Genomic DNA, 225042 nt, shown 5'->3' with positions numbered 1-225042 from the left:
CATCACCCTGACGGCGCCCGAGACGGCCGCCGAAACCGCTCAGCAGAACGCCTGGCGCGACAAGATCAAGAACAACGCCGCCGCGGCCGCCACCGACCAGGCGCTGCAGGACGGCTACAAGATCCCGATCTGGTTCAACGCCAACATCCACGGAAACGAGTGGGAGGGCACCGACGCCAGCATCAAGTACATCGAGGACATGCTGAACGACACCTCGGCCGAGACCGCCGAGCTGCTGCGCACGCACCGCATCTACTTCACGCTGACGAACAACCCCGACGGCCGCGCACTCGGCCAGCGCGCCGTGGCCGCGGGCTTCGACCCCAACCGCGACTTCATCACGGGCGCGACGGTCGAGGCGTCGATCACGCGCGACCTGTCGAACATCATCCAGCCGACCAACTTCATCGACATCCACGGCTACACCAACATCCTGCAGGTCGAGCCCTGCGGCCCGCCCCACGGCGAGAACTACGAGTACGACCTGTTCCTGCCGCACGCCTACGACGCCGCGCTCGAAATCGAGAAGGCCGTCGTCGAGGCGAACATCCCGGGCAACACCTACCAGGCCGCCGATGGCAGCGCCACGACCACCAACACGGGCAAGATCCTCATCCCCTACCGCGACATCCGCGCGGGCTGGGATGACTGGCCCCCCATCTTCGCGCCCCAGTACGTGGCTTTCCAGGGCGCCATCACCAACACGGTCGAGCTGCCCCTCGGACGCGTCAACAACAACGTGCCAGAGGGAACCCGTCGCGGCGAGGTGAACGTCGCCGTGGCCGGTGTCGTCATCGACACCGCCGTCGACTACGTGGTCGAGAACTCGGACGCACTGCTCGACAACCAGATCGAGATCTTCCGCCGCGGCGACGCCGGCGAACCGCTCCGCACGGTTCCCGCCGACATCGACCCCGCGACGGTCCCCGCCCCGAACGCCTGGGCCGAGATCTGGGACGAGACCGACGTCTACACCGCGAAGCTGCCCCGCGCCTACGTCATCCCCGTCGGCGGCACGCAGCGCTCGGACACCGACGCCAACACGCTCGTCGACCAGCTGCTCGTCAACGGCATCGAGGTGCAGAAGACCACGTCGGCCCTCACGGCCAACGGCACCACCTACCCCGCCGGCTCCTACCTCGTCGACATGCACCAGCCGCTGCGCGGCCTCGCCAACGTGCTGCTCGCCGACGGAACCGACATCTCGGAGCGCGTGCCCGACATGTACGACATCTCCGCCTGGAGCCTCTCGCTCCTGTGGGGTGCCGACGTCGACGCCATCGGCAGCACCACCGACGCCCCGCTCGCCGTCACGGCGACGCCCGTCACCTCCACGCCGCTCAGCTCCGTCGTTCCCGCCACGGCCGCCTACCTCGAACTCGAGGCCAACGGTGTGGCATCCATCCAGGCCATCAACGAATTGCTGCACGACGGGGTCGCGGTCTCGCGCTTCGACGACGGCACCGTGATCCTGAAGCTCGACGAGACCAGCCGCCAGTCGGTCAGCGAGGTCACGGCTAAATACGAGGTCACCTTCGCGGCGTCGGACGGCCAGCGCCTGCGCACCGAGGACAGCACCGGTCTCGGCGCCCAGCGTGTCGGTTACACGGGCACGCAGGACGACCGCGTGACGCTGGAACGCCTCGGCTTCCGCGACCTGGTCCTCGTCAACGCGGCCTCGATCACCTCGGGGGCCGCCGACCTGTCGCAGATCGACGTGCTCTGGATCGGCTCGAACCTCGCGTTCAACGCCGACCAGGCCGCCGGAACCGCGGCCGTCAACGCCTACCTCGCGAGCGGTAAGGGTGTCACGGGTCGAGGAACGGCTGCGGCGAACTTCGCCAACACGTTCGGCCTGCTGACCACCACCCCGGTGTCGGGCACGAGCGGTTCCAACGGAATCGTGAGCGTCGAAACCGCTGCTGACGGCGTGCTCGGCGACTTCCCGCAGGACACGGCGTTCGTCTCCCCGGCCACCTGGTTCACGGTGCTCGACCCGGCCGCCACGGTCGAACAGACCTACGCCGCCGACCCGTTCGTCTCGGGCCACTGGGCCTCGTCGGCCGGTCGCGCGCAGGAGAACTCGGCACGCCAGGCCGCCGTCGTCTCCAAGACGGCAGCCACCGGCTCCCGCGTCCTGCTGTTCGGAACGGTTCCCACCTACCGCGCCCACGTGGTCGGCGGGTCGCAAGACGTCGCCACCTCGCTTCTCTGGGCCGGCGTCGCCGGTGCCGAGGTCGAGGTTCCCGCGGCCGTGGTCGTCCCCGAGCCCACGCCCGAGCCCACCCCGGTGCCCGTGCCGAGCGACTCGCCGTCGGCCACCCCGGCGCCCGTCGCCCTGCCGACGACGCCTGCCGCTGGTGCCGGTACCCGTCCGGGCGGTCTCGCCAATTCGGGTTCGGACGCGCTGCTGATCGGTGGCCTCGCCGCCGGCCTGCTCGCCCTCGGTGCCGCGACGCTCGGTGCGATGCGCCTGCGCGGCCGCTCGGCAGCCGCCACCGCTGAGGCACCCCGCTCGGTCGACACGATCGAGTAACCTGCTCCACGCTCCATCCGAGGGTGCGTCCGGTCGATTCGTCGGCCGGGCGCACCCTTTTTCGTGGGAGCGCAGACCCGAGCGCATCACGGTCGTGGGAACGCGATCATCCGCAACATTGCTGCGCTAGGCTCGTCTGCGGTTCACATCTGGGGAGACGAGTGGCAGCGCAAACGACAACCGAACAAACAGCTTCTCTTCCAGAGACGACGGCGGCTCCACGGGGCCGGGTTCGCGCCGATATTCAGGGACTGCGCGCCGTGGCCGTCGTGGCCGTCATCCTCAATCACCTATTGGGATGGCCGAGCGGCGGTTTCGTGGGCGTCGACGTGTTCTTCGTCATCTCGGGCTTCCTCATCACGGGCCTCATTCTGCGCGAACGCGAGCGCACCGGCCGTTTCAGCATCGTCGGCTTCTATGCGCGCCGCATCCGCCGCATCCTGCCCGCCGCGCTCACCGTGCTCGTCGCCACGACGGCCGTCGGCTGGTTCGTGTTCAACAAGACGCGCGCCTGGGAGACCATCTGGGATGCCGTGGCCAGCTTCTTCCTCGCCGCCAACTGGCGTTTCGCGGTCACGGGCACCGACTACTTCCAGCAGACCGACGCCGATTCGCCGCTGCAACACTTCTGGTCGCTGAGCGTCGAGGAGCAGTTCTACCTCGTGTGGCCCGCGTTGCTCCTGCTGCTGTTCGCCATCGGGATGGCGCTCTCCCGCGGCAACCGCGACCGCTCGGGTCGCCGCATCCGCATCGTTGTGATCGTCGCGATGGGCCTGATCTCGGTCGCGTCCTTCGCCTTCGCCATGTGGGAGACGCGCGAGAACGCCGAGATCGCCTACTTCTCGACCTTCACGCGCGTGTGGGAGCTCGGCGTCGGCGCGGTGCTGGCCGCGGCCGCCCCCCTCTTCCTGCGGCTGCCCGTCGCCGTGCGTTTCGTGCTCGGCTGGGCCGGACTCGCGGGCATCGTCGCCTCGTTCTTCGTGATCGACGCCTCGAAGCCGTTCCCCGGGCCGTGGGCGGCTCTGCCCGTCGTCGCGACGGCCGTGGTGCTGCTGGCCGGCATCGGCGGGCCGCAACGCTACCTCTTCCCCATCAGCAACCCCGTCACCACGTTCCTCGGCAACATCTCGTATTCGCTCTACCTGTGGCACTTCCCCGTGATCGTGTTCGTGCCGCTCTTCCTCGTCGACGAGACGCTCGAGCGCACACTCATCACCGCGGGCCTCATCTTCGTGATCTCGGTTTTGGCCTACCTGCTGATCGAGCAGCCGCTGCACCACTCGCCGTGGTTGCGGTCGTTCTCCGAGGTCGGCGTGACGGATGCCGAGGCTCGACGCGTCGCACGTGCGACCGCCCGCAGCGAGGCGTGGGGCCGCTGGCAGGAGAGGTTCGGCTCGCAGTTCATCCTCTCGACCCTGGCCCTGCTCGTCGTCGTCACGGTCGTCATCATCGCCGCCGGTTTCTCGTCGCGCGGACAAGCCCCGCAGGCCGCCCCCGAGGCTTCGCAACAAAACGCCGCGAACCCGCTTGACCAGGCGCGCGCCGACCTGAGCGCCGCGCTCTCGGCCACGGCCTGGCCCGACAACCTGTCGCCGTCGCTCGACGACGCCCTGCGCACCACCTCGAACGACAACCCGGCCCGCGGATGCTTCGAGCCCGGTTCGACGCCCGACTTCGGTGGCTGCACCTGGGGTTCGGGCGACGCCCCCAACCACATGTATGTCGTGGGCGACTCGATCGCACTCACCTACGCCCCCGCGTTCCGCCAGATCGCCGACAACAGCGACGGGCAGTGGAAGATCACGACCATCGGCCTCTACGGCTGCCGCTTCACCGACGTGCTCGTGCAGAACGACGGCGACGGAGTCATGGATAGCTGCACGCAGCGCAAACAGGACATCGCCGACCGCATCGCGAGCGATCAGCCGCAGCTCGTCGTCGTGGCCAACGCCTTCGCGCTCGGCCAGTCGTCCGACGGGCGCCCGCTCTCGACCGCCGACATGGTGAGCTCGACCGCATCGCTCGCCTCCCGCTTCAACAGTGCCGGCAAGATCGTCTACCTCGCGCCGCCGCCCCTCGGGGCCGACCTCGACGCGTGCTACTCACAGGTGTCGAACCCGGGCGATTGCGTGGTCGACATCGACCCGGCGTGGCAGGACTTCTCGGCGGCCACACAGGCGCAGGCTCAGGCATCCGGCGATCACTACATCGACGCGCTGCCCGTGAACTGCGTGGATGGGCGCTGCCCCGCGTTCGCCGCCACGTGGCCGACGAAGTACGACACCGTGCACCTGACGACCGCGTATTCGGAGCACATCGCCCCGGCCATCCGACGCCTGTTCGGCGATCAGGGGCTGATTTAGCGCAGGGGCGGATGTCGGTGCCGCACGATAGCCTCGACGCAGCTCGGATCGCCGAGAAACAGGCCTCGCCGGCCCGCCAGAAGTGAAGTGCCATGCCCCCGAAGAAGAAGTCCTCGCTCACGCCGCAGATTCCGACCATCCGGCTCGTCGGGCTCGAAGACGGCGACACGGGCCTGCTCGATGCGCACGAGAACGTCGACGGCCTGCGCTTCGTCGGCGCCGACGTCTCGGGGCAGGATCTCAGCGGCCTGACCGTCTCCGAGTCCGCGTTCGAAGACCTCGAAGCGCACGACGTGCTGCTGCGGGGGGCCGGTTTCGTCGAGACCACCATCGAGCGGCTCAACGCGCCCATCATCGCGGCGCCTCGGTCGCGGTTCCGCGAGGTGTCGATCGACCAATCGCGCATCGGCTCGGCCGAGTTCTACGAGTCCAATTGGCGGTCGGTGCACATCACCGGGTCGAAGCTCGGGTTCGTCAACCTGCGCGGGGCCGTGCTGCAAGACGTCCAGTTCACGAACTGCTCGATCGACGAACTCGACCTGGGCGGCGCCACCGTCAACCGGCTCGCGTTCGTCGATTGCACGCTCAACAGCCTCGACGTCACGCGCGCCGCCCTGCAGAACGTCGACCTGCGCACGCTCGACCTGCGCCGCATCTCGGGGCTCGAGGGCCTGAAGGGCGCCACCATGTCGTCGATGCAGGTCTCCGAACTCGCTTCGATGTTCGCCGAACACCTCGGCATCGTGGTCGACGGCTGACGTCGAGGCGCGAGCGCCCCGCAAGCGCAACCGGCCTGGGCCCCTACTGCGCGACGGGGCTGACGAGCTGGATGAGGTTGCCGCACGTGTCGTCGAGCACGGCCGTCGTGACGGGCCCGGCAGGCACGGGCGGCTGCACGAACGTGACGCCCTGCGCCGAGAGCTCGCGGAATGCCGCATCCACATCGTCGACCATGAACGAGGCCGCGGGGATGCCGTCTGCCACGAGAGCTTTCTTGTAGGCCTGCGCGGCCGGGTGCACATCGGGTTCGAGCAGCAACTCGACGCCGTCGGGTTCGCCCGGGCCGACGACGGTCAGCCAGCGGTACTCACCGACCGGAATGTCCGTCTTGGCGACGAAGCCGAGCGTGTCGGTGTAGAACTGGAGCGCCTTCGCCTGGTCGTCGACGAACACGCTGGTGACGTGGATGCGTGGCTGCATGGTCTCTCCTCGATCGGATGACGCAGCTCCGGTCTGCCGGCCCGCGCTCGTTTCTCCGATGGTCCCGCCCCGCGGCCGCGACGTCAAGAACGGAGCCCGACTCGCCGCGATTTGTTATTCATCCGTATTTACTAGATGATCTAACTACTAGATGACTTGAATGATTGGACGTGGTGTCGATGGGCATGCTCGTATACGGAACCGACGGCTCGAAGATCGACTTCGAGGACCGCATGCTGGCGCACCTGCAGCTGGCGATCATCACGAAATTGCGCCGCGGCGAACCGCACGTGCTGTCCTGGGAGACCCCGGCCTATGCCGGCAGCGGTCGTTCCACGATCTGGATCCACCCCGCGATCCCCCTGTTCTTCAAGTACTCGGGCAGCAAAAAGGTGCCCATCAACCGCGCCTGGGTCGAAGACCTGCTGTCGAGCGCGAACAGCACGAACGGCCTGCAGGCGCTGCCCGAACCGGCGCCCGTCAACCGCGCAGCCTGATGCGCGGAACACTCAGCCGCGACCAGTCGAACGCCGAGATCATGCGCGCACTGTTGCTGTGCCGCAACACTGACATCGCGATGCGCCGACACATCCGCGCCGAAACCGGCATGGGTGACACCGACATCCTCGCCGTCGACTACCTGCGCGACCAGCGCAGCCAGCGGCAGCCCGTCGGCCCGAAGCAGCTCGCCTCCCATTTGGGGTTGTCCTCGCCCAGCACGACCATGCTCATCGACCGGCTCGAGAAACTCGGCTCCGTGGAACGCATGCCGCATCCCACCGACCGTCGAGCCCTCACGCTCGAGGCACGCGACATGGCCCCCTCGGCCACCCCGAGCCGCGAGGCCGCCGAGGTGCGCATCCAGCGGCTCATCGAAGAACTCTCGACGGACGACGCCACCGTCGTCCTGCGTTTCCTCACCGCCCTCGTCGACGTCGCCCAGCCCGACGCCGCCTGACGGCTGCACCGCGGCCGCGTGCCGGTCTGATAGCGCGACAGCGGGCGATCGTGCATGCTCCGCCGCCGCCACCCTCACCCCGGCGCCTGGGCTCGCACATCTACCTTGACGACTGATTCCCACTCTGCGAGCGTGGCCCCTAAACCGCGAACAAAGGAGTCACGATGAAGTTTCTTCTCTCTGTCATCGACACGGCAACCCGCACGGGAACCGACGAGGAAATGGCCGCCGTCAGCGCGCTCAACGACGAGCTGGTAGCGGCGGGACAGCTAATCGCCGCCGAAGGGCTCGCCCATCCCGACGACTCCGTGGTGATCGATGCGCGCGGCGACGACATCTCGCTGACCGCGGGGCCATTCGCCACCGGGCGCGAGTACTTCTCCGGGTTCTGGCTCATCGATGCCCCCAGCGCCGACGTAGCGCGCGACATCGCCACCCGCGCCTCGCGAGCATGCGCGCGGCGGGTCGAGCTGCGCGCCACGCTGGTCTGACGCGATCGGCCGGGCCGCGCACCGTCTCAGCTCATGACGTTTCGATGAGCTGCGACTCACAACCTCGCACGCCACGTTTCGTCTCGTCTCGTACGCTCGAGAGCATGGACGCACCGATCCGAGACGCCTATTCGCGCCGAGCCGACGAATACGTGGAACACCTCGGCTCGATGGCGGGCGTCCATCCCTCGGACGCTCAGCTCGTCTCGGCGTGGGCACGAGATCAGGATGGGCCGATACTCGACGCCGGGTGCGGGCCGGGGCACTGGACCGCCTTCCTCGCCGAACGAGTTGGCGACGTGCGCGGGGTGGATGTCGTGCCACGCTTCGTCGAGCATGCGCGCGGGGCCTATCCCGAGCAAACGTTCGAGATCGAGAGCGTGGATGCCTTGAGCGCGGCTCCGGCGTCGGTCGGAGGCATCCTGTCCTGGTACTCACTCATTCACCATGAGCCCAGCTCGATTCAGGTGCCGTTGCGAGAGTTTGCGCGCGTCCTGCGACCCGGCGGCGGACTACTGCTCGGGTTCTTCACCGGGCCGTCGATCGAGCGCTTCGATCATGCCGTCGTCGGCGCCTACTTCTGGCCGGTCGAAGCTCTGAGCGCAGAGGCACAGGATGCCGGCTTCGACATCGTCGAGACGCATACCCGCACGGGTCAGGGCTATCGGCCGCACGGCGCGATACTCGCTCGGCGTCGGGCTAACGCCTGAGAACGGAGTTCGGCGAACGACGAACGACGAACGACGACTAGTGAATAGCGATATGGCTGGCCGCGACCGTCGGTTCTTTCTAGAACTCAGCAGGAGAGGTCGTCGAGACCGCGCGACCAGGCGACTTCGCGGTCGAGCTGCCCGGTCTCGGTGAAAAGCCGCACCTGATGCGTCTGCCCCAAAACCGTCGCAAGCTCGGCCCGGTCGGCGGGCTCGAAGCCGAGCTTCTGCCAGAACGGGCCCGATCGCCGCGAGAACAGCCACGCCCGCCGCGCCCCCGAGCGGGCGGCCTCTTCGAGCGCGAACCGCGCCAGCCGCGAACCAGCCCCGGCCGCCCGACGACCCGGCGCCACGGCCACGCTGCGAATCAAAGCATGGGCGCCATCGCCGCTCAGCTCGCAGCCCGTACTGCCGACGATCGCACCATCCGGCGCGCGCTCCCTCCACAGCCTCACGGTCGGCGCATCGAGCCCCGACAGAGTCAGATCGACCTCGCCGAGAAAGGCCCGCAGCCCCTCGATCTCATCCGCCGTCACCCGCTCGAGCATCTGCCCAGTCTCTCATCCTGCAGTCAACGACCTCTCCGGTGAGCGTTCGCGGCCGCTCTTGCTCATAGCCATCTGATTAAGTTACTCTTCGTAAGTTACTAGAGGTAAGTTTGTGGGAGCGCGAGGAGCGGCAATGGAACGAGATGTGGCGACGGAGCCCCGTCAGCGGCTGTCGAAGAGTGAGCGGCACCGGCAGTTGCTCGATGCGGCTCGCGAGCTGATTCGGGATGAGGGGACCGACACGTTCACGCTGGGTCGGCTGGCCGAGCGGGCCCGGGTGACGAAGCCGCTGGTCTACGACCACTTCGGGGACCGGGCTGGGGTTCTAGCGGAGCTTTACCGTGAATTCGAGTCGCGACAGCGCGAGACGCTCGAGGAGGCGCTGCGCGGTGCGGCGCCCGACCTGGCCGCTGTGTCGAGCCTCGTCGCGGGGGCATACATCGACTGCTGCCTGGCCGAAGGGCGCGAGCTCGCCGACGTCGTCGCCGCCCTGGCCGGGTCGGCCACGCTCACTCAGGTGCGGCAGGAAGCGGAGGACGAGTACCTCTCGATGTGTCGAGCAGCGCTCGAACCACTTAGCGGCCCCCTGGATACGGCCAGCCTTGCAGCCATCGTCGGCGCGGGTGATGCGCTGGCCCGCCGCGCGCTCGACGGGTCGATCGACGCCCACCGCGCTCGCGCAACGCTCACACAGCTCGTCGCGGCGCTCTGCCGCGAAAACACACAGGACGCTAGGACGACCGAACGATGACGATCTCTCACACACCCACGCCCGGCTCGGCCCTCTGGGTTTACGCCCACCCACGCCCGGATTCGTTCAACGGGCAGCTTTTTCGCGCGGGGACTCGGGCGCTGTCGGAGCACTACAGCGTGACGACATCCGATCTGTATGCGCAGGGGTTCGACCCCGTTCTCGGCAATGGCGACCTCGGCGACCTCGGTGAGGAAACCGGAAACATCGGCGTGCTCGCCGGGGAAGCTTTCGCCCGAGGACAGGTTCCCGCTGACGTCCACCACGAACAAGCCAAGCTCGCGGATGCCGAGTTACTCGTCATTCAGTTTCCGCTGTGGTGGTACGGCACGCCCGCCATCTTGAAGGGGTGGTTCGACCGCGTGCTGACGGCCGGGTTCGCCTACGGGGACCTCGACCCCGAACTCGGAGTGCCGCGACGGTACGGCGACGGGGGTCTCGCTGGGCGCCGGGCGCTCATCGTCGTGACGGCGGGCGAGGATGAGCGCTCGATCGGCGAGCGCGGCATCAGCGGCGATCTCGACTCGCTGCTCTTCCCCCTGACGCACGGCGTGCTCTGGTACGTCGGGATCGAAGCGCTCGATCTGCACGTCATCCACGATGCCGACGACCTCGATGAGGCCGGGGTCGAACGGGAGATCGCGCGCCTCAACGAGCGGATCGACGGACTCAAGACCGAGACGGGACGGCCTTACCGCCGACTTAAGGACGGCGACTATGCCGGAACGCGGGCGCTCGCCCCCGAGATTCTCCCCGGCCGCACCGACCTGTCCATCCACGTCGTCGACTCCGAATAGGCGAAGCGAGGCTCAGCCCGGCTCGACGCGGGCAGACCGGCGGCGGGCGGCGGGCGGCGGGCGGCACAGAAGCCGATTAGGCCCGGTGGCGCCACTCGTCGAGGAACGACTCCACGGTGTGGGTGTCGAGATCGGCGCGGACCAGGGCGATGAGGCGGTCGGCCTCTTCGACATCCAGCCCGCCCATGCGGAGGACGTCGCGCCCCGTGTCGGCGCGACGCACCACGATATCGGTGCCCTTCCAGGCAGCGCCCGTTGCGTCTCCGAAGAAAAATGCACCGACGAGCGAGGGCAGCCAGCGCAGAAAAACCAGAACCTTCGGGCGACGAGTGGGGACGAGTTCGGCGGCGAGGGCGGTCGAGGCAGGCATCTCCGTCATGCACACATCCTGCCAGCCCCGGCGAACCGAGCGCGCCTCACGCCCATCCGCGCAGCACTTTCAGAGATGCTCGCGTTAGCCTCGAGGAGCGCTCGTCGCACCCTCGTTCCGCCGATCCGGGAGCCCTCATGACCCCCAAAGCCCTCTTCCGCCTCTTCGCCATCGCCGAAGCCATCACCTGGGCACTGCTGCTCACGGGCATGTTCATCAAATACGTGCTGGATGCCGGAGGTTGGGGTGTCTCGATCGGCGGCGGCCTGCACGGCTTCGTGTTCCTCTGCTACGTGGTGGTCGTCGTTTTCGTCGGCGTGAATCAGCGCTGGAAGATCGGCACGATGCTGCTCGGGCTCGTGTCGGCCGTCATCCCGTTCGCCACCATCCCGTTCGAGATCGTCGCCGCCCGCCGCGGCCTGCTCACCGTCCCCTGGCGCCGCCACGCCGGCGACGACCCGCGTGACAACAACCTGCCGAACCGGGCCCTGCGCCTGGTGCTCGCGCGACCCGTTCTCGTGGCATCGATCGCGGCGGTCGGCGTCATCGTCGTCTTCGGCGCGCTGCTGATCGTCGGACCACCCGTTGGCGGCGGCGCGAGCGCCTAAAGCTGCTCAGCCGCGGCGCTTGACGCCGAGCCACCCCCACACGAGCAGCCCCGCGCCCAAACCCCAGAACGCGCTCCCGATGCCCGCGATGACGACGCCGGATGCGACGACCAAGAACGTGATCGCCGCCGGAACCCGCAGGGGCGCCTCCTCGAAGGCGGCCGTGACCCCGGTCAGGAACGCACCGATGAGGGCCAGCCCGGCAACGGTCGCGATCAGCTCGGGCGGCGCATTGCGGATGAATGCGGCGGCCGCCCCCGCGAACAGCCCCAGCACGATGTAGACCGCCGCGCTCGACAGCGACGACACCCAGCGCTTCGAGCGGTCGGGGTGTGCGTCGGGCCCGGCCGTCATGCCCGCCGACAGCGCCACCAGGTTCACCGCGTGCCCGCCGAAGGGTGCCGCGAACAGGGACGCGACACCAGCCCCCACGAGAACCGGCCGGGTGGGAACATCCGAGTAGCCGAACGTCTTGAGGATGGCGAAACCGGGGATGTTCTGGCTCGCCATCGTGACGATGTAGAGCGGCAGGGCGACGCTGACGATGACGAGCGGGTCGAAGACGGGCACCTGCGGAATGAGCGCGGGCAGCACGCCATCCCGGTCGTCGAAGGGGGCCCCCGACGAGGCGATCACCATGCCGATGACGGCCACGACGAGCGCCGCGGGAACCGCCCAGCGCGGGGCGAGCCGGTAGAGCACCAGCCACACCACGATGACGGGCAACGCGAAGGCGGGCAGCGAGACGGCCGCCGACACGGGCGCGATGCAGAGCGGGAACAGGATGCCGGCGAGCATGGCCCCGGCCAACGGTGACGGGATGCGGCCGACCAGCCGCCCGAGCGCGGGCCACAGTCCCGTGACCAGCAGCAGCACCCCGCACACGAGGAACGCGCCGACCGCGGCCTGGAACGTCGCGGCGCTGCCGTGGGCGGCGACGAGGAGCGCGGCACCCGGCGTCGACCACGCGAACGAGAGCGGCTGACGGTAGCGCCACGACAGCACGGCCGCCAGGATGCCCTGCACGAGACACAGCGCCAACAGCCCGGATGCCGCCTCGGCCGGTGTCGCGCCCATGGCCGTCAGACCGGCCAACACGATCGCGAAGGTGCTGGCAAAGGCGATGGCGGCCCCGACGACGCCGGCGATGAGCGGTTGGATCATGCGGGCTCCCGGGTGTCGGTCATGCGGCGGCCACCCCATCGTCGCCCGAGTTTTCGCCTACTCTACCGGCGCGCGGGCAGGCATCCGGCGCCGAACCGACGCGAGGCCGCACCGACGCGCGGCGATTCGTGGGCCCGCCGTGTGCGGAAGAATGGACGGGCGCACCCGGCGTTCGTGTAACGGTTGCGCATCAGACTTGACGACGGGCCGCGCCCGGCCGTAAAGTCATAACGATCCCGCGGTTGAAACGATTCATCAGCGGTCCGACCTCACCGTGGAGGAAGCAAGTCAATGACGACTCCCATCGACACCGCAGAGCCGACCGGCCCGGCCGCGCTCGAATTGCGCGACGTGGGCAAGGCCTTCGGCGCCGTCGTCGCCCTGAAGTCCGCGACGCTCACCGTGCGCATGAACAGCATCCACGCCCTCGTCGGCGAGAACGGTGCCGGCAAGTCCACGCTCGTGAAGATCGTCGCCGGCCTCTACCAGCGCGACTCGGGCGAATTCCGCCTGCGCGGCGAAGACGTCGACTTCCGCTCGACCGCCGAATCCAAGGCCGCCGGCATCGCCGTCATCTATCAGGAGCCGACCCTCTTCCCCGACCTGTCGGTCACCGAGAACATCTTCATGGGCCGCCAGCCCACCAACCGTTTCGGCCGCATCGACCGCAAGGCCATGCGCTCAGAGGCCCAGGGCCTGTTCGAACGTCTGGGCGTGCGCATCGACCCCGACCGCCCCGCCGAGGGCCTGTCGATCGCCGACCAGCAGATCATCGAGATCGCCAAGGCCATCTCGCTCGACGCCCGCGTGCTCATCATGGACGAACCCACGGCCGCGCTCTCGGGCGTCGAGGTCGACCGCCTGTTCGCTGTGGCCCGCAGCCTGCGCGACGAGGGCCGCGCGCTCGTCTTCATCTCGCACCGCTTCGAAGAGGTCTTCGCGCTCTGCGACATGATCACGGTCATGCGCGACGGCTCCTACATCTCGACCGACGCCATCAGCGACACAAGCGTCGACGAGATCGTGCGCCGCATGGTGGGCCGCGACGTGACCGATCTGTTCCCGAAACAAGAGACCACGGTCGGCGACACGCTCCTCGAGGTGCGCGACCTGAACTCCGCCGGCATCTTCTCCGACATCTCCTTCGAGGTCAAAGCGGGCGAGATCGTCGGCCTGGCCGGGCTCGTGGGCGCCGGCCGCAGCGAGGTGGCCCGCGCCGTCTTCGGTGTGGATGGCTACGACTCCGGTTCGGTGACGCTGAAGGGCAAGGCCATCCCGAAGAAGAATCCGACGGCCGCCATGGCGCGGGGAATCGCGCTGGTGCCCGAAGATCGCCGCAAGCAGGGACTCGTGCTCGATTCATCCGTGTCCCGCAACACGACCATGGCCATTCGCACGAAGCTGGCCAAGATGGGCCTCATCACGAACGGCGCCGAGAACCAGGCCGCCAAGGTGTGGGCGTCGCGCCTCGAGGTCAAGACGGCCTCGCTCGACACACCCGTCGGCACCCTTTCGGGCGGGAACCAGCAGAAAGTCGTGCTCGGCAAGTGGCTGGCCACGCACCCCGACATCCTGATCATCGACGAGCCGACGCGTGGCATCGACGTCGGCACCAAGAGCGAGGTGCACCGCCTGCTCTCGCAGCTCGCGGGCGAAGGCATGGGAATCCTCATGATCTCGTCCGAGCTACCTGAAGTGCTCGGCATGGCCGACCGCGTGCTCGTCATGCGCGAGGGCCGCATCACCGCGCACCTCGACCGCAGCGTCGCCGACGCCGAATCCGTCATGTTCGCCGCCACCCACGCCGAGGAGCTCCAGCCGTGACATCCGTAGCCACCCCCGATACGCGGCGCACCAACGCCCCGGGCCCCAAGAAGGGCAACGCGCTGACCGCGGGCATCGGGCACTTCTTCAAGGCCCGCGAGACCAGCATCCTGATCGCCATCGTCGTGGTCGTCGTGGTCGCCACGACCAAGAACCCGTCCTTCGTGTTCTCGACCGACGGCTGGCGCGACCTGCTGCTGACGCCCTCGATCCTCGTGCTCGTGGCCGTCGGCCAGGCCATGGTCATCATCACACGCAGCGTGGACCTGTCCGTCGGGTCGACGCTCGGCCTGACCGCCTACCTGACCGGCCGCCTGTTCATCGACGTTCCGGGCATCCCGATCATCGTCGTCTTCGTGGCCGGCGTCGCGTTCGGCGCGTTCCTCGGCGTGATCAACGGCGCGCTCGTGGCCTTCGCCAAGGTGCCGGCGCTCGTGATCACGCTCGGCACGCTCTACGCCTATCGCGGCATCAACGTGCTGTGGGCGGGCAGCGATCGCATCAACGCCTCCGACCTGCCGAAGCCGTTCCTGGCCCTCGGAACCGGATCGATCCTCAGCATTCCGTTGCTCACCATCCTGGCGCTCATCGTGCTCGTCATCGCCGCCTGGTACATGCGCAACACCCGCGGCGGTCGCGAGTTCTATGCCATCGGCAGTGACCCGGATGCCGCCAAGCTCTACGGCCTGCGCGTGACGCGTCGCATCCTGCTCGCGTTCGTGGCCTCCGGCGCCCTCGCCGGACTCGCGGGCGTGCTCTACGCGGCCCGCTACGGCACCGTCAACTCGCAGGCCGGTTCGGGCTGGGAGCTCGACGCGGTCGGCGCGGCGGTCATCGGCGGCGTCGCCATCTTCGGCGGCTCGGGCACCGTCTGGGGCGCGGCCCTCGGCGCCGTGCTGCTGCTCACCATCAACCGGGCCCTGCCCATCATCGGGGTGCCCGACTTCTGGCAGCGCGCCGTAGTCGGCGTGCTCATCATCGGCGCGATCGTGCTCGACCGCCTGCTCTCACTCCGACAATCCCGCAAACTCCTCGAGGCGAGGGACGACACCGATGTCTGATTCCACGAAGACCACCGTGACCCCCGAGTCACTGAACCCGTCCGGGCGCGCGGATGCTCAGGCATCCGTTCGCACCTACCGCGACTACGGCACGCCGCTGTGGCGACGCATCCTGCTGACCCGCGAGATGGCCATCATCGCCCTGCTGCTCGTCGTGATCGTCGTCGCGATCTCGACCGTGCGCGGCTTCGACCGGCCCATCACGATCACCTACCTGCTGCTCGACGTGGCGCCCATCCTGCTGATCGCGCTGCCGATGACCCTCGTCATCATCACGGGCGAGATCGACCTGTCGGTGGCCTCGATCGTTGGCCTGTCGAGCGTGCTGCTCGGAACCCTGACGCAGGCCGGCTGGCCGCTCGAGGCCGCTGCGCTCTTCGCCCTCGTCGCGGGTGCGCTCGGCGGAGCGCTCAACGGCTTCCTCATCACGGTCGTGGGGCTGCCATCGCTCGCCGTCACCATCGGCACGCTCGCGCTCTATCGCGGCCTGGCGGTCGGCCTGCTCGGCACGACGGCCGTCACCGACTGGCCCGAGTTCTGGACCGACCTCGCCAAAGACAAGATCGGCGACTCCCCGTTCCCCGTCATCATGATCCCGTTCGTGCTGCTGGCGATCGTCTTCATCGTGCTGCTGCACTTCACGCCCTTCGGCCGCGGCATCTTCGCGATCGGCCTGAACGACGAGGCCGCCTCGTTCTCGGGCGTCAACGTGGCCCGCACCAAGTTCATCCTGTTCGTGCTCACGGGCGTCGTGTCGGCCTTCGCGGGCATCTACTTCACGCTGCGCTTCGGCAGCGCCCGCGGTGACAACGCCACGGGCCTCGAGCTGCAGGTCATCGCGGCCGTGCTGCTCGGCGGCGTCTCGATCTTCGGCGGCCGTGGCGCCATGCACGGCGTGATCGCCGGTGTGCTGTTGATCGGCGTGCTGGCCTCGGCCCTGCGCCTCGCCAACGTCACCTCGGATGTCATCAACATCATCACGGGAGTGCTGCTCGTGCTCTCGGTGGTGTCCGCAAGCTTCCTCGCCTGGCTGTCCAAGAAGCGGCAGCGACCCGGCGGGAGAAAACGAGGAGCAGTCTCCGCGGCCCAGGCGTAGGCGCACCTTTTTGTCGATGCACTCACATCGACCCACCCCATTGAAAGGAAGAACAAGGATGTTGTTTCACACACGTAACTCGGGTGCAGCCCGGGTCAGCGCGATCGCCGCACTCGCGGTGAGCGTCGCCCTCGTCGCCACCGCCTGTTCGGGTGGTTCGACGGGCGGCTCCGGCGGCGGCGGCGAGGGTGGAGGCGGCGACGTCACCGTGACCTTCCTGCCGAAGAACCTCGGTAACCCCTACTTCGACACCAGCTCCAAGGGCGGCAAGGCCGCCGTCGAGGAATTCGGCGGCACCTTCCAGGAGGTCGGCCCCTCTGAGGCGACCCCCGATGCCCAGGTCAGCTACATCAACACCGCCACGCAGCAGGCTGTCTCGGCGCTCGTCGTCTCGGCGAACGACCCGAAGGCAATCTGCGACGCCCTCAACGAGGCCCGCGACGCCGACGTCAAGGTCGTCACGTTCGACTCCGACACCAACACCGACTGCCGCGACATCTTCATCAACCAGGCCAGCGCCGAAGGTATCGCCAAGGCCCAGGTCGACCTGATCACGGAGCAGATCGGCGACTCGGGCGAGATCGCCATCCTGTCGGCCGCCGCCAACGCGACCAACCAGAACGCCTGGATCGAACTGATGAAGGAAGACCTGGCCGCGAACCACCCGAACGTGAAGCTCGTCGACACCGTCTATGGCGACGACGACGACCAGACCTCGTTCGACAAGACGGCCGCGCTGCTGCAGAGCCACCCGAACCTGAAGGGCATCGTCTCGCCCACCACGGTCGGTATCGCTGCCGCCGCGCGCTACCTGCAGACCTCGGAATACAAGGGCAAGGTCGCTGTGACCGGCCTCGGCACGCCGAACCAGATGCGTGACTTCGTCGAGGACGGCACCGTCACGGCCTTCGCCCTGTGGAACCCCGAAGACCTCGGCTACCTGGCCGCCTTCGCCGCCGACGCGCTCGTCAAGGGCGACATCACGGGCAAGGCGGGCGATAAGTTCGAGGCGGGCAAGCTCGGCTCGTTCGAGGTCGCCGAGGACGGCGTCGTGCTGTTGGGCGACCCGACGGTCTTCAACAAGGAGAACATCGGGGACTTCGACTTCTAAGTCGTCGACCCGCTCACGTCTGGCCGGCAGAGGTGGTCTGCCGGCCAGACGTCTTCACCGCCCCTCGTGCGGTACGATTGAAACGATTCAAGAACGGGTGGATGTCTGCATCCCCCGCTTCGACACATTCGGCTGTCGCCCCCGAGACGAGCCACAAGCAGTAGAGAGAAGCACATGACAACCTCGTTCGAAACCGTGGCCCCGCTGCTCGCGCAGCAGGCCATCGAACTGCCCTCCTGGGCATTCGGCAACTCGGGCACCCGCTTCCGCGTCTTCGGCTCGCCCGGCACCGCCCGCGACCCCTACGAGAAGATCGCGGATGCCGCCAAGGTGCACGAGCTCACGGGCCTCGCCCCCACTGTCGCCCTCCACATTCCGTGGGACGTCGTGGACGACTTCGGCCAGCTGCGCGAATACGCCAACGGCCTGGGCGTCGAACTCGGAACGATCAACAGCAACACGTTCCAGGACGACGACTACAAGCTCGGCTCGGTCACGCACTCCGACCCCGTCATCCGCCAGAAAGCCATCGACCACCACCTGCGCTGCATCGACATCATGCACCAGACCGGATCGCGCGACCTGAAGATCTGGCTCGCCGACGGCACCAACTACCCGGGCCAGGATGACATCCGCGCTCGTCAGGACCGGCTCGCCGACTCGCTGCAGCAGATCTATGCGGGCCTCGGCGACGACCAGCGCCTCGTGCTCGAGTACAAGTTCTTCGAGCCCGCGTTCTATCACACCGACGTTCCCGACTGGGGCACGTCCTACGCCCACACGGTCGCACTCGGCGACAAGGCGCTCGTATGCCTCGACACGGGCCACCACGCGCCCGGCACCAACATCGAGTTCATCGTCGCGCAGCTGCTGCGCCTCGGAAAGCTCGGCTCGTTCGACTTCAACTCGCGTTTCTACGCCGACGACGACCTGATCGTGGGCGCGGCCGACCCGTTCCAGCTGTTCCGCATCCTCGCCGAGGTCATCCGCGGCGGCGGGTTCGGGCCCGATTCGGGCGTGGCCTTCATGCTCGACCAGTGCCACAACATCGAGCAGAAGATCCCCGGCCAGATGCGTTCGGTGCTCAACGTGCAAGAGATGACGGCGCGTGCGCTGCTCATCGACCGCGAGGCCCTGTCCGCGGCGCAGGCGGCGGGCGACGTGCTCGGCGCCCACGGCATTCTGATGGATGCCTTCTACCGCGACGTGCGGCCCGACCTCGCCGCGTGGCGTGAATCCCGCGGCCTGCCGGCCGACCCGATGGCCGCCTATGCGGCGTCGGGCCACCAGGAGAAGATCGCGGCCGAGCGCGTCGGCGGCGCACAGGCCAGCTGGGGCGCCTAAGCCCTGAGCCCTGAGCGCTGAGCGATCAGCGCTGAGCGCCACACACGAATGAGGGGCGAGCCACTACGGCTCGCCCCTCATTCGTGTATCGATCGAACGACTACTGGTCGCCGATCTTCTTGTCGGCCGCGTCGCGCGCGCCCTCGATCTTGTCGGCGTGCTTGCCGCCCGTGACCTTGTTGGCGACATCGGCCACGCCGCCGAGGATCTTGTCGCTGACCTCTTCGGCCTTCTGACCCTTGAGGGCGTCTTGCACCTTGTCGCTCTTCAGAAACTCCTGAGCCTTCTTCGTTACGTCGTCGAAACCAGCCATCGGTCAACCTTCTTCCTGAGTCACGTGAGGTGGTCGACGCGTCGCCGGCCACTCCCCCAGCTTTCCGTGACGCCCGCGGCGGCGCAACGGGGTCGGATGTCGCGGCAGCCCGTGTCAGCACACTCGCAGCTAGAATCGGAGCGCGCGTGAAACGATTCAGGATCACGGCATCCGACTCGACGAGGAGACGCCCCGATGACCACGACCGACACCGAACGCGTGTGCTTCCAACTGCAGGTCAGACCTGAGCGCATCGCCGAATACACCCGGCGCCACGCCGCGATCTGGCCCGATATGGCCGCCGCGCTGAAGGCCACGGGCTGGAACAACTACTCGCTTTTCCTGCGTCCCGACGGGTTGCTGATCGGCTATTTCGAGACGCCATCGCTCGAGGCCGCGCAGGCCGGAATGGCCGCCACCGAGGTCAATGCGCGCTGGCAGGCCGAGATGGGCGAGTTCTTCGTCGACCTGGACGGCGTGTCGCCCGACGAAGGGTTCTTGCGCTTGACCGAGGTCTTCCACCTCGAGGATCAGTTGCCCGCTGGCGAGTAGCGGGTATGCGTCTGGGCTATGCGTGCGCGTTGATCGCCCGGACCGACTCGGCGTAGCGACCCTCGACCTCGGCGAAGCGCAGGAACTTGACGCGCTCGACGAGGATCTCGGTGGCGTCGGGCTGCGACTCGATGAGGCTCATGACCTCGTCGGCGAACTCGTCGAGCGGCATGAAGTTCTCGTCGGTCGAGTTGCCCGCCATGAGCTCGGTCTGCACGGCCGGCGGCACCAGCTCGACGACCCGCACCGACGTGTCGGCCAGCTGCAGGCGAATGGTCTCGGAGAACTGGTGGATGAAAGCCTTCGTGCCGTTGTAGGTGGGCGTGAACGCGAGCGGCAGATGCGCGAGACCCGACGAAACGGTCATGAGGGTGGCGGCCGGACGGGTCTGCAGGTGCTCGATGAACGCGGCCACGAGGCGCAGCGGCCCGTTGATGTTGGTGTCGACGATGCGCTCGGCACCCTCGAGGAACGAGCTCGAACGCACGTCGTCGGCGGCCATGATCCCCGCCATGGCGACGACCACGTTGAGGTCGGCGTGACGCGTCAGCACCTCGTCGCGGGCGGCCAGCACGGATGTCGGGTCGGTCGTGTCGATGGTGACCGTGTCGAAGCCGTGGCGGGCGGCGAGGTCGGCGAGGACGTCCGTGCGTCGACCGCCGATGATGACCGTGTTGCCCGCGGCCTGGAAGCGGAGGGCGAGGGCCAGGCCGATGCCCGAGGTGGCGCCGGGAATGAAGATGGTGTTGTCGGTGATGTTCATGACTCGATTCTGCGCCGGGCGCCGGTGATCAGGCAGAGAGCGGATGTCGTAGGACCGACGGTCCCTGTATATTCGCCGTCGCGCGCGCGAAGATGGCCTCATGGACCGCACCGCACTCGCCGACTTCCTGCGTTCGCGCCGCGCGAAGCTCCAACCCGAAGACGTGGGGCTGTCGGCCGGGCCCAGGCGGCGCGTCGAAGGGCTGCGCCGGGACGAGGTGGCCGCGGTCACGGGCATGTCCACCGACTACTACGTGCGGCTGGAGCAGGCACGGGGGCCGCAACCATCCGAGCAGATGTTGGCGGCGCTGGCGCGGGGGCTGCGACTCAGCACCGACGAACGCGACTACCTGTTTCGGATGGCCGGGCACAGCGCCCCCGCCCGCACACCGCTCGACACCCACGTGTCGCCCGCGCTCCTGCGCGTGCTCGACCGTCTCGAGGGCACGCCCGCGCTCATCCTGTCGAGCCTCGGTGAAACGCTGGCGCAGAACCGCCTCGGGGCCGCGCTGCTCGGCGACCACTCGCGGCTGACGGGATTCGCGCGCAGCAGCGTGTACCGCTGGTTCACCGCCCCGCACGAGCGCGACATCTACCCGGCCGAGGATCAGGCACGGCAGAGCCGGGCGCAGGTGTCGAGTCTGCGCGTGGCCTACGGGGCGGCGGGTCCGCGTTCGCGGGCGGCGGCGCTGCTCGCCGAGCTGCAGCGCATCAGCCCCGAATTCGTCGAGGTGTGGGACCGGCACGACGTGGCCGCGCGCTTCAGCGACCACAAAACGCTGCTGCATCCCGAGGTCGGCGCCATCGAGCTCGACTGCCAGGCACTCTTCACCGAAGACCAGAGCCAGACACTGCTGACCCTCACGGCCGCACCGCGATCGGATGCCGCGCAGAAGCTCGAGCTGCTCGCCGTGCTCGGGCAGCAGCGCTTCGCGCCTCAGGGCAGCGCGTAGCCCACTGAGACATACCCGTCGCGCGACGGATGACCGGGTGGGGGTGGGCTGGCATCATGGGGTGATGATCGACGTGACGCGGGCCGAGGTTTCGATCGACGGCGTGGGGCTGCTCGCCCCGACCTCGATGAGCGTGGGGCGCGGCGAGATCGTGGCCCTGCGCGGCCCGAACGGCGCCGGCAAGACGACGGCACTGCGGCTGATCGTGGGGCAGACGACGCCCTCGGCCGGAACGGTCACGGTGTCGGGCCGGGCGCCTCGCCCGCGCGACCACGACTTTCGCGCGCAGGTTGCCGGGATGATCGGGCTCCCCCCGTTCGCTCGCGACCTGACGCTTCTCGAGCAGGCCACCCTCATCGGGATCACCTGGGGGCTGCCGACCGATGCCGCCCGCAGCGCCGCCGGGGAGGTTCTCGACGAACTCGGGATGTCGCGGCTCGTCGACCGCTTCCCCCACGAACTCTCGTCGGGACAGACTCAGCTGGCGGGGCTCGCCCTCACACTCGTTCGCCCGGCCGACATCGTCGTGCTCGACGAACCCGAGCAAAGACTCGACGACGAACGGCTCGGCCGCGTCATCTCCCTACTGCGGCAACGCGCCGACGCCGGTGGCACCGTGGTCTTCGCCACCCACAGCGACCGTCTGGTGGCCGACCTCGGCGCCCGCACCGTGGTGCTGCGGGAAGCCGCCTGATGGCGGACACGACCGGGGCCTCCTCCTCGACGCGGGCATCAGCGACAATTCTGCGCGACCTGCGTCGAACGGTGCGCGAGGCTCGTCGCCGCCCGACCGCCGACACCTCATACGCGGTCTATCTCGCGCTGCTGATCGTGCTCGTCGCCGTCGTGCCGGTCGTGCGCGCCGGCTGGCTGCTCGTCACCGATCCGGTCAACGCGGTGGCACTGACATCCGCCGCGACGGCCCCGGTGATCGCGGGTGTCGTCGGCCTCGTCTGGGCCGCGGCTGTGATCGCCGGGCGACTGCGCGGGCCCGTCGTCTTCACGCCGTTCCTCGCCCACGCCCTCACGACCAGCCCGGTGCCGCAGCGTCGCGCGTTCGCGAGACAGGTCTGGATGTCGGTCGCCGCGCTCTCGGTGGCCGGCGCGCTCTGCGGGGCCACTCTCGCTGCCGCCGCAGCCGCTGCCTCGGCCGCCGCTGTCACCTCCGCCGCCGCTTCAGCTGTCGCCTCTCCCTCAGCTGTCGTTTACCCCTTAGCTTCCGCCCTCGCCGCGGCACCGTCCGTGACCGTCGCCACCCCGGAGATCGCTCTCGGGGTCGCCCTCGCGGCCAGCGTCGGCGCGGCCTGCGGCATCGTGGCGGCTCTCCTCTGGCTGGTCGGCCAAGCCGTGCCGCCCCGCTGGTCGGCCCTCGCGATCGGCGTTCTCGCCGCGCTGTCGACCGCCGCGTTCGGCGCGCAGGCGTGGGGCTTTTCGTTCGATCCCACCCTCGCCGACACCACCCTCACCGGCCTCGCCGCGGTCGGAGCGCATCCGCTCGCCGCGCCCGGTGCCCTCCTCGCCGCGCTGACCCTGCTCGCCGTCGTGCCCCTCTTGTTGTCGCGTCTCGAACCGCGGGTCGTGCTCGGGCAGTCCCTGCTGTGGGAGGCCGTGCGGTTGCACACGTCGACACTCGAGCTGTCGGCATCCGTTGCCACCTATCAGAGCGTGCCTCGGGCGGGGCGGCGGCGGTTCGCGATCGGGGGTCGTGCGCGGTCCCTGCCCGCCATCATCGTGCGGCGTGATGCCGTTGCGGCCCTGCGCACACCCGGGCGTCTCGCGATCGGCGTGCTCGTGCTGCTCGCCTGCGGAGCCCTCGTCGCCGGCGCCGCGGTCGTGGCCCCACCGGCCTGGATGCTCGGAGCGATCGCCGGTGTCGCCGCCTATGCCGCGGCCGGCCCGCTCAGCGACGGCCTGCGGCACGCCGTCGAAGCCGCCTCGGCCCTTCCCCTCTATGGAACGAGCGACAGCGCGCTGCTGCTCCTGCACACACTGTTCCCCGCGCTGGCGGTCGGGCTCGTCGTCGCGACCGGAGCCGTGCTCGTGACCGCGTTTTGGCCGCCGGCCGGGGCACTGCCCCTGGTGTCGATCGCCGCGGCGGTCATCGTGGCGCTCGGAGCCGTCGCGCTGCGACTCATGAACGCGTTGAAGCCGCCACTCCCCCTCGCCCTGCTCACACCCATCCCCACGCCGGCCGGCGACATGGCCGCTCTCAACCGGGTGATCTGGGCGCTCGACGGCGTTCTCCTGGCCGGGCTGCTCGGGGCTGCCGCGTCGTTGAGCGCGACCGCCATTCTCGCGCCGCTCGCCGTCGTGGCCGTGGCGGGACTCATCGCGCGGCGCCGCTGGGCCGTGCGTTAAGCCGAGAGGTCCTCGCTCGTCACACGTTCGCAGCCCGCCTACCGCGGGACGCCAGCGTCCGTAGCGTGCACGCCCAGCGCGTCAGGCCTCGCCCGCCACATCCGCACCCGTCCACGCCCGTCCCACGCGGAGATAGTGGAGCCGCGCGTCCTCCACGGCGTGCAGGTCCACGCTTTCGTCGACCGTGTGCACGACCGCAGGGTCGCCCGGGCCCCAGACCACGACGGGTGTGCTGGCAGGTAGGGACCGGACGAGCACCGAGGCGTCGGTGAAATAGGAGGCCGGGCGCGACGACACAGGCGCGCCGAGACCGCGCACCCACGGATCATCCGCAGAGGTCCAGACGGGGGCGAGGTCGAGAACGGTGTCGACGGCCGAGACCTCGGGCTGCGACTTCCACCAGTCGGTCAGGCGGGCGACGTCGTCGTCGATGACCCGGTGATCGATGTCCAGCACGCAGCGGTCGGGAACGATATTCGGCACGGATCCGCCCGCGATGGTGCCCACGTTCACCGACTCCCAGCCGAGTTGCGGATGCCAGAGCAGCGGCAACTCGCTGATTCGCCCGATCACGGCCGCGGCCTTCTCGATGGCGTTGACGCCAAGCCCGGGAGTGCTGCCGTGGGCCGCGCGCCCGGACGTCGTCACGCGCAGCCAGAGCGCTCCGCGATGCCCGAGCACCACCTCGTTGGCGGTCGACTCCGGCACGATGACGGCGCCGATCGGATGCCCGCGGAGCAGTTCGGCGACCGACGCTGCGCCCCGGCATCCGACCTCTTCGCCCGTCGAGACGGCGAGCGCGACCGGTCGCCCCTCGCGCAGGAGTTCGACGACGGCGACGAGGGCGGCCGCGAGACCCGACTTCATGTCGGAGGAGCCACGACCGTACAGACGGCCCGAGTCGATGTGGGCGCCGAACGGGTCGTGGCTCCAGGCGGAGGGGTCCTCCACCGGCACCACGTCGATATGCGCCGAGAAGAGGAAGAGCGGGGATGATTCGGGCCGAGCCGCTGGCACGACGAGAACGGCGTCCGGAGTGCCGCCGGGCGTATAACCGATCGAGACGGCACCGGTCTCGCCGCATTCCCGCCGCAGCACCTCGGCGACCAGAAGCAGCGCCTCGGACTCGCCGGGCGTTCCGGATGTCGAGTCGATGCGCACGAGGTCCACGAGGAGATCGCGCGCGGCGTCCGCACCCGCCGAAATCCTGCTTTCTCCCGCTCGATCTTGCGCGGTCGAAGTCGCGTCGGTCCGCGACGGCGTTTCAGCGAACGGTCTCGAAGCCTCGGTCGAACCCGCGTCGCCCGGCCGTCCCGCATCGGCCGGCCGGCCTGCCTCATCGCCTCGGCCCACGTCGGTCATTGGGCGCCCGCGCGCCCCACGACATCGGCGGCCGCGGCCGTCGCCGCGCGCATGGCCTGCTCGGCGCCGTCGCCCCGCGCGAGCGCGTAGGCGAGCGTGCCGCAGTAGGCGTCGCCCGCACCCGTCGTGTCGACCACGTCGATCCCGGATGCAGAGGGCACGGTCACGCCGTTCCACTCCGAGCCGTCCGACCCCCGCGTGACGAGCACCGAGGTCAACCCGTCGTAGCGCGCGGCGAGCTCGACGGCCTCGTGTTCGTTGACGACGACCGGTTCGGCGCGGTGCACCACCTCGGCGGGCAGGTCGACGACGGGCGACAGGTTCAGGACGAACCGCGCGCCCGCGCGCTCGGCCAGTTCCGAGGCCCGTGTCACCACGTCGAGCGGAACCTCGAGCGTGATGACGACGACGTCGTCGGGAGTGAGCTGCTCGAGCGCACCCAGATCGTCGACGCCGAGACGCGCGTTGGCGCCCGACGACACGATGATCGTGTTCTCGCCCGCGGCACTCACGGCGATGACGGCCGAACCGGTCGGCACGCCGGGCGTCTCGACGAGGGGCGCGACATCCACACCGAGCTCGGCGAGCCGCTCGCGATAGGCGCGACCGGGCGCATCGGCGCCCACCCGCCCCACGAAGACGACCCCCGCGGCAGAGCCCGCGGCCGACGAGCGTGATGCGCGAGCCGCCCGCGCCGCCGCGACCGCCTGATTCGCGCCCTTGCCGCCCCAGAACGTCTGAGCGTCGCCGCCCAGCACGGTCTCGCCCGGCGCGGGGTGCCGCTCAACGGCGATCACCGAGTCGACGTTGAGCGATCCGACGACGACGAGCCGACCCACGCCGCTACTTCCCGGCCAACCAGGTCACGGCCTGCTGCCATATGGTGGTGAAACCATCCCAGTCGGTGAATTCCTCGGGTGCCCAGTGCGGGCCGATGTCGCTGGCATAGGCGAGCGTGCGGCCCGACCCGACCCCGTCGACCACGAGCAGGGGCGCGTCGTCGTCGAAGGCCGCGAGCACCTCGGCCGACGCGGTCGGAACGAAACGCTGGTAGCCGAGCAGCGGCGGGAAGGAGGCATCCACCCCAGCCGTGATGGCGTGCGACCCGGTGAGGTGGGCCGTGACACCCTCTGGCGATTCTTCGCGGTCGTCACCCGTTTCGAGCGTGACCGGCAGCACCTCGGCGAGCGGCGTTCCCCGGTAGTTGGCCTTGGCCTCGATGCCCTGGAAGGACATGTAGCCCCCCACCATGCCGAGGCCGCCGCCCGCGCGCACCCAATCCCGCAGCACGGCGAGGCGGTTCGTCGTCTTCTGCCCCTTGATGAAGGTCTGCGCGGGCAGCAGGAACGTGTTGGCCCCGATGTCCGAGAGCAGCACGACGTCATAGCTGCTCAACTCGTCGAGGGTCCAGGGAAACTCCTTGGCCGCGACGTGGCAGGGCATGTAGGTCACGTCGAAACCGCCGGCGTCGAGCGCCCCGAGCAGCGCCGCGCCGCCCTCTTCGTAGTCGACCGTGGTGAACGAGTCGAAACCTTTCGTGTGGATGGAGGTGACCGACCAGCTTTCACCGGCAACGAGGACGCGTGTCATGATGTACCTGATTTCTTGTCGTACGGGTGTGCGTGAAGGGTGAGCGTGGGTCTCAGCCGCACAGGTCGGCGATGGTGATGGCGAATACCTTGGTGGCGGCCGCGAGGTCCTTTTCATAGATGTGCTCGTCGGCCTGGTGGGCGATGCCCATGTGTCCCGGTCCGAAGTTGATGGTGGGGCTGCCAGAGTCGATCATGAGGCCCATGTCGGTGTGCGACATGCAGCCCTGCAGCTCGCTGTCGAGGCCCACCTCGAGGGCGGCCTTGAGCGTCTGCGTGACGACGGGTTCGGTGTCGGCCGTCTCACCGCAGTCGGCGTCGACGAGCCAGTTGATGGTGGGCGGGTGCTCGTCGAACCACTGGTCGCCCGTGACGAAACCGTTGAAGAGGTCTTCGAGTTCTTTCTTCACGATGCTGCCGAGGCCGTTGGCATCCTTCTGCACCGGCAGGTACTGCGCGTTGAACGTGATCTTGCACGACGACGCGTAGGTGGTGGGGAACTCGCCGGCGTCGAGCTGGGCGACCTTGATCTGGCACGGGATGGGGATGTACTTGTGGTTCTTGATGGGGTCGACGGCCCATTCGGCGTTGCGCTCGGAGATGGCGTTCAAGAGGCGCTGGCCGTAGTCGATCGCGTCGACGGCTCCGTCCTCCTGCCAGGGCCGGCGCTCGAGCTCGATGTGGCCGGCGCGGCCGTGCAGCGTGACCTCGCCCCACAGGATGCCGCGACACAGGGGCGCGATGTTGAGGTTCGTCGCCTCGGGCACGATCGTGCCGGCGGTGGCGATGTAGCCGCGGTCGACGAGCGCCAGGGTGCCCATGCCGCCCGCCTCCTCGTCGGCGACGGAGGCCACGATGAGGTCGCCCTGCAGCTGCACGCCGGCCTCCTTGAGCGCCGCGATCGCGCCGAGGGCGGCGGCCATGCCACCCTTCATGTCGACGGCGCCGCGGCCGAAGATCTTGCCGTCCTTGCGGTCGCCGCCGAACGGGTCCTCGGTCCAGAGGCTGCCGACGCTGACCACATCGCAGTGGCCCTGGATCATGAGTGCGGGGGCATCCGGGTTGGTGCCCTTGAAGCGGGCGACCACGTTGGGGCGGCCCGTGAAGTCGCGGCCGGGGTAGTAACCGGGGCCGTCTGCACGGTGAGCGAGGTCGTCGGCGTTGGGCTCCCACACGTCGATCTCGTCGGCGCCGAGCTCGCGCAGCAGGCGCTCGAAGACATCCTGAACGGCCTGTTCGCCCGAGATCTCGGCGGGGTCGCCGAACCAGGGGTTCACGCTCGGGGCCCGCAACAATTCCTGCAGCAGTTCGACGGTCTGTTCGGTGCCGGCGTCTACGGCGGCGAGGATGCGGTCGGTGTTCTCTGACATGGGTTTCCTTATCTGTGGTTCAACGAACGAGGAGTCGTGCAAAAAGGGGGATGCTTCAGAGCGCCGTCTCGCGCACGGCACCGCGCGACCGCACCAGCATCGAGACGATGAGCACGAGGCCCAGCAGACCGATCTGGTAGGTGCTGCCGATGCCCGCGAGCTGCATGCCCGAGTTGAGGATGGCGACGAGGATGAGCGCCAGGAACGTGCCAGACAGCTTGCCGACACCGCCCGTGATGGCCGTGCCACCCAGCACCGCGATGGTGATGGCCTGCAGCTCGAAACCCGAGCCGGCAGCCGGTCGGGCGTTCAGCAGCCACGAGGCTGTGACGATGGCTCCCACGGCGGCGAGCGTCGACGCGATCATGTAGAGGCTGATGCGCACACGCCGCACGTTGACGCCGGCGAGGGCCGCGGCATCCGCGTTGGAACCGGTGGCATAGACCTGCCGACCGAAGACCGTGCGGTGCATGACGAAGGCGCCGACGATGAAGAGCGGCAGCAGCACGAGCAGCACCTGGAACGGGATGCCCGCCACCGACGTCTGGCCGATGGTCGAGAAGCCGTCGCGGTCGAAACCGTTGATGTCGACGCCGTTGGACAGCACCATGGCGGCCGACGCATAGAGGTAGAGCGTGCCGAGCGTGACGATGAGCGGCGGCAGGCGCAGCAGCGTGATGAAGAGTCCGTTGATGAGGCCGAGCACGGCGCCGACCGCGAGCGTGATGAGCGCCGCGAGCCACGGACTCATGCCGCCGCCCACCGAGAGCAGGCCGAAGGTCACCGAGCACAGCGACAGGGTCGAACCGATCGACAGGTCGATGCCGCCGCCACCGCCCAGGATGACGAGCGTCTGACCGAGCGCGAGCACCCCGATCACGGCCGAGTACTGCAGCAGCGTGAGCAGGTTGGCGGTGTTGAGGAAGTACGGCGAGATGAGGCTCATGGCGATGAACGCCACGACGATGAGCGCGAGGAGCACGACGCGGCGGTCCTTCGCGAGTCCCGCCAGGCCGCCCGAGCGCTTCAGACCCGAGCCGGGGGTGCGTTCGGGAGCGCGACGGCGCGTGTCGGGGCGCGTGGGGGCGGATGCCGCACCCACTCCGGTCTGGACGTCTGACATCAGAGGCTCCTCTTCTTTCGCGCGTTGATGATGACGGCGAGCCCGTTGATCGAGACGGCCACCAGGATGACGAAGCCGACGATGAGGCCGTTCCAGAGCGACGGCACACCGGCCAGCACGATGCCGTTGTCGAGCACCACGATGAACACGACGCCACCGAGGGTGCGCAGAACCGAACCCTCGCCGCCGAGGATCGATGTGCCCCCGACCACCACCGAGGCGATGGCGAGCATGGTGAGCTCTCCGCCCGACGAGGCCTGCACGACGCCCACGCGGGCGAGATAGGTGCACGCCGCGACGCCGATGAGCAACCCGAGGATGACCGAGCCGATCACCCGCACGCGCCGCACGTTGATGCCCGAGAGCTTGGCGGCCTCGACGTTCGAGCCGATCGCATAGATCGACCGGCCGAACGTCGTCTGCGTGAGCACGAGGTGCAGCACCAGGTAGACGGCCAGCACGATGAGCACGAGGATGGGCAGCTCGCCGAGCCGCGCGCCGCCCGACAGGAACGGGAACACGGGGGTCGAGAAGATGTCGCGGCTGTTCCACAGGGCGAAGAGGCCCGTCTGGAACAGCGCGCTCGTGCCGAGCGTCGCGACGATCGAGGGGATGGCGAGCCGGGCCGTGAGCATGCCGTTCAACAATCCGACGACCGCTCCCCCCGCGAGCGCCGCGAGGAACACGACGATCGGGGGTTGCCCGGCCGCCATGAGCGACGCGACGACCCACGACAGCATGCCCACCGCGAAACCGGTCGACACGTCGATGCCGCCCATCAGGATCACGAGCGTCAGGCCCGCCGCGATGAGCGCCAGGTCGGCCGCGTTGACGGCCACGTTGGTGAGGTTCTGCGGCGTCAGGAAGAAGGGCGACAGCAGCGAGAACGCGACGAATTCGACGACGAGCAGGGCGGGCAACAGCCACACCTGCACGAGGTGCACGACGCGATAGAGCGAGAGCCCGGGGCCACCCGCCGGGGTGGTCGGCGCGGGCGGGGGCGTCGGAGCCCCGCGGCCCGGTGAGTCGGTGAGGGTGGTCACGCTGCGGCTCCCGTCGCTGCTCGAAGAATGGCGGTCTCGGTGATCTCGCTGCCCACGGCGCTCCACGTGAGGCGGCCCTCGTGCAGAACGTGCACGGTGTCGCTCAGTTCGAGCAGCTCGGCCATCTCGCTCGAGATGAGCAGCACGGCGATGCCGGTGGCGGCGAGTTCGCGGATGCGGCGGTGGATCTCCCGCTTGGTGCCCACGTCGATGCCGCGCGTGGGTTCGTCGAGGATCAAGAGCTGAGGGTTCGTCGCCATGAGGCGCGCGAGCAGGACCTTCTGCTGGTTGCCGCCCGACAACGACGTGATCGGGGATGCCGGGGTCTCGGCCTTGATCGACAGCCGATCCATCCACGTGGCCACCAGGTCGCGCTCGCCAGCGGTGCTCACGAACCCGGCGCGACTCACGCCCCGGAGCGCGGCCGCCGACAGGTTGTCGCCCACGCTGAGGTGCGGGAAGATGCCCTGCGTCTTGCGGTCCTCGGGCAGATAGGCGATGCCCTGCTCGAGTGCCGTGCGGCTGGAATGCGGGCGGTAGGGCTTGCCCTGGAACGCGATGGTGCCGGCGTCGATGGGAAGCTCGCCGCAGATGGCCAGCGCCAGTTCGCTGCGGCCGGCGCCCACGAGACCGTAGAGGCCCGTGATCTGGCCGGGGCGCACGGCGAAGCTGATGTCGCGGAAGATGCCCTCCGAGCTGAGCGCGTCGACGACGAGCACGGGCGCGGATGTCGCGACAGCGGCGGCATCCTCGACATCATCCGGTGTTGCCACCAAACCACCGTCGGCGCCCACCTCCACCGACGACACCGAGCCCATCATGCGCAGCAACCCCTCGCGGTCGGCGTCGTCGGTCTCGCCCGAGTTCTGACCGTCGCGCAACACCACGAACCGGTCGGCGACACGTTCGAGCTCGTCGAAACGGTGCGTGATGTAACAGACCGCCGTGCCCGCCGCCGACAGCTGGTCGACCAGCTGGAAGAGCCGCTCGGATTCGGTGTCGGTGAGGATCGACGTAGGTTCGTCGAGGATGAGCACGCGCGCCTCGTTGGCGACGGCTCGGGCGATGAGCACCTGCTGCTGGTCGGCCAGCGACAGGTCGCCCATGCGACGTTTCAGCAGACGAGTGGGCAGCTGCAGGCGGGCGAGCAGCTCGCCCGCCTCGCGGCCCATGGACTTCTTGTCGAGCCAGCCGAGAGCACGCGTCGTCTGCCGGCCCATGAACAGGTTCTCGAGCACCGTGAGGTGGGAGAACCCGGACGGTTCCTGGTAGACGGTGGACACTCCCGCGCGGATCGCATCGGTCGGGGTGGCCGGGGCATAGGCGTCGCCGCCGAGCCTCAGGCTGCCGGCATCCGGTGTGTAGACCCCGGCGATCAGCTTCATGAGCGTCGACTTGCCCGCGCCGTTCTCGCCCATGATGGCGACCCGTTCACCGGCGTGGATGTCGAAGTCCACGTCGGTGAGGGCTTTCGTCGCGCCGAAGCGTTTCGTCAGGCCCCTGGCCGTGAGGAGTGGTGTGCTCTGCATGGTTCTCGTGCGCCTTAGAAGTCGAAGTCGGCGTAGTTGCTCTTGGTGAACACGGTGGGGTCACCGAGCAGCAGCGTCTTGGTGTCGGCGTCGTAGGCGACCGGGTCGTCGAGGCCCGGCACATCGTTCTCGGCCTCGAATTCGGTGCCCTGCGACAGCTGGTAGAGCGCCCAGACGGTGAGGTAACCGAGGTCTTCGACGTTCCACAGAACCGTGGATGTCATGGCGCCCGACTCGAGGAACGGCGCGGCGGTCTGCGGCGAACCGAAGCCCGTGACGGCCACCTTGCCGATCTTGTTGGCGTTGGTGACGGCCTGGCCCACGCCGGGGACCGCGGTGGACGGAACGGCGATGATGCCCTTCAGGTCGGGGTAGGCGGTCATGAGGTTCTGGGCCTCTTGCAGGGCCTCGGCGGTGTCGGCCGTGTAGCGCACGCCTCCGACGAGTTCCATGTCGGGGTATTCGTCGGCGGCCTGCTTCTCGGCGGCCGCGATCCAGTTGTTGAAGGTGGCGACATCGGCGCCGCCCGAGATGATGCCGTACTGGCCCTTCTCGTCGGCGGCCTTGGCGATCTCGTCCATGACGGTCTTGCCGAGCGATTCGTCGCTGGCCTGCGAGACGAAGACGCTGCGGCTGGAGTCGGGGGCGTCGGCGTCGGCCGTGGCGATCTTGACGCCCGCATCCTGCGCCTTGGTGATCGAGTTATTGATCGAGGTGGGGTCGAGGGGTGAGACGGCGATGGCGTCGTAGCCCTGCGAGACGAGGTTGTCGACGATGCGCACCTGCTCGGTGGCGTCGACCTTGGCGGGGCCCGTCTGCGTGTAGCTGATGCCGAGGTCGGCGGCGGCCTTGTCGCCACCCGTGTGGAAACCGTTGAAGTAGGGGATGCCCTCGATCTGCGAGACGAAGGCCACGCGCACGTCGCTCGAGGCGCCCGTTGCCGCGCCGGAGCTGGTGCTGGAGGACGACGGGGTCGTGGAGCACCCTGCCAGGAGTAGAACGGCGGCGGTGAAGACACCGGATGCCGCGAGAATGCGCTTGTTCACAATCTTCCTCTTATCGATTTGCCGCTTCGGGTGAGGCGGGATGTCCACTCTGGGAAGGAATCGAAAATGTAATCGATTACCTTGTTGAGACACACTACGATCGACCTGAGGGCGGGTCAAGGGAAACTTTGGGCCGAAACAGGACCGTAATAAACTCGTAAGCGGGGGGAAATCGATTGCACAAGACGACCGTCACCGTGGCCACCGTCGCGGCCGAAGCGGGCGTGTCCACCGCCACGGTGTCGCGCGTGCTCACCGGGTCGAAGAGCGTGAGTGCCCAGACATCCGCTCGCGTTCTGGCCGCCGCCGAGAAGCTGCGCTACTCGGGAAACTCGATCGCCAAGGCCCTGCGGCAGAACTCCACGGGCAACATCGGCATGCTCGTGCCGAGCATCTCGAACCCGTTCTTCACATCGCTCGTCGAGCAGGTCGAACACCACCTCGCGCAGGCCGGCCTCAACCTGTTCCTGTGCGATTCGCGCAACCTCGTAGCCACCGAAGAGACGCGGCTGCGCTCGCTCACGCAGGGGTCGGTCGACGGCATCCTGGTCAGCCCCGTCGACGAGAACCGCTCGGCCGCGGCCCTGCAGCGCGCCAGCGACATCGTCCCCATCGTGCAGATCGACCGCCGGGTCGGCGCCGTCGACACCGACTGGGTGGGCCTCGACGACGCCCACGCCATGCGCCTCATCGCGCAGCACCTCGCCGACCGCGGCGTGCGCACCGTGGCCTTCGTGACCTCGATCATGGGCTCGTCGTCGGCCCTCGACCGCCTGCAAAGTGCGCGCTCCTCCTGCGCTGAGCTCGGCATCGCCATGCCCGACGACCTCGTCCTCGACGGCGACTTCAGCCTCGAGTGGGGTGCAACGGCCGCCGACGGCCTGCTCGATTCGGGTCGCGACCTGCCCGACGCCATCATCTGCTCGGATGACCTCATCGCGCTCGGGTTGTCGGGCCGCCTGGCGGAACGCGGCATCCGCGTGCCCGACGACGTGCGCGTCACCGGGTTCGACGACATCGAATACGCGTCGCTCAACGTGCCGTCGCTCACGACGCTGCGCCAGCCGCTGACTCAGATCGCGGCCGAGGCCGTGCGGTTGTTGCAGGAGAACATTCAGAGCGCCGACCGCGCCAAGACGCAGCTGGCGCTGCGCGGCGAACTCGTGGTGCGCAAGAGCACGACGCGCTACGGCGATTAGGCGAGCCGAGCGGTCCAGAGCGCACAAGCACGACGGGCTCCGGCGACTGAGCGCGGCTAACGGACGCGGCGCGTCTAGCGGTCGGCGCAGCTAGCGGTCGGCGCGCCTCTGGAACCAGCGGACGAGCTCCTGCAGCGCCCGCACGGTCGCAGTGGGATCGTTGCGGTCGAGATCGTCGAAGTTCGAGCGGAAGCCGGACGGCTCGCCGTCGGTCGCATCGTCGTCGGCGCGCTGGAAACCCATCGTCCAGTTGGGGAACTGCCGCGTGCGCAGGGGCTCCTCGAAGAGGACGCGCAGGCCGGTGTGGCGCTCGTCGGTGGCGAGGACATCCATGAGCGCGCGCAGGGGCTCTTCTGGCCCCTCGAGCACCTGCAGAAAACGGCCGTCGCGGTAGAGCAGCATGCCCGTCAGGTCGACGGCCGCGTTGTTCTCGCGGCACTGCTCGAGCAGGGCGTCGAGACCCGACTCGTCGAAGGCCTCGGTCGCCTGGCTCGAGTAGATGATCGACAGCAGCGTGTCGCGCGGTGGGGTCACCCGGCGAGCCTACCCCTCCGTCGCGTGGGCCGAGAGTTCGGCGTGCGCTGTCGCGGGCAGGGCGACCCGCACGGTCGTGCCCCGCCCCGGTTCGCTGTCGATCATGAGGGAACCCTCGTGGGCGCGCACGATGCTCTGTACGATCGACAGCCCGATGCCCACTCCCTGAATGGCCTGATACCGAGCGGATGGCGCGCGATAGAACTTGTTCGTCGCCTGCCGCGCCTCCTCGGGCGTCATGCCCACCCCGGTGTCGGCCACGGCGATCTCGACCGCCCCGTCGATCGCGCGGCCGCTCACGACCACCTCCGACTCGTCGGGAGAGTACTTGACGGCGTTCTGGATGAGGTTGTCGACGATCTGCTGCACGCGGTTCGGGTCGGCACGCACGGGCAGCGGATCCTCCACGTCGACGCGCAGCGTGCTGTGACGGGCGCTCGCGACGGGCCCCATCTTGCTGACGGACGTGCGGATGACATCCGCCACGTCGATGTCTTCGAGCTGCACGCTCAGGCCGCGATCGGAGAGGGTGAGCAGCTCGGAGACGCGGCGCAGCAGCTCTTGGGCGTTGCGCTCGATGACGGACATGTAGTCGTCGATGCCGAGTGCCGCGGCATCCACATCGTCGTCGATGAGTTCGAGATAGCCGAGGATCGACGAGAGCGGGGTCCTCAGTTCGTGCGAGACGGTGGCGAGGAACTCTTCGCGCACGTTGACGGCCTCGGCCAGATCGGTCACGTCTTGCGCGACGACGACCGTACCGAGGAGTTGCCCGTCGGGGCGGTGCACCTGCGCGGCCGATGCGAGGATGGCGATCTGGTTGCCGGGCGTGCCCAACCATTCGACGTGGTCGGTGATGGCTTCGCCGCGCAATGCCCGCGGGATGATCTGCTGATCGAACGGGATGACGGTCTTCTTGTCGGCCTCGCGCGCATCCGGCCCGGCGAAGGGTGGCTGGTCGATACGGAACCCGACCCGCCCGACCATGGCCTCACCCTCGCGGTTCGCCATGACGAGGTTGTCGTCGGCGTCGTAGAACGCGACCGCCGCGTGCACGGTATCGAAGATCGCTCGCGACCGGGTTTGCTCGTCCCGCGACTCGATCAGAGCCTCGGCGAGTTGCTCCTTCTGAGCGACGACGACCCGCGTCGTGTGCGCGAGTTGACGCGCGGCGATGTGCACGGCGGCCGCGACACCGACGGCGAGAACAGGCAACGTCACGATGTTCACCCAGTCGAGCGCGGTGCTGGGCGCGCTCCCCGAATACACCTGGGGGAAAACGGCCACGAGAGCAGCCCCCGCGATGCCGAGCGAGATGCCGCCGCGCCGGAACCCGTAGGCCAGCCACAGCAGCGGGAAGATGACGATGAGCCCGACCGATGGGATGACGGGCAACAGCACAGTGCGAATGAGCGCGACGGCGACGAGGTCGACGGCCGGCACGATCATCATCAGGTGCAGGGGCCACCGCTCCCACGGCAGGACGGCGCACGCGATCGTCGCGACGAGGGCCACCAGGAACCCCTCGGTGAGGAGCGGCGCGTCCAAGAGGTCGGGTACGGCGAAGGCCGTGAGCAGGGCGATGAAACCGACCCCGAGGAAAAAGGGCACCTGCGCGCGGAACAGCACGCGCCACCGCCCCTGTCGGTCGGCTTGCGGTTCCAGCACCGGCATGAGAATCCCTTCACCTGGCATATGCGCCATGGGACATTCAATCGGTCGGGATATGTCGCCGAAACCAGTTGACAAGCGTGTCGGGGGGTTTGACTTCCGGAATCACCGCAGGCCCGGGGTTTTCTCCCACCCCGGGCCTGCGGCTTTCTGTGCGTTATTCGGTATATCCGGTGTTATTCGGTCTGCCCCGTCAGTCCCTCGAAGGCGATGTTGCCCGAGACGAGGTTCTTGTTGGTCAGCTCGGTGAGGTCCTTCAAGAAGTCCTCGCGCTTCGAGACGACGTGTTCGATCGCCTGGTCGACGTTCTCCGACGTGATCGCCGGCATGAGGTAGACAGGGTTCTTCTTCACGTCTTCCCCGCGCACGACGGCCGCGGCGTAGGCGACGCCGGCCGACAACTCGACCGTGCCGTTTTGCAGCGATGTGCCGATGTCGGCCTTCGGTCCCAGGCGCGCTGACGCGTCGTCTGCCAAGTCACTGGAGCGGCCCCGGGCAAGGGCGCTCAACCTATAGCTGAGGGGATCTGGGACAAAACCCCCGGCGTGCCGTGCAGTATCTGACCACGATCTATAACCTGAGTCAACGCTTGTGACGATTTGATGCTGGTTTTACCTAACGACGGGGGACATCTTGAGAAATGAGTTCAGAGGGTACTATCCGCCTTCCGACGCTGAACTCGAGTCAATGTGGACCAATGGCCTGATCATTCTCGACACCAATGCGATCTTGAATTTGTTTCGCTATTCGGAGAAGACACGTACCGAGTTCTTCAACGTCCTGGACCAGAAATCGGAATCTCTTTGGATCCCTTTTCATGTGGGCAAAGAATTTCACCGGCGCCGGCTAGATGTCATCAATGATCAAGAACGAGCCCTTAATGAGGTGAAGTCATCCCTGGAGGACGCAAAGAAGACTGTCGACGCCGCGCTTAGAAAGCTAAAAGATCATCCATCGCTCGACATCAAGGCGGTGAAGACCGTAGCGCAATCCGGTCTAGAGAGCGCATCAGCCCGAGTTGAACAAGCCAGAATGAAGCATCAGAAGGATGTGACGGAGAACAGTACGTATGCGAGGACGTTCACCCGCATCACTTCCTTATATGAAGGGAAGGTCGGCGGGTCATGGGCGGATTCGCTGCTCACTGAGGCTTATGAGCAAGGCCAGGAGCGATACGAAAAATTGATACCTCCAGGATTTGCGGACCGTAAGAAGGTGGAGCCCGATCGATACGGTGACCTAATCATCTGGCTTCAGATTCTTGAACATGCCAGGAACACTCAATTGCCAGCGATTTTTATCACCGATGATGAAAAGGAGGACTGGTGGTACCAAGTCAGCGGTAAGACACAGGGGCCCAGACCAGAGTTAGTAGATGAGTTCTGGACCCAGGCCGAGCAAAGAATTCATTTCTACTCGCCGCAACGATTCGTGCAGTTCGCGCGGAAGCGCGGAATCACCGTGAGCGAAGAGTCCGTCAAGGAGGTCGGAACCGTCTCGACAGCCCGTCAATATGAGTCCCAATCTCTATCTATTGGCCACGTCGAAGTTGGATCCACCCAGGCTGCGCACGAACGCCTGGTTTACATTCATCAACTTCAGCTTTTGGACGATGAAATAAGAACGATTCGCCGCAAAATTGCGAGGGCAGAAAGCAGCGAACACGACCCCGAGAGCGAAGGGTTACTAAGGAGAAATCTCCGGTATCGGGAAGATCTTCGCCGCCAGATCGAACAGATGGCGACTTTCGATGCTGGAGAGCCCCGGTCGCAACGTTGGAGCGCAACGGAAAAAAGGGCTTACCTCGAAAGACATTCACGCTCGGATGACCGGCTAAGGCCTATTTCTGAAGTTCTGGGCGAAGATTACGGAGATGAAGATCGGCACGGCGATCCACCGCGAAGGACGCACTACCGTCGGGACCCTATCGACTAATCATCACCCTTGTCGTCACGCACCATGCTCGGCGGACACTTCAATTGGGATTGCTAGAAACGGCTAGGAACCATCCAGCGTGCCCCACGTTGCTACAACGTCTGGCGCGCTGCGAGGTGGTCCTGAACATCTGACAGCAAATCATGTGCCGCCCCCTTCTGCTCATATAGACGCTGGTCGAGAACTTCCCGCAGCCATCTGGCCTTATTGGCCGCAGGTGTTCCGGGGTGATACCGCTCTAGTTCCCCGACCGAAACTGCGAAGATGCCGACCTCTCGAAGCTGTAAGTCGAGCTCGGCAAATGCAGTTAGAGCTTCCGGCGACAGCATTAAGACGCCGCGAGTTTTGAAATCTTTCCAACGCGAGGTGATACGAACGGCGTTCGAAATCGCAGACGCTTGTCCGGACGTTAGATCGCCCTTTGCCTCAGCCAATACTTCGTCAATCTCGGCCCTCACCGCAGCTAAAGATTTATTTTGAGAGCGCCCCTGGATGTCTGAAATGACGATCGACCGTACCCGCTTGAAGTCATCGGGAATCCCGCCAGCCGCGGTCACAATGCGGTTGAATTCACGGTCGTCTTGAAGAAAGTCAATGTCCAGAATTGCGACGGTTGGCACACTCGTCTGACGAAACGCCTCCAAGGCAACGTGGATTCGGCTTTTGCCACCGGTGTGCGAGAAGTGCAATCCGGAATCCATGCCCTTCCTCGCATCAATCTGTTCGCTAACTGCACGGTAATAAGTGCAGTCGGCGTCCGATTCACAAAGGACGACGCCTCGCACAAAGAGACCGTTAAGCATGTCGTAGTAGCGCATAAGGGGATCCCGGTAGAGGTCTCTGACCGCCTCCGCGGGAAGGGACGAGACCGAAGTCCCAGCAGAACCTCGACTCAAGCGGATAATCGCCGTATCTCCGTCTGCGGCAGTGAGACCAGACACCACATCTTCGCTGTGAGTCGCAACCAAAACTTGCGTGCCGCGGGCATGTTGTTGAGCCAGGAACTGTCCGAGGAGACGCGCCTGCGGGGGATGAAGAAACGCCTCGGGCTCATCGATCAGAACTAGAGGATAACTGCCGGTGAGAACGGTGAGCACCATTCCCACAAATGCGCGAAACCCATCACCCTGATCATCTAACCGAGGGAGGGCTTTGAGATCCTCGAGGTAGGCCTTCGACTGAGGCGAGGGGCCCTCCCCTGCCTCCGGCTTGCCCACGAGCAATCTAATCGAACTACCGGCATATCTGTGGACAGTAATTGGGGTACCGAATGCCTGCATTGTCAATGCACTCAAAGCCGCTTCTAACTCGCGGCTTTCGTAAAGGTACTGCAGAGGCGATGACGGAAGAGCTAGTGACGCGTCATACATGGGCGCTGCATCAGCCATATGTAGACGACCGCTTGCATCAAGAAGCACGCTGTAAATACCGGACAACTGCGCCAGCGCACCGACGTTATCGAGCGTGGACTTCGTGATCGTGCCCACGCGCGGTATTTGCCAAGATTCTTCGCTATAGGTGCCATCCGGATACGCGCCTGCCTGCCGTATTGGAGCCAAAGAGGACAGCCAGGCCGCAAGCGCGAGTGGCCCATCCGGTTCCAGCTCGAAATCCGCAACCAAATTAGGGCGCGCGTCGCTGTACTGGTACGGGTGCCGTAGGAGAGCGTCTCGTAATTCTCGCAAGAAGGTACTCTTACCGGAATTGTTTGCGCCTACTACCGCTACGGCACCACTCGCAATCTCAACTACCTCACCTGAGACAAGGACTATCTTGGCTAGTTTCACAGTCAACCTTTGGGGCTCGATGTACACGCAAGGACGCGGAGTTCGCGTATTCAAACTATCGGCTTGGGGGCGCTTAGCGGACGCCTGCATCGGAAGAGAGGGGGCTGGACAAGCGGCGCACAAAGCAGTGAACACTGGCGCGCGCATAACCAGTTCCCTCACTGTGCGATCGGTGCCGACACTTACTGTTCCTGAACGAGTTGTCGCACCGCCCCGGCCGAACCGGCGGACGAGTCGATGCGCCAATCGCGCTCCTTTTTTACGTCGAACCAGACGAGGGCACGAATCTCCGGGAACTCCTCCCTCAACGCCGGCAGGATGCCCGCCACCCATTCGCCCTTGTCGCCGCCCTCCTCGGCCGACCCGGTCTCGCCGATGATGATGGGCTTCCCCAAGCCGACGAGCTGCGTGTACATGGGCCGGAACACCTCGTCGAAGGTTTGCCACTCGAAGCCGGCCTGCGACGTGCCCCAGTTGTATCCATCGATGCCCGTCCAATCCACGTAGTCGTCACCCGGGTAGTACTCGAGCGCTCCGGGAGCATCCTCGCTGTCGACGTTGTTCGGAGCCCACACCCACACCACGTTGCCGCCGTCGTGCCGCTCGAAGATGTCGTGGATGTGCCGATACGCGGCGACGTAGAGCTCGGGGTCGTGGCCGCCCCAGCCCTCTTCCTCGTTCATCTCGGCCGCGAAGTCGACGAACACCGGATGCTCGAGCTCGCCCGCCTGCTCGGCCCGGGTCTCGAGCATCCCGTCGTGTCGGCCATCGACGATGTCGTGGAAGTCGACGTCGAAGGGCTCCCAGTTGACGAGGGAGACGACTCCGGCGTCCGCATCCTGCCGCACGACCTCGGAGGTCGCCCAGTCGTCATTCCAGCCGAAATACGTGAGGTGCAATTGCGGGTGCCGCCCGAGCGCGGCGTCGGTCTCGGCCTGCGGGCGATCGCCGTAGTACATGCCGAAGTAGATGCCCGTGTCGGGCACCAGCGTGTTCGCGCGGGTAGCCTCCGGCGCGGGCGACGACGACGCGGGCTCGAGGCTCGCGCCGCGCGTTTCCTCGGGCCCGGGTACGCCGGCCGTGCAGGCGGTCAACAGGGCGACGGATGCCGCGCATACCGCGGTCGCGGCCAGAAAACGAGTGATGGGCACAACGGTCCTTCCCTTCGCCGCGGGGGCGGCTGGTCAGAGGTTCAGCCTAGGCGGCGGAGTCCGGTCCCGAGCGCGAGCGCCCGCGTCAGGACGCGCCGACCCGCCCGCGCTCCGAATCCCGCTTGCACCTTTCGGATGAGGTCTGAGAGTGCGACCGTTCGGACGTCGAGCGGGCGGCGGCGTCTTCCTAGTGTCGATAACGACCGCACTCCTCGACATCCGTTCCTCGGAAAGGACCCGCGCATGACCATCACCGAACGCCCCACCCCGAACCCGCCGGGCGGTATCGCCGGGCTCATCCGGCGGCATCCGCTCGTGTCATTCTTCGTGCTCGCGCTGGGGCTCAGCTGGATCGCCTGGACGCCCTGGATTCTGTCGAACAACGGACTCGGCGTGCTCGACTTCTCGTTCCCGAGCATCCTCGGCACCACGCAGTTCACGGGCATGCTGTTCGGCGCCTACCTCGGGCCGCTCGGCGCCGCCTTCATCGTGACCTCGATCACAGGTGGGCGCGCCGGGCTGCGCGTGTGGGTCGGCCGGCTGCTGCGCTGGCGTGTGGCACCACGGTGGTACCTGGTCGCGCTGTTCGCCGTGCCCGCCGCCGTTCTCCTGCTCGGAACCCTCGCCTCGGGCGGGCAGGTGCACGCACCGAGCCTCCTCGCCGTCGGCCTCTACGTGCCCGCGCTGCTGCTGCAGATGCTCACGACGGGACTCGCCGAGGAGCCGGGCTGGCGCGACTTCGCGTTGCCGCCCCTACAAGAGCGTTTCGGGCCGCTCGGGGCCGCCGCCATCCTCGGACCGCTGTGGGGCCTGTGGCACGTGCCGCTGTTCTTCACCGAATGGGGTTCGTGGCCCGCCGTCACGTGGCTCAACGTCGTCGAGTTCGTCGCGTTCAGCGCGCTCTTCAACATCGTGATCATGTGGCTGTTCAACCGGTCGGGGCAGAGCCTGCCCATCGTCATGCTCTTCCATGTGAGCCTGAACAACACGGTCTCGGTGTTCTGGGCCGAGATGTTCCCCACCGTGGGCGGTGACCAGCTGCAGCACGTGCTGCTGGCCGGTGCCGCCGTGGCCGCGACCGTCACGATCATCCTCACCCGCGGCCGCCTGGGCCTGCCCCGCACGACGCCGGCCTTCGGACACGCGCCCGTCGAATCCGAGAAGATAGCGGTATGAGCCCATCGCCGCGTCGGCCGAGCGTCACGGATGTCCTCGTGGCGCTCGGCACGGGCGTTGCAACGGTTGCCGCCGTCGCGGCCGCACCCGAGCTGCTCGAGCCCGACCATCTCGTCGTCGTCGACCCGGTCTCATGGTGGGTGACAGGTGCAGCCCTCGTCCTGCAGGCCGTTGCACTGTGCTTCGCTCGCCCCTCCCCGCGGTCGGTGCTTCTCGTGACGGCAGCCCTCGCCCTGCTCGTCGGAGTCTTCACGCCGACGGGAATCGCCAACATCACCGACGCTGCCGTGCTCATCGCGGTTCTGCGTGCCGCGCTCCTCGTGCCGGCCCGCGAACTGCGCGTGCTGTTGCCGATCGCGGCCCTCTGCGTCGCCGTCGGGCAGGCCGGCGACATCGTGGGCTCGAGTTCGGTGCCCCTGCCCACTGTGATCGGCGCCGCCATCCTGCAGGCCATCGCGATCGTCGGGCTGCCCTCCGTCGGCGTGCTCGCGGTCACGGCGCGCCGCGACGCCCAGCGCGCCCGCACCGGCGAGTCCGAAGCCATCCGGCGGGAACGCGACGCCCTCGTGCAAGCCGCCGTGGCCCAGGAACGCACCGGCATGGCCCGCGAGTTGCACGACATCGCCGCCCACCACGTGTCGAGCATCGCGCTCATGTCGGCGGCCATCGAGCGCCAGATCGACACCGACCCCGCACTCGCGAAGCAGCAGGTGCGGCAGGTGCGGGAGCAGAGCCGCGTGCTGCTCGACGATCTGCGCCGCCTCGTGGGCCTGCTGCGCCGGGATGCCGACGCCCCCGACGCCATCGAAACACTCGAGACCATCCCGGCCCTCGTCGACACCGCCCGCGCGACCGGCCGCGAGGTCGACCTGCGCGTCTTGGGTGGCGGCGGCGACATCGGACCGCTCGCGCAACTGGTCGCGTATCGCATGGTGCAAGAGGCGCTGGCCAACGCAGGCCGTCACGCCCCGGATGCCGCGTGCACGGTGGTGCTCGACGGCAGCGCCTCCGACCGCTTCGTCGCCATCGTGCGCAACGCCCCGCCCGCCTCGCCGGCCGCGCCCAGCCGCGAGGGCTTCGGCCTGCTCGGCATGCGCGAGCGAGCGGCCCTCGTCGGCGGCACCCTCGGCGCCGGCGCCGACCCCGACGGCGGCTGGACCGTGCGCCTCACCCTGCCGTCGGAGGCGCCGGTGCCACCGGAATCGTTTGTGCCACCGGAATCGTCTGTGCCGTCTGAGCTGCCTGTGCCGCCGGCCGATTCCCGAAAGGACCCCGCATGATCCGCGTGCTCGTCGCCGACGATCAACCGTTGGCCCGCGCCGGACTCGCCGCGCTGCTCTCCGCCGAACCCGATATCGACGTCGTCGCGACGGCCGCCGACGGCGACGAGGCGCTGGCGCTGGCCCTCGAATTGCGCCCCGACGTGGCCTGCCTCGACATCCGGATGCCGGGCCAGACGGGCATCGACGTCACGCGCTCGCTCACGGCGCTCACCGCCGACCATCCGGTGCCCGTGCTGATTCTGACGACCTTCGACATCGACGACTACGTGTTCAACGCACTGGAGGCCGGGGCATCCGGTTTTCTGTTGAAGGATGCCGAACCCGACGAGATCATCCGCGCCGTGCGGCACGTGGCAGCGGGAAACGGCACCCTCGACCTGGCCGTGACGCGGCGCGTGCTGCAGGAGTTCACGCGGCGCCGCACGCTGCAGGCCGTGTCGACGACGAGCGAGGCGGCCAGCCAGCTGACGCCGCGCGAACGAGAGATTCTGCAACTCCTCGCGCAGGGCATGTCGAACGACGAGATCGCGGCGGCGCTGACCGTCGAGGTGACGACCGTGAAGTCGCATCTGGCCCGAATCCTGCCGAAGTTGGGCGTGCGCTCGCGTTTGCAGGCGGTTGTGTGGGCGTATCAGAACAAGGTGGTGCTGCCGAAGTAGTAGGCCGGGTCTGAGCGGGCCCCGCGGCTCGGCGACGTCACTCCGACAGCTGGCCCCCTCGAGCTCCTGTTCGGAGCGCTTCGAGGTTGAGCGAAATCCAGGCGGCGACGCGCTCGCGATGCGGTTCGACCCAGTCGCCCTCATAGGCGCGCGGCACCGTCTCGATGAACATGATGAGGCCCAGGTAGATCGACCAGAGGCGGGCGCGGGCGATGGCCGCGGCGTCGGGCAGAAGGGGGCAGCCAGCCGTCTTCTCATAGGCGTTCACGAACGCGGCATTGTCGGCCGCCCAGGCCTTGACGTCCTTGAGCAGCGCGACGGAGGCGAGGTCGGCAGTCGGGTCGGCGACGAGCGCGCGTTCGGCGTCGATGACCGCGGTGAAGTGACCACCCGAGACGAGCAGATTGCCCGGCCAGAGGTCGAAGTGGACGAGGGTCGGCTGCGTTACGTCGTCGAAGGCGGCCGCGAAGAGGGCCAGTTCGTCGATCAGCGCGAGGGCATCGGATGCTTCACCGCGCGAACCGTCTCGCGCAGGGCTGCCGAAGCGGCCGAGGTCGACCCGCCAACGCTCGGCATCGGCGACCACGTTGCGGATGAGCTCGCCAAATGTTTCGCGCAGGCTCGACGATCTGGTCGACGCCCGAAACAGGTAGCCGAACAGCGAGAGCTCGTCGCGCTCGGATGCCGCCGCTGCCGTGCCGGCCAGATGCAAGCGTGCGAGGAGCGTTCCGTGCTCGGCGGGGCTCGGTCGCTCTGAGGCGTGCTCGACCTCGCTGAGGGGAATGCCCGGTTCGTGTGAGAGAACGAGGGCCACGACATCCGTGTTCGGCACTCGACCGGGCGGCGGGCCACCCAGGACGGTCTCGTCGCTCGTTTCGACCGCCACGAATTCGCGATGCAGGACGCTCGGAACGGGCAGGCCCGCCGCCCCGAGCGCGTCGAGGGCGAGCGCTTCCGTGGCGAGAAGGGCGCGCTCATAGGTCAGCGCCGTCGCGTCGTCGGGGGCGCGTTTGGTCACCACCGACCGCGCCGGCTGGGTCGCCATGGCCGCCAGCCACACGCGTTCGATGGCGTTCGCCGTGCCCGCCCCGAGGGTTTCACGCCGTGCGACCCCACCGTGTGCCGCCAACCACTGCTCCATCGTTGCTTCGCCTGCCACCATGCCGACACACTAACGGGCACGCTCAACCCGACGACCGGAACAGCCCCAACCATCCCGCCGCCGATCCGCGGATATTGTTGAGGGCGTCTCATTTCGCACGGATGCTCGAAAGGCCCTGGCATGTCCCTCGATCGTCCCGCCGGCGCATCCCCGTGGCGCGTGAGCGCCTTGCCGAAACCGCTCGACACGACCGCGCTGACCGCTCCACTCCCCCGGCAGGAACGCATGCGGCGCTGGCGCGAACTCGTCGCCGAGCAGCCCAAGGTGCGCGACACCATCGGCCGCGTGCGCCGATTGACCGCCACGATCGGTGCGCTGGGCGGACTCGCCGGCGTGCCCCTGATGGGACTCATCGCCATCCTGGCCTTCGGTGACGGCGACGAGGAGGGCGTGCGGATCGCCATCGGGCTCGGGTCGATGGTCGTCATGACGGCTCTGCTTGCCGTCGTTTTGGTGCGTGTGGCCGTGCGGGTCTGGGCGCGCCGCACGTTGCGTCGCACGCACATTCGCCTGGCGAACTTCGCCGAAGCCAACGGGTTCGATTACCTCGCCGGTCCCGTGGCCGCACAGCGGGAGATGCCGTGGCGGCGACGCGGTTCGCTCAACCTCCACCGCGTGCTGCGCAGCCGTGAGGAGCGCGGCATCGAGATCGCCGACTACGAGATCCAGGGCAACTCGCAGAACCTGGCGGCGCAATTCGGCGGCTTCTGCGCCCTCCGGCTTCCCACCCCGCTGCCCCACATCATGCTGCGCGCGCAGGGCGGCCGGCGCCCGGGTATGAGCTCGGCCGGCGCCCCGCGCGACATGCAGCACCTGAGCCTCGAGGGCGACTTCGATCGCCACTTCGCACTGTTCTGCCCGCAGGGTTACGAAGCGGATGCCCTCTACCTCTTCACCCCCGACGTCATGGCGCGCCTCATCGACCACGTCCGTGACCTCGACGTCGAGATCGTCGACGACTGGATGATCCTCTCGACTCCCCGCGACCTTGTCACAACCGACCCCGCCGACTGGGCCGCCATCGCCGCCGCTGTCGACGCCGTCGACGATCGGGTCGAGCGCTGGGCCGCCTGGCGCGAGACCCGCCCCGTCTCGGAGGCCGACGCGATAGCGGCCCGCGCGGTCGCCACCCCTGGCCGCCGCCTCAAAACCCGCCCCAGCGTCGATAACATCCTCATCTCCTGCTCGCTCGGCCTCTTCGCCGTCGGTGTCATCGTGGCGCTGTGGCGCTAGCCGCCGAGGATCAGCTGGAGTGGGGCTCGGCCCGCTGAGCCTTCGCGGCTCAGCCTGCCGCCCGCGCACGCAGACTGTGGAACCTCCGCGCGGTGTGTCATTCTGTGGGGGATCACACGAACGGTCCCGGCCGTCGACACCGCGCCCCGCGCATCCGCTGCAGAGGAAGAACATGGCCACCACAGGAACGCTCGGCGCCGAAGAACGACGAGCCCACCTCATGGCGATCCTCGAACGCGACGGGCAGATCCGGCTGGAGGCCGCAGCATCCGAGCTGGATGTCTCGGCCATGACGGTCCGGCGCGACCTCGCCGATCTCGAGGCCCTCGGGCTCCTGCGCCGCGTGCGGGGAGGCGCGATCCCGACGCTGCAGCCGCGCACGTTCCGCGAGCGCACCGCTACCGGGGCCCGCGAGAAGGCACTGATCGTCGAGAAGGCCCGCACTCTGCTGCCCAGCGATGGTGCCATCGCCATCGACGCCTCCACGACGGCGGGCGGCATGGGGCGACGGCTCGAGACCGGGCCGCTCACGGTGGCGACGAACTCCTACGACAACTTCCTCACGGCGCGGCAGAACCCGGATGTCACGGCCATCCTCGTCGGCGGCACAGCCGAGGTGCGCACCGACAGTTTCGTCGGGCCCATTGCGTGCCAGGCCGCGGCATCCGTTCTCTATCGCCGGTTCTTCCTCTCCTCGGCTGCGGTTGACCCCGAGCTCGGCACCTCGGAGGTCACGCTCGAGGAGGCGCAGGTGAAGCAGGCCTTCGCCCGGGCCAGCGACGAGACCGTGCTGCTCGTCGCCTCGTCGAAGCTCGGGCAGCGCGCCCTGGCGGTGGGCCTCGGGCTCGACGACATCGACCTGCTCGTCACCGAACTCGACCCGTCCGACCCGCTGCTCGACCCCTACCGCGGCCGCGTCGAACTGCTGTGAACCGGCCCCGACCACGAGCGCGTCGAACTCCTGTGAACCCGGCCGGGCCCAGGGTCGCCGCGACATAATGGCCCCATGCGTCTGACCACCTCGACCACGGGTTCCGGCCCCCGCCACGTCGCCCTCGTGCACGGCCTCGGCGGCAACGGCGCCACCTGGGCACCCCTGATCGAGCGGATGTCCGCGACCCGCCGTTACACCGTGACGACCGTCGACCTGCGCGGCCACGGCAGCAGCGACCGCGCCCCCAGTTACGCCCTCGACGAGCTGGCCGACGACCTGGTCGAGAACCTGCCACACGGCCTCGACAGCGTGGTCGGGCATTCGCTCGGCGGCTCAGTGCTCGTGCGCGCCGTCGGCCGGCTCGCGCCCGCGCGGGCCATCTACCTCGACCCCGGTTTTCACCTCACGCTGCCGACGACCGGCCTACGCGGTCGCCTCTTCTGGGCGGCGCCGCTCGTGACGCTCGGCTTCGCGCAGCTGCGCCAGTCCCGCCAGAGCGCCGCCGCGAAGGCCCTCTACCCACCCGCCGTGCGCGAATCCGTCGCCCGGGCCCAGCGCGAGTTCGACCGCGGCATGGCCATCGGCGTGTTCCGGGATGTCGCGTTCCACCCCATCGCGCCCGCCGCACCCGAGGTTCCCTCGACCATCGTGCTGTCGGATGACTCTCCTGCCGTCCTGCCCGACTCGCTCGCCGCGGAGCTCGAAGGCCTGGGCTGGGACATCCGCCGCCTGCCCCGTGTGCACCACGACATGCAGCTCGAAAACCCGGATGGCACGTTCCAGATGATCGAGGACGTGCTCTGATCTGAGCCGCCCACACGGCTTCGACCGCGGGCCCGCGCGTGACCTCGGCTACCCTGGGCAGATGGACACCAACGCTCTCCGGCACTTTCTCGCGGTCGCCGACGAGGGCGACTGGTCTCGCGCCGCCAACGCCGAACACGTTTCGCGCGCCACCATCCAGGCGTCCGTCGCGGCCCTCGAGGCCGAGCTCGACGAGAAACTCGTCATCGAGGACGAGGACGGCGCCCTGACTCTCACCGCCCCCGCGCTCGCGTTCCGCGGCCCGGCCCGGGCCCGCGTCGCGGCAGCGCCCGCGCCCGCTCCCAAGGCAGGCGGCAAGGCCAAGGCCTCGAAGGGCCGCGGCCGCGCCCCCATCGTCAAGGGCCAGCCCAAGCCCTACCCCAAGCGCCAGGGCCGCTAGCCCCCGGGGAGGGTCGCCGCGGATCGCCTCATGCGTCCACGGCTCATTCGATGTGCCGGATGCGCCTGATCGCCACACAGGGTTGCCTACATCGTGAGTTCGTGCTCATAATGTAGAAGCCGGTCCGTTGCAGCACCGTCGCTGCGCGCCACCCAGCCGGCCCACCTGATTGGACGACGATGACGTCAGACATTCTCACTATCGTGTACACGGCCGTCGCCATCCTCGGCGTCGTGATCCTCATCACGCGCTTTCGGCTGAACCCCGCCGTCGCCCTCGTGGTCGGCGCCCTCTTCCTCGGCCTCGTGATCGGGCTCGGACCCGAGAAGACCATCAGCACCATCACCGAGGGTTTCGGCTCGATCATGGCCGAGGTCGGGCTGCTCATCGCGTTCGGCGTGCTGCTCGGTTCGATGCTGAGCGAGATGCAGGCCATCCAACGGCTCGTCTCGCACCTGCTGCGCCTCTTCGGCCCGAAAGGCCTGCCGTATGCGCTGGGCCTCACGATCGGCACCGTGCTGCAGTCGATCTTCCTCGACGTTTTGCTCGTCATCTCGGCCCCGCTCGCGCGCAAGATGGCACCCCTCATCGGCCGCTTCGGCACGGCCCGCATCGCGACGGCCATGGCGATCAGCCTGGAATGCGGCATCGTGCTCATGGTTCCGGGTGTTGCGGCGCTCGCCCTCGCCGGCGTGCTGGGCGTGCCCCTCGGCATGATGCTGCTCTTTGGTTTCATCGTCGTCGTGCCCACCATCGTCATCTCGATCTTCATCATGTCGTGGCTGTTCCGCCTGGGTTTCTGGAAGCCCGAGAAAGACGAGACGCCGGTCGGCGAGGATGACGCGACCGACGCGATTGACGCCGCCGACGCATCCCCGTCCTCCAGCCCCGCCCCTTCTCCCACGCGCGCCCTATCGACGGAGGACCGCCGCAGTTCTGTCGGCGGCGTCCCCCGCGGCGTCGCCGTCGCCCAGCGCACGCAGGCGCGCACCGAGCCCCGGCTCGTGATCCTCTTCGCACCCCTGCTGCTCTGCCTGGCGCTCATCGCCACGGGCGCCATCTTGCAGATCGCCGAGGTGGAGATCCCGGTGCTGCAGCTCGTCACCAACCCCGTCTTCGCGCTCCTCCTCGCCGTGCTCGGCACGAGCCTGGTCGGCCGCCTCACCATCGGGCAGCCGCGCGTGGAAAAGGCCGTGGTCGCCGGATTCCGGGAGAGCGGACAGATCCTCATCCTCACGGGCGTCGGCGGCTCGCTCGCCGCCACCGTCGCGGCAACGGGTCTGGGCGACATCCTGGGTCAGGCCTTCGGTGCCGGCGGCTTCGCCCCGCTGCTCGTCGTCTGGGGAATCGCCGCCATCCTGCACGTGGCCGTCGGTTCGGTGACCATTTCGGCGATCACGGCGGCGGGCATTCTGGCCCCGATCGCGCCGATCATCGGGCTCGATCCCATCCTGATCGCCCTCGCCGCGGGTGCCGGTTCGCTCTTCGCCGTGCACGTCACGAGCAACACGTTCTGGTTGCTGCAATCGCTCCTCGGCCAAACCACGCGAGGAACCCTCAAGACCTGCACCGTAGGCGTCTCGGTCGCCTCCGTCGTCGCCCTCGGCATGACCCTCATCCTCAGCATCTTCCTGTGAGCTGCACGAACCTCCCCGACCAGAAAGGCCGGCCATGACCTCCACCCCCCTCGCACCGCTCGCCGGTGTGCGCGTTCTCGAACTGGGCAACTTCATCGCCGCCCCCACGGCCGGTCGAATGCTGGCCGACTTCGGCGCCGAGGTGATCAAGGTCGAGCGGCCGGGCTCGGGCGACGAGCTGCGCAATTGGCGGCTGCATCCCGGGTCGACGACCTCGCTGCTCTTCCACACCATCAACCGCAACAAACAGTCGATCACGCTCGACCTGCGCACCGACGAGGGCCGGGATGCCGTGCTCGCCCTCGCCGCCGACTGCGATGTCGTGCTCGAGAACTTTCGGCCGGGCACCCTCGAGCGCTGGGGAATCGGCCCCGACGAGCTCAACGCGGTCAACCCGGACATCGTGATCGGACGCATCTCGGCGTTCGGCCAGACCGGCCCCCTCTCGGCACGCCCCGGCTTTGCGGCCGTCGCCGAGGCCATGAGCGGTTTTCGCAACCTGGTCGGCGACCCCGATCGCCCGCCCGTGCGAGTCGGCATCTCGATCGGCGACTCGATCGCGGGCCTCTATGCGGCCTACGGCGTCATGATGTCGCTCTTCCAGCGGCAGACGCGCGCCGCGGCGGGCCTCGAACCCGCGCCGCTCGTGGAACGCGTCGTCGACGTCGCCCTCAACGAGGCCATGTTCTCGATGATGGAATCGCTCGTGCCCGACTACCAGGCGCACGGCATCGAACGCGAACGGGTCGGCGGCCGCATGGAGGGCATCGCGCCGACCAACGCCTACGTCTGTGCCGACGGCGCGAGCGTCGTGATCGCGGGCAACGGCGACTCGATCTTCGTGCGCTTCATGCAGATCATCGGCCGGGATGACCTGGCCGCCGACCCCGACCTCGCCACCAACAGCCTGCGCTGGCATCGCCGCGAAGAGCTCGACGCGGCCATCGGAGCCTGGACCGCTACCCTGCCGGCCGACGAGGTGCTGAGCATCCTCGACGAGAGCGGCGTGCCCTCAGGCCCCATCTATACGGCCGCCGACCTCAGCACGAGCCCGCAATACGCGGCGCGCAACATGATCCAGAAGTTCGACGTCGAGGCGGGCGACGAGATCGCTCGGGATGTCGGCTTCCCCGGCATCGTGCCCGTGCTCGGCCCGGCCTCCCTCCCCATCCGCACGCTCGCCCCGGGCCTCGGACAGCACACGGACGAGGTCCTGCGCCGCTACGACATCCGGCCGGCCGCGACAGCCCCCGACCCCGGCAGCGCATCCGCATCCGCATCCGCCAACTCGACCTCGACCTCGACCCCCGCAACGGAAGGCAACTGATGACCGAGACAACCCTCAGCAGCGTCGCGAGCCGAGCCCGCCTGCGCGACGTGACGTTGCGCGACGGCCTGCAGCTGACGGGCAAGATGCTGCCCACCGAGCAGAAGGTCGCGCTGGCCCGGGCACTCTTCGCCGCCGGGGTTCCCGATGTCGAGATCGGCTCGATGGCCCGCGGCGACCTCGTGCCGCCCATGGCCAACACCCTCGAGGTGATCGAGTCGCTCACGCCCGAGGAGCTCGAACACAGCTGGGTATGGGTGGCCACGCCGCGCCACATCGAGCGGGCCCGCGAGGCCGGTGCGCGCAACTTCCAGTACTGCTTCTCGGCCTCCGACAGCCACAACCAGGCGAACATCGGCCGGTCGACCGACGCGAGTCTCGAGGCCATGCCCGCGGCCGTCGCACTGACCGAGGAGGTGGGGGGCCGCATCCAACTGTGTATCGCCACGTCGTTCACCTGCCCGTTCGAGGGCGACGTCGACCCCGATCGGGTGATAGAGATCGCGAACGACGAGCGGGCGACCGGCGCGTCGGACATCGTCATCTGCGACACGCTCGGCCAGGCCCACCCCGGCCAGGTCTCGTCGCTGATCAGGCGCGTCGTGACCGAGACCCCGACGCGCGAGATCGTCTTCCACGGTCACGACACGTGGGGCGCCGGGGTAGTCAACGCCCTCGCGGCGGTCGAGGCAGGCGCGACCGTGATCGACGGCGCGCTCGGCGGTCTCGGCGGATGTCCCTTCGCCCCGGGTGCGAGCGGGAATACGGCATCCGAGGACTTGCTCTTCGCGTTGCGTCCTGACTGGCTCGATCCAAACCGCTTCGCGCAGCTCGTCGCCGAATCGGAACGCCTGCTCACTGACCTGGGCGAGCCCAACCGTTCAAAGGCGCGCCAGGGTGCTCGCTCGAACGCGGCGGCATTTCCGTGGATCGTCACGGAGTAGGACTGGCCACTTAACGCAGCGCCACATCACATCTGCATCACGTCTCGTCGAGCACAGCCCCTCGCTCTTCAACGCCTGTTGAAGACCACTACAGTGTGAGGGATGCGAAGACTCTGAGGAGTATTCGCTCTGTGGCGCTGGCCTCCAAGTCATTGGGGTTCGGGGGCGTCTACGAGTGGTGGGGTGTTCCCGGGAAGGCGTGCCCCGCCGCTCTACTCCTTCGCGTCAGAGCGACGTGAACTGCGCGACCGTGTCCCACGCGAGCTTGACGATGAGCAGCGACAGGACGACGAGGAAGACGCGGCGCACGAAGCCGCTTCCGTTGCGGGTCGCCATCCGCGCACCGATGAATCCGCCCGCCATATTCAGTGCGGCCATCGCGACACCGAGGGCGAGCAGGATCTCGCCGTGCGTCCCATAGACGGCGAGGGCCGCGAGGTTCGTGGTCAGGTTGGCGATCTTGGCGTTGACGCTGGCTTGCAGAAAGCCGTAGCCGAGCACTGCAACGAGGAGGATGACGAAGAACGACCCGGTTCCCGGCCCGAGCAAGCCGTCATAGAAGCCGACCAACATGCCGATGGCCGCGGAACGCCACGCGATCGACGCGGTGGCCGTGTGTTTCGGCTCGTGATGCAGGCCCATCTTCGGCTTGAGCAGCGTGTAGATGGCGACGGCGACCACGGCCACGAGCACCACCGGCGTCAACACCTCGCGAGGCACGAAGCGCGACAGGGATGCCCCGACTGCCGACCCGGCAAACGCGCCGACGATCAGCGGAATCAGAAGCGGCAACTGCACGCGCACCCGCCTCAAATACACCCAGCTCGCCGACAACGTCCCGAAGAACGACGACAGCTTGTTGGTGCCCAGCACATACGGCGTCGGGATGTCGGCGGGCACGGCAATCACGAGGGCCGGAAGTTGAATCAACCCACCGCCCCCGACCACGGCATCCACCCATCCGGCGAGGCCGGCCGCGATCAGCAGAAAAGCGAGAGCCGCCGCTGAAACAGGAAGCCATTCGGCGAGCGCAGGACCATCGAACACGCTCCATTCTCTCCTGCTCGGGCGTCCGCGGGGCACAGCGGGCGCCCGCAGAGACATTCCCCCTCGGACGCGGCCGCATCAGCGAAAATCACCCACCTGGCGGTCGAGCGGCACGGTGCGCTCGACCACGACGTCGCCCGTGTGGGCGGTCGTGACGGTTTCGATCAGGACGATCTCCACCTCCTCTTCGGCGACGGGATTGTGCTGCACGCCTCGCGGAACGACATAGAACTGTCCGGGCGCGAGGACGACCTCCTGATCGTCGGGCAGCTGGATGCGGAGGTGGCCCGATACGACAAGGAACATTTCATCCTCGGCCTCGTGGGCGTGCCACACCAGCTCGCCCAACAGTTTCGCGACCTTCACGTATTGATCGTTCACGCGGGCAACGACCCGCGGCGTCCAATGCGCCTCGACCATGCTGAGTTCGGCGGCCACGTCTATCCCGGAAAGAGCAGTCATGCAGCCATTATGGGCCGCCGACGCCTCGCCCGTGGACTAGCTCGGCGTGCGGCCACCGAGCAGACGCGTGGCTTCGGTCGCCGCAGCCACCACGGCGGGGGCCCAGCCGTCGAGGCGGTCGGGGGTCATGCGGGCTGCCGGGCCGCTGAGGTTGATCGCCATGCGCACCTCGCCCCCGGGTTCGAAGATGGGCGCGGCGAGGCCGGCGAGGCCATCGACCCGTTCGTTGCGCGTGATGGCGAAACCGTGCTCGCGCGTCTCGTCGAGCGCTGCCGCAAGCGCGTCGACGTCGGTGACTGTTTGCGAGGCGAGCGACGGCAGGGGCCGGGAGAGGATGTCGGCACGCAGGTCGTCGTTCCAGGCCAGCAGCACGCGGCCGGCCGAACCCGCTCCGAGCGGCGCGACCTTGCCGACGTAGCTGTCCTGGCGCAGCTCATGGTGCGTCTCTTCGACGGCTATGCACACGCGATAGTCGTCGGCCGAGCGGAACAGGGACGCCGTCTCCCCCGTCTCGTCGCGCAACCGGCGCAGGATGGGCGCGATCTGGTCGATGACGCGCATGCCCCGCACGGCGGGCGCGGCCCAAAACGCCATGCGCAGGCCCACGCGGAAACGGTCGTCGTCGCGGTCAAGAAAACCCTGCGACACGAGGTTGGTGACGAGGCGCTGCGTCGTCGAGCCGGGAAGACCCGTCGACGCGCGGATCTGCGCGAGCGTCAGGACGGGGGTCTCGAGCGAAAACGTGTTCAGGATGTCGGTGATCTTGCCGAGAACGAGCAACGGCGCTGCGGCAGCCGATGCGCCCTCAGAATTCGTCATAGCTCGAATCTAGGCCATGGGTTTCGGCGCCGACGGGGACACGCCCCGCGCCCGGGCCGGCAGCAAGCGCGGGATGAGGCGCACGAGCACGACGATGGCGACGAGTTCGACGAGCGTCTGCGTGACCACGGCGAGCGGGGCGAGATCGAACGCCGCGGGAAGCGCCAGCGCCAGCGGGAGGACGACGAGCGAATTGCGCGTGACCCCACTGAATGTGAGGGCGCGGGCCGAGGGAACATCGAGTCGGGCGAGACGGGCGGCCAGGCATCCGAGCGGCACCATCACGACGACGAACGCCGCGTAGAGCGGGATGAGCCCGGCGAGCCGCCCCAGGTTGGCCGCGACGGGCCCGATCTGCGATGCCACGACCACGAACAGCGTGAGCATCATGAGCGGCACCATCGCCGCCTCGAAGACCCCAAGGATGCCGCGGGCGAACGTTTGCCCGCGACCCCGTGGCCCCGGTCCCGATCCCGACCCCGCAAGCCACTGCACGATCGCGGCAACGATGAGGGGCACCAGGATGAGCCACACGAACGCCTCGACGAACGGCCCCGGCTCGATCACCGACACCGCCTCGGGCCCCGCGAAGGCCAGCAGGTAGAGCGGCAGAAGCAACAACTGCGCGAGCATGAGCAGCGGCGCCGCGGCCAACAGGCGATCGGATGCCCCGCCCGCCAGCCCCGCGAACACGATCACGTAGTCCACACACGGCGTCAGCAGCACGAGCAGAACACCGACCAGCAGCGCATCATCCGCCGCGACGAACCGGCTGAGCCCGAACACGACCGCGGGCACGACGACGAAGTTCAGCACACCGAGCACCGAGACGAAGCGGATGTCGCGGGCGGCCCGCCCCAGCATCCGAAACGGCACGGCAAGGAATGTCGCGAGAAGCAGCAGCGCGAGAACCGGCGTGACGAGGGCATCCAGCGCGCGAGCGGCCGGCACGACCAGCCCGACCACCACGGCGGCGACGATTGCTGCGAGGTAAAGCAGCACCTGATGTCGCGAAAGCCAGAGGGTCACCCGTTCATCATCGCCCAACCCGCGCACCAGGACCGACGGCCTGGGACAGCGCGCTCAGGAGACGGTCGCGGCCTCGATGTCGAGCAGGCGGCCGGCGATGCGTTCGAGCAGGTCGTCGATGTGGTCGGCCGCGAAGATGCGGTCGGCCGTGATGAGCGCGAGGCCGACGACGCCGCCGAATTCGCCCAGGTGCGACACGGCGACGGTCAGGTTGCGCGTGGCCAGCGGCATCGAGCGCTGATAGACGCGTTCGCGCACCCCAGATAGCAGGATCTCGCCGCATTCGGACAGCTGCCCCGACACGACGATCGACTCGGGGTTGAGGATGCTGACCAGGTCGGCCACGGCGTCGCCCAAAACCCGCCCGGCCCGGCGCATGAGACGCACCGCCTCGAGGTTGCCCTGTTTGACCAGCGACACGACGCCCGCCACATCATCGACCTCGACCCCGGCGGCCGCCAGATCGCGGATGAGCGCCCAGCCGCCCGCATACGCCTCGACGCAGCCCACGTTGCCGCAGCGGCACGGCAGCTGTTCCGATGATTCGGCGATGGCCGCGCGCGTGTGGCCGATGTCGCCGGCCGCGCCCTCGCTGCCGCGGATGATCTGGCCGTTGAAGACGAGACCCGAGCCGATGCCCGTGCCCACCTTCAGGCTGATGAGGTTGTCGTGGTGGTGCGGCCGCGCCTCGGCGACGGCGCGCGAGTTGGCGTCGTTCTCGACGATGACCGGCACGCCGTAACCCGAGAACCAGCCGGCGATGTCGAAGCCGTCCCAGCCCGTCATGATGGGCGGGTTGACCACGCGACCGGCGGCGAATTCGACGGGTCCCGGCACGGCGATACCGACGCCCCAGACCTCGGCGGGCGCCTGCGTGGTCGGGTCGATCAGCAGTTCGGCGAGCGCCGCATCGACCTCGCCGAGCACGCGTTCGGGGCCGTCCCACACGTTCACCGTGACGCGCGTGTGCCGCAGGGGTTCGCCCCCGAGATCGCAGACGGCGACGACGAGACCGGTCGCCCCGATATCCGCTGTGGCGATGACGGCGCGGTCGCGATTGAGCACGAAACGGCTGGATGGCCGCCCCCCGGTCGACTCCCCACCCTCCATCGCCGCGATCAGCCCGGCTTCGTGCAGGGCGCCCAGGCGGTGGTTGACGGTCGACCGCGACAGCCCGGACGTTTCGATGACGTCGACCCGGCTGAGTTCACCGTGCTCGCGAAAGAGCGCCAGTATCTCGCCGATATGGGTTCGCATGTCTTTCACTTTACGCAGAGCTCCGTCGCTGTCCGTGGCCGTCTTTTCCCAGACTAACGGCAACATCGTTAAGTTGGGCAACTTTTGTGTTGCAAAAACTCAAAAGTGCGCGTAGTTTTTCTCAGGAAGGCACACAGTAGTGCTCCTATCCCCAAGGATGACAATGTTCAGCAAAGACGCAACATGGCTCAGGACCGCCCGCATCGCCGTCCCCCTCGGCGTAGCGGCGCTCGTGCTCACCGGCTGCTCGGGTGGCGGGGCCACCGGCGGCGACGGAACCTCCTCGACCAAGGTCGCGGCCGTGATCAAAGGCCTCGACAACCCCTTCTTCCAGTACATGGAAACCGGCATCAACGACACCGCCAAGAGCGACGACGTTAGCGTGCAGGTGCAGGCCGCCGCCGATATCGGCGACACCACGGGCCAGGCCGACAAGCTCACGGCCCTCGTCGGCCAGGACTTCGGCTGCTACATCGTGAACCCCATCTCGGGCACCAACCTCGTGCAGGCGCTCAGCCAGGTCTCCACGGCCGGCAAGACCATCGTCAACATCGACCAGCCCATCGACGCGGATGCCGCCAAGACCGCGAACCTCGACATCGCCACCTACATCGGCACCGACAACGAGGCCGCCGGCGGCAAGGCCGGCGACTTCGTGCTCGATCAGATCGACCCCGGCTCCGAGGTCGCCATCATCGGCGGTATCGCGGGAGACGTGACGAGCGCCGCACGCATCGACGGCTTCAAGGCCGCGGTCGGCAGCGACGTCGACGTCATCCAGGAAACGGCCGCCGACTGGAAGCGCGAGATGGCCCTCACGCAGGCCACCGACATCATCGCCGCCAACCCCGACATCAAGGCGTTCTTCGCCGCGAACGACGACATGGGCCTCGGCATCGTCAAGGCCGTCGAGAACGCCGGCAAGACCGGTGAGATCACGGTCGTGAGCGTCGACGGCAACGAGGATGCGCTGGAGTCGGTCAAGGCCGGCGGGCTCTCGGCCACGGTCGCGCAGTACCCCTTCGCCGTCGGACAGCTCGGCGTGCAGGCCTGTGAGGTCGCGACATCCGGTGGCGACCTGCCGAAGAACATCGAGTCCCCCACGGCTCTCGTCACCTCGGCCGAAGCCGACCAGGCGCTCGACGCGTTCCCGCAGCCCTTCGCGCCCTTCGAGAACCCCCTCGAGGACCTGCTCAAGAAGTAACCGATCGCGTGTCGCGGGCCCTCCCCCCGGCCCGCGACACGTGAGGCCGCCCGCCACGGGCTCACCGACTCATCGACATCGCCCGAGTTAGAACGGAACCCCCACTCCCCATGAGTACAACAACCGAAGCCCGACCCGGAAGGATGCAGGCGGTCGCCGCTCAGACCCGCCAGCTCAGCTTCTGGGCCGAGAACGCGGCACCGATCGGGCTCGTCGCCCTCGTGATCGTGTTCTCGATCCTGAGCCCCACCTTCCTCACCCTCGGCAACATCCGCGCCATGCTCGTGGCCGCCGCGATCCTCGTGATCTTGGCGATCGGGCAGGCGTTCGTCATCACGACGGGCGGCATCGACCTGTCCATCTCGGCCACCATGACGCTCGGCGCCATCGGATTCGGCCTCGCGTTCAGCAACGGGCTCGGGTTCTGGGCGTCGGCGCTCGTCGCCATCCTGTCGGCCATGCTGATCGGCCTCATCAACGGGTTACTGATAGCCAAGGGCAAGGTGACGGACTTCATCGCCACGCTCGGAACCCTGTCCGTCGCAACGGGTCTCGCGCTCATCATCTCGAACGGCAAGCCCATCAACGTGAACAGCCCCGAGCTGCTGACGCTCACGTCGGGCTCGCTCGGAATCTTCGGGTACCCGATCATCCTGGCCGCCATCGTGGCCGCCGTCGCCTGGTTCGTCATGTTCCGCACGCGCTTCGGTCTGCATGTGCAGGCCGTCGGCGGCAGCGAAGAGAGCGCCGTGGCCAACGGCATCAGCGCCACCAAGGTGCGCCTCGCGGTCTACCTGATCGCCGCGGGCCTCGCCGGTCTCGCCGCCCTGCTGCTCGTCGCACGCGTCGGTGCCGCCGAACCCGCCATCAACACGCAGTTCCTGCTCAACTCGATCGCGGCCGTCGTGCTCGGTGGTGTCAGCCTCACGGGCGGCAAGGCCAAGATCGTCGGACCCGTGATCGGTGCCCTGCTGCTCACGGCCCTCACCAACGGATTGACGCTGCTCGGCGTCTCGCAGTTCTACCAGCCGCTCGCCGTCGGACTCGTCGTAGTTCTGGCCGCCCTACTCACGAGGTTCCAGAAGAAATGACCAACACTCAGCCTTCTCCGCACACGGGCACGACCCCGGCGGGCGATTTCATCCTCACCGCCACCGACATCAAGAAGTCGTTCGGCGGCGTGCACGCCCTGAAGGGCGCGTCGATGACCATGCGTCGCGGCGAGATCACGGCCCTCATCGGCGACAACGGCGCCGGCAAGAGCACCATGGTCCGGTCGCTGTCTGGCATTCACAAACCCGACTCGGGCGAGATCACACTCGACGGAAAGACCGTGTCGTTCGACAACCCGAACGCCGCCCGCAACCACGGCATCGAGACCGTGCAGCAGAACCTGGCGCTCGTCGAAGACCTCACGGTGTGGCAGAACTTCTTCCTCGGCCGCGAGAAGACGCACGGCTTCGGCCCGTTCCGCACGCTTGACCGCCGCGTCATGCGCTCGACCGCCGAAGGCATGCTGAAGGATCTGGCCGTCAACGTGCCGCCCGTCTCGAGCAAGGTGCGCCGCCTCTCGGGCGGTCAGCGCCAGGCCGTCGCCATCGCCCGCGCCGCCGGCTGGGGCTCGAAGATCGTCATCATGGACGAGCCGACCGCCGCCCTGGGCGTGCAAGAGACCGCTCGCGTCGAGGGTGTCATCAACACGCTGCGCGACTCGGGCGTGGCCGTGCTGCTCATCAGCCACAACTTCGACCAGGTCATGCGCCTCTCTGACCACATCTGGGTGATGCGCGCGGGCACGGCCGTTGCCGAGCGCCGCACGAGCGAGACGAACGGCGCCGAGCTCGTGGCGCTGATCACCGGCGCGAAGGCGTCCTGAGGTGATCGCGTTCTCGCGGCGGGCGGCGCAGCTCGACACCCCGTTGGGCGTGCACGCCGGAACGTTCGTCAACACGTGGACGCCCGAGGCATCCCGATTCGCCATCGAGGGGGCTGCGGCATCCGGTTTCGATCTGATCGAGATCCCGCTGCCCGATGCCGATCAGCGTGATGGTTCCGCAACCGTGGCCCTGCTCGATGAGACCGGTCTCGACGCGGTCGTCTCGCTGGCTCTCGACCCGTCGACCGATATCAACACGGATGATGCGGAGCTATCGGCTCGGGGCGAGCGCAAGCTGCTGGACGCCGTCGACTTCGCCGCGTCGATCGGGGCGGGGTATGTCGGGGGTGTCACGTTCTCGGCCATGACGAAGTACAGCCACCCGGCGAGCGCCGCCTCCCGCGAGAATTCGCTCTCGGTGCTCACGCGCGTCGCCCAGCACGCCCGATCGCTCGGCGTGGTCATCGGCCTCGAATATGTGAACCGCTACGAGAGCAACCTGTTGAACACGGCCGCGCAGACGGCAGAGTTCATCCGCGAACTGGCTACGCGCGGCGCCGAGAACGTGCTGCTGCACATCGACACCTATCACGCGAACAATGAGGAAGTCTCGCAGGCCGCCGCCGTGCGCGATGCGGGACATCACCTCGGTTATCTGCACATCGCCGAGAACCACCGCGGCCTGCTCGGCACGGGTTCGATCGACTGGGCCGGATTGTTCGGGGCCCTTGCGGCCGCCGACTACCGAGGTCCCCTCACCTTCGAGTCCTTCTCGGGGGCCGTCGTCTCGCCCGCCACGCGCGACGACATCGGCCTCTGGCGCAGCCTGTGGCACGACCCCGTCGAAGCCTCCGCCCACGCCAACGCTTTCCTGCGAGCCCAGCTCGCGATCCACTCACCGCAACTCACCTAAGGAACCCCATGTCGAACAACAAACTCGGAGTCCACGCCCTCGTCTTCTCGGGCGGCACCACACCGTCCGAGGTCGACCTCATCATCGCCGAGACCAAGAAGGCCGGCTTCGACCTGCTCGAGCTCTCGCTGCACGACGCGGGCAACCTCGACGTCCCCGCCGCGCGCGCCGCCCTCGACGCCGCCGGCCTCGGCATCGTGTGCTCGCGCGGCCTCGCCTTCGACGCGGACGTCTCGAGCGACGACCCCGCCACCGTTAGCCGCGGCGCCGACCTGCTGCAGTACTCGCTGGGCGTCACGCACGACCTCGGCGGAACCCACTTCACGGGCGCCCTCTACAGCGCCCTCGGCAAGTACGGTCACGCCCTCACCACAGCCGGCCGCGCCAACGTCGTCGCCACCCTCAAGGACCTCGCGGTCGAGGCCCAGGGTCGCGGCATGACGCTCGGCCTCGAGATCTGCAACCGCTACGAGACCAACGTCATCAACACGGCCGCCGACGCCCTGCGCCTGGCCGACGACATCGGTCACGACAACGTGCTCATCCACCTCGACACCTACCACATGAACATCGAGGAAGACGATCTCGTGCGCCCCGTGCACCTCGTGGGCGACCGCCTCGGCTACGTGCACATCGGCGAGAACCACCGCGGTTACCTCGGCTCGGGTCACCTCGACTTCACGTCGTTCTTCCACGCCCTCGCCGACATCTCCTACGACGGCCCCATCACCTTCGAGTCGTTCTCGTCGGCCGTCGTCTCGCCCACGCTCTCGAACGACCTGGCGATCTGGCGTAACCTCTGGAACGACGGCCCCGCGCTGGCCGCCCACTCCCACGCCTACCTCACCAACATGCTCGAGGGGACCCGTGTCTAATCTCGTTTCAGACCCGTCGGATGCATCCGGCCCGTCAGACGCCCCGAGCCCGGCAGAAGCCGAAGAACGCTCGGATGCCGCGGCCGACGCTCTCGACGCCCTCGCCCGCCGCGCGCTCGCACTCGTTCCGGCGGGTGGCGGGCGGGCCGTCGTCGGCATAGCTGGCAGCCCGGGAGCGGGCAAGACCACGCTCGCGGTGCAGCTCGCGGCCCGGGTGAACGCGATCGTCGCTGCTGAGGCATCCTCGGCTTCTGCGTCGGTCTCAACTGCGCCGTCGCCCCACTTCGCCGCCCACCTGCCCATGGATGGCTACCACCTCGCCAATTCGACGCTCGACAACCTCGGCCGCCGCGACCGCAAGGGCGCCATCGACACCTTCGACGGCTGGGGCTTCGTCGCCCTGCTGCGACGGTTGCACGCCGAGACATCCCACGCCGTCTATGCGCCGAGCTTCGACCGCACGGTCGAGGAGCCCATCGCCGGCGAGATCGCTGTCCTGCCCGACACGAAGCTCGTCATCGTCGAGGGCAACTACCTGCTCGTCGACGAGACCCCGTGGGCCGATGTGAAGGGTCTGCTGGCCGAGGCCTGGTTCTGCGAGACCACCGACGACGAGCGCGTGCGTAGGCTGGTCGACCGGCACGAACGCCACGGCCGCACGCCCGAAGCCGCCAAAGCCTGGGCCGAATCGGTGGATGGCAAGAATGCGATCCTCATCGAATCGACCATGCCACGCGCCGACCTCGTCGTCTCGGGTGTCACCGCGGCGGTCCTCCCCCGCTGACGGTTCAGCCGACGGGGTCGGCGGCGCGGCGCTCCCGGAACGCCACCATGTTCATGCGGTTGCCGCAGCGCACGCTGCAGAAACGTTTCGACCCGTTGCGCGACAGGTCGACCAGCATGCCCTCGCAGTCGAAGGCCGCGCAGTGCCGCAGGCGGCTCGTCTCGTTCGACCGCACCACGTCGATGAGCGCCATGGCGGCCTCGACGAGGAAGCGGTCGGCGAGCGGGGCCTCCTGCGACGTGGCGTGCACATGCCAGTCGATGCCGTCGTGACGCTCAAGCCGGGGCACGGCGTTGAGTCGCGCCAGCAGTTCGTTGATGGGCGCAATCATGTCGTCGCGGTCGAGCGTCCAGATCTCGCGCAGGCGGGCCCGGGCCGCCCGCATGGCGTCGAGCTCGGCGTCGTCGCGGTCGAACCGCCCCGAGAAGCCGGATTCGGCCATCAGGCTGCTCAACTGGTCGCGCGTGGACAGCTCGTCCTCGCCCGATCGGCTCGCGCCGGCGACCGTGTTGAGGATGGCGGCGTTAAACTCGAGGACATCCTCGGTGTCAGGGGCAAAAAGCAATTTGACTCCTTATCTCTGACGAGTCTAACGTCAGGAGCGTAAGAACATTCGCTCCTGACGAATCGAGCTCAGCGTGCACCGTCGACACCTCACGACCGGCCTCATCATCGCCGTCGTCGCGGCCGTCTCCTTCGGGGTGTCCGGCCCCTTCGTGAAGCCGCTGCTGCAGGCCGGCTGGAGTCCCGTGGCCGCCGTCGCCCTGCGCGCCTTCATCGGCGGAATCCTGCTCGCGCCCGTGGCCCTCGTCATGCTGCGCGGCAACCTCCGCCCCCTGTGGCGCTCCCGCTGGCGCGTGCTCGGCATGGGCAGCGTCGGCGTCGCCGGGGCCCAGGTCTTCTACTTCTCGGCCGTTCAGCGCATCCCCGTCGGCACCGCCATCCTGCTCGAATACCTGGCGCCCCTGCTGCTCGTCGCCGTGGCCTGGGTCATGACGCGCCGCCGCCCGGCCGTGCCCGTGCTCATCGGCTCGGTCGTCGCCGCGGGCGGCCTCGTGCTCGTGGTCTCGCCGGCCGACGGTGGCCCCCTCGACTTCTTAGGGCTGCTCTTCGGCCTCGGCGCCATGGTGTGCTGCGCCGTCTACTTCGTCATCGCCGCGCAAGAGTCGGATGATCTGCCGCCCGTCGCCCTCGCCGCATCCGGCCTGCTCGTCGGCTCGATTCTGCTCACGCTGCTCGGGCTGACCGGACTCGTGCCCTTCACCGCATCCGCCGCCGACGTCACGGTGCTCGGCAACGTGGTGCCCTGGTGGGTGCCCATGCTCGTGATCGGCGTCGTCGCCACCGCGGTCGCCTATGCCACGAGCATCACGGCGAGCGCCATGCTCGGCTCGCGGCTCGCCTCCTTCGCGGGCCTGCTAGAGGTGGCCGCCGCCGCCGCCTGGGCCTGGCTCCTCCTCGGCGAACAGCTCTCGACCCTGCAACTGCTGGGCGGCGCGCTCATCGTGGCGGGCATCATCGCGGTGCGCTTCGACGCCCGCAGCGACAGCCTCACGCTCGATGAGGCGCCCGCCACGCCCGCTCCGCTCAAGGATGCACTGCCCGGGCCCACCAGCTGAGAAGCGGCACGAACTTGGAGTCGTGACCCCTTGGTGCGACTCCCCCGCCACTGCCGGTCAGCGCGCGCGTTAGCGAGCACGTCGGCGAGCGCGTCGTGCACCAGCGCCCGATTCAGACGGGCGGCAGGATCCCCGGATAGGGGTTCTTCGGCTTCAGCGACTGCAGCCAGAGCAGTTCCTGGCGCGACATCTTGCCGTCGCGCGCCCGGCGGGCGGTCGCCATGATGCGCAGCTGGGGCCGGGCCCTCACCCACCAGACGGGACGCGTCTGCTGCATGACCGCCCAGCCGTAGATGAGCCGCTGCTCGCGTGGGTAGGCCCGATACTGGCGCCCCACCCACACGAGCAGCACCACGAAGGGCAGCGCACACAGCACCATGATGACCCCGAGTCCGCGGTACTCGCGCGACGAGATGCTCAACGCGATGCCGAAGACGGGCAGCAGCACGAGCCCCGCGATGGCCGTGCCGAATTGGATCGCCCAGTAGCGGTTCCCCGCGGATGTCGCACTCATCCACACAATGTAACGCCGAGTAGCGGGCAGGCGATGCGACATTGCGCGAGGTGGCCATCGACGGCCGTCGGGCGTCTACTCGGCGGAGTAGGCGGCGGCCACGTCGAGGATCCAGGTGACGCCGAAGCGGTCGGTCAGCATGCCGAAGCCTGGGCTCCACGCCGATGCGGCGAGCGTCTCGACGACTGTGGCGTCGGCCGAGAGCGCGTTCCAGTAGCGCTCGATCTCGCCGAGGGTCTCACCCCGAACCGACACGAAGAACGGCTGGTCGGTGAGCGTGACCCCGTTTTCCCGGCGCGTGGAGCCGCTCGCCGGGGAGGCGTCGGCGGCGCCGGGGATGGTGGGGATGTCGTAAGCCATGACGCGGAAGCCGCTAGCCGTTTCGACCTGGCCGAAGACCACGTTGTCGGCCCCGGGGACATCCTTCGGCATGCCGAAATCGCCGTAGGTGGCGATGGTCGCCCGGCCGCCGAAAACCGAGCCATAGAACTCGAGGGCCGCTCGGGCTTCGCCGCGGAAGTTGAGGTGGGTCGTGGTGGTGATGCTCATGTCTGCTCCTTGTGACTGGCGCCGGGCTCATCCCGACATCGACCACTGTGGCAGCCGTCTAGGACAGCTTCGGTCCTACACTCGACCTAGTATCGACGCATGGCCACCCCCACCTCGCGACTGCTCATGTTGCTCTCGCTGTTGCAGGCGCGACGCGACTGGCCGGGCGCCCTCCTGGCCGAACGCCTCGACATCAGTCACCGCACGGTGCGGCGCGATATCGACCGGTTGCGTGAGATGGGTTATCGCATCGAGGCCACCATGGGCCCCGACGGCGGCTACCGTCTAGACGCGGGCGAACAGCTTCCCCCGCTGCTCTTCGATGACGACCAGGTGATCGCTTTGGCGGTGGCTCTGCGCTCGGCACCCCTGCTCGGCGCGGGCACCGAAGAGGCCGCGCTGCGGGCGCTCACGACGGTCAGACAGGTCATGCCCTCCCGACTGCGACACCGCGTGGATGCCCTCCACTTCACGACCCTCGGCCCGCGCGCGTCGACCTCCAACACACGCCCGAACGCGAGCCCCGGCCCCGACACCGGCACTGACACCGACACCGACGCGGTCACCGACAGCGTCACACCGGATGTCCTCATCGCGCTCTCGAGCGCCGCGCGCGCCCACGAGGTGCTGCGCTTCGACTACGGCGCGGATGCATCCCCACGCCGCGTCGAGCCACACCATCTCGTCGCCTCCAACGGTCGCTGGTACCTCGTCGCCTGGGATCTCGACCGGGATGACTGGCGCATCTTCCGCGCCGACCGCGTGACCCCGCGCATCCCGACCGGGCCTCGCTTCTCGCCGCGCGAACTGCCCGGGGGCGATGCCGCGACTTTCGTCTCGGCGCGCTTCAGGGGTTCGACCGAGCGCGACGAGTGGCCGTGCACCGGCACCGTCGTGGTGCACCTCCCCGCCTCCGAAGTGGCGCCCTTCGCGGCCGACGGCATGGTCACGGACCTCGGCGACGGCCGCTGCACGCTGGTTTCCGGCTCGTGGTCATGGGTGGCCCTCGCCGCCGCGCTGGGCCGCTTCGACGCGCGCATCGATGTGGTCGAGCCGCCCGAACTCGCGGCGGCCTTCGGCACACTGGCCGCCCGCAACGCCGAGACGGCCGCGCGCTAACGCAACTCGGGCAGCTCCTGCGTGGTCTCGGCCACCTGGGTGAGCTTGGCCGCGACGGGCCGGAACGGGCGGGACGTGATGATGTAGTCCACGATCGCGCGGCCGGCCAGGCCCAGCCGGGTGCGCGGATAGGCGAAGCGAACGAGCGCGTCGGGCACGTTCTGCACATCGTCGACGAGCGGACGCATCCACGTCTCGAAGTCGCGCAAGGCGGCACCCCGATCATCCGCGCGCTGGGTGAGGAAGGCGGCGAGCACATAGCCACTGGTGAGTGCGAGGGATGCGCCGCCGCCGCCCATGGGCGTCACACACCACGCCGCATCGCCGATCACGACCACCCGTCCACGGTGCCAAGTACCCATGCGCACCTGCGTCAGCTCGTCGAGATACATGTCGTCGGAGTTGCGGAATCCCTCGAGCACACGGCCGGTCTCCCAACCCGCGTCGCTGTAGTGATGGCCGACGACGTCCATCGCCGTGGCCCGGTCGACCCGCGCGAGGCCCGACTTGGCCGGCGAGGCATACGCGAGGATCGCTCGAATGGTGCCGTGGTTATCCGGCCGCAGGTGGATCTGCCGTCCGCCGACGGCGGTGTACCAGCGCCACCGATCGTCGTCGGCGGGTGTGCGCGGGATGGTGCCGAACACCATGGTCACCCCAAGGTCGCGCAGATCGACGTCGTCACCGAAGAGCCGATCTCGCGTGCTCGATCGCACACCCTCGGCGACGATGAAGAGATCTGCGTGGATGCTCCGGCCCGACGACGTCGTGAGCACGACGGGCCCCGAGGCGTCATCGACCTCATCGGTGACGGTCTCGCCGAAGATGAAATCCACCCCCTCTGGCAGAGCTCCTCGGATGGTCTGGGCGAGGTCTCCGCGCAGGATCTCGAGTTCGGCCGTCGCCCCGTTGCCGTCCCCAGCGGGCAATTCGACACGCACCGCGCCCGACTTCTTCATCAGCACGGTGCCCGTCTCGGTCGTGTTCTGGGCCTTGACGGCGTCGAACAGTCCCATGCGCGTCAGCACCTCGCGGGCGACCCCACGCACATCGACGTTCTGACCGCCGTCGCGGAAACTCGGCGCGCGCTCGATGACCGTGACGTCCCAGCCGATACGGCGCAGCCAGAAGGCCGCCGACAGCCCCGCGATACTGCCCCCCGAGATGACGGCGTGTGGTGTAGTCATAGTGTGCTCCGCTTTCCGAGCACGACCCGTGTCATGCTTTACAGTAAAGCTACTACACAGTGAAGGAAAATGCATGCCCGACGTGGACCCCCTCACGGCCGACTGGTCGACCGAGCAGACCGAGGTCATGCAGCGACTGCGCGACTGGGCGACGAGCTTCGCCGAGCTGAACCTCAACCTCGCAACGTGGATGGACCTGCCGAGTTCCGATGCCAACGCCCTCGGCCACATCGTCTGGGCGGCCGAAGACGGCCACCCGCTGACACCCGCCGACCTGTCGCGTCAGATCGGCATGACATCCGGCGCCACGACCGTGCTGCTCAACCGCCTCGAATCGGCCGGTCACATCCGCCGCAGCCGCGAACACGACGACCGGCGCCGCGTGACCCTGAGACCCGAACCATCCGCTCGGGAGCAGGCGCGGGCATTCCTCGCCGAATCGGGGGCCGAGATCGCCCATGTCGTGCAATCGACGCCGCCCGAGCACCTGCGAATCGTGGCCGATTTCACCACCCGCCTGGGCGCGGCGAGCACCGAGGCGAACACCCGCCTGCGCCAGAGACCGCGCCCGTAACACGCGGCGGCCGGGCAAACCCGCCGCCCGACTAGATGGCCTCGACGCGCGAGACCCACGCAGCCCGCCTCGGTACAGTGGACGTGCGGTTGACACGTTTCCAGCGAGAGTGAGTGCATGGCCACGATCAAGGATGTCGCGGAGCGCGCGGGGGTCGCGCTCGGCACGGCGTCGCGCGTGCTGAGTGGCAGCACCCAGACCTCGCCCGACTCGCGCGCCCGGGTACTGGCCGCCGCCGCCGAACTCAACTACATCGCCAACGGGCCGGCCCGCGCGTTGCGTCGCGCACGCACCGATGTGCTCGGGCTGCTCGTCTCCGACATTCGCAACCCGTTCTTCTCCGAGCTGGCCCACGCAGCCGAGACCGAAGCCATGCGGCGCGGTTACACCGTCATCTTGGCCAACGCCAACGAGGACGAAGCGCAGGCCGACGAATACCTGCGCATCTTCGCCGGGCAGCGCATCGACGGGCTGCTCCTGTCGCCGCAGGGCCCGCTCTCACCGCGGCTCACGTCGCTCCTTGCTTCCGGCATGCCCGTCGTGTTGCTCAACCGTCGCGTCGCGGGTCTCGACGCGCCCCTCTTCTCGACCGACAACGCCCAGGGCGTCGGCCTCGTGCTCGACTGGCTGCAGGCGGGCGGCCACCGCGACGTGGCCTTCGTCGGCGGCCCGACGGCCATGTCGACGGGAGCCGAGCGACTGGCGGCTTATCTGGCGGGCCGCGAATCGCACGGCATCAGCACCGACGACGCCCTCATCGACAGCGGAGACTTCCTCGCGGGTGGCGCCGCGGCGGCCATCGCCCGCATCCTCGATCGGGGCGTGCGCCCCACGGCCGTCTTCGGCGCGAACGGTCCCACGACGCTCGGTGTGGTGCGCGGCCTGCGCGAACGCCTGGGCGTCGAGGCCGCCTCGCGCATCGAGGTCGTCTCGTTCGACAACCTCGACTGGTTCGAGTTCGCCACTCCCCCCATCAGCGCCGTGCGCAACGACGCCGCGACCATCGGCCGACTGGGCGTTGCAGGTTTGATCGGCCTGATCGAGGGCCGGGATGTCGCCTCCGAGCGCATCGAGACCACCTTCGTCGATCGCCGAAACGTCTGACCGATCGCTTGCCAAACCCGGCAGGGTGGGGCAACATGGTGTCAACGCAGTCCGTGGAAACGATTCCATGGAAACGATTCCCCCGAAAGGTTCACCATGCGAGTCGCCATCGGCGCCGACCACGCGGGCTTCCCCGTCAAACAGCGCGTCATCGACGCCGTCGAGAAGCTCGGGCACAGCGTGATCGACCGCGGCACCGACAGCACGGCACCCGTCGACTTCCCCGATATCACCCAGGCCACGTGCGCTCCCGTGCTCGACGGCACGGCTGACCGCGCCATTCTCGTGTGCGGAACGGGCGCGGGGGCGATCATGGCCGCGAACAAGATCCCCGGCATCCGCTGCGGCCTGGCCAACGAGACCTACTCGGCCCACCAGGCCGTCGAACACGACGACGCCAACGTCATCGCCCTGGGCGCGTGGCTCGTGCCCCCCGCCGTCATCGACGACATCGTCGCCGAATTCCTCGCCGCCACCTTCGACGATGACGACGACACCCGTCGCCGCGTCGCCAAGTTGAACGCGCTCGACGACCTCACCCCGAGCCGACCGCGCGCAACCTCCTGACCACCCGGGGCCCCACAGCCCCTCCCGACCCCGTTCGTTCGTCCCGATCAAAGGAGATCCACCCGTGACAAACGCCACAGACCCCACGCATCCCACGAGCCCCGCCGGACCGGCGACCACGCAACAGTCCCCGCTCGGCTCGAAAGACCGCAACAAGACCGCAATCGCCGCCGCGCTCGGCACGAGCGTGGAGAACTACGACTTCATCGCCTACGGCACGGCATCGGCCCTCTACTTCAGCGCCGTCTTCTTTCCCGAGAGCGACCGCTTCGTCGGCACGCTCCTCTCCTTCGCCACGCTGGCGGTGGGCTTCCTCATGCGCCCCCTTGGCGGCGCGATCGGCGGCTACCTGGCCGACAAATTCGGTCGCAAACCGGTGCTCGTCGGAGCCATGCTCGTCATGGGCGGCGCCACGTTCCTCATCGGCCTGCTGCCGACCTACGCGACCGTTGGCGTCATCGCCCCCATCCTGCTCGTCATCATCCGCATGATCCAGGGACTCGCCTTCGGCGCCGAATGGGGCGGGGCCATCACCATGGCCTACGAACACGCCCCCTGGAACCGGCGCGGCATGTACGCCGCCATCCCCCAGTCGGGCAACCCGCTCGGCATCGCGCTGGCGAGCGGCATGTTCCTCGTGTGCGCCAACCTCGAGGGCGACTGGGCCTGGCGCATCCCGTTCCTTCTGAGCGCCGTGCTCGTCGTCGTCGCTCTGGTCGTGCGATCCCGTCTGTCCGAGTCGCCCGAGTTCGAAGAGGCGAAGGCCGAGGGGCGCATCGAGAAGAACCCGTTCCTCACGACCATCCGCCGCGACTGGAAGAGCATCCTGCGCGTCATCGCCCTGCGCATCGTCGAATCGTTCGCCTATTACTCGACGGCCACCTACCTGCTGAACTATCTCACCGAGCGGTACCCCGACATCCGGCCCACCGCATTGGGCGCGATCACGGCCGCGAGCCTCATCGCGATCGTCGTGACATTCCTGGCGGGGTCGCTCACCGACCGCATCGGCCGGCGCCCCATCTACATCGTCGGATGCGTCGTCGCCATCCTGTTCGCTTTCCCCATGTATCTCCTGACCAACGACGGCACCCCCGCGCTCGTCGTGGCCGTATTCATCTTCGGCATCGGCTTCATCCACGCGTCTCTCACGGGAACGCAGGGCTCGTTGCTGACCGAGCAGTTCGGCACCTCGACGCGCACGTCCGGCGCCTCGCTGGGCTACCAGATCGCCGCGGCTCTCGGCGGATTCGCGCCGCTGCTGGCCGCCGCACTTGTCGGCTGGCTTGGATGGCCGGGCGCCTCGCTGCTCTACATGTTCGCCGCCGTCGTGGGCCTCATCGGCATCCTGATCACGCGGGAGACGTACGGCAAGGCCGAACGAGCGCGTATGAACGCGCTCGTGGCAGAGGAACGCGCTCGCGTGACGGCGTCGACGCGCTAGTCACCGACGGTCAGTCTTCGAGGTGGCCGATGGACTTGCGTTCGAAGAAGTCGCAGAGCGCCGCTGCGACCGCGAGTTCGGCCGACAGCCCGTGCAGGTTCTGGGCGGTGAGATCGAACGCATCCGAGCGGGCCTCGAACCGGATGATCCAGTGCGGGTCGCCCGCGGTGACGGGTTCCATGACGATAGCGGTGCTCACGTTGGCGAGCGGAACCATGACGAGACCCGTGTCGGCCCCGTCGGCACCGTCCTGGATGATGACGCGGATGAGGTCGCCGTCGTTGCGCACGGAACGAAACTCTTCGAGCCAGGACTCGAGCGTGGACTTACTCCGGAAGGGCATGCGTTCTCGTTTTCGTGCGGTCAGCGGTACTTATGACACTTTCTCATGCCATTTGCCGGACTCCGACCAAAAAGGCCTCGCGGTGACCACCCGTGCACAACTTCCGGCTTTTGTCGGATGCGGGCGTCACATCGGCGCGAGTCGGCGCCGCTTCCCAGTCGCCGTCCACCGTGCACGCCAGCGCGCCGCACTGAACGGCCGTCTCGAGGCGGTGCTCGATCGAGGCACCCGCCGCGGTCTCGGCCAACCAGCCGGCGACGAAGGCATCCCCCGCGCCCACCGTGGCGGCGAAACGGGGGTTAGGCTTCGCTCAGGCCTTTTGTCGCACCCGTACTGCGATCCCGGCCCCTTCTCCAGCGCCGCAGAGGAACACGACCATGACACTCGCAGACACGACCGAGTTCGACGCCTTCGGACCCTGGATCGACCAGGTCTCCACCGAATCGGCCATCCCGCGACTGTTCCGCGCCCACCGTTTCGACCTGGACGCCGCGATCGTCGTCCTGAAGGTTCCGCGCAACATCGCCCGGCGCGACGCCAACCCCGCAATGGACCTCTACGACCTGCTGCTCATCGTCGAACCCCACGCTTTCACCGTGCTGCGACGCGAGGATGCGTCGTTCACCACGCGCGTCATCCGCTACGCCGACATCGCCGCATTCGAGGACAGCGTCGAGCTGCTGGACGGCCTCTTCACCATTCACACGATGGATGGCGACAGCGTGCGGGTTCCCTACAACGGCTCGTCGCGCGCGACCATCGCGTCCCTCACCGACGAGCTGCGCCGGCTCGTTGCGCCCACCCTCGTGCCGCATCCCGAGGTCGCCTCGCGCGCGCCCCTCGAACGCGGCGAACTCGGGCGCGACGGCAACGGTCTCGTGGCGGCCTACCGCGAGATCGCGGCGAAAGAGCCGTGGCTGCGTGTCGTGGCCGCGCACCCCAACCAGCGCCTCGCGACATCCGGCGGCATCGTCGACCAGCTCATTCTGTGGGTGCGACGCGCCACCCTACAGGGCGCCATCGTGAGCATCAGTGACACCGAGCTCTCGACCGTGTCCCGCCGGGACTGGGTCGTCCCGGGCAAACGCCCCGCCCTCTCGGAGTCGCGCCGCATCGTGCCCCTCGACCGCCTCGCGGCCGTTTCGGTCGCCCCGCACCCGCGCTTCGTGGGCGCCTCGACCGTAACCCTCGCAGCCGGCCAGGCGTCCATCGTCTGCGTCGTGCCGACGGGCTCTCCCGCCGAGGCGGCGCTGGCCGCGCTGGCCCCGCGCTAGTCGTCCGTCGGCGTCTCGATCGGAACCTCGCGGTAGTAGACGTTCTCGCTGATCGCCTCCCAGTCGTCGCCGGGCGACACGCCATCCGCGGCCGACCGGAAGGCGTTCTGCTCGACCTGCAGCTCGTTGTCGACGACGCCGCCTCCCCCGCCGCATCCGATACGGCCGTCTGTGCCGTCCGGCCCGGTCAACAGGATGCAATACCCTTCATCCGTCGACTCGCCGAGGAAGACACGGAAGCCAGCCCTTTCTCCGACGAAGCGAACCGTCTCGACATCGACCCTCTCGGTCATGTCGGATGTCACCGCCGCGGGCAGCGCATCATCCGCGGAAGCCGCACGCTCGAGATCCGACACCTGCACGGCCGGCGCCGAACATCCCACTAGCGCCACCCCGAGCACAACGGCCCCAGCCGCCCACCCACTCGCGCGAAAACCCCTGTGCTTTCTCATCATCGAACCCCCTTCCGCCGAGCGTAGCCAGATCCGCCGCCGGCCGCATCGATCCTGTCGACACCGCCACCCGCGGGTGGGAGTCAGAGGCGAGGCATGAGCATGTAGGGCAGGGATGTGCGCAGTCGGGCCGTCTGACCGTCGAGGAGGTTCTGCGCTTGACCGCGAATGTAACCCGGCACGTGCTTCTCGATCGAAGCGGGTGCCACGACGCGCCGGGTCGCATCGATGATCTGCTCGAGCGACTCGTCGATGACCTCGCGTGCGCGCGCCGGACGAACGCCCCAGCTCTGCGCCTCATCGATGAGGTGATCCCTTGTGATGGCGCCGATCTGGGATTCACCAGCAATCGACATTGCCATCCCCTGCGGCGCTTCATAGGCGAGGGCGAGCGGCGAGGCATCGTAGAAAGGAGCCAGTGCGGCGCTCCCGTCCTCGTGGTGCATGAGGGAAAAGTTCTTCATATGCGCGTCGGTGTTCCCGGAGGCCACGTTCAACACGGTGTAGCGCAGAAGCCTCTCGCGGTCGGGCTCGCTGGCGGAGAAGATGGTGCGATCTCGGTCGAGGATCGCAGCGATCGCGCGCATATTGGCACCAGGATTCTGACGCTCGAATTTATCGTCCCCTCCCCAGGGCAGGGCCAAGGCTTGCGCGAAGTCTTCTTGATGGATTCGCTCGGTCCCGCCCGGCACCGCGCGGCGATCGTAACGCTCGATCACCAAGACCGTTCGGGCCCCGATGGTCTCGACCCACGACTCATAGGCGAGAAGCCCCATCGAGCGCGCAATACCGAGGACGAAGTTCTCCCCATCCGCCAAGGCCACGCTCTCGGCGTCAACCGGTTTGAGAATGTGCGTAGACGGGATGCTTCCGCGCCCGGCGAACCAGGCTCCCTCGCGTCGAGTGAGCGTCACCTTGCGCTGGAACCCGGGAAGCGCGGAACCGCCACCGCCGAGCAAGAAGCCGGATGCCCGCGACAAGATCGCATCGAGTTCGTCGGCATCTAGGCGCCGGGGCTCTTCGGGTTCCCGAGCACGCCCCACGCTGAGCGCACCGGCCAGGTCGGCTCCGACCTCGGCCAGCATGCCCACGACGTTGTTGCTCGCGACGTGAACTTCGGCGGCCAAGCGTTCCAGCCAGAGCCCCTCGGGAAGCAGCCCACCGAAGAAGGGGGCAGCGTCGGCCGCGTCCGCGCCGACCGGAAGAGACATCGAGAGCGGGGTGTCCCGTAACCGCCACCGCTCGGATGCATCGTCGGTCCATGCCAGCCGCACGACCCCGGCTTCGTCGACGCGCAACGTTCCGATTCGGGTGCCGTAGAGCCGGACCACCAGGCCTTGCTCGTCACCGTTCATCGGTTGGCTCATCGCGGGTCTGGGCCGTGAGGTCGATGCCGAGGCGCGCCAGGAGGTCGAAGTAGCGCTCGTCGGCGCGTTTCGCCTTGCCACTCTCGAGCTCGGAGATGTAGCGCTGCGTGGAGCCCAGGGCATCCGCGAGCTGGGCCTGCGACATCCCGTTCTGCGACCGAATTCGACGCACGAGGTCGCCGAGGTCGGCGGCAGATCTGATCCGGGCTCTCATACCCCTCCTATTACGTATCTGTAATAAGCCTAACCGTTATTACCGTAAAGGTATAGAGCATCCCTTCATTACCGAAGTGTAATCAACTCCACACTTGCGCCACTTGTTAACTGCTGTGATACTTAACACGTTCGCACACTGAGCGCCGCGCGCGCCGACAAAGGAGTTTGCATGTCGCACTGCACCACCGAGCCCACCAACCCGGCCGCCGCCGAGCTCATCGCTCGCAGCAACCGCCTGGGCGCCGACCCCAAGAACACCAACTACGCGGGCGGCAACACGTCGGCCAAGGGCACGGCCGTCGACCCCGTCACGGGCGAAGAGGTCGAGCTGCTCTGGGTGAAGGGTTCGGGCGGAGACCTCGGCACGCTCACCGAGAAGGGCCTCGCGGTGCTGCGCCTCGACCGCCTGCGCGCGATGCAGAACACCTACCCGGGCGTCGAGCGCGAAGACGAGATGGTCGCGGCCTTCGACTACACGCTGCACGGCAAGGGCGGCGCGGCCCCCTCGATCGACACCCCCATGCACGGCCTCGTCGACGCAAAACACGTCGACCACCTGCACCCCGACTCGGGCATCGCCATCGCGACCGCTGCCGACGGCGAAGAGCTCACGCGCACGATCTTCGGCGACAAGGTCGTCTGGGTGCCGTGGCGCCGCCCCGGTTTCCAGCTCGGCCTCGACATCGCTGCCCTGAAGCGCGAGAACCCGCAGGCCGTCGGCTGCATCCTGGGCGGCCACGGCATCACGGCCTGGGGCGAGACGAGCGAAGAGTCCGAGAAGAACTCGCTGTGGATCATCGACACGGCCGCCGCCTACATCGCCGAGAACTCGAAGGCCGAGCCGTTCGGCGCCCCCCTCGAGGGCTATGCGGCCCTCAGCCCCGCCGAACGTCGCGCCAAGGCAGCGGCCCTGGCCCCCGTCATCCGCGGAATTGCTTCGACCGACAAGCCGCAGGTCGGCCACTTCACCGACGCGGATGTCGTGCTCGACTTCTTGGCCAGCAGCGAGCACCCGCGCCTCGCCGCCCTGGGCACCAGCTGCCCCGACCACTTCTTGCGCACCAAGGTCAAGCCGCTCGTGCTCGACCTGCCGTCAGACGCCAGCATCGAGGACAGCATCGCCCGCCTCGAGGAGCTGCACGAGCAGTACCGCGCCGACTACCAGGCGTATTACGACCGGAACAAGAAGGATGATTCGCCCGCCATCCGCGGCGCAGACCCCCTCATCGTCCTGATCCCGGGCGTCGGCATGTTCAGCTACGGCAAGGACAAGCAGACGGCCCGCGTGGCCGGCGAGTTCTACGTCAACGCCATCAACGTCATGCGCGGAGCCGAGGGTCTCTCGACCTACGCCCCCATCGACGAGGCCGAGAAGTTCAACATCGAATACTGGTCGCTCGAAGAGGCCAAGCTGCAGCGCATGCCGAAGCCCAAGCCGCTCGCCACGCGCATCGCGCTCGTCACGGGCGCCGCGTCGGGCATCGGCAAGGCCATCGCCACGCGTCTCGCCGCCGAGGGAGCCGTCGTCGTCATCGCCGACCTGTCGCTCGAGAAGGCGCAGGCCGCGGCCGCCGAGATCGGCAACACCGATGTCGCCGTGGGCGTGCAGGCGGATGTCTCGGACGAGGCCGCCGTCGAAGCATCCATCAACGAAACGCTGTTGGCGTTCGGCGGACTCGACCTCGTGGTCAACAACGCCGGCCTGTCGCTCTCGCGCCCCCTGCTCGAGACCACGGTCGCCGATTGGGATCTGCAGCACAACGTCATGGCCAAGGGCTCCTTCCTCGTGTCGAAGGCCGCCGCGCGCGTGCTCATCGCGCAGAAGCTCGGCGGCGACATCGTCTACATCTCGTCGAAGAACTCGGTCTTCGCGGGCCCCAACAACGTCGCCTACTCGGCCACCAAAGCCGACCAGGCCCACCAGGTGCGCCTCTTGGCCGCCGAGCTCGGCGAATACGGCATCAAGGTCAACGGCATCAACCCGGATGGCGTGGTGCGCGGTTCGGGCATCTTCGCCTCGGGCTGGGGCGCCAACCGGGCCAAGACCTACGGCATCGAAGAGGAAGACCTGGGCAAGTTCTACGCCCAGCGCACCATCCTGAAGCGCGAGGTCGTGCCCGAGAACGTGGCCAACGCGGTGTACGTTTTGTGCACGAGCGACCTCTCGCACACGACCGGTTTGCACATCCCGGTCGACGCGGGTGTCGCGGCCGCCTTCCTGCGCTAGGAGCAGCTCGATGACGACACACACGGCGAGGCGGGGCACGGTCGCGGCCGTCGACCTCGGCGCCACGAGCGGGCGCGTCATGCTCGGGCACATCGGGGCGGGCGAGTTGACGCTCATCCCGGTGGCCCGGTTTCCCAACACGCCCGTGCGCACGCCCGACGGCTACCACTGGAACATCCTCGAGCTCTACCGCTCCATCACGGCCGGCCTGACGCACGCGGCCCGCGAGGCACCCGAGGTCGAGAGCATCGGCATCGACTCGTGGGCGGTCGACTACGGGCTGTTGCGGGGCGGGCGGTTGCTCGGCATCCCCTACCACTACCGCGACGAGCGCAACCAGCAGGGCGTGGATGATGTGCACGCCGTCGTGCCCTTCGACGAGCTCTATCGGCAGAACGGCTTGCAGTTCCTGCCCTTCAACACCGTCTACCAGCTCGCCGCCGAACGGCGCGCGGGAACCCTACCTCTCGCCGACGACCTGCTGCTGATCCCCGACCTCATCGCGTATTGGCTGACGGGCGAGAAGGTGGCCGAGGCCACCAACGCGTCGACCACGGGTCTCCTCCGGCCCGCGGGTGTGGAATGGAACGACGACCTCATCGCCACGCTCGGCCTGCCGCGCGACATCCTGCCGCCGCTCGTCTCCCCCGGCGAGCGCATCGGGTCGCTGCTGCCCGCCGTGCAGGCCGACACCGGCATCGGGGCGCAGGTTCCCGTCACGGCCATCGGGTCGCACGACACCGCATCCGCCGTGGTGGCCGTGCCCATGCTGACCGACGACGCCGCCTACATCAGCTGCGGAACCTGGGGTCTGGTGGGCGTGGAGCTCGAGCATCCGGTGCTCACCGACGCCAGCCGCGCCGCCAATTTCACGAACGAGGGCGGCGTCGACGGCCGCACGCGCTTCTTGCACAACGTCATGGGCCTGTGGCTGCTGAGCGAATCGGTGCGCTGGTGGGAACGTGACGGCGAGACCATCGACCTGCCCTCCCTGCTCGCGCAGGCGGCGGATGTCTCGGGCGAGATCTCGATCTTCGACGCCGATGATCCGCGCTTCCTCACGCCGGGCGATATGCCCGGCCGCATCGCGTCCTATCTCGGCGAGCGTGGTCTGCGCGTGCCGGCCAGCCGCGCGGAGTTCGTGCGATCGATCCTCGAGTCCCTGGCCGAGGCTTTCGCGCGGGCGGTGCACGCGGCGAGCGAACTCTCGGGCAAACGCGTCGGCGTCATCCACGTGGTCGGCGGCGGCTCGCAGAACGCGCTGCTGTGCCAGCTCACGGCCGATCGTGCCGGGCTGCCCGTCGAGGCCGGACCCGTCGAGGCGACCGCACTCGGCAACGTTCTCGTGCAGGCGCGAGCCGCCGGCATCATCGACGGCGACCTCGAAACGCTGCGCGCGCTCGTGGCGCAGACGGTGTCGCCCCGCACCTTCAGTCCGCGTGTCAACCAATCGCGCACGAACACGGCGCGGGTCTAGGGTCGAAAGATGTCTGACAACACCTCGTCTTCCGCTGCCCCCGCCCGCCTCGTCGTGAGCGTGCCCGGTGACACGTTGCTCACGCGACTCACCCCGGCGCCCGAGGGCGTCGTCGTCATCGTGTGGGATGTCTCGGGCACCCCGCCGCGCGACCACATCGACATCATCGTGCCGCCCTACATGGGTTCGGTCGACAGCCTCGCGCCGCTCGCGCACGTCACCTCGCAGCTCGTGCAGAGCCAGTCGATCGGCTATGACGGTGTGGCCGACATCCTGCCAGCTGGCATCACGTTCGCGAACGCGGCGACGGTGCACGAGACCGCGACGGCCGAGCTTGCGGTGGCCCTGATTCTCGCCGCCCTGCGCGAGATCCCCCGCTTCGTGCGGGGCGCCTCGCGCGGCCAGTGGGATCCGGCCCGGGCGACCGGCCTCGCCGACAAGCGCGTGCTGCTCGTCGGCTACGGCGGAGTGGGTGCCGCCATCGCCGACCGCCTCGACCCGTTCGAGGTCACCATCACGCGCGTCGCCAGCCGCGAGCGCGACGACGACCGCGGCCACGTCTATGCCCTGTCGAGCCTCGACGAGCTGCTGCCCGACGCGGATGTCGTGGTGCTCGGCGTTCCCCTGACCGACGACACCCGGCACCTGGCCGACGACGCCTTCTTCTCGCGCATGCACGACGGCGCGCTGTTCGTGAACATCGCTCGCGGCCCCGTGGCCGACACCGAGGCGCTGCTCGCGCACACGTCGAACGGTCGGCTGGATGCGGCGCTCGACGTGACCGACCCCGAGCCCCTGCCCGACGGACATCCGCTCTTCGCCCTGCCCAACGTGCTCATCAGCCCCCACGTGGGCGGCGCGACCGACGCCATGATGCCGCGCATGGAGAAGCTGCTGCGCCGCCAGATCGATCACCTGCTGGCCGGCGACGAGCCCGAGAACGTGGTTCTGCGCACATGAGGGGGCTTGCGCGTGGGGGCGCGCCTCTGTATACAATGTGGTCCTACCACACGGCCCGCCACATCAACGACGAGAGGCACACCCCGTGACCGAAGAACGCCGAGCCTGGCAGCAGGTGCTCGAGCACATCGAATCCGACCTTCTGCAGGGCCGACTGCGCCCCGGCGACCGCCTGCCCGGCGAGCGCGCCCTGGCCACCGACCTGGGCGTCGGCCGCTCCAGCGTGCGCGAGGCCTTCCGCGTGCTCGAGGTGCTGGGCCTCATCCGCACGGCCTCGGGTTCGGGGCCCACCGCGGGCGCCATCATCGTGGCGCTGCCGACGGGCGGCATGACGGCACTCATGCGCCTGCAGGTCGCCGCCAACGGCTTCGCGGTGCAGGATGTCGTGGCCACGCGTCTCGTGCTCGAGACCGCCGTCGTGCACGACCTCGCGGGCGACGCGCAGCGCAACCTCGTTCGCCCCGTCGAACTGCTCGACGCCATGGAGTCGCGCCAGCTCTCCGAGGCCGAGTTCCTGGCCCTCGACGCGCAGTTCCACCTCTCGCTCGCCGAGGCGGCCGGCAACCAGGTCATCACGGCGACCATGGCGGGCCTGCGCGGCTCGATCGAGAACTACGTGCTCGCGGGTGTGCCCAACCTGCCGTCGTGGGCCGAGACCTCCGAACGCCTGGCCGTCGAGCACCGCCACATCGTGGCCGCCATCGAAGAGGGGGATGCCGCATCCGCCCGCACCCTCGTGCGCGACCACATCACGGGCTACTACGCCGAGACCGGCCTGGCGGGGCGCACGCCCGTCGCGCGCCCCGACGACGTCGCCGCCGCCGCATCCTGACTTTCCCCCTGTCGCCGCGCACACCCGTGGGCCGCGAACCGACCGAACCCTTCGAAAGGACACCCCGTGGTTGAACGCCGTCTGCCCAAACCGCACGACCTCCTCCCCCTCATGCAGTTCAAGAAGCCCGAACTCAACGCGCGCAAGCGTCGCCTGAAGTCGGCCAACACCATCTACGACCTGCGCGCGATCGCCAAGCGCATCACGCCGACGGCCCCGTTCGACTACACGGATGGCGCCGCCGAGGGCGAGATCTCGCTGGCCCGCGCGCGCCAGGCGTTCCAGGACATCGAGTTCCACCCCTCCGTCTTGAAGAACGTCTCGCAGGTTTCGACCGGCTGGGATGTCCTCGGCCAGCACGTCGCCCTCCCGTTCGGCATCGCGCCCACCGGTTTCACGCGCATGATGCAGACCGAGGGCGAGCGCGCCGGTGCGAGCGCCGCGGCCGCCGCCGGCATTCCCTTCACGCTGTCGACCATGGGCACGACGTCGATCGAGGACGTCAAGGCCGCGGCACCCGACGGCCGCAACTGGTTCCAGCTCTACATGTGGACCGACCGCGACCGCTCGATGGCACTCGTCGACCGGGCCGCCAAGGCCGGCTACGACACGCTCGTCGTCACGGTCGACACACCCGTCGGCGGCGCGCGCCTGCGCGACGTGCGCAACGGCATGACCATCCCGCCGTCGCTCACCCCCAAGACCGTGATCGACGCCCTGCCCCGCCCGGCCTGGTGGATCAACTTCCTGACCACCGAGCCGCTCGCGTTCGCGTCGCTCGATCGCTGGTCCGGCACCGTCGCGGCGCTCATCGACACCATGTTCGACCCGACGGTCGGCCCCGAAGAGGTCAAGTTCATCCGCTCGCAGTGGAAGGGCAAGCTCGTCGTCAAGGGCATCCAGTCGGTGAAGGATGCTCAGCTCGCCGTGGATCTCGGCGCCGACGCCATCATCCTGTCGAACCACGGCGGCCGCCAGCTCGACCGCGCCCCCATCCCCTTCCACCTGCTGCCCAGCGTGGTGAAAGAGGTCGGAGCGCACACCGAGGTGCACCTCGACACGGGCATCATGAACGGTGCCGACATCGTGGCCTCGGTCGCCATGGGCGCGCGTTTCACGCTCATCGGCCGCGCCTACCTCTACGGCCTCATGGCGGGCGGGCGCGAGGGCGTTGACCGCACCATTCAGATCCTCACCTCCGAGATCACGCGCACCATGAAGCTGCTCGGGGTGTCGTCGCTCGAGGAGCTCGAGCCCGGGCACGTCACGCAGCTGAGCCGCTTCACCACGCTGCAGCCGCTGCAGGCGGGCGACCGGGTGTAGCCCGACACGCCGCTTCGCCGGGCCCCCTCGGGGGTGTTGCGGGCGGCGACCAGCACGACCCAGCGGATGCCGCCGAGACACGTTCTCGGCGGCATTCGTCGTTCGTGCGCGGGAACGGTGCCCACCAGGCCGCGGGCGGTCGGTCGGGCGGTCGGTGAGAGTCGACGCGGTGGGGCGGTTCTGCGGGCCACGCATCGCGATCGTGAGAGCGGTTAGAGAGACGGGTTTTAACTAAACCCTCTGGTATCGTCCGACTGTGCCGGCCCCCGAACTTTCGTCATCATCTCGCTGGGCCCGCTGGCTTCCTGTCGCCGTCGTCTTCCTCTGGGGCGCCTACCTCTGCCTCTGGAACATCGGCTCGGCCAACCAGAACGCCGACGAGGGCATCTACGTCGAGGCGGGCTGGGACTATGTGCACGGCGACTTCGCGGCCAACCGCGAGCATCCGCCCACCGCCAAGTACCTCTTCGGCGTCGTGCAGCTGATCTTCGGCGAGGGGCTGCTCGCGCCGCGCATCTTCGTGGGGCTGCTCACGCTGGCCGTCGGCGTGGTCATCTGGCTGTGGCTGCGACGCGAGATCGGTTTCACCCTCGCCCTCATTCCCGCGGCCCTCTGGCTGCTGCTGCCGCGCGGGGTCACGGGCGGCGCCGAGCGTCTCGACCGGTTCGCCCTGCTCGAACCCGTCATGGTCGCGTTCACGGTCTTCGCCATGGCAGCCGCGTGGGTGTGGTTCCGCACCGAACGCTGGCCATGGATCGTCGCCTCTGGCGTGTTCATGGGCCTCGCCATCACGGCCAAGGTCTCGGCAGCCGTCATCCTCGTCGGTTTCCTCGTGCTGCTCGTCGCCCGCCGGCCGCTCGCCCGCGTGTTGCGCGACGTCGCGCTCTTCGTGGTGGCACTCGTCGTCACGGCCGTGGTGCTCTATCTGCCCATGGGGATGACCGATGCGGTCGGCTACATGCTGCAGATGCAGGCCGAGCACAATGCCGCCGGGCACCTCATCACGGTCGCGGGCATCACGGGCCCGTTCCCGCCGTGGTGGGCCAACCTGTGGTTCACGGTTGTCGGCGTGGGCGTTCCGACGGCCGCCGTGCTCGCCGTCGGCCTCCTCGCCGCTGTGGTCGTCGGGCAGCCGCGGCGCCTCGTGGTCTTCGTCGGCACGGCCCTCGGCGCACTGCTCGTCTTCCACCTCTTCGGGTCGAACGTGGCGCTCCCCCACTACTACTACGCCTGGTTCTGGATGCTGGCGGTGCTCGCGGGTCTCGGCCTGGCGGGCGTGCTGCGCCCCGGGCCCCGCAGCGTGCTCGTCGTCGCCGGTCGCGTGGTCGGCATCCTGGCGCTGCTGCTCGTGGTCGTGATCGCGGCACGCCTGTCGGTGTACACGTGGCAGGAACGCGCGGCGGGCATGGCACTCGTCGAGGACGCGCTCGACGAGGACCCGGCACCCGACGGGGACGTGCTCGTGGCGGGCATGGCGCCCTGGGAATACGAGCCCTACATCGAGGAGGACGAGATCGTCGGCGACCCGGCACTCGTCGACACGGCCGACATCCGGGCCATCGTCGTCAAGCATTCGCCGCGGTTCGGCATCGACCCCCGCATCCAGTCGTTCGTCGATCAGGCGCAGCCGGGCGTGCGGCTCGAACAGCTCGACGACACCTACGTCTACATCCTCGACGCGCGGCTCGTCTCGGCGGGCGACACGCTCGTCCTCGAGCGGTGACCGGCGCGAGCGAGCCCCTGCCCGAGCACCAGCCCCAGCCCCAGCGTCAACGTGAGCGTGAGCGTGAGCGTCATGCTGCGGATGGCGCAACCCCTCGCTCCCCGTTCGTGACGTGGCCGCGCCCACCCGGTATCGTCGAGCGCGTGCTGCAGCCCATCCCCCTTCGCGCCGGCGTCACCCTGCGCTTGCTCCGCACCGACGACGCCGAGCGACTCGCCGAGGCCTACTCGCGCAACCGCCGCTACCTCGAGCCGTGGGAGCCCGCGCGCAGTGAGGCCTTCTTCACGAAGACCTGGCAGGCGGCTCAGATCCCCTCGCTGCTCGAGACCGTCGCCGCGGGCACGGGGCTGCCGCTCGTGCTGACCACCGACACGCAGATCATCGGCCGCGTCACCCTCGCCGGCATCACGCGCGGGGTGCTGCAATCCGGCGGCATGGGCTACTGGATCGACGAAGCATTCGCCGGGCACGGCATCATGAGCGAGGCCGTCGCCCAGGTCATCCGCGTGGCCACCGACGACCTGCGGCTGCACCGCATCCAGGCCGAGACGTTGCTGCACAACCAGGGTTCGCAGAAGGTGCTCGAACACAACGGTTTCGAACGCATCGGCATGGCGCCGAAATACATCAAGATCGCCGGGCGCTGGCAAGACCACATCCTGTTCCAGCGCATTCTGCACGACGACTGAGTCGGCCAGAATGGGGGGATGACCTCGCACACCGCCCCGGCCCCGCACCTTCTCGACTCGATCGACGCGCTCTTCACCGCGCGGGCCCTGCAGCGCACCGCCCCGAGCGGCGTGTGGGGCGTCTTCGGGCCCGACGGGTTGGTGCACGCTGGCGGGCACGGCTCGGTGGATGACCGCGTTCCCGATGCGCACACCGCCTACCGCATCGCGTCCTGCACCAAGAGCTTCACGGCGGCCGCCCTGTTGGCGTTGCGCGACGAGGGCGCACTGGCGCTCGACGAGCCGATCACGCGCTTCCTGCCGGGTTTCGCCGCCGTTCCGCTGCCGAGCGCCGACGCGCCCGTTCCCACCGTGCGCATGCTCATGACCATGTCTGCCGGGTTGCCGACCGACGACCCCTGGGGCGACCGGCAGGAGTCGATCACGAACGAGCAGCTCGACGAGTTGATCGCCGACGGGCTCAGCTTCGACAGCATCCCGGGCACGACGTTCGCCTATTCGAACCTGGGCTATGCGCTGCTCGGCCGCGTCATCGAGGAGGCGTCGGGCCGCCCCTATCGCGACGTGGTGCGCGAGCGATTCCTCGAGCCGCTCGGCCTGACCGGCACCGGGTTCGACGTGTCGATCGGCAACAGCGACGACGTGTCGGGCGTGGCGATCGGAAACCGTTTCCTCGACGGCGCCTGGCAGGAGCTTCCGTTCACCGGGCCGGGCGCGTTCTCGCCCATCGGCGGGCTGTTCTCCACGGTCGCGGACCTGTCCCGCTGGGCCGTCTGGCTGGGCGAGGCGATGCTGCCAGAGAGCGCGTCGGGCGACGTGACCGGCAGTGCGTCCGGCACGGCGTCGGGTGACGCCGAGTGCGAGCCGGTTCCCGTTCCTCTGTCGCGCGCCTCGCGCCGCGAGATGCAGCAGCTTCAGCGTTACGCCCCCGGTTTCAGCGTGCTGCCGGCCGGCTACGGTTTCGGTCTGGTGGTCGAGCAGCACCCGCGCTTCGGAACCGTCGTCTCGCACTCGGGCGGTTACCCCGGCTTCTCGGCCCACATGCGCTGGATGCCCGGCCGCGGTATCGGCGTCGTCGCCTTCGAGAACGCCACCTACTCGCGGGTTTCGGCGGCCGCGACCGCAGCCCTCGATCTGCTGGCCGACTCCACGCCCGAAGTTCTCTCACTCGACGATCGCCTGTGGCCCGAGACGCGCGCCGCGCAACGAGCTGTCTCGGCACTCATCCACGACTGGTCGGATGACGCAGCCGCCCGCCTCTTCGCCGAGAACGTACCCCTCGACGAGCCGTACGAGAACCGCCGGGCCGCCATCGCCCGGGCCATCGCCGCCGTCGACGGGCTCCTCCCTCTGACCTCCGAGGTCCAGCAGGCCACCGCCGGAATCATCCGCGAGGCATCGAGCACCCCGTCGCATCTCGTCTGGCGCCTGCCCGGCAACCGCGGCGCGCTGCGCGTCGAGATTCGGCTGACGCCGCAGCGGCCTCCGCTCGTGCAAACCTTCAGCGTGCGCGCTGAGCACCGCTGACAACCGCCGGCACCTGCTTGCCGTCATCGGCAAACGCTGGCCCTCGCCGGTAACCGCTGGCCGTCGCAGCCGTCGCCGGCCGTTGCGACGCGCCGACGATCGCGCTCGTTTTAGACACCGACGAACCGTTCGGCGCTACTGTGATCCATACGAGCGCGGGGCGGGCTTTCGGATGTCGGATGCCGCTGCGCCGCCGAGAACGGAGCTCCCATGAGGCGCCTACGAATCAGCATCGAACGCACGTCGTCGCGCGACGCGGCACTGCGGGCAGCGGAAGCTGCCGGGGCCGCAGCCGCCTCCACCGCCGCGACCGCGGCCGTCGCTCATTCAGCGTCTGCGTCGACGCCGCCTGCCGGAACCGTTGGACCGAGCGCAGCCGTCGGCACAGTCCAGACGGGTGGGCCACTCTCGGCCGCGACCGCAGCCGGAACGGGCGGCCCCGGTCTCCCCCGCGGTGGCGAGATGCCCCGACGCGGTGGTTTCGCCTGGGGCTATGTCGTCACGCTCGGCGTGCTCGCGGCCGTCGTCACCGGGCTGGCGCTCTACAACCTGCGCTCCATCGTGTTCTCGATTTTCTTCGCCGGTTTTATCACGGTCGGGCTCGACCCACTCATCCGCTGGTTGCAACGCCGACACTTCGCGCGCGGCTGGGCGTTGTTCACGGTCATCCTGCTCGTCGTCGCCGCGATCGTCGCGGTCATTTGGCTGATCGTCCCCATCGCGGTCGAGCAGATCTCGAGCCTGGCGGTGTCTATTCCGTCGCAGATCGAGGCGCTGCAGGCATCCGGATGGTTCGACACCGTCGACGCGGCCACCAACGGCCTGCTCGGCCAGGCGCTCTCGTCGATCAACGACATCATCTCTGACCCGAAGACGTGGGCGGCCGTCGGCACGGGCGTCGTCGGCTTCGGAGCGGCCGTCGCCGACGCCATCTCGACCGGCATCTTCACGGTCATCCTCACGATCTACTTCATCGCGACGTACGACTCGACCAAAGAGGCCGCCTTCCGCATGGTGGCGAAATCGCACCGCGCCACGTTCGCGAGTTACACGAACCGCATCCTCGAGAATGTCGGCAAATACCTGAGCGGCATGGTGATCCTGGCGTTCATCAACTCGGTCTTCAGCACCATCCTGCTCACCGTCGTGGGCGTGCCCGGGGCGTTCTTCATCGGTATCGCCGCCTTCTTCATCACGCTCATTCCGCTCGTCGGCACGATCATCACGACGTGCGTCATGACGGTCGTTGCCTTCTTCCAGTCACCGGTGTCGGCGCTCATCGTGTTGCTCGTCATGCTGGTCTACATGCAGGTCGAGGCCTATCTGTTCACGCCGAAGGTCATGAGCAAGGCCGTGCAGGTGCCGGGTTCGGTCGTGCTGATCTCGGCCCTCGCGGGTGGCACGCTGTTCGGCCTGGCGGGTGCGCTCATCGCCATCCCGATCTCAGCCGGGGTCATCCTCATCATTCGAGAGCTCGTGATGCCCCGCAAGGAGCTGTCCTAGCGGCGCAGTTCGAGCGTGCAGCATTTCACGCCGCCACCGCCCAGCAGCAGCTCCGAGAGGTCGACGCCGATCGGGTTGTAGCCGCGCTCACGCAGCTGGCGGGCGAAGTGCTCGGCCTTGGCGGCGATGACGACGTTGTAGCCGTCGGAGATCGAGTTGAGGCCGAGGAACTGCTGGTCGCGCGGGTCCGCGATGATGGCGTCGGGGAACCGGGTCTGCAGGATGGCGAGGCTGCGTTCGTCGAAGGCGCTCGGCAGATAGGCGATGTTGGCGTTGGCGTCGTCGTCGCGCGGGTCGAGCACGGCGATGGCGGTGTCGAGGTGGTAGAAGCTCGGGTCGGTCAGGGTCAGTGTGATGACCTCGCGGCCGAAGATCTCGCCGACCTCGCGGTGGCTGTCGCTGGCGCTGCGGAATCCGGTGCCGGCGAGGATGACGCCACCGACGAACAGGAAGTCGCCTTCACCTTCGTTGATCTCTTCGGGGCGGGCCACGGTGAAGCCGTTGTCGCCGAACCAGTCCATGAAGGCGGGGCCTTCGGGCTGGCGCTGTTCGAACGTGAACTTGGCGCCGTATGCCGTGCCGTCGATGACGAAGCCGCCGTTGGCCGTGTAGACCATGTCGGGCAGGCCTTCGACGGGGTCGATGAGTTCGACGGTGTGGCCGAGGCCGACGTAGGTGTCGTACAGCGTCTGCCACTGGTCGACGGCCTTCTGCGTGTCGGTGGGGTTGGACGGTTCCATCCACGGGTTGATCTTGTAGCTCACGGTGAAGTGCTCGGGCCGGCACATCAGGTAGGTGCGGGGCGTGGGCGTGCGGATGGCGCCGGCGCGGTTGTCGGATGCCTGGGCGTCCGTGTCGGGGGTGGTCGTGGTGTCGGTCACGTGATGCTCCTGGTGCAAGCGGGGCAGCGCCGGTTCGTCGGTGCGATCCGGGCGGGGCTACCCTATCGGGGGCGGACACTGTCCTCGAGGCCCGTTCGCTGTCGCTCCAGGCACGCCGTGAACTCCAGTCTGTCACGCACGCTTGCGCCGATGGGGCTCATTCCGCGCAACATGTGAGCAAAATCTGTCGCGCTGACGCAAGATTTCGGCATAGGCTGGCCTGATGGACAATCTCGACCGCGGCATCATCGATCTTCTCCGCCAGAACGCCCGCGCCAGTTATGGTGACATCGGCGTCGAGGTGGGCCTGTCGGCTTCGGCGGTGAAGCGCCGGGTGGACCGCCTGGTGGCCGATAAGGTGATCCGCGGTTTCACGGTGCAGGTCGACCCGAATGTCGACGGCATGCAGACCGAGGCCTATGTGGAGTTGTTCTGCCGCGGCACGGTGGCGCCCGACGAGCTGCGCCGCATCTTGCAGGGTGTTCCCGAGGTGGTGGATGCGGGCACCGTGACGGGTAGTGCCGATGCCATCGTGCGCATCCGTTCGCGCGACATCCCGAGCCTCGAGGCGGCCCTCGAGAAGGTGCGCATCGCCCCGAACGTCGACCACACGCGCAGCGCGATCATCCTCTCGAAGCTCGTCAACCGCTCGGGCGACTAGCCGCCCGCTCGGACCTGAGCCGTCCGGCCCCAAGTTGTCCCGACCGGACGAGACTCGACTGAGCCTCTCCCAGGTTCGACCCGAAAGAGTCTCGGCGAATGCCTACGGCGCCGGCGTGTCGAGAAGCTTGGCGCCCTCCTCTTTGTAGATCTTGAGCCAGTCGCCGTCGCGGCACGGGCCGTCGGCGCTCAGCAGAATTCGGTCAACCGAGTAGGTGTAGCTGAAGCTTCCAGCCTCGGGCGATTCGCCCATCAAGCCGCGGTGGCCCTCGTCGAACTGAGAGGTTGCCACGGTCATGCCGTCGGCCTCCCACGCCTGCTTCAAGGCGGCGGTCACGGCGTCGAGGTCTTCGGCGGGCCGGTCGCTGGTGCGCGAGGCATGGTACGTGTAACCGGCCTCGTCGTTGCACGCGTTGGGCAAGGTGTCGTCCTGAGCGACCCACTCTCCGCCTAGTACGTGTTGGGCGGCGTCGAGTCGGGCCAGGAGGTCGGCGCGTGCTTCGGTGGGTGTCATGGAGGGTTCCTTCGCGGTGGGCGTGGGCTCAGGTGTGGGGGATGAACATGCGGAAAGGGCCCCGACTGCGATGGCTATGCCGAGCACAGCCGCGGCGGTCTGAGTCACGCGCGCGGAGCGCCCCCTGCGCGCCGGACGGCCGCTCGCCGCTACCATCGCGACCACTCGCCAGGTACGTATTCAACGGGGGCACGGCCCTCCGTGACGAGGTCATATTTTCCGGTGATGATTCTTCGCACGTTGTACAGACTCTCAGAACCCTCGCCGAGATATTTGCGAGCGTCGTCCTTTTCGTTTCCGCCCACGGCATTGTGTTCCTCGGCTGCATCGACCCAATTTCCATTCGGAAGTGTGCTGCCGTCGGAACCGAAGAGCGTCGCGCCCCAGCCGGTCTTCTCTGGGTCTTGGCGCCCCGAGATGAACCGTCCGAAGTCGGAGAGATGGTCCTCCTCCGCGTCCGTGACGAAGACCTTTTCGGGATCGACGTGTAAATCGTTGACGGAGATGTCGTTCGGGATCCCTGCGGACCCGAGGAACGTGACCGTGTCGACGTGGTGCTCCTTGTCGGCGAGCGCGATCGAGATCGTCGTCGTGCCATAGGAATGCGCGACAAGGTTGAGTTGCGAGGGGAGGTTGGCCGCCTCGCGATAGGCGTTATAGCCGTCGAGCGTGCGGCTGAGGCGGTCCGCTCCGGCTTCAGCTCGGGCGTTGAACGGCACCTCAAGCGCCTCGGGGCTGTCGTAATCCAGCCAGACGACGACCGCGCTCCGCTCATCGATGAGTTGCATTCTGGTGGCCCCCCGGAGGTAATCGTCGCTCGAGAGGACGCTGCTCGACATGCCGGGAACGAAGAACGTGGCGAATTGGGCTGTGTCGAGATCGCCCACGGAGATCGCGGCCAGTGGCACGCCCGGTGCCGAATTATCGAGAGAGATGAGAAAAAGCGGAGGAACGCGGGCCGGACCGAGGCCGTCACCGTAACGGTCGAGCAGATACTTCAAGCCGTTCTTCTTATTGAGAGCATCTTCACGCACGGCCGGCGTGTTGTGTAACGGGTCGCTGCCATCGACAATCGCATCGTATTCGGCCTTCGCCTCGTCGTAGAGCTGCTGCAGGCGTGAGACGTTGGCCCGATCGCGGTCGGTGTATTTCGCACCTTCGAGGTTGCCGACCACGGCGGGCGCCGCGGCGATGAGCGCCGCCACGAACTCGGGCGGCAGGTTCTGCCACAGCCCGGCCACTTCGGCGGGGCTCATCTTCGAGAGAGCGTCGGCGGCCGCCTGAGGGTCGTCGGCGTAGGCGGCCGCGAAGGTGGCCCCGTCGACCGTCGCCCAGGCCGCGATGGCGGTGGCGCCGTCGACCTGCGCGCCGGACACGATCGTCGACACGGGCGTTCCGCTGAGGGCGGCAACGGCGACGCCATCGGCCGCGAGTCGCCGTTCTAGCAGCGCAGCATAGGATTCGCGGTGGCCCTCGATCTCGGCGGCCAGCGTGCCCCACCGGCTGACACCGCTGTTGAAGTCGCTCACATCGGTCTCGCTCATGCCGCGCAACAGGCTCGTGGTGTCGGACTCGGGAATGCGCGCCGGTGGGTCATCCCACCCCGTGAACAGCAGGGAGGTGGAGGGTGACAACTCAGACAACGTGCCCCGCAGCGAACCGATACTGCGTTCCGCCTCGCTGCACGCCGTGCGCAGGAGACCCGCCTCGAGTTTGATCGACTCGACCTCGGTGGCGTAGGCACCGAGCGCGGCGGCGCACGCCTCGTGGCTCGCCGCCGTGGTGTCGAGCTTGTCGCCGAGCGCCGTGAGCATGAGGGCCGTCTGGGCCGTGACCTCGGACGTGTTCGACGAGCCGACCGTCGAACCCGCGGCGCGCACGACGGTCTGCAGCGTGCGACCCGTCTGGGCATCGGCGGTGTGTTGCTCGGCGGCCGAACGGATGGTGGCGACATCCCCCTTGTCGGGCTCGTCGAGATCGGAGAGGGCGCTCATTGTGCGGCCACCGGTTTCGAGCCCGACCCTGAACCGGCACCCGCGGCCAAAGCAGCATCGGTGGCCTTCAACGCATCGATGGCTGCGGCCAGGGCCGACGCTACGGCCGTGGCCGAATCACCGAGCGCCGTATCGGCCTGGCCGCAGACATCACGCGCGCTGGCCGCAGCCTGCGCCACCGCGGCCGACCCGACTGAGCTCTCGGACATCTCGCCCGCGGACCCCAACCCCGCGAAGACGAAGCTCGACGTGTAGCCCGTAACGCCCAGCGTTACCTGCCCCCGCGCCTGGTCGAGCGAGTCGTAATCAATCAGTAGATCAGCCATCGGAATCCCCCTTCGCATCGAACGCTACCGGCGAGCAAGACGGGACGGAATGGGCACCTCTCCCCTGTGCAGAGAAGGGCGCCGAAGAGGGTTGGGGAGAACGATCCGCTCAGGCGGACAGGTACTTCAGCACCGCCAGGACGCGGCGGTGGTCGCCGGTGGATGGCTGCAGCCCGAGCTTCTGGAACACCGAGGCGATGTGCTTCTCGATGGTGCCGGGCGTGAGGAAGAGGGCATCCGCAATGGCCTGGTTGGTGCGGCCCTCGGCCATGAGGCGCAGCACGTCGCGCTCACGATCGCTCACGGCGGCGAGCGCGTCGACCGCACGCGGCGGCGCGAACAGTTGCGTCACGACCTCGGGATCGAGCACGGTGTTGCCGGCTGCGATGCTGCGCAGGGCGTCGACGAAGGCTGCGACATCCGCCACCCGGTCTTTCAGCAGGTAGCCGACGCCGCCGCGACCGGCCGCGAAGAGTTCGCGTGCATACCGCGTTTCGACGTATTGCGAGAAGACGAGCACGCCCACATCGGGTGCCCTGTCGGTGACCTCGAGGGCCACGCGCAAACCCTCGTCGGTGAAGGTCGGGGGCATGCGCACATCCGTCACGAGCACGTCGGGGCGCAGCTCGAGTGTGGCATCGACCGCTGCCACGCCATCGCCGACGGCCGCGACCACGTCGATGCCGCGACCCGTCAGCAGGGCGACGAGCCCCTCGCGCACGATGGTCGAGTCTTCGGCGATGACGATACGCATCAGATGTTCTCCGCGGGGTAGAAGGAGCAGGACGGCCGGGACGAGCGCATCAGGGTCGACGGCGCGGACGCCGGTGTCGCGCCCGGACCGATCGACGACGACGACGAGGTTGCGTTCCGGCTCACAGCGCCGCCAGGGGCAGGTCGAGCGTGACGCGGGTGGGGCCGCCGTCGGGGCTGTCGATGAGCAGCGTGCCGTCGACCGTTCCGACGCGTTCACGCAGCCCGCGGAGGCCCGATCCGCGACCCGTGGCCGAGGCATCCTCACCGAAGCCGATGTAGGCACCCCCGCGCCCGTCATCGGCCACGACGACCTCCAACCGGTCGCCACGCTGGCTGAGCGTGATCGACGCCGACGATGCCTCGGCGTGTTTGGCGGCATTCGTCAACAACTCGAGCACGCTGAAGTAGACGATCGATTCGACCACCGACGACGGCCGTTCGCGCAGGCTGCTGTGAAAAGTGACGGGCAGCGCGGATGTCGCGGCCACCGTCTCGAGCGCCGTCTCGAGTCCCGCGTCCAGCGCCGGCGGGTGGATGCCGGCCGCCAGATCGCGCAACTCGACGAGCGCCTGCTTGGTGGCGGCGTGAGCGTTGTCAACGAGAGTGGCGACCGATGCGGCATCTTGCCCGGACGCCAAACGGTCGCGAGCGTCGCCCAGCGTCATGGCCAACCCCACCAAACGGGCTTGCGTGCCGTCGTGCAGGTCGCGCTCGATCTGGCGCAGGCGGGCGTCGGCGGTCGCGACACTCACGGTGCGCGACGTCGTCACCTCGCGCAGACGTTCGCGATTGCTGCGCCCGAGAAGCGCCCGCACCAGCAGCGTGTGCAGTCGCGCGAAGCCGTGGTTCATCGCGGGCCACACGAAGAGGAACACGACGAGGCCCACGACGCCGATGAGCGCGTATTCGCCGGGCGTGTCCACCCAACCATCCACGAACTGGATGCCGTTGGGCGCCGGCTGCCCGTCGCGCTCATTGGGGATGAACGGCGCCCAGAGTGCGGCCGTGACAAGTGACAGCGAGGTGACGAGGAAGACGGTCGAGACAATGATCGCGAACATCGTCGTGATGAACGCAATGGGGAGGAAGGCGAAGGCGCGCCACGTGGCGGCATCCGACAAGCGCGCGAAAGCCCACCCGAAGAAACCCGTGCCGCGCGGGTAGGGCGCTGGGGCGGGCACGTCGACGCCGGCCAGGGCGCGCGACAACCCTCGAGAGGCGGCCCCGACTGCCCGCGAGCCACTCAGAATGAATGCCGTGCCGAACAGCCCGATGACCGTGACCGCGAGCGGCGCGCCCGCGGCGAAAACGGCCACGAAGACGACCCAGCCGAAGCAGGCGACCCCGAACATGCCCCAGAGGTAGGCGAACTCGCGCCACGTCGAGGGGCGGAAGGCGGCGGTGAGAAAACGGAGCACGGGCGAGGAGGTCATGGCGTGATTTCTGTGAGGCGGACGGGAAGCCGTCCTCACGGCGAGCCTATCGCTGGCTCACCTGTCGGGCGACGGTTTCCATGCTTCCCGCCGCCGGCCGCCCGGGCAGCGAGGCCCTCCCCCGACCGTGTGGGGGTTAACCCGAAGAACGCTCGGCTCGCGCGCGACGGATGCGACGGATGACGAGCCACACGACCACGCCCACCACGGCCGCGATAACCAGATAGTTGAGAATCGACGAGTACTGGTCGATGAGGTGGTACTGCGTTCCGAGCAACGCCCCCAGGCTGATCAGGAGCGTATTCCACAGGCCACTGCCCAGCACCGTGAAGAGACTGAAGGTGACCAGGTTCATGCGTTCGGCACCGGCCGGCAGCGAGATGAGGCTGCGCACGCCCGGAATGAGGCGGCCGAAGAAGACGGCCGAACGACCGTGGCGGTCGAACCATCCGGCCGCCTTCTCGAAGTCTTCGCGGTCGACGAGCGGCAGCTTCGACAACCAGCGGATCGAGCGTTCGAGGCCGAGCGCCGCGCCCAACCAGTAAAGCAGCAGGGCGCCGACGTAGGCGCCGAGGGTCGACGTGGCGATGACGAGCACGATGTTCATCTCGCCCTGCTGCGAGATGAAACCCGCGAGCGGCAGAATGACCTCGCTGGGGATGGGCGGGAACACCGTCTCGAGCAGCGTGAACAGCCCGACGCCCCACGCCCCCAGCGTGTCGATGAGCTGCGCGGCCCAGCCGACGAGCCCGTCCAGCTGATCGATCGAAGATGAAGAATCACTCACCCTCAAAACGTTATGGGGTGGGCCGGGCCGCGTGCAGGGGGTTGCGGGCATACCGCGCTCTCACGCAGCACATTCACACGATCTTCGGATGCTCTGAGCGCAATCCCTCGAATTCTCGCCCGTGCCTGCGCCAAAATAGTTTCATGTCAACCACGTATCGCCGCCTCGACTGCCCGCCGGAACGCGTCTTCGAAGTGCTCGCCGACGGCTGGCTCTTCCCCTCGTGGGTGGTCGGTGCATCCCGCATGCGCGACGTCGACGACAACTGGCCCGCCATCGAATCGAAGCTGCAGCACTCCTTCGGGGTCTGGCCCGTGCTCATCGACGACAGCACCTCGATGATGGAGTGGGACCCGCCCCGGCGCGCCAAGCTGCGGGCCCGCGGATGGCCCATGGGCGAGGCCGAGGTCACGCTCGACGTGAAGCGGCGCGGCGACGGTTGCGTCGTGCGCATCACCGAGAAGGCCGTGCGCGGTCCGGGCAAGTTCGTGCCGGCGTTCATCATGGATCCGCCGTTGCACCTGCGCAACATCGAGGCTCTGCGCCGGCTCGCCTACCTGGCCGAAGGCGGCGCGGGCCGGGTGTCCGGGGCGGACAAGCTCTGACTGCCCCTCTGACGCCAGACGAGGTGCGCGTGCTGCACGATGCCCTCGATACGCAGCACCGCGAACTCCTGGCGCAACTCGGCACGCTCGACCGCTCGCTGCACGACCTGAGAGATGCTCGGTCGGGCGGGGATGCCGACGACGAACACGACCCAGAGGGCCCGACGCTGTCGTCGGAGTGGTCCCGGATGTCGGGGCTCGACGCATCCTTCCGCGGACAGCTCACGGCGACGGCGGCAGCACTCCAGCGGATCGCCGACGGCACCTACGGGACGTGCAGCCGCTGCGGCCGACCGATCGGTTTCGACCGGCTCGAGGCGCGGCCCGCCGCTGATCTCTGCATCGAGTGCGCGCGGCTGACGGCCTAGCGGAGGCCGTCGCGACAGGTGGAGTTGCGGCGGCAGTTGCGGTCCATCCTCAGCGCGACTCGCAGACCGCGTCGTCGAGCGTGGACAGGTAGTCGGCGAAGCCCTCCGGCGCGCGGCCCAGGCGACGGCCCGACGTGTGCACGGGTTGCGTCTGACCCCGGTGAACGTTGGCGCCCGACGCATCCAGCGCTTCGACCAGGCGCACGTCCTCCCCCGTGGCGATGTCTTCAAAACCACCCACCGCTTGATAGGCGCTGGCGCGCACGCCCAGGTTGGCGCCGAACACGTGCTCATGGTCGCGGCCGAAACGGTGGCGGGCCTTCCAGACCACCAGCTCACCGGACGTCAGATCCTCGGCGCGCGGCGAGACGATGCCGACGAGCGCGTCGCAACCGGAGCGCGCCCGGTGCAGGTGGTGCCGCAGCCAGGTCGTCGGCACCGCGGAGTCGGCGTCGGTGTTGGCGATCCACACGCGGTCGAGCGGGATGTGGCGGCCGGCCGCCGAGACGGCGAGCGCGCGCTCGATTCCTAGACGCCGGGCGCCTCCGACCCGCCCGATGGTCGATATGACGCACTCGGCCCCGGATGCGCGCGCGAGATCCTCGGTGCCGTCGGTGCACCGATCGAGCACGACGATCACGCGCACGGGAGGCGCTTCGTCGCCGAGAGCTTCGATGGCCCGGTCGATGGCCGCCAGGCTCGCGGCGATGGTCGTTTCCTCGTTGCGGGCGGGCAGGACGACGTAGACCTCGTCGACGCCTGTGCGCTCGGACGAGAAATCATGCGCCGGCAGCTCGTCGACGCGCCGCACGTCTGTCACGCGATCCGGCACATCCGCGCGTCCCGGTTCGATCACTCTGCCAAACCCGTCTCCTGGGCGACGGAGCGGCCGGGTGCCGTGCGGAAGACGTCGAGCACGAAGTCGCGTTCGGTGTGTGTCACCAGGAGGTCGAGGGCCGGGTTCAACCGCTCGCGAAAACGCTCGGTCACGGTATCGCCGTCGAGCGGATACTCCTCGACCGGATGCCGCCAATGGCAGGTCACGACCGTCGCGTCGGCGGCGAGGGTGCCGAGGATGCGATCGATCAGCACGTCGAGTTCCGCGCCCGACAGGTAGTAGCCGACCTCTGAGACGACGATCAGGTCGAAGGAGCCGGGTGGCCAATCGCCGGGAAGTGTGCGCCGCTCGAGAGCGACGTTGTCTCGGCCGGCCAACCGCTCTCTGGCCACCTCGAGCGCCGATTCGGCGATGTCGGTGGCGAGGAGGGCATCGGCCCGGTCGGCCAGCAGCGCCGTCGTCACGCCGATGGAGCTGCCGAGTTCGAGCACGTTCGCGTAGCGGGCGGCGGGTAGGGACGCCAGGGTGATGGCGCGTTTGCGCTCCTCGTACCAGCGGGTTTCGAAACCCCACGGGTCCCGTTCGCCGGCGTAGAAGTCGGTGAAGAAGTCGGCGCCGAGGGACGCGTCCGCTCCGTCATCCGTCGATGTCACGGCCGGGAGGAAGATCTCGACATCGCGGCGGAAGTGCTGCTGGAACGACTCCGACAGGATGGCCTCATCCCCCGGGTGTTCGGACAGCGGAGCGGTCTGCGACGTGTGGCTCGCCATGGCCAGCCGTTTGCGCTCACGGTCTTCCTCGGAGAGGGGCAGCACGAGCGCGTCGTTCCAGGGGATGTCGTCGCCCGCGGCATCCGACCAGAGCCAGCCCCAGATCGGATAGGCCGCGGCGCGCAGTCCGTGCCGCTCGGCAACGTGCGCGCTGGCTGCCGCAACCGCCGCGTGGTCGGGGTGGCGGTCGCCGAGCCACGGGCTCAGGATGACGGCGTCAGCAGGGGCGTCGATTTCCGCGTCAGCGTCAGCGTCGGCATCGGCGTCGGCGGCGGCAGCTGAGCCGAGAACGTCGGTCACGACACCCTCGATGAGCGTCGCCAGGTCGGCACTCTCGGCGAGCCCGCCATCCGGCAGCCCGAGGAAATGTCGACGCGATCCGGGGGCGACGATATCGAGCGCCTGACCGACCTCGTCCCGTCGCCAGGCCGCCAGGGCCTCGGGCGTCGTCGTGGGCGAATCCGGATGCGACGCCTCGCCGTCACTGGCGATGATCACGGTGATCGGGATGCCACGAGCGCTCGCCTGCGCCATGACGCCACCCGCCCCCAGCGTCTCGTCATCGGGGTGGGCCGCGGTCACGAAGAGGTGCGTGACGCCGTCGAGCGACCACGCCGGCGTGTGCTGCCAGGGGGCGGCGTCGAGCCAGGCGCTTTCGGACGTGCCGGCGTCGAGATGAGTGAACGTCACCAGTCAGCCCCTCCCGCGAGCACGGCACGGCCGATGGCTGCTTCGTCCCGTTCGGCGTGGTGCTGGCGCACGTAGAGCGAGAGGTCCGCGACGCGGCGGGCGTGGCGGGCATTCAGGGCGAGAGGCGCGGGCCCCAGGGCACGAGCCACCTCGCTCAACACGAGCTCCACGACATCCGCGATGATCATGCGGGTTCTGCCGGCCAAAAACTGGGGGTCGGATGCTGCGAGCCCCGCCCGGGCATCGATGAGTTCTGCCGCATCCCGCAGCGCCAGGCGTCCCGTCGTGAGCGCGGATTCGAGCCGGCCCACGTGCATGAGGCCGATCTGGTCGGGTTCGCGACGGGAGGCAGCCTCGAGCACGGCCCGGGCCACGCCGACCGCTCCCCCGAACCAGCACGCGGCAACGCCGATGCCGCCCCACGCGAAACCGGGGCGGCGGAGGTACCACCCGGCGTCACCGACGGGGGCCGCGGGGACATCGTCGAAATCGACCGGGCCGGATGCGACATCCGCGAGCCCGACGGCATGCCACACGCCATCCTGCACATGTACCCCGCCACGTGTGAGCGGAACCGCGAAGAGTCCGCGCTCGCCCGACGGCAGCCACGCTGTGACGAGCGCATGCGAAAGACGATCGGCCAGGGAGCACCACGGTTTCGTGCCGGAGAGGTGCCATCCGCCCTGCCCATCGGGTGTCGCCTCGAGCTTCACGCCGGGACCCTCTGCAGCGAAGACACCCCAGGTCGCATCGGCGGGGGCGAATCCTTCCGGCACGTCGATGCCGGCGGCACGCGCCTCGGCGAGAATGCCCAGCGCGTCGATATGCGGTTCGACAACCCGAGCCGTCGTCACATCCGCGGCGGCCAGAGTGGCGAGCGCCTCCCAGAGCGCGAGCGTGCCGCCATCCCCCGGTATCGGCATTTCGTTGCCGACCTCGCGGGCCAGATCGAGCGACGCCGACACATCGCCGGCGGCATCATCCGCGGCGCGAGCCAGGTCGTCGAGGGCAGGGGATGCTCCTGAAGCATCCGCCGCAGCGGCAAGGGGGTTGTCGCCCGGACGCCCGAGCGAAACAATCGAGGTAGCGCGTGACGCATGCATCGGTATGGATTCTCGCAATCTTCCTTCCGATCTTCGCATCCCCGACGCGCAGCTCGTGACCGTTGACAGAATGCGCACGACCCCCGAAGGAGCCCCATGGACAAGGATGCCGCCGAGAAGCGACACGACCAGCTGACCACAGCACCGAACGCCGTCGAATCGGATGCCGACCCCCGCATCGATGTGACCGAGCAGCCCGGCAAGCCCACGCGTATCGACATCCGCGACGACGCCGTGGTGCGCCCCGGTGAGAGCGACGAGGGCGACGAGAACGCCGGACGGTAACTCGCGACATCCGCTCGCGCAACCCGGTGTTGTGCGGCGTCGGACGCGCGTAGACAAGAGGCTATGAAAGCTCTCACCTGGCAAGCAAACAAGAAAGTCGCCGTCACCGATGTGGCCGACCCCCGGATCGAAGAGCCCACCGATGTGGTCATTCGGGTGACGTCCGCCGCCATCTGCGGCTCCGACCTGCACCTCTACGACGTGCTCGGACCGTTCCTCCACAAGGACGACGTACTCGGCCACGAGACCATGGGAGTCGTCGAAGAGGTGGGTTCCGACGTCTCGAACCTGTCCGTCGGCGACCGCATCGTCGTGCCGTTCGTGATCGCGTGCGGGCACTGCTACATGTGTCAAAAGGGTCTCACCACCCAGTGCGAGACGACCCAGAACACCGACACCGAGACGGGTGCAGACCTCTACGGCTACACCGATCTCTATGGCCGCGTGCCCGGGGGTCAGGCCGAACGCCTGCGCGTGCGCCTCGCCGACTTCAACGCCATCAAGGTGGGTCACGACCTGCCCGATGAGCGCTACCTCTTCTTGAGCGACATCCTTCCGACCGCTTGGCAGGGCGTGAAGTACGCCGACCTGCCCGAGGGCGGTGTGCTCGCGGTGATCGGCCTCGGACCCGTCGGCCAGTTCGCCGCCCGCATCGGTCGCCACCTCGGCCACCGCGTCATTGCCGTCGACCCCGTGCCCGAGCGCCGGCTCATGGCCGAGCGCTATGGCGTCGAGACCCTCGATCTCACGGATGACGTGCTCGACAAGCTGCGCGAGCTGACGGACGGCCGCGGCCCGGACTCGGTCGTCGACGCCGTCGGAATGGAGGCGCACGGAAACCCCGTGGCCGCCTTCGCGCAGAACGCGGCCGGCATCCTGCCCGACAAGATCGCGCAGAAGGTCATGACCACCGCGGGTGTTGACCGTCTGGGCGCTCTCAACCTCGCGCTCGACGCCGTGCGCCGCGGCGGAACGGTCTCGCTCAGTGGTGTCTATGCCGGCGTCGCCGACCCGATGCCGCTCATGAACATGTTCGACAAGCAGATCGCCCTGCGCATGGGTCAGTGCAACGTGCAGGCGTGGATCGACGACCTCCTGCCCCTCGTGGAAGACCCGGCCGACCCGCTGGGCGTCGAGGACCTCGTTACTCACCGCGTGCCGCTCGATCGCGCCGCCGAGATGTACGACACCTTCAAAGAGAAGAAGGATGGCTGCATCAAGGTCGTGCTGAAACCGCAGACCACCGCGGCCTGATCCTGGTCTGATTCGGCTTTTTTCGACCGTTTTCGGCCTTTTTCGACCCGTCGAACGGGCGAGCGCCGGCATCACCCATCATGGGGATGTCGGCGCTTTCTCGTGTCCGGCCCGGCCCAGGTTCGCGTCACGCAACGCAATACAAGACCTGCGCGGTGGCCGTTCTGCCAGACTGACCGGCACCTTCCGGGCGTGCGTGTGCGTGCCCGGCACCACCACGATTCACCGACCGATCGAGGCACCATGGCACCCACATCGAAACTCCTGCAGAAGCTGGCCGACGGCCCCGTCGTCGTCGCCGAGGGCTACCTCTTCGAGCTCGAGCGCCGCGGCTATGTGCAGGCGGGCGCCTATGTGCCCGAGGTGGTGCTCGAGCATCCCGAAAAGGTGGCCGAGCTGCACCGCGAGTTCGTGCGTGCAGGGTCAGACGTCGTCGAAGCGTTCACCTACTACGGCCACCGCGAGAAGATGCGGGTCATCGGCAAGGAACACCTGCTCGAGCCGCTCAACCGCGACGCCCTGCGCATCGCCACCGCCATCGCCGCCGAAACCGGCACCATCGCGGCGGGCAACATCTGCAACACCAACCTCTATGTCGGCGGCGACGATGCCGAAGACCGCTTCATCCGCGCCATCTTCGACGAGCAGATCGGGTGGGCCGCCGACGCGGGCGTCGACTACATCGTTGCCGAGACCATGGCCTACGCGGGTGAGGCCCTCATCGCCACGAAGGCGATCGTAGATGCCGGGCTCGCGGCCGTCGTCACGCTCGCGCCCCACCAGACCGATCTCACGCGCGAAGGATGGTCGTTCGCCGACGCCGCGCGCCGCATCGAAGACGCGGGCGCGAGCGTCATCGGCCTCAACTGCCACCGCGGGCTGTGGACGATCATGCCGCTCATCGAAGAGATCCGTGGCGCCGTGTCAGTGCCCGTCGCGGCGCTGCCCGTGCCCTACCGCACGACCGACGAGCACAAGACGTTCCAGGCCCTCGAAGACCCGCTGGCCGCGGCGGCCGGAAACGGGCGTGCTTTCCCCACCGCACTCGACCCCTTCACGGTCAACCGCTACGAGGTCGCCGACTGGGGTCGCGCCGCGGTCGCCACCGGGGTCGACTACGTCGGGCTCTGTTGCGGCGCCGGGCCGCACCACATCCGTGCGCTGGCCGAATCGATCGGTCGCACACCCGAAGGAAGCGCCATGAGCGCCGATATGACCAAGCACGCCCTGTTCGGCGACTACGAGGGAATCAAGGCCGAAAACCAGGCGCACGCGACGCGCATGTAGGGGCCAGGCGCGTTCGCATTGTTGGGCGAGTCGCGATGGCGTGGCCGATGTGAGCCTCAGCGGGCGTCGGTAGTGGGCGTCAGCGGCGTGCGACAGCGGCGGGCGTCAGTGGCGGCGCGTGTGAAAGAGCGGGGCGAACGGTAGGGCCAGGAGCGCCCCGACAATCGCGCCGGTACCGTTCGCGAGCAGGTCCCTCGGGTCGCTGACCCGAGACGGCACGAACTCCTGCACCCATTCGACGCCCACGCTGAGCGCGAGACCCGCGAGGGCGGCGAGCCAGAAACCGCGGGCCCCGAAGAGTAGGACGGCGAAGACTCCGAGCGGCGCGAACATGAGCACGTTGAGCGCGAACTCGGCGTCGGCGCTCGTGAAACCGGCCGGCAGAGGCAGGCTGCCGATGATGCTGAACGCACGCCCCGACAGCTGGCTCACGGCATCCCCGTGCCCCGCGGGGGCGAGTGTGATGAACCCGACCACCGCCAGGTAGATCGCGGCCAGGATGGCGACCACACCGCGGGCGACGCGTTTGCCGCGGGAACGGCCGGCTGTTCGCCGAGGACCGCCCGCCGTCGGTCGCGGTTCTGCGGGGGAAGTCGCGATCCGACGCCCGGACGCGCTCTGCGGCACGCCTCGAGCGGGCGTGTGCGACGGCGACGGGTAGGCGAAGGTTCCGGTGTGGGTCATGTTTCCACGCTAAGAAACTCGGCGCTGGAACGGACCGGTCGCAGGGTCCATCCGGATCGTTCGAGCGGACCATTCGATGTCGCCACACAGCTGGGGCTCAGCCTGTGGGCGGTGCCAGACTGGAGATATGACGATCGAATTGGTGACGTTCCCCGCGCAAGAACTGCCGGGTTGGCTCGAGAACCAGCGGGCCGAGTATCGCGCACACCGCATCGAAGCGGGAGACGACGAAGAGGCTGCCACCCGCCGAGCGGACGATTCGCAGGCGACCTACTTCGCGGGCGGCCGGCCCGCCGCGGGGCACGACGTTTTCGCGGTGCTGGAGGCCGGCGAACGCATCGGTGTGCTCTGGGTCGGGCCACACCCGGACGGCCTCGACGGTGTGGCCTGGGTGTGGGACATCGAGATCGATGCCGCACAGCGCGGTAAGGGTTTCGGCCGGGACACCATGCGCGCGGCCGAGGACTGGGCGCGCGACGCCGGCTATGCGTCGTTGGCCCTCAACGTTTTCGGCTTCAACACGGTGGCGCGCTCCCTCTATGAGTCGATGGGCTTCGAGACCACGTCCCTGCAGATGCGCAAGGCGCTCTAGAAGCGCTGCAGGTGGGCCGGCTCGGTCCACTCGGTCGCGAAGTCGGCACCCGTATGCAGCAGCACGACGGATTCGCCACGGTCGACCTTTGCCAGAGCGAACGCCGACACGGAGAGCGACGCCAGCAATCGCGCGCGCGACACGGACTTCGGGTCGACCGGGTTCTCGGCATTCGTCGGAAGACTCTCTGCGGCGGCGACCCGAGCTTCGTCAGCGGATGCTGCGCCGGCACGCTCGGGGGCCGCGGGGAAGGCCCCGGTGGCGCACTCGAGCGCCGCCGTGAAGGCACCGACGAGCTCGGCGTGATAGTCGGCGACGACCTGGCGGACCGTCTCGTCTTGGCCCGCTATGCCGGGTGCGGCCGTGACGAGCAGGCAGCCCTGGCGCGGCGAATCGGCCGGCAGGCCGGCCACCGTCTCGGCCAGTGCGGTGAAGTAGCGGATGAGGGCCTCGGCCGCCTCGCTCGGCGAATTCGACGGGTCGAGCAGGGGCGCGATGCGCGGGCGGATGATCGTCTCGAGGTAGTTCTCGACGGCCACGTCGAACAGGCCGCGCTTGCTGCCGAAGGCGTTGTAGATGCTCGAGCGGTTGAGGCCCGTTGCCTGCTCGAGGTCGGTGAGGGACACGGCCTCGTAGCCGAGCTGCCAAAAGAGATCGCGCGCGGCCTCGACGGCGTGAACAGTGTCGAAGACTTGGTGCCGGCCCATGCCGCCTCATTTCTCGCTCTTGCTTTTTTGTACCGATCGGTTCACTATCGTACTAGCGGTTCACGCCGCACACCACCCCCGTAGCGAAGGAATACCGATGGCTTCACCCCGCACATCCACCCAGATCCAGCTCGTCCGCCGCCCGAGCGGCTGGCCGACGACCGACGATGTGCGCACCGTCACCGTCGAGCTGCCCGACCTCGAAGACGGCCAGGTGCGCGTCGCAAACGAGTTCCTCTCGGTCGACCCCTACATGCGCGGTCGCATGAACGACGTCAAGTCCTACACCCCGCCCTACGCCCTCGGCGAGACCATGACGGGCGGCGCGGTCGGCCGCGTCGTCGAGTCCCGATCGGACGATGTGCCCGTGGGCGCCGTCGTGGTGCACCAGGAGGGCTGGCGCGACCTGACACAGGGCGATGCCGCGGGCTTCCGCGTCGTCGATGAGATCCCCGGCGTGCCCAACTCCGCCTACCTGAGCGTGCTCGGCATGACGGCCTTCACGGCATTCGTCGGCCTGAAGGAGATCGCCCAGCTGAAGCAGGGAGACGCCGTCTTCGTGTCGGGTGCTGCCGGCGCCGTGGGCTCCATGGTGGGTCAGATCGCCCGCCTCACGGGCGCGTCGCGCGTTATCGGTTCGGCCGGTTCGGCCGAGAAGGTCGCCCTGCTCACCGAGAAGTACGGCTTCGATGCGGCCTTCAACTACAAAGACGGCCCCGTGGCCGAGCAGCTGGCCGAGGCGGCCCCCCAGGGCATCGACGTCTACTTCGACAACGTCGGCGGAGAGCACCTCGAGGCCGCCCTCGGCGCCTTCAACGATGGCGGCCGCGGCGCGCTGTGCGGCGCCATCGCCGACTACAACAGCACCGAGACGCCCGTCGGCCCCAAGAACATGGCCAACATCGTCACGCGCGGCCTCACCCTCAAGGGCTTCACGGTCGGCAACTACACGCGCCACTTCCCCGAGTTCATCTCGCAGATGAGCACCTGGCTGCAGAACGGCGACGTCGTTTTCGACGAGACCGTCGTCGACGGCATCGAGAACACCTTCGACGCCTTCCTGCAGCTGATGCAGGGCGCCAACACGGGCAAGATGGTCGTCCGCGTGGCGGCACCCCAGGCCTGAGCCGAGGGCACGATCAGAAGAACGGCCCCGGTGTGTGAACACCGGGGCCGTTCCTCATGATCCTGGTCGGCGCCTCCGCGAGCTCCGGCGGAGGACGTGCGTCCGGGTGAGCGGCACAGCCTCAGGGCCGCAGAGCGGCGGCGTGCCGAGATCGGCTAGAGCGCCGCGCGAAGACCGTCGATCAGCGGCGTCGTCGGGTGGCCGATCAGGCGGCTGAGGTCGCCCGAGGTCTCGCCGAGCAAACCGTCGCGCGTGTTGGCGTCGAGCGCCACGACGAAGCCGGCGGTGCCGTCATCCAGCCCGGCGTCCTTGAGAATCGCGAGGTGCTCTTCCGACGAAACGGACTTCAGTTCGACCGGCTTGCCGAGGATCTCGGCAAACGTGTCGGCCAGCTGCTGCTGGTTCCAGGCGACATCCCCGCTCAATTCATATACCGAGCCGGCGTGACCGTCTTCGGAGACCACGACCGCGGCCGCCTCGGCGTAGTCGGTGCGAGACGCGCTCGAAACCAGGCCGTCGCCGGCGCTCGTGAGCAGAACGCCCGTGGCATCCGCCTGCTGCAGGGCGCCGACGTAGTTCTCGGTGTACCAGCCGTTGCGCAGGATCGTCGCAGGGATTCCGGAGGCGCGAATGAGCTCCTCGGTCGCCTTGTGCTCGGGCGCCAGGACGAGATCCGACGTGTCCGCCTTCGGCGCGCTGGTGTAGACGAGGTGCGTGACGCCGGCAGCGACGGCCGCGTCGATCGCGTTGCGGTGCTGCTCGACGCGCTGGCCCACCTCGCTGCTCGACACCAGAATGAGCGTGTCGGCACCCGTGAGGGCCTCGGTCAGGGTCTCGGGCCGCGCGTAGTCGAGGACCGCCGTGCGCACACCCGACTCGACGAGCGCCTGCAGCTTCTCGGTGCTGCGACCCCCGGCAACGATGTCAGCGGGCGCGACGCCGCGCGCGACGAGGTGTTCGACGATGGATTTTCCGAGGTGTCCGGTAGCTCCGGTAACGACGATGGTCATGGTGTCCTTTCCCGGCCTCCGTGCGGAAGCCTCTGAGTGCTACAACCGAGGCTAGGCCAGAAGCTTCCCAGACGCAGGTACCCACTTTTTGGTAAGTTGGTTCGCATGATCGAAAACGACGTTCGCGAGCGCATCCGACAGACCGTGTGGCCGGACTCCCCCGCGGGCGGCATGACGACCGAGCAGCAACTGCTGGGCAACGTCTTCGATGCGCAATGCCCGAGCCGCGCCATCCTCGACCATGTCACCAGCAAGTGGGGCGTGCTCGTGCTCGTCGCCCTCGAAGCCGAATCGCTGCGCTGGGGCGAGCTGCGGCGATCGATCGACGGCATCAGCGAGAAGATGCTCGCGCAGACACTCAAGCTGCTCGAGGCCGACGGGTTCGTGCACCGCGCGGCCCAGCCCGTCATCCCCCCGCGCGTCGACTACAGCCTCACGCCTCTCGGCCACGAGCTCGCCTCCCACCTCGTGCCCCTGCTGCGCTGGGTCGGCACCAATGTGGGCCGCATCATCGAGCACCAGGGGCAGGGCGCGGCATGAGCGGTTTCGACATCCGCCCCGCCACGGCGGCTGACTGGAGCGCCATCTGGCCCATCTTCCGCGACATCGTCGAGGCGGGCGAAACCTACGCCCTGCCCGAGGGCCTCACCTCAGATGAAGCGCGAGAGCTGTGGATGATCGAGCAGCCCGGCATCGTGGTCGTCGCGGTCTCCACGCGCCCCGACGACCGCGACGCCGTCCTCGGCACCGCCAAGGTCTTGCCCAACCGTCCCGGACGGGGCGCGCACGTGGCCACCGCCAGTTTCATGGTCGACCCGGCGCAGCACGGCCGCGGTGTCGGCCGCGCGCTCGGCGAATGGGCGATCGGCTGGGCCACGGATGCCGGGTACCGCGCCATGCAGTTCAACGCCGTCGTCGAAAGCAACACGCCGGCCGTCGCACTCTGGCAGAAACTGGGTTTCGAGATCATCGGCACCGTCCCAGCGGCCTACGACCACCGCAGACTCGGCCCGGTCGGTCTGCACGTCATGCATCGACCCCTCTGAGCGTCGGAGGTTCGCGCTAGTCTCGCCTCAACGATCCGAGTGAGGCCAGCATGAACAATCCCCGACCACCCGCTGATTCGCATGACCTCATCCACGTGCGCGGCGCGCGCGAGAACAACCTGCAGAACGTGTCGCTCGACATCCCGAAGCGGCGCCTCACGGTGTTCACGGGTGTCTCGGGTTCGGGCAAGTCGAGCCTCGTTTTCGGCACCATAGCGGCCGAGTCCCAGCGGCTCATCAACGAGACCTATTCAGCTTTCCTGCAGTCGTTCATGCCGAGTCTCGGCCGCCCCGATGTCGACGCACTGCAGAATCTGAGCGCCGCCATCATCGTCGACCAGGAGCGCATGGGCGCCAACTCGCGGTCGACTCTCGGCACGGCGACCGACGTCAACGCCATGCTGCGCATCGTGTTCTCGCGGCTCGGCGAGCCGCATATCGGGCCGTCCTTCCGTTTCGGGTTCAACGCTCCCGAGGGCATGTGTCTGCGCTGCGAGGGGCTCGGGCACGTCACCGACATCGACCTCGACGAGCTCTTCGACAGCACCAAGAGCTTGAACGAGGGCGCCATCACCATTCCGGGCTACAGCGCCGATGGATGGATGGTGCGCACGTTCGCCGAATCGGGCATCGTCCCGGGCGACGTGCCCATCGGCCGCTTCACCGAGCAGCAGCGGCAGGACTTCCTCTACAAGGAGCCCGTCAAGGTCGCGATCAACGGCATGAACCTCACCTACGAGGGTCTCGTGCCGAAGGTGCAGAGAAGCATCCTGTCGAAAGACAAAGACGCGGTGCAGCCGCATGTCCGCGCCTTCATCGACCGCGCCGTCACCTTTCAGACCTGCCCCGACTGCGATGGCACCCGGCTCAACGAGGCCGCACGGTCATCCCTGATCGAGGGCAAGAGCATCGCCGACTGCTCGCGCATGCAGATCAGCGATCTGGCGGCTTTCGTTCGAAACGTCGTCGACGACGAGGTGGCCCCGCTCATCTCCACGCTGCAGCAGACCCTCGACTCCTTGGTCGAGATCGGCCTCGGCTATCTGAGCCTCGACCGCACCGCGGCATCCCTGTCTGGCGGTGAGGCACAGCGGGTCAAAATGGTCAGGCACCTGGGCTCGAGCCTCACCGATGTCAGCTACATCTTCGATGAACCCACCGTCGGCCTGCACCCGCACGACATCGAGCGCATGAACGCGCTGCTCCTGCGGCTGCGCGACAAGGGCAACACGGTGCTCGTCGTCGAGCACAAACCCGAGACGATCGCCATTGCCGACCACGTGGTCGATCTCGGGCCGCGCGCCGGCATCAACGGCGGGCGCATCCAGTTCGAGGGCACCGTCGACGAGCTGCGGGCGAGCGACACCCTCACCGGGCGGCACCTCGGCGACCGCGTGCAGCTGCGCGAGAAGCCCCGGCAGCGCACCGGCGTTCTCGAGATTCGCGGAGCGACGAGGCACAACCTGAAAAACGTCGACGTCGACATCCCACTCGGTGTGCTGACGGTCGTCACAGGGGTGGCAGGTTCGGGCAAGAGCTCCCTCATCCACGGCTCCATTCCGCGTGGGGCCGATGTCGTCACGGTCGATCAGGCGCCCATCAAGGGTTCGCGTCGCAGCAACCCCGCCACCTATACCGGGTTGCTCGATCCCATCCGCACGGCTTTCGCCAAGGCGAACGGCGTGAAGCCCGCGCTCTTCAGCGCGAACTCGGCGGGGGCCTGCCCGAACTGCAACGGCAACGGCGTCATCTACACCGACCTCGCCATGATGGCCGGCGTCGCAACCGTGTGCGAGATGTGCGAGGGCAAGCGGTTCCAAGCATCCGTGCTCGAGTACACACTCGACGGCAAGAACATCGCCGAAGTGCTGGGCATGTCCGTGGCCGAGGCGCTCGACTACTTCGGCCAGGGCCCCGCGCGCGCCATCCTGCAACGCCTTTCCGATGTGGGTCTCGGATATCTGGGACTCGGCCAGCCGCTCACCACGCTGTCCGGCGGCGAGCGCCAACGCCTGAAGCTCGCCATCCATATGGCCGACAAGGGCGGCATCTATGTGCTCGACGAGCCAACCACCGGGCTCCATCTGGCCGATGTGGAGCACATGCTGGGGCTGTTCGACCGGCTCGTCGACAGCGGCAAGACCGTCATCGTCATCGAACACCACCAGGCGGTCATGGCGCACGCCGACTGGATCATCGACATCGGGCCGGGCGCCGGGCACGACGGCGGGCGCATCGTATTCGAGGGCACACCCGCCGACATCGTCGCCGATGCCACGACCCTGACAGGGCAGCATCTGAAGACGTACGTGGGGGCCTGACAGCCTGAGTAAGGCCGGCGAGACCGGCCGTCAGTCCTTGTTGCCCTTGCCGTTTCCGGGGGTGCCGCTGCCGGGCTCCGTATTCCCCTTGCCCGGGTTGCCATCGCCCGGAGACTTATCGGAGCCCTGGTCATCGGCATCGTCGTCATCCGGCGTCTCATCCCCGCCCGGCACGGTTTCGACCGGCGCCGGCGCCTGGGTCTGGTCGGTGACCCCCGTGCCCGACTCGCTGGGCTCGGGAGTGGGCGTCGACTGCGCGGCGATCAACGCCGCCAGGTCGGCACGCACCGTATCGATGGCCGCCTGGATCTCGGCAGAACGATCCGCCGTGACATCGCCGGCTTCGACGTACTCGGCGAGGCGGGCCTGCAGCACGTCGAGGCTCGCCACTGCACCCGCATAATCGCCGGATGCCGCACGATCCGCCGTCTGCACGACCGACGTGTCGAGTCTCTCCGTCGCCGCATCGGACGGATCGCTCGGCGCGCAGCCCGAAAGCAGCACCGTGCCGACGAGCGCCAACGCCACGGCCCCGCTGGTCGCGACACGCCTGAGACGCCCGAAACGCGGATCAGCACAGTTTCCGTTCCCCACACGACCAGTCACTGGTTTACCTCGTCTCGCAGCTGCTGCAGGTGCACGCCCAACGGCCCCGTCACGTCGGGGAGAGGCGTCTGCTCCGGGGTCGATCCATTCGACATCGCCACGGCGACTGCAATGGCGATGGCCGCCAGCACCAACACCGCGAACACCGCGATGATGACGACCGTTCGGCGGCCCAAGCGTTTTCTCTGCGCTCCCGACGCCCCAGACGGTGTGGGCCGATCGATGGCGGGCGCGGCTACCGTCGGCGCATCATCCTGCGAGGACCGCGCCGCGGCCCGCGTCTGCTGGCCGAGCTCGGGGGACGCGTGAACCGCCGACGGTCGATGCGCTGCAGTCACGTGCGGGTCGGACGGGGCCTGCAGGCTCGTCGGCGCATCAAGGCCGGCGGCATCGGGGGCTTCGACGGCGTGGACCGAGGTGCCGGACGTTTCCCACGGAGGCACAGAAGAGGCAACCGTCGACATGGCGGTGGCGACGGTTGCTCCAGCAGGGGTTTCCTGGGTGCCCGTCGTCGAAAATTCATGGATGGTGCGCGCCACGGCCAATGCATCCGGCCGCTGCTCGGGATCGCGGTTCGTCATCGCGACGAGGAGCGCGGCCCAATCGGCCCCCACGCTTTCGGGCACCACGGGGTCACGCAGCAGGCGCGCGGTCGCGGCTTCGATCATCGAACCCGGGAACGCCCGCACGCCTGTGAGGGCCTCGAGCAACACGAGCCCGAGGGAGTAGACATCGCTCGCAGGCGTCGGCGGCTCGCCCTTCGCCTGTTCGGGGCTGAGATAGGCGGCGGTGCCCACGAGCGTGCCGGGCAGCGTCAAACGCGTCGAATCGACGACGTAGGCGATTCCGAAGTCGGCGAGCTTCACGCGGAACGTGCGGTCGGGCGAGGTCGAATCTTCGAGCAGCACGTTCGACGGTTTGAGATCGCGGTGCACGATGCCCGCCGCATGCACCACGTGCAGGGCCTCGGCCAGGTCGGCCCCCATGCGCGCGACCTCGCGGCGATCGAGCGGCCCCGCGTCGAGAAGCTGAGACAGTGTCGGCCCCTCGACCAGTTCCATGGCCATGAAGGCGGGTTCACCGTCGAGCGCCGACCCGTCGCTGGCGTCGTAGAGCGTGACGAGTGCGTGGTGTTTGAGCGAGGCGAGCAAGCGAATCTCGGATGTCTTACGACCCTCGTCCTTATCCGACTCGCCCGTTGCGGCAAAGAGTTTGAGCGCGACCGTGCGGCCGAGCGACAGGTCCTGCGCCCGGTAGACGGCCGCCATGCCGCCGCGGCCGATGAGCGTATCGACGCGGTAACGCCCGGCCACGACCTGGTTGTCGCCGCCGCCGACATCGTCACCGTCACCGTCACCGGCGGCACGGGGAGGCCGCGCAGAGTCGAGGGTCATTCGCTTCTCCATCCGGCGTGTCGGGGGTGCCGGTCCGATGCGTTCAGAGGGAATGCACCGGAGACTCGATGTTAGTGCGCGCCCGTCCCGCACGACTACCGGTTGCGCCGAATCGAAAAATCAGAGTGGTCGCAAAATCCCCGACCAGAGGGCTATCTCAAAATTTGCTGAGGCGACTTGAAGCGGCCTTTTCGTCGTGGTAATTCTATATCTGCCGGGTCACCCGGACCCGGTTCACACCGAGAGGAGAGTCACTCATTATGGCAATGTCTTTCGATCCTTTCAGCCAGCTCGACCGCTTCGCCGCGAGCGTTCTCGACGCCAAGGCGTCGCCGCGGTTCATGCCCGTCGACCTGCACCGCAGCGGCGATCACTATGTGGTGAACGCCGACCTGCCGGGCGTCGACCCGGGTTCCGTCGATGTCGACGTCGACGGTCAGGTGTTGACCATCCGCGCCGAACGCACCGCGCCCGAGACATCCGGCGTCACCTGGTTGTCCCGTGAGCGGCCATCCGGCTCCTATCTGCGCCAGTTCAGCCTGGGCGAGGGCGTGGATGTCGAACGCATCACCGCGAGCTACGAGAACGGTGTGCTCAGCATCCTCATCCCGGTGAGCGAGCGGGCCAAACCCCGCAAGATCCAGATCACCGAGAGGAGCTCGGACACCGAGCAACCGCGGCTCAACGCCGCTTCCTCGGCGGCGGCGGCGAGCTAGCCGCAGCCCAGGCGCCCGGCGAGCCCTGCGCGTCCGCCGCGGCACCAGCCTCTGCTCTGCCGAAAACGACAGGGCGGGTCACCCGAGAGTGGCCCGCCCTTTGCGTGTGATCAAGCTCGTGCTCTACGCCTGCCGCACACGTCGGGGCTCCGCGTCAGTCAGCGGGGAGGGCCGCGATCGGGCTCGAATCGAGGTGGGCGAGGATGTCGGCTGCGTCGTCATAGACCTCGACGGCACCCGCTTCGCGCAGTTCGGCTGAGCCGATGCCACCCGAGCGCACACCGATGGTGGAGACGCCGGCCTTCGCGGCCGCCTCGACATCCCACACCGTGTCGCCGACGAAGACCGCGTGGTCGGCGTCGACCCCGGCGCGCTCGAGGGCGACCTGCACGATGTCGGGTCGCGGCTTGGCGGTCTCCACATCTTCGGACGACGTCACGGCGAACAGCTGGTCCTCCACGTCGAGGATGTCGCGCAGCGTCTTCAGCTCGTCCTCGGGCGCCGATGTGGCGAGGACGACGCGCATCCCCCGCTCGGCGACCGCTCGGATCAGGTCACGCGCACCCGACAGGGGTTCGAGCCGTTCGGCCAGCTCCTTGTAATACAGCGAGTGCAGATCGGATGCCCTCTCCACCGTCTCGTCATCCGCCCCGGGCAGGATCGCCTCCATCAGAAGCGAAGAATCCTTGCCGATCGCGGCGTGAATCCGCCACGAGTCGACCGAGCGGCCCACCCCGTCGACGGCCTTCTCCCACGCTTGTACGTGCAGGTAGTTCGAGTCGACGAGCGTTCCGTCGATGTCGAAGAGGACGGCGTTGGGCGAGGTGGACATGAAGCTCCTTCTATCGTTGCGTGTCACGACGAGTCTCATCGCGCGACGCCGGCCCGCTCGTGACAGGGGCGGCACTGCAAACGGCCACTATAGGTGGGCCCGCTCGCCGCGCGCTATCCCCTTCCCTCGCTGTGGAGCCGGCCCTACCGGGCGCCCCTTGCCGCGCCAGTTTTGTGTCGCTACATTGAAGGCACCCACCATCCATCGAGGGAGTGTCTGTGCCGAGTCCGTTCCGAATCGACCCCGCATCGGCGACGGCGCCGTTCGAACAGCTGCGCACGCAGGTGATCTCGGGGGTCAAGGACGGGACGCTCGTTCCGGGCACGAAGCTGCCGACGGTGCGCAAACTCGCCGACGAATTGAACCTCGCACCCAACACCATCGCGCGCGCCTATCGCGAGCTCGAGCACGACGACGTGATCGAGACGCGTGGGCGAAACGGCACATTCGTCTCGGCTACCGGCGACGCCGACCAGAGACATGCTCAAGAAGCAGCCACCGCCTATGCCGCACGCACCGCGCAGCTGGGCCTCACGACGGCCGAGGCGCTGGCGATTGTGACGGCCGCGCTGCAGGGTTCGCCGCCCCGCGTGCATCCGTGATTTAGACTCTTGTCGACCGAGGAGGCTTCGTGTTTTCGACGGTCGTTGGACCGACGAACGAAGTAGGGAACCCCTGTGGGAAGAATCATCTACGGCTACGACTCCGCCGAAATCGAATTCGAGGATCGTCTGCTCGCGCACCTCAAGGTAGCTATCGTGACGAAGCTGCGCCGCGACGAGAAGTTCACGTTGTCGTGGGACCACGGCATCGACGGTGGCGGCGGGCGCAGCACCGTGTGGATCCACCCGTCCATCCCGCTGCAGTTCATCTTCTCGGGCAGCCGCGAGGCCACTCTCAACCGGGACTGGATCGAACAGCTCATGATGTCGGCCAACAGCACGGGCGGCCTGCAGGTCGTGGCCGAACCCCGCGAAGGCGCGTAACACCCCGCCTAGCCTCGCGGCGCTTACTCTGCGGGCTGTCGGCGGCTTAGCCGATGGGCGCAGCACCGTTCTCTGCGCGGCTCGCGTCTGTGGCGGCGGCGCGGGGGTTGCGGATGCCGAACCACGACACCAGCCCACCGAGCACGAGCATGGCCGCGGTGGCGATCATGGCCCGATGCAGACCGTCGAGGTCGAGGCTCTCGCCGATGATGAGCGACGCGCACGCGATGGTGATGAGGCCGGCGATGCGCGACACGGCGTTGTTGACGGCCGAGCCGATGCCCGCCTGCGAGTCGGCGATGGCGCCGAGGATGGCGCTCGTCAGCGGCGCGACGGTGGCCGAAAGCCCCAGGCCGAAGAGGAGCAGACCCGGCAAGATCTGCGTCCAATAGTTGAGCTCGGGCGAGACACCGATGAGCAGCAGGAAGCCGACGCCCGCGACGATGGGGCCGACGGTCATGAAGAGGCGCGGCCCGAAGCGGCCCGACAGCGCGCCGAAGCGGCTCGACAGGAACAGCATGACGAGCGTCGGTGGCATGAGCGCGAGACCCGTGAGGAACGCCGACACACCCGCCACCTGCTGCAGGTAGATGGCGACGATGAAGAAGCCGAACGACAGCGCGCCGTAGATGAACAGCGTCGCGATGTTGCCGGCCGAGAAGTTGCGTGAACCGAAGAGGCCGAGGGGCATCATGGGGGCCGGCGCGCGACGCTCCCAGGCGATGAAGGCCGCCAGGCACGCTAGGCCCAGCACGAGGGGCAGCCAGACCACGGGGCTCGACCATCCCAAGCGGCCCTGCTCGATCAGGGCGAAGACGGGACCCGCCAAACCGAGCGCTCCCAATACGGCACCCACCCAGTCGATGCGGGCCGGATGCTCGGGCCGACCCTGGCCGCGCAGGCGGTGCAGCAACACGAGCGTGAACGCGATGGGCAGAACGTTGATGGCGAAGATCAGGCGCCACGAGACGGTATCGATGAGAAAACCGCCGAGCAGCGGGCCGATGATCATGGCCGTTCCGGTCCACGCCGTCCAGCTGCCGATGGCCTTCGCCTGCGGCACACCGTGGAAGGTCGAGATGATGAGGGCGAGCGAACTTGGCACGAGCAGAGCCCCCGCGGCCCCCTGAGCCGCTCTGGCACCTATCAGGATCTCGGCGGTCGGGGCGATCGCGCAGAGCACCGATGTGACACCGAACCCCACGAGCCCGACGCTCATCACGCGCACGCGCCCGAAAGCATCCGACAGCGAACCCGCCAACAGGATGAGGGCGCCCAGGGTGAGGAGGTAAGCATCGACCACCCACTGCTGCGTGGCGAGCCCCCCGCCCAGGTCACGATCGATGGAGGGCAACGCCACGTTGACGATCGACCCGTCGAGGAACGCGACGAACGACGCGAGGATGGCGATGATGAGCACGCGCCGCTCACGCGTCATCCCCCCGGAACGCGCGCCCGTCATGCCCGCACCAGACGCTCCCGCCGCAGACATCACAGCGATCGACTCTCGGATGCCGGGGCGCGATCTTCACTCATCTGCCCAGTATCCCCCTCCGACGGACGGGACGGGGCGTCGACCGCGGGGCTGTGGACAACTCAGCCCCGCGCCGCCTGTTTAGAGCACATCCTCCGACCACGTGTCGGCGTTGCCGAAACGGTGCGCCGTGATGGTGATCGACTGTTCGCGCAGGAACGGGAGGAGTTCGACGCGTCCCGCCGACGTGACGGCTCCCGAGTAGATCGCGAGGTCGGGGTCGCCCTCCACGATCACGGCGAGCGCCCGGTGCAGGGCGGTCCGTTCCGTTTCGGTGCCGACGATGCGCACGCGCGGGGGCCGCGTGTCTGCCGGTTCGCCGGTGACGATCAGCGGGGATGCTACGGGCGAGACATCCGCGTCGGCATTCGTTCGGGCGGCGTCTACCGGAGCGGCGGCGGGCGCGACGGGAGCGGGATCGACGGTGGCGCCTGCGCCGGTTTCGCCGACCTCGGCCGCATCGGTCTCGGCCCCGGTCCCGGCCTGGACCTCGCCGGGACGCGCCTCGGAGTCGCCGTCGTCGTCGAGCGGGATGTCGATGGGCGATGGCTTGTCGGGTTCGGGGGTTACCTCGGCGACAACGGCAGCCGCAGCACGAACGGCGGCGGCGTTTTCGCCGGCATCCGAATCTGCCCCAGCGCCAGCGCCAGCGCCCGCGCCCGGCTCAGCAGCCGGCGCAAACCGCGCGAGCCACTCGGCATCCGTCTCGACCGCCACCTGCACGCCGATCTCGCCGAGCACGCGCCGCACCGACGTGGGGATGCCGAGCGCCAGGCTCAACGTGAACGCACTGCGCGAACGCATGGCCGCGATGACGACGCGCAACACGTCGCCCAACTCGGCGTCGCGCGTCGACCGGATGGACACCGGCACGGGACGGTAGCGCAGCAGGTTGCGCTCGACGCCGAGGCCCGAGACATCCGTGGTCTCGCCGAAATCGGTGCCCCACACGATGGCGTCGGACAACGCCGAACGCCGCAACACGTCGAAGGCGCGGTAGTCGAGGGCCGGCTGGGCCGCCTCGATGAGCTTCACGATCTTGGGGTCGAGCCCGCGCAGATGCAACGTGGTCGACGCCGAACCGCTGTCGGGCTGCCACGAACCGAGCGCCGCCAGATAGTTCGGGCCGCCCGCCTTGGCTCCCGCGCCCACGGCAGAACGCTTCCAGCCGCCGAACGGTTGTCGCTGCACGATGGCGCCCGTGATGCCGCGGTTGACGTAGAGGTTTCCGGCCTCGACTGTTGCCGCCCAGACGCGCAGATCTTCGGGATCTTGCGTGAACAAGCCGGAGGTCAGCCCGTAGTCGACGTCGTTGACGAGCGCGATGGCGTCGTCGAGGTTCTTGGCGGTCATGATGCCGAGCGACGGTCCGAAGAACTCGGTGCGGTGGAAACGTGAGCCGGCGCTCACTCCGGTGCGCACGCCGGGTGACCAGAGCACGCCCGTCTCGTCGAGCTGTTTGGGCTTCACGAGCCAGTGCTCGCCCGCATCCAGCTCGGTCAGCGCCCAGAGCAGCTTCTCGGACGGCTGCTCGATGAGCGGCCCCATCTGCGATGCGGGGTCGCTCGGGTAGCCGACGCGCAGGCTCGACACCGCGTCGATGAGCTGCCGGCGGAACCGCTCGCTCTTCGCGACCGAACCCACCAGGATCACGAGCGAGGCGGCCGAACACTTCTGCCCCGCGTGCCCGAAGGCGCTCTTGACGATATCGGCGACGGCCAGGTCGAAGTCGGCACTCGGCGTGACCACGATCGCGTTCTTGCCACTCGTCTCGGCGAGCAAGGGCAGGTCGGGCCGCCAGGAGCGGAACAGGGCAGCGGTCTGCCACGCACCGGTGAGGATAACGCGGTCGACGGCCTCGTGGGCGATCAGACGCTGTCCGAGCTCGGCCTCGTCGACGTCGGCCAGCACGAGCAGGTCGCGCGGGATGCCGGCCTCCCACAGCGCCTCGCACAGCACGGCCGCCGTGCGGCGAGCCTGCGGCGCGGGCTTCAGAATGACGCCGGCACCGACGGCGAGCGATGCCAGCACCGAACCGGTGGGGATGGCGACCGGGAAGTTCCACGGCGGCGCGACGACGATGAGCCGCGGCGACACGAACCGCGCCCCGCGCACGGCGTCGAGTTCACGCGCCCGCGCGGCGTAGTAGTGCGCGAAGTCAATGGCCTCGGACACCTCGGGGTCGGCCTCGGCGATGGTCTTACCCGTTTCGGATGCCATCACCTCGAGCAGACGGTCGCGGTTGGCGGCGAGCGCGAGCCCCGCACGGTCGAGGATGGCGGCGCGCACGGCGGCCGGGCGGGCACCCCAGGTGGCCCCGACATCCCGAGCCTTTTCGACCAGGTCTTCGAGGTGGAACGCGTCGAGCACGCGCGCGGCCTCGATGGTGTCGCTGCCGATGGTGCTGTCGGGCACGCGGGCCAGCAGACGCGCGGCCCACTCGCGGTTGGCGGGCAGCGACGGGTCGGTGTCGAGGGCATTGACGAAACCGGGAGCGCCCAGCTCGGTCTTGGGCAGGCGGATCTCGGTGTCGGTCGTGTAGACCCGCACGGTGTCGAAGGGCGATTCGGTCTGGTGCCGTTTCGAGAGGCCGAGCACCTGCTCGGTCATGCCGAGCTCGACCGGCTGGTCGCCCTCAGGCTCGCGATACAGGGCGGTCGACGACGCCTTGCCGGGCGCGGGGGCGGCCTCGAGGGTCCACTCGGTCTCGCGGTTCTGGCGGCGGCGCGGCTCGGGCGTGAGCGACACGGTGGCGGCGTCATCCCCGTTCGCGTCGGCTTCGGCCACGGCGGCCACCTGTGCAACGGATGCTTCGAACCGCGATTTCTCGCGCTCGAACAACGTCGCATCGGTGCCCAGTTCGAAGACGGCCGACAGGAAGTTCTCGTTCGACGCATTCTCTTCGAGCCGCCGGATCAGGTAGGAGATGGCGACGTCGAACTCCTTGGGGTCGACGACGGGCGTGTAGAGCAGCAGCTGCCCGACATCCCGGGCCACGGCCTGCGCCTGACCCGTCGCCATGCCCAGCAGCATCTCCACGTCGACGCGGTCTTGCACCTTGCGCTTCTTGGCGAGCAGGTGCGCCCAGGCGATGTCGAAGAGGTTGTGACCGGCGATGCCGAGCTTCACGGCGGTCGTGCGCTCGCGCGTCAGCGACCAGTCGAGGATGCGCTTGTAGTTCGCGTCGGTGTCCTGTTTGCGGTCGAACGTGGCGAGCGGCCAGCCGTGCACGGTGGCGTCGACGTGTTCCATGGCGAGGTTGGCACCCTTGACGAGGCGCACCTTGATGGGCGCACCGCCGTCGGCGACCCGGGCCGCGGCCCAGTCCTGCAGCCGCTGCATGGCCGCGAAGGCGTCGGGCAGGTAGGCCTGCAAGACGATGCCCGCCTCGAGGGCTTTCAGCTGCGGCTGGTCGAGCAGGCGCTGGAACACGGCGATCGTGAGGTCGAGATCGCGGTACTCCTCCATGTCGAGGTTGATGAACTTGGGCCCGTCGGGTCCGCCCGCGAGCGCCAATTCGTAGAGCGGGGTCAGGCGTTCGACCACGCGCTCCACGGCGTCGTCGAAGGCCCACATCGAGAGCTGGGCGGCGATCGCCGACACCTTGATCGAGACGTAGTCGACGTCGTCGCGCGCCAGCAGGGTGCGCGTTCCCTCGAGGCGGCGGTCGGCCTCGTGGTCGCCCAGCACGGCCTCGCCCAGCAAGTTGAGGTTGAGCCGCGAGCCGTCGCCGCGCAGTCGGGCGATGGCGGGGCCGAGCTTCGCGGGGGTGGCATCGACCACGAGGTGGCCGACCATCTGGCGCAGCATCTTGCGCGCGAGCGGAATGACGACGGGCGGGATGACGGGGCCCAGTGTTCCGCCGGCGGCGATCATGGCGCGCAGGGGCACGGGCAAGAATCCGGGTGCGAGCTTGGCCACGCGCTGCAGGTTGTAGCCCGCGACGAACAGATCCTCGGGTCGCATGACGCCGTCGACGAAGCCCACCGCGAAGGCGAGCCCGTTGGGGTCTTTCAGCACCCCCGCCAGGCGTTCGGCCGCGGGATCGGCCGGGGCGTCGGCGGATTCGTCGAGCCACCGACGCGCGAGGACGATCGCTTCGGCGGTGAGTTGATCGGCACTCGAATCGGTGCCCGGCGAGGTCTGCGGCATAGTGCAGAGACTACGCCGAGAGCGCCTCAGGTCCGGGGCGGCACGCCCCGGAATGTCGGGCCTGTCGGCAGCTTTTCGGCTGGGGAGTGTTGCGCCCCTAGAAGACGTACAACTGCCCGAGCACCACGAGCACGATCACGAGCACGGCCACCGCGCCCGCGAGAATCGCCAGCGACCGCCCGTGCAGCCGGGCCACACCGAAACCGACGACGAACGGCAGCGCCGCGAACAGCAGTGTGAGCAGCCACCAGAACGCCGAGAACCCGGCGCGCGAGGCGTCGGCGAGTTCGCCGCCGAAGAGCCGCTGACTGAAGGGGTGCGTGGCGAACGCGAACGAGGCCGAGAGCGGAAGAGCGATGAGAACGCCTGTGACGACGCCGGCCAGAAGCCCCCACATGCCCTCTTTACCGGTATAGACGTCGAGCGTCTCTGCGTCGCGGGGGCTCTGTCTGCTCTGGGTGCTCATGCGGCGAGCCTAGCGGGATGCCGTCGCCACGCGCCACGGTTATGTGACTGCCGCTCGCAACCCCTCGACGCCGCTCGGCGCGTGCCACTACGGTTATGCCCAGACGGCTCCGGTGCCCCGACCGCGTCCGTCGGAAGAAGGCTGAAAAGGTATGCAGATTTTTCGTCGGTTCTCGCGCCGAAAAAACTCGCGCCGAAACGCTGCTGCACGGCGCGTCGATTCCCCGCAGCCCCCCGAGACCTCGCCGGAGCAGCCGGCCGAGGACATCGATCCCCGCACGGCCGCGCTCTCGCCCGACATCCCGCCCGCCGACACCCCGCATGCCCCCATCCGCTCGGGTCAGGACGCCGATGAGGTTCCCCGCGATCCCGCGCTGCGCGGCACCGCAACCGTCGCCCGCCTGACACCGTCCGGACCCGATCTCGACGGCGCTCGCGTCTACGACCTCCTGCTGAGCGTCGAACTGCCCGACCGCGAGCCCTACCAATTTCTGCACCGCCAGCTCATCGCTGATGCGTCCCTCGGGTCATGGAAACCGGGCTCGCAACTCTCGGTGCGCGTGCTGGCCGATAACCCCAACGACCTGATCGTGGTCGGCTGAGGGCTGCCGACGGCCGCCGCCCGCGGCCTAGTGCCCGCGGTGGTCTTGCACAGTCATCTTCGGGCCGTGGCGCTCCTTGTGGATGCCGCTCCGCAGGATGAGGCGGAGTACGCGCTGACGATGCCCGCGCCAGGGCTCGAGCAGCTCGAGCATGCCGTCGTCGTCGACCGGTGAACCCGTGAGGGCCACGCCGACCGTCGACGCCAGGTGATAATCGCCCACACTGACCGCATCGGGGTTGCCATGGGCGCGCAGCGTGACCTCGGCGGCCGTCCAGACGCCGACGCCCGGCAGGCTCATGAGTCGGCGCTCGGCCTCGGCATGGTCGGTGTCGAGCGTGCGTTCCAGTGCTTCGGCGAGACGCGCCGACCGCACGACGGTCTGCGAGCGCTGCGGCCCGACCCCCGCCTTGTGCCAGTCCCAACTGGGGATCAGGCGCCACCCCTCGGCGCTCGGTGCGACCATCATCCCCGCAGGAACGGGGCCGGGCGCGGGCTCACCGTAGCGGCGCACCAACAGGCGCCAGGCGCGCCAGGCCTCGAACGCCGTCACCTTCTGTTCCATCACGGCGGGCACGAACATTTCGAAGACCAGCCGGTTGCGCCCGATGCGCAGGCCGGGGTTGCGGCGGCGCACCTCGCTGAGCAGTGGGCTGGCCGACACGTCGAGGGCCGACCAGTCGTCGTCGCGGCCAAGCAATTCGGGCACGCCGTCGATGGCCCACTCGGCGCCGGGACCCCATGCGGCCGCGTCGATCTGCGCCACCCCGGAGGTGCCCCTGGCGCCCTGCGTCAACCGCAGGGAGGCGGGCCCGTGGGGCGTGCGCATCGTGAGCCAGACGCCGCCGGGAATGCGACGAAAACAGGGCCCGTCTCCCCCGCGCGCCATGAGCCACACGGCGTCGAGCAGCGCGACCGGTTCGGTCGGCGTGTAGACGGTGCGCACGCAGTCGGCGGCGAGGGTGTCGAACATGATGAGGACACCCTACGTCGTGACCACTGACATTCGGCCGGGTCGGGTCGCGCCCGTCGAAGAGGCGCCGGTCCGGTCCGGCATCAGCCCGCCGAGCGCGCCGACGAGAACCGCAGACCCGTCATACCGTTCGCCGGCCACGTGGCCGTCACGCCCGTGATCGTTGATTCCGAGCCATCCTCATCGGCACGGATGGTGATGCTCACGTTCGTCGTCACCTGCACGCCGCCTCGCGCAAACTGGTCGGGCGTCGCGCATCCGGCCGAGTAGCTCGAATCGGGTTGCACGAGAACGACGCAGATCTCGCCCTCGATGTCTTTCGCCGCATAGACCCGGCCCGTCCAGTCGGCGATCGATCCGGTCAGCAGCAGGCGGAACGAGTCCGCTCGAAAGTGATCGTCGCTCACGGTGTCGGGCGGCAGATCGCCCGACAGTTGGTTGCGGCTGAACTCGGCGAGCGCCTGCTGCGAGGCGAGCGCGCGCCAATCGGCGGCATCGTCGTCGGCGTCGGGCGTGGCGAGATCCGAGGCGCCGGCAGAGGCCCGGATGCCGTTCCCCTCCTGACCCCGATCGCTCGCCACGTTCGCGCCGACGCCGAACCCGACTCCGGTCGCGACGAGGACGACACCGCAGGCGAGCGCCACGGTCAGCGGTGTGAGACGAGCGCGGGCTTCCTGAAAACGACGCGATCGGTTCGCCCGATCGGTCCCGACCTCATCGTCCTGGTCGCTCGGGCCGCCGTCATCGCTCGAGAAGGGTGCGAACTGGAAGTCGCCGGTCAGAGGGGCGGATGCTTCCTCCGCCCGGCGGGCGCGCAGGTCGGCGGCGTGTCGTTCCGCGGCCTCCGATCGCGCCGTCCAGGTCGCGAGTTTCGCCTCGGCGACCGCGGCCAGCCAGGTCGCGTCACTCCCCGCCGACTCGGGCCGGGATGACTCGAGTGGACGGGTGCCGGCGAGCTGGGCGTCGATGCGTCGCAGCTCCTCGGCGGCACGCTCGCGCTCGGATTCGGTCGCGCTCACACCGGCCGTGCCGAACACCAACGCCTGCAGGTGCGCACGCCGAGCCGCGAGACCGACATCGGCCCGATCGTCATCCATCGTGCTGTCCTCCTGCGCGTCGTTGCGAGGGTGCAGATGCGCGGGCCACACGGCACCGCACACCTTCACTATGCACCCGCGATGTCCTGCGGAGAACCCCTTGCCTATCGCCCTTCGGGCAGCATGACGATCGTGGCCTGCGCCGATGCACATCGTCGTTCGGTCGGCGCGGGGGCAGCAGCGGCCGCATCGATCTCGCCAGCTTCAGCGGATGCCGGAGCCGCCGTGGTCGCCGCGAACACGTCGACGTGCACGACCGCCTGGCGCCGCGTGGAGTCGACGACGTGGGCGCGCGCCACCAGCTTGTCGCCGATGCCGGGTCGCAAATACGTGATGGTCAAAGCCGACGTGACAACGCGCGGCCCGAGCACCGTCGCGCCCGCGAACGTGGCCGTGTTGTCGGCCAGATAGGCGATCACACCACCGTGCACATAGCCGTTCTGCTGCAGATGGTGCGGCAGGATGTCGATGGCCATCGACGCGTTGCCGTCGCCGAAGTCGGTCATCTCGGCGCCGATGAACACGCTGAATGCCTGCGAGGCCAGCACGTCCTCTGCCGGGTTGCGGGAGGAGGTATCAGTCATGGGGTTCCTTCTGTTCAGCGCGGGATCGCCGCGCGTCTTACCTCTTCGACCATACGCTCGGTGCGGGGGTGTGCGTGTTCGGCAGCGCGACATCCGAACCCCACTGCAGCAGGAATTCGGGCACCTCGAGGCCCGCGGGTGGCTCGCCGATGACCTCGTGCAGTTCGGCGTTCGACACCGTGCCGCCTGACTTCTTCTTCAGCCGCCCGCGCACGAACGCCTGCGTATAGATCTCGCCGTCGACCACCACGCGGTGCTCGATGAAGATGGCCTTGTGGTCGTAGCCGATGACGCGCGACTCGATCACGAACGGTTGCCACAACCGCAGCGACCGCCGAAACGTGATGGTCTCGCTCGACACCACCGGATACCACCCGCGTTTCGAGAATTCGGCCCACAACCCCGACCGCACCAGCAGGTCGTAGCGGCCCAGGTCGAAGATCGACAGGTACACGCCGTTGTTCATGTGGCCGATGACGTCGAGATCGGTGGGCAGGGTGCGCACACGCAGGTGCCCCACGTCGTAGTGGCCGATCGTGCGACCCCGGCGCAGTCCCCGGTGCGACCGCAGGAACGTGAACAGGGTGCGGAAGAAGAGATGCATTCGAGGGATGCTACGCCCGCGGCATCCGCGCCTCTGCATGTCTGTGCCGAACCCACAATCGGCCCGAGCGCAAGGCCCCCACCCCTTGAGCGGATGCCACAGAATGCGCGAGTATCCTGACCAAGGCACATCGCCACACTCCCCCACCCTGCACGGCCGGCCGCACATCGCCAGTGGCTGGGCCCCCGGCTAGCGGGTGACCGTCGACTTAGTGAGGATCCTCATGACGACCACAATCAACGCAATCAAGAAGCCCAACGCCGAGGCTCCCTTCGAATTCGGCACCATCGAACGCCGCGACCCGCTCGAACACGACGTCGTCATCGACATCAAGTTCGCGGGCATCTGCCACAGCGACATCCACCAGGCCCGCGAAGAATGGGGCAAGGCCATCTTCCCGATGGTCCCCGGCCACGAGATCGCCGGCATCGTCACCGAGGTCGGCTCGGGCGTGACCAAATACAAGGTCGGCGACCGCGTGGGCGTCGGATGCTTCGTCGACTCGTGCCGCGAGTGCGAGAACTGCAAGGCCGGCGAAGAGCAGTTCTGCACGAAGGGCAACGTGGCCACCTACAACGGCCGCCAGTACTCGGGCGAAGAGACCTACGGCGGCTACAGCGACACCGTTGTGGTCGACGAGAACTACGTGCTCGGCATTCCCGAGGGCATCGACCTCGACATCGCGGCACCGCTACTGTGCGCGGGCATCACCACCTACTCGCCCCTCAAGCACTGGGGCGCCGGCCCCGGCAAGAAGGTCGCCATCGTCGGCATGGGCGGCCTCGGCCACATGGGCGTGAAGATCGCGGCGGCCCTGGGCGCCGAGGTCACCGTGCTCAGCCAGTCGCTCTCGAAGGAGGAGGACGGCAAGGCGTTCGGTGCGCACCACTACTACGCCACGAAAGACGCCGAGACCTTCAAGAAGCTGCGCGGCGAGTTCGACCTCATCATCAACACGGTCTCGGCCGATATCGATGTCGACGCCTACCTCTCCACGCTGGCCCTGAACGGCTCGATGGTCTTCGTGGGCGCGCCCGAGAAGCCGCAGTCGTTCCGCGCGTTCTCGCTCATCGGCGGGCGCCGCAGCCTCGCCGGCTCCAACATCGGCGGCATCCGCGAGACGCAGGAGATGCTCGACTTCTGCGCCGAGCACGGCATCGGCGCCACGGTCGAGGTCATCTCGGCCGACCAGGTCGACGAGGCCTATGACCGCGTCGTGAAGAGCGATGTGCGCTACCGCTTCGTGATCGACACGGCCACGATCGCCGCCTCGGCCTAGTCACCCCGCTGAGGCGATCGGCCTCGGTTCTCCCGAATGCCTCGGGCTCCCACTTCGTGTGCGGGCCCGGGGCATTCGTGTTGCCGGATGCGGCGCACCGCTCGCCCTGTCGCGCGCCGGGCCCGTTCGCGCAACCCCTGTGCCGGTCCCGCCGTGAGGAGAAGGATGGGGACATGGAATTCCGTTACCTCGGCCGCAGCGGCCTCAAGATCTCTGAAATCATCTATGGAAACTGGCTCACCCACGGGTCGCAGGTCGAGAACGAGACCTCGCTCAAATGCGTGCGGGCCGCTCTGGATGCCGGCATCACCACGTTCGACACCGCGGACACCTACGCCAACGGTGCGGCCGAGACCGTGCTCGGCGAGGCGCTGAAAGACGAGCGCCGAGCATCCCTCGAGATCTTCACCAAGGTGTACTTCCCGACCGGGCCCAAGGGCCCCAACGACACGGGCCTGTCGCGCAAGCACATCCTCGAGTCGATCGACGCCTCGCTCGAGCGCCTCGGCACCGACTACGTCGACCTCTACCAGGCGCACCGTTTCGACCACGAGACCCCGCTCGAAGAGACCATGCAGGCGTTCGCGGATGTCGTCCGCCAGGGCAAGGCGCTCTACATCGGCGTGTCCGAGTGGAACGCCGAGCAGCTGCGCGCCGGCCACGAACTCGCCACCGATCTCGGCATCCAGCTCATCTCGAACCAGCCGCAGTACTCGATGCTGTGGCGCGTGATCGAGGAGGAGGTCGTGCCCACCTCGGCCGAGCTCGGCATTTCGCAGATCGTGTGGTCGCCCATCGCCCAGGGCGTGCTGACCGGCAAGTACAAGCCCGGAGCCGACCTGCCGGAGGGCAGCCGCGCCACCGACGAGAAGGGCGGCGCCGACATGATCAAGCGCTTCCTCAACGACGAGACACTGACGGCCGTGCAGAAGCTTCAACCCGTGGCGGATGACCTGGGCATCACGATGGCGCAACTCGCCGTGGCATGGGTGCTCTCGAACGACAACGTCGCGGGAGCCATCGTCGGAGCGTCGCGCCCCGAGCAGATCGAGTCGAACGCCGCAGCATCGGGCGTGAAGCTCGACGCCGACGTCAAGAAGGCCGTCGACGAGGCGCTCGGTTCGCTGCCCGAAACCGACCCGTCGCAGACGAAGTCCCCGGAGAAGCGCCTGGCGTAAAGGACATGAATCAGATAATCTGATTCCATGCACATGCTCAGCGCAACCGAGGCCAGTCGGTCGTTCGCCGCCGTGCTCGACGATGCCGAGCACGGCGAGACGATCGTCATCACTCGTGGCGGCCGGCGAATCGCCACGATCGGTCCGGCATCCTCGAGCAACGGCGGAGCCTTCCTCGCCCTGCTGAAAGATCACCACGTCGACCCCGATTTCGCCGCCGACGTCGCGTCGGTCGACGAGGTCCTGGCCGAGGAGAGTGACGCATGGCCCGCCGACTGATCATCGATACGGGCGTGCTCGTGCAGGCCGAACGCGACGGGTCGTTCCTCGATGGGGTCGTCGCCGAGGATGACGACCTCGTGATCGCCGCAGTAACCGTTGCCGAGCTCCTGTTCGGCGTCGAGCTCGCGACCGACGAGCGGCGTCCGCGGCGCGAGCGGTTCGTCGAATCGATCATCCGCGAGATCCCCATCGAGGACTACGACGACGACGTGGCCGAAACCCATGCGCAGCTGCTCGCCCACACGCGCCGCGCCGGGAAGAAACGTGGCGCGCACGACCTGATGATCGCCGCGACCGCCTCGGTGACGCGGCGCACCCTGCTGACCACCGATCGCGCCGCGCACTTCGGCGAGCTGCCCGGGGTGCGCTGCATCGAGGTGGGCTAGGCGTGGTCTCGGCCCCTCGCCCCCGCGTTGCCCTCGTCTCCCTGCACACGTCCCCCCTGGCCACCGCCGGATCGGGCGATGCGGGCGGCATGAACGTCTATCTCCGCGCGTTGGCCGATGGTCTCGTCGCCGACGGATTCGAGGTGGATGTCCTGACCCGTCGCACGGCCGCCGACCAACGTCCCGTCACCACGCCGGGCGGCGCCCGCGTCCTGTTCCTCGACGCCGGGCCCGCTGAACCCGTGGCGAAGGAAGACCTGCCCGGGCTCATCGATGCGTTCACGGCGAGCGCCATCGACGCGGGCCCGTACGATCTCGTGCACTCGCACTACTGGCTGTCTGGGCTGGTCGGCGAGCGGCTGGCCGCGGCATCCGGGGCCCCGCACCTCGTCACGCTGCACACGCTCGCGGCACTGAAGAACGAGCTCCTGGCCGGCGGCGACACCCCGGAGCCTGAGGCTCGCGTTGCGGCCGAGCGAGCGCTCCTCGCCGCCGCCGGCGCCGTGATTGCCGTTTCCCAGGCCGAAGCCGACGCGGCCGTTCGCCTCGCGAGCGCCCAGCGCGAGCGCGTGCGCGTGGTTCTGCCCGGGGTCGACACGCAACTCTTCCGGCCGCCCGCCGCGGGCGAGCACGAGGACGAAGCGAGTCGTGACACGAATATGCGCCGTCCAACGGTCGTCGTAGCGGCGCGCGTCCAGCCGTTGAAGGGACAAGACCTCGCCATTCGAGCGATCGCGGCACTCCCCCGGGATCGCCGGCCGCAGCTCATCCTCGCCGGCGACGCCACGGCCAGCCACGCCGCCTACGTCGCGGCATTGCACGAACTCATCGAGAAATCGGGGCTGCGCTCAGCACGCGGCGACGATGCGCTCGACCACCTCATCGCTGCTCACACGACGGGTGACGGGCCCGATGCGGCGGCCGGCTCCGATGTCGAACCGGCTCCCGGCTCAGCGCCAGCTCGCGACGCCGACCCTGCCCGCGACGCCGACGTCCTCTTCGTGGGGCCGCTCGAGCGCGACCGACTCGCCGAGACGCTGCGCCGGGCCTCGGCCCTCCTCATCCCCTCACACTCCGAGACATTCGGACTCGTGGCGCTCGAGGCGGCGGCCAGCGGCATCCCGGTCATCGCGTCGCGCGTCGGCGGCCTGCCCGAAGCCGTCGGCGACAACGGCATCCTGCTCGACGACCGCAGTGCCGAATCGTGGGCGGCCGCCCTCGACGCGGTCCTCGCCGAGGCGCACGATGCCGCCGGTCGCGCCCGCCTGCAGTCCCGAGCCCTCGCCCACGCCGCCCCATTCCGCTGGGATGCCGTCGCCCACCGCATCGGCGACATCTACCGCTCACTCCTCTGAGTCGAATACATCCTCAGGTCTATGCGCATGCGCCGCAGGGCCGATGTGCGCGGGCCGCATCCTGACTTGACTGGGAGGATGACCTCCCTCACTCCGCACGTTCCGTCGGTGGCAGCGCCGACCACGGCCCACCCCACCATCGCGCGCGGAAGCCTGACCTATCAGGCCCCCGAAGCTCCGGCACGGCGCACGGTCGAGACGCCGTCGTCGGTCGAGCCGGCAGACGTCACCCAGCCTGGGGCGCGCGCGGAGGAAGCGCCCGTTACGTCGAGGCCGACACTGCCACCGACACCGACACCGCCGCAGGATGGCCGTCTCACCAGGCCTCGCCCCCTCTCCCGCGCACTCCTCCTCTCGGCCGTCGCCATCGCGGGCGGCCTCGTGGTCGGCGGCATCACGTCGTTCGGGCAGCTGTTGCCCGGCACGCTCAACTGGCTGGCCAACTCGGTGGCCGGATGGAGCATCCCCCTGATCCTGCTCGTGGCGTGGGCGCGCGGCGGCGTGTTGCGCTCGGCCATCACGGGCGGGCTCGTCTTCGTCGCGATGTCGCAGGGCTACGCGCTCGTGTCGACGCTTCGGGGTTATCCCGACCAGGGCATCCGGTGGGCGCTCATCGGCCTCGTCGCCGGGCCGGTGCTGGGTGCGGCGACGGCCCTGCTCCGGCACGAGAGTCGGCGCATCGTGGCGGTTGCCGCGGGAGTGCTCGGCGGCGTCATCCTGGGCGATGCCGCGCACGGTTTCGTCGCGACGCCCGCCGGCTGGGGGTCCTGGGTGATCGTCGCGAGCGGCGCCCTCGCCTTCCTCGTGGTCACGGCCATCATGCTTCTGCGATCCTGGCGCCCCACGCTCCTCCTCGCGGCCACGGCTGCGGTCGTCGCGTCGGCCTACGCCCTGCTGCTCGACCCGCTGCTCGGCCTCGTCTTCCGGTAACGGCGGCGGCGTCTCAGTCGACCTCGGGTAACATCGCCCGGTGACCTCAGAACCCGTCGAGTTGCTCGGCATCCGCCCCACCCGCGTCGCTTTCTTGCACGCCCACCCCGACGACGAGACGCTCGCGACCGGCCACCTGATCGCCTGGCTGACCGAGAGTGGATGCGAGGTGCACATCGTCACGGGAAGCCGCGGCGAACGCGGCGAGGTCGTTCCCGGCCCCCTCTCGGCCCTCGAAGGAACGCCCGCCCTCGTCGAGGAACGTGAGCGAGAACTCGAACGAGCCCTCAGCGCTTTGGCCGGCGACAGCGCCGCCGTTCACCACGTCTATCTCGGCGCATCGGGCGCCCGCGCCGCCGAACTGCCCGCGCGGCGCTACCTCGACTCGGGCATGCGCTGGGGAGCCGACGGTTTCGCCGAAGCCGACGGAACCGCCGACGCCCGCTCCTTGAGCCTCGCGCCCCTCGCCGAAGTGACGGCCGATCTGGTTGCCGCCCTCGACCGCATCCGGCCCGATCTCGTGGTCGGCTATGACGAGCGCGGGGGTTATGGTCACCCCGATCATGTTCGGATGCGTGAGGCCGGGTTCGCGGCAGCCCGCCAGCTCGAACTGCCCTTCGCCGAGGTCGTCGAGAGCCCCGCCGAGGCGGAGGCGTTCCACTTCGACGCGGCGCCCGAGGCCGAGACGGACCTCGTCGCAGCAGACCCCGCCGACTCCGGCGCTGCCACACCGAACGACGCACCCGTGCCGGTGCCGGCCGCGGCTGCACAGACCCGCGTCTTTCGCCGGGACTTCGCGGCGCAGCATCCGCGCGTCATGGCCGCGCTCGGCGCGCACCAGAGCCAGCTGCGCGTGGACGGCGACGACGTGGTGCACTCGGGTGGGCAGCGCCAACACGTGCCGAGCGTCGAGACGCTGCGCCTCGTGCGCTGACCCGCGCATACGATGGCGGCATGGCTTCCTTCCCGAATGACGAGTCCGCGACAGCATCCACCGACACCCCCTCACCCGGGGCGCTGACGCCCGACAGCCGCGGTCGCACGGGCCTGCACCTGACGGGCGCCGACCTCGACCGCAACCCCGATGTGCGCGTGCGCAACGTCGAAGTCGTCTCGGATGGATGGCACGTGCTGCGCCGCACGACGCTCGACTATCGCGGGCGCGACGGAGCCTGGGCCACCCAGCAACGCGAAACCTACGACCGCGGTAATGGTGCCACCATCCTGCTCTATGACCTCGAGGCGCGCACGGTTCTGCTGACGCGGCAGTTCCGTTTCCCCGCCTACGTCAACGACCACCCCGACGGCATGCTCATCGAAACGGCTGCCGGGCTGCTCGACGGCGATTCGCCCGAGACGGCGATCCGGCGCGAGGTGGCCGAAGAGCTGGGCGTGACCGTGGGACCCGTGCGGCCCGTCTTCGAGCTGTACATGAGCCCCGGTTCGGTCACGGAACGCGTGCACTTCTTCGTGGCGCCGTGGACGTCGGCCGATGTGACGGGCCCGGGCGGCGGTGTCGCCGACGAGGGTGAAGAGATCGAGGCCCTCACGATCCCGTTCGACGAGGCGTTGCGCATGACATCCGACGGGCGCATCGCCGACGGCAAGACCGTCATCCTGTTGCAGTGGGCGGCGCTCAACCTCTTCGCCGCCGCCTAGGGCGCAACGGAGTTATCCACAAGCCCCGCCGGCGGCCCGCCCGCACCCAGCCCATTGTTCTAGAGTGGGAAGTCGGCGACGAAGCCGCATCACAGAACGTTAACGAGAGTTCAGGCCGCAGAGTCGGCCGTTTAAGGATCAGAACCACATGGGTATTCGTGTTGCAATCGCCGGCGTCGGAAACTGTGCGAACTCACTCATCCAGGGCGTCACCTATTACGCCAACGCCGCAGACGACGAGACCGTCCCCGGCCTCATGCACGTCCGTTTCGGGCAGTATCACGTGCGCGACCTCGAGTTCGTCGCCGCGTTCGACGTCGACGCCAAGAAGGTCGGCCTCGACCTCGCCGAGGCCATCTGGGCCAGCGAGAACAACACCATGAAGTTCGCCGATGTCGCGACCACCGGTGTCGCCGTCAAACGCGGCCCCACGCTCGACGGCCTGGGCGAGTACTACCGCGAGCTGGTCGACGAGTCCGAGGCCGAGCCCGTCGACGTGGTGCAAGAGCTGCGCGATTCGGGTGCCGACGTGCTCGTCTGCTACCTGCCCGTCGGGTCCGAAGAGGCCGCGAAGTTCTACGCGCAGGCCGCCCTCGACGCGGGTGTCGCCTTCGTCAACGCCATCCCCGTGTTCATCGCCAGCGACCCCGCGTGGGCGCAGAAGTTCGTCGACGCGGGTGTTCCCATCGTCGGCGACGACATCAAGAGCCAGCTGGGCGCCACCATCACGCACCGCGTCATGGCCCGCCTGTTCGAGAGCCGCGGCCTGAAGATCGACCGCACCTACCAGCTCAACGTCGGCGGCAACATGGACTTCAAGAACATGCTCGAGCGCCGCCGCCTGCAGTCCAAGAAGATCTCGAAGACGCAGGCCGTGACCTCCAACATCGTCGAGAACCTGCCGGCCGACGATGTGCACATCGGCCCGAGCGACCACGTGCCGTGGCTCGACGACCGCAAGTTCGCCTACGTGCGCATCGAGGGCCGCGGCTTCGGCGACGCCCCCGTGTCGCTCGAGTACAAGCTCGAGGTGTGGGATTCGCCCAACTCGGCCGGCATCATCATCGACGCCGTCCGCGCCGCCAAGCTCGCGCTCGACGCCGGCCAGGGCGGCCCCATCGAGTCGGCATCGGCCTACTTCATGAAGTCGCCGGCCATCCAGCACCCCGACGACGAAGGGCGCGAGCTGCTCGAGGCCTTCATCGCCGAGACGCGCGCCGCCGAATAGCGAGCACAGCACCGAGCCTCGTCCCCCTGACGACGGGTCAGAATTACGCGGCCGTTTCGACCACCTACCGGGTGCGTTGAAACGGCCGCGGGTCTATGTTCTGAGGTAGCGGCGAAACCACCGACGGCTTCGCCCGGACCGGTTGGGGGCAGCCGTGGACACCGCACTCTTCATCCTGCAATTGCTCGTGGTGCTCGGCGCCATCGTCATGGGCACGCGATCGTCGGGGGTTGGCCTCGGTCTGTGGGGCGGCGCGGGCGTGGCCGTGCTCGTCTTCGTCTTCCGCCTGCCGCCCGGCTCGCCGCCCGTCGATGCGCTCCTGATCGTCATCTCGGTCGTCGTCGCCTCGTCGGTCATGCAGGTAGCGGGTGGCATCGACTGGATGGTGTCGGTCGCCGCCAAGCTCATCGCCCGCAACCCGAAGCAGATCACGCTCGTCGCTCCGCTCGTGGCCTTCCTGTTCTCGGTGGGTGCCGGCACGTCGAACATCCTCTACCCGCTGCTGCCCGTCATCCAGGATCTGTCCTACCGCAACGGCATCCGCCCCTCGCGCCCGCTCTCGTTGGCGGTCGTCTCGACGGGCGTGGCGCTGGCGTGCAGCCCCGTTTCGGCGGCCATGGCCGCCATGGTGACGCTTACGGATGTCGCACCCTACGACTTCGAGCTCATCGACATCCTGAAGGTGACGATCCCGGCCGCCATCCTCGGCATCGTGGTATCGAGTTTCGTGGTCGCGCGGCTCGGCAAGAACATCGCCGACGACCCCGAGATCCAGGCGCGCATCGCGGCGGGCACGATCCCCCCGCCCGAGGTCGGCGCGAACCCCGCACCGGGCGCAGGCGCGGGAACGGGCACGAGCACGGGCTCTCCTCGAGCGTCGACCGACCACAACCCGCCGACCACGGGCATCGCGGCCGTCGGCGCGCACAGCGTCACCCCCGCCGCCGGGCCGGCCGTCGTGCGCGGTCCCGGTTCGGCGCCGCTGCAGCCGGCCGTCACGGTCACACCGGCCGGTCGCAACGCCGCGCTCATCTTCTTCACGGGTGTTCTCGCCATCGTCGCGTTCGGGCTGTTCAAGGGTCTGCGCCCTCTCGACGGCGAGGGCGAACCCGTGTCGATGACGCCCATCATCGAGATCGTCATGTTCGTGGCGGCCACCATCATCCTGCTCGTCTCGCGTCCGCGCGTGTCCGAGGTGCCCACCACGACAGTGTTCCGCGCCGGCATGGTGTCGGCCGTGGCACTGTTCGGGCTCGCCTGGCTGACCGACACGTTCCTGAGCGCCCACACCGAAGAGATCGCGAACAGCGTCGGATCGCTCGTGCAGGCCGTCCCGGCGATCTTCGCGCTGGGCGTGTTCCTCGTGTGCGTGCTGACGACCAGCCAGTCGACCGCCACCCGCACGATCGTGCCTATCGGTCTGGCGGCCGGCATCCCGCTCGGTCTGCTGTCGGGCATGTGGGCGGGAGCCTTTGCCGGCATCTATCTGCTGCCCACCAATGGCTCGCAGATCGCCGCCGCCAACTTCGACGTGTCGGGCAGCACGAGGCTCGGCACCAAGCTCGTCGATCACGCGTTCTTCCTACCCACGCTCATCCTCGCGGTCACGACGATCGCCTTCGGGGCCCTGTTCGGCGTGCTGTGGGGCGGATGACGACGGATGCGTCGAAGCGCCTTCGTCGTGCGCGGGCAGCCGCCGCGGGCTAGAGCCGCCGGTATCGAGCCCAGGCGTCGCGACAGGCGTGCGCCAGCCGGTCCACGTGGTCGAGGTCGGGTTCGACCCATCCGACGCCCGGCCGACGCAGGATCTCGGCGTTGGCCTCGCCGAGCAGATACTCGCGCAAGAACTCGGCCTGCACCGCATCCAGTTGGGCGCCCGTAGCCGAGGCGGCCTCGGCGAGATCGCCGAAACGAGCCCCCGCGCGAATGATCTCCTGGCTGCCGAGATAGGGCTTGTTCAGGGCGACATCGCTCGCCGCCCGCACCCCGAAGGCCGCGCGATGGGCTTCGGCCAGTGCGCGGACGCTGTCGGGATGCATCGTCACACCCATCGAGGCGTCCTCACCGCGCCGCTCCCCCCGCTCGTCGCCCCGGTTCGAGAGCGCCACGACGGCCGGCAACCGGTCGGCCTCGGCGCGCGGAACGTTCACCGCACCGTCCCGCGTCGTCGTCGTATTCATGGTGTCGTGGAAGGACAGCGTCGTGAAGCGCGTGCCCGCGTCGATCGCGCGCGCGGCGAAACGTTCGAGCAGGTCGTCGCGGGTGCGCTCATAGACGTCGACGCCCCGGGTGCCGGCGTCCTCGAAGGCGCGCGTCAGGCGCTCGATCTCGGCCTCGGTCTCGTCGGCCGAGACCCGCAGCAGTGGAAAGAACGAGAACGTGACGGGGCGGATGGCGTCCACGCCCGTGAGATCGACGCGTTCGAACGGCCCCGCGGCGCGCACCCGCGCCAACGCTTCGGCGAGGGAGGCGCGCAGGTCGGCGGGGCGCGCACGGTTGGGGTCGCGCACCAGCCGCGGATGCGGATTCTCGACCACCACGATGCTCTCGTCGATCTCGGCCCAGCGGCGCACCACCGGACTCGTCGACTGGTCGGTGAAATCGAATTGCAGCCGCCGAGTGAATTCGGGCGCGAGAAACTCTCGCAATTCGCCCGGGATGAGCGAACCGGCGTGCGGCGCGCTGACGAGCACATCCGCGCGCGCGATTGCCTCGTCGAGCGTCGTACCGGCGTCCTTGCCGGCCCAGAGCACGATGTGGGCGGGCGCGAAACGCGTGCCCGGTTCGAGAAACAGCGGTTCGGCGTCTGAGGCGGCCATGATGATGCCGGGCCGAGCCCTAGAGGTGCCGCTCGTCGGGCCCGTTGTACTCCGACAGGGGGCGGATGAGGGCGTTCGACGCGAGTTGTTCGCGAATGTGGGCCGTCCACCCGACCACGCGCGCGGCCACGAAGAGCGGCGTGAACGTGCCCGTGTCGAAACCCATCAGGCGATAGGCCGGACCCGAGGGGTAGTCGAGGTTCGGCTTGATGTTCTTGCGTTCCTGCATGGCCGTCTCGAGCGTCTCGTAGAGGTCCATCAGGTCGCGCTCCCCCGACGCCTCGACCAACGTCTCGAGGGAGGCTCGCATGGTGGGCACGCGCGAGTCGCCGTTCTTGTAGACCCGGTGACCGAAGCCCATGATCTTGCGTTTGGCCGCGAGCGCCTCGTCGAGCCAGGCCGGGGCGGATGCGGCATCCCCGATCTCGTCGAAGACGTGCATGACGGCCTCGTTGGCACCACCGTGCAGCGGGCCCTTGAGTGCGCCGACCGCGGCTGTGACCGCCGAGTAGAGGTCGGCGAGCGTGGACGTGACGACGCGCGCCGTGAAGGTCGACGCGTTGAAGGAATGCTCGGCATACAGGATCATCGACACCGTGAAGGCGTGGACGATCTCGCGCGACGGCACCTCGCCGAAGGTCATGAAGAGGAAGTTCTCGGTGTAGCCGAGGTCGTCGCGCGGCTCGATCAGCGAGTCGCCCCGCCGGCGGCGCTGGTCATAGGCCACGATGGCGGGCAGCTGAGCGAACAGGCGGATGGCCTGGCGCAACGTGTTGGCGTCGCTCAGGTCCTCGGCGCTCGCGTCTGTCGCCCCGATGGCACTCACGGCCGTGCGCACGACATCCATGGGGTGCGCGCTCGTCGGCAGCAGGTCGATGACGGCCCGCACGCGGTTGTCGAGGGCCCGCTGCGTACGCTCGCTCTCTTCGAAATCGGCCAGCTGTTCGAGCGAGGGAAGCTCACCGTGCCACAGCAGATAGGCGACCTGTTCGACGCTGCAGGACGCGGCCAGCTCCTGCACGGGATAGCCCCGATAGAGCAGCGAATTCGTCTCGGGATTCACCTTCGAGACGGCGGTGTAGTCGACGACGACCCCCGCCAAACCCTTCTTGATATCGGGCTCGGCCATGTCTGCTCCCTTGCATTCGACCGGGTGGATGCCCACCCACCCCTGCATGCTACCCGCCGACGCCCGGAAGAGGTTGGCGGATGTCGGGGCCCCGCGCTCCGACCGCGCGACGCCCCGGCACGCTAAGGTCACAGTCAGAAAGGGGAATCCATGTCACAGAACGACCCGAACGGAACGCCTTCGAACGAGGGCCACAATTCGCAGCCTCCCGCCTACCCGCAGAGCGGTCAGCAGGGCCAGGGCCAGTACGGCCAGCCCGGCCAGGGGCAGCACGGTGAGCAGTACGGCCAGCAGCCCCAGTACGGCCAGCAGCCCCAGTACGGTCAGCAGCCCCAGCAGTACGGCGGCCAGCCCAACGCTCCGCAGTACCCGCAGCAGGGCGGCTACCCCGGCCCCGGCCAGAACCAGGTCCAGTCCTCGTCCTACCCGGGCAAGGTTCTCGGTATCGTCGGCCTCGTGGTGTCGTTCCTCGGCGCCCTCTCCATCATCGGCCTGATCCTCAGCATCGTCGCCTTCGTGCAGTCCAAGAAGGCGGGCCGCAAGAACGGCGTCGCCCTCGCGGGCATCATCGTGGGTTCGATCGTCACGATCCTCGTGATCATCGGTTTCATCGCGATCGGTGGCGCCATCGCGCACGTCGTCGAATACTGCGCCGAGCACGGTAACGGCACGTTCGTCGAGGACGGCGTGACCTACACCTGCGGCAGCTAGCAGCACCCGCACACCGCAGAAACGCCCGCCCCGAGCATCCGGGGGCGGGCGTTTCTGCGTGCAGCGGCCAGAAGCGAGGCGGCCGGCTATTTTTCGATGCGGAACGTGTAGACCGAGTTGTCGAAATGGTTGTAGCCCTCATAGTCGATGAGGTCGTAGAGGTCGGCGCGATGCTGCATCTGGCCGAGCTGCGACGACAGCGTGCCCACGTCGTTGAGCGTGTCGAGCGCGCGTTCGGCGGCGCCGACGGCCATGCGCAGCAGCGACACGGGCCAGATGACGATGTTGACGCCCACCGACGCGAGCTGCTCGGTCGTGAACAGCTCACTCTTGCCGAACTCGGTCATGTTGGCGAGGATCGGCACGTCGACGGCCCGGCGCACGGCCTCGAACTCGGCGAGGTCGCGCATGGCCTCGGGGAAGATGGCGTCGGCTCCGGCATCCACCAACGCTTTGGCGCGGTCGATGGCGGCATCGAGACCGTCGACGGCGCGGATGTCGGTGCGCGCCATGATGAGGAAGTTGGGGTCGCGGCGCGCATCGACGGCGGCCCGGATGCGCTTGAGCGCCGTCTGCTCGTCGACCACCTGTTTGCCGTCGAGGTGTCCGCAGCGTTTCGGGTTGACCTGGTCTTCGATGTGGGTTCCGGCCAGGCCCGCATCTTCCAGCTCTTGGATGGTGCGCGCCACGTTCATGGGCTCGCCGAAACCGGTGTCGGCGTCGACGATGGCGGGCAGCTCGGTCATGCGGGCGATCTGTTTCGAGCGCCCGGCCACCTCGCTCAGCGTCGTGAGCCCGATGTCGGGCAGGCCGAGGTCGGCGCTCAGAACCGCGCCCGAGATGTAGACGCCGTCGAAGCCTTTGCGTTCGATCAGGCGGGCGGTCAGGGGGTTGAAGGCGCCGGGAAACCGCAGCAGCTCACCCGTGGCGAGTCGCTCGCGGAACAGGCGGCGCTTCTCGGCGGGCGATGTGGTGGCGTAGAGCATTGTTCTCCTTCTGGGCCGTTTAGAAGAGGCCGTGCGGCGGTTCGATCGACGCGAGCACGCCGGGGGCGGCCTGGATGGTGAGCTGACCCACCTCGTCGGCCGTGAGAACGGGCAGCCGCTCGGCGAGCGCGAGGAAGCGCTCGATCTCGCTCTCCTCGAGCACGGGGGCGGCGAGCATCCGGAATTTGGCGATGTAGTCGGCGCGACCGAACGGGCGGGCGCCGAGGGGGTGCGCGTCGGCGACGGCGATCTCGTCGACGATGCGCGTGCCGTCGGTCAGCTCGATCTCGACGCGGCCGCCGAAGGCCTTCTCGGCGGGGTCGGTCGAGTGGTAGCGGCGCGTCCATTCGGGGTCTTCGGCCGTGGTGATCTTGTGCCACAGTTCGACGGTGTCGGGGCGCGCGGCGCGGGCCGGCGTGTAGGAGTCGACGTGGTGCCACGCGCCGTCTTGCAGCGCGACGGCGAAGATGTAGGGCACCGAATGGTCGAGGGTCTCGCGCGTTGCCTGGGGGTCGTACTTCTGCGGGTCGCCCGCACCCGACCCGATCACGTTGTGGGTGTGGTGCGACGTGTGGATGACGATGCGCTCGACGTTGGCCGGGTCGGCGAGTTCGGGGTGGCTGCCGTGCAGGCGGCGGGCCAGGTCGATGAGCGCCTGCGCCTGGTATTCGGCGGAGTGTTCTTTCGTGTAGCTGTCGAGGATGCTGCGCTTCTGCTCGCCCGCATCGGGCAGCCACACCTCGTAGGACGCCTCGGGCCCGCCCAGCATCCAGGCGATGACACCGTCTTCGCCCTCGTAGATGGGCACGGGCGACGTCTGCCCGCGCATGGCCCGGTCGACGGCCTCGATGGCCATCTTGCCGGCGAAGGCGGGGGCGTGCGCCTTCCACGTGGAGATCTCACCCTTGCGCGACTGGCGCGTGGCCGTGGTGGTGTGCAGCGCCTGGCCGACCGCCTGGAAGATCGTCTCGGCGGGCAGGCCGAGCAGCGTGCCGATGCCCGCGGCGGCCGAGGGGCCGAGGTGCGCGACGTGGTCGATCTTGTGGGCGTGCAGGCTGATGGCCCGCACGAGGTCGATCTGGATCTCGTAACCCGTCGCGATGCCGCGCACGAGGTCGTGGCCGGTGGCACCCACGTGTTGCGCGACGGCGACGATGGGCGGAATGTTGTCGCCCGGGTGCGAATACTCGGCCGCGAGGAATGTGTCGTGGTAGTCGAGTTCACGCACCGCGACGCCGTTCGCCCACGCGGCCCACTCGGGCGACACGCGACGCGAGGCCGCCGGGCCGAATACGGTGGCACCCTGGCCGCCCACCGACACGGGGTGCGCGAGCGCCTGCGACCGGGCCGAGACGACGGGCGAGCGCGTGAGGGATGCCGCAGCCACCGCGGCATTGTCGATCACGCGGTTGATCACCATCTCGGTGACCTCGTCGCTCACCGCCACATCGTCGACGGCGACCTGGGCGATCTTCCAGGCCAGCTGCTCGGAGCGCTCGAGGTTGTCGTCGCTCGGATGGGTGCGAACGGTGGTCGTAGACATCGGGTGAAGCCTTTCGTGGGAGGAGCGGTGCCGCCCGCGGGCGACCGCGGTGTCGACCCTTCCAGCCTACCTAGCGCGGCGCCATGCGGATCGCGCCGTCGAGGCGGATGGTCTCGCCGTTGAGATAGGCGTTCTCGGCGATCGACTCGACGAGCTGCGCGAACTCGTCGGGCAGGCCGAGCCGCTGCGGGTAGGGCACCTGTTCGCCGAGTGACGCCCGGGCTCGTTCGGGCAGCCCCATCATGAGCGGCGTCTCGAAGATGCCCGGCGCGATGGTGTTCACCCGGATGCCGTAGCGCGCGAGTTCGCGGGCCAGCGGAAGCGTGAGCGAGTGGATGGCGCCCTTGGATGCGGCGTAGGCGGGTTGGCCGATCTGCCCGTCGAAGGCGGCGACGGAGGCCGTGTTGATGATGATGCCGCGGTCGGGGACGGCATCGCCGCGGGTCGCTGAGGCCGTTCCGGCTCCGGCTCCGGCTCCGCGTGCGGATCCCCGCCGCGCCCCGGCGTCTTCGGCCATCGCCTGTGCCGCCAAACGCGTGACGTTCACGGTGCCCAGCACGTTGACGCGCAGAACCCGATCGAACGCCGCGAGATCGAGCGGCCCATCCTTGCCGAGCAGTTTGGCGGGTGTCGCGATGCCCGCGCAGTTGACGACGACGCGGAGCGGCGCCAGCTCGGTGGCGAGCCCGACGGCCGCCGCGACCTGCTCCTCGTCGGTGACGTCGGCGGGCGCGAATTCGATGCGGGGCAGGTGCTTGTCGGTGCGACGGTCGGTGCGGCGACGCGAGGTGCGCGCGACGGCCTGAGCGGCGGCTACCGGAGAGGCCGAGCCTGCGCCGGAACCGCCCGCCGCGACATCCGCCCCGCCCGCCGCCGAGGACCCGGCTCGATTCGTGCGCAACTCCTCCGCCACGGCCGCGCCCTCAGACGACGGCAGGTCGACGAGCACCACGTGCATGCCGGCCGCCGCGAGCCGCGTCGCCGTCGCACGCCCGAGCCCGGAAGCGGCCCCCGTGACGATCGCCGACATCTTCGCGTACCTCATGCTCACAACCTCTCGATGATGGTGGCGTTGGCCATGCCGCCGCCCTCGCACATGGTCTGCAAGCCCCAGCGACCGCCCGTGTCCTCGAGCTGGCCGATCAGCGTGGCGAGCAGTTTGGTGCCCGATGCGCCGAGCGGGTGCCCGAGCGCGATCGCCCCGCCCTTGGGGTTCAGTCGCTCGTCCGAGGCACCGAGGTCCTGCTGCCACGCCAGGGGCACGGGCGCGAAGGCCTCGTTCACCTCGAAGGCATCGATGTCGTCGAGGGACAACCCCGTGCGCTCGAGGATCTGCCGCGTGGCCGGAATGATGCCCGTGAGCATCTCGATGGGATCGCTGCCGACGACACGCGAGGCGTGGAAGCGGGCGCGCGGCGTGAATCCGTGCCGGGCCGCGGCCTCCTCACTCATGATGAGCACGGCCGAGGCGCCGTCGGTGAGCGGCGACGCATTGCCGGCCGTGATGCTCCAGCGGATCTCGGGAAAGCGCGCGCAGAACTGGGCGTCGCGAAAGGCGGCGGGCAGGGAGGCGAGGCCGTCGGCGGTGGTTGCGGCGCGCACCGTCTCGTCGCGGTCGACGAGGGGGCCGCCCGGCACCTGCACGGGCACGATCTCGCGGTCGAAACCGCCGGCGTCCCGCGCCCGGGCGGCACGTTCGTGCGAGCGCGCAGCGTACTCGTCGAGCTGGCGGCGGCTGAAACCCCAGCGCGCCGCGACGAGCTCGGCCGAGATGCCCTGGTGCACGAGACCGTCGGGGTAGCGTTCGTGCAACAGGGGGCCCGAGGCATCCGCCCCGCCCTGCGCCTGGCCGATGGGTGTGGATGACATGGACTCGACGCCGCCCGCGATCACGATGTCGTAGGCGCCCGCGATGACGCCCTGCGCGGCGAACGCGACGGCCTGCTGACTCGAACCGCACTGCCGGTCGATGGTGGTGGCGGGCACCTCGACGGGGAAACCCGCGGCCAGCACGGCGTTGCGCGTGACGTTGACCGATTGCCGACCCGACTGTGTGACGCATCCGCCGATCACGTCGTCGACCAGGGCCGGGTCGAGATCGTTGCGCGAGACGAGGGCGCGCAGGGTGCCCGCGAACAGGTCGACGGGGTGCACCTGTGACAGCGCTCCGCCCGGTTTTCCCCGGCCGGAGGGGGTGCGCACGGCGTCGACGATGACTGCGTGCGGCACGACTACTCCCCGCTGCCCTGACCGAACGAACCGGTGCCGACCAGGATGGCGCGCGCCAGCGTGTGGAAGTGCAGGTTGAACCCCAGCACGGCTGGCGTCGACTCGCGGTCGATGTCGAGTTCGGGCACGTCGACGGCGTGCACGACCACGTAATAGCGGTGCTCACCCGTGCCCTCGGGCGGGGCCGCGCCCGCGAAACTCGTCAGGCGCAGCTCGTTGGGCAGCGTGATGGCGGTTTCGGGCAATGCGCCGCTGTCCGGCGCGCCGGCTCCGCGGGGCAGCTCGGTGACGTCGGCCGGGATGTTGAAAACGGCCCAGTGCCAGAAACCAGAACCCGTCGGGGCATCGGGGTCATAGACCGTCACGGCGAAGCTCTTGGTCTCGGCGGGGAAACCCGACCAGCTGAGTTGCGGCGACACCTCTTCGCCACCCGAGTCGGCCGCATACTGGGCCAGGGCGAGCGGTTCGCCGTCGGTGACATCGTTCGACGTGAGCGTGAACGAGGGCACTTCGTCGAGCCGGGCGTAGGGATCGTAATCGTACATTGACTACTCCGTTCCAGGGATCGTGCGTCGGTAGAGACACACTACGCCGCCACTATCCGTCGACTCCGAGAGTTTGTCGGGGAGCGCAACCCCCGCCCGTTTTCGAGCCGCCACGACACGCGCGGCATAGGCTGGCCGTGACCGGACCAGGATGGCCGACGCCGCACGCCGACGCCACGACGCATGAACGAGGACCCGATGATCCGCAAGAAGACCGTGAAGAGCGCGCAGCCGAGCGTTCCCGTCGCGCCCATTCCGAGCGAACCCAAGCCGGGGCTGCGCACCATGTGGACCGACAACCTCGGTCGCACGGCGACCCGCAGCATCCAGATCATCGCTGTCCTGCTGCTCGCCGTCGCCCTGATCTTCGCCCTCATCAACCTGAAGGTCGTCGTCATCCCGGTGATCATCGCGTTGATCCTGGCCTCGGCGCTGCACCCGCTCATCGCGTTCATGCGCAAACGCGGCGTGCCCTCGATCGTGGCCACGTGGGTGGCGCTCGTGCTCGCCATCGTCGTGATCGGCGGCGTCATCACGCTCATCGTCTTCGCCGTGCAGAATCAGTGGCCGTCGCTCGTGAAGAGCGCGGAAGACGGCGTGAACCAGGTGCAGAACTGGTTGCAGACGACGAACCTGCCCATCGATCAGGCGCATCTGCAAGACCTGCAGAAGACCGCCACCGATTTCCTCACCTCGAGCCAGTTCGGTTCCGGTGCCCTCGCCGGCGTCACGGTCGTCGGCGAGATCGCCACGGCCGTCGCGCTGGGCGTCGTCGTCCTCTTCTTCTTCCTCAAGGACGGCCCCGAGATGTGGGCCTTCCTCATCAAGCCGCTGTCGCCGCACAACCACCAGCGCTTCGAGCGCATCGGCAGCCGCTCGGTGTCGGTCTTCGGCGGTTATGTGCGTGGCACCGCGATCGTGGCCCTCGTCGACGCCGTCGGCATCGGCATCGTGTTGTCGATCCTGCAGATCCCGCTCGCCATCCCGCTGGCCGTCATCGTCTTCATCGGCGCGTTCATCCCCATCGTGGGTGCTACCGTCGCCGGAATCCTCGCGGCCCTCGTGGCACTCGTCACCAACGGCCTCTGGGCCGCCATCTGGGTCGTCGTCGCCGTCGTCGGCGTGAACCAGCTCGAGGGCAACTTCCTGCAGCCCATCGTGATGGGCAAATCGCTCAAGCTGCACCCGCTCGTCATCCTGATCGCTCTGGCCGCCGGCACCATCCTGGGTGGCATCATCGGCGCCATCCTGTCGGTGCCCATCGCGGCCGTGGCATGGGCGATCATCAAGACGTGGAACGAGAACGACGTTCCCGGTTCGCACCTGCCCGCGATCCCGCGCCGAAAGGATGCCTGAGCTGGCAGCGTTCGCGCGGCCAGCCGCGTCTGATCGGCGGGCTGTGTCTCCTCGGCGGGCCGCCCGGCCCACGGTCGAGATCGCCGAGGTGTGGGGGCAGTCGATAGCCCTGCATACGACGGTGGTGCCCGTCCCGCGATCGTATGCTGCGCGCGCAGACGCTCCGCAATACGCGGCTCCGACCGAGGCTCCCGTGGCCGTCCTCATCCACGGCTTGGGCGTCTCGCACCGTTATTTCCGACGGCTGCACCGCGAGCTCTCGTCGACGCACACCGTCGTCTCACTCGACCTGCCCGGCTACGGCGGACTCCCCCGCCCACCCCGGCCCCTGTCGGTGGATGATCTGGCGACCATGCTCATCGACCTCTTCGACCGGCGGATGCTGCGCCCCTCGCTCCTCGTCGGCCACTCCATGGGCACCCAGATCGCCACCGAGATCGCCCGCCGTCGTCCGGACCTCGCCCGCACTCTCGTGATGATCGGGCCGGTGGTCAACGACCGTCGACCGACGGCCTGGCACCAGGGGGTCGACCTCGCGCGCGACACCCTGCTCGAGCCTCTCGACGGCAACGCCATCGTCTTCACCGACTACCTCCGGGCCGGCCCGCGTTGGTACGCCATGGAATTGAAAGAAATGCTCGCCTACCCCTTGCGCGATCGGCTCGAAGGGGTTTCTGTGCCCGTCCTCGTCCTGCGCGGGGAGCACGACCCCGTCGGAAGGGCCGACTGGTGTAAACGGCTGCTGACCAGCACTTCTCACGCCACACTCGTGCACGTCCGACGCGGTCGACACCTCGTTCAACACCGTCGCGCGGCCGCCTGCGCCGACGCCATCCGATGGCATGAAGAAGCAAATATTAGGGACGAGAAACCCGTCTGTTAAGGGGATTGCCAGACCTCGTCGGCACCTTCCACAATCGTCATCACACGTTGCCCCCGACCCCCAGTCGAGGGTCATGCATCAGACGTCACGGAAGGATAACCATGACCGACGTATACACTCCGACGAACCCGCCGGAGGACCAGAACTCCACGAGCGGTGTCACCGACACGGCCAAAGACGTCGCCGGCACGGCCAAGGAACAGGCGAGCCAGGTCGGACACGACGCCGCAGACTCCGCCAAGAACGTGGCCGGCACGGCCAAGGAGGAAGCATCCAAGGTCGCGGGTGAGACCAAGAAACAGGCGCAGGCGCTCTACGAGGAGGCCCGCACACAGCTGCACGAGCAGGCCGGCGTGCAGCAGGGCCGCGTCGCCGAGGGGCTGCGCAGCATCGGCGATGAGCTGAACCGCATGGCCCAGGCATCCGATCAGCCCGGCGTCGCCACGGACCTCGTCTCGCAGGTGGCCTCGCGCACGAGCGGCATCGCCTCCTGGCTCGACGAGCGCGACCCGGGTTCACTGCTCACCGAGGTGAAGAACTACGCACGCCGCAAGCCCGGCACCTTCATCGCCGTCTCGGCCGTCGCCGGCCTCGTGGCCGGGCGCCTCGTGCGCAGCCTGACGAGCGAAGCGAAGGACGAGAAGGAGGCCGCGGCGTCGAGCACGCCGAGCACTTCGGGCACACCCGGCACCTCGACCGGCACGCCCGCGCACGCCGCCCCGGCCGTGCCCGTCACGCCGGTTCCCCCGGTGCCGCCCGTGCCCGCCTCGACGGACGACCTCTACGGTGAGGCATCCCCCGCCTACACCGACGGGACGACCACGCTCGACGGCGACTTCCCGCCCGTCTCGGCACCCGCCTACGACCCGACCACCGACGACGGGCGCCGGCTATGACGGATCCGCAGCACACCCCCTCAGAGGAAAAAGCGGCGAACACATCGCTCGGCGACCTGCTCGGTGAGGTGTCGCGCGACATCTCGGCGCTCATGCGCCAGGAAGTCGACCTCGCCAAAGCCGAACTGAAGCAGTCCGCCACACGTGCCGGCAAGGGCGCTGGACTGCTCGGCGGCGCCGGCTACGCGGGCCTCATGGCCGTGCTGTTCCTCTCCATCGCACTGTGGTGGGGCCTCGGTCACCTGATCGACAACGGATGGTCTGCCGTGGTCGTCGCCCTCATCTGGGCGATCATCGCGGGCATCCTCTACCTCCAGGGCCGCAAGAAGCTCACAGAGGTGCAGGGCATGCCGCAGACCGCCGACTCGCTGAAGAAGATTCCGGACACCCTGAAGAAGAATGAGGAAAACCGATGAGCATGCATTACGACGCCTCTGATCCCGACCAGATTCGGGCCAACATCGAGCGCACCCGTTCCGAACTGGGGAGCGACGTCGACGCCCTCGCCGACAAGGTCACCCCCTCCAAGATCGTCGACCGCGAGAAGGAGAAGCTGCGCGGCCGCGTCGACGGCGTCAAGGACCGCGTGTTCGGTGTCGCCTCCGATGCCCGCGACTCGGTCCTCGGTGCGAAGGACTCGGCCGTCGGGTCGGTGTCGGGCGCGGGCAGCAGCCTGTCCGACGCCTCGCACAAGGCCGTCCACAAGGCCGAAGGCAACCCGCTGGCCGTCGGACTGATCGCCTTCGGTGTGGGGTTGCTCGCCGCATCCCTCATCCCCGCGAGCGACAAGGAGAAGGAACTGGCCTCGCAGGCAAAGGATGCCGCAGCGCCCGCCCTGCAGGAAGTCCAGGATGTCGCCAAGGGTATCGCCGAGGACCTCAAGGAGCCGGCCCAGGAGGCCGCGCACGCCGTTCAGGAGACCGCCCAGGAGGCGGCTCAGAACGTGAAGGGCACGGCGACCGACGAGGCCGAGAACGTCAAGAGCAGCGCTCAGGACGCTCGCGGTGCGGTGCAGGATCAGGCGAAGCCGTAACGGTGCGCCCGCTCGTGCGGGCCGGTTTCGGTCAGCACGAGCCCGCTTCCGAGGGGTCGCTCGCTTCGGCGGGCGGCCCCTCTTCCCGTGCGCAGACCGGCCCGCCGCCGCGCGACGCCCCTAGGCTAGACGGGATGTCTTCTCCCGCCTCGTCCAGCGCCACACCCGCCGCCCCGCCCGAGCCGCGCCCGCGCGCGCACGCCTGGTTGCGTGGATTCGCCCCCACCGCGGGTCTCATCGTCATCGGCTTCGCGCTGCTCCTGCAGGTCGTCATCGTCGTCTCCGGTCTCGATGCGCGCCTCGTTCCCGCCATCCTCGGCATGGTCGGCGCACTCCTCATCGCCGCGGGAGCCTATTTCGGCAGCGCCTCCCCGATCGAGCGCGAGGGGTCGATCGTCGTCGACTCACCCGTGCGCGGCCGTTGGCAGGCCGTCAACTCTCCCGCATCCGCCACCCCCAGCCACGGTCTGCACACGCTCGGCCAGACCTGGGCCGTCGACCTCATCGGCATTCCCGACGACCGGCACCGTCCCGTCTACGGACGCACCGTCACGGGCTACCTGCCGCCCGGCGACTTTCCGGGCTTCGGCCTGCCGGTGCACGCCGTCGCCGACGCGACCGTCGTCGCCCGACACGACTCCGAGGTCGACCACAAGACGCGCTACTCGTGGGACGCCATCCTCTATATGACCGTCATCGAGGGCTTGGTGCGCAGCATCGGCGGCCCCCGCAAGATGCTCGGCAATCACGTGGTGCTGCGGCTCGACGACGGCACCTTCTTCACCTACGGCCATCTGCAACGCGGTTCGGTGCGCGTGAAGGTGGGCGATCGGATGCGTGCGGGCGATGTGCTCGCGGCGTGCGGCAACAGCGGCAACTCGTCCGAGCCGCATCTGCACCTTCAACGGCAGGACCGCGCGGGTGTCACGCTCGCGACCGGCCTCCCCTGGGCCATCCGTGGCGCCGGCCGGGGCGGACGCGACGGTTTTCCCCTGAACGGCGAGAACTGGGTGTCGGAGTGACGCTGCCCGACCGCGCGTAAAATCGTCGGGTGGCCCTCTCCAAGATTCTGCTCTACTACGCGTTCACGCCGCTCGCCGACCCCGAAGCGGTGCGTCTGTGGCAGCGCGAGCTGGCCGATCGTTGGGGCGTGCGCGGCCGCATCCTGCTCTCGAAGCACGGCATCAACGGCACGGTGGGCGGCGAGATCGATGCCGTGAAACGCTACCTGCGGGGCACACAAGAGTTCGCGCCGTTCAAGAACCTCGACGTGAAGTGGTCAGACGGCTCGGGTCTCGACGCCGAGGGCCGCAGCCTCGACTTTCCCAAGCTGACCGTCAAGGTGCGCGACGAGATCGTGTCGTTCGGGGCGCCCGATGAGCTGGTCGTCGACGAGAGCGGCGTGGTGGGCGGCGGCATCCATCTGCAACCCGAAGAGCTGCACGAGCTCGTGCAGAGCCGAGACGACGTCGTGTTCTTTGACGGCCGCAACAAGTTCGAGGCCGAGATCGGCCGCTTCAAAGATGCCGTCGTGCCCGACGTCTCCAACACGCGCGAGTTCGTCGCCGCCCTCGACTCGGGCGAATACGACCACCTCAAGGGCAAACCCGTCGTCACCTACTGCACGGGCGGCATCCGCTGCGAAGTGTTGTCGAGCCTCATGACGTCGCGCGGGTTCGGCGAGGTCTACCAGCTCGACGGCGGCATCGTGCGCTACGGCGAGCAGTTCGGCGACGACGGCCTCTGGCAGGGGTCGCTCTACGTGTTCGACAAGCGCATGTCGCTCGAGTTCAGCGATCACGCGGCCGTCATCGGTGCATGCGCGGTGTGCGGTGCGGCGACGAAGCGTATGCAGAACTGCGCGGATGCCTCCTGCCGCGAGCAATTGGTCGTGTGCGAGTTGCACGACCCGGCGTCGGTGTTCTGCGGGGCGCACGCGGCGGCGGCCACGACGACGGTCTCGGCGATGGCGACGACGAGCGCTGCGAACGCCGCGAACTGAGCGCGATCGGGAGGTTTCGCCCGCCGGGGGTTCTGCCGAGCCGGGCGCAGTGAGTACGATCGACGGACGGTCGACCGCTCGGTGGGCGCGAGACGCCGGCCCTGCCGCGCGAGAACGGGGATGTCGGTGGCGAACGATCTGCAGCGCGGTGCACCCCGGCATCCGCATCGCTTGCGCGTGACCGGAGCAATTCTCATCATCGCCGCCATCGTGACCGTGTGGTCGCTGCGGGTCATGGCCGGCCGCCCCGTCTATGTCAGCGAGCTCGGCGAGACCGGCGCCGCCACGGCCCCCTGGTTCAACGCGTCACTGCTCGGCATCGCCCTCGGTGGCACGCTCATCGCGTTGGGGACCCGTTCGGTGCGCTCGACGACCCGCTGGTTGAGCGCCTGGCCCGTCGCAGCGACCCTCGTCTTCGCGTGCGTCATGTTCGCGCTCGCCTCGCAGGTCACGTGCACGCCCGGCTGCCCCGTGCCGTTCACATCGGGCAGCACCGTGCAGGACCTCGTGCACACGTCGAGTGCCGTGCTCGGTTTCGCGGCCGGAGGCTATGCCTGCATCCAAGTGGCGTTCCTGCGCCACCGCCGCCGCCTGGCCCGCATTTCGGCCGTGGCCGGCATCAGCATGCTCTTCGTGGCGAGCGTGGGCGGCCTGCTCTCGGTGGCTCAGCTCGGCACCGATATCGGAGGCCTGCTCGAGTTCACCGCCATGACGATCGCGCTTTCCTGGCTCGCCATCTATGGGCTGACGGCGACTGATGCGGATGCGGCGCCCGCCGTCGAACCGTCACTCGAGGTCGCTGGGCTCGCACCCGAGTCGGTGTAGCCCTGAAGCCGATCTAGTTCGCGTCGAGGAATTTCTCGTAGCAGAGCGACCAGGGCATGGTCTCGCGGTAGGGCTCGTAGACGGGGATCGCGCGGTATCCGATGCGCTCGTAGAGTGCGACGGCCTCTGGCTGCTTCGTGCCCGTCTGCAGAATGATGTGGGTCTCGTTCTCGGCGCGCGCGACGTCTTCGACCGCCGCCATGAGGGCGCGGCCGAGGCCCTGCCCGCGCTGCCCGCCCGTGACGATGAGGCGTTTGACCTCGAGCACGCCGTTGAGCCAGCGCACGCCGACGTGGCCGATGGGTGTGCCCCCGGCATCCACGGCCAGGATGGTGCGCACCACGCCCGCGGGATCGACGGCGAGCGCCCGCATGCGTGCCTCGGTGACCTCGACGGGCTCGTCACCGTGCGACGAACCGTATCGCTCGCCCATCTCGGCTTCCATCTCGCTTCGCAGGGCGACCGCGCGGGGGTCGTTCCAGTCGACGTTCTCGAGGGTGAAGGAGGCGGGGGCGGGGATGGACGTGCTCACCTCCTCACACTAATACAGTGGGAAAGCCGCCCGTGTTGCGCCGATGCCCCGTTCCGTGCGACCGTCAGGTGTGTTCGGCCTCGGTCTCCTCTGCCTCTTCGTCGGTTCAGCGCTCGGCGGCTATTCGGTGCGCCGCACCATCGCGCGACGCCTCGGCACCGGGCCGCTCGTGCGGCAGGGCATCGTGGCCGCGCGGGCGCCGGGTTCTGACATCCCCCACCCGCGCCTGCCCGAGGTCATCGCCCGCACTCTCAACATCCTGCTCGTCGTCGCGGGTGTCGTGTTGCTGTGGCCCACCATCGGCGCGGGCACGATCGCGCTGGCGGCCCTCATCTTCGGTGTGGATGCCGCGCTCTGGCTGACGTCGGTGTGGCAGGTCCGGCGCGCTCAGCCATCCGCCCGCCCATCCGCCCACCCTGACGCCGACTCCGAGGCCGACTCCGACGGCCAGGCGGGCACCCACCCCGACGCTCCGCGAACGGACGCCCCATGACGGCCATCACGCTCGTGCAGGCGATCTGGGTGCTGTGGTGGTGATCGAGCGGTCGGCGCTGCGGTCGGGCGGCACGCATCGGGTGCTGGCCGTGGCGCGCCCGGGGACAGCGACCGCGACGACGGAGGAGCCGTGATGGCGGGCGACGAATTCCGTTTCGAGGGGCGCATCGCGGGTTTCGGCACCACGTCGGGCGTGCGGCTTGTCGTGGGCATGTGGCAGAGGTCGCCGCTCGGCTCGTTCACGGACATCTTCCTCGAAGAGGCTGGCGGCCACCGCATCCTCTTCGCCCCGTCACAGGCTGTCGCGGACTTCGTCTCGAGCACCTACACCTTCGACGAAACCCGCATCATGCCCGTGCACACGACCCGGGTGGCGGGTGGCCTGCACGTGGTCGCGGGAGACGAACTCGACCTCACGATCACCATCGGTCCCCTCACGCCGCTCGGCCGCCTGCTGCGCGCGGTGCCCGCTTTTCTGGCCACCCGCCCGGCCTGGCTGCGCCTCATCGACCCCCTCGCGGCGCTTCTCGTGCCCGGCGTGCACACGGCGGGCAGCGCGGGCAACGGCCGCACCGAGTTCTACGGCGTCACGGCTCTGCGAGCCATCACGGCGGTTTCGGGATGCTGGAACGCCGCCGACCTGGGATCCCTCGCGCGCCTCGACCCGCCGGTGTCCTTCGGTTTCGGATCTGCCCCGCCCGAGCCCCAACTCGCCGACGTCGTGACGACCATCCGCGAGCGCCCGCAGCCCTGACCGCGCCGCGCCCGCGCCCGCTACAGACGACGCTCGGCTCCATCCTCCCAGCGGGGAAGCGGATCGGGCAGTCGCCGCCACAACGCCGGACCTGCCAGGAATTCGGCGTCGGTCAGCGCGCACGCATCCAACGCCCGAATCAGCCCGGGTTCATCGAGGTAGATTCCCTGGAACACGAGGTCCTGTCCCACCGCGAGTAATTCGCTTCCCGCCGACACCGCCATCGGGTGGAACGAGATCATGCGTCCGATGTGATCCCATCGAGCCGGAATGCCGGGGCGCGTCGCGAATGCACAGAAACCGGCCGAGCGCACCACCGCGCCGAACGCGCCCGCCTCGATTTCACCGTCGAGCAGGCGCACGATCCGGTTCGGATGGAAGGGCCGCAGCTGTTGATACCGAATCGTGCTCACGGCTCGGTCGGTCACGTGCGGGCGATGTTCCCCGTTCATGGCGCGCACCCACCCCGGTTGCTGCGTGGTCGCGTCGATCGCGCGTGCGCCCGTCAGCAGTGACCCGAATCCCCCGCCCGTCTCGTGGTCGGGGGCCTCGGTGCCGGTCGTCTGTCCGGCGCGCGGGCGGGTGCCCGCGGTATCTGCGGCGCTGCCGCCGCGCCCGTTTTTCGCACCACGAGCGAGGCGCATCCGAGCGTCGGGCGCGAGGTGACCGATTACGGCCATGAGGATGGACAGCTCAGCGTGGTCGATATGCGCCCAGTCCACGAGGATGACGGTGCTCGCGAACTCGATCTGCGTCACCGTGAGGAGCGCCCGGGCGGTGTATGTCTCGGCATCCACACCGTGTGCGTCGTGAGGTGCGTCGTGGGGTGCGTTGTAGGGTACGTCGTAGTGCGCGTCGTGGCCGTCGCCGGCCGGTTCGACGAGATAGCCGTCATCGCCGAGGTCTGCGCGGAACCGGCCGGCGTCGACGACGGTGACGATGCCCACGATCGCGATGTCCTCCGATGCGCCGGGGCCGGCCAGAGCGCCGATGGCCTCCTCGGGGCGGGTGTCGTCGGGGAGGTCGAGGATCACGCGCCGTGGTCGTACACCATCTCTCGCTGCCGCGTCGAAGGCATCCGCGAGTCGCCTTTCCAACGGGCCGCCGCTCGTGCGGGGAGCCACGCGAACGCTGACATCGACTCGGCTCTGTGCGAGGGCGGCAACCTGCTCGTGCCGATGGTTTGTGCACCGGCCGAAGACCAGGACCACCTCGGTGGCATCGGCTCGCGCACCACCGCCGCGGCCGTGCGCGTTGCCGGATGGGTCGTGTGCATCTCTGTGATCGTGCATGGGTTTACGCTACCTTATTGATAACTGTTATCAATAAAGGAGTGGTCATGAAGGTTCGCGCATCGATCAAATCGTTGAAGAATCAGCCCGGATCGCAGGTGGTGCGCCGCCGCGGACGGGTGTTCGTCATCAACAAGCTCAACCCGCGCTGGAAGGGCCGCCAGGGCTGAAGCTTGCACAAACTCTCAGCCACGGCAGGGCTCGGGGCTGCCCGCATCCGCCCGAGGCACGGCAGGATGGAGGTATGAGCGTCGTCGAGAACACGAAACTGGCCATCATCGGTGCGGGAAGCGTGGGCAGCTCACTCGCCTATGCGTCGCTGATCCGCAATAGTGCGCGCGAGGTGGCGCTCTATGACGTGAACACCGCCAAGGCCGAGGCCGAGGTTCTCGATCTGGCGCACGGCACGCCTTTCACGGGTGCGTCTCGCATCACGGGCGGCGGCGATATGGATGTCATCGCTGGCGCCAACGTGGTGGTCGTCACGGCGGGTGCCAAGCAGGAGCCCGGCCAGACGCGCATCGACCTGGCTGGCACGAACGCGCGCATTCTCGAGAAGATCATGCCGCAGCTGGTCGAGCGCGCGCCGAAGGCGGTCTACATTCTGGTGACGAACCCGTGCGATGTGCTCACGGTGATCGCCCAGCAGATCTCGGGCCTGCCTGCGGGCAAGGTCTTCTCGTCGGGCACGGTGCTCGATTCGGGGCGTCTGCGGTGGCTGTTGGCGGAGCGCGCCGGCGTCGCGGCGCAGAGCGTCCACGCGTCGATCGTGGGTGAGCACGGCGATAGCGAATTCCCGCTGTGGTCGCAGGCATCCATCGGTTTGACGCCGTTGCGCGAGTGGACGGATGCTTCTGGCACCCGGGTTTTCACCCGTGACGTTCTCGACGCCCTCCGCGACGATGTGGTCACGGCGGCGTACCGTGTGATCGCGGGCAAGGGCGCCACGAATTACGCGATCGGGCTGTCGGGCGCGCGCATCGTCGAATCGGTCTTGCGCGACGAGCGGGCCGTCTTGCCGGTCAGTTCGGTGTTGTCGGGCTATCGCGGGATCGATGGCGTGGCGCTCAGCGTGCCGTCGATCGTGGGTTCGCGCGGTGTCGAGCGTGTGCTCGATGTGCCCATGGATGATGACGAGCAGGAGCTGCTGCAACGCTCCGCCGATGCCCTCTCCCACACGATCAAGACTCTGGGCTACTGACCCGCGCTCCTGACCCGACGCGCTGCCCCCGCAACGCGCATCGGTGGTTGAACGCTCTGTCGCCGCAGCGATCCCCGCTCAGCTCGCCGGCGTGGGTTGCGGCAGCGCGGTACCCGTCAGCTTCTCGGCGACAGCCCACAGCCGTGCCGCCGCGTCGCTGTCGGCCATGCGTTTGGTCACGCGGGCCGGTGAGACGATGCCCGTGAGCTCGAATTTTCCGTTCGGTCCGTAGTAGCCGCCATTCTCGGCGGCCGGATCGGCGACGGCGAACAGCATCGGCTCGGCGCCGCGGTCGACTTCCTGAATGGGAAGGAACGGAACGTTGCCCATGTAGCTTTTGTTCGGCATGGACTTGCCGAGGTAGCGCCCGGTGCGGGTGATGTTGGTGTTGGACAGTCCGGGATGCGCGGCGTTGCTGATCAAGCGCCAACCCAGCCGCCGCGACGTCTCGGCGAGGTGGCTGGCGAGGTAGTAGTCCGCCAACTTGGTCTGGCCGTAGGCGACCATGGGGATGTAGTGACCCACCGAATCGAGATCATCGAAGCGCATGACACCCATCCAGGCGGCGACGCTCGACATGGTGGACACCCGAGGGGCCTCTGAGCGCAGCAACGCGGGCAGCAGCAGGTTGGTGAGCGCGAACGGCCCGAGGAAGTTCGTGCCCATCTGCATCTCGAAGCCGTCGACGGTGACCATCCATTTCGGCGGCGCCATCACGCCGGCGTTGTTGACCAGCGCATCGATGTGGTCGTAATTGTCGTCGATTTCGGCGGCGAAACGACGCACGGATGCCAGATCGGCCGTATCGATGAGTCGCATCTCGACCCGGGCGTCGTGGTGCTCGGAACGGATGTCTGCGAGAGCCTGCTCGCCCTTCTCGGGGTTGCGCACGGCCAGGATGACCTGGGCTCCGGCGCCCGCCAGTCGGGTGGCGGCCTCTTTTCCGATGCCACCGCTCGCGCCCGTGACAATGATCGTTCGGCCGGTCTGGTCGGGTACTCGATACATTGGAACTCCTCGTTGGTGTGGGTCGCGTTCCGCGGGAAGAGCGACGAGTGTCACGCCTCGGTCTGTGCGCCGGCGTCGATGGCTGCCGGCACAGGCCCGCCCCCCGATCGGCCGGTGTTGATGGTGGTCGAACTCGCCACCGATTCAGCGACATCGACCGACGCCGCGCGCTTCGGGGACTCCGTATGACCGGGAATCGGCCACTCGACCCGGCTCACCTGTATCTCGATCCTGGCGTCGGCGTGGGCGAGAGCGGCAACCACGTCGTAGACCGCACGGGCGACGTCGGGTGTCGCAATCGCGGCATCGGTGCCGATGTGAACGTCGATCGTCTGGTCAGCGCCCTCGCCGCTCACGGAAACTCGTGGGGGTTCAACCGATGATGAGCCACTTTTGCCTCGTAACCCGGCTGCGACGTTTTCGACCGTCCCGATGATGCCACGGCTGATTCGAGCCGCAACAGACGGATACACCTCCACGACCCCGGGAACGCTCTCCACCGCCTGCGCGATCGCCCCAGCCAGCACGTCAGTTTCCTGCGCCATCACAGGTCCTCTCCCGATCGGCCTGAGCCGTATAGGTCGTCTACTCGCACATCTACCGCCGTGACATTGAGCTCGGTATGCCGAGCGAGATCGGCGAGGATCGCGCTCCTGAGGTCCGCGGCGATCTGCACGAGGTTCACACCGTGTCGCGCACTCGCCGTGACGAGGACCGACACCGGCGCACCGGGCTCGGTGACGTCTCCCTCGAAGGAGCTCCGACCGACGACGATGCCGGGAACCCGGTCGCCGGCATCGCGGATCAGGGCCCGCACCGCGCCCTCCGTGATGCTCAACCGCGCACGCTCGTCGTCGTGGTGAAGCGGAATCTGCCGCCCCGCACGCACTTCGAGCGCCAACTGCCCCACGAGGCCCTTCAGCCATCCCTCGACAGCTTCTTCTGGCGCGTGATCGGCGTCGTTCTGTACCAGTTCTGCCGTCACCCGTCGCATACGTTTCAGAGAATCGAGGGCTTGCTGGCATTCCGGGCACTGATCGATGTGCGCCTCGCGCGGCTCGCCCGCGTCGAGGTAATCCTCCAGCTCGTCCACCGAGCGACCACAATCCAGGACGCCGTCGTCTCGGGTTCTCGGGGTCGAACCGTTTCCGGCGAGCGGGCGGATGTCGTCGAATGCGCGGTCGGAGCGGGGATCGGTGTTGCTCATCGCCATCCCTCCAACTCTCGCGTCAGCGTCTCTCTGGCCCGAGCAATGCGGCCTCGCACGGTGGGCACGGGAACCGACAGCTGCTCAGCGATCTCGTCATAGCTGAGACCGCCGACCTCCCTGAGTACCCAGCATTCACGCTGCTGCTCTGGCAGGTTCGCGAGCGCCTTCTTGAGCGCATCCATCTGCGAACTCACCTGCGCGGAACTCTCGGGACCCGATGCCTCGGGCGCCGCGACCTCTACCGTGTCAATGTCATCGTATCGACGCCGTGACCGCAAGCGGTCGACACCTTTTCGACTGACGATGCGCATCAGCCAGCTCTTCACCGCGGACCCATCGGTCAGCGTGTGCAGCTGTTGCCAGGCCGTTATGAAGGACTCTTGGACCACATCGTCCGCCTCGGCCGTCGAGCTCATAAGCCGGATCGCGTAAGCACGCATAAGCGGCCCGTGTCGGCGGACGATCACCTCGAACGCTCGCCCGTCGCCGTCGGTCGCACGGTCGACGAGAACCCGGTCACCCAGGTCGGCCAGGGGGACTCTGGCATCGTCGCGAGCGGACATCATCCACCTTTCCGTGTCGTTGGATCTCATGTGCGTTCCCGCAGCCTATCCCCGCACCCTGAGCCATTTCGGGCCTTGCGTCAATCTGTGGATAAACGTAGGAGTGGAGAAAAAAGCAACACCCAAAACGGCCAAACCGCGATCTGTCAAAGTTTTTCTACGTCATCCGTGACGATTCCGCCGCACGTCCCGTCTTATCTCCGTAGACAACGAAACGGGTCCATTCGGGCCCCCACGAAAGGCAGAACATGGCTGAGAAAGTTACCCCCGCGACCATCAGCACCACCGGCACCGGTGCCAACTCCCTCGACAGCGCGATCGACTCGGGTAAGACCGTTATCGCCCCCGAGGTCATCGGCAAGATCGTCGGCCTCGCCGCCCGCGACATCCCCGGCGTCTACGCCCTCGGCGGCGGAGCAGCGCGAGCTTTCGGCGCCATCCGCGGCGCCGTCGGAGCGACCGACCACGCACAGGGGGTCAACGTCGAGGTTGGCGAGAAGCAGGTCGCCGTCGATCTCACCCTCGTCGTCGAATACCCTGTTGCGCTGCAGGATGTCGCCGACCAGGTCCGCGACGCCGTCTACCGCGCCATCCACAACCTCGTCGGCATGGAGGTGTCCGAGGTCAACATCTCGATCAACGACGTCCACATCCCCTCCGACGACGACAACGCAGAGGCCGAGGAGTCGCGAGTTCAGTGAGCAACACGACAGTAGGTATTTTCGTCGGCGCGATCCTGGCGGTCGTAGCCCTGTGGTTCGGCTTCTGGGGTTTCCTCCTCGCGGTCGTTCTGATGGCCATCGGCGCCCTGGTCGGTCGCATCCTCGAGGGCAAGCTCGATCTCGGAGCGGTTGCCGACGCGCTGAGGGGCAAGCGGTCCTCGTCATGACAACGGTCACCGCCCCGCCCAACGCAGACATCCTTCGGGCGGGCACGAATCCTGTGCCCGCCGAGCGCCAGGTCGGCAGCACGCGCATCGCATCGAAGGCCCTGAGCGGCCTTCTTCGCGCGGTTGCCGGCGAAGCGCTGGGTGTCCGCGCGTCTGCGGTCTCGGTGAATCTGTCCGACCTCGACGGCAAGCTGGCCATCGAGGTGGCAGGGCCCGTCGCCGTTGATCTCGAAAACTCCCTCGCCTCCGGCCCCTCCGTCATCGAGGCCGCGACCACCGCCCAGCGCCGCATCGCCGAGCAGACGACAGCGCTCAGCGGCTCACTCGTCGGCCGTGTGCGTGTGCGCGTGACCGGGTGCGAGTTCATCAACAACCGGAGAGTCCTATGAGCACCACCGACAAGATCGGCCGGCGAGCCGTTCGGCAAGAGCTCCGCTCCACGCGGTCGGGCACGACGCTGATCGTGGGCATCATCGCACTTCTCGTGCTGGCCTATCTCATCACCGAAGTCGTCCTCAACATGCTCGGTCAAGCTCCGCTCTTGGCCACCCCGGGTGCTCTGGCACTCGGCGCAACGCAGGTCGGTTCCCTCGGCCAGCCCGCGCTCTATGCCATCGGCGGCGTGCTCGTTGTGATCGGCCTCGTGCTCATGGTCCGCGCGCTTCTCCCCGGCATCCGCGGCCTGCACCACACTCCAGATGCGGCCAACCCCACGGTCATCGACGACACCGTCGTGGCGGCGGCGCTGGCTAAAGTCATCCGCGACTCGGCCAATCTGCGCGAAGAACAGGTGTCTGTCAGCGTCGGTCGACGTCGCGCCACGGCGCACGTTCGGCCCACAACGGGCGTGCCTGTCGACCGTGAAACCGTCCAGACGGAAGCGCAGCGCGTTGCCGACTCATATGCACTCACGCCCCCGCTGCGGGTCAGCGTGGACATCGACAAGAAAGGAATGGTGGGCTGATGACCGGAAAACATGCGGCACTCAACCGCTTCTTCCTCTTCCTCATCGGGCTCGCCCTTGCCGCCATCGGGGCCGCCGTCGCATACCTCGGCTTCGCTCCGGCCGCAGAGAAGACCTGGCGCTCAGTTGCTGGTGACAGCGTGGACACCATCGCCGGTGCCGCGCAGGCGACCGCCATCCCGGGCACACAGACGCATTGGGTTGCGGCAGCCGCCGTGCTCCTCGGCGTCATCATTGCCGCACTGTTCATTTCCTGGATGATTGCGCAACGTCAGCGTGTTCGTCGCACCGCCGCTCGCGCCGACGGCGCCAACGGTCTGGGCGAGATCATCATCGACAATCGGGCTTTCGAGCAGATCGTCGAAGCTCGCCTCGCCGACGAGCCCGGCATCATCTCATCGACTGTGCGCAGCGTGCCGACAGGCCGCACGGGCACCGGCGTGCGTGTTCGCATCACGACGCGTCGAGGTGCCTCACCGGCACGCGTCGCCGATGAGACCAACACCGCCGTCGAGGAAGCCCAAACCATCCTCGGCAAGAAGATTCCCGTGCTGATCACCGTCCGAGCCGGCGCCCGCGCCGCCCTCGGCCACGTTCAGCGCGTGTCCTAGACCTCCTGCCCCGGCCGCGCGTCCCCCAAAAGCGCCGTCGGGGCAGGAGCTTTCCATCGACGGAAGACACATCTGCCGGTCATCCGATCGATCACCACGAGCCACGACGAGCGGCCCCTGCGTAGAGTGAAGACATGGCTGCAACGACGGAACCCAACGTGACCACCTTCCGCGCCTGGTGGGCCGAAAACGACAGTCCCTCGCGCTCATCCCACTTCGGCACCGCGACCGAGAGCGACCTCGGCGACGGGGACACCACAATCGCCGTGCACTACTCCGGCGTCAACTACAAAGACGCCATGGCGCTCACCGGGCAACCCGGCATCATCAAAAACTCCCCGCTCATCCCCGGCATCGACCTCGTCGGCGAGATCACGTCGACCAGCTCCCCCGACTACCGGGCAGGAGACCTCGTGCTCCTCAACGGCACAGGCATCGGCGAAAAACGTCACGGCGGACTGGCCGAACGGGCACGAGTCGACGCACACAACCTCGTCCGAGTGCCCGGCAGCCTCGGCGAACGCCGCGCAGCCGCCATCGGCACCGCCGGGTACACCGCCATGCTGTCCGTGCTCGCCGTCGAGCGACACGGCGTCACCCCGGCCGACGGCGAAATCCTCGTCACCGGAGCCGCCGGAGGCGTCGGCAGCATCGCCATCGCCCTCCTCGCCCGCCTCGGTTACACCGTCACCGCCAGCACCGGTAGAGCCGACGAGCACGCCGAGTACCTCACCCAGCTCGGCGCCACCACCATCATGGAACGCACCGAACTCAGCTCCGCCGGTAAACCGCTCGTCAGCCAGCGCTGGGCCGGAATCGTCGACGCCGTCGGAAGTCACACCCTGGCCAACGCCATCGCCGGCCTCAAATACGGCGGCATCGCCACCGCCTGCGGGCTCGCCCAAGGCTCAGACCTGCCCCTCACCGTCATGCCTTTCATCCTGCGCGGCGTCACCCTCGCCGGAATCAACTCCGTCGAAACCCCCCAACCGCTGCGCCAAGAAGCCTGGAACAGGCTCGCCGTCGACCTCGACCCCCGACACGTCGACGCCATCAGCCACACCATCCCACTCGCCGAAGCCCGCAACACCGCCGACGACGTCCTCGCCGGACGCGTCCGCGGACGAACCATCGTCGACGTCACCGCCTAAACGCCCGCACACTCGACGCCGAACGACACGACCGTCGCCCGCCAGCCGCCTGACACCAGCCACAGGACACCTGCCGTCAGACACATGCCGTCGGACACATGCCGTCGGACACATGCCGTCGGATGCCTACCCGCGCGTACGAGTCGCCGCACCGACCCGCGCGCACGCACGCACGAATTGGCGCACACGAGTCACCGGAAACCCGCGGCCGCGCATGAGCGACCTCCCCACGCGACCGCCAGGTTGCGCTGGCCGTCTCCGGCATCACGCTCACGGGCACCAGGGCTTAGTTGCGCTGGCCGTCCCCGGCATCGCGCTCACGGGCATCCGCATCCGAGCCTGTTGTGTCCGAGCCGCCCTCGAATCCCGACGCCCGCGACGGCGCGTCACCCACATCGGCGGCAGAGGAGTCTCGAGAAGCCACAACGTCCTTCGGGGTGGGCGCAGCCGGCTTCTCGGTCGCAGCGCTATCAACACCCGAATGCTTCGAGCCAGGGGCCACGCCAGCATCCTTCGCGCTGGACGTCACACCCGCCTCTTTCATGCTCGGCTTGGCAGCCGGCTCCTTCGCGCTCGGCTTGACGACCGACTCTTTCGGGCTCGGCCTGCCGTCCGACTTCGTCGCACTCTCACCGGCACTTGCACTGGCACCGGCACCGGCACTGGCGCTGCCAGCCGGCTTGCGCGACGACGCCCGAGACTGAGGTTTCGACGGGGAGCCGACCGTGCTCGCCTGCGGAATCACGGGCTTCTCGGGCACCGGATTCGAGTTGCCCGAGCGCTCACCCGCGGCCGACGACGGCCCATTCGAGGCGGCCTTCACCGTCGGCGACTTCGTGGTCGCCGGCTTCGTGGCCGACGGCTTCGTGGCCGACGGCTTCGGCGTGGCCGGTTTCGACCCAGCGGCCTTCGCAGCGGCAGTTTTCGATGCGGCCGGCTTCGCCGCGGTCGACTTCGGCGCGGCGGCACGAGACGACGACGGCTTCGCGGAAGCGCGCGAGGCCGACTTCGCGGCAGCCTTCACCGCGGACGGCTTCCTCGCGGCGGCAGCCTTCTTCGCGGCGGCCTTCTGCGCGGGCGGGGCGATCTCGTCGGGCACCGCGGCATCCACCCGCAATGCGGCCACCAGCTCACTCGCGTGCTTCGTCGTCACGACGATGCGCGCGAACTCGTGATCGTCGAGCTCGAGGACAACCGCCGGACGCCCACCCTTCAGAACCAGGAAGTCTTTGCCGCCGTGGAACTTCCACTGGCCGACGGCCAAGGTCAAAGGGATGGCGGCGCCGGGCGCGCGGATGCCGCGAACCCAGATCCACGGATCATCCGTGATGATGGCCGACCGGATCTGTGAGCGCTTCACCGCGAGGTTCTCTCGCCGCAGAGACAACGCCTTCTCGGCAGCCGACAGAGTGATCTCGAGACGGTCCGGGTGAAGGTGAAGGGTCGACATGCTTCCAGTCTGCCGGTTATATGCCGCGAATGGGATGGTGACAGTTCACAAAGACATAACGGCCGCGTTGACGGACAAGCTCAACACAGACACCGGGCGTACGACGAGGATGCGCCTACCGCGACGCGGGTCCCGCCGCGCCGACAGAGCCGCACCGGGTTCGACGCGCCTCAGCGGCTATGCGGGCTGTGCTGCTGCCGCCGCCTTCGCCGCTGCGGGCAGGGCGTCGATGATGCGCTCGAGGGCCACATCGTCGTGAGCCGCCGTGACGAACCACGCCTCGAAGACGCTGGGCGGCAGAGACACCCCCGCCTCGAGCATGGCGTGGAAGAACGGCGGATAGCGGAAGGCATCCTGGGCCTGCACCTCGGCGTAGTTCGTCGCCGGCGTGTCGGAGAACAGCACGCTGAACAGGTTGCCCGCGCGCTGGATCGTGTGCGCCACACCCTCGGTGGCGAGCGCCTGCGAGACGGCGGACTGCAAACGCGCCGAGACCGCGTCGAGCGTGGCATAGACATCGAGATCGGCGAGACGCAACGTGGCGAGGCCCGCGGCCACGGCGACAGGGTTTCCCGACAGCGTGCCCGCCTGATAGACCGGGCCGAGAGGCGCGAGGTGGTCCATGACCTCGGCGCGGCCACCCAAGGCAGCCAGGGGCATACCTCCGCCGACGACCTTGCCGAAGGTGAACAGGTCGGGCGCGTAGGCCGGGCCGTCAGCGAGAGACGCACCCCAGTAACCGGCAGAGCCGACACGGAAACCGGTGAGGACCTCGTCCACGATGAGCAGCGCGCCCGCCTCGTGCACGATTTCGGTGAGAGCGGCGTTATAACCGGGCTCGGGCGGAACGACACCCATGTTGCACGCCGCCGACTCGACGATCACGGCGGCGATGCGGTCGCCGTGGGTCGCGAACGCGGTGCGCACGGCATCGAGATCGTTGTAGGGCAGCACGAGGGTCTGCGCGGCGATGGGCGCCGGGACACCCGCGGAACCGGGCATGGCGAGAGTCGCCAGACCGGAGCCGGCCTCGGCCAGAAGGCCGTCGGAGTGGCCGTGGTAGTGACCCGAGAACTTGATGAGCAGGTCGCGCCCGGTGAAGCCACGCGCCAGGCGGATGGCCGTCATGGTGGCCTCGGTGCCCGTCGACACGAGCCGTACCTTCTCGACCGGCGCCAGCACACCGTCGGCAGATTCGGCGGTCATCCGCTCGCGGATCAGCTCGGCGAGCTCGGTTTCGGACGGGGTCGTCGCGCCGAACGAGAGTCCCCGGGCGGCGGCGTCTTGCACTGCACGAACCACGTCGGGATGCGCGTGGCCCAGAATGGCGGGGCCCCACGACGCGACCAGGTCGACGTACTCGTGGCCGTCGGCATCCGTGACGTAGGCACCGCGGGCTTCGACGAGGAAACGGGGCGTTCCGCCGACCGACCCGTAGGCGCGCACGGGCGAGTTCACGCCGCCCGGGATCGAGTGCTTGGCGCGTTCGAACAATTCGGCGTTGTGCTGCACGGGGGCTCCTGTCGAGGATGATTCGGGTGTGCGGTCGGCGAGGTCGACGCCAGCGTTGCCGTTGCCGTTGCCGTTGCCGGCGCTGTCGTTATCGGCGCTGTCGATACCGGCGCTGTCGTTATCGGCGCTATCGCTGCTCATCGCAGCCAGCCGGCCAGCTCGGTGGCCCAGTAGGTGAGCACGACGTCGGCTCCGGCGCGCTTGATGCCCAGCACGGACTCTTCGATCGCCCGGCGACGGTCGATCCAGCCGTTCGCGGCCGCGGCCTCGATCATGGCGTACTCGCCCGACACCTGGTAAGCCCACACGGGGATGGTGCTTTCGGCGGCCACATCGGCCAGCACGTCGAGATAGCTCATGGCGGGCTTCACCATGACGATGTCGGCGCCCTCGGCCTCGTCGAGGATGGCCTCGCGCATGCCCTCACGGCGGTTGGCGGGGTCGAGCTGGTAGGTGCGGCGGTCGCCCTGCAGCTGAGAATCGACGGCCTCACGGAACGGCCCGTAGAACGCCGACGCGTATTTCGCCGAGTAGGCGAGGATGGCGGTGTCGGTGAAGCCTTCGGCGTCGAGCGCCTGGCGCACAACGGCGACCTGGCCGTCCATCATGCCGCTGAGGCCCAGGATGGCCGAGCCCGCGCGCGCCTGCGCCAGCGCCATCTCGACGTAGCGTTCGAGCGTCGCGTCGTTGTCGACCGCGCCCTTCTCATCGAGAACGCCGCAGTGGCCGTGATCGGTGAACTCGTCGAGGCAGAGGTCGGTCTGCACGACGATGTCCGACCCGAACTCATCAACCAGCACACGCGTGGCACGGTTGAGGATGCCGTCGGGGTCGCTCGCCTGCGAGCCCACAGCGTCGCGCACCTCGGGCACGCCGAACAGCATGACGCCGCCGACACCCGCGGCCACCGCATCGGCCGTTGCACGTCGCAGCGAATCCATCGAATGCTGCATCACGCCCGGCATCGAGCCGAGCGGCACGGCCTCGTCGAGACCCTCACGGATGAAGAGCGGCAACACCAACTCGTTCGGGTGCAGGCGCAGCTCGGTGGTGAGCCGGCGCATGGCCGGTGTGGTGCGAAGACGACGGGGACGAATGCTCGGAAAACTCACCCCTCAAGCCTACGCGCGAAGGCTGAGAGCGGATGCTCGGGCGGCGCCTTTCCGCTCAGCGCTGAACGCGCTCGGGATCAGTTGCCGTGACCGTCGACGGCTACGGGATGCCCGTCGGTCACGGCGCGCACGACGGCGTCGAGCAAGGCCGTCACGGTCTGCTCGCGCGACACTACGTGCACGGTCAACCCGGCGGCCTCGGCATCCTTCGCGGTGCGCGGGCCGATGGCAGCCACGAGCGTCGTCTCGGGAAGAGTGCCGAACTGCTCGACGACCTGATCGGCAACGCTGCCCGAGGTCACCAGGATGGCGTTGATGCGCCCCGATGTGACGTCTTCGACGACCTTGGGCAGGGCGGGCTCACCCACCGTGCGGTAGGCCACGACCGACTGCACGTTGTGCCCGGCCTCGATGAGCCCCTGCGTGAGCAGCGGTTTAGCGATCTCGGAGCGCAACGTGAGAAAACGCCGCGGTTCTGTTTCGAGTGCCGTGAGTTCGTCGACCATGCCCCGCGCCGAGTTGTCCTTCTCGGGCACCAGGTCGACCTGATAACCGACGGCCTGCAGCGCCGCCGCCGTGGTCTCGCCGACGGCCGCGATCTTGGTGGATGCCGGCACCCGCACGTTCTGCGAATAGAGCACGTCGACCGTGGTCGCGCTCGTGACCGTCAGCCAGTGGAACTCGCCGCGTTCGAGTGCACCCAGCGCGGCCGTGAGCGCCTCGGGATCTTGCGTCGGCGCGAAGTTGATGAGAGGCGCCACGACGGGGGTCGCGCCGCGCGCACGGAGGTCGGCGGCGACGCCGTCGCCCCACGGTCCGCCGCGCGGAACGAGGATGCGCCAGCCCTTGAGCGGCTTCGGGTCGCCGGTGGTCACGAGAAAGCTCCTACGGGTGCAAATGAGGCGGCGCCCGCCTCGAGAAGACGTTCGGCCACGCGGGCACCGAGCATCTCGGGTGAGAGTTGCTCGTCGATCTCCGCGTCGGCGCGTTCCGTCACCGAACGGAGTCCGTCGGTGCTGTACACGGTAGCCGACAGGAAGAGGGTCCCGTCTTGCACGACGGCCGCGGCACCCACCGGGGCGGCGCAACCGGCTTCCAGCGTGGCGAGAACGCCGCGCTCGGCCGTTGCCGTGAGGGCGGCGTCGCGATCGTTGAGGGCGCCGACCGCTGCGGCGATCTGCTCGCCGATGCCCGCGGCCTCCTCGCGCGATGCGGCTTCGAAGCCGCCGCCGATATCGCTCGACCGCACCTCGAGCGCGAGTGCACCCTGACCGGGCGCCGTCGGCCACCGGTCGAGGTCGAACAGGTCGGTGATGGCGTCGCTGCGGCCGATGCGGTCGAGACCAGCGGCCGCGAGCACGACGGCGTCGAGGTCGTCGGGGTTTACTCGGGCCAGGCGCGAGTCGATGTTGCCGCGGATGTCGACGATCTGCAGGTCGGGGCGCGCGGCCAACAGCTGGGCGACGCGTCGGGGCGAACCCGTGCCGACCTTGGCCCCGCGGGGCAGTTCGCCGAGCGACAGGTTGTCGCGCGCGCACAGTGCGTCGCGCGCGTCGGCCCGCTGCGGGATGCCGGCCACCACGAGCCCGTCGTAGGGCTGCGTGGGCAGGTCTTTCAGGGAGTGCACCAGCAGGTCGCATTCGTCGGCGACGAGCGCCTCGCGCAGCGCCGAAGCGAAGACGCCCGTTCCGCCGAGCGATGACAGTGAAGCCCGTGAGACGTCGCCGTGCGAGATCACGGTGACCAGGTCGACAGGGGTGCCGACGGCCGCCGTGATCTCGCGCGCGACGTCTCCGGTTTGCGCCAGAGCGAGAGCGCTGCCGCGGGTTCCGATACGAAGGGTCACGGCACCAACCCGGCGGCCGCCGGTTTGAAGCCGAGGCGCGCGTTCTCACAGCATCCGGGGCGGCACACGTCGTACCACGGGCCGAGGTTCGTCACCGAGGGACGGCTGTCGGCGGGCACGCCGTCACGGCGCTCCAGGACGAGGTCGATGAGGCCGGACACGTAGTCGCGGTGGACACCGGGCGTCGGCACACGGATGGCGAGCAGCGAAAGCTCGTCGGCCGTCTCCATGGCCTCGTTGTCGAGGTCCCACATGACCTCCATGTGGTCGCTCACGAAACCGAGCGGCACGATGACGACGGCCTTGCGACCGGCGGCGGGCAGCTCGCCCATGGCGTCGTTGATGTCGGGCTCGAGCCACGGCACGCTGGGCGGGCCGGAGCGCGACTGGAAGACGAGCTTCCACGGCACGTCGACGTCGATGCCGGCCTCGCGCTTGGCGGACTCCATGACGACCTCGGCGACCGCGAGGTGCTGGGCCTGGTAGGCGCCACCCTCGCCGAAACCGCGCTCGGCCGGGCCCGACTTGCGAGCATCAGCAGAGGGGATCGAGTGCGTCGTGAAGAGCACCTCGACCTCGGTGGCCAGATCGATGTCGGGGCGGTCGGTGGCGAGCTGACGGTAGGCATCGCGCACGCCGTCGACGAACGGCGTGACGAAACCGGGGTGGTCGAAGAATTGACGCACCTTGTCGATCTGGATCTCGCCGTGCAGGTTGGTCTCTTCGAGCGCGATCCAGAAGTCCTCACGGTACTGGCGGCAGCTCGAGAACGAGGAGTAGGCGCTCGTGGCGATGGCGATGAGCTTGGTGAAACCGCGCTCCTTGGCCTCGAGTACGGCGTCGCGCAGATACGGGTCCCAGTTGCGGTTGCCCCATAGGACGGGCAGGTCGATGCCGCGGCGCTCGAGTTCGGCCTCGAGGGCCGCCTTGAGTTCGCGGTTCTGGTCGTTGATGGGGCTCACGCCGCCGAAGTGGCGGTAGTGGTGGGCCACCTCTTCGAGGCGCTCCTCGGGGATGCCGCGGCCGCGGGTCACGTTGCGCAGGAACGGGATGACGTCATCCTGCCCCTCTGGCCCACCGAACGATGCCAGCAGGATGGCGTCGTAGGCGACGGGCTCTTCGATGTGCGGTTTGCCGGTCGCCGCGGCGGGCGTGGCGTCGCGGACGAGCGGCTCGGTGGCGTCGGCCGCGCTCGTGCTGATGGTGTCGGTCATCGCAGTACCTCCGGTACTTCTCGGGACTCGATTCGGCGTCCCGTGAAGAACGGGACCTCTTCGCGAACGTGGCGGCGCGCCTCGGTCTGGCGCAGATCGCGCATGAGGTCGACCAGGTCGACCAGGTTGTCGGCCTCGAGCGGCAGCAGCCACTCGTAGTCGCCGAGGGCGAACGAGGCGACCGTGTTGGCCAATACGTCGCGGAACGCGGCGCCCTTGCGGCCGTGCTCGGCGAGCATGGCGCGGCGCTCTTCTTCGGGCAACAGGTACCACTCGTAGCTGCGCACGAAGGGGTAGAGGCACAGCCATCCGCGTGCCTCTTTGCCGCGCAAGAAACCGGGCACGTGGTTGCGGTTGAACTCGGCGTCGCGGTGCACACCCATGGCGTTCCAGGTGGGCACGAGTGCCGAGATCAGCGAGGTGCGTCGCAGTTCGCGCAGGGCAGCCTGCAGCTCTTCGGCGCTGTTGCCGTGCAGCCAGACCATGAGGTCGGCGTCGGCACGCAGCCCGGACACGTCGTAGAAGCCGCGCAGGACGACGTTCTTCTCGGCCTGCTGGGCGATGAACTTGTCGAGCTGGGCGACCTGGGCGTCTTCGCTCGACGTGATGCCGAACTCGTCGGAGGTGGCCTGGGCCGATGCGGATGCGTGGGCGTCGGTGTTTCGACGGAACACGGCCCAGAGGGTGAAACCGTCTTGGGGGCTGTGCTCGGAGGGGGTATCAGTGGGGGTCGTCAAGGCCTCGGCCTGGTGGGTCATGTCTCTATCCTCGCTCAGGTCGGCGCATACAGCAAAGCGAGCGGATGCGCGACACACGGGGTTCTCAGCGTGTCGGTTCGGGCGGCTCCGGGCGGAGCCGAAACGCGACGACGGCCCGCCCTCGAGAGAGGTGCGGGCCGTCGTCGGCGGTGGTGTCAGGCGGGCGTCGCAGTTAGTGCTTCACGATCGAACGCACGATGGAGAAGACGCTCAATCCAACGAGAGCAGCGGTGCCGGCCACGCCGACGCCGAGGGCGACGGGCTTGGTGCGGCTGACCTCGACGACGCGGCGTTTGGCACGCTCGGCGGCTCGGTCGATCTGCTTCGGAACGTTGAGCTTCTCTTCGATCGCGTTGAGGGCGGCCGCGAGATCGGCGCGCGCCTGCTCAGGCTTCGGAACGCCGGATTCAGTGTTCGCCATATTCGCCCAACCCCTTCACTGCGTCGACGTCTTTCTTCAGGCTCTCGCCCGTGCTGGGCTCCTGCCCCATCTTCTTGAAGAATCTGAGGCCCAGGAAGGCCAGCACCGCCGCGACGATCACGAAGAACGCGAAGACGATGAGGGCCGCGAGCCACGGCGGCAGCACGACGGCCAGGCCGAGGATGGCTGCGGCGATGAGCACGCCCACCGCGAAGAACAGGAGGACGGCCGCCGCGACGAAGAGCCCGATGCCGATGCCGGCGAACTTGACCTTGTGCGTGAGCTGCTGCTTGAGCTGCTCGATCTCGGCCTTGATCAGGTTGGTGACGAGCTCGGGCAGCTCACCGATGAGGGTGAAGAGCGACTTGCGCGCCTCTTCTTTGGAGTCGGGTTTCACGGCGAATCGTCCTTACTCGGTCTTGTCGGAGGAGTCTGCCGAGGTGTCGGCGGACGCAGCGGCGGTGGCCGACGCGGAGCGCTTCGTTCCCGCCTTCACCGACTTGCCGATTTCGCTCGCGGTGTCGACGGCAGCCTTCTTGGCGCCCTCGACCTTCTGCTCTTTCGACTGGTCGCTGGTGACGACGTTGACGACCTTCTTGGCGCCGTTCAACAGCACGCCGGGAACCTCGCTCGCACGGGCCTTGGCGAAGTCTTCGACCTTGCCGACCTGCTTCTGCACGGGCTTGGCGTTCCACACCTTCGCCCAGCTCGTCTGGATCTGGCGGTAACGCTCTCGGCCGGCTCGCGTGCCGAGCACGTAACCAGTGGCCAGTCCGGCGACGAAAAGTACTTTGCCTTTCATGGGACTCCGTTCAGGTTGCGGTCAATTACCCCAGCGTAGCCCTGTTGCGGGGGTCGCCGCCCAGGGGTTGCGCCCGTATTCGTCTCAGGGCATAGAGGTTTCGGCGACGACAGCGTGTCGCACTCGGGATGCGGCGGCCGCGGCATCCGGAACCACCGATGCCAGCCCCGTTCCACTCAGCCAGGCGCCCGCCACCTCGAGACCCTCGAAGAGTTCGACGGCCTCTCGCACGCGCTCGACGGCCTGACGGTGACCGATCGTCGCGACGGGAACGGTGCCCCGCCAGGGCGTGCGTGCGGCGTCGACGACCTGCTCGGCCGTGAGTGGGGTGCCGAAGAGAATGGATGCGTCGGCGAGCGCCTGCGCGACCAGTTCGTCGTCGCCGAGGGCGGCCGTCGAATCGGTGTCGCCCTGCCGCCCATAGGACAGTCGGATGACGTGGCGGTGCGGCCCGTCTTCGGCGGCGCGTTCGGCGAGCCACGACCACTTGGCGTCGGAGTGCGTCATGGCTTTGGCGCGGACCGAGGAGCCCGGGGCGACCAGGATTCCGGTGCCGCGCGGGTAGGTGTCGAGGGCGGGGGCGTCGAGCACGAGGGTGACGAGTTCGATGGGGGCGGGGCCATCCGGAACCTCGTCGAGGGCCTCGCGGAGCGGCTCGGAACCCGGCAGTTCGGACAACAGCGCGCGCGTGACACTCTCGGGTGCCGCGAGGACGAGGAAGTCGCTGTCGATGGTCTCGCCGTCGGCGAGCACGGTGCGCCAGCGGGGAGTCGCGGGAGAAGCGGCGTCGGCCCCGGGCAGCGTCTCGATAGCGGCCACGCGGGCCTCGGTGCGCAACACGCCGCCCAGGCTTTCTACGCTCTCGACGAGGGCCTCGACGAGGCGGTACATGCCGCCGCGCAGACCCGAGACGGCCGAACCGGGTTTGGCGTCGCCGCGCAGAAGCGCGATGGCGCCCGACAGCGACCCGGCCCGTGTGAGCGCCTTGTTCAACCCGGGCGCCGCGAGGTCGACCTCGAGGTCGTAGGGGCTGGCCGAGTAGACGCCGCCTGCGACGGGCCAGACGAGACGCTCGAGCACTTTGCGGCCCATGCGCTTCTCGACGAGACGCCCGAGGTTGTGCACGCGGCCTATCGCCAGCACGGGCATGACGCGGTCGAGGTAGGCCCGCCACGCGCCGCCCCAGCCGAGAGCCCGGCGAACATCGTCGGCGAAAGGATTAGAGGGGATGCCGAGCACGCCGCCCTTGGGCATGGGGATGGTCAACTCGCCGCCGGCCGCATCGGGCAGTCGCAGCCACGCGCCCTGGGGGTTGGGCTTCACGATCTCGTCGTCGAGTCCGAGGTCGTGCACGAGGGACGCCACGTGTCCGCCACGCGTGGCATAGCTCTCGGCGCCGCTGTCGACGGTGAGGCCCGCGACCTGCACCTGCGCGAGGGCGCCACCCGCGGCATCCGTGGCCTCGAGGATGGTGACGCGCACGCCGATCTTGGCGATCTCGCGCGCGGCGACGAGCCCTGCGACGCCGCCGCCCACGACGACCGCGTGCAGCTCTGACACGTGGCGCTCGGAAACGTGACGCTCGCTCATTAGCGGTAGTCGTGCACGAACTCGACGAGACGCGTGAGCACGGTCGGGTCGGTCTCGGGAGGCACGCCGTGGCCGAGGTTCAGCACGTGGGCCGGCGCGACCTTGCCGCGCTCGAGCACGTCGACCACATGGGCCTCGAGCACGGGCCACGGTGCCGACAGGATGGCGGGGTCGACGTTGCCCTGCAGCGTGACGACTCCCCCGAGCCGGCGCGACGCCTCGTCGAGCGGCACACGGTAGTCGACACCCACCACGTCGGCGCCGATGTCGTGCATGGCCTTCAACAGCTCGCCCGTGCCCACCCCGAAGTGCACGATGGGAACGTTGCGGGCGTGCGTGGTCTCATGAGCCGCGCCCTCGGCATCCGACTCGGATGTCGTCACGTCGTAGCTGAGGTCGCGGACATGTTCGAGGGCCTTCGACGATGCCGGTGCCACGTGCCGCACGTAGTCGTCGAGCGACAGCGCGCCCGCCCACGAGTCGAACAGCTGCGCGGCGGAGGCCCCGGCGAGCACCTGGGCGCGCAGGAAACGCCCCGTGACCTCGGCCGACCAGGCCATGAGCTTGGCCCACGACTCGGGATCGGCGTGCATGAGCGTGCGCGCGCGGATGTGGTCTTTCGACGGACCGCCCTCGACGAGATAGGCCGCCAGCGTGAAGGGTGCTCCCGCGAAACCGATCAACGGCGTGTCGCCGTGGTTCTCGCCCAGTTCGGCGACCGTCATGGCCACGGCCTCGCGCACGGGGGCAAGGGTTTCGTCGAGGATGGCGGGGTCGAGGGAGATGAGCTCGTCGACATCCGCCGCCGTGCGAACGGCCTTGCCGAGCACCGGACCCTTGCCCGGAACGATGTCGACGTCGACACCGACCTGCTTGAGCGGCACCACGATATCGCTGAAGAAGATGCCCGCGTCGACCCCGTGGCGGCGAATGGGCTGCAACGTGATCTCCGAGGCCATCTCGGGTTTGAGGCAGGCGTCGAGCATGGCCGTGCCGATGCGCAGATCGCGGTACTCCGGCAACGACCGGCCCGCCTGACGCATGAACCACACGGGCGTGACCGCCTGCCGAACGCCCTGGTAGGTGCGCACGAGACGCGAATCGGTGGTGCGGCCAGAGGCGAGCGGATGCTGCGGGGAGAGTTTCACTCCCCCATTCTCTCAAACCCGGCGCGGTCGGCGGGCCCCGGAACCCGGTCGTGACCCGCACGTTCGTGCAGGGCGAAACCGCGGGGCCCCGGGCACAGCGGCGAGCGCGTAGAATGGTTCGGTGCTCATGTGTTTGACGGCGAGTCACAAAAACGCCAGCTTCGACCTCCTCGAGGCCTTGAGCGTACGCACCGACTCGGTCGCGCGCCGCATCACCGAACACACCGAATGCGTCTCGGGCGCCGTGGTCGTCGCCACCTGCAACCGCTTCGAGGCCTACATCGACTTCGATGAGCCGCTCACGAGCGCCCAGGCCGTCGCCCTCGAGGCCACCGCAGACGCCGTCGCGGCCGCCAGCGGCATCGACGCCGCCATCCTGCGCCAGAGCCTCGAGGTGCACTCGGGGCAAGACGCCGCCGAGCACCTGTTCGCGGTCGCCGCCGGGCTCGAATCCGTCGTCGTGGGCGAAGGCGAGATCGCCGGCCAGGTGCGCCGCTCCCTCGAGCGCGCCCGCGAAGAGGGCACCACGTCGAGCGATCTCGAGCGTTTGTTCCAGCGGGCCTCACAGACCTCCCGCGGCATCAAGAACCGCACCCCGCTCGGCCGCGCCGGCCGTTCCATCGTGCGCCTCGCGCTCGACCTGGCCGAGAGCCGCATCAACGACTGGTCGGCCACCAAGGTCCTCCTCGTCGGCACGGGCGCTTACGCGGGCGCCAGCCTCGCCGCCCTGCGCGACCGCGGCGTCACCGACGTGAGCGTCTACTCCCCCTCGGGCCGCGGCGCGCGCTTCGCCACCAAGCACGACATGGACAACGTGTCGTCGACCGACTTCGCGCGGCTCGCAGCATCCGTCGACGTCATCGTCACCTGCACCACCGCCAACGGCCACGTCATCGACGCCGAGCTGTTGCAGCGCGGCCGACTCGAGGCACACGCGGCGGGCACGGATGCCGCAGCCACCGTCACCCCCATCGGCGCCGCCGCCTCAGCCCCCGCTGTCGCCCACTCCGCTGCCGCAGCCGACCTGACCGCGGGAACGGGACTCGACGGCGCGACCCTCGAAGCCGCCGACGGCTGCCCGGTCGACCACGATGCGCGCGCGCAGCTCGTCATCGACATGGGGCTGCCCCGCAACGTCGACCCCGACGTGCAGACCGTTCGCGGCGTCGAGCTGCTCGACCTCGAGACCATCCGCATCCACGCGCCCCTCGAAGAGCTGCAGGCCACCGACGAGGCGCGCAAGATCGTGTCCCGCGCGGCCCGCAAGTTCTCCGACGTCACCGACGAGCAGAGCGTGTCCGACGCAGTCGTCGCCCTGCGCAGCCATGTTTTCGACCTGCTCGAAGACGAGATCCAGCGCGCGGCGGGTCGCGGCGACGACGGCGAGACCGCCCGCGCCCTGCGCCACCTGACGGGCGTCCTGCTGCACACGCCCACCACGCGCGCCAAGGACTTCGCGCGCGCCGGTGAAGCGCAGAAATACCGCGACGCCATCGAGACGTTGTTCGGCATCTCGGTGGACGGCCTGGCCTCGGCCGCCGAAGACCGCGCGGTCGCCGACGACGCCGCTCGCGGCGAAGCCACCGCTTAGCTCGACCGGCGCGCCGGTTCCTGACTGGCCGCTCGCGGCGCCAGCACCCTCCGACGCCCGCAGCGTTAACGCGAAACGCCCCGCCGTTCGAGTCGGCGGGGCGTTTCGTGACGAGCGTTAGAACGAGGAATAGTCACCCGATGACGCGGCGCCGATGCTGACGATGATCACGAAGATGGTGATCAGGATGATGAAGGCCAGGTAGACGAAGCCGATGACGATACCGGCGATGGCCAGGCCCTTGCCCTGCTCGCCCGTCTTCTTGATCTGCGAGAGCGCGATGAAGCCCAGGATGACGGCGATCACGTTGAAGCCGATGATGGCGCCGACGAGCGAGACGATCGAGAGCACGTTGTACTTCTGGGGCTGCTGACCATAGGCGCCGTACTGCTGCGCGTCGTACTGCTGCTGACCATAGGCCGGCTGCTGACCGTAGGGCTGGTCAGAGCCCTGCTGACCGTAGACCGGCTGCTGGCCGTACGCCTGCTGCTGGTCGTACGACGGCTGCTGACCGTACTGCTGCTGGTCGTAGGAAGGCTGCTGGCCGTAGCCCTGACCCTGGTCGGAGCCACCCGGCTGCTGACCGGAGTTGTGCGCGTTCTGGTCGCCGTAGGGCGAGGGGTCGTTGTTCGAGTTGTTGTCCGACATGGGGCTCCTTCTAGACGTGGGCGTTCTCATGCTGGCAGCGCGGCCCGAACCGTGTCAATCGGATGACACGATGGGGGCCGCGCTGCTGTGCCACTCCCGTGGCGACGTGCAATCGAGCAGGTGTGGCTAGGCGCCGCGCAGCCGCTCGGCGAGATAGAGGTAGAGCTCGTCGATGGAGACGCGCTCCTGCTGCATGGTGTCGCGGTCGCGCACGGTCACGGCGTTGTCCTCGAGCGAATCGAAGTCGACCGTGATGCAGAACGGCGTGCCGATCTCATCCTGGCGACGGTAACGACGACCGATGGCACCCGCGTCGTCGAAGTCGACGTTCCACTGCTCGCGCAGCGTCTTGGCGACCTGACGTGCGAGCGGCGAGAGGGCCTCGTTGCGCGACAGCGGCAGCACGGCGGCCTTGATGGGCGCCAGGCGCGGGTCGAGCTTCAGCACGGTGCGCTTGTCGGTGCCGCCCTTCGCGTTGGGCACCTCTTCTTCGTGATAGGCGTCGACCAGGAACGCCATCAGCGAGCGGGTCAGGCCGGCCGCGGGCTCGATGACATACGGCGTCCAGCGCTCGTTCTTGGCCTGGTCGAAGTACGACAGATCTTTGCCGGATGCCTTCGAGTGCGTCGTCAGGTCGTAGTCGGTGCGGTTGGCCACACCCTCGAGCTCACCGAACTCGCCGCCCGTGAAACCGAAACGGTATTCGATGTCGACGGTGCGCTTCGAGTAGTGCGACAGCTTCTCCTGTGCGTGCTCGTAGAGACGCAGGTTGTCGGGGTTGATGCCGAGGTCGGTGTACCAGCGCAGGCGCTCGTCGATCCAGTACTGGTGCCAGGTCTCGTCGGTGCCGGGCTCGACGAAGAATTCCATCTCCATCTGCTCGAACTCGCGCGTGCGGAAGATGAAGTTTCCGGGCGTGATCTCGTTGCGGAACGACTTGCCGATCTGACCGATGCCGAACGGGGGCTTGATGCGCGCGGCCTGCAGCACGTTGGCGAAGTTCACGAAGATGCCCTGCGCGGTCTCGGGGCGCAGGTAGTGCAAGCCACTCTCGTCGTCGACGGGGCCCAGGTTGGTCTTCAGCAGGCCGGAGAAGGCGCGCGGCTCGGTCCAGTTGCCGCGGTTTCCGGTGTCGGGGTCTGGCACTTCGTCCCAGCTCGACGGCTCACGGCCGTGCTTCGCCTCGAAGGCCTCCCACAGGTGGTCAGCGCGGTAACGCTTGTGGGTGATCGTGGACTCGACGAGCGGGTCGGTGAACACCTCGACGTGACCGGATGCCTCCCACACCTGCTTCGGCAGGATGACGCTCGAGTCGAGCCCGACCACGTCGTCGCGCGACTGCACCATGGTCTTCCACCACTGGCGCTTGATGTTCTCTTTGAGCTCGACGCCCAAGGGACCGTAGTCCCAGGCGGAGCGAGAACCCCCGTAGATTTCACCCGCCTGGAAGACGAACCCGCGGTGGCGGGCCAGGGCGATGACGGAATCAAGACGGGTCGGTGCGGCCACGATACTCCCAATAAAAACAGAACCCAGGCTGGCTGCCTGGTTGCGAACCATCCTAACGGAATGCGTTTTCGGGGCATCCGCCGCGGTGCCGCGGCAGACGCTTCCCCCGCACATCGATGCCGGGCAACGGATCGATAACGAAAGGCGATCCGGCCAGGTTGAGCCCGTTCAAAAGGGGCGGCCGAATGGTAGACATGACGCGTTCGGTGCCTCCGCGCCGAGCAAACTTTTTGGGGGCGCAGCAGGCGTCAGAATCGGGGACCAGGCGATGACGCCTTTCACACGCACGACCGTTGCCACCGGCGCGGCTTTTCTTCTTGTCGCGGGGAGCGCGCTGACGCTCGCGGCTCCGGCATGGGGTGTCACGTCGCCGGTCGCTACGCCCGCGGCAACGGATGCGCCAGCCGCCGGTACTCCCGAAGCGGGAACCGCAGGCCCCGATGCTCCGTCGACCGACGTGCCGGTGGCGCCGACCACGCCGATTTCGCCGATTACCCCTGTCGCACCGGCACCGCCCGTGCCGACGGTGGCCCCTGACGCACCCGTCCCGACCGACATCCCGGCGGACGGTTCGGGAGATGTCGAAAACGTTCCCCGCGAGTCATCCTCCTCCGCGACCGTAGCGCCTGCGGCTCGCGCGGATGCCGGACCCGGGCCCGCACCCGTGCCGGAGGTCGTTCCGGCACCGGACCCGACCGACCCGCCCAACCCCGGCGAAACGCAGATCACCCTGCGTGGCAATGAGGACCCGGAACGGTACGAGAGCCGCGAACGCGTCTTCATCGTGGGCGAAGCCGGGCCTCTCACCGAAATCCGGGTCTTGGACCCGGCCGGCAATCTGATCGCGTTCGACTATTCCGATACGACCGGCGCTTTCTTCCTCACTCTCACCTACCCGCAAGACGCCTACACCAAGCAGACCGTCACCGTCACGTCGAGCTTCGAAGGCGACCTGATTTCTTCGGTGCAGACGTCCTTCAACCTGACGCCACCGACGATGGAGATGGTCGGCTTGTCGTCGCCCGCTGCCGGCCAGACCGTTACCGGACCGGGTTCGCTGATCGACGTACCATTCACCGGCACGGGAGTGGTGGGAGCTCGCGTCGTGGTGTTGGGCTATCCGTTCGCCGGCATCCGGGATGCGGACCTCGACGGGGACTACGCGCCCGAGATCGTTCACGAAACGGTCGTCGGCCCTGACGGAACCTGGGCCACCACCCTGCAGCTCGAGCCCGGCGCGTACTCCTTCAAGGCTCGCCAGATGCTCGATGCCCCGGCATCCAGCCCGTACTTCCCTTACCTCGGCTTCGATTGGGGTGTCGAGTACCGCGACCTGTATGTGACGTCATCCACTCCGTCCGGCGCGACCCTTCCCGAAACGGGAGCTGATTCGGCGGCCCTTCCCACGCTGTCACTGCTCCTGCTGGGCGCGGGAACCGCGGGCATGCTGATCGCCCGACGTCGTTCCGAGCAGGGCGAACGCGGGCAGACGACCCGCGGATAGTCTGGAGGGGTGACTTCGACGCCCCCGCCACCGCTCGATGTGGCCGCGATCGCGCTGGTGCGTGAGCGGCGCGTGCTCATGGTGACGGCGCGGGGGCGGGACGTGCACTACATGCCGGGCGGCAAGGTCGATGCGGGTGAGACACCGGCCGAGGCGGCGGCGCGCGAGGCGTTCGAAGAGGTGCGACTGGCACTCGAGCCATCCGATCTGACCGAGTTGTTCGTCGTTGAGACGTTGGCTCACGGGCAGGCCGAGGGGCGGATGGTGCGCATGACGGTTTTCGGCACCGACACGAGCGAGATGCCGCATCCCTCGAGCGAGGTCAGCGCCCTGCACTGGTGCGACACGCGAGATGCCGACCGCTGCCCGCCCGCCGGGCGAGAGGTGCTGCGGTTGCTCTCCGCCGCGGGAGCGATCGATTGAGCGTGCTCGACCGGGTGCGACGGCGGCGGCGCCCGATCGCCGAACCGCACAGGTCGAGCTCGACGCGTGAGTTTCATTCGGAACAGCGCGTGACGCTCGTGACCGAATCGGGGCTGCACACGGGGCCAAGTTTCGTGCTCGTGCACGGCATCGGCATGGGGCACCGCTACTGGTCGGGGCTGTCGCAGATTCTGGAGAAGGTGGGGCGCGTGTATGCGCTCGACCTGCCCGGTTTCGGCGACGCTCCCGAACCCGCCCGGCCGCTCGACATGGTTGCGTCGGGCGAGCTGCTCGCCGAGCTCGTGGAACGGTGGCGCATCGAACGGCCCGTACTCGTCGGGCATTCGATGGGCACACAGATCGTGGCCGAGGCTGCCGCGCGGCATCCGGAACTCTTCGACACCGTCGTGCTGATCGCGCCGACCGTGAACCCCGCCGAACGCACCGTGCCGAAGCAGGCGATGCGGTTGGTGCAAGACCTGTCGACGACCCACCCGCGTGTGTTGTGGATGGGGGCGCGGTACTACGTGAAAGCCGGGCCGCGGTGGTACATCGAGAAACTCGGCAGCATGATGAACCATCGGGTCGAGGCGACGCTGCCGCGGGTGCAAGCCCGCACGCTGGTGATCCGGGGCGCGAAAGACCCGGTTTGCCCGCACGACTGGGCTGTGCGCGTCGCTACGATCATGCCGCACGCACATCTGGCCGAGGTGCCGGGGCGGGGGCACGAGACCATGATTACGGGTTATCGGCGCGTGGGCGAGCTCATCCTGAAGCACGTGCGGGCGGGGAGCCACCGATGAGCGATGAGGATGCGCTGAGCACACACGAATTCGGACCGCTCGGCGGCCGAGGTGACGCGACGCGCGCGGGCGAGCAGGCGTCTGACCGCGTAGGCGCGGACACGGACACGGACGCGAACGCGATTCAGCGGGCGAGGCCGTCGCTGATTCAGGAGGCCCTGTGGACGACGGCGGACTTCATCGAGTCGGCCCGGCTGCACGCGGAGGCGGCGCTGCATCCGGAACCGCCGGATCGATACCGGCACGGCGACCCGGCGAAGCCGACCGTGCTGCTGCTGCCGGGCGTCTATGAAACGTGGAACTTCTTGCGCGTCATCGCCGACGCCCTCAACGAGGACGGCTATCGCATCGCGCCGGTCGGTGGGCTCGGCTACAACCTGTTGCCGATCGCCGAAACCGCGACGCGGCTGACGAAGGCGCTGCGCGCACTGCCCGTGCCGTCGGGCGGCCGGGCCATTCTGGCGCACAGCAAGGGCGGCCTGATCGGCAAATACCTGTTGCGCGCTCACGGCGCCGAGTTGGGGATCGAGAAGCTGACGGCCATCGCAACCCCCTTCGCCGGCTCGCGGCGGGCCAAGTACATGCTCGACCCGCGCCTGCGCATCTTCGACCCTGCCGACGAAACGATCGTGCAGTTGGGGGCGGATGCGTCGGTGAACCCGCGCATCACCTCGATCTTCGGCACCTTCGACGCTCAGGTTCCTGACGGCAGCGTGCTGTCGGAGGCGCGTAACGTGCAGGTTCCGGTGCACGGGCACTTCAAGGTGCTGAGCGCACCGGAGACTGTGGCGGCTGTGAAGGAATCACTCACGGCCTGAACGTGTGGCGTGCTTGCGCGGCAAGCGAAGCGCACGGGCGACGGCCGTGAACCGGTGTGAACCGAGCCGCTAGTCCTGCACGTATTCGACGAGGTCGTAGCCGATGGTGCGGAGCGCGTCGATGACGGCGAGCCGCGCCTGCAGGCTGTCGTCGGTGAAGGTGACCCCGACCGCGTAGGAGACACCCGCTCGCGTGCCCGTGAGCACGCCCGCCTCGGCGCGCAGACCGGAGGCCACACCGGTGCGATTGAAAAGCCGCAAACCGTGGTCGCCCGCCCGGTGGGACCCCGGGTCGAGGCCGAACGCCGAGGCGACGAGCGAGAGATCATGGCCGAGGCTGAGCCAGGAGACGACGCGCTGGCTGGTGGCCTGGTCGACGATCGTGCCGCGCGCGAGTGACGCGAAAAGCCAATTGACCTCTTTCATCGAGCCGACCGAGAGATGCGGCGCGTCGTCGGGGCCGCGTTTGTCGCGGGCCACATCGAGCAGCGCCATGCGCCGCAGCCCGAGGTCTTCCGTGCGCACCCGCACGGCGTCGAGACCGACCTTGCGCAGCAACACGTTGGTGGCGAGGTTGTCGCCCGTTGCCCCGATGAGCGCGGCCACATCGGCGACGGGCAACGAGGGCGCCTGCAGGTGCTGCCAGATGCCGCTCTGCGACACGAAGTCGGTCGACTCGCGATCGAGGATGGTGAGCGCCGCGAATTCGGTGTCGTTGAGTTTGGCGGCGACATCGACGAGCAGCAGCGTGGTGCCGATGCCCGCCGTCGGCATGATGACGTAGTCGTCGACCGACAACAGCTCTTCGCCCGTCGTGAGGTCGCTCACGCGCGCCGACACCTGCACGCCGTTGCGCGCCAAGAAATCGAGCGCCTTGAGGCTGCGCGAAAAACTCTCGGCGTGCTCGACGGACCGGTGGCGAGCTCGTGGCCGCTGCCGTCGGCGGGCACGACCGTGGGAAGGCGGAGGCGTTGACGTCACGAAACTCTTTCGGCTACCAGATGGAGACGCGCTGCTCGGGCGGCAGCCAGAGGGCGTCTTTTTCGGTGACGCCAAAAGTAGCGTAGAACTCGTCGATGTTTCTGACAATTTGGTTGCAGCGGAACTCGTTGGGCGAGTGCGGATCGATCGACAGGAGGCGGATGACCTCGGCGTCGCGCCCCTTCTGCTGCCACGCCTGAGCCCACGACAGGAAGAAGCGCTCGGCCCCGCTGAGCCCGTCGATGACGGGCGGCTCTGCGCCATCGAGCGAGATGACGTAGGCCTTCCACGCGATGGCAAGACCACCGAGGTCGCCGATGTTCTCACCGATGGTGAGCGAGCCGTTGACGTGCTGATCGGGCACCTGGGCGGGCGCGAGGGCGTCGAACTGCGCGATAAGCGACGCCGTGCGCTGCTCGAAGGCCTGGCGGTCGGCATCCGTCCACCAGTTGGTGAGGCGACCGTCGCCGTCGTACTGCGAGCCCTGGTCGTCGAAGCCGTGACCGATCTCGTGGCCGATGACGGCGCCGATGGCACCGTAGTTGGCAGCGGAGTCGCGCGTCTCGTCGAAGAACGGGTACTGCAGGATGGCGGCGGGGAAGACGATCTCGTTGAAGCCGGGGTTGTAGTAGGCGTTGATGGTCTGCGGCGTCATGAACCACTCGTCGCGGTCGAGCGGCTGACCGATCTTGCCGAGCTCGCGGTTCAGATCGAACAGGTTCGACCGGCGCACGTTGCCGAACAGGTCGTCCGGGTCGATGACGAGCTCGGAGTAGTCGCGCCATTTCACGGGGAAACCGATCTTGGGCGTGAATTTCGACAGCTTGTCGAGGGCCTTGAGGCGGGTCTCTTCGCTCATCCAGTCAAGGGCCTCGATGGACTGGCGGTAGGCCTCGACCAGGTTGGCGACCAAGACATCCATGCTGTCTTTCGCCTGCGGCGGGAAGTGGCGGGCGACGTAGACCTGGCCGACGGCCTCGCCCAGGGCGCCCTCGACGAGGGAGACGGCGCGCTTCCATCGATCGCGCATATCGGGGGTGCCCGTGAGCGTGCGTGCGTAGAAGTCGAAGTTGGCCTCGACGAAGGCGGCCGGCAGGTAGGGGGCGGCGGAGTGCACGATCTTCCAGGCCAGCCAGTCGCGCCAGGCCGGGAGACGGTCGTCGGTGAAGAGGCCGCCGACCTGCTCGAAGAAGCTGGGCTCGCGCACGACGACCTCGGCGAAGGCGTGCTCATGCTCACCGAGGAGCGCCGAGCGCCACACGTCGAGATCGATCGAGGAGCCGGTGTCGGCGTCGGCGTCGGACCCACCCGCAGCGGACGCGAACTCGTCCCAGGTGCGCAGGTTGTAGGTGGCCTGGCTGTCGCGCGTCTTGACGTTGTCCCAGTGCAGGGCCGCGATATCGGTCTCGAGCTGGAACACGCGCTCGGCCCGCGCGGCCGCATCGTCAGCTCCTGCCGGCGCACCGGCCTCGGCGGCGAGCTCGAACATGGTCTGCAGGTGGGCGAGGTAGGCCGCGCGCACGGCCTCGAACTTCTCGTCGCGGAAGTAGCTCTCGTCGGGCAGCGTGATGCCGCCCTGCTCGAGGAAGACGAGGTAGCGCTCGGGGTTGCCCGGGTCGTTGTCGACGAAGGGCTGGAAGACGCCGCCGATGCCCTGTCGTTGCAGCTCGCCGATGGTGCGCAACAGCGCCGGCACGGAATCGACCGCGGATGCCTGGGCCAGATGTTCGAGCACGGGCTCGATGCCCAGCCGCTCGATGGCCTCGTCGTTCATGAAGCTCGTGTAGAGGTCGCCGATCTTGCGCTCGACAGTGCCATCGGCAGCGTTCTGCGCGTCGAAGATGATGTGCTGGACGTTCTTCTCCGCCGCCTCGGCGAGCTGATGGAACGAGCCCCATCGCGCCTTGTCGCCCGGAATCTCGGTGCGGTCGATCCATTTTCCGTTGACGTGCCGAAACAGGTCGTCTTGTGGGCGAACCGCGGGATCGAGTTCGTCGAGGGCGATGCCGGAGGAGAGCGGAGCGTCAGTCATTCCTCCACCCTAGACGCCTCCACCGACGCTCGGCAGGGGCGGATCGGCACCGTCGGTGGCCGCCGCTAGGGTCGAACCATGACCCCGCCAGCGCCTCCAACGGTCGATCGCCAGATCGTTCGCCTGGCGGTGCCCGCGCTCGGTGCCCTCATCGCCGAGCCGCTCTTCTTGTTGGCCGATTCGGCCATGGTCGGGCACCTCGGCGTCGAACCCCTCGCGGGCCTCGGAATCGCCAGCGCCGTGCTGCAGACGATCATCGGCCTCATGGTGTTCCTGGCCTACGCCACGACTCCCGCCGCAGCGCGACGATGGGGTGCCGGAGACGAGCGGGGCGCCGTGTCGGTGGGCATCGACGGCGTGTGGCTGGCGCTGCTACTCGGAGTCGGGCTCACGATCGCCGGGCTGATTTTCGCACCATCCGTCGTGTCGTTGTTCGGCGCGTCGCCCGGGGTGGCCGAACAGGCGCACACCTACCTGGCCATCTCGATGCTCGGCATCCCGGCCATGCTCGCCATCTTCGCCGGCACAGGCCTCTTGCGCGGGTTGCAAGACACCACGACGCCGCTCGTCGTCGCGGGAGCCGGTTTCGGCGCCAACATCCTGCTCAACTTCCTCCTCATCTATGGCGCGGGGTGGGGTATCGCCGGTTCTGCCGTCGGCACCGTCGTCGCACAGTGGGGCATGTTCGTGGCCTACGCCGTGGTCGTGGGCCGGCACGCCCGGCGCACGCAGGCGCGCGTGCGCCCACACCTCGGCGGCATCGGCGGGTCGGCGAAATCGGGCGGATGGTTGCTCGTGCGCACGGCGAGCCTGCGCGCCGCCATGCTGTTGGCCGTCGCCATCGCCACATCGCTCGGCACCGACGAATTGGCCGGCTTCCAGGTGGTCATGACGATCTTCGCCACGCTGGCGTTCGCCCTCGACGCCCTGGCCATCGCCGCGCAGGCCCTCATCGGCAAGGGGCTCGGGGCGGCCGACGTCGCCGGCGTGAAACAGGTCCTGAAACGCTGTCTGCAGTGGGGCCTTCTCTCGGGTGTGGTGCTGGGGCTCGTCGTCGCGCTTCTGAGCGGGGCCATCGGGTTGCTGTTCACGGGCGACCCACGTCTCGCCCAACTCATCCAGCTCAGCCTCGTCATCACCGGTGTGGCCGCACCGCTCGGCGGCGTCGTGTTCGTGCTCGACGGCGTGCTCATCGGGGCGGGCGATGCGCGCTATCTGGCGCTCACGGGGCTCATCAACCTGGCCGTCTTCGTGCCGCTCGCCCTCGCAGCCGGCGCCTGGGGTGGTTCCGGCGCGAGCGGGCTCGCCACGCTGACGGGGGCCTTCATGTTCGGCTATCTCGGCGCACGCGGCGTCACGCTGTGGATGCGGGCGCGCGGCGACGGGTGGATGCGCACGGGAGTGTGACGACCGGGCCGCGGCGACGAATGACGAGCCGTGGGAGGCCGTGATTCCCGCCGACCGAACGCTGGGCGGCGCGAAACTGAACGGATGATGACAAGGCGATCACGAAACCATAACCCTCGCCCTTTCTGGGAGGACGGGCCTCCCGGGGTCCAGTTTCGGCTGTTACTTTCCTGACGTGTCACGCATCCGCCGCCCTCTCTCACCCCGCCTCGGCACCGCCCTGGTCATCGGGGCGGTCGCCACCATCGCCCTCGCCGGGTTCGCCACCACGCATGTCGCGCCGTCGGCCAGCCAGCTCGCAACGTCGAGCGACGCCCCGAGCGTGAGCGCCACCGCGCAGGCCGCCGCCGGGGCCAGCCCGCTCGGCGACGGGCCAGCCGACGACGCGGGTGACACAGACGGCGCCGGGCAGCCGGCCGGCGCCGGAGCCAGCGCCGAGCCCCTGGCCGCCGGTGGCACGGGTTCGAACCCCGGCCCGAGCGCCACCCGACCCGCCGCCGAATCCGACGAAGCCCTCGCCGCCGGCATCGCCCCGTTTCCCGAATCCCCCGTCGCCGACTACCAAGTCGGTGGTGCCTACGATCCGGCCCCGGGCGTGAACCTCGTCGTGCGCACCGCGAAGGCATTCCCCGAGCGGGGGCTCTACAACGTGTGCGCCATCGACGCGTTCCAGACGCAGCGCGCCGACGTGGACTTCTGGTTGAGCAACAACCGCGACCTCCTGCTCTGGGATGCCTCGGGCGCACCCCTCGCCGACCCCGAAGCGCCGGGTGAATACATCCTCGATATTTCGACGTCTGCCAAACGCGGGCGCATCGCCGAGATCCAGACGCGAGAGCTGCGAGACTGCGCCGCCCGCGGCTTCCAGGCGGTCGAGCTCGACAACCTCGACTCCTACAAGAAGTCGGCGGGCGCCTTCGACCTCGGCGCCGCCTCCGCCTTCGCTGCGCTCCTGACTGCCAAGGCTCACGCACTCGGCATGCCCATCGGCCAGAAGAACACCCCCGAGCTGGGTTGGGCGGGGTCAGACGAGATCGGCTTCGACTTCGCCGTGGCCGAAGACTGCATGGCCGACCAGAACTGTTCGGCGTACACCGACGTCTACGGCACCCGGGTCATCGGCCTCGAGTACACCGATCGCACCACCGACTTCGCCACGGTGTGCGCCGACCGGCGTCGGCCGAGCAGTACTCTCCTCAGGGACCGGGCTCTGCGCATCCCGGGCACGCCCGGCTACGCCGCCGAACGCTGCATGACGGAGCCGACTGCGCTTTCTGGATAACCCGCTTTGCCAGCGAGAAGCGACCGGATAATTTGGCCGAATGGACCGAAGGGTGGTCAATTTTCGGTTCAAAACCGCAAGTCCCGACGAGGCGTCTGCGCACCTCACGAAACGGTACTCGCGCTTCCGCATCCAGGCGGCCGACCCCCGCGCCTTCGGCTTCGAACACACCGCGCTCGGTGACGACAATTTCACGATCGAACGCCTGACGTTCCAGGCTCGCGCGACCGCGACGATGGATGTCACACCGGCCTTCGTCGTCGGGCACCTGCTGGGTGGCCGCTGGAGCCTGAGCTCGGGGCAGCAGAACATCGACGTGCGCACGCCCGTGCTGTACCCGCATCGCGAGGTCGAGAACACCTGGCACGACCTGCAGCTCGGAGTCGTCACGATCGCCCCCGACGAGGTGCTCGAGGTCGCCCGCCTGCTGGGTGCCGGACCCCGATTCGCGTTCACCGGTAACAACCCCGTCGATTCCGAGAGCGCCAGCCTCTGGCAGGCCGCCGTGCAGCACGCCAACCGCGATGTTCTCGGTAATCCTGAATTCGTGGCCAATCCGCTCGTGCGGGACGAGGCCCGTCACACGCTCATCCTGGCGCTTCTGCGCACGTTCCCGAACAGCACCATGGACAGGCCCCGACTGCCGGATGCCGGAGCGGCGCCAGCGTCCGTTAGACGGGCCGTGCAGTACATCGAAGACAATGCGCACGGTGCGGTCGATATCCGGGGAATCGCCGAAGCCTCGGGTTTGAGCGTGCGCGGGATCCAGGCGGCATTCCAGCGCACCTTCGACATGTCCCCGCTGAGCTATCTGCGGATGGTGCGACTCGAGGCCGTGCGTAAGGAACTGCGTGCGCTCGAACGGGACGATGAGGGAACCGTGTCGTCGGTCGCGCACAGTTGGGGCTTCGTGCACCTGGGCCGGTTCGCGGCCCAATATCGCGAGCGGTTCGGCGAGTCGCCGAGCACAACGCGCCACCGCTGACCCGCGTCACCGCAGAACAGCCGTGCCGCCGCGCCCTATTCGGCGACGGGCGGGGCGGAACGCGCGACGAGTCGCTCGACCGCCGAGGTGGGGATGCTCACCCAGTCGGGCCGGTTGCGCGCCTCGTAGACCGCCTCGTAGACGGCCTTGTCGATCTCGAACGCGTCGAGCAGGGCGCGTTGGGCACGGACATCCGTGCCGGATGCCGCGATGTAACCGTCGACGAACGAGCGGCGGGCCGTCGACGCCCAGGCGGAGGCATCGACGGGCGGGTCGCTGTGGGCGAGCGAACCCGCCACGTAGTCGAACGAACGCAGCATGCCGGCGACGTCGCGCAGCGTGACATCGGGGCGCGAGCGCTCGGGCATGGGACGCAGCGGTTCGCCCTCGAAGTCGAGGAGAACCCACCCGCGCTCGGGCGAATAGAGGGCCTGGCCCAGGTGCAGGTCGCCGTGGATGCGCTGGAGCCGCGGCCATTCGACCTCGGCCGTGCGGTCGTAGAGCGCGAGGATGCGTGCGCCGAACGGCGCGACAGCGGGGGCCTCGGCGGACGCGATGCGCACGCGGCGGCGCATGCTCTCGAGCGCGCCCGCGATCTCGTCGGGACCGGCCTCGACGGTGTCGAGGGTCTCGGCCAAGACCTGGTGCACCTCGGCGACCGTGCGCCCGAGTTCGAAGGCCTGCTCGGAGAAGTCCTCGCCGGCCTCGGCGGCACGCAGGGCCACGCGCCAGGCATCCTCGAGTCCCGGCAGGAACTCCTGCACGAACGCGAGGTGTCCGGTGGCGGTGCCGCTCTCGCGACCCGGGTCGGGCCAGGTGGCCGTCAGCGAACCGAAGGAGGTGGGCACTCGACGGGACCCGCCACTCGTGAGGGCGGCCTGCGTGGTGACATCCGGATTCTCGCCGTGGTGGAGTACACGGAAAACCTTGGCGATGACGTGGGGAACGGGGCCGCCCTCGACGTCGTAGATGATCGAGGTGTTCGACTGCTCGCCGCGCAGGACGCGGGAATTGACGCGCACACCGGGGTCGAGAAGCGTGTGGCCGGATGCCGTCGCACCCTCGCCCGAGGTGTCGAGCGCGTGCGTGATCTGGTGCAGCAGGGATGCCGCGTAGGCCGGGTCGTGGGGCCCGTCATAAAGGTGACGTCCGTCGACCTCACCGATGAGGAAGGCCTCGCCACCCTCGAGCGGCGCATCGCGGTGGACGACCGGCACCTGATAGAGAACGGGCTTCTCGTGTGCCTCGTCGATGAGGAGGTAGCTGACGACGGTGGCGCCCTCTGCGTGCGGGTGGCCGACGGGCACGACGCCCTCGAGGGCTCCGATCACGCGGATGCGGGGCTGCCTGCCCTTGGTCGCATACCAACGTTGGTCAGCAATCCATTCGGCCAGGCGCGAGACGAGAACACTCATGTCGGCACACTACCCGGTGCACCCGAACAGGCGAGAGGGCTTGCATTTGCTGCGGCGACCGTTCGGTGTGACCGAGCCGGCAGACATCGGGCCGCCGATAGAGCCACACGGAGCCACACGGAGACGCGCCGAGGCGGTGCCGGGCACGAAGAAAGGGGCGGCCCCGATGGGACCGCCCCTTCGCGAGGGTGCGCGCAGCCCAGACAGGGCGCGCACGCTCAGGCCGTTTTAGCGGCCGAGTCCCAACCCACCGAGGGTGTCGTTGAGAAGGGCGTCGACCGAGTTCGACACGGAGGTGCCGAGGTCGGTGTTCGTGTTGGCGTCGCCGGTCTCGACACCGGTTTCGGTGCCGTTGCCGACGGGGGCGTCGACGGGAGCGTCCACGCTCGTGTCGTTGCCCGAGCCGACGGGTGCGTCGACGGGAGCCTCGATCGGGACATCGACGGGTGCGTCGACATCGTTGCCCGAGCCGACCGGAACGTCGTTGCCGGAGCCGATGGGCGCCTGGACGTCGTTGCCCGAACCGGTCTCGTTGCCCGAGCCCACCTCGTTGCCGTTGCCGGCCTCGTTACCCGAGCCGATGTCGCTCGCCTCGTTGCCCGAGCCGATGTCTCCGGTCTCGACGATGGGGCCGTTGATGAGGCCGCCGTCGATCAAGCCGGTGTCGTTGCCGACGATCCCCGAAGCGGTGTTGCCGCCGAGGATGCCGTTGAGAAGGTCGTTCAGCGTGGTGCTGGTGCTGTCGAACGAGTAGCTGTCCTGGCTGTTGCTCGGCTCGTCGTTCTGAGCCGCGTTCGCGGGGGCGACGATTCCGCCGACCACCAGAGCGGATGCTGCGACGCCGATCGCGCCAGCGGTACCGATCTTTTTCGTGAAGCTATTCATCAGGTGAACTCCTATTCGTTGTTCCGTCGGCTGGAATTTCCCGGCCGACACGAAAGCTTCGGGGGCCTCCCCGAAACCGGATTGGAAAGAATGTCCCCCATCCAGGGGGTTCTCAGGTTTGCTGTCATCCACCGCAGCCATCCACCAATCGGTTGATGGGGCTTTCCACCGTTCGGGCTCTGTTGCGCGGTGCCCGGAACGCGGAGCATTGCACTATGAGCACATCTGAGACCGTCGTCGAGGTCACCGACCTTCAGAAGAACTACGGATCCTTCCACGCCCTGAACGGGGTGACATTCGACATCCGCCGGGGCGAGACCTTCGCCCTCCTGGGACCGAACGGCGCCGGCAAGTCGACCACGATCGAGATTCTCGAGGGCTTTCGCAAGCGCTCGGGCGGGCAGGCACGTGTGTTGGGCGTCGACCCGAACGACGCCGGTCTCGACTGGAAGGCCCAGCTGGGCATCGTCCTGCAGTCGAGCGCCGAGGCCGCCAACGTCACCGTCCGTGAGCAGGTCTCGCAGTTTGCCGGGTATTACTCGCGCCCACGCGATGTCGACGAGGTGATCGAGGCGGTGGGCCTCACGGCGAAGGCGAAGACCCGCATCGGCCAGTTGTCGGGCGGGCAACGTCGCCGCGTGGATGTCGCGCTCGGCGTCATCGGCCGCCCCCAGTTGCTCTTCCTCGACGAACCGACCACCGGTTTCGACCCGGAGGCGCGACGTCATTTCTGGAGCCTCATCGAGGGGCTCAAGGCGGACGGCACCAGCATCCTGCTCACCACCCACTACCTCGACGAGGCCGCACACCTGAGCGACCGTGTGGCCGTGATCGCCGGCGGAAGCCTGATCGACATCGGCACGGTGGACGAGATCGGCGGCACCGAGGCGCGCATCCCGACCGTGCGCTGGCGCGACGCGGCCGGGGTTGCGCACGAGGAACGCACCACGCGGCCGGCCGAACGCGTCGCCGCGCTCTATGCCCAGCTGGGCGAACCGACCGACGTCGAGATCGTGCGGCCGAGCCTCGAAGACATCTACCTCGACCTGGTCGAGAACGATGCCCGCGCCCGCGCGGCCACCGAAACCCAGAACGAGGCCCGCGCGATCAACGCCTCGACCCACGCATCGAACGACACCGCCACACCGGCGACAGGAGAACGCGCATGAGCCTCGAAACCGGCGCCGCCACCGGCACAGCCGCAGCGACGGATATCGACCTCGACCCCGCCCGGACGGCCGCCTTGGCAGCCGTCGCCTCGGTGCCGCCCGACACGGGTGTGCCGAAACTCGATCGGGGACGCGGCCTGCGACTCGGCGTGCGCCGCATCGGCTACGAGGTCAAACAGTACTTCCGCGCGGGCGACCAGGTGTTCTTCACCTTCCTCTTCCCCGTCGTCATGCTCGCGATCTTCTCGGTCGCGTTCAGCGGCACCGGCAACATCGGCACCAATCCGGACGGTTCGGGCGGCATCTCGCAGGCGGCGTTCTACCTGCCGGGCATGATGGCCGCCGGCATCCTGCTGTCGGGCGTGCAGAACCTCGCCGTCGACATCGCCACCGAGAAAAGCGACGGCACCCTCAAACGGTTGAGCGGTTCGCCGTTGCCCGTGATCAGCTATTTCCTCGGCAAGGCGGGGCAGGTGCTCGTGACGTCGATCATGCAGGTCATCCTGTTGTTGCTGTGTGCGCGGTTCCTGTTCAACGTGGCGCTGCCCACCGAACCATCGCGTTGGCTCACCTTCGCCTGGGTGTACCTGCTCGGCATCGTGACGGCGGCGGTTCTCGGCATCGCGCTGTCGGCCGTGCCCCGCACGGGCAAGAGCGCCACGGCCGTCGTCATCCCGGTGGTGTTGGTGCTGCAGTTCATCTCGGGGGTCTACCTGTCCTTCACGATGCTGCCCGAATGGTTGCAGAACGTGGCGAGCATCTTCCCGCTCAAATGGATGGCGCAGGGCATGCGTTCGGTGTTCCTGCCCGAGTCCTTCGAGGCCGCCGAACAGGGCGGCGAGTGGAATCTGGTCGGCGTCGCCATCGCGTTGCTCGTCTGGGCCGTCATCGGAATGGTGCTGGCGCGTGTCACCTTCCGCTGGATCCGCAAAGATAGCTGACAGGGCGTGCGACGCTCGCGGCGATCGGAGACGGCGATGAAGTGGTGGCATGTGGGCACGGGGGCCCTCGTCGTGCTGCTTCTCGGGCTCGTCGGGTGGATGCCGCACCTCGCGCCCGAGATGCGCCTCCTGGCCGCGGGGACACTCGTCGCCTTCGCCGTGCTCTATGCCGCGTGGGGCCAGCGCCTGTTGCGGCAGGACTGCCCGCGCGCGACGGGCTATCTGGCCGCCAGCATCCTGGTCGTCGCGGTCGGGGTGTTCGCCGAGCCGAACCTGCTGATCATGCAGTGCCTGCTGTTCCCCCTCATCTGGGTGCTGTCGAGCAGCATCCGGCACGCCATCGTGCTCAACGTCGTGGCCGCGCCCCTGTTCGTGGTGGCCTACGCCACGGGCCTGGGCGGCAGCGGGCACCTGTGGATCGAGGGCTTCTTCATCGAGGGGCTGTCGCTCGGTTTCAGCATCGTGCTCGGGCTGTGGATCAACAACATCGCCGAGCTGGGACGCCAGAAGTCGCAGCTCTACGACGAGTTGGCGGCCGCGCAAGACCAGCTGGCCGGCCTGAGTCGGGATGCCGGGGCGGCGGCCGAGCGGGAACGGATCGCTCGCGACATCCACGACACCATCGCGCAGAGCGTGACCGGGATCGTGATGTTGGCGCAGCGCGGGCGACGCGAGGTGGATGAGGCCTCGGTTGCGCGCAGACCCGCGATTGCCGAAACGTTCGAGACGATCGAGTCGATGGGCCGCGAGGCGCTCGAAGAGGCCCGCGCCCTCGTGGCCACTCTCGCCAAACTGCCCGACAGCGATGCGACGCTCGAGCAGGCGTTGCGGCGCGTGGCGGAGCGTTTCGGGCGAGAAACCTCGCTGAGGGTGGATGTCGAGACCGACGCCCTGCCGCCGCTCCCCCGCGAGCTCGAGGTCATGTTGCTGCGATGCGCCCAGGAGGGGCTCGCCAATGTGCGCAAACATGCCCGGGCTTCCGCCGCCGTGGTGTCGCTGCGCGTCGAGGGCGGCTTCGTCGAGCTGCGCGTGGATGATGACGGGCGCGGGTATCCGGCCGAGGCCGAGACGCGGGGCACGGCGGGACCGGAGAACGGAGCCGAGACGCCGAACCAGACCGAGACCCAGACTGACATCGACGCCTTGTCGGCGCGCGGCTTCGGCCTGGCCGGGATGCGCGAGCGCCTCGCACTGGCGGACGGCACCGTGAGCATCCGCACGCTGCGGACGCCGGGCGGCGAACCCTTCGGCGCGAGCCTGACCGCGCGGGCTCCGTTGCCCGAGCGAGCGCCAGCACCTGCTCCTACGTCTGCGCCCGTGCGCGCGGCCACCGCCTCGCCGGCACCCGCGCGCGCGGCCCAAGCCGAGAGAACCTCATGACCGAGCCCATCCGCGTCGTGGTCGCCGACGATCACCCCATCGTGCGAGCCGGAATCGTCGCCCTGCTGAGCGCGACCGACGGCATCGAGGTCGTCGGGCAGGCCGCGACGGGTCGCGCCGCCGTCGAGCTCGCCCGCGCCGAACGACCCGATCTCGTGCTCATGGACCTGCGCATGCCCGACCCCGCCGCGTCCGCGGATGAACAACTCGACGGCAGCCAGGCCACGGCACGCATCGTCGAGGCGCAGCCGGCCACACGCGTCCTCATCCTCACCACCTACGAGACCGACGACCACATCCTCGGCGCCATCGAGGCGGGGGCGAGCGGGTACCTGCTGAAGGCGGCTCCGCCCGAGGAGATCGTGGCGGGGGTGCGCTCGGTCGTGGCGGGCCAGACCGCTCTCGCACCCGCCATCGCGGCGACCCTGGTGCGGCGCATGCGCGAGCCCCAGGCATCCGCGGCCCCGTCTTTGAGCGCACGCGAGACACAGGTCTTGCGCCTCGTGGCCGACGGCCTCGGCAACGCCCAGATCGCCACGGCCTTATTCATCAGTGAGGCCACCGTGAAAACACACCTCATCCACGTGTTCGAGAAGCTCGAGGTGTCGAGCCGCACGCGAGCCGTGACGCGCGCCCAAGAGTGGGGGATGCTGTGAGCGCCCGGCACGCCGTCATCGACACGCGTATCGGCGACCTCACGCTCGTCGCCGACGACGATTGCCTGACGGGCATCTATTTTCCCGGTCACTGGACGAAGCCGGATGACACCGCCTGGGGCGAACGCGGAGAGGCCACTGGCGACCCCGTCTTCGAACGGACCCAGGCGCAACTCGAAGAGTACTTCGACGGCGAGCGCACCACCTTCGAGCTGCCGGTCGCGCCCGTCGGCAGCGAGTTCCAGCAGCGTGTGTGGGCGGTGCTCGAGCGCATCCCGTTCGGGCAGACCGTGACCTACGGGCAGATCGCGGCCGAGATCGGCGGGCGCACGGTGGCCCAGATGGTGGGGCAGGCGGTCGGGCGCAACCCGGTGTCGATCGTCATCCCGTGTCACCGGGTCGTGGGCGCGGACGGTTCGCTCACCGGATATGCGGGCGGCCTCGAGCGCAAGCTGTTCCTGCTGGAGCTCGAGGAGCCGCCCGAGATCGCGGCGAGCAAATTGTTCTGACGCGATCAGTGACGCGATCGGTGTCGCGGCCGGTTAGGAGCCGGCGCCCTCGCGCAGCGCGTAGGCCCAGTCGGCGCCGTCGCTCTTCGTGGACGTCTCGATCTTCAGCCCCTCGCTCGAGGTCGTGACCTGAATCGGCACGATGGTCTCGTCGCAGGTCACGTCTTGCCGCGCGACCTCGGCGTCGTTGCTCGACACGACGAACGTCACGGGTCCACCGTCACGGCAGACCGCATTCACCGTGTACGAACCCGGGGCCTGGCTGGTGTAGCTGTCGGAGTTGGAGCTTGCTTCATCGAATCGGCCCTGCGAGCCGGCGACCATACCCTCGCCGTCGTCGTAGTCGAGCACGCCTTCGGCCCATTCGAGGATCTCGCCGTTCGCTTCACGGTCGCCCTCCTCGTCATCCGGGATGTTCGTCGACGCGTTGCCGTTGGTCGAGGGCGCGGTGGCAGCGGCCGACGGGGTGTCGTTGCCGGCGAAGTCGGTGTTGCCCGTGGCGCAGCCGGTGAGCGCAAGCGTCAGGATCGCGGCCGAGGCGAGCGTGGGGGCACAGAGTCGGTTCTTGAGCTTGTCCATGCATCCACGCTAGCGAGCGCGTCGGGCTTCGGAACCCCCCTTCTGCGCGGCCCGCGGGAGTGTTATACGACACCCCTCGTGCGGGGGACGCGCGTCGATGCATCCCCGAAATCTGTCAACCCCTGGATGCGCGCGGGGCCCGGTTTATAGCGTGGAAGACGTCGGTGCGACCCACCGACCCGCCAATTTATGGAAGGTAGAACGATGACGAAAGATCAGTACGCATTCGACGACCCGACCACCCGTTACCCCAGCATCGAGCCGCCCGAGCAGGAGAAACCCGAGCCCGGCCTCGAGAAGGACATCGAACCGAAACCCGACCTCGGCGAGGACAGCTACCGCGGCACGGGCCGCCTCGAGGGCCGCAAGGCGCTCATCACGGGCGGCGACTCGGGCATCGGCGCGGCAACGGCCATCGCCTACGCCCGCGAGGGCGCCGACGTGGTGCTGTCGTACCTGCCAGAAGAAGAGGCCGACGCGCAGAAGATCGTGGCGCTCATCGAGGCGGCCGGTCGCAAGGCCGTCACCGTGCCGGGCGATCTGAAAGACCCGGAGTACTGCCGTGAACTCGTCTCCACAGCCGTGTCGGAACTCGGCGGCCTCGACATCGTCGTCAACAACGGCGGCAAGCAGGTCTACCAGGAGAAGCTCGAAGACCTGACCGACGAGCAGTTCGATCACACCTTCAAGACCAACGTGTACGCCATGTTCTGGATCACGAAGGCCGCGCTGCCGCACCTGAAACCCGGGTCGACCATCATCAACACGACGTCGGTCGAGGCGTACAGCCCGGCGCCGATCCTGGTCGACTACGCCACCACCAAGGCGTCGATCAACACCTTCTCGAAGTCGCTCGCTCAGCAGCTGGCGCCGCGCGGCATCCGCGTGAACACCGTGGCCCCCGGACCCGTGTGGACCGCGCTGCAGACCTCAGACGGTCAGCCGCCCGAGGATCTGCCCGAGTTCGGCAAGTCCACGCCACTCGGCCGTGCCGGACAGCCGGCCGAGCTGGCGCCCGCCTACGTGTTCCTCGCGTCGGGCGAGTCGAGCTTCGTCGTCGGAGAGACGCTCAACGTCAACGGCGGCATGCCCACCCCGTAACGACGACCGGCCGGCGGATGTCTCGCGACGCGTTTCGGCGCGCAGCGGGCACCGCCGGCCGTTTTCGTCTGCCCACCCGCGAAAGGACCCCATGATCCCCCGCACGCGAGAACTCGACTCCACCATCGGCTTCCTGAAGGACGGCTACCTCTTCGGGCGCCGCCGCCTCGATCGGGTGGGCGGAAACGCCTTCCGCGGGCGCCTGATGGGCCGGCCCGTCGTCTTCGGCCAGGGCGTCGACGCCGCCCGCTTCTTCTACGAAGGCGGACGCTTCGGGCGCAAGAACGCCATGCCGCGCTCGGTCATGCACCTGCTGCAGGACGAGGGCAGCGTGCAGTCGCTCGAGGGCGAGGCGCACCGCGATCGCAAGGCGTTCTTCATCGATGTCTCGTCGTCGGATGACAGCCGCGACGCGCTCGTGGCCGCGTACCGCCGCGCCTGGCTCAGGTCGTTGGGCGAGTGGACGGCGAGCGGGCGCGTGACGTTGCTCGACGCATCCACGCGTGTGCTGACGCGGGCCGTGCTCGACTGGGCGGGCATCGAGGCGGATGACGCATCCGTCGACCTGCGCACCGAGGAGTTCGGCGAGATGGTGGCGCGCGGGGGCACGGTCGGTCCCGTGAACTGGCGGGCTCGAGCCATCCGTCGGCGCAGCGAAGAATGGTCGAACGGTCTCATCGAGGGCATGCGTTCGCGCGCCGACGACAGCGGCTCCGCCGCCGATGCCGCCGATACCCCTCTCGCGAAGGTCGCCCTCTATCGCGACCCCACGACGGGCGAGAGGCTCCCCACCGAGGTGGCGACGGTGGAGCTGCTGAATCTGCTGCGACCGACCGTTGCCGTTGCCCGCTTCGTGGTGTTCTGCGCGCTCGCGCTGCATCGGCACCCCGCGTGGCGCGAACGCTTCGAGAACGGCAACGACGACCGGCTGCGCGATTTCGCCAACGAGGTGCGCCGGTTCTACCCCTTCTTCCCCGTGATCGGTGGCACGGCGACGCGCGACCTAGAGTTGGACGGCAGCCGCATCCGCCGCGGTCAGTGGATGATGCTCGACCTGTACGGCACCAACCACTCGCCCGACACCTGGGAGGCGCCCGGCCGTTTCGACCCCGACCGTTTCGCGGGCGTGGCCATCGAACCGAACACGCTCATCCCGCAGGGCGGCGGCAGCGCACCCGGCGGACACCGGTGCCCGGGCGAACCCGTGACGGTCGACCTGATGGTCGAGACCATCAAGCTGCTCACGCGCGACACCGTCTATACGGTTCCCCATCAAGACCTGCGTGTCAGTTTGCGTCGATTTCCCTCGTCACCGACCGATGGTTTCGTGATGGAATTGGGCACCGGAAGCGTCAGCGACGCCGTCACGCGCACGGCCGGCTAGGAGAAGACATGGACTACGTTCGCCTCGGCAGCAGCGGCCTGCGGGTTTCGGCCGTCACACTCGGATGCATGAGCTACGGCGCCTCGGCCCAGGGCGCGCACGCGTGGACGCTGAGCGAAGACGAGAGTCGCCCCTTCATCCGCCGCGCCCTCGAGCTCGGCATCACCACGTTCGACACCGCCGACGTCTATTCGGCCGGCACGAGCGAGGAGTACGTGGGGCGCGCGCTGGCCGACTACGCCACGCGCGAAGAGATCGTGCTCGCCACCAAGGTGCACGGGCGCATGCGTCCGGGCCCCAACGGCGCCGGCCTGTCGCGCGGGCACATCATGTCGTCCATCGACGACAGCCTGCGGCGCCTCGGCACCGACTACGTCGACCTCTACCAGATCCACCGCTGGGACCCGGAGACGCCCATCGAAGAGACCATGGAGGCGCTGCACGACGTCGTCAAGGCCGGCAAGGCGCGCTACATCGGGGCGTCGTCGATGTTCGCGTGGCAGTTCGCGAAGGCGCAGTACACGGCCGATCTCGGCGGGTGGACACGCTTCGTGTCGATGCAGGATCAGTACAACCTGATCAACCGCGAAGAGGAGCGGGAAATGCATCCGTTCTGCCTCGACCAGGGTGTGGGCGTGCTGCCCTGGTCGCCGCTCGCGCGCGGCAAGCTCACGCGGGATTGGGACGAGACGACCGACCGCAGCGAGACCGACACCTTCGGCCAGACCCTCTACACGCAGCGCGAAGAGGGCGACCGGGCCATCTCGGATGCCGTGGCCGCCGTCGCCTCCGAGCGCGGGATTCCGCGGGCACAAGTAGCTCTCGCGTGGGTGCGGCAGCAGGTCGCCGTGACCTCCCCCATCGTGGGCGCGACGAAGATGAGTCACCTCGAGGATGCCGTCGCCTCCGTCTCGATCACGCTGACGGAGGCCGAGCTCGCGCGCCTCGAAGAGCCTTATGTCGTGCGCGCCTCGGAAGGTTTCTAGGTTCTGTGGGCCAGGCTTACGCGAGCCCCCGCGGCTGATAAGATAGAAGATCTGCCCGACCGATCGGTCGGGGTGGTTGATGCCCGTGTTGTGACCGGAGTATCGATCTGGGGCTGAAAACCCCCAGCGCCTGATCCGATCGAAGGGTATTTCTTTGTCTACACACACGTCTCCGTCCGCCTCGGCCACCGGCTCCGCCGCGGGTTCGCGCACGAGTTCCGGCTCCCGCCGCTGGTGGGTGCTCGTCGTCCTCGCGCTGACGCAGCTGATCGTGGTGCTCGACGGCACCATCGTCAACATCGCCCTGCCCGCCGCGCAGCAGGAGCTCGGGCTGACCGACACGCAGCGCCAATGGGTCATCACGGCCTACGTGCTGGCGTTCGGCGCCCTGCTGTTGCTCGGCGGACGCATCGCCGACTACTGGGGCCGCAAACGCACCTACCTCGTCGGCATGGTCGGTTTCGGCGCCGCATCCGCCTTCGGTGGCCTCGCCCAGTCGGGCACCGAACTCATCATCGCGCGCGGCCTGCAGGGCGTGTTCGCGGCGCTCATGGCTCCCGCGGCCCTGGCCCTGTTGACCGTCACGTTCACGCACGGCCGTGACCGCAACACCGCCTTCGCCGTGTTCGGAACCGTCGCCGGCGCGGGCGCCGCGGTCGGCCTCGTGCTGGGCGGCGTGCTCACCGAATTCGCCGACTGGCGCTGGTGCCTGCTCGTCAACGTGCCGTTCGTGCTCGTGGGCCTCGTCGCGGGCATGATCCTCGTCACCGAGAGCAAAGCCGAGGGCGACAACAAGTACGACCTGTGGGGTGCCCTCACGGTGGCGCTCGGACTGGGCGCGCTCGTCTACGGTTTCACGCGCGCCGAAGAGGGTTGGGGTTCGGCCGAGACCATCGGCTTCCTGGCGCTCGGTGCCGGCCTGCTCGCGCTGTTCGTGTTCATCGAATCGCGCGTGGCCCAGCCTCTGTTGCCCCTGCGCGTGGTCACCGACCGCGTGCGCGGCGGTGCGTTCCTCATCCAGATGATCGTCGGCAGCGTCATGATCGGCGCCATGCTCTACCTCACCTTCCACCTGCAGATCGTGCTCGGCTTCCCGCCCCTCGAGGCGGGTCTGGCCACGCTGCCCATGACGCTGGCCATCATGGTGACGGCACCCATCGCCACCAAGCTGCTGCCCAAGATCGGCCCGCGCGTGCTGCTCATCGTCGGACCGCTCATCGCGGCCGTCGGCCTCGTCTACCTCAGCCGCATCACGCCCGACGGCTCCTACCTCGTGCAGGTGCTGCCCGCGCTGCTCATCCTGGGTGTCGGCATGGCCATGCTGTTCGTCCCCATCCAGAACCTGGCGCTGTCGGGTGTCGCCCCGCACGACGCGGGTGCCGCCTCGGCAACGGCCAACGCGGCCATGCAGATCGGCGGCTCGATCGGGCTGTCGGTGTTCACCACGGTGTACGCCGGCGCGGTCGCGGGTGTCGAGGTCGTCGACAAGGCCTCGCAGTTCACGGCGTTCACGACGGGTTATTCGGCCGCGTTCATCGCGACGGCCGTGGCGCTCGTGGTGGCATCCATCCTGGCCGCCGTCTTCATTCGTGGCTCGAAAGAGAGTCTGTTGCCCACGGGTGACGAGAAGGCCGTGCACCTGGGCTAGTCGCTAGTCGCTAGTCGCTCTGTGCGGTGACACACGCGAAGGCGAGGCATTCCGAGAGGATGTCTCGCCTTCGTTGTTTCCGGGCGCGACCTTCGTCGGCGTCGCGGGTACTCGGCGTCGCGGGTTCTCGGCGCGCGGGTTCTCGGCGCGCGGTTTCCTACGGGCAGGTGCCGAGGGCCGATTCGATGGCCGAGCGGTCGGCGCGGTCGACGCCGAGGTCGTATTCCGCCAGGACCACGGTGAAGCGCGCCACGTATTCGCACGCGAACTCACGGCGGGGCGGCATCCATTCGGCCGGACCCGAATCGGATTTCGACGTGTTCGTCGGGCCGTCGACCGCCAAAAGGTTGTCGAAGTCGTTCGCGAATCGCTCGCGTTCCTCGGCCGACCACGCGAAGGCGCCATGCCGCCACGCCCACGACAGCGGCACGACGTGGTCGATCTGCACGTCGGCGCTCGACTGCTCGCCCTTCACGAATCGGATGTCCTCGCCGCTGTAGAGATCGTTCAGCACGCCAGACGCGACGACGCAATTCTGGGTGCCGGGCTGCACGACGAAGGTGGTTAGATCGCGCCGCAGCACGTCGTTGCGCTGATCGCAGCCGTTGCGGTCGAGGTCGGCCCAGCGCTGCCCGAACAGGTCGCGGTCGTAGCGCGCACCGCCCGACGACCCCTCGCTCGAAGGGATGCCGCCCACCAACGTTCGTGCGGCATCCGCGTCGATGCGCTCGACGCCCTCGACCGAGACGACGAGGCCGGCCTCGCGCAGACCCGTGTTCGAGGCTCCGGGCGAGAGTGGGTCGGATGTCTGAGCGAAGAGTTTCGGCCACAGTGCGACAGCTGCGGCAATCGCGAGGACGAGAATGAGGGCCGCGAGCGGGAGGCGCGTGCGGCGTCGACGGGAGGCGGTTCGGGTGCGGGTGTAGCGGCTTGGCATGGGTGCTTTCACGCTACCTCACACCCCCGACGCAACAGGTCGGCGTGCCGATCACACCCCCGGCAGCGACCGCTCGTCGAGCCACTCGAGCGCGGCCGTGGCGAGGGCCGCGACACCCACCGTGAGGGTGGGTTCGATGACGGGGGCGAAAAGGGGCGAATGGTTGGAGGGCAGGGCGTCGAGGCGGCCCGTGGCGTAGGCGGCCTGGAACGCTTCGAGTTCGGCTCCGCCGAGCAGCCAGTAGACGAGCGGCACCCCCGCCTCGGTCGCGAGCAGGCCGACATCCTCGCTGCCCGTGACGACACCCGGGTCGATGACCTGCTCGTCACCGAACACGCGGGCGAAGGCGGAACGCGTGCGCGCCGAGGCATCCGGGTCGTTGACCAGCACCGGGAACGACTCGGTGGCGACGATCTCGGGCTCGCGGGGCGCGTCGGAGGCCTGCGCCTCGGCGTGCACGATGCGCGTCATGGACTCGACGACCCGGTCGCGTGTGACCGCGTCGTAGCTGCGCACGTTGACGCCGAGGGTGGCGTGGTCGGCGATGATGTTGTTCTTCGTGCCGGCGTGCAGGGTGCCGACGGTGAGGACGGCCGTCTCGGTTCCGGCGATCTCGCGCGAGACCACCGTCTGCAGGCGCATGACCGTGGCGGCGGCGAGCACGACGGGATCGACCGTCAGCTCGGGGCGCGAACCGTGGCCCCCGCGGCCGTGCAACGTGATCTCGAAAGCATCCGTCGCGGCGAAGGCCGGACCGGGGTGCAGGCCGATCAGGCCGGCGCCGAGCGGCGCGACGTGCTGGCCGAGCACCACATCGGGGCGCGGCACCTTGTCGAACAGCGCGTCGTCGATCATGGCCTGGGCTCCCCCGCCGCCCTCCTCGGCCGGCTGGAAGAGTGTTATGAGGGTGCCGGACCAGTCGTCGCGGCATCCGACGAGCAGTTCTGCGGCGCCGAGCAGCGCGGTCACGTGCACGTCGTGGCCGCACGCGTGCATGACGGGCACGTCGGCGCCCGACTCATCCGTTGCCCTGTCGGTGGAGGCGTAGTCGAGGCCCGTGCGCTCTTCGACCGGCAGGGCATCCATGTCGGCGCGCAGCAGCACGGTCGGCCCGTCGCCGTTGGTCAGCACCCCCACGACGCCCGTCTGGCCGATGCCCTCGGTGACCTCGAAGCCCAGGTCCATGAGCGTGCGCGCGGCAAGCCCCGCCGTGCGGAATTCCTGGAAGGCGAGCTCGGGATGCTTGTGCAGATCACGGTAGGTGGGGGCCAGCTCGGCGGCGATGCGCGCCGCCTCCGGCAGGACCGTTTCGGGGTTCGACATCGAATTCCTCTCGCGTTTGCGCTGCTGACTACGGCTTCGCGACCGTTCCGCCCGGGTGCAGCCGCACCGGGAAGTTCGCTTCTTCGGCGGCTTCTCCGGCGAGCATACTGCGCAGGATGCGACCCGCCGCAACCCCCTTCGGCCGGGAGGGTTGCACGATGGTGCTGAGGTCGTGGCCCAGACCCTCGACCCGGATGCCGTCGAACCCGATCACGCTGAGATCGCCCGGCACGCTGAGCCCCAACTCCTCGGCCGCGCCGATCACGCCGGCCGCGAGCAGGTCGCTCTGCGCCAGGATGGCCGTGGGTCGTGCGTCGGCGGGGACGTCGAGGAGCGCCATCCCGCCGCGGTGCCCTTCTTCGATGCGCGAGCCGCGCGTGGCCCAGGTGCGGATGCCGGGGAAGATCTCGTCGGCCCCGATCCACCGCTCGCGGGTGCTCTGCACGGTGACGAGCGAGCGCCACTCGTCGCCGACGAAACCGCGCTCGCCGCCGCGCGTGGTCTGCAGGGCGACCTGCGCCACGCGCGTATGGCCGAAGGAGCGCACATATTCGGCGGCCATGCGCTCACCGTCGCGGTTGTCGACGTTGACGGGCACGAAACCGGGTGCGTCGACGCCTTCGATCGACACGACGGGGATGCCGCGGCGGCCGAGCGCCTCGATCATGGTGGCCGACGAATCGCTGCAGCCCATGAGCACGACCGCGTCGACGGGGGCTTGGGCCACGGATGCTTCACCGTCGCCCGTGTCGGGGATGAGAAGCAGGCTCGCGCCGATGGTGGTGAGTTCGTCGGCGAGCCCGTCGAGCGTCTGGATCAGCACGGGGTCGAGGAACGAGATGCGGATGCTGTCGGGGATGACGGCCGCGATGATGCCGCTGCGCCCGCGCCGCAAAGATCGGGCGCGGGGATCGGGGCCGGCGTAACCCAGGTCACGGGCCGCCTGCAGCACTTTGTCGCGCGTGGCGTCGGACACCGGGCCCGTGCCGCTGAACGCGAGCGAGGCCGTCGACGGCGAGACACCCGCGCGCTGCGCGACCGCGGCGAGGGTGGGTCGCGCCCGTGATTCCGGCTCCATGGTCTGCTAGCTTAGTGCACGATCGAATCGATTCGATTGAGACGGAACCGCCACCAGATGCGAGAGACGATGTCAGAGCAGACAACCCTGAAAACCCGCCCACGCCGAGAACTCTCGGCGTGGAGGAACGCGATCTTCGTGGTCTTCGCGCTCAGTGGCCTGAGCGTGTCGACGTGGGTCGCGCGCCTGCCCGCGATCCGAGACGGACTGGGCCTCTCGACGGGCGAGATCGGCCTGCTCATCCTCGGAATGTCGGCCGGTTCCATCGTCGGCTTGATCGCCGCGCAGCTGATCATGGGCCGTTTCGGGCCCCGCCGCGGCATGGTGTTCTCGCTCGTCACGGTCTCGGTCGGTCTGGCCCTCATCGGCTCGGGGGCGGTGCTGTTCGAGGCACCCGCCGTGGTGCTCGTCGGCCTCATCCTGTTCGGTTTCGGCAACGGTTCGGTCGACGTGATGATGAACGTCGAAGGCGCGGCCGCCGAGAAAGAGATCGGCAAAACCGTTCTGCCGCTCATGCACGCCAGCTTCAGCCTGGGCACGGTCATCGGCGCCGGCATCGGTGCCGGCATGGCGGCGCTGGGCGTCTCGGTGTTGTGGCACACGCTCGGCATGGCGGTGCTCATAGCCGTGGTCATCGTGTTCACGGTGCGATACGTGCCCGAGCGCGATGAGCTGGGCGACGTGGGTGGGGCGGATGCGGGGGCTGCGGCATCCGCTGACCGCATCTCTCTCGGCGAGCGCCTGCGGGCCGGCCTGGTGGTGTGGAAGGACGGACGCCTCATCATGATCGGCGTCATCATGCTGGGCATGGCTTTTGCCGAGGGAAGCGCGAACGACTGGCTGACCCTGGCCGTGGTCGACGGCTACGACACGACGAATGCGACGGGTGCGCTGGTGTTCAGCGTGTTCGTGGTGGCCATGACGGTGGGTCGCGTGGTGGGCGGTCCGCTCATCGACCGGTTCGGGCGCGTTCCCGTGCTGCGGGTGTCGGCGCTCAGCGCTGTGGTCGGGCTGGCCTTGTTCATCCTCAGCCCCGTGCTGTGGCTCGGTGTGATCGGCACGGTGCTGTGGGGTATGGGTTCGGCGCTCGGGTTCCCGGTGGGCATGTCGGCGGCTGCGGATGACTCGCGCAATGCCGCGGCCCGCGTGAGTGCCGTCGCCATGATCGGCTACTTCGCGTTCCTCGTCGGGCCGCCCGTGATTGGCCTTTTGGGCGAACACATCGGCCTGCTGAACGCACTCTTCGTGGTGCTCGGCCTCGTGGTCATGGCGGGTCTCGCGTCGCCCGCCGCGCGCGAGCAGAACCCGCGGCGTTAGCGGCGCAGGAGGTTCTCCACAGGCCGGTTTTGCGCGGTCTCTCCACCGTTCGCCCGAACCCCCGCCGCCTGACGCCCGTTCGTCGTTGGATGGCCTGACAGACGACATCACCCGGATGTCGCGTCAGACCGTCTCGAAAGCGAGCAACACATGCCCTCCGATCTCACGACCGCCCCGCCCCGCCCACAACCCGCGTCTCGGCCACTCCTGCGTCCCCCCGCATCCGAGAGCTATCGGGGCGAACCATTCCCGCCCCGGCGTTTCAAACGTGGCAGGCGCGTGGTCGGATGCCTGGGGCTCGTCGCCCTGGCCACCACCGCGGCTGCCTCCCCGGCGGCCGCGGCGCACAGCGTCTCCGCGTCGCCACTCCTCGGCAGCACGAGGATGGCTACACCCACGACGTTGACCGAGACGCTCCCGGGGGTCCTCGTCCAAGGAGGCATGACCAATCGGCTGAAAACGACCCTCTTCGCCTACACCAAACCCGGCGATACGGTGCGCGCCGCATTCCGCCGCAGTTCGGCGCCGCAAGACTCGTGGGCGCCGTCGACCGTGACGATCACATCACCGTCCGGCGTGGTCACAGACCGGCTCACGCTCGATGCCTCAACGCCCGCGACGACCATCGTGGGCTCGGAGCGCGTGTCGACGGAGGAGGGCGTCTGGTCGATCGTGGTCGAAGACCGGCCGCCCGCGCCCGAGATCCGTGGCGCGAACCTCACCTGGGAGGTCGGCGTCCACCGCGATGGGTCGCGCGTGGCAGGGCGGGTCTTCACCGAGTCGCTGGGCGTGCACACGGGCCCACCCGCCGACATCACACTCTTCGCCCTGACCCGCACGGGCGGGCTCTACCGGCAGGTGCTTCGTGCGTACGACGGCATCGACTCGACCCTCCAGGTGACCAATAAGGGCAACACGGCGGTCGGCGACCCGGAGTGCGCGCCCACCTACCGCTCGGTGCCGATGCCGACATCACCCGAGGGGAACAGCATCGGGCGCACGTTCCGGCAACCCTCGGACGCGGCAGACTGCGCGGGGCTCGATCGCTATCGCCTCTTCTTCGAGACGCCCGCTACAGACCTCCCGGCGACGGCACCCCGGTGGGCGGATGGCCGCACCTCCGACACCTGGCTCGGCGCGCGCTACTCGGCTCCGCAGGTCACGGGCCTGACGTTCGCGCGCCGAATCGCCAGCGCGAATGCCGGCGTCCTGACGGGAACCCTGCCCACGCAACCCGGCACCGTCGACGTTCAGATCGATGCGGACGGCGACGGGCGCTTCGACGGCCCGGCAGACGTTCGGCTGAGCCGCACGGTCCCGCGCACAGGGCCGTTCACGCTCGACTGGGATGGCAAGAACGGGGCAGGCGTCGCCACCCCTGTCACCTCGCCGGTGGCGATGCGCGCCACGGTGTCGCGCACCAACGAAGCTCACTTCCTGCGGATCGACGCCGAACGGTCCATCGGAGGGATCGAGATCGATCGGTTGACCGGCGGCACGACAGCGCCACGATCCGTGCACTTCGACGACTCGCTTTTCGCGGGCACCTCGGCGGCGCGGTACTCGGTGTCGGCGCCGTCGACCTCCCCGGCTGGCGGGCTGGACTCCCTCGGGGGCCTGCACCGGTGGGCTCCCGACGACACGGCAGCCGACCGCAACCCGAATATGAACAGCGGGTCGACCGGGTCGTGGGGCGATCTGCGCTCGATCGATGACTGGGCATTCGGAGCCGATCGGGCCAGCGCGGATCTCGTGCTGGCGCCGGGCGACGTTCCGACGCCTACGCCCACGCCCACGCCACTTGCTCCCACGGCGACGCCCAGGCCGACGGCCGCACCATCGCCCACGCCCACACCATCGCCCACGCCCACCCCGGCGCCCGTCCCCACTCCTGCATCGAACCCCACGCTCACCCCGACGCCGACGCCGACGCCCGCGCCCAACCCGGCCCCCGCCCCCACGCTCGTGCCGACCGACAACCCATCGGGCCGCGCGACTCCCCCGCCGGTGCCGGCCCCGGCGGGAGTCCCGACGCAGCCAGCCTCGGTGACGGGCCGCCCCGGATCGCCCGTCCCACCCCTCAAGCCCGCGAACTCGGCTCTCGCGGACACCGGGTCCGAGTCCGTCGCAATCGGCATCGGGGCTGCCGGAGCGGTGGTGCTCGGCGCAGCGGCATATCTCCTCAGGCGACGCAATCGTCGGGCTTCCTCCGATGACACGACTCCCCCGGCGGCGGGCGCATAGCCGCTCACGGAGCGCCTCGTCACGACGATCTGCGCTCAAGCCTGCGTCGTAGCCTGGGCCTGAGGGCAGGATGTGCGGGGCGGCGGGGATGACCCGTCCGCCCCGCACGCGCCCGGGCGGCGAGCCGGGGTCCATCGGCGCGGCCAAGGCGCGGCCGGCATCGGCTACTCTCGATGGGTGCGACTGGTTATTGCGAAATGCTCCGTGGACTACGCCGGCCGACTCTCGGCCCACCTGCCTCTGGCAACCCGGTTGCTCATGTTGAAGAGCGACGGAAGCGTCCTCATCCACTCGGACGGCGGCAGCTACAAACCACTCAACTGGATGAGCCCGCCGTGCACCCTGACCGTGGCCGAACCAGAGCCCGAACAGGCCGAGGCCGGCATCACGCAGGTGTGGAAGGTGACGCACGCCAAGACGGCCGACCTGCTCGTCGTGTCGATCTACGACGTCCTCCACGACTCCGCACACGATCTGGGCGTCGACCCCGGCTTGCAGAAGGACGGCGTCGAAGCGCACCTGCAGAAGCTGCTCGCCGAACAGATCGAGCTGCTGGGCGACGGGCACACCCTCGTGCGCCGCGAATATATGACCGCCATCGGGCCCGTCGACATCCTGGCCCGAGACGCCGCCGGCAAATCGGTGGCCGTCGAGCTCAAACGGCGCGGCGACATCGACGGCGTCGAACAGCTCACGCGCTACCTCGAGCTCATGAACCGCGACCCGCACCTCGCCCCCGTCACGGGCGTATTCGCGGCACAGGAGATCAAACCGCAGGCGCGCACCCTGGCCGAAGACCGCGGCATCCGCTGCCTCGTGCTCGACTACGACGCCATGCGCGGCATCGACGACGGCCACAGCCGCCTGTTCTAGGCGATCACGGGCCGATCGCCGGCACACCGCCGGCGAAGCGCGGGGCCCGATGTCCGCGCTCTCACCGTTCTCCCGCGTGGCAACGACTGTTCACCGGAGCGGGCTAGCATGGATGACGTGACAATCGAATCCCCGGTCCTGACCCGAAACTGGACATGCATCCTGTTCGACCTCGACGGCACCATCGTCGACTCCGCACCCGGCATCACCGGACGACTCGCCAGCACGCTGACTGAGCTCGGGCTGCCCGTGCCCAGCCAGCAAGAACTGCTGCGCTACGTGGGCCCGCCCATCCTCGACTCCTTCCGCGACTTCGCCGGGCTCGACCCCGAACAATCGCAAGAAGCCCTCACCATCTACCGCCGTCAGGTCGCCGAAGTCGGAGCCGCCCACGACAGCGCCATCTTCCCCGGCATCGGCGGGCTGCTCACCAGCCTGAAGAACGCCGGCATCCCCCTGGCCCTCGCCACCAGCAAGCCCGAATCGCAAGCCCTCGTGATCCTCGAACACTACGGACTCACCGACAAATTCGACGTCATCACCGGCGCCAGCGAAGACGAAGTGCGCAGCGCCAAAGCCGACGTCGTCGCCGAAGCCGTGCGCCGCCTCACCGACAAAGGCATCGACCTCAGCCAAACCATCATGGTCGGCGACCGCCACCACGACGTCACCGGGGCCGCCGCCCACGGCATCCCCACCGTGCTCGTCGAATGGGGCTACGGCTCACCCGCCGAAGCCGACGGCGCCATCGCCGTCGTCCACTCCGTCGACGCGCTGCGCCAACTGCTGCTCGGCTGACACCCCGAAGCACTACCCCAGGCGTGCATGCAGCGGGAGAATGAGCTCATGACCGAGACCATCCCCTCGACCACCACCCTGCTCGTCATCGACCTGCAAAACGATGTGCTGCCCGGATGCTTCGACACCGAACGCGTCCTGCGCAACACGCGCACCCTCATCGAACGGGCCCGCGCCGAAGGAACCCCGGTCGTGTTCGTGCAACACGAAGACGAGGGCATGCCCCGCGGCAGCCACGAATGGCAATTCGACCCCGCCATCGAGCCGCTCGACGGCGAACCCCGTGTCTACAAGACCTACCGGGACTCCTTCGCCGACACCGAACTCACCCCCATCCTCGACGAACTCGGCACCAAGCGACTCGTCATCACCGGCGCCCAAACCGACTACTGCGTCATCACCACCACGCTCAGCGCCTCGGGCCGCGGCTACGACACCGTGCTCGTCAGCAACGCCCACACCACCAGCGACAGCGACTACGACGGCGTCGTCACCACCGGCGAACAGATCGTCGCCCACACCAACCAGACCATCGGCAGCCTGCGCCAACCCGGCGTCACCGTCGGAATCGCCACCCACGACGCCGTCGCCCTGCGCTAACGGCTAGCATCGCCGCATGACCGAAACGATCATCACCGTCGAGGGTGTCTTCGAACACCACCACCCCGCCGAACGCGGAACCGTGAAAATGCGCGTCGGCTTCCAGGGCCCCGACCAGGCCGCCGTCGTCGCCCGCACCACCGAGCTGCACGCACGGTTGAGTGGCGACATCCGCAGCATCCACGACGGCGCCAGCGGCCCCGTCACCTGGTGGTCCACCGACCGCCTGCGCGTGTGGAACGAACGCCCCTGGAACAACGAGGGCAAACAGCTGCCCCTCGTGCACCACGCCGCCATCGGCTTCGACGTGAAATTCAGCGACCTCGGGCGCCTCGCCAGCTGGGTCGAAAACGTGTCAGCCCTCGACGGTGTCACCGTGACGAGCATCGAATGGGCGCTCACCGTGATCACCAAGAAGCGGCTCACCGACGAAGCCCGCGATCGGGCCGTGCGCGACGCCGTCGGAAAGGCGAACGCCTACGCATCCAGCCTGGGGTTCACCACCGTCAGGCCCACGGCCCTCGCCGAACCGGGCATGCTGGGAGACCAGACGCAGCCGTCATCCGGCGTCACCGCCGCGCCGCTCATGCGCGCCGCGGCCGCCACCTCGAACGCACCCACCCTCGAACTGAAACCCGAAGACATCGTCGTCACGGCCCGCGTGCACGCCCGGTTCGCCGCGTCCTGAGCTCGAGACGCCGACGCGGCCGACAGCGCGGCCGAAAACGATCGCGACCGCAGGGCGGGCGGATGTCCGTCCGACGCGGGGATCAGGTCGTCGATCGCGTCGATCGCGACAGGCAGCCGGCGGACGTCACTCCGACGCGGGCAGCAGACCGTCGAGCGCGCGCAGGTTCTTGCGCAGCAGGATGCTGAGGCCGAGCGCGCCGAACGGGCCCGCCGCGCGCATCCACCAGGCGGCAGGCTTCCAGACCACTCGGATGTCGAGGAAAACCCGGCCGTCATCGTCGATGCGCACGAGGTAGCTCTCCCAGCCGCTCTGCGGATGACCCTCGAGCGCTCCGTGGCCGAAACCACCGATGCCTGGCTCGTCGATCACGCCGAAGACGCGGCAGGCCACGCGCGGTCGGAACGGGCCGAACGGGATGCCCCACACCGACTCGGCATCGTCGGCGACGGCATCCGGCACCTCGAGCGCGACGAAACCCGAACCGTAGTGCACCTGCCAGTGCAGCACGAGGCCGACGGCGGCTTCGAAGACGGCCCGGCCGCGCCCGATCTCGCGGCTGCGCACGGTCTCGCGGTAGCCACTCGGCACCACACCGGCGAAGGTGGGGAAGCCCGGAAAGTTGTAGGCACGGGAAACAGCGCGGCCCTCACCGCTCACGGCATCGCCGGACTGACTGCGCGACATCGATCGCCTCCCTGCGACCATTCCACCACGCGCCACCGTCACCGGGGCGTCGGCGCGGCATCCTCGTCGAAGATCACGCCGACGGGTTCGCGTTTCTCGGCCTGGAAACGGTCCTCGGTGCGACCATAGGCCCAGTAGCCCGAGAGCGACAGATCCGCGCGCGGCACCTCGCGGGCCGCGAACACGCGCCGCAGACCCTTCATGGCCTCGCGCTCACCGTGCGCGAAGACGCTGACCCGACCGGCGGGCCAGTCGAGAGCGGCGACGGCGTCGACGAGGGCGGTCGCCTCACCGGCCGGCACTCCCCCGCGCAGCAACCAGTGCAGCTCGATGCCCTGGGGCGCCGTGAGGGGCAGGATGTCGCGATCGGTGTCGACCTCGATGAACGCGTGGCCCACAGCATCCTCGGGCATGGCCTCGAGCACTGCCCCGATGGCGGGAATGGCGGAGTCGTCGCCCGCGAGCAGATGCCAATCGGCACTGGCATCGGGGTTGAACAGGCCACCGGGGCCCGCGAAGACGAGCGTGTCACCGGGCTGAGCCGCTGCGGCCCAGGGGCCCGCGAGGCCTGCGTCGCCGTGCACCACGAAGTCGATGGCCAGCTCGCGCGCCGCAGCGTCGACCCAGCGAACCGTGTAGGTGCGCGTGACGGGGCGGTCGGCCGGCTCGAGTGTGGTGCGCAACTCGGCCAGATCGTAAGGCGGTTCGAGGCGGAGCTCGGGTTTGACGAAGACGATCTTGACGTACTTGTCGGCGAAACCGTTGTCGACGAAATCGTCGAAGTTCTCGCCCCCCAGGACGACGCGCACGAGGTGCGGCGACACCCACTCGCTGCGCTGCACCTGCAGCACGCATTGCGGTTTGGGCGGGCGCGGGGAAGCAATTGTCATAGGTCCATTGTCTCGCAGAAGTTAGGGCCTCCTAACACGCGAGAAGGGGACGGGCCCACAAGCCCGCCCCCTTCCGACTAACGCCGGTGACTACTCCGACGCGGTGCGGCGTCGGCGACGGATGAACGTCGCCGCGGCACCCGCGAACATCAGCGCGAACGCGGCCACGAACCAGGGACCGATCTCGCTACCCGTCGTGGACAGCGAACCCGAGGCGCCGGGCTTCGGCGTCGAGCCGGCGTCGGCCGGGATGTTCGGGATGGGCACGGCCGTCGCGCTCGGCTGCGGCTCGACCGGGGGCACGGTCGGGTCGACGGGAGGCGTGGTCGGGTCGACCGGCGGAACCGGCGGCTCGGTCGGCTCGACCGGAACGGAGGGATCGAGAGCCAGGGCCGGCGCCAGGGTCGAGAGAACCTGAGCCTTCGTCTGCTGCTCGAGCGCATAACCCATGCCGAGCACCGACGCGTCGCTCCACGAGGGGCCGACGAGCTGCATCGACATCGAGTAACCGTGCGGGTTGAGGCCAACGGGCACGACCACGGTCGGCAGGCCGACGGTGGAGGTGAGGACGCCAGTGGCGCGGTCCGACGACAGCTGCGAGCTCGAGGCGTCGTTGTTGAACACGTCGCTGATGAAGCCCGGGTAGACCACCGCATCGACGCCCTGCTCAGCCATCCACGCATCGATGATGCGCTTGTAGTTGGTGCGGTAGTCGATGTAGGCCTGCACATTCTCGGGCGTCATGCGGGGAGCGGTCGAGAGCGAACGCTGGTTGTAGGGCAGCACCTTGGGCGATGCGAGGAGCGCGTTGCCGTCGGCGTAGGGGAAGCCGGTCTGCTCTTCGATGTAGAGCGCCCAACCCTCCTGCGAGACGTTGCGGGCGGGGTTCGAGCCACCCGACGGCGGTGCAGGCATCTCGACGACCGTTGCACCCGCGGCGCGCAGATCGGCGAGGTGCGCGAGGGCCGCCTCACCGGTTCCGTCGTCGGCGTAGGACGACACGAACGACGTGGGCAGGTAGCCGATGCGCTTGCCCTGCAGGGCCTGCGTGCTGAGCGCGGTCTTCCAGTCCGCGGGTTTGCGCGCGTCGGCCTGGGCCGTGAGCATGTCGAGCGGGTCGGTTCCCGTGGTCGCGTTCAGCAGCACGGCGAGATCGCTGACGGTGCGGGCGATGGGGCCCGCGTAGTCCTGACCCCACGTGAGCGGCATGACGCCGCGGGTCGAGGCCATGCCGTCGGTTCCGCGGAACGTCGTGAGGCTCGAACCCGTGGTGGGCGCGTAGAGCGAGACACCGGTCTGGGTGCCCATGGCGCCCGCGGCCATGCTGGTGGCGACCGCGACGGCCGAACCACCCGACGAACCGAAGGATGTCTTCGAGCCGTAGAGACCGTTCCAGACCTGGCCCCAGCCGGACTCGCTGAAGCTGCCCGAGTTGGCGAACTCGGAGAGGTTGGTCTTGCCGATGAGCACGGCGCCGGCGGCGCGCAGCTTCTCGACCTGGAACGCGTCGCTGTCGGGCTGCCAGCCCTCGAGGGCGCGGGTTCCACCCGTGGTGGGCTGGTCCTTGGTGTCGTAGAGGTCTTTCAGGGCGATGGGCACGCCGAGCAGGTCACCGGTCGCGCCGGCGGCTCGTGCGGCATCCGCGGCCTTGGCCTGGTCGAGCGCGTCGGCGGCCACGTGCAGGAACGCGTTGAAGCCGAACTGCCCGTCGTCGTAGACGTTGATGCGGTCGAGGTAGGCCTGCACGATGGCGACGGATGTGGTGCGGCCCGCCGTCATATCGGCCTGCATCTCGGTGATCGTCTTGTTGACGACGTCGTAGCGCGACGTCGTGGTGGGCTTCACCGCGGCGGGCGAGGCGGGCACGTCGAGCTTGGTCGAGGGCGCGCACGCGGCGGCGTCGAAGCCCTGGATGGTGGTGAGGTCCCAGTTGCTGACCGTGCAGATCTCGGCGGGTGTGAGGCCCGCGAAGTTCGGCGTGGTGGCGAGCGTCTGCAGCGTGGTGGTGGCCGACGCTTGGGAGGTCGCGGCATCCGGACCGGCCGCGCCGACGTGCACGAAGCGCGCCAGCGAACGGGTCTCGCCGGGCTTCACCGTGATGGTGTTGATGAAACCGTAGAAGTTGGCCTCGTTGCCCGAGGTGGCCATCGGGTTGGTGAACGGGCTGCGCTGCTGGTTGCCCGTGCGGTTCATGGCGCCGGCGAACGGGGCGGGGCTGCCGAGCACGACGCCGACGGGGCGCTGGGTGGCCTGGGTGTTGGCGACGAGCGCCCACGAGTCGGTCGGGGCGACCGTGGTGTCGCCGTCGGCCGTCGCCCGCACGAGACCCTGGTTGGTCGTGGTGCCGTAGCCGAGCGAACCACCGAACGAGACATCCACCGTGACGGGCGCGGTCGTCGTGTTGGTGAACGTGTCGAAGTAGCGCGCCGTGCTGTCGGCGTTGCCCATGGTGATGTCGCGCGTGATGTCGATGCCGCCGAGGTCGACCGACTGAGTCGTGTCGTAGGCGGCGCCGTCGGCCGTGGCGGTGAGCCCGAAGCCGCGCATCATCTCGCCGTTGAAGCGCGGGTTGGAGGCGCCGGTCACCTTGACGAAGATGTTGCCGAAGCCGTCGACGCGCGACTGACTGACGGTGCGGATGCTTCCCGTGTCGAGTCCGGGAGGGGCGGCGTCGTGGATCTGCCACACCGCACCGTTGGCGGCCGTGGTGCTCGAGACGGCGGTGGCGCCCGTCGCGGGGATGATGACGCCGGCAGCGAGGATGCCGACGGCGAGGGTGGCGCCGGAGCGGCGGAGCGTTCGTCTCGGAGAGCGGGCAGGGGATAAGGGGGTGGAACGATCGTCGTGTGACATGCGTCCTTTTTCTGCAAGGGAATCTGCCCTGAGGTGGGCATCCCCCGAAATCTACGGGCGCCGTGTATCGATCGTGTTTCAGAGAAGTCTCTGTGTTATTTCATAGGTTTGCGTCATTCGGATAGGCCGACTTGACGAATTCCGTCATCGGCGAGGCGCGGCCCCATGGCGACATCGACCAGGCGCGCGGCCACGTCGGCGTCGGCGGGGGCGCGCGTGAGCGTGCGGAAGATCACCGCTCCGAGTAGCGCCTCCCCCATTTGCTGCAGGGGCGCGTCGGGCGGCAATTGCCCGGCCACGACCGCCTTCTCGAAGCGTTCGACGAGGAACGAGCTGGTGCCGAACGTGTCGCCGAGTCGCCCGCCGACGTCGTCGCTCTCGGCGCCGGCCGCGATGAGCGAGCGCATGAGCGCCGGCCCGCCCTTGCTCTCGAGCAACACGAAGATCTTGTGCAGCCACGTGACCAGATCGGTGCGGATGTCGCCCGTATCGTCTGGCGCTATCCCCTCGGGCAGCAGCAGGCCTTCGAGCAGGCAGTCGGCCACGAGCGCACCCTTCGACGTCCACCAGCGGTAGATCGTCTGCTTGCCGACGCCGGCCTCGTGCGCAATGCCCTCCATGGTGAGCTGCTCGTACCCGCGGTCGGCGAAGAGTCGCGCGGTGGCCTGCAGGATGGCCACGCGTGCCGCCTCACTGCGGGCCCGTCCGCGCTGATGTTCCATGCCGCCATGCTAGCGTTGACAGCAATACGAGACGGTGCGTATTGCAAACTCTTGGTTCGAAAGGCTCAATCCGCATGGCTGAACTCCTCTACCGCCTGGGCAAACTCTCGGCACGACGCGCCTGGCTCGTCATCGCCGCCTGGGCCGTGATCTTCGCACTCGCGGTGGGTGGCTACCTGATCGGCTCGAAGGGCCTGACGTCGAGCTTCGACATCCCCGGCACCGCATCGGGCGCCGTGACCGACGAGTTGCAGGAGAAGCTGCCCGACTTCGGCGGAGCATCCGGAACCGTCGTCTTCTCGACCGAGGACGGCAGCGCACTCACCGACGAGCAGCGCGCGGACATCAGCGCCCTCATCGTCGATTCGGGTGACCTCGAGGATGTCTCGGATGTGATCGACCCCTTCGACACCGAGCAGCAGCGCGCCGACCAGGCCCAGCAGCTCGTCGATGGACGCCAGCAGATCACCGACGGCGCGGCGCAGCTCGACGCCGGCCAGACCCAGTTGGACGCCGGGGCCGCCCAGCTCGAGGCCGCCCAGACCCAGCTCGACCAGGCGCGCGCACAGGCCGAGGCCGCCGGGTTCCCCACCGCCCAGATCGACGCGCAACAGCAGCAGCTCGACGCCTCGAAGGCGCAGCTCGAGACGCAACAGCAGACACTCACGGATGGCCGCGCCGAACTCGCCACCCAGACGTCGAAGCTCGAACTCGGCGCACGCCTGCTCGACCTGGCCGACGGCATCCGCTTCGTCTCGGAGGACGGCTCGACCGCGCTCGTCAACGTCGCCTTCACCGAACCGCGCCTCGAGCTCTCGGAAGAGGCCAAGCAGGGCGTGATCTCGCATTTCGAGTCCGAGCCCATCGATGGCGTCGATGTGAGCTTCTCGACGGATATCGCGCAGGGTGTTCCGCAGATCTTCGGCGTGGGGGAGGTGATCGGCCTCGTCATCGCGGCCATCGTGCTGCTCGTGCTACTCGGCTCGGTCATCGCCGCGGGCCTGCCGCTCGTGACCGCCATCGTGGGCGTCGGCATCGGCGTGCTGGCCACACTGTCCTTCTCCGGTGTCGTGCAGATGGCCTCGGTCACCCCCGTGCTCGGCGTCATGCTGGGGCTCGCGGTGGGCATCGACTATTCGCTCTTCATCATCAACCGCCACCGCAAGCAGCTGCTGCAGGGCGCCGAGGTGCGCGAGTCGATCGGCCTCGCCAACGGCACCGCCGGCAACGCCGTGATCTTTGCCGGGGCCACCGTCATCGTGGCGCTCCTGGCCCTCAACGTGACGGGCGTTCCGTTCCTCGGCCTCATGGGCACCGCGGGCGCCGTGTGCGTGGCCGTGGCCGTGCTCATCGCCGTGACGCTCACACCGGCGCTGCTGGGTCTCGTCGGCGAGCGCGTGCTCGCGAAGAAGCCCCGCGCCCGCGCCGCCCAGGCGCGCACAGGCTCGGCCTCCGGCCCGGGTGCGGCCCAGCACGCCCGGGTCGAGAAGCCCGTGAAACCAATGTCGACCGTGCGCGCCGTCGTCACGGTCCTCGTGAGCATCGTGGCGCTGCTCGTGGTGGCGATCCCGTCGCTGTCGATGCGCGTGGGCCTGCCCGACGGCTCCTCCGAACCCGAAGATTCCGCGTCCTACCGCGCCTACACACTCACCCAGGACGAGTTCGGCGCCGGCACCAACAGCACGCTGCTCGTCACCGCGCAGCTGCCCGCCGGCCTCGACGACGACCAGGTGCTCGAGAAGCAGGTGCTGGTCGCCGAGAAGATCGCCGACCAGGAGGATGTCGTCTCGGTCGCGCCCATCGCCGTGTCGGACGACAACGAACTCGCGGCCTTCCAGGTCATCCCGGCCGAGGGCCCCAACAGCGTGTCGACCGAACAGTTGGTGCGCGACCTGCGCCTGCTGCCCGCCATCGACGGCGACATCCAGCTGGGCGTCGCCGGCCAGGCCGCCATCAACATCGACATCTCGGAGAGTCTGGCGGCCGTGCTGCCGCTCTACCTCGCGGTGGTCGTCGGCCTGTCGCTGCTCATCATGATCCTCGTGTTCCGCTCGCTGCTGGTGCCGCTGATCGCGACGGGCGGGTTCATCCTGTCCCTCTTCGCCACCTACGGCGCGGTCGTCGCGGTGTTCCAGTGGGGATGGTTCGCCGACGTCATCGGCCTGCACAGCACGGGCCCGATCCTGAGCTTCCTGCCGGTCATCCTGGTCGGAATCCTGTTCGGACTCGCCATGGACTACCAGCTGTTCCTGGCATCCGGCATGCGCGAGGCGTATGTGCACGGGGCGCCCGCACGGCTCGCCGTAATGCAGGGCTTCCGGGCGGGGCGCGCGGTCGTCACGGCCGCGGCGCTCATCATGGTGTCGGTGTTCGGCGGGTTCATCTTCTCCGAGGCCACCATCATCCGCTCGATCGGTTTCGGCCTGGCCTTCGGCGTGCTGCTCGACGCGTTCGTGGTGCGCATGCTGCTCATGCCGGCGCTCATGCACCTGCTGGGGCGCTCGGCCTGGTGGATCCCGCGCTGGCTCGACCGCATCCTGCCCAACGTGGATGTCGAGGGCGCGGCGCTCGAGCGTCGCCACCACGTCTAGCGGGGGCGACGGACTCGTGCGCGTGACCTATGACGTGAGCCGCCCTGGTCTCTGACCGCGAAGACGGACGCGCAGGGCGCGCGCGGTGCGGCGGGGTGACTACACGCCGCGCAGCGCGTGTTCGAGGCGCGGGACCGCGATGCCGAGCTCGCGGGCGGTGCGCAGGGTGTCATCGAGGACCGCTCGGGGTTCGGCCGCATTCGGGTCGGTGTGCGCCGCCAGGCTGGCCCGCGCGATCGGGAGGGCCGCACTGGCCGCGGCCGTCAGCGCGCCGATCAGCAGAGGGAAACGCGTGGGGATCGCCGCCGCGCGGTGCCTCCGGAGATCGACGCCCCGCGCGGCCAGCACGGGGAGCAATTCTCGGCTCGTGAGAAAAGCACTACGGAGCGCCCTGGGGTCGCCCACCATTTTCGCCAGCCCGCCGACGCGCAGGGCCTGCGAGAACATGCCGGCGTCGAGGGCGACATGCAGCATCAGCCATCCCCGCATGTCCTCTTCCTCCCTCACGCCGATGCCGGCTTGCGCGAAGGCCGCTCGCGCCACCCGATGAGGTTTCGTGGCCGACGCGTTCGACGCACCCAGGATGACCGAGCCGAGCAGCGCACCCCGCAGGACGCCGTTTTCGTCGAAACCGCCACCCGCCTGAGGGAACCCGAAGACGACCTGGTCGACCGGGAGCGGCGCTACGGCGTCGAGGGGCTCCTGCCAGATGTTGCCGAAGACCAGCACGGGCGCAGCGCCGATCCGCGGAGCGAGAAAGGCGGCCGCCTCGCTCAGGCGATGATGCCCGACGCTGAGCACGACGAGGTCGAACCCATCCCGCGGGTCGATCGACTCGCGCAGTCGCGGCGCGAAAGTGGCGCGGGTTTGCCGCCCGAGGGGCGCACGGCGACCATCGATGATCTCCAGCTGCACATCGGTTCCATAGTCGGCGGCCCGCCCGGGGCGCACGTAGAACTCGACCTCATGGCCCGCCGCCTGAAACGCCCGACCGTAAATCGTCGCGATGACTCCGCGACCGAACATGAGAATTTTCACGACGCACCCATCCGATAGTGTGGAGGCTGTCTCCACTTAGGACTATATGGAGACCGTCTCCACATGTCAACGGGAAGTGCCATGCCTGAGGAAAAACCACTGAGAGCCGACGCTCGCCGCAACCGGGACGCGATCATTGCGGCCGCCCGGTCGGTGTTCGAACACGACGAGCAGCTGCGATTCGACGACTTCGCGGCCCGGGCCGGTGTCGGAGTCGGAACCCTCTACCGACACTTCCCCACGCGGGAGGCGCTGGCGGCCGCGGTCTATCGCGGCGAAGTGGTCGCGCTGTGTGAGCGGGCCCGCGACTCCTCCGGGCCGGCCGCCGAAAGCCTCGACGCGTTCCTGCGCGCTTTCGTCGACTACGTGGTCGAGCACGCCGCCCTTGCACGCACACTTGCCACGGTCGTCGACCCCGCCACCCAAGCCGAGGGCGGGAACGAACTCGAACGCACACTCGCCGAGCTCATGGGTCGAGCCGCTGCCGACGGGGCGATTCGCGACGACGTCACCCCGGCATCCGTCATGATCGCGTTGCACGGCATCGGCGGCGCGACCGATCGCCCTGAGTGGGTGGCCGAAGCGCGCGCGGTCGCGGCTCTCATCATCCGCGGGCTGAAAGTCGACTAGCGGTCAGGGTTGGTCGGCGGCTCGGGTCGATCGGCGGCTCGGGTCGATCGGATGCCGGGGCCTCGGTCCGATCAGCCGGCCGGGATGAAGACGCAGAACGGGTGGCCCGCCGGGTCGGCGAAGACGATGAGACGTTCGTCGTCGTCATTCGCGCGGTCGTCGAGAACCGTGGCCCCCAGATCGAGGGCGCGCTGCCGCACGGCCTGCAGCTCAGCATCTGAGGCGACCTCGAAATCGAGGTGCATCATCTGCGGGCGCGGGCCCTCGGGCCAGGTGGGCGCGGGCATGCTGGCCACCTTTTGGAAAGCGAGGCGCCGCACACCGTCTGCGTCGGTCAAGACGAGGAAGTTTGCGTTGGAACCCTCGGACGCACCGTCGGTGCGTGGTTCGTCTCCCTCGATATAGGGAAGCCCCGTGAGGTGGTGGTAGAACTCGGCGAGCGCCCGCGAGTCTTCGGCGTCGAGCACGAACTGGCGCAGCCGCGGGGTCGGCGAAAAGATGCGAGTCTCGGTCATGCCCCCATGGTGCTCCGCGCTCACGCCGATGTCTAGACCCGTCAGGAGCCGGAGGAGTCCGCGAGGAGGGGCGGGCAGACGCCCTTGCGGGCCGTGAGTTCGAAGTGCCAGTTCTCGTTCGAATAGACCTGGCAGAGGCCGAAACGGGCGCCGGATGATGTCAGCCACTCCATGGCGTCGACCGTCGCGACGTCGGCGGCCCGGCCCGCGAGATGTTTCGACGTCGTGCCCGGCATGACCCAGCGCGACGCCTCCCGCACGCTGCCGTATTTATGGACGGCCTGCTGGAACAGGTAGCGCTGGTAACGCTCGCTGCGCCATCCCGCCGTGAGCGTGATCTCGGTGCCGTTGTCGGCGCGGGCGGCCGAGGCGGCACGGCGCAGGGCGTCGAGGAGAGCGCGGTCCAGGTTGGTGACGGCGGGCACGTCGTCGCGCAGCCCGAAACGCTCGCCGGAGACCGGGTAGCCGTCGTCGGCCGTGAGCTCGGACGAGTCGATGTCGCCCTCCGCCGATCCGGTATCGGCCGACCCGCCGGACGAGTCATCACCCTGGGTGCCGTCACCCGAACCATCCCCCTCGCCCGGCGCCACGGCAGAGTCGCCACCCCGAAGCCCGTCGACGAGCGTGTGCCCCGGGTTGTCGAGCGCGTTGCGGGCCGCCCCGCAGCCCGTGGCCGACACGAGCACGAGCGCGGCGAGGAGCAGAGCGCCGGCGGCACGGCGGGGCGAACACGACGGCGATGGCGACTGCGAAAGAGACGGCGACGGCGATGACGATGACGACGGCGACGACGATGACGACGACGACAGGGTGTTCTTGTTCATACCCTCAGCTTTTCGCGGCAGCCGGGGGCGGGGAACGGCGGGCGGTACCGCGTCGGATCATCCCATCGACGCGTTCGGGCGGTACGTCAGACCCGGTCTTCGGTCAGCCGGTGGTCGTGGGCGAAGACGACGAGCTGCACGCGGTCACGCAGCTGAAGCTTGCTCAGGATGCTGGAGACGTGGCCCTTGACCGTGGACTCGCTGATGAACTGGCGCTCGGCCACCTCGGCATTGGTGGCACCCTGCGCGACCGCGAAGAAGACGGCCCGCTCGCGCACGCTCAGCTGGCGGAAGATCTCGGGCGCCGGCGTCGGGGCGGCACGCTGCACATCGGCCGAGAACAGTTGCGACAGCTCGTCGGGCGCCAGCACGGTGTTGCCCGCGTGCACGGTGCGGATGGCCTCGGCCAGGAAGCTCGGCGTCGCATCCTTGAGGAGGAATCCGCTCGCGCCCAGCCGGATCGCGGTCGCGGCGGCGCGGTCTAGCGCGAAGGTCGTGAGCATGATGACGCGCGGTTTCGAGGGACTTTCACTCCCGGCATCCGCCCCGAAGATCGCGCGCACGGTTTCGACGCCGTCGAGCACAGGCATCCGGATGTCGAGCAGCACCACATCGGGCCCGAGTTCGTCGATCAGGCGCAACGCCTCGCGCCCGTTCGGCGCCTCTCCCACGACAACGAAATCGGGCTGCGCCTCGAGCGCCACGCGCACGCCACCACGGAACAGCTCCTGATCGTCGACCAGCAGGATGCGGATGGGCCCGGCGTCACTCATGGTGCACCGGCTGCGCCACAGACCCCGGCACGGAATCCGCCGCCTGCGCCGGAATACGGGCCCGAGCGGTATAGACGCCGTCAACGGCCTCGGCCTCCAACATGCCGCCCATCCCTTCGACGCGTGCGCGCATTCCTCGAACTCCCGACCCCGAGCCGGGGTTGCGGGTGAGCCCCACTCGATTCTCTACCTCGATCACGACATCGTGAGCACGCCAGGTCTCGCGAAAGGCCACGGGCTGACGCGCATCCCCGTGCCGGATGGCGTTCGTCAGCATTTCCTGAGCCACGCGACGGATGACCAGTCGGAGCCCCGCATCGTGCAGTCGCGGTTCGCCCCGGACGATGCGCTCGATGGCGACACCCGACTCCCGAACCTGCTCGATCAACGCATCCAGGTCGATGGTCTCGTCGTCGATGCCCGCGGCCGGGTCGCCGTTCAGCACCTGACGCACCTCGAGCAGCGAACGCCTGGCCGTGGCCGCGATGGTCGCCGACACCTGCCGCAGCCGATCCTCGTCGTGGATGAATTCGGTCGAATCGGCCTGCGCGATGATCACGGCGAGAGAGTGGCCCACCACGTCGTGCACATCGCGCGCCATCGTGGCCCGCAAGCGCTCGAACTCGGCGCTGTCGAGCGCCTTCACCATCTCGGTCTCGGCCTCGACGCGGCGGCCGGCCTCGATGCGCTGCGAGCGCAGGGCCCGCACGGCGAATCCCAACAACCAGGCGGATGCGAGCACGACGACGGGTGCGACCGACGCGGCGATCTGCCCCTCGGTCGAGCCGTACGCCATTTGGGCGTATCGCGTTCCCGTCTGCGTCAGGTAGGAGGAGGCCATGACGCCGCCGACCAGCGCCGAGACGGCTCCGGCGCCCAACTCCCAGCGGGTTCCGCGGCGGGCGCACGCATAGAGGACGAGGAGGAGGGCCAGGTCGGCGAAACCCGGGCGCTCGCTCAAAACGAGCTGGGCGATGGCGAGCAGCCACACGAGCGCGAGGCTGGCGAGGGGTGAGACGTTGCGGCATCCGATCGCCAGGAAAGCGAGAAGGGCGGTGAGGATGCCGGCGGCGTTGACCTCGAGCGGCGGGAAGACGGCCAGCAGCGCGACGACCAGGCCGGTGGCGACATCGGCGAGGATGAGCCGACGGCGGCCGCGCAGCAGCTCGATCATGCGCTGCACCTCAGCAGGGGGCCGGGCCGGGTCGCCTCGAACGTGTTCACACGGTTGACCCTATGCACTCGGCGAGGCGTCGGCAAAGCCGGGGATGGAAGCGCGAACACGGATGGCGAGCGCGCGCTCGATCACGCATTATGCTTCGCCTATGCCCGCCGATGCGCACCCCTCGCGCGATGGCGCGTACCTGCTGCGGGTGTTCGCGCGCCGGGCCGCGTTCCGGTGGCGTTTTCTCGGCACCGTGACGGCCGTGCTCGTTCTCGTCGCGACCCTGTTAAGCGCGCTCGCCGTGTTGGCCGCATCATCGGATGCCGGGGCTCTGCGCGGTGGGCTCACCGACACGGCTCCCGCCGCCACGTCGCTCACGGTGGACGTGCTGCGGCCGAACGGATCGCTCGCCGACCTCGATGCCACGCTCAAGGACACCGCCGCAGATGTGCTGGGCCCCGGCATCCCGACCGAGCGCTTCACGCTCACCGAATCGGCTCTCGGCCCGGTCACACGCACAGGTTCACCGCTCGTCGCCGACACCGCGGTGTATGCGTCGATCGGCGAGCTCACCGATGTCGAGCGTCGAGCGAGCCTCGTCGACGGCGCGTGGGCGGACGACGATCGTTCGGTCGTGGCGCCCGAGGCGGCCCGCGCGGTCGTGGGGCTCGCGGTCGGCGACGAGGTCGTCGTCGAGACCACGCGGGGTGACATACCGCTGCGGGTCAGCGGCTTTTACCGACTCGCAGAGGCCGGCGCGGGGGCTCCCGCCGAGCAGTGGGCCGTCGATCCCCTGCAGGGCGACGGAGCGCGAACCGAGTTTCCGAAACCCGGGCAGCGCAGCTATGAACCCGTGGTCGCGATCGGGCCGCTCCTCGCCGCCCCGGGCACACTCGACGCGCGCGACGTCTCGGCCGCCTTCGTCGACACCATCTTCCGCCCCGACTTCACGGCCGTCGACGAATGGGCGCTGTCGCCGCTGCGCGAGCGGCTGGTCGACGCCGATGTCTCGTTCTCGTCCGCCGTCGGCCGCCAGGCCACGACCGTCGCGTTCACGTCCGAACTCCCCCAGACCCTCGATGCGGTCGGCGGCGGTATCCTCGTCACGCGTACGGTCGTCGCCGTCTCGGGCGTGCTCCTCGCCCTGCTCGCGGTGACGGCGCTCGTGCAGGTGGCGCGCCTCGTGACCGAGAGTGGTGCCGTCGACCGGCGCCTCATGCGCTCACGTGGCGCCTCCCCTGCCCAGGTCGGTGCCCTCGTGGGCCTCGAGGCGGTCAGCGTCGCCGTCGTCACAGCCCTCGTGGCACCGGGGCTCGGTGCGCTCGTCTATCAGGCCATGGCCGCCGTTCCGGCCATGCGCGCTGCCCGGATGCCGGCTACCGCCTCGATCCCACTCGCGGCCTGGCTCGTGGCGGCCGGTGTGGCGGTCGTCTTCGTCGCGATCGTGGCGGCTCCCCTCCTCGTGCGCCGCGGGGCCGAGGCCGAGTTCGACGCCGAACAGGATTCGGCGGCGCGGGCGGGGCGCCTCGCGCCGCTCATGCGTTCGGGGCTCGACCTCGCCGTGATCGCTGTGGCGGTCGTCGCGGCGCTGCAGCTCTTCCGCCTGCAGGGCACCGTGCGCGCGGGAACCCTGGGCGTCGACCCCATCGCGGCCGTCGCCCCCGCGATCGTGCTGCTCGGGGCCGTGCTCCTGTGCCTGCGCCTCATGCCCCTCGTTGCGGCGGCGGCCGAGCGACGTTCCCGGCGCGCCCGGGGTGCCGCCTCCGCGCTCGCGTCGTGGGAGCTCGCTCGGCGTTCGCGCTCGTCGATCGCGGCCGTGCTCCTCGTGGCAGTGACCTTGGCGGTCGGCATCTTCAGCGTCTCGTTCCTCGAGACGTGGCGGCAGTCGCAGGCCGATCAGGCGGCGTTCGCGGTGGGACCACCCGTGCGCCTGGCGGCCGATGGCCGGGCCCCGAGCGAACAGGTCGAGGCGCTCACGGTCGGCACGACATCCGGCACCTCGCCCTCGGCCGCCCTGCGACGAGATGCGGTCGCCTCGTGGAACGACGCCGCACCCTCCGGTTCGCGCGTGCACGTGTTGGGGCTCGACGAGTCCGCACGGCGGCTGATCGACACGGGCCGCCTCGGCGAGGAGGGTGGCACCGCGATCGCCACCGCGCTCGCCCCGCGCGACGACGCGGACGATTCTGGCGAAGCCCTCAACGGCATCGCCATCGACGACGATGTGGCCTGGATGGGCGTGAGCGTGACGGCTCTTCCGACCACGGCCGACCCCGACGATACTCCGACCGGCGTGCGCGCGACGATATCGGCGATCACGGTCGACGCGGCCGGCGTCCTGACCGTGGACGCGCTCGGCACAGCCGATCTCGACGGGCAACCGCACGCGCTGCTCGGCCCCCTCTCGCAGCCCTCGGTGGGGCGCACACTCGTCGGGTTGCAATTGCGCTTCGAGGGCGAGCCCGCCACACGTTCCCTGCGCGGGTCACGGCTGCCGGTGAGCATGATCCTCTCGGATGCCGGGGCGCGCTCGTCTCGAGAGGCGGCCCCCGTGGCCCTCGACATCGCGCCCGTGATCGGGTGGGCGGGAGTGGCGTCTGATTACCAGGCGGAATTGCCGACGGTCGTCCCGGCGCCCTCGCCCACTCCGTCGCTCACGCCGTCGCCCTCGCCCACGCCGTCGCCGGCCCTCGCCGTGAGCGTCGACCTGCCGCAGGACCTCGCGGGCACCGGCGCGGTCGCGTCGCTGGTGGTGTGGGAGCCCGTGACCGCCTTGCCCGTGGTCGTGCCGACGGATCAGGCCGCGCGGTTGGGTCTCGGGCTCGCGGCCCCGTTCGTGCTCACCCTGGGCGACGCGGCCATCCCCTCGGCCGTCGCCGGCATGGCCCCGGCCGTGCCGGGTACGGTCGAAGCCCGCACCCTTGTCGGCGGGACGGCGGGGTTGGCGGCCACCAGTTCGGACGGATCGGCCGCGGGCGGCGTGTATCTCGTGGCCGATAGCGGATCACTCGCGCGCGCCCTTGCTCAGTACGGGGCTGCGGGAACGCTGCTCGACGAGTGGTGGGTCGACGTGCCCGCGGGGTCCGGCGAGGCCTACGTCGTGCGCCAGGAACGGGCCGCCGCCGCGGGAACCACCACCGAGGCCGACAGCACCGCCATCAGCACGCCCGTCAGCACGTCCGTCAACGCCGCCGTCAGCATCAGCATCGACGGCGTCACTCGTTCGCTGCAGGAGGGCCCGCTGCGCATCGGCACGCAGGCCGCCCTGTGGCTCACCATCATCACGAGCGCCGTGCTGCTCGCGATCGGTTTCGGCATGCACAGCGCGGGTTCGCTGCGCCGACGACGGCTCGAGTTCGCGCAACTGCGCGCCGTGGGATTCGAGCGCCGCGGCATCCTCTCGACGGTGTCGATCGAGGCGGGTGTGCTGAGCGCCGTCGGTATCGTCTTCGGCGTCGTGAGCGGTGTGGTGTTGGCCCAGCTGCTCGGGCCGCTCGTCTCGGTGTCCCCCACGGGTGCGCCGCCCGTGCCAGAGGTTCGCGTCGTGCTGCCCGCGGGGCCGATCGCGCTGCTGGTCGTCGAGCTCATCGTCGTGGTCGGCGCGGTGGTCGTGGCCGTCTGGGCCACGCAGCGGCTGGTCGAACCGGCCCGGCTGCTGCGGGAAGGGGCGCCTGAATGAGCGTCGTCCTGATTCTGCGGCGCGCCCGGCGCGACCTCGGATTGCTCGGTCTCACCGCCCTCATCGCGGCGGTCACGGTGTTCCTGGCCTGCTCGGCCCCGCGGCTCGTGCAAGACACCGTCGACCGCGGTGCCCGAGAAGCCGTTGCCACGGCGGGGCGCAGCGCCGACCTCGTGCTGGGCAGCAACCTCATCGCCGA

The 225042-nt window shown here is 68.6% G+C and carries 225 protein-coding genes (2 of these 225 cut by a window edge); 124 read left to right on the top strand and 101 right to left on the bottom strand.

The genetic code is table 11. The features are described 5' to 3' along the window. From ACZ6IE_RS02475 to ACZ6IE_RS02465, 3 genes are all read left to right on the top strand, one after another. Positions 1-2536: the 3' portion of a M14 family zinc carboxypeptidase gene (locus tag ACZ6IE_RS02475; protein WP_464606632.1), read on the top strand. It extends 329 nt beyond the left edge of the window; only the last 2536 of its 2865 coding nucleotides appear in the window; its start codon lies beyond the left edge, outside the window; the stop codon is at positions 2534-2536. A gap of 23 nt (positions 2537-2559) precedes the next feature. Continuing rightward, positions 2560-4899, top strand: coding sequence for an acyltransferase family protein (locus tag ACZ6IE_RS02470; protein ID WP_464606631.1), 2340 nt, complete (start codon positions 2560-2562; stop codon positions 4897-4899). Positions 4900-4991: 92 nt separating this feature from the next. Beyond that, positions 4992-5657: a pentapeptide repeat-containing protein gene (locus ACZ6IE_RS02465; protein ID WP_464606630.1), complete on the top strand. Its 666-nt coding sequence runs from the start codon at positions 4992-4994 to the stop codon at positions 5655-5657. Between the two features lie 43 nt (positions 5658-5700). Here the strand turns inward: ACZ6IE_RS02465 and ACZ6IE_RS02460 are convergent, their stop codons facing one another. Next, positions 5701-6099 carry a VOC family protein gene (locus ACZ6IE_RS02460; RefSeq protein ID WP_464606629.1) on the bottom strand — a complete coding sequence of 133 codons (399 nt, stop codon included), beginning with the start codon at positions 6097-6099 and terminating at the stop codon, positions 5701-5703. A gap of 179 nt (positions 6100-6278) precedes the next feature. On the opposite strand from ACZ6IE_RS02460, the gene ACZ6IE_RS02455 reads away from it, so the two are divergent. From ACZ6IE_RS02455 to ACZ6IE_RS02440, 4 genes are all read left to right on the top strand, one after another. Next, a complete protein-coding gene (locus tag ACZ6IE_RS02455) occupies positions 6279-6596 on the top strand; it encodes a DUF7882 family protein (protein ID WP_464606628.1) in 318 nt (105 codons plus the stop codon). Beyond that, a complete protein-coding gene (locus ACZ6IE_RS02450; RefSeq protein ID WP_464606627.1) occupies positions 6596-7057 on the top strand; it encodes a MarR family winged helix-turn-helix transcriptional regulator in 462 nt (153 codons plus the stop codon). The genes ACZ6IE_RS02455 and ACZ6IE_RS02450 overlap by 1 nt, the downstream gene beginning before the upstream one ends. A gap of 164 nt (positions 7058-7221) precedes the next feature. After that, positions 7222-7548: a YciI family protein gene (locus ACZ6IE_RS02445; RefSeq protein WP_464606626.1), complete on the top strand. Its 327-nt coding sequence runs from the start codon at positions 7222-7224 to the stop codon at positions 7546-7548. A 104-nt stretch (positions 7549-7652) separates the two neighbouring features. Further along, on the top strand, positions 7653-8258 hold the full coding sequence (locus ACZ6IE_RS02440) for a class I SAM-dependent methyltransferase (protein ID WP_464606625.1): 606 nt from the start codon (positions 7653-7655) through the stop codon (positions 8256-8258). Between the two features lie 86 nt (positions 8259-8344). Here the strand turns inward: ACZ6IE_RS02440 and ACZ6IE_RS02435 are convergent, their stop codons facing one another. Continuing rightward, positions 8345-8806 (bottom strand): GNAT family N-acetyltransferase, encoded by a 462-nt coding sequence (locus ACZ6IE_RS02435; RefSeq protein WP_464606624.1) that lies wholly within the window; start codon positions 8804-8806, stop codon positions 8345-8347. A 133-nt stretch (positions 8807-8939) separates the two neighbouring features. Here ACZ6IE_RS02435 and ACZ6IE_RS02430 point away from each other — a divergent pair, with 133 nt between their 5' ends. Both ACZ6IE_RS02430 and ACZ6IE_RS02425 read left to right on the top strand, forming a co-directional pair. Then, on the top strand, positions 8940-9557 hold the full coding sequence (locus tag ACZ6IE_RS02430) for a TetR/AcrR family transcriptional regulator (protein WP_464606623.1): 618 nt from the start codon (positions 8940-8942) through the stop codon (positions 9555-9557). Further along, entirely contained in the window at positions 9554-10354 is an 801-nt protein-coding gene (locus ACZ6IE_RS02425; RefSeq protein ID WP_464606622.1) for an NAD(P)H-dependent oxidoreductase, read from the top strand. Before ACZ6IE_RS02430 ends, ACZ6IE_RS02425 begins: the two co-directional genes overlap by 4 nt. Positions 10355-10430: 76 nt before the next feature. Here ACZ6IE_RS02425 and ACZ6IE_RS02420 read toward each other — a convergent pair whose 3' ends face one another. After that, on the bottom strand, positions 10431-10733 hold the full coding sequence (locus ACZ6IE_RS02420; RefSeq protein ID WP_464606621.1) for a hypothetical protein: 303 nt from the start codon (positions 10731-10733) through the stop codon (positions 10431-10433). A gap of 128 nt (positions 10734-10861) precedes the next feature. On the opposite strand from ACZ6IE_RS02420, the gene ACZ6IE_RS02415 reads away from it, so the two are divergent. Next, on the top strand, positions 10862-11332 hold the full coding sequence (locus ACZ6IE_RS02415) for a DUF3817 domain-containing protein (protein ID WP_464606620.1): 471 nt from the start codon (positions 10862-10864) through the stop codon (positions 11330-11332). A gap of 6 nt (positions 11333-11338) precedes the next feature. On the opposite strand, the gene ACZ6IE_RS02410 is transcribed toward ACZ6IE_RS02415, so the two are convergent. Beyond that, positions 11339-12496: a benzoate/H(+) symporter BenE family transporter gene (locus ACZ6IE_RS02410; protein WP_464606619.1), complete on the bottom strand. Its 1158-nt coding sequence runs from the start codon at positions 12494-12496 to the stop codon at positions 11339-11341. A 291-nt stretch (positions 12497-12787) separates the two neighbouring features. Here ACZ6IE_RS02410 and ACZ6IE_RS02405 point away from each other — a divergent pair, with 291 nt between their 5' ends. The 5 genes from ACZ6IE_RS02405 (at position 12788) to rhaI (ending at position 18932) form a co-directional block, all read left to right on the top strand. Then, a complete protein-coding gene (locus tag ACZ6IE_RS02405; RefSeq protein ID WP_464606618.1) occupies positions 12788-14320 on the top strand; it encodes a sugar ABC transporter ATP-binding protein in 1533 nt (510 codons plus the stop codon). A gap of 62 nt (positions 14321-14382) precedes the next feature. Then, positions 14383-15381, top strand: a complete 999-nt coding sequence (locus ACZ6IE_RS02400; protein ID WP_464608573.1) for an ABC transporter permease — start codon at positions 14383-14385, stop codon at positions 15379-15381. Continuing rightward, entirely contained in the window at positions 15374-16477 is a 1104-nt protein-coding gene (locus ACZ6IE_RS02395; protein ID WP_079726808.1) for an ABC transporter permease, read from the top strand. Before ACZ6IE_RS02400 ends, ACZ6IE_RS02395 begins: the two co-directional genes overlap by 8 nt. 58 nt (positions 16478-16535) lie before the next feature. Then, complete coding sequence (rhaS, locus tag ACZ6IE_RS02390) at positions 16536-17588, top strand: rhamnose ABC transporter substrate-binding protein (RefSeq protein WP_079726807.1); 1053 nt, start codon at positions 16536-16538, stop codon at positions 17586-17588. Between the two features lie 174 nt (positions 17589-17762). Continuing rightward, positions 17763-18932: an L-rhamnose isomerase gene (rhaI, locus tag ACZ6IE_RS02385; RefSeq protein ID WP_077054155.1), complete on the top strand. Its 1170-nt coding sequence runs from the start codon at positions 17763-17765 to the stop codon at positions 18930-18932. Positions 18933-19032: 100 nt separating this feature from the next. Here rhaI and ACZ6IE_RS02380 read toward each other — a convergent pair whose 3' ends face one another. Next, the gene (locus ACZ6IE_RS02380; protein ID WP_077054156.1) at positions 19033-19245 is read right to left on the bottom strand and encodes an Rv0909 family putative TA system antitoxin; all 213 of its coding nucleotides are present in this window, start codon (positions 19243-19245) and stop codon (positions 19033-19035) included. Between the two features lie 195 nt (positions 19246-19440). Between ACZ6IE_RS02380 and ACZ6IE_RS02375 the strand changes: the two genes are divergently transcribed. Then, positions 19441-19797, top strand: coding sequence for an L-rhamnose mutarotase (locus ACZ6IE_RS02375; RefSeq protein ID WP_464606617.1), 357 nt, complete (start codon positions 19441-19443; stop codon positions 19795-19797). Positions 19798-19813: 16 nt separating this feature from the next. Here ACZ6IE_RS02375 and ACZ6IE_RS02370 read toward each other — a convergent pair whose 3' ends face one another. Beyond that, positions 19814-20560 (bottom strand): SDR family oxidoreductase, encoded by a 747-nt coding sequence (locus ACZ6IE_RS02370; protein ID WP_464606616.1) that lies wholly within the window; start codon positions 20558-20560, stop codon positions 19814-19816. Between the two features lie 100 nt (positions 20561-20660). On the opposite strand from ACZ6IE_RS02370, the gene ACZ6IE_RS02365 reads away from it, so the two are divergent. The 3 genes from ACZ6IE_RS02365 (at position 20661) to ACZ6IE_RS02355 (ending at position 23870) form a co-directional block, all read left to right on the top strand. Continuing rightward, positions 20661-21512: a helix-turn-helix transcriptional regulator gene (locus ACZ6IE_RS02365; protein ID WP_464606615.1), complete on the top strand. Its 852-nt coding sequence runs from the start codon at positions 20661-20663 to the stop codon at positions 21510-21512. Between the two features lie 64 nt (positions 21513-21576). After that, complete coding sequence (locus ACZ6IE_RS02360; protein ID WP_464606614.1) at positions 21577-22206, top strand: ABC transporter ATP-binding protein; 630 nt, start codon at positions 21577-21579, stop codon at positions 22204-22206. Next, complete coding sequence (locus tag ACZ6IE_RS02355; RefSeq protein WP_464606613.1) at positions 22206-23870, top strand: hypothetical protein; 1665 nt, start codon at positions 22206-22208, stop codon at positions 23868-23870. The genes ACZ6IE_RS02360 and ACZ6IE_RS02355 overlap by 1 nt, the downstream gene beginning before the upstream one ends. 81 nt (positions 23871-23951) lie before the next feature. Here ACZ6IE_RS02355 and ACZ6IE_RS02350 read toward each other — a convergent pair whose 3' ends face one another. The 8 genes from ACZ6IE_RS02350 to ACZ6IE_RS02315 all read right to left on the bottom strand — a co-directional run bounded on the left by ACZ6IE_RS02350 (position 23952) and on the right by ACZ6IE_RS02315 (position 32932). Then, on the bottom strand, positions 23952-25040 hold the full coding sequence (locus tag ACZ6IE_RS02350; protein ID WP_464606612.1) for a M20 family metallopeptidase: 1089 nt from the start codon (positions 25038-25040) through the stop codon (positions 23952-23954). Between the two features lie 188 nt (positions 25041-25228). Beyond that, positions 25229-26071, bottom strand: coding sequence for a PfkB family carbohydrate kinase (locus tag ACZ6IE_RS02345; RefSeq protein ID WP_464606611.1), 843 nt, complete (start codon positions 26069-26071; stop codon positions 25229-25231). A 4-nt stretch (positions 26072-26075) separates the two neighbouring features. Further along, positions 26076-26822: a glutamine amidotransferase gene (locus tag ACZ6IE_RS02340; RefSeq protein ID WP_464606610.1), complete on the bottom strand. Its 747-nt coding sequence runs from the start codon at positions 26820-26822 to the stop codon at positions 26076-26078. Between the two features lie 52 nt (positions 26823-26874). Continuing rightward, positions 26875-28191, bottom strand: a complete 1317-nt coding sequence (locus ACZ6IE_RS02335) for an ArgE/DapE family deacylase (protein WP_464606609.1) — start codon at positions 28189-28191, stop codon at positions 26875-26877. Positions 28192-28246: 55 nt separating this feature from the next. After that, entirely contained in the window at positions 28247-29314 is a 1068-nt protein-coding gene (locus ACZ6IE_RS02330) for an ABC transporter permease (RefSeq protein ID WP_464606608.1), read from the bottom strand. Next, positions 29314-30357: an ABC transporter permease gene (locus ACZ6IE_RS02325; protein WP_464606607.1), complete on the bottom strand. Its 1044-nt coding sequence runs from the start codon at positions 30355-30357 to the stop codon at positions 29314-29316. The genes ACZ6IE_RS02330 and ACZ6IE_RS02325 overlap by 1 nt, the downstream gene beginning before the upstream one ends. Next, positions 30354-31886: a sugar ABC transporter ATP-binding protein gene (locus ACZ6IE_RS02320; RefSeq protein WP_464606606.1), complete on the bottom strand. Its 1533-nt coding sequence runs from the start codon at positions 31884-31886 to the stop codon at positions 30354-30356. Before ACZ6IE_RS02320 ends, ACZ6IE_RS02325 begins: the two co-directional genes overlap by 4 nt. 14 nt (positions 31887-31900) lie before the next feature. After that, positions 31901-32932, bottom strand: a complete 1032-nt coding sequence (locus ACZ6IE_RS02315; protein ID WP_464606605.1) for an autoinducer 2 ABC transporter substrate-binding protein — start codon at positions 32930-32932, stop codon at positions 31901-31903. A 176-nt stretch (positions 32933-33108) separates the two neighbouring features. Here ACZ6IE_RS02315 and ACZ6IE_RS02310 point away from each other — a divergent pair, with 176 nt between their 5' ends. Further along, positions 33109-34131 (top strand): LacI family DNA-binding transcriptional regulator, encoded by a 1023-nt coding sequence (locus ACZ6IE_RS02310; RefSeq protein ID WP_077054168.1) that lies wholly within the window; start codon positions 33109-33111, stop codon positions 34129-34131. A gap of 90 nt (positions 34132-34221) precedes the next feature. On the opposite strand, the gene ACZ6IE_RS02305 is transcribed toward ACZ6IE_RS02310, so the two are convergent. The 3 genes from ACZ6IE_RS02305 to ACZ6IE_RS02295 form a co-directional block, all read right to left on the bottom strand. Further along, positions 34222-34665, bottom strand: coding sequence for a BLUF domain-containing protein (locus tag ACZ6IE_RS02305; protein ID WP_464606604.1), 444 nt, complete (start codon positions 34663-34665; stop codon positions 34222-34224). Between the two features lie 9 nt (positions 34666-34674). Next, complete coding sequence (locus ACZ6IE_RS02300; protein ID WP_464606603.1) at positions 34675-36339, bottom strand: sensor histidine kinase; 1665 nt, start codon at positions 36337-36339, stop codon at positions 34675-34677. A 173-nt stretch (positions 36340-36512) separates the two neighbouring features. Continuing rightward, positions 36513-36812, bottom strand: a complete 300-nt coding sequence (locus ACZ6IE_RS02295) for a hypothetical protein (protein ID WP_464606602.1) — start codon at positions 36810-36812, stop codon at positions 36513-36515. Positions 36813-37023: 211 nt separating this feature from the next. Here ACZ6IE_RS02295 and ACZ6IE_RS02290 point away from each other — a divergent pair, with 211 nt between their 5' ends. Then, on the top strand, positions 37024-38271 hold the full coding sequence (locus tag ACZ6IE_RS02290) for a PIN domain-containing protein (RefSeq protein WP_464606601.1): 1248 nt from the start codon (positions 37024-37026) through the stop codon (positions 38269-38271). Between the two features lie 92 nt (positions 38272-38363). Here the strand turns inward: ACZ6IE_RS02290 and ACZ6IE_RS02285 are convergent, their stop codons facing one another. Together ACZ6IE_RS02285 and ACZ6IE_RS02280 are read right to left on the bottom strand one after the other, a co-directional pair. After that, positions 38364-39758, bottom strand: coding sequence for an ATP-dependent nuclease (locus ACZ6IE_RS02285; protein ID WP_464606600.1), 1395 nt, complete (start codon positions 39756-39758; stop codon positions 38364-38366). Positions 39759-40240: 482 nt separating this feature from the next. After that, positions 40241-41209, bottom strand: coding sequence for a glycoside hydrolase family 26 protein (locus ACZ6IE_RS02280; RefSeq protein WP_464606599.1), 969 nt, complete (start codon positions 41207-41209; stop codon positions 40241-40243). A 243-nt stretch (positions 41210-41452) separates the two neighbouring features. Between ACZ6IE_RS02280 and ACZ6IE_RS02275 the strand changes: the two genes are divergently transcribed. From ACZ6IE_RS02275 to ACZ6IE_RS02265, 3 genes are read left to right on the top strand one after another with little or no spacing between them, the layout of a single operon-like run. After that, positions 41453-42385 carry a CPBP family glutamic-type intramembrane protease gene (locus ACZ6IE_RS02275; RefSeq protein ID WP_464606598.1) on the top strand — a complete coding sequence of 311 codons (933 nt, stop codon included), beginning with the start codon at positions 41453-41455 and terminating at the stop codon, positions 42383-42385. Further along, positions 42382-43665, top strand: coding sequence for a sensor histidine kinase (locus ACZ6IE_RS02270; protein ID WP_464606597.1), 1284 nt, complete (start codon positions 42382-42384; stop codon positions 43663-43665). Before ACZ6IE_RS02275 ends, ACZ6IE_RS02270 begins: the two co-directional genes overlap by 4 nt. Beyond that, complete coding sequence (locus tag ACZ6IE_RS02265) at positions 43662-44327, top strand: response regulator (protein WP_464606596.1); 666 nt, start codon at positions 43662-43664, stop codon at positions 44325-44327. The genes ACZ6IE_RS02270 and ACZ6IE_RS02265 overlap by 4 nt, the downstream gene beginning before the upstream one ends. Before the next feature lie 37 nt (positions 44328-44364). Here the strand turns inward: ACZ6IE_RS02265 and ACZ6IE_RS02260 are convergent, their stop codons facing one another. Then, positions 44365-45489 (bottom strand): aminoglycoside phosphotransferase family protein, encoded by a 1125-nt coding sequence (locus tag ACZ6IE_RS02260; protein ID WP_464606595.1) that lies wholly within the window; start codon positions 45487-45489, stop codon positions 44365-44367. A gap of 120 nt (positions 45490-45609) precedes the next feature. On the opposite strand from ACZ6IE_RS02260, the gene ACZ6IE_RS02255 reads away from it, so the two are divergent. From ACZ6IE_RS02255 to ACZ6IE_RS02225, 7 genes are all read left to right on the top strand, one after another. Then, positions 45610-46722 (top strand): hypothetical protein, encoded by a 1113-nt coding sequence (locus tag ACZ6IE_RS02255; protein ID WP_464606594.1) that lies wholly within the window; start codon positions 45610-45612, stop codon positions 46720-46722. A 172-nt stretch (positions 46723-46894) separates the two neighbouring features. Then, positions 46895-47653 carry a DeoR/GlpR family DNA-binding transcription regulator gene (locus ACZ6IE_RS02250; protein ID WP_464606593.1) on the top strand — a complete coding sequence of 253 codons (759 nt, stop codon included), beginning with the start codon at positions 46895-46897 and terminating at the stop codon, positions 47651-47653. A 75-nt stretch (positions 47654-47728) separates the two neighbouring features. Continuing rightward, a complete protein-coding gene (locus tag ACZ6IE_RS02245) occupies positions 47729-48460 on the top strand; it encodes an alpha/beta fold hydrolase (protein WP_464606592.1) in 732 nt (243 codons plus the stop codon). Positions 48461-48521: 61 nt separating this feature from the next. Beyond that, the gene (locus ACZ6IE_RS02240) at positions 48522-48860 is read left to right on the top strand and encodes a helix-turn-helix domain-containing protein (protein WP_079726772.1); all 339 of its coding nucleotides are present in this window, start codon (positions 48522-48524) and stop codon (positions 48858-48860) included. 179 nt (positions 48861-49039) lie between these two features. Further along, a complete protein-coding gene (locus ACZ6IE_RS02235) occupies positions 49040-50497 on the top strand; it encodes a GntP family permease (RefSeq protein ID WP_464606591.1) in 1458 nt (485 codons plus the stop codon). A 34-nt stretch (positions 50498-50531) separates the two neighbouring features. Continuing rightward, a complete protein-coding gene (locus tag ACZ6IE_RS02230; protein WP_464606590.1) occupies positions 50532-51824 on the top strand; it encodes a CaiB/BaiF CoA transferase family protein in 1293 nt (430 codons plus the stop codon). Continuing rightward, entirely contained in the window at positions 51824-52768 is a 945-nt protein-coding gene (locus ACZ6IE_RS02225; protein WP_464606589.1) for a hydroxymethylglutaryl-CoA lyase, read from the top strand. The genes ACZ6IE_RS02230 and ACZ6IE_RS02225 overlap by 1 nt, the downstream gene beginning before the upstream one ends. Positions 52769-52993: 225 nt before the next feature. On the opposite strand, the gene ACZ6IE_RS02220 is transcribed toward ACZ6IE_RS02225, so the two are convergent. The 5 genes from ACZ6IE_RS02220 to ACZ6IE_RS02200 all read right to left on the bottom strand — a co-directional run bounded on the left by ACZ6IE_RS02220 (position 52994) and on the right by ACZ6IE_RS02200 (position 57382). Continuing rightward, positions 52994-53815: a sulfite exporter TauE/SafE family protein gene (locus ACZ6IE_RS02220; protein WP_464606588.1), complete on the bottom strand. Its 822-nt coding sequence runs from the start codon at positions 53813-53815 to the stop codon at positions 52994-52996. 78 nt (positions 53816-53893) lie between these two features. After that, complete coding sequence (locus tag ACZ6IE_RS02215) at positions 53894-54277, bottom strand: cupin domain-containing protein (protein ID WP_464606587.1); 384 nt, start codon at positions 54275-54277, stop codon at positions 53894-53896. Between the two features lie 36 nt (positions 54278-54313). Next, positions 54314-55096, bottom strand: a complete 783-nt coding sequence (locus ACZ6IE_RS02210) for an IclR family transcriptional regulator (RefSeq protein ID WP_464606586.1) — start codon at positions 55094-55096, stop codon at positions 54314-54316. A gap of 9 nt (positions 55097-55105) precedes the next feature. Continuing rightward, positions 55106-56125, bottom strand: a complete 1020-nt coding sequence (locus ACZ6IE_RS02205; protein WP_464606585.1) for an arsenic resistance protein — start codon at positions 56123-56125, stop codon at positions 55106-55108. Between the two features lie 54 nt (positions 56126-56179). Beyond that, positions 56180-57382: an ROK family transcriptional regulator gene (locus tag ACZ6IE_RS02200; RefSeq protein ID WP_464606584.1), complete on the bottom strand. Its 1203-nt coding sequence runs from the start codon at positions 57380-57382 to the stop codon at positions 56180-56182. A 163-nt stretch (positions 57383-57545) separates the two neighbouring features. Between ACZ6IE_RS02200 and ACZ6IE_RS02195 the strand changes: the two genes are divergently transcribed. From ACZ6IE_RS02195 to ACZ6IE_RS02170, 6 genes are all read left to right on the top strand, one after another. Next, a complete protein-coding gene (locus ACZ6IE_RS02195) occupies positions 57546-58586 on the top strand; it encodes a substrate-binding domain-containing protein (RefSeq protein ID WP_464606583.1) in 1041 nt (346 codons plus the stop codon). 110 nt (positions 58587-58696) lie between these two features. Further along, entirely contained in the window at positions 58697-59677 is a 981-nt protein-coding gene (locus ACZ6IE_RS02190) for an ABC transporter permease (RefSeq protein ID WP_079726762.1), read from the top strand. Further along, a complete protein-coding gene (locus tag ACZ6IE_RS02185; RefSeq protein ID WP_079726761.1) occupies positions 59674-60462 on the top strand; it encodes an ATP-binding cassette domain-containing protein in 789 nt (262 codons plus the stop codon). The genes ACZ6IE_RS02190 and ACZ6IE_RS02185 overlap by 4 nt, the downstream gene beginning before the upstream one ends. Position 60463: 1 nt before the next feature. Further along, positions 60464-61375 carry a sugar phosphate isomerase/epimerase family protein gene (locus ACZ6IE_RS02180; protein ID WP_464606582.1) on the top strand — a complete coding sequence of 304 codons (912 nt, stop codon included), beginning with the start codon at positions 60464-60466 and terminating at the stop codon, positions 61373-61375. Between the two features lie 8 nt (positions 61376-61383). Then, positions 61384-62250, top strand: a complete 867-nt coding sequence (locus ACZ6IE_RS02175; protein WP_077054194.1) for a sugar phosphate isomerase/epimerase family protein — start codon at positions 61384-61386, stop codon at positions 62248-62250. After that, complete coding sequence (locus ACZ6IE_RS02170; RefSeq protein ID WP_464606581.1) at positions 62243-63034, top strand: nucleoside/nucleotide kinase family protein; 792 nt, start codon at positions 62243-62245, stop codon at positions 63032-63034. Before ACZ6IE_RS02175 ends, ACZ6IE_RS02170 begins: the two co-directional genes overlap by 8 nt. Before the next feature lie 4 nt (positions 63035-63038). On the opposite strand, the gene ACZ6IE_RS02165 is transcribed toward ACZ6IE_RS02170, so the two are convergent. Then, entirely contained in the window at positions 63039-63599 is a 561-nt protein-coding gene (locus tag ACZ6IE_RS02165) for a CGNR zinc finger domain-containing protein (protein ID WP_464606580.1), read from the bottom strand. 73 nt (positions 63600-63672) lie between these two features. On the opposite strand from ACZ6IE_RS02165, the gene ACZ6IE_RS02160 reads away from it, so the two are divergent. Beyond that, entirely contained in the window at positions 63673-64653 is a 981-nt protein-coding gene (locus ACZ6IE_RS02160) for a DMT family transporter (protein ID WP_464606579.1), read from the top strand. A gap of 112 nt (positions 64654-64765) precedes the next feature. Here the strand turns inward: ACZ6IE_RS02160 and ACZ6IE_RS02155 are convergent, their stop codons facing one another. Then, positions 64766-65167: a hypothetical protein gene (locus tag ACZ6IE_RS02155; RefSeq protein ID WP_464606578.1), complete on the bottom strand. Its 402-nt coding sequence runs from the start codon at positions 65165-65167 to the stop codon at positions 64766-64768. Positions 65168-65242: 75 nt separating this feature from the next. Further along, on the bottom strand, positions 65243-65716 hold the full coding sequence (locus ACZ6IE_RS02150) for a VOC family protein (RefSeq protein WP_464606577.1): 474 nt from the start codon (positions 65714-65716) through the stop codon (positions 65243-65245). Positions 65717-65815: 99 nt separating this feature from the next. Here ACZ6IE_RS02150 and ACZ6IE_RS02145 point away from each other — a divergent pair, with 99 nt between their 5' ends. Continuing rightward, the gene (locus tag ACZ6IE_RS02145; protein ID WP_464606576.1) at positions 65816-66835 is read left to right on the top strand and encodes a helix-turn-helix transcriptional regulator; all 1020 of its coding nucleotides are present in this window, start codon (positions 65816-65818) and stop codon (positions 66833-66835) included. Here the strand turns inward: ACZ6IE_RS02145 and ACZ6IE_RS02140 are convergent. Next, a complete protein-coding gene (locus ACZ6IE_RS02140; protein WP_464606575.1) occupies positions 66832-68022 on the bottom strand; it encodes an FAD-dependent monooxygenase in 1191 nt (396 codons plus the stop codon). The two genes, ACZ6IE_RS02145 and ACZ6IE_RS02140, sit on opposite strands and share 4 nt — an antisense overlap. A gap of 73 nt (positions 68023-68095) precedes the next feature. Here ACZ6IE_RS02140 and ACZ6IE_RS02135 point away from each other — a divergent pair, with 73 nt between their 5' ends. From ACZ6IE_RS02135 to ACZ6IE_RS02120, 4 genes are all read left to right on the top strand, one after another. Next, positions 68096-68596 carry a MarR family winged helix-turn-helix transcriptional regulator gene (locus ACZ6IE_RS02135; protein WP_464606574.1) on the top strand — a complete coding sequence of 167 codons (501 nt, stop codon included), beginning with the start codon at positions 68096-68098 and terminating at the stop codon, positions 68594-68596. 117 nt (positions 68597-68713) lie between these two features. After that, positions 68714-69700: a LacI family DNA-binding transcriptional regulator gene (locus tag ACZ6IE_RS02130; RefSeq protein WP_079726749.1), complete on the top strand. Its 987-nt coding sequence runs from the start codon at positions 68714-68716 to the stop codon at positions 69698-69700. A 96-nt stretch (positions 69701-69796) separates the two neighbouring features. Further along, a complete protein-coding gene (locus ACZ6IE_RS02125) occupies positions 69797-70267 on the top strand; it encodes an RpiB/LacA/LacB family sugar-phosphate isomerase (RefSeq protein ID WP_464606573.1) in 471 nt (156 codons plus the stop codon). A gap of 64 nt (positions 70268-70331) precedes the next feature. Next, positions 70332-71711, top strand: coding sequence for an MFS transporter (locus tag ACZ6IE_RS02120; protein WP_464606572.1), 1380 nt, complete (start codon positions 70332-70334; stop codon positions 71709-71711). A gap of 10 nt (positions 71712-71721) precedes the next feature. Here ACZ6IE_RS02120 and ACZ6IE_RS02115 read toward each other — a convergent pair whose 3' ends face one another. Both ACZ6IE_RS02115 and ACZ6IE_RS02110 read right to left on the bottom strand, forming a co-directional pair. Beyond that, the gene (locus ACZ6IE_RS02115) at positions 71722-72054 is read right to left on the bottom strand and encodes a hypothetical protein (RefSeq protein ID WP_464606571.1); all 333 of its coding nucleotides are present in this window, start codon (positions 72052-72054) and stop codon (positions 71722-71724) included. Positions 72055-72097: 43 nt separating this feature from the next. Next, positions 72098-72334 carry a PfkB family carbohydrate kinase gene (locus ACZ6IE_RS02110; RefSeq protein WP_464606570.1) on the bottom strand — a complete coding sequence of 79 codons (237 nt, stop codon included), beginning with the start codon at positions 72332-72334 and terminating at the stop codon, positions 72098-72100. Between the two features lie 97 nt (positions 72335-72431). Here ACZ6IE_RS02110 and ACZ6IE_RS02105 point away from each other — a divergent pair, with 97 nt between their 5' ends. Continuing rightward, positions 72432-73328 carry a hypothetical protein gene (locus ACZ6IE_RS02105; RefSeq protein ID WP_464606569.1) on the top strand — a complete coding sequence of 299 codons (897 nt, stop codon included), beginning with the start codon at positions 72432-72434 and terminating at the stop codon, positions 73326-73328. Here ACZ6IE_RS02105 and ACZ6IE_RS02100 read toward each other — a convergent pair. The 3 genes from ACZ6IE_RS02100 to ACZ6IE_RS02090 all read right to left on the bottom strand — a co-directional run bounded on the left by ACZ6IE_RS02100 (position 73325) and on the right by ACZ6IE_RS02090 (position 75361). Beyond that, positions 73325-73621: a hypothetical protein gene (locus ACZ6IE_RS02100; protein ID WP_464606568.1), complete on the bottom strand. Its 297-nt coding sequence runs from the start codon at positions 73619-73621 to the stop codon at positions 73325-73327. The genes ACZ6IE_RS02105 and ACZ6IE_RS02100 overlap by 4 nt on opposite strands. A gap of 242 nt (positions 73622-73863) precedes the next feature. Then, the gene (locus ACZ6IE_RS02095) at positions 73864-75135 is read right to left on the bottom strand and encodes a type II toxin-antitoxin system HipA family toxin (protein WP_464606567.1); all 1272 of its coding nucleotides are present in this window, start codon (positions 75133-75135) and stop codon (positions 73864-73866) included. Next, entirely contained in the window at positions 75125-75361 is a 237-nt protein-coding gene (locus ACZ6IE_RS02090) for a helix-turn-helix domain-containing protein (RefSeq protein WP_464606566.1), read from the bottom strand. The genes ACZ6IE_RS02095 and ACZ6IE_RS02090 overlap by 11 nt, the downstream gene beginning before the upstream one ends. A gap of 171 nt (positions 75362-75532) precedes the next feature. Here ACZ6IE_RS02090 and ACZ6IE_RS02085 point away from each other — a divergent pair, with 171 nt between their 5' ends. From ACZ6IE_RS02085 to ACZ6IE_RS02045, 9 genes are all read left to right on the top strand, one after another. Then, positions 75533-77590 (top strand): bifunctional aldolase/short-chain dehydrogenase, encoded by a 2058-nt coding sequence (locus ACZ6IE_RS02085; protein WP_464606565.1) that lies wholly within the window; start codon positions 75533-75535, stop codon positions 77588-77590. A 10-nt stretch (positions 77591-77600) separates the two neighbouring features. After that, positions 77601-79067, top strand: a complete 1467-nt coding sequence (locus ACZ6IE_RS02080; protein WP_464606564.1) for a rhamnulokinase — start codon at positions 77601-77603, stop codon at positions 79065-79067. Between the two features lie 9 nt (positions 79068-79076). Further along, positions 79077-80027, top strand: a complete 951-nt coding sequence (locus tag ACZ6IE_RS02075) for a 2-hydroxyacid dehydrogenase (protein WP_464606563.1) — start codon at positions 79077-79079, stop codon at positions 80025-80027. Between the two features lie 85 nt (positions 80028-80112). Beyond that, positions 80113-80859, top strand: coding sequence for a FadR/GntR family transcriptional regulator (locus tag ACZ6IE_RS02070; RefSeq protein ID WP_464606562.1), 747 nt, complete (start codon positions 80113-80115; stop codon positions 80857-80859). Positions 80860-80925: 66 nt separating this feature from the next. Beyond that, positions 80926-82182, top strand: a complete 1257-nt coding sequence (locus ACZ6IE_RS02065; protein WP_077054214.1) for an alpha-hydroxy acid oxidase — start codon at positions 80926-80928, stop codon at positions 82180-82182. Positions 82183-82438: 256 nt separating this feature from the next. Further along, a complete protein-coding gene (locus ACZ6IE_RS02060) occupies positions 82439-83905 on the top strand; it encodes an ArnT family glycosyltransferase (RefSeq protein ID WP_464606561.1) in 1467 nt (488 codons plus the stop codon). After that, a complete protein-coding gene (locus tag ACZ6IE_RS02055; RefSeq protein WP_464606560.1) occupies positions 83902-84594 on the top strand; it encodes a GNAT family N-acetyltransferase in 693 nt (230 codons plus the stop codon). Before ACZ6IE_RS02060 ends, ACZ6IE_RS02055 begins: the two co-directional genes overlap by 4 nt. A gap of 18 nt (positions 84595-84612) precedes the next feature. Then, complete coding sequence (locus tag ACZ6IE_RS02050; RefSeq protein ID WP_464606559.1) at positions 84613-86121, top strand: serine hydrolase domain-containing protein; 1509 nt, start codon at positions 84613-84615, stop codon at positions 86119-86121. A gap of 210 nt (positions 86122-86331) precedes the next feature. Then, positions 86332-87624 (top strand): AI-2E family transporter, encoded by a 1293-nt coding sequence (locus tag ACZ6IE_RS02045; RefSeq protein ID WP_464606558.1) that lies wholly within the window; start codon positions 86332-86334, stop codon positions 87622-87624. Here ACZ6IE_RS02045 and ddaH read toward each other — a convergent pair. Then, complete coding sequence (gene ddaH, locus ACZ6IE_RS02040) at positions 87621-88505, bottom strand: dimethylargininase (protein WP_464606557.1); 885 nt, start codon at positions 88503-88505, stop codon at positions 87621-87623. The two genes, ACZ6IE_RS02045 and ddaH, sit on opposite strands and share 4 nt — an antisense overlap. Positions 88506-88728: 223 nt before the next feature. Between ddaH and ACZ6IE_RS02035 the strand changes: the two genes are divergently transcribed. Beyond that, positions 88729-89166 carry an Lrp/AsnC family transcriptional regulator gene (locus tag ACZ6IE_RS02035; RefSeq protein ID WP_077054218.1) on the top strand — a complete coding sequence of 146 codons (438 nt, stop codon included), beginning with the start codon at positions 88729-88731 and terminating at the stop codon, positions 89164-89166. 102 nt (positions 89167-89268) lie between these two features. On the opposite strand, the gene ACZ6IE_RS02030 is transcribed toward ACZ6IE_RS02035, so the two are convergent. From ACZ6IE_RS02030 to ACZ6IE_RS02005, 6 genes are all read right to left on the bottom strand, one after another. After that, positions 89269-89679, bottom strand: a complete 411-nt coding sequence (locus ACZ6IE_RS02030; RefSeq protein ID WP_464606556.1) for a hypothetical protein — start codon at positions 89677-89679, stop codon at positions 89269-89271. A 149-nt stretch (positions 89680-89828) separates the two neighbouring features. Then, entirely contained in the window at positions 89829-91673 is a 1845-nt protein-coding gene (locus ACZ6IE_RS02025; RefSeq protein WP_464606555.1) for an alpha/beta hydrolase, read from the bottom strand. Then, positions 91670-91999, bottom strand: a complete 330-nt coding sequence (locus tag ACZ6IE_RS02020) for a hypothetical protein (RefSeq protein WP_464606554.1) — start codon at positions 91997-91999, stop codon at positions 91670-91672. The genes ACZ6IE_RS02025 and ACZ6IE_RS02020 overlap by 4 nt, the downstream gene beginning before the upstream one ends. 109 nt (positions 92000-92108) lie before the next feature. Continuing rightward, complete coding sequence (locus tag ACZ6IE_RS02015) at positions 92109-92753, bottom strand: response regulator transcription factor (RefSeq protein WP_464606553.1); 645 nt, start codon at positions 92751-92753, stop codon at positions 92109-92111. Positions 92754-92874: 121 nt separating this feature from the next. Further along, positions 92875-94188: a sensor histidine kinase gene (locus tag ACZ6IE_RS02010; protein ID WP_464606552.1), complete on the bottom strand. Its 1314-nt coding sequence runs from the start codon at positions 94186-94188 to the stop codon at positions 92875-92877. A gap of 136 nt (positions 94189-94324) precedes the next feature. After that, a complete protein-coding gene (locus tag ACZ6IE_RS02005) occupies positions 94325-94975 on the bottom strand; it encodes a DedA family protein (RefSeq protein ID WP_464606551.1) in 651 nt (216 codons plus the stop codon). Between the two features lie 143 nt (positions 94976-95118). Between ACZ6IE_RS02005 and ACZ6IE_RS02000 the strand changes: the two genes are divergently transcribed. Beyond that, complete coding sequence (locus ACZ6IE_RS02000; RefSeq protein WP_464606550.1) at positions 95119-95580, top strand: SRPBCC family protein; 462 nt, start codon at positions 95119-95121, stop codon at positions 95578-95580. Between the two features lie 29 nt (positions 95581-95609). Next, positions 95610-95948, top strand: a complete 339-nt coding sequence (locus ACZ6IE_RS01995) for a TraR/DksA family transcriptional regulator (protein ID WP_464606549.1) — start codon at positions 95610-95612, stop codon at positions 95946-95948. Positions 95949-95997: 49 nt separating this feature from the next. On the opposite strand, the gene ACZ6IE_RS01990 is transcribed toward ACZ6IE_RS01995, so the two are convergent. Genes ACZ6IE_RS01990 through ACZ6IE_RS01980 form a run of 3 tightly spaced genes read right to left on the bottom strand, consistent with a single transcriptional unit; the run spans position 95998 to position 99349 of the window. Further along, positions 95998-96768, bottom strand: a complete 771-nt coding sequence (locus tag ACZ6IE_RS01990; RefSeq protein WP_464606548.1) for a glycosyltransferase family 2 protein — start codon at positions 96766-96768, stop codon at positions 95998-96000. Between the two features lie 32 nt (positions 96769-96800). Next, positions 96801-98246: a PIG-L family deacetylase gene (locus tag ACZ6IE_RS01985; RefSeq protein WP_464606547.1), complete on the bottom strand. Its 1446-nt coding sequence runs from the start codon at positions 98244-98246 to the stop codon at positions 96801-96803. Further along, the gene (locus ACZ6IE_RS01980) at positions 98243-99349 is read right to left on the bottom strand and encodes an acyl-CoA dehydrogenase (protein WP_464606546.1); all 1107 of its coding nucleotides are present in this window, start codon (positions 99347-99349) and stop codon (positions 98243-98245) included. The genes ACZ6IE_RS01985 and ACZ6IE_RS01980 overlap by 4 nt, the downstream gene beginning before the upstream one ends. A gap of 96 nt (positions 99350-99445) precedes the next feature. On the opposite strand from ACZ6IE_RS01980, the gene ACZ6IE_RS01975 reads away from it, so the two are divergent. The 3 genes from ACZ6IE_RS01975 (at position 99446) to ACZ6IE_RS01965 (ending at position 102175) form a co-directional block, all read left to right on the top strand. Further along, the gene (locus ACZ6IE_RS01975) at positions 99446-99634 is read left to right on the top strand and encodes a multidrug transporter (RefSeq protein WP_464606545.1); all 189 of its coding nucleotides are present in this window, start codon (positions 99446-99448) and stop codon (positions 99632-99634) included. A 63-nt stretch (positions 99635-99697) separates the two neighbouring features. Beyond that, a complete protein-coding gene (locus tag ACZ6IE_RS01970) occupies positions 99698-100888 on the top strand; it encodes a zinc-dependent alcohol dehydrogenase (protein ID WP_464606544.1) in 1191 nt (396 codons plus the stop codon). Between the two features lie 243 nt (positions 100889-101131). Then, entirely contained in the window at positions 101132-102175 is a 1044-nt protein-coding gene (locus tag ACZ6IE_RS01965; RefSeq protein ID WP_464606543.1) for a homocysteine S-methyltransferase family protein, read from the top strand. A 105-nt stretch (positions 102176-102280) separates the two neighbouring features. Here the strand turns inward: ACZ6IE_RS01965 and ACZ6IE_RS01960 are convergent, their stop codons facing one another. Then, entirely contained in the window at positions 102281-102859 is a 579-nt protein-coding gene (locus tag ACZ6IE_RS01960; RefSeq protein ID WP_464606542.1) for a VanZ family protein, read from the bottom strand. A 127-nt stretch (positions 102860-102986) separates the two neighbouring features. Between ACZ6IE_RS01960 and ACZ6IE_RS01955 the strand changes: the two genes are divergently transcribed. Further along, positions 102987-103451 carry a GNAT family N-acetyltransferase gene (locus ACZ6IE_RS01955; protein ID WP_464606541.1) on the top strand — a complete coding sequence of 155 codons (465 nt, stop codon included), beginning with the start codon at positions 102987-102989 and terminating at the stop codon, positions 103449-103451. On the opposite strand, the gene ACZ6IE_RS01950 is transcribed toward ACZ6IE_RS01955, so the two are convergent. Beyond that, positions 103448-104158, bottom strand: a complete 711-nt coding sequence (locus tag ACZ6IE_RS01950; protein WP_464606540.1) for a TetR/AcrR family transcriptional regulator — start codon at positions 104156-104158, stop codon at positions 103448-103450. The two genes, ACZ6IE_RS01955 and ACZ6IE_RS01950, sit on opposite strands and share 4 nt — an antisense overlap. A 97-nt stretch (positions 104159-104255) precedes the next feature. On the opposite strand from ACZ6IE_RS01950, the gene ACZ6IE_RS01945 reads away from it, so the two are divergent. Then, the gene (locus ACZ6IE_RS01945) at positions 104256-105284 is read left to right on the top strand and encodes an NADP-dependent oxidoreductase (RefSeq protein WP_464606539.1); all 1029 of its coding nucleotides are present in this window, start codon (positions 104256-104258) and stop codon (positions 105282-105284) included. A 155-nt stretch (positions 105285-105439) separates the two neighbouring features. On the opposite strand, the gene ACZ6IE_RS01940 is transcribed toward ACZ6IE_RS01945, so the two are convergent. Continuing rightward, a complete protein-coding gene (locus tag ACZ6IE_RS01940) occupies positions 105440-106294 on the bottom strand; it encodes an SDR family oxidoreductase (RefSeq protein WP_464606538.1) in 855 nt (284 codons plus the stop codon). Between the two features lie 171 nt (positions 106295-106465). On the opposite strand from ACZ6IE_RS01940, the gene ACZ6IE_RS01935 reads away from it, so the two are divergent. Genes ACZ6IE_RS01935 through ACZ6IE_RS01925 form a run of 3 tightly spaced genes read left to right on the top strand, consistent with a single transcriptional unit; the run spans position 106466 to position 109661 of the window. Further along, positions 106466-106834: a winged helix-turn-helix transcriptional regulator gene (locus ACZ6IE_RS01935; RefSeq protein WP_464608572.1), complete on the top strand. Its 369-nt coding sequence runs from the start codon at positions 106466-106468 to the stop codon at positions 106832-106834. Then, positions 106831-107340, top strand: a complete 510-nt coding sequence (locus ACZ6IE_RS01930) for an N-acetyltransferase family protein (protein WP_464606537.1) — start codon at positions 106831-106833, stop codon at positions 107338-107340. Before ACZ6IE_RS01935 ends, ACZ6IE_RS01930 begins: the two co-directional genes overlap by 4 nt. A gap of 50 nt (positions 107341-107390) precedes the next feature. Beyond that, positions 107391-109661 carry an ATP-binding cassette domain-containing protein gene (locus ACZ6IE_RS01925; RefSeq protein WP_464606536.1) on the top strand — a complete coding sequence of 757 codons (2271 nt, stop codon included), beginning with the start codon at positions 107391-107393 and terminating at the stop codon, positions 109659-109661. Positions 109662-109691: 30 nt separating this feature from the next. On the opposite strand, the gene ACZ6IE_RS01920 is transcribed toward ACZ6IE_RS01925, so the two are convergent. Continuing rightward, positions 109692-110183 carry a hypothetical protein gene (locus ACZ6IE_RS01920; RefSeq protein WP_464606535.1) on the bottom strand — a complete coding sequence of 164 codons (492 nt, stop codon included), beginning with the start codon at positions 110181-110183 and terminating at the stop codon, positions 109692-109694. A gap of 80 nt (positions 110184-110263) precedes the next feature. Further along, positions 110264-111661: a serine/threonine-protein kinase gene (locus ACZ6IE_RS01915; RefSeq protein ID WP_464606534.1), complete on the bottom strand. Its 1398-nt coding sequence runs from the start codon at positions 111659-111661 to the stop codon at positions 110264-110266. Positions 111662-111921: 260 nt separating this feature from the next. On the opposite strand from ACZ6IE_RS01915, the gene ACZ6IE_RS01910 reads away from it, so the two are divergent. Further along, positions 111922-112377, top strand: a complete 456-nt coding sequence (locus ACZ6IE_RS01910; protein ID WP_464606533.1) for an Hsp20/alpha crystallin family protein — start codon at positions 111922-111924, stop codon at positions 112375-112377. A 154-nt stretch (positions 112378-112531) separates the two neighbouring features. Here the strand turns inward: ACZ6IE_RS01910 and ACZ6IE_RS01905 are convergent, their stop codons facing one another. Beyond that, on the bottom strand, positions 112532-113209 hold the full coding sequence (locus ACZ6IE_RS01905) for an HAD family hydrolase (RefSeq protein WP_464606532.1): 678 nt from the start codon (positions 113207-113209) through the stop codon (positions 112532-112534). Between the two features lie 218 nt (positions 113210-113427). Here ACZ6IE_RS01905 and ACZ6IE_RS01900 point away from each other — a divergent pair, with 218 nt between their 5' ends. Together ACZ6IE_RS01900 and ACZ6IE_RS01895 are read left to right on the top strand one after the other, a co-directional pair. Next, positions 113428-113811, top strand: coding sequence for a GntR family transcriptional regulator (locus ACZ6IE_RS01900; protein WP_464606531.1), 384 nt, complete (start codon positions 113428-113430; stop codon positions 113809-113811). Positions 113812-113886: 75 nt separating this feature from the next. After that, on the top strand, positions 113887-114195 hold the full coding sequence (locus ACZ6IE_RS01895; protein ID WP_464606530.1) for a DUF7882 family protein: 309 nt from the start codon (positions 113887-113889) through the stop codon (positions 114193-114195). Between the two features lie 46 nt (positions 114196-114241). On the opposite strand, the gene ACZ6IE_RS01890 is transcribed toward ACZ6IE_RS01895, so the two are convergent. The 3 genes from ACZ6IE_RS01890 to ACZ6IE_RS01880 all read right to left on the bottom strand — a co-directional run bounded on the left by ACZ6IE_RS01890 (position 114242) and on the right by ACZ6IE_RS01880 (position 120347). Further along, positions 114242-115657 (bottom strand): DHA2 family efflux MFS transporter permease subunit, encoded by a 1416-nt coding sequence (locus ACZ6IE_RS01890; RefSeq protein ID WP_464606529.1) that lies wholly within the window; start codon positions 115655-115657, stop codon positions 114242-114244. Positions 115658-115810: 153 nt separating this feature from the next. Then, positions 115811-119881: a proline dehydrogenase family protein gene (locus ACZ6IE_RS01885; RefSeq protein WP_464606528.1), complete on the bottom strand. Its 4071-nt coding sequence runs from the start codon at positions 119879-119881 to the stop codon at positions 115811-115813. Between the two features lie 97 nt (positions 119882-119978). Further along, positions 119979-120347: a hypothetical protein gene (locus ACZ6IE_RS01880; protein ID WP_464606527.1), complete on the bottom strand. Its 369-nt coding sequence runs from the start codon at positions 120345-120347 to the stop codon at positions 119979-119981. Between the two features lie 151 nt (positions 120348-120498). Between ACZ6IE_RS01880 and ACZ6IE_RS01875 the strand changes: the two genes are divergently transcribed. Continuing rightward, the gene (locus tag ACZ6IE_RS01875) at positions 120499-120948 is read left to right on the top strand and encodes a hypothetical protein (RefSeq protein WP_464606526.1); all 450 of its coding nucleotides are present in this window, start codon (positions 120499-120501) and stop codon (positions 120946-120948) included. A gap of 27 nt (positions 120949-120975) precedes the next feature. Here the strand turns inward: ACZ6IE_RS01875 and ACZ6IE_RS01870 are convergent, their stop codons facing one another. From ACZ6IE_RS01870 to ACZ6IE_RS01855, 4 genes are all read right to left on the bottom strand, one after another. Then, positions 120976-121920: a DNA-3-methyladenine glycosylase family protein gene (locus ACZ6IE_RS01870; RefSeq protein ID WP_464606525.1), complete on the bottom strand. Its 945-nt coding sequence runs from the start codon at positions 121918-121920 to the stop codon at positions 120976-120978. Between the two features lie 83 nt (positions 121921-122003). Beyond that, on the bottom strand, positions 122004-123017 hold the full coding sequence (locus ACZ6IE_RS01865) for a hypothetical protein (RefSeq protein ID WP_464606524.1): 1014 nt from the start codon (positions 123015-123017) through the stop codon (positions 122004-122006). Positions 123018-123121: 104 nt separating this feature from the next. Further along, positions 123122-123601 carry a PaaI family thioesterase gene (locus ACZ6IE_RS01860; RefSeq protein ID WP_464606523.1) on the bottom strand — a complete coding sequence of 160 codons (480 nt, stop codon included), beginning with the start codon at positions 123599-123601 and terminating at the stop codon, positions 123122-123124. A 37-nt stretch (positions 123602-123638) separates the two neighbouring features. Further along, entirely contained in the window at positions 123639-124205 is a 567-nt protein-coding gene (locus ACZ6IE_RS01855; protein WP_464606522.1) for an acyl-CoA thioesterase, read from the bottom strand. A 223-nt stretch (positions 124206-124428) separates the two neighbouring features. Here ACZ6IE_RS01855 and ACZ6IE_RS01850 point away from each other — a divergent pair, with 223 nt between their 5' ends. The 10 genes from ACZ6IE_RS01850 (at position 124429) to ACZ6IE_RS01805 (ending at position 134156) form a co-directional block, all read left to right on the top strand. Further along, positions 124429-125484, top strand: a complete 1056-nt coding sequence (locus ACZ6IE_RS01850) for an NAD(P)-dependent alcohol dehydrogenase (protein ID WP_464606521.1) — start codon at positions 124429-124431, stop codon at positions 125482-125484. Between the two features lie 173 nt (positions 125485-125657). Continuing rightward, positions 125658-126662 carry an aldo/keto reductase family protein gene (locus ACZ6IE_RS01845; RefSeq protein ID WP_464606520.1) on the top strand — a complete coding sequence of 335 codons (1005 nt, stop codon included), beginning with the start codon at positions 125658-125660 and terminating at the stop codon, positions 126660-126662. Positions 126663-126689: 27 nt separating this feature from the next. Continuing rightward, positions 126690-126941 carry a type II toxin-antitoxin system Phd/YefM family antitoxin gene (locus ACZ6IE_RS01840; protein ID WP_464606519.1) on the top strand — a complete coding sequence of 84 codons (252 nt, stop codon included), beginning with the start codon at positions 126690-126692 and terminating at the stop codon, positions 126939-126941. After that, a complete protein-coding gene (locus ACZ6IE_RS01835) occupies positions 126926-127330 on the top strand; it encodes a PIN domain-containing protein (RefSeq protein ID WP_464606518.1) in 405 nt (134 codons plus the stop codon). Before ACZ6IE_RS01840 ends, ACZ6IE_RS01835 begins: the two co-directional genes overlap by 16 nt. 2 nt (positions 127331-127332) lie before the next feature. Continuing rightward, on the top strand, positions 127333-128685 hold the full coding sequence (locus tag ACZ6IE_RS01830) for a glycosyltransferase (protein WP_464606517.1): 1353 nt from the start codon (positions 127333-127335) through the stop codon (positions 128683-128685). Positions 128686-128763: 78 nt separating this feature from the next. Next, on the top strand, positions 128764-129615 hold the full coding sequence (locus ACZ6IE_RS01825) for a DUF6518 family protein (protein WP_464606516.1): 852 nt from the start codon (positions 128764-128766) through the stop codon (positions 129613-129615). Between the two features lie 40 nt (positions 129616-129655). Beyond that, the gene (locus ACZ6IE_RS01820; RefSeq protein WP_464606515.1) at positions 129656-130549 is read left to right on the top strand and encodes a PIG-L family deacetylase; all 894 of its coding nucleotides are present in this window, start codon (positions 129656-129658) and stop codon (positions 130547-130549) included. Between the two features lie 20 nt (positions 130550-130569). Further along, a complete protein-coding gene (locus ACZ6IE_RS01815) occupies positions 130570-131274 on the top strand; it encodes an NUDIX domain-containing protein (protein WP_464606514.1) in 705 nt (234 codons plus the stop codon). Between the two features lie 148 nt (positions 131275-131422). Then, positions 131423-132502 carry an inositol-3-phosphate synthase gene (locus tag ACZ6IE_RS01810; protein WP_464606513.1) on the top strand — a complete coding sequence of 360 codons (1080 nt, stop codon included), beginning with the start codon at positions 131423-131425 and terminating at the stop codon, positions 132500-132502. Positions 132503-132656: 154 nt separating this feature from the next. Beyond that, positions 132657-134156: an anaerobic C4-dicarboxylate transporter family protein gene (locus tag ACZ6IE_RS01805; protein WP_464606512.1), complete on the top strand. Its 1500-nt coding sequence runs from the start codon at positions 132657-132659 to the stop codon at positions 134154-134156. Between the two features lie 49 nt (positions 134157-134205). On the opposite strand, the gene ACZ6IE_RS01800 is transcribed toward ACZ6IE_RS01805, so the two are convergent. Then, a complete protein-coding gene (locus tag ACZ6IE_RS01800) occupies positions 134206-135321 on the bottom strand; it encodes an N-formylglutamate amidohydrolase (RefSeq protein WP_464606511.1) in 1116 nt (371 codons plus the stop codon). Positions 135322-135340: 19 nt separating this feature from the next. Next, entirely contained in the window at positions 135341-136450 is a 1110-nt protein-coding gene (locus ACZ6IE_RS01795) for a bifunctional 2-methylcitrate synthase/citrate synthase (protein ID WP_464606510.1), read from the bottom strand. 150 nt (positions 136451-136600) lie between these two features. Here ACZ6IE_RS01795 and ACZ6IE_RS01790 point away from each other — a divergent pair, with 150 nt between their 5' ends. Continuing rightward, the gene (locus ACZ6IE_RS01790) at positions 136601-137161 is read left to right on the top strand and encodes a DUF4190 domain-containing protein (protein WP_464606509.1); all 561 of its coding nucleotides are present in this window, start codon (positions 136601-136603) and stop codon (positions 137159-137161) included. Positions 137162-137247: 86 nt separating this feature from the next. Here the strand turns inward: ACZ6IE_RS01790 and prpB are convergent, their stop codons facing one another. The 5 genes from prpB to ACZ6IE_RS01765 form a co-directional block, all read right to left on the bottom strand. Further along, positions 137248-138147 (bottom strand): methylisocitrate lyase, encoded by a 900-nt coding sequence (gene prpB / locus ACZ6IE_RS01785; protein WP_464606508.1) that lies wholly within the window; start codon positions 138145-138147, stop codon positions 137248-137250. Positions 138148-138166: 19 nt separating this feature from the next. Further along, positions 138167-139690: an MmgE/PrpD family protein gene (locus tag ACZ6IE_RS01780; RefSeq protein WP_464606507.1), complete on the bottom strand. Its 1524-nt coding sequence runs from the start codon at positions 139688-139690 to the stop codon at positions 138167-138169. Positions 139691-139760: 70 nt separating this feature from the next. After that, positions 139761-140735, bottom strand: a complete 975-nt coding sequence (locus ACZ6IE_RS01775) for an SDR family NAD(P)-dependent oxidoreductase (RefSeq protein WP_464606506.1) — start codon at positions 140733-140735, stop codon at positions 139761-139763. Between the two features lie 2 nt (positions 140736-140737). Further along, positions 140738-141919, bottom strand: a complete 1182-nt coding sequence (locus ACZ6IE_RS01770; protein WP_464606505.1) for a thiolase family protein — start codon at positions 141917-141919, stop codon at positions 140738-140740. Between the two features lie 2 nt (positions 141920-141921). After that, the gene (locus tag ACZ6IE_RS01765) at positions 141922-142464 is read right to left on the bottom strand and encodes a YbhB/YbcL family Raf kinase inhibitor-like protein (RefSeq protein ID WP_464606504.1); all 543 of its coding nucleotides are present in this window, start codon (positions 142462-142464) and stop codon (positions 141922-141924) included. A 198-nt stretch (positions 142465-142662) separates the two neighbouring features. On the opposite strand from ACZ6IE_RS01765, the gene ACZ6IE_RS01760 reads away from it, so the two are divergent. From ACZ6IE_RS01760 to ACZ6IE_RS01725, 8 genes are all read left to right on the top strand, one after another. After that, positions 142663-143820: an AI-2E family transporter gene (locus ACZ6IE_RS01760; RefSeq protein WP_464606503.1), complete on the top strand. Its 1158-nt coding sequence runs from the start codon at positions 142663-142665 to the stop codon at positions 143818-143820. Between the two features lie 193 nt (positions 143821-144013). After that, positions 144014-144703, top strand: coding sequence for an alpha/beta fold hydrolase (locus ACZ6IE_RS01755; RefSeq protein ID WP_464606502.1), 690 nt, complete (start codon positions 144014-144016; stop codon positions 144701-144703). Positions 144704-144804: 101 nt separating this feature from the next. Continuing rightward, positions 144805-145599, top strand: coding sequence for a hypothetical protein (locus ACZ6IE_RS01750; protein ID WP_464606501.1), 795 nt, complete (start codon positions 144805-144807; stop codon positions 145597-145599). Further along, entirely contained in the window at positions 145596-146015 is a 420-nt protein-coding gene (locus tag ACZ6IE_RS01745) for a phage holin family protein (protein ID WP_464606500.1), read from the top strand. Before ACZ6IE_RS01750 ends, ACZ6IE_RS01745 begins: the two co-directional genes overlap by 4 nt. Then, positions 146012-146632 carry a DUF3618 domain-containing protein gene (locus ACZ6IE_RS01740; protein WP_464606499.1) on the top strand — a complete coding sequence of 207 codons (621 nt, stop codon included), beginning with the start codon at positions 146012-146014 and terminating at the stop codon, positions 146630-146632. The genes ACZ6IE_RS01745 and ACZ6IE_RS01740 overlap by 4 nt, the downstream gene beginning before the upstream one ends. Positions 146633-146766: 134 nt before the next feature. After that, complete coding sequence (locus ACZ6IE_RS01735; RefSeq protein WP_464606498.1) at positions 146767-147654, top strand: peptidoglycan DD-metalloendopeptidase family protein; 888 nt, start codon at positions 146767-146769, stop codon at positions 147652-147654. Positions 147655-147683: 29 nt separating this feature from the next. Next, on the top strand, positions 147684-148634 hold the full coding sequence (gene trhO, locus ACZ6IE_RS01730; protein WP_464606497.1) for an oxygen-dependent tRNA uridine(34) hydroxylase TrhO: 951 nt from the start codon (positions 147684-147686) through the stop codon (positions 148632-148634). A 177-nt stretch (positions 148635-148811) separates the two neighbouring features. Continuing rightward, the gene (locus ACZ6IE_RS01725) at positions 148812-149459 is read left to right on the top strand and encodes a DUF998 domain-containing protein (RefSeq protein ID WP_464606496.1); all 648 of its coding nucleotides are present in this window, start codon (positions 148812-148814) and stop codon (positions 149457-149459) included. Positions 149460-149472: 13 nt separating this feature from the next. Here the strand turns inward: ACZ6IE_RS01725 and ACZ6IE_RS01720 are convergent, their stop codons facing one another. Further along, entirely contained in the window at positions 149473-149991 is a 519-nt protein-coding gene (locus ACZ6IE_RS01720) for a GNAT family N-acetyltransferase (RefSeq protein WP_464606495.1), read from the bottom strand. A 43-nt stretch (positions 149992-150034) separates the two neighbouring features. Between ACZ6IE_RS01720 and ACZ6IE_RS01715 the strand changes: the two genes are divergently transcribed. Continuing rightward, on the top strand, positions 150035-150484 hold the full coding sequence (locus ACZ6IE_RS01715; protein WP_464606494.1) for a hypothetical protein: 450 nt from the start codon (positions 150035-150037) through the stop codon (positions 150482-150484). Positions 150485-150619: 135 nt separating this feature from the next. After that, positions 150620-151240, top strand: coding sequence for a hypothetical protein (locus tag ACZ6IE_RS01710; RefSeq protein ID WP_464606493.1), 621 nt, complete (start codon positions 150620-150622; stop codon positions 151238-151240). Positions 151241-151260: 20 nt separating this feature from the next. Here the strand turns inward: ACZ6IE_RS01710 and ACZ6IE_RS01705 are convergent, their stop codons facing one another. Further along, positions 151261-152532 carry a GTP-binding protein gene (locus ACZ6IE_RS01705; RefSeq protein ID WP_464606492.1) on the bottom strand — a complete coding sequence of 424 codons (1272 nt, stop codon included), beginning with the start codon at positions 152530-152532 and terminating at the stop codon, positions 151261-151263. A 47-nt stretch (positions 152533-152579) separates the two neighbouring features. Between ACZ6IE_RS01705 and ykgO the strand changes: the two genes are divergently transcribed. Both ykgO and ACZ6IE_RS01695 read left to right on the top strand, forming a co-directional pair. Then, positions 152580-152702 (top strand): type B 50S ribosomal protein L36, encoded by a 123-nt coding sequence (gene ykgO / locus ACZ6IE_RS01700; RefSeq protein ID WP_077055463.1) that lies wholly within the window; start codon positions 152580-152582, stop codon positions 152700-152702. A gap of 74 nt (positions 152703-152776) precedes the next feature. After that, the gene (locus ACZ6IE_RS01695; RefSeq protein ID WP_464606491.1) at positions 152777-153733 is read left to right on the top strand and encodes an L-lactate dehydrogenase; all 957 of its coding nucleotides are present in this window, start codon (positions 152777-152779) and stop codon (positions 153731-153733) included. A 78-nt stretch (positions 153734-153811) separates the two neighbouring features. On the opposite strand, the gene ACZ6IE_RS01690 is transcribed toward ACZ6IE_RS01695, so the two are convergent. The 4 genes from ACZ6IE_RS01690 to ACZ6IE_RS01675 are packed head-to-tail and all read right to left on the bottom strand — an operon-like array spanning position 153812 to position 156544. Then, entirely contained in the window at positions 153812-154741 is a 930-nt protein-coding gene (locus ACZ6IE_RS01690) for an SDR family oxidoreductase (protein ID WP_464606490.1), read from the bottom strand. A gap of 50 nt (positions 154742-154791) precedes the next feature. Next, entirely contained in the window at positions 154792-155286 is a 495-nt protein-coding gene (locus ACZ6IE_RS01685; protein WP_464606489.1) for a hypothetical protein, read from the bottom strand. Beyond that, positions 155286-155954: an Asp23/Gls24 family envelope stress response protein gene (locus ACZ6IE_RS01680; protein ID WP_464606488.1), complete on the bottom strand. Its 669-nt coding sequence runs from the start codon at positions 155952-155954 to the stop codon at positions 155286-155288. The genes ACZ6IE_RS01685 and ACZ6IE_RS01680 overlap by 1 nt, the downstream gene beginning before the upstream one ends. Beyond that, entirely contained in the window at positions 155945-156544 is a 600-nt protein-coding gene (locus ACZ6IE_RS01675) for an RNA polymerase sigma factor (RefSeq protein ID WP_464606487.1), read from the bottom strand. The genes ACZ6IE_RS01680 and ACZ6IE_RS01675 overlap by 10 nt, the downstream gene beginning before the upstream one ends. A gap of 218 nt (positions 156545-156762) precedes the next feature. Here ACZ6IE_RS01675 and ACZ6IE_RS01670 point away from each other — a divergent pair, with 218 nt between their 5' ends. The 6 genes from ACZ6IE_RS01670 (at position 156763) to ACZ6IE_RS01645 (ending at position 160129) form a co-directional block, all read left to right on the top strand. Then, positions 156763-157215, top strand: a complete 453-nt coding sequence (locus ACZ6IE_RS01670) for an Asp23/Gls24 family envelope stress response protein (RefSeq protein WP_077054283.1) — start codon at positions 156763-156765, stop codon at positions 157213-157215. Continuing rightward, positions 157212-157403, top strand: a complete 192-nt coding sequence (locus ACZ6IE_RS01665; protein ID WP_077054284.1) for a DUF2273 domain-containing protein — start codon at positions 157212-157214, stop codon at positions 157401-157403. Before ACZ6IE_RS01670 ends, ACZ6IE_RS01665 begins: the two co-directional genes overlap by 4 nt. Further along, entirely contained in the window at positions 157400-157792 is a 393-nt protein-coding gene (locus ACZ6IE_RS01660; RefSeq protein ID WP_464606486.1) for a hypothetical protein, read from the top strand. Before ACZ6IE_RS01665 ends, ACZ6IE_RS01660 begins: the two co-directional genes overlap by 4 nt. Further along, positions 157789-158367: a hypothetical protein gene (locus ACZ6IE_RS01655; protein WP_464606485.1), complete on the top strand. Its 579-nt coding sequence runs from the start codon at positions 157789-157791 to the stop codon at positions 158365-158367. Before ACZ6IE_RS01660 ends, ACZ6IE_RS01655 begins: the two co-directional genes overlap by 4 nt. Then, positions 158367-158978 carry an Asp23/Gls24 family envelope stress response protein gene (locus tag ACZ6IE_RS01650; RefSeq protein ID WP_464606484.1) on the top strand — a complete coding sequence of 204 codons (612 nt, stop codon included), beginning with the start codon at positions 158367-158369 and terminating at the stop codon, positions 158976-158978. The genes ACZ6IE_RS01655 and ACZ6IE_RS01650 overlap by 1 nt, the downstream gene beginning before the upstream one ends. A gap of 134 nt (positions 158979-159112) precedes the next feature. Then, positions 159113-160129, top strand: coding sequence for an MDR family oxidoreductase (locus tag ACZ6IE_RS01645; protein WP_464606483.1), 1017 nt, complete (start codon positions 159113-159115; stop codon positions 160127-160129). 286 nt (positions 160130-160415) lie between these two features. Here ACZ6IE_RS01645 and ACZ6IE_RS01640 read toward each other — a convergent pair whose 3' ends face one another. The 12 genes from ACZ6IE_RS01640 to hemE all read right to left on the bottom strand — a co-directional run bounded on the left by ACZ6IE_RS01640 (position 160416) and on the right by hemE (position 171982). After that, on the bottom strand, positions 160416-161579 hold the full coding sequence (locus ACZ6IE_RS01640; protein ID WP_464606482.1) for a hypothetical protein: 1164 nt from the start codon (positions 161577-161579) through the stop codon (positions 160416-160418). 177 nt (positions 161580-161756) lie between these two features. Beyond that, positions 161757-163091, bottom strand: coding sequence for a glutamate-1-semialdehyde 2,1-aminomutase (hemL, locus tag ACZ6IE_RS01635; RefSeq protein WP_464608571.1), 1335 nt, complete (start codon positions 163089-163091; stop codon positions 161757-161759). 137 nt (positions 163092-163228) lie between these two features. Continuing rightward, complete coding sequence (gene hemB / locus ACZ6IE_RS01630; RefSeq protein WP_464606481.1) at positions 163229-164203, bottom strand: porphobilinogen synthase; 975 nt, start codon at positions 164201-164203, stop codon at positions 163229-163231. Positions 164204-164280: 77 nt separating this feature from the next. After that, positions 164281-165078, bottom strand: coding sequence for a uroporphyrinogen-III synthase (locus tag ACZ6IE_RS01625; protein WP_464606480.1), 798 nt, complete (start codon positions 165076-165078; stop codon positions 164281-164283). Beyond that, on the bottom strand, positions 165075-166049 hold the full coding sequence (gene hemC, locus ACZ6IE_RS01620; RefSeq protein WP_464606479.1) for a hydroxymethylbilane synthase: 975 nt from the start codon (positions 166047-166049) through the stop codon (positions 165075-165077). The genes ACZ6IE_RS01625 and hemC overlap by 4 nt, the downstream gene beginning before the upstream one ends. Next, positions 166046-167263, bottom strand: a complete 1218-nt coding sequence (locus ACZ6IE_RS01615) for a ferrochelatase (RefSeq protein ID WP_464606478.1) — start codon at positions 167261-167263, stop codon at positions 166046-166048. The genes hemC and ACZ6IE_RS01615 overlap by 4 nt, the downstream gene beginning before the upstream one ends. After that, positions 167260-168021 (bottom strand): hydrogen peroxide-dependent heme synthase, encoded by a 762-nt coding sequence (gene hemQ, locus ACZ6IE_RS01610; RefSeq protein WP_464606477.1) that lies wholly within the window; start codon positions 168019-168021, stop codon positions 167260-167262. Before hemQ ends, ACZ6IE_RS01615 begins: the two co-directional genes overlap by 4 nt. A 172-nt stretch (positions 168022-168193) precedes the next feature. Further along, complete coding sequence (locus tag ACZ6IE_RS01605; protein ID WP_464606476.1) at positions 168194-168442, bottom strand: DUF3618 domain-containing protein; 249 nt, start codon at positions 168440-168442, stop codon at positions 168194-168196. Continuing rightward, positions 168429-168839, bottom strand: coding sequence for a phage holin family protein (locus ACZ6IE_RS01600; RefSeq protein WP_077054296.1), 411 nt, complete (start codon positions 168837-168839; stop codon positions 168429-168431). Before ACZ6IE_RS01600 ends, ACZ6IE_RS01605 begins: the two co-directional genes overlap by 14 nt. Positions 168840-168851: 12 nt before the next feature. Further along, positions 168852-169244, bottom strand: a complete 393-nt coding sequence (locus tag ACZ6IE_RS01595; protein WP_464606475.1) for a hypothetical protein — start codon at positions 169242-169244, stop codon at positions 168852-168854. A gap of 84 nt (positions 169245-169328) precedes the next feature. Next, positions 169329-170834 carry a protoporphyrinogen oxidase gene (hemG, locus tag ACZ6IE_RS01590; RefSeq protein ID WP_464606474.1) on the bottom strand — a complete coding sequence of 502 codons (1506 nt, stop codon included), beginning with the start codon at positions 170832-170834 and terminating at the stop codon, positions 169329-169331. After that, complete coding sequence (gene hemE / locus ACZ6IE_RS01585) at positions 170834-171982, bottom strand: uroporphyrinogen decarboxylase (RefSeq protein WP_464606473.1); 1149 nt, start codon at positions 171980-171982, stop codon at positions 170834-170836. Before hemE ends, hemG begins: the two co-directional genes overlap by 1 nt. Before the next feature lie 127 nt (positions 171983-172109). On the opposite strand from hemE, the gene ACZ6IE_RS01580 reads away from it, so the two are divergent. Next, positions 172110-173573, top strand: a complete 1464-nt coding sequence (locus ACZ6IE_RS01580; protein ID WP_464608570.1) for a glutamyl-tRNA reductase — start codon at positions 172110-172112, stop codon at positions 173571-173573. Between the two features lie 117 nt (positions 173574-173690). Here ACZ6IE_RS01580 and ACZ6IE_RS01575 read toward each other — a convergent pair whose 3' ends face one another. After that, positions 173691-174221, bottom strand: coding sequence for a DUF4190 domain-containing protein (locus ACZ6IE_RS01575; protein WP_464606472.1), 531 nt, complete (start codon positions 174219-174221; stop codon positions 173691-173693). A gap of 126 nt (positions 174222-174347) precedes the next feature. Next, the gene (locus ACZ6IE_RS01570) at positions 174348-175730 is read right to left on the bottom strand and encodes a glycine--tRNA ligase (protein ID WP_077054302.1); all 1383 of its coding nucleotides are present in this window, start codon (positions 175728-175730) and stop codon (positions 174348-174350) included. Between the two features lie 268 nt (positions 175731-175998). Here ACZ6IE_RS01570 and ACZ6IE_RS01565 point away from each other — a divergent pair, with 268 nt between their 5' ends. The 4 genes from ACZ6IE_RS01565 to ACZ6IE_RS01550 all read left to right on the top strand — a co-directional run bounded on the left by ACZ6IE_RS01565 (position 175999) and on the right by ACZ6IE_RS01550 (position 179278). After that, on the top strand, positions 175999-177234 hold the full coding sequence (locus tag ACZ6IE_RS01565; RefSeq protein ID WP_464606471.1) for an LPXTG cell wall anchor domain-containing protein: 1236 nt from the start codon (positions 175999-176001) through the stop codon (positions 177232-177234). 9 nt (positions 177235-177243) lie between these two features. Next, positions 177244-177657 carry an NUDIX domain-containing protein gene (locus ACZ6IE_RS01560; RefSeq protein WP_464606470.1) on the top strand — a complete coding sequence of 138 codons (414 nt, stop codon included), beginning with the start codon at positions 177244-177246 and terminating at the stop codon, positions 177655-177657. Between the two features lie 89 nt (positions 177658-177746). After that, the gene (locus ACZ6IE_RS01555; RefSeq protein WP_464606469.1) at positions 177747-178460 is read left to right on the top strand and encodes an alpha/beta fold hydrolase; all 714 of its coding nucleotides are present in this window, start codon (positions 177747-177749) and stop codon (positions 178458-178460) included. Next, positions 178457-179278, top strand: a complete 822-nt coding sequence (locus ACZ6IE_RS01550) for an esterase/lipase family protein (RefSeq protein ID WP_464606468.1) — start codon at positions 178457-178459, stop codon at positions 179276-179278. The genes ACZ6IE_RS01555 and ACZ6IE_RS01550 overlap by 4 nt, the downstream gene beginning before the upstream one ends. Before the next feature lie 69 nt (positions 179279-179347). Here ACZ6IE_RS01550 and ACZ6IE_RS01545 read toward each other — a convergent pair whose 3' ends face one another. Beyond that, positions 179348-180139, bottom strand: coding sequence for a serine hydrolase (locus tag ACZ6IE_RS01545; RefSeq protein ID WP_464606467.1), 792 nt, complete (start codon positions 180137-180139; stop codon positions 179348-179350). 133 nt (positions 180140-180272) lie between these two features. After that, on the bottom strand, positions 180273-182291 hold the full coding sequence (locus ACZ6IE_RS01540) for a M13 family metallopeptidase (protein WP_464606466.1): 2019 nt from the start codon (positions 182289-182291) through the stop codon (positions 180273-180275). 78 nt (positions 182292-182369) lie between these two features. On the opposite strand from ACZ6IE_RS01540, the gene ACZ6IE_RS01535 reads away from it, so the two are divergent. The 3 genes from ACZ6IE_RS01535 to ACZ6IE_RS01525 all read left to right on the top strand — a co-directional run bounded on the left by ACZ6IE_RS01535 (position 182370) and on the right by ACZ6IE_RS01525 (position 185965). Next, the gene (locus ACZ6IE_RS01535) at positions 182370-183698 is read left to right on the top strand and encodes an MATE family efflux transporter (RefSeq protein WP_464606465.1); all 1329 of its coding nucleotides are present in this window, start codon (positions 182370-182372) and stop codon (positions 183696-183698) included. 175 nt (positions 183699-183873) lie between these two features. Next, positions 183874-184980, top strand: a complete 1107-nt coding sequence (locus ACZ6IE_RS01530) for an endo alpha-1,4 polygalactosaminidase (protein ID WP_464606464.1) — start codon at positions 183874-183876, stop codon at positions 184978-184980. Between the two features lie 40 nt (positions 184981-185020). Then, the gene (locus tag ACZ6IE_RS01525) at positions 185021-185965 is read left to right on the top strand and encodes an AraC family transcriptional regulator (protein ID WP_464606463.1); all 945 of its coding nucleotides are present in this window, start codon (positions 185021-185023) and stop codon (positions 185963-185965) included. Between the two features lie 35 nt (positions 185966-186000). Here the strand turns inward: ACZ6IE_RS01525 and ACZ6IE_RS01520 are convergent, their stop codons facing one another. Beyond that, complete coding sequence (locus tag ACZ6IE_RS01520; RefSeq protein WP_464606462.1) at positions 186001-187380, bottom strand: maltokinase N-terminal cap-like domain-containing protein; 1380 nt, start codon at positions 187378-187380, stop codon at positions 186001-186003. 228 nt (positions 187381-187608) lie between these two features. Further along, positions 187609-188265, bottom strand: coding sequence for a hypothetical protein (locus tag ACZ6IE_RS01515; protein WP_464606461.1), 657 nt, complete (start codon positions 188263-188265; stop codon positions 187609-187611). A 215-nt stretch (positions 188266-188480) separates the two neighbouring features. On the opposite strand from ACZ6IE_RS01515, the gene ACZ6IE_RS01510 reads away from it, so the two are divergent. The 5 genes from ACZ6IE_RS01510 to ACZ6IE_RS01490 are packed head-to-tail and all read left to right on the top strand — an operon-like array spanning position 188481 to position 192920. Continuing rightward, positions 188481-189434 carry an ABC transporter ATP-binding protein gene (locus tag ACZ6IE_RS01510; protein WP_464606460.1) on the top strand — a complete coding sequence of 318 codons (954 nt, stop codon included), beginning with the start codon at positions 188481-188483 and terminating at the stop codon, positions 189432-189434. After that, positions 189431-190375: an ABC transporter permease gene (locus tag ACZ6IE_RS01505; RefSeq protein WP_464606459.1), complete on the top strand. Its 945-nt coding sequence runs from the start codon at positions 189431-189433 to the stop codon at positions 190373-190375. The genes ACZ6IE_RS01510 and ACZ6IE_RS01505 overlap by 4 nt, the downstream gene beginning before the upstream one ends. 36 nt (positions 190376-190411) lie before the next feature. Continuing rightward, positions 190412-191755, top strand: a complete 1344-nt coding sequence (locus tag ACZ6IE_RS01500; protein WP_464606458.1) for a sensor histidine kinase — start codon at positions 190412-190414, stop codon at positions 191753-191755. Further along, the gene (locus ACZ6IE_RS01495; RefSeq protein WP_464606457.1) at positions 191752-192411 is read left to right on the top strand and encodes a response regulator; all 660 of its coding nucleotides are present in this window, start codon (positions 191752-191754) and stop codon (positions 192409-192411) included. The genes ACZ6IE_RS01500 and ACZ6IE_RS01495 overlap by 4 nt, the downstream gene beginning before the upstream one ends. Next, on the top strand, positions 192408-192920 hold the full coding sequence (locus ACZ6IE_RS01490; protein ID WP_464606456.1) for a methylated-DNA--[protein]-cysteine S-methyltransferase: 513 nt from the start codon (positions 192408-192410) through the stop codon (positions 192918-192920). The genes ACZ6IE_RS01495 and ACZ6IE_RS01490 overlap by 4 nt, the downstream gene beginning before the upstream one ends. Before the next feature lie 33 nt (positions 192921-192953). On the opposite strand, the gene ACZ6IE_RS01485 is transcribed toward ACZ6IE_RS01490, so the two are convergent. After that, positions 192954-193499: a hypothetical protein gene (locus tag ACZ6IE_RS01485; RefSeq protein WP_464606455.1), complete on the bottom strand. Its 546-nt coding sequence runs from the start codon at positions 193497-193499 to the stop codon at positions 192954-192956. Positions 193500-193703: 204 nt separating this feature from the next. Here ACZ6IE_RS01485 and ACZ6IE_RS01480 point away from each other — a divergent pair, with 204 nt between their 5' ends. From ACZ6IE_RS01480 to ACZ6IE_RS01465, 4 genes are all read left to right on the top strand, one after another. Next, positions 193704-194600, top strand: coding sequence for a glucose 1-dehydrogenase (locus ACZ6IE_RS01480; protein ID WP_464606454.1), 897 nt, complete (start codon positions 193704-193706; stop codon positions 194598-194600). A gap of 91 nt (positions 194601-194691) precedes the next feature. Beyond that, positions 194692-195984 (top strand): cytochrome P450, encoded by a 1293-nt coding sequence (locus ACZ6IE_RS01475; protein ID WP_464606453.1) that lies wholly within the window; start codon positions 194692-194694, stop codon positions 195982-195984. Positions 195985-195992: 8 nt separating this feature from the next. Continuing rightward, the gene (locus ACZ6IE_RS01470; protein ID WP_464606452.1) at positions 195993-196970 is read left to right on the top strand and encodes an aldo/keto reductase; all 978 of its coding nucleotides are present in this window, start codon (positions 195993-195995) and stop codon (positions 196968-196970) included. A 154-nt stretch (positions 196971-197124) separates the two neighbouring features. Then, positions 197125-198618, top strand: coding sequence for an MFS transporter (locus ACZ6IE_RS01465; protein WP_464606451.1), 1494 nt, complete (start codon positions 197125-197127; stop codon positions 198616-198618). Between the two features lie 157 nt (positions 198619-198775). Here ACZ6IE_RS01465 and ACZ6IE_RS01460 read toward each other — a convergent pair whose 3' ends face one another. Genes ACZ6IE_RS01460 through ACZ6IE_RS01450 form a run of 3 tightly spaced genes read right to left on the bottom strand, consistent with a single transcriptional unit; the run spans position 198776 to position 201956 of the window. Further along, complete coding sequence (locus tag ACZ6IE_RS01460) at positions 198776-199555, bottom strand: HNH endonuclease family protein (RefSeq protein ID WP_464606450.1); 780 nt, start codon at positions 199553-199555, stop codon at positions 198776-198778. Between the two features lie 51 nt (positions 199556-199606). Beyond that, on the bottom strand, positions 199607-200878 hold the full coding sequence (locus tag ACZ6IE_RS01455) for an amidohydrolase (RefSeq protein ID WP_464606449.1): 1272 nt from the start codon (positions 200876-200878) through the stop codon (positions 199607-199609). A gap of 28 nt (positions 200879-200906) precedes the next feature. Next, positions 200907-201956, bottom strand: coding sequence for a LacI family DNA-binding transcriptional regulator (locus ACZ6IE_RS01450; protein ID WP_464606448.1), 1050 nt, complete (start codon positions 201954-201956; stop codon positions 200907-200909). A 69-nt stretch (positions 201957-202025) separates the two neighbouring features. On the opposite strand from ACZ6IE_RS01450, the gene ACZ6IE_RS01445 reads away from it, so the two are divergent. The 6 genes from ACZ6IE_RS01445 (at position 202026) to ACZ6IE_RS01420 (ending at position 208476) form a co-directional block, all read left to right on the top strand. Continuing rightward, positions 202026-203273, top strand: coding sequence for an MFS transporter (locus ACZ6IE_RS01445; RefSeq protein ID WP_464606447.1), 1248 nt, complete (start codon positions 202026-202028; stop codon positions 203271-203273). 441 nt (positions 203274-203714) lie between these two features. Beyond that, positions 203715-205517, top strand: coding sequence for an LPXTG cell wall anchor domain-containing protein (locus ACZ6IE_RS01440; RefSeq protein ID WP_464606446.1), 1803 nt, complete (start codon positions 203715-203717; stop codon positions 205515-205517). 177 nt (positions 205518-205694) lie between these two features. Beyond that, the gene (nucS, locus tag ACZ6IE_RS01435; RefSeq protein WP_464606445.1) at positions 205695-206390 is read left to right on the top strand and encodes an endonuclease NucS; all 696 of its coding nucleotides are present in this window, start codon (positions 205695-205697) and stop codon (positions 206388-206390) included. 108 nt (positions 206391-206498) lie between these two features. After that, on the top strand, positions 206499-207188 hold the full coding sequence (locus ACZ6IE_RS01430) for an HAD hydrolase-like protein (protein ID WP_464606444.1): 690 nt from the start codon (positions 206499-206501) through the stop codon (positions 207186-207188). A 48-nt stretch (positions 207189-207236) separates the two neighbouring features. Then, positions 207237-207788: a cysteine hydrolase family protein gene (locus ACZ6IE_RS01425; protein WP_464606443.1), complete on the top strand. Its 552-nt coding sequence runs from the start codon at positions 207237-207239 to the stop codon at positions 207786-207788. 16 nt (positions 207789-207804) lie between these two features. Beyond that, entirely contained in the window at positions 207805-208476 is a 672-nt protein-coding gene (locus tag ACZ6IE_RS01420; protein WP_464606442.1) for an SIMPL domain-containing protein, read from the top strand. A gap of 126 nt (positions 208477-208602) precedes the next feature. Here ACZ6IE_RS01420 and ACZ6IE_RS01415 read toward each other — a convergent pair whose 3' ends face one another. The 4 genes from ACZ6IE_RS01415 to ACZ6IE_RS01400 all read right to left on the bottom strand — a co-directional run bounded on the left by ACZ6IE_RS01415 (position 208603) and on the right by ACZ6IE_RS01400 (position 213628). After that, positions 208603-209163, bottom strand: a complete 561-nt coding sequence (locus ACZ6IE_RS01415) for a DUF1990 family protein (RefSeq protein WP_464606441.1) — start codon at positions 209161-209163, stop codon at positions 208603-208605. A 38-nt stretch (positions 209164-209201) separates the two neighbouring features. Beyond that, positions 209202-210053: a siderophore-interacting protein gene (locus tag ACZ6IE_RS01410; RefSeq protein ID WP_464606440.1), complete on the bottom strand. Its 852-nt coding sequence runs from the start codon at positions 210051-210053 to the stop codon at positions 209202-209204. A gap of 90 nt (positions 210054-210143) precedes the next feature. Next, positions 210144-212906, bottom strand: coding sequence for an amidase (locus ACZ6IE_RS01405; protein WP_464606439.1), 2763 nt, complete (start codon positions 212904-212906; stop codon positions 210144-210146). A 113-nt stretch (positions 212907-213019) separates the two neighbouring features. Continuing rightward, positions 213020-213628: a TetR/AcrR family transcriptional regulator gene (locus ACZ6IE_RS01400; RefSeq protein ID WP_464606438.1), complete on the bottom strand. Its 609-nt coding sequence runs from the start codon at positions 213626-213628 to the stop codon at positions 213020-213022. A 74-nt stretch (positions 213629-213702) separates the two neighbouring features. Between ACZ6IE_RS01400 and ACZ6IE_RS01395 the strand changes: the two genes are divergently transcribed. Next, on the top strand, positions 213703-216219 hold the full coding sequence (locus ACZ6IE_RS01395; protein WP_464606437.1) for an MMPL family transporter: 2517 nt from the start codon (positions 213703-213705) through the stop codon (positions 216217-216219). Between the two features lie 99 nt (positions 216220-216318). On the opposite strand, the gene ACZ6IE_RS01390 is transcribed toward ACZ6IE_RS01395, so the two are convergent. Further along, positions 216319-217257 (bottom strand): ketopantoate reductase family protein, encoded by a 939-nt coding sequence (locus ACZ6IE_RS01390; RefSeq protein WP_464606436.1) that lies wholly within the window; start codon positions 217255-217257, stop codon positions 216319-216321. Between the two features lie 81 nt (positions 217258-217338). Between ACZ6IE_RS01390 and ACZ6IE_RS01385 the strand changes: the two genes are divergently transcribed. Further along, positions 217339-217887 (top strand): TetR/AcrR family transcriptional regulator, encoded by a 549-nt coding sequence (locus ACZ6IE_RS01385; RefSeq protein ID WP_464606435.1) that lies wholly within the window; start codon positions 217339-217341, stop codon positions 217885-217887. A gap of 71 nt (positions 217888-217958) precedes the next feature. Here ACZ6IE_RS01385 and ACZ6IE_RS01380 read toward each other — a convergent pair whose 3' ends face one another. The 4 genes from ACZ6IE_RS01380 to ACZ6IE_RS01365 form a co-directional block, all read right to left on the bottom strand. Next, positions 217959-218402, bottom strand: coding sequence for a VOC family protein (locus tag ACZ6IE_RS01380; RefSeq protein WP_464606434.1), 444 nt, complete (start codon positions 218400-218402; stop codon positions 217959-217961). Between the two features lie 41 nt (positions 218403-218443). Then, entirely contained in the window at positions 218444-219226 is a 783-nt protein-coding gene (locus ACZ6IE_RS01375) for a D-alanyl-D-alanine carboxypeptidase family protein (protein WP_464606433.1), read from the bottom strand. Between the two features lie 86 nt (positions 219227-219312). Next, on the bottom strand, positions 219313-219999 hold the full coding sequence (locus ACZ6IE_RS01370; RefSeq protein ID WP_464606432.1) for a response regulator: 687 nt from the start codon (positions 219997-219999) through the stop codon (positions 219313-219315). After that, the gene (locus tag ACZ6IE_RS01365; protein WP_464606431.1) at positions 219992-221173 is read right to left on the bottom strand and encodes a sensor histidine kinase; all 1182 of its coding nucleotides are present in this window, start codon (positions 221171-221173) and stop codon (positions 219992-219994) included. The genes ACZ6IE_RS01370 and ACZ6IE_RS01365 overlap by 8 nt, the downstream gene beginning before the upstream one ends. A gap of 151 nt (positions 221174-221324) precedes the next feature. Between ACZ6IE_RS01365 and ACZ6IE_RS01360 the strand changes: the two genes are divergently transcribed. Together ACZ6IE_RS01360 and ACZ6IE_RS01355 are read left to right on the top strand one after the other, a co-directional pair. After that, positions 221325-224843, top strand: a complete 3519-nt coding sequence (locus tag ACZ6IE_RS01360; RefSeq protein ID WP_464606430.1) for an FtsX-like permease family protein — start codon at positions 221325-221327, stop codon at positions 224841-224843. Continuing rightward, positions 224840-225042 carry the beginning of an FtsX-like permease family protein gene (locus tag ACZ6IE_RS01355; protein ID WP_464606429.1) on the top strand. 2563 nt of this gene lie beyond the right edge of the window, so 203 of the gene's 2766 nt are visible here — the first part of the coding sequence; it begins with the start codon at positions 224840-224842; the stop codon falls past the right edge of the window. Before ACZ6IE_RS01360 ends, ACZ6IE_RS01355 begins: the two co-directional genes overlap by 4 nt.

This window comes from Okibacterium sp. AC114, from assembly GCF_979253355.1.
Note: the sequence above shows the minus strand (reverse complement) of the source record. Positions and strands in the feature narration are given on the sequence as shown.

Coding starts and splice junctions, on each gene's coding strand:
- ACZ6IE_RS01645 (WP_464606483.1), top strand. CDS start 159,113: ATGGCTGCAACGACGGAACCCAACGTGACCACCTTCCGCGCCTGGTGG.
- ACZ6IE_RS01925 (WP_464606536.1), top strand. CDS start 107,391: ATGAACAATCCCCGACCACCCGCTGATTCGCATGACCTCATCCACGTG.
- ACZ6IE_RS02355 (WP_464606613.1), top strand. CDS start 22,206: ATGGCGGACACGACCGGGGCCTCCTCCTCGACGCGGGCATCAGCGACA.
- ACZ6IE_RS01825 (WP_464606516.1), top strand. CDS start 128,764: ATGACCTCCCTCACTCCGCACGTTCCGTCGGTGGCAGCGCCGACCACG.
- ACZ6IE_RS01960 (WP_464606542.1), bottom strand. CDS start 102,859: ATGACCCACACCGGAACCTTCGCCTACCCGTCGCCGTCGCACACGCCC.
- ACZ6IE_RS01890 (WP_464606529.1), bottom strand. CDS start 115,657: ATGACGGGCGCGCGTTCCGGGGGGATGACGCGTGAGCGGCGCGTGCTC.
- ACZ6IE_RS01670 (WP_077054283.1), top strand. CDS start 156,763: ATGGCTGAGAAAGTTACCCCCGCGACCATCAGCACCACCGGCACCGGT.
- ACZ6IE_RS02135 (WP_464606574.1), top strand. CDS start 68,096: ATGCCCGACGTGGACCCCCTCACGGCCGACTGGTCGACCGAGCAGACC.
- ACZ6IE_RS01540 (WP_464606466.1), bottom strand. CDS start 182,291: ATGACTGACGCTCCGCTCTCCTCCGGCATCGCCCTCGACGAACTCGAT.
- ACZ6IE_RS01370 (WP_464606432.1), bottom strand. CDS start 219,999: ATGAGTGACGCCGGGCCCATCCGCATCCTGCTGGTCGACGATCAGGAG.
- ACZ6IE_RS02435 (WP_464606624.1), bottom strand. CDS start 8,806: ATGCTCGAGCGGGTGACGGCGGATGAGATCGAGGGGCTGCGGGCCTTT.
- ACZ6IE_RS01945 (WP_464606539.1), top strand. CDS start 104,256: ATGGCTTCACCCCGCACATCCACCCAGATCCAGCTCGTCCGCCGCCCG.
- ACZ6IE_RS02075 (WP_464606563.1), top strand. CDS start 79,077: ATGTCTGACAACACCTCGTCTTCCGCTGCCCCCGCCCGCCTCGTCGTG.
- ACZ6IE_RS01800 (WP_464606511.1), bottom strand. CDS start 135,321: ATGGCCGCCTCAGACGCCGAACCGCTGTTTCTCGAACCGGGCACGCGT.
- ACZ6IE_RS01485 (WP_464606455.1), bottom strand. CDS start 193,499: ATGGACAAGCTCAAGAACCGACTCTGTGCCCCCACGCTCGCCTCGGCC.
- ACZ6IE_RS01405 (WP_464606439.1), bottom strand. CDS start 212,906: ATGTCACACGACGATCGTTCCACCCCCTTATCCCCTGCCCGCTCTCCG.
- ACZ6IE_RS02090 (WP_464606566.1), bottom strand. CDS start 75,361: ATGAGAGCCCGGATCAGATCTGCCGCCGACCTCGGCGACCTCGTGCGT.
- ACZ6IE_RS01595 (WP_464606475.1), bottom strand. CDS start 169,244: ATGAAAGGCAAAGTACTTTTCGTCGCCGGACTGGCCACTGGTTACGTG.
- ACZ6IE_RS01385 (WP_464606435.1), top strand. CDS start 217,339: ATGCCTGAGGAAAAACCACTGAGAGCCGACGCTCGCCGCAACCGGGAC.
- ACZ6IE_RS01860 (WP_464606523.1), bottom strand. CDS start 123,601: ATGACTGATACCTCCTCCCGCAACCCGGCAGAGGACGTGCTGGCCTCG.
- ACZ6IE_RS02105 (WP_464606569.1), top strand. CDS start 72,432: ATGACACTCGCAGACACGACCGAGTTCGACGCCTTCGGACCCTGGATC.
- ACZ6IE_RS02455 (WP_464606628.1), top strand. CDS start 6,279: ATGGGCATGCTCGTATACGGAACCGACGGCTCGAAGATCGACTTCGAG.
- ACZ6IE_RS01915 (WP_464606534.1), bottom strand. CDS start 111,661: ATGACCCTCGACTCTGCGCGGCCTCCCCGTGCCGCCGGTGACGGTGAC.
- ACZ6IE_RS01865 (WP_464606524.1), bottom strand. CDS start 123,017: ATGGATGACGATCGGGCCGATGTCGGTCTCGCGGCTCGGCGTGCGCAC.
- ACZ6IE_RS02430 (WP_464606623.1), top strand. CDS start 8,940: ATGGAACGAGATGTGGCGACGGAGCCCCGTCAGCGGCTGTCGAAGAGT.
- ACZ6IE_RS02260 (WP_464606595.1), bottom strand. CDS start 45,489: ATGGTGGCAGGCGAAGCAACGATGGAGCAGTGGTTGGCGGCACACGGT.
- ACZ6IE_RS02370 (WP_464606616.1), bottom strand. CDS start 20,560: ATGAACATCACCGACAACACCATCTTCATTCCCGGCGCCACCTCGGGC.
- ACZ6IE_RS01765 (WP_464606504.1), bottom strand. CDS start 142,464: ATGTACGATTACGATCCCTACGCCCGGCTCGACGAAGTGCCCTCGTTC.
- ACZ6IE_RS01445 (WP_464606447.1), top strand. CDS start 202,026: ATGTCAGAGCAGACAACCCTGAAAACCCGCCCACGCCGAGAACTCTCG.
- ACZ6IE_RS02030 (WP_464606556.1), bottom strand. CDS start 89,679: ATGACACCCACCGAAGCACGCGCCGACCTCCTGGCCCGACTCGACGCC.
- ACZ6IE_RS01680 (WP_464606488.1), bottom strand. CDS start 155,954: ATGGCGATGAGCAACACCGATCCCCGCTCCGACCGCGCATTCGACGAC.
- ACZ6IE_RS02125 (WP_464606573.1), top strand. CDS start 69,797: ATGCGAGTCGCCATCGGCGCCGACCACGCGGGCTTCCCCGTCAAACAG.
- ACZ6IE_RS01685 (WP_464606489.1), bottom strand. CDS start 155,286: ATGGCGCAGGAAACTGACGTGCTGGCTGGGGCGATCGCGCAGGCGGTG.
- ACZ6IE_RS01455 (WP_464606449.1), bottom strand. CDS start 200,878: ATGTCGAACCCCGAAACGGTCCTGCCGGAGGCGGCGCGCATCGCCGCC.
- ACZ6IE_RS01980 (WP_464606546.1), bottom strand. CDS start 99,349: ATGCATGCGTCACGCGCTACCTCGATTGTTTCGCTCGGGCGTCCGGGC.
- ACZ6IE_RS01565 (WP_464606471.1), top strand. CDS start 175,999: ATGACGCCTTTCACACGCACGACCGTTGCCACCGGCGCGGCTTTTCTT.
- ACZ6IE_RS01835 (WP_464606518.1), top strand. CDS start 126,926: ATGGCCCGCCGACTGATCATCGATACGGGCGTGCTCGTGCAGGCCGAA.
- ACZ6IE_RS02255 (WP_464606594.1), top strand. CDS start 45,610: ATGTCCCTCGATCGTCCCGCCGGCGCATCCCCGTGGCGCGTGAGCGCC.
- ACZ6IE_RS02215 (WP_464606587.1), bottom strand. CDS start 54,277: ATGACTGCTCTTTCCGGGATAGACGTGGCCGCCGAACTCAGCATGGTC.
- ACZ6IE_RS02045 (WP_464606558.1), top strand. CDS start 86,332: ATGAGGCGCCTACGAATCAGCATCGAACGCACGTCGTCGCGCGACGCG.
- ACZ6IE_RS01745 (WP_464606500.1), top strand. CDS start 145,596: ATGACGGATCCGCAGCACACCCCCTCAGAGGAAAAAGCGGCGAACACA.
- ACZ6IE_RS01535 (WP_464606465.1), top strand. CDS start 182,370: ATGACCCCGCCAGCGCCTCCAACGGTCGATCGCCAGATCGTTCGCCTG.
- ykgO (WP_077055463.1), top strand. CDS start 152,580: ATGAAGGTTCGCGCATCGATCAAATCGTTGAAGAATCAGCCCGGATCG.
- ACZ6IE_RS01460 (WP_464606450.1), bottom strand. CDS start 199,555: ATGCCAAGCCGCTACACCCGCACCCGAACCGCCTCCCGTCGACGCCGC.
- ACZ6IE_RS01420 (WP_464606442.1), top strand. CDS start 207,805: ATGACCGAAACGATCATCACCGTCGAGGGTGTCTTCGAACACCACCAC.
- ACZ6IE_RS01695 (WP_464606491.1), top strand. CDS start 152,777: ATGAGCGTCGTCGAGAACACGAAACTGGCCATCATCGGTGCGGGAAGC.
- ACZ6IE_RS02085 (WP_464606565.1), top strand. CDS start 75,533: ATGTCGCACTGCACCACCGAGCCCACCAACCCGGCCGCCGCCGAGCTC.
- ACZ6IE_RS02240 (WP_079726772.1), top strand. CDS start 48,522: ATGGACACCAACGCTCTCCGGCACTTTCTCGCGGTCGCCGACGAGGGC.
- ACZ6IE_RS01815 (WP_464606514.1), top strand. CDS start 130,570: ATGGCTTCCTTCCCGAATGACGAGTCCGCGACAGCATCCACCGACACC.
- ACZ6IE_RS02250 (WP_464606593.1), top strand. CDS start 46,895: ATGGCCACCACAGGAACGCTCGGCGCCGAAGAACGACGAGCCCACCTC.
- ACZ6IE_RS02225 (WP_464606589.1), top strand. CDS start 51,824: ATGACCGAGACAACCCTCAGCAGCGTCGCGAGCCGAGCCCGCCTGCGC.
- ACZ6IE_RS01790 (WP_464606509.1), top strand. CDS start 136,601: ATGTCACAGAACGACCCGAACGGAACGCCTTCGAACGAGGGCCACAAT.
- ACZ6IE_RS02265 (WP_464606596.1), top strand. CDS start 43,662: ATGATCCGCGTGCTCGTCGCCGACGATCAACCGTTGGCCCGCGCCGGA.
- ACZ6IE_RS01735 (WP_464606498.1), top strand. CDS start 146,767: ATGTCTTCTCCCGCCTCGTCCAGCGCCACACCCGCCGCCCCGCCCGAG.
- prpB (WP_464606508.1), bottom strand. CDS start 138,147: ATGCTCTACGCCACCACATCGCCCGCCGAGAAGCGCCGCCTGTTCCGC.
- ACZ6IE_RS01425 (WP_464606443.1), top strand. CDS start 207,237: ATGACCGAGACCATCCCCTCGACCACCACCCTGCTCGTCATCGACCTG.
- ACZ6IE_RS02320 (WP_464606606.1), bottom strand. CDS start 31,886: ATGCAGAGCACACCACTCCTCACGGCCAGGGGCCTGACGAAACGCTTC.
- ACZ6IE_RS02050 (WP_464606559.1), top strand. CDS start 84,613: ATGACCTCGCACACCGCCCCGGCCCCGCACCTTCTCGACTCGATCGAC.
- ACZ6IE_RS02010 (WP_464606552.1), bottom strand. CDS start 94,188: ATGACCTCCTCGCCCGTGCTCCGTTTTCTCACCGCCGCCTTCCGCCCC.
- ACZ6IE_RS02300 (WP_464606603.1), bottom strand. CDS start 36,339: ATGCCGGTGCTGGAACCGCAAGCCGACCGACAGGGGCGGTGGCGCGTG.
- ACZ6IE_RS01690 (WP_464606490.1), bottom strand. CDS start 154,741: ATGTATCGAGTACCCGACCAGACCGGCCGAACGATCATTGTCACGGGC.
- ACZ6IE_RS02460 (WP_464606629.1), bottom strand. CDS start 6,099: ATGCAGCCACGCATCCACGTCACCAGCGTGTTCGTCGACGACCAGGCG.
- ACZ6IE_RS02200 (WP_464606584.1), bottom strand. CDS start 57,382: ATGCGAACCCATATCGGCGAGATACTGGCGCTCTTTCGCGAGCACGGT.
- ACZ6IE_RS02140 (WP_464606575.1), bottom strand. CDS start 68,022: ATGACTACACCACACGCCGTCATCTCGGGGGGCAGTATCGCGGGGCTG.
- ACZ6IE_RS01360 (WP_464606430.1), top strand. CDS start 221,325: ATGCCCGCCGATGCGCACCCCTCGCGCGATGGCGCGTACCTGCTGCGG.
- ACZ6IE_RS02420 (WP_464606621.1), bottom strand. CDS start 10,733: ATGACGGAGATGCCTGCCTCGACCGCCCTCGCCGCCGAACTCGTCCCC.
- ACZ6IE_RS01850 (WP_464606521.1), top strand. CDS start 124,429: ATGACGACCACAATCAACGCAATCAAGAAGCCCAACGCCGAGGCTCCC.
- ACZ6IE_RS01615 (WP_464606478.1), bottom strand. CDS start 167,263: ATGACCGACACCATCAGCACGAGCGCGGCCGACGCCACCGAGCCGCTC.
- ACZ6IE_RS02130 (WP_079726749.1), top strand. CDS start 68,714: ATGGCCACGATCAAGGATGTCGCGGAGCGCGCGGGGGTCGCGCTCGGC.
- ACZ6IE_RS02035 (WP_077054218.1), top strand. CDS start 88,729: ATGGACAATCTCGACCGCGGCATCATCGATCTTCTCCGCCAGAACGCC.
- ACZ6IE_RS01970 (WP_464606544.1), top strand. CDS start 99,698: ATGAAAGCTCTCACCTGGCAAGCAAACAAGAAAGTCGCCGTCACCGAT.
- ACZ6IE_RS01375 (WP_464606433.1), bottom strand. CDS start 219,226: ATGAACAAGAACACCCTGTCGTCGTCGTCATCGTCGTCGCCGTCGTCA.
- ACZ6IE_RS02395 (WP_079726808.1), top strand. CDS start 15,374: ATGTCTGATTCCACGAAGACCACCGTGACCCCCGAGTCACTGAACCCG.
- ACZ6IE_RS02195 (WP_464606583.1), top strand. CDS start 57,546: ATGTTCAGCAAAGACGCAACATGGCTCAGGACCGCCCGCATCGCCGTC.
- ACZ6IE_RS02405 (WP_464606618.1), top strand. CDS start 12,788: ATGACGACTCCCATCGACACCGCAGAGCCGACCGGCCCGGCCGCGCTC.
- ACZ6IE_RS01955 (WP_464606541.1), top strand. CDS start 102,987: ATGACGATCGAATTGGTGACGTTCCCCGCGCAAGAACTGCCGGGTTGG.
- ACZ6IE_RS01365 (WP_464606431.1), bottom strand. CDS start 221,173: ATGATCGAGCTGCTGCGCGGCCGCCGTCGGCTCATCCTCGCCGATGTC.
- ACZ6IE_RS02175 (WP_077054194.1), top strand. CDS start 61,384: ATGTCGAACAACAAACTCGGAGTCCACGCCCTCGTCTTCTCGGGCGGC.
- ACZ6IE_RS01975 (WP_464606545.1), top strand. CDS start 99,446: ATGGACAAGGATGCCGCCGAGAAGCGACACGACCAGCTGACCACAGCA.
- ACZ6IE_RS02450 (WP_464606627.1), top strand. CDS start 6,596: ATGCGCGGAACACTCAGCCGCGACCAGTCGAACGCCGAGATCATGCGC.
- ACZ6IE_RS01810 (WP_464606513.1), top strand. CDS start 131,423: ATGGGTATTCGTGTTGCAATCGCCGGCGTCGGAAACTGTGCGAACTCA.
- ACZ6IE_RS01495 (WP_464606457.1), top strand. CDS start 191,752: ATGACCGAGCCCATCCGCGTCGTGGTCGCCGACGATCACCCCATCGTG.
- ACZ6IE_RS01705 (WP_464606492.1), bottom strand. CDS start 152,532: ATGCACGATCACAGAGATGCACACGACCCATCCGGCAACGCGCACGGC.
- ACZ6IE_RS02190 (WP_079726762.1), top strand. CDS start 58,697: ATGAGTACAACAACCGAAGCCCGACCCGGAAGGATGCAGGCGGTCGCC.
- ACZ6IE_RS01605 (WP_464606476.1), bottom strand. CDS start 168,442: ATGGCGAACACTGAATCCGGCGTTCCGAAGCCTGAGCAGGCGCGCGCC.
- ACZ6IE_RS01780 (WP_464606507.1), bottom strand. CDS start 139,690: ATGTCTACGACCACCGTTCGCACCCATCCGAGCGACGACAACCTCGAG.
- ACZ6IE_RS01430 (WP_464606444.1), top strand. CDS start 206,499: ATGGATGACGTGACAATCGAATCCCCGGTCCTGACCCGAAACTGGACA.
- hemG (WP_464606474.1), bottom strand. CDS start 170,834: ATGAGCGAGCGTCACGTTTCCGAGCGCCACGTGTCAGAGCTGCACGCG.
- ACZ6IE_RS02150 (WP_464606577.1), bottom strand. CDS start 65,716: ATGAGCATCACCACCACGACCCACCTCAACTTCCGCGGCGAAGCCCGA.
- ACZ6IE_RS01935 (WP_464608572.1), top strand. CDS start 106,466: ATGACGACCGAGCAGCAACTGCTGGGCAACGTCTTCGATGCGCAATGC.
- ACZ6IE_RS01500 (WP_464606458.1), top strand. CDS start 190,412: ATGAAGTGGTGGCATGTGGGCACGGGGGCCCTCGTCGTGCTGCTTCTC.
- ACZ6IE_RS01840 (WP_464606519.1), top strand. CDS start 126,690: ATGCACATGCTCAGCGCAACCGAGGCCAGTCGGTCGTTCGCCGCCGTG.
- ACZ6IE_RS01910 (WP_464606533.1), top strand. CDS start 111,922: ATGGCAATGTCTTTCGATCCTTTCAGCCAGCTCGACCGCTTCGCCGCG.
- ACZ6IE_RS01575 (WP_464606472.1), bottom strand. CDS start 174,221: ATGTCGGACAACAACTCGAACAACGACCCCTCGCCCTACGGCGACCAG.
- ACZ6IE_RS01950 (WP_464606540.1), bottom strand. CDS start 104,158: ATGGGCCGGCACCAAGTCTTCGACACTGTTCACGCCGTCGAGGCCGCG.
- ACZ6IE_RS01710 (WP_464606493.1), top strand. CDS start 150,620: ATGGCGGGCGACGAATTCCGTTTCGAGGGGCGCATCGCGGGTTTCGGC.
- ACZ6IE_RS02335 (WP_464606609.1), bottom strand. CDS start 28,191: ATGTCAGAGAACACCGACCGCATCCTCGCCGCCGTAGACGCCGGCACC.
- ACZ6IE_RS02185 (WP_079726761.1), top strand. CDS start 59,674: ATGACCAACACTCAGCCTTCTCCGCACACGGGCACGACCCCGGCGGGC.
- ACZ6IE_RS02290 (WP_464606601.1), top strand. CDS start 37,024: ATGTGGACCAATGGCCTGATCATTCTCGACACCAATGCGATCTTGAAT.
- rhaI (WP_077054155.1), top strand. CDS start 17,763: ATGACAACCTCGTTCGAAACCGTGGCCCCGCTGCTCGCGCAGCAGGCC.
- ACZ6IE_RS02100 (WP_464606568.1), bottom strand. CDS start 73,621: ATGACCGAGAGGGTCGATGTCGAGACGGTTCGCTTCGTCGGAGAAAGG.
- ACZ6IE_RS01905 (WP_464606532.1), bottom strand. CDS start 113,209: ATGTCCACCTCGCCCAACGCCGTCCTCTTCGACATCGACGGAACGCTC.
- ACZ6IE_RS02245 (WP_464606592.1), top strand. CDS start 47,729: ATGCGTCTGACCACCTCGACCACGGGTTCCGGCCCCCGCCACGTCGCC.
- ACZ6IE_RS01655 (WP_464606485.1), top strand. CDS start 157,789: ATGAGCACCACCGACAAGATCGGCCGGCGAGCCGTTCGGCAAGAGCTC.
- ACZ6IE_RS01470 (WP_464606452.1), top strand. CDS start 195,993: ATGGACTACGTTCGCCTCGGCAGCAGCGGCCTGCGGGTTTCGGCCGTC.
- ACZ6IE_RS01845 (WP_464606520.1), top strand. CDS start 125,658: ATGGAATTCCGTTACCTCGGCCGCAGCGGCCTCAAGATCTCTGAAATC.
- ACZ6IE_RS02230 (WP_464606590.1), top strand. CDS start 50,532: ATGACCTCCACCCCCCTCGCACCGCTCGCCGGTGTGCGCGTTCTCGAA.
- ACZ6IE_RS02270 (WP_464606597.1), top strand. CDS start 42,382: ATGAGCCCATCGCCGCGTCGGCCGAGCGTCACGGATGTCCTCGTGGCG.
- ACZ6IE_RS02095 (WP_464606567.1), bottom strand. CDS start 75,135: ATGAACGGTGACGAGCAAGGCCTGGTGGTCCGGCTCTACGGCACCCGA.
- ACZ6IE_RS02015 (WP_464606553.1), bottom strand. CDS start 92,753: ATGCGTATCGTCATCGCCGAAGACTCGACCATCGTGCGCGAGGGGCTC.
- ACZ6IE_RS02415 (WP_464606620.1), top strand. CDS start 10,862: ATGACCCCCAAAGCCCTCTTCCGCCTCTTCGCCATCGCCGAAGCCATC.
- ACZ6IE_RS02080 (WP_464606564.1), top strand. CDS start 77,601: ATGACGACACACACGGCGAGGCGGGGCACGGTCGCGGCCGTCGACCTC.
- ACZ6IE_RS01410 (WP_464606440.1), bottom strand. CDS start 210,053: ATGACAATTGCTTCCCCGCGCCCGCCCAAACCGCAATGCGTGCTGCAG.
- ACZ6IE_RS01660 (WP_464606486.1), top strand. CDS start 157,400: ATGACAACGGTCACCGCCCCGCCCAACGCAGACATCCTTCGGGCGGGC.
- ACZ6IE_RS01480 (WP_464606454.1), top strand. CDS start 193,704: ATGACGAAAGATCAGTACGCATTCGACGACCCGACCACCCGTTACCCC.
- ACZ6IE_RS02155 (WP_464606578.1), bottom strand. CDS start 65,167: ATGAGTGCGACATCCGCGGGGAACCGCTACTGGGCGATCCAATTCGGC.
- ACZ6IE_RS01930 (WP_464606537.1), top strand. CDS start 106,831: ATGAGCGGTTTCGACATCCGCCCCGCCACGGCGGCTGACTGGAGCGCC.
- ACZ6IE_RS01380 (WP_464606434.1), bottom strand. CDS start 218,402: ATGACCGAGACTCGCATCTTTTCGCCGACCCCGCGGCTGCGCCAGTTC.
- ACZ6IE_RS01750 (WP_464606501.1), top strand. CDS start 144,805: ATGACCGACGTATACACTCCGACGAACCCGCCGGAGGACCAGAACTCC.
- ACZ6IE_RS02210 (WP_464606586.1), bottom strand. CDS start 55,096: ATGACGAATTCTGAGGGCGCATCGGCTGCCGCAGCGCCGTTGCTCGTT.
- ACZ6IE_RS02425 (WP_464606622.1), top strand. CDS start 9,554: ATGACGATCTCTCACACACCCACGCCCGGCTCGGCCCTCTGGGTTTAC.
- ACZ6IE_RS01760 (WP_464606503.1), top strand. CDS start 142,663: ATGATCCGCAAGAAGACCGTGAAGAGCGCGCAGCCGAGCGTTCCCGTC.
- ACZ6IE_RS01525 (WP_464606463.1), top strand. CDS start 185,021: ATGGACCGAAGGGTGGTCAATTTTCGGTTCAAAACCGCAAGTCCCGAC.
- ACZ6IE_RS01520 (WP_464606462.1), bottom strand. CDS start 187,380: ATGAGTGTTCTCGTCTCGCGCCTGGCCGAATGGATTGCTGACCAACGT.
- ACZ6IE_RS02145 (WP_464606576.1), top strand. CDS start 65,816: ATGGCCACCCCCACCTCGCGACTGCTCATGTTGCTCTCGCTGTTGCAG.
- ACZ6IE_RS01775 (WP_464606506.1), bottom strand. CDS start 140,735: ATGAGGTACGCGAAGATGTCGGCGATCGTCACGGGGGCCGCTTCCGGG.
- ACZ6IE_RS01640 (WP_464606482.1), bottom strand. CDS start 161,579: ATGTCGACCCTTCACCTTCACCCGGACCGTCTCGAGATCACTCTGTCG.
- hemQ (WP_464606477.1), bottom strand. CDS start 168,021: ATGACCCACCAGGCCGAGGCCTTGACGACCCCCACTGATACCCCCTCC.
- ACZ6IE_RS01580 (WP_464608570.1), top strand. CDS start 172,110: ATGTGTTTGACGGCGAGTCACAAAAACGCCAGCTTCGACCTCCTCGAG.
- ACZ6IE_RS02445 (WP_464606626.1), top strand. CDS start 7,222: ATGAAGTTTCTTCTCTCTGTCATCGACACGGCAACCCGCACGGGAACC.
- ACZ6IE_RS01415 (WP_464606441.1), bottom strand. CDS start 209,163: ATGTCGCGCAGTCAGTCCGGCGATGCCGTGAGCGGTGAGGGCCGCGCT.
- ACZ6IE_RS02115 (WP_464606571.1), bottom strand. CDS start 72,054: ATGCCCTTCCGGAGTAAGTCCACGCTCGAGTCCTGGCTCGAAGAGTTT.
- ACZ6IE_RS01450 (WP_464606448.1), bottom strand. CDS start 201,956: ATGGAGCCGGAATCACGGGCGCGACCCACCCTCGCCGCGGTCGCGCAG.
- ACZ6IE_RS01870 (WP_464606525.1), bottom strand. CDS start 121,920: ATGTTCGACACCCTCGCCGCCGACTGCGTGCGCACCGTCTACACGCCG.
- ACZ6IE_RS01940 (WP_464606538.1), bottom strand. CDS start 106,294: ATGACCATCGTCGTTACCGGAGCTACCGGACACCTCGGAAAATCCATC.
- ACZ6IE_RS02440 (WP_464606625.1), top strand. CDS start 7,653: ATGGACGCACCGATCCGAGACGCCTATTCGCGCCGAGCCGACGAATAC.
- ACZ6IE_RS02365 (WP_464606615.1), top strand. CDS start 20,661: ATGGACCGCACCGCACTCGCCGACTTCCTGCGTTCGCGCCGCGCGAAG.
- ACZ6IE_RS01505 (WP_464606459.1), top strand. CDS start 189,431: ATGAGCCTCGAAACCGGCGCCGCCACCGGCACAGCCGCAGCGACGGAT.
- ACZ6IE_RS01440 (WP_464606446.1), top strand. CDS start 203,715: ATGACCAATCGGCTGAAAACGACCCTCTTCGCCTACACCAAACCCGGC.
- ACZ6IE_RS01965 (WP_464606543.1), top strand. CDS start 101,132: ATGGCACCCACATCGAAACTCCTGCAGAAGCTGGCCGACGGCCCCGTC.
- ACZ6IE_RS01400 (WP_464606438.1), bottom strand. CDS start 213,628: ATGGAACATCAGCGCGGACGGGCCCGCAGTGAGGCGGCACGCGTGGCC.
- ACZ6IE_RS01880 (WP_464606527.1), bottom strand. CDS start 120,347: ATGAGCACCCAGAGCAGACAGAGCCCCCGCGACGCAGAGACGCTCGAC.
- ACZ6IE_RS01550 (WP_464606468.1), top strand. CDS start 178,457: ATGAGCGATGAGGATGCGCTGAGCACACACGAATTCGGACCGCTCGGC.
- ACZ6IE_RS02360 (WP_464606614.1), top strand. CDS start 21,577: ATGATCGACGTGACGCGGGCCGAGGTTTCGATCGACGGCGTGGGGCTG.
- ACZ6IE_RS02330 (WP_464606608.1), bottom strand. CDS start 29,314: ATGTCAGACGTCCAGACCGGAGTGGGTGCGGCATCCGCCCCCACGCGC.
- ACZ6IE_RS02340 (WP_464606610.1), bottom strand. CDS start 26,822: ATGACACGCGTCCTCGTTGCCGGTGAAAGCTGGTCGGTCACCTCCATC.
- ACZ6IE_RS02465 (WP_464606630.1), top strand. CDS start 4,992: ATGCCCCCGAAGAAGAAGTCCTCGCTCACGCCGCAGATTCCGACCATC.
- ACZ6IE_RS01650 (WP_464606484.1), top strand. CDS start 158,367: ATGACCGGAAAACATGCGGCACTCAACCGCTTCTTCCTCTTCCTCATC.
- ACZ6IE_RS01515 (WP_464606461.1), bottom strand. CDS start 188,265: ATGAATAGCTTCACGAAAAAGATCGGTACCGCTGGCGCGATCGGCGTC.
- ACZ6IE_RS01875 (WP_464606526.1), top strand. CDS start 120,499: ATGCAGATTTTTCGTCGGTTCTCGCGCCGAAAAAACTCGCGCCGAAAC.
- ACZ6IE_RS01510 (WP_464606460.1), top strand. CDS start 188,481: ATGAGCACATCTGAGACCGTCGTCGAGGTCACCGACCTTCAGAAGAAC.
- ACZ6IE_RS02375 (WP_464606617.1), top strand. CDS start 19,441: ATGACCACGACCGACACCGAACGCGTGTGCTTCCAACTGCAGGTCAGA.
- ACZ6IE_RS02380 (WP_077054156.1), bottom strand. CDS start 19,245: ATGGCTGGTTTCGACGACGTAACGAAGAAGGCTCAGGAGTTTCTGAAG.
- ACZ6IE_RS02000 (WP_464606550.1), top strand. CDS start 95,119: ATGTCAACCACGTATCGCCGCCTCGACTGCCCGCCGGAACGCGTCTTC.
- ACZ6IE_RS02025 (WP_464606555.1), bottom strand. CDS start 91,673: ATGAGCGCCCTCTCCGATCTCGACGAGCCCGACAAGGGGGATGTCGCC.
- ACZ6IE_RS01675 (WP_464606487.1), bottom strand. CDS start 156,544: ATGAGATCCAACGACACGGAAAGGTGGATGATGTCCGCTCGCGACGAT.
- ACZ6IE_RS02410 (WP_464606619.1), bottom strand. CDS start 12,496: ATGATCCAACCGCTCATCGCCGGCGTCGTCGGGGCCGCCATCGCCTTT.
- rhaS (WP_079726807.1), top strand. CDS start 16,536: ATGTTGTTTCACACACGTAACTCGGGTGCAGCCCGGGTCAGCGCGATC.
- ACZ6IE_RS02235 (WP_464606591.1), top strand. CDS start 49,040: ATGACGTCAGACATTCTCACTATCGTGTACACGGCCGTCGCCATCCTC.
- ACZ6IE_RS02020 (WP_464606554.1), bottom strand. CDS start 91,999: ATGGCTGATCTACTGATTGATTACGACTCGCTCGACCAGGCGCGGGGG.
- ACZ6IE_RS01885 (WP_464606528.1), bottom strand. CDS start 119,881: ATGCCGCAGACCTCGCCGGGCACCGATTCGAGTGCCGATCAACTCACC.
- ACZ6IE_RS01395 (WP_464606437.1), top strand. CDS start 213,703: ATGGCTGAACTCCTCTACCGCCTGGGCAAACTCTCGGCACGACGCGCC.
- ACZ6IE_RS01475 (WP_464606453.1), top strand. CDS start 194,692: ATGATCCCCCGCACGCGAGAACTCGACTCCACCATCGGCTTCCTGAAG.
- ACZ6IE_RS01795 (WP_464606510.1), bottom strand. CDS start 136,450: ATGGCCGAGCCCGATATCAAGAAGGGTTTGGCGGGGGTCGTCGTCGAC.
- ACZ6IE_RS01715 (WP_464606494.1), top strand. CDS start 150,035: ATGCCCCGTTCCGTGCGACCGTCAGGTGTGTTCGGCCTCGGTCTCCTC.
- ACZ6IE_RS01855 (WP_464606522.1), bottom strand. CDS start 124,205: ATGCATCTCTTCTTCCGCACCCTGTTCACGTTCCTGCGGTCGCACCGG.
- ACZ6IE_RS02275 (WP_464606598.1), top strand. CDS start 41,453: ATGACCATCACCGAACGCCCCACCCCGAACCCGCCGGGCGGTATCGCC.
- ACZ6IE_RS01740 (WP_464606499.1), top strand. CDS start 146,012: ATGAGCATGCATTACGACGCCTCTGATCCCGACCAGATTCGGGCCAAC.